This is a genomic window from Pseudomonas sp. TH37 (assembly GCF_016650735.1).
Taxonomy (GTDB): Bacteria; Pseudomonadota; Gammaproteobacteria; order Pseudomonadales; family Pseudomonadaceae; genus Aquipseudomonas; species Aquipseudomonas farris.
Genome location: NZ_JAEKFD010000004.1, coordinates 111,206 through 341,891 on the forward strand (window position 1 = coordinate 111,206; position 230,686 = coordinate 341,891).

A 230,686-nucleotide genomic window follows, 5' to 3' on the forward strand; every position below is an offset into this window, starting at 1 on the left:
CGTCAAGGACAAGGGCATCCGCCTGATCGAAGAACACGGGCCGTACCAGATCCGTGGCGATGCCGCCGTCATGCAGCCGCTGGACAAACTGCTCAAAGCCTTCGTCGCCCAACACCGGATGAAACTGCCGGGTGGCGCGGAGTATGTGCCGTGTTATCAGGTGGTGGCGTAACAATATTGATGTGAGCTTGAACATCACACCTGTGGGAGCGGGCTTGCTCGCGAAGGCGGCGTAACAGTCGACATCTCTGTTGAATGTTAAGCAGCTTTCGCGAGCAAGCCCACTCCCACACTTTGACAAGAAACACCGCGTGATGCGGGGTTTTGATCGTTCCCACGCTCTGCGTGGGAATGCCTCAACGGCGCTCTGCGTTCGGCTCTGGAAGGGACGCGGAGCGTCCCGGGCTGCATTCCCACGCAGAGCATGGGAACGATCATCCTCGCTAACCTCGCGGGTCGAGGTTATCCAGCACTCGATTCACCGCCAATTCACCAAGCATGACCACCTGTTGAATCCCCAACATCATGTTGCGATGTGGCATGTCCATCAATCCGGCGAACTCGCTGAGCATCATGCTCGCTGACGCCAGGGATTCGCAGGCGTTGACCAGCAGGGTTTCGTTATCGACCTTCTCACCCACATGGTAAATGGTGCTGGGCTTGCGCTTGGTGTCTTTGGGGATGGGCGGTTTGAGGTAGTGGTCGAGGGCGCGGTCGGCGGCTTCGTTGAGTTTTTTTGAATCGAGTGAATCGTAGGGGGATGTTGGATCGGTTTCCGGCGGATTTGGCGTTGCTTTGAACATAGTAATGCTCCTTGATTAATGGAGCCGCCACGGTTCGCTGCGAAACGAAAATAGGTGGCAGCTGTACGCAGGTTCGCAGACCGGGAATCAAGGAACCCGGCAGACCCGAAGATCTCCCGCGCACAGCCGCCATAACGCAATTCAGCGAACGAAAAACGTCATCTGAAAAGGAACGGTGGCGCTGTGCGCCTTGATTGACCTGGGCTGCGAAACCCGATCGCTGATTCGTCAGCGACCCGGAAACGATAGAGCCCGGCCTCAAGGCGCACAAGCCGGCGGATTCTGGCGAGTCGTAGGCAACGGCGCAAGAATGTGTAGCCTGAGTGAGTATCTGGAGATGTCGATTAAACATCGCCTGTTTATTGGTCTGACTGTGGGTTTTGTGTTGGATGGGCCGGCCCCTTCGCGATCAAGCCCGCTCCCACAGGGGATTTTCGGTGAACACATTATTTGTGTACGCCCGAGATCCAATGTGGGAGCGGGCTTGCTCGCGAAGAGGCCCGAAAAAACACCCTCCAACTTTCGGTCAAACCACCGGATAGACGGAAAATAGCAGTAGGGACAGACGACGTTTTTACTTATCCATCAAAAATGAATCGTGGTCTGTCCTCTATTCCCCCACTAGTTTCTTCTCGATTTCTTGCTTCAAGAAGCGTGGAACAGGTGTATCCGCATAGCACTGCGCCATTTCAAATGGATCAACAACCTGGGTTATCACCCCCTCATACGAAAAGTCTCCGACTACATATCTGGCAAATGTCGGTGACGACGGATCTTTGTCGACCAACCAGAGACCGTCATAAAGAGAGATTAGGTATTCCCCGATGTAATACCCTATACGAGTAATGAACCAGGCCCTGTTTTCTTCACTGATAACAGCATTCTTAAAGCCGCTGTCCATCATGGGCAAAAATTTCTCAGGCTGGTTCAGTACTTCGTGCGGCTCATCAAACCCCAGACTTTTACAAAACTCATGAAGCACCGGCATGCGTTCCGATTTAAATGAATCAAACCCAGAAATCCGTCGTGCCAGCAGCATTTCAGGCGTTTCGCCAGCATTAGCCATCACTCACTCCAATAATTACTTGTGAATAATCACGTCAATTTTGTTCAATTCCAGAATCCTTGAAAGCTCCTTTGCCGGTGGCGCTTCCAAAAATATCCATTTTGGCTCATAGCCCTTAACGGCATCTCGAAGATAAAGATCTTTCTCGATCTGAGCGTAGATTTTTTCTGTGAGAGGAACTTCATTCAGCTTACCTGTAGAGCTTACAACTCGCTGGTACGTCTTAATCTCGTTTGCCGAAACACTACCATTGAGCATATCTACAGGAGCATCGACATAACGCCCACCGGTACCTGGGACAGGATAGTATCGTTGGCCTGTCGAACCGTAAAGCTCCTGAATGTAGGTCTCTCCGGCCTCCCATTTTTGCCGGCCACTCAAACTGCGAATATCGTCCAGCGTGAACGTTTTTGCCCCACTGTCAGTTAAAATTAATGGCCGACCGACATTTTTATCGAATGATTTAATTGAGCTGGCACCACCAGGTTCAACTATTTTCATGACGTCATCACTGACCGTAACTATGCTTCCCTTCGGTACGACAGTGCCTGTTGTGAGTGTGAAATCATCCGAAAGACGCACTGTGGTATTCGGTTGGATGATCCGGCTTTCAACAAACTGCGCCCCACCATTAAGCGTAAAGTTCTGTTCGTTAAATGGAGTACGATCAGGAGTTAAGCCTTTTGCACCCGCGCCACCCGCCTCTCCCGCCACCAGCTCCGCCAGACTCCTCCCAGCCTTCGGCCTGAGTCCACCCTCGGCGGTTTCATAATAAAAGCCCCCATCAGCGCCAACGACTTCAGTATTACCAGTCTTGGCATCAACGACCCGACGATAACCCGCTGGAAGTGAGGCAAGCTCGGCACTATCAACCGCTCTGCCTGCCGTCCCCAACTCGGCCAGCGTCTTAACCCGGTTTACCGGAAGGAAGTTCAACGCAAATTCAACGTCGCTTTGCGCACGGATCGCGGCGCTGGCGGCGGTGTTGCCCTGCATGTCGTAAAGGCTCACCAACGCCGCTTTGGTTTGGCTCGCCTCGACGCTGCTCATCAAAGAGTCGACCGGGTGCTTGGTCAGCCCTGCCAGGCCAGTGACGATTTGTTCGCTGCCTTGCGCTGGATTGCTCAGCAAGGCCCATGCCGAACCCGCTGCCTCCGACAATGCCTTCCCCGCACCTTGGGTGCTGCCGGTTACCGTTCCCCAATCCGTCAGGCCCGGGCCGACTGCCAGGTTTTTGCGGTAGTAATTGGCGTATTCATAACTGAGATCGCCGGTGTAGAGCCCTTGCAGGTTGATGGCATTGATTTTGGTGTCCGCGTACTGCGCCGCATGGGTGCTGCTGTAGTTGGCGATTAACGCGGCGGTTTCGGTGGGGGTGTAGGTTTTCGCGGGACCGGTTGCCGGAATATCCGTCGCTGCTGCGGGTGCGTACGTGGCGCCCAGCGGCGAGAGCGCGATGCCCAAGTGTTTGACCGTCAGGGCATCGGGTGCAGCACCTTGGCCGCTCAGCACACCGTTCCAGTCTTTGTCGGTGTAATAAACCAGCGCTTTGGCCAGGCGTCTTTCAGCTTCTGCAGGGCTGAGTCCGGCTTCCTTCGCCAGACTGTCGGCCTGTTTCTTCAGTAGCGGGATTTCGTCTGGATGAAGCTGGCGGTTGTACTGATCGGCCATCAGCGAAACCCAGGCCGCTTTCTCAACGTCTTTACCGGCAAGACCGGCGGCGGTCAGGCCGACGATTTGTGCGGCGGCCTCGCGGTATTCCGGCTGCGTTTTGAAGACATCATTCAAAGCGCCAGCCATGGCCTGGCTGGCACCAGCGGCCACCGCACCGGTCGCGAAGTCGCCGCCGGTGGCCGAGGACATCGCGCCGCCCATCATGGCGTGCAACGCGGTTCGTCCGGCTCCACCCTCGGCCCACAGCGCCATGCCGACCGAGTCTTTATCAGCCGCTGCCTTGAGGTACTCTTTCTGAGCGAAGCTGCCGACCTGGCTGAACCCCACAGCCGCGGCAACGGTCCCGGCCTGGGCAACGAGTTCATCGACCAGGTTGTCGCCCAAGCTGCCGCCGTTAACTGCGGTTTTGACCACGCCCGAGGTAACACCTTGTGCGCCGGCATGCACGGCGAAACCACCTATGCCCTCAAGGGTGGATAAGTCAAAACCCTTGGTGATGCTGTTGTAAGGCTTGGTTGTCCCGCCAAATTTCGGGTCGATTACGCCGGTGGTAAACCCGGCGACCATCCCGGAAATGGCGGCATTTTTCAGGCTGTCGCTGCTGAAAGTGTCTTTAACAGCCGCGCCCAAATTACCCTTGTTGTTGATGACGCTAACGGCACCCGTGCTGGCCATGGACGTCATCGCCGCCGTGGCCATGACATTGCCCCAACCAGCCCCTACATAGGTCGCCCCGGCGGCCACGGCCTCAGCAGTCGTCGCCGCCGCCATGGCGGAGGCGGTGCCGGCCTGAGCCCCGGCCGCCGCGCCAGCCAGACCACTGGCCGCACCTGCGGTGAGGATCGTCACGATGATGATGATCGCCAGCATCGCACCCTGGCCCAGGCTGGAGTGGCTGTACTTGAAGGAGTCATGCACCTCCTTCACTTGGCGCCAGTCCACATCCCCGCGTTTTTCCGCTTCCTTGACCCAGGCCAGTTGCGGGTCGGCCTTGACCATCGCATCGATGGTCTGGCTGACGGTGTTTTGATTGATCTGTTTGATGTCGATTTTCAGCCCATCGACAGCCCGAATGGCCAACGAGCCTTGGGCAATCAGCGTGCTCTGACGTAACGTCTCATCGGTATTGCCCTTGCCCTTGGAGCTGGTCCAGGCCAGGTCGCTCTTGCTCTTGGTGTGGCTTTCGTCGTGGTAGTCCTTGACGCCCTCAAAAGCGATGGCACCGCCGCTTTCAAGGATCAGGTCTTTGCCACTGTTGAGCTTGGCGACCTGGTAGCGCTGATCGCCGGCACTGGCGAGAGTGAGGCGGCCGCCGGTGTTGATCTCGGTACCGACGTGGGTGATCTGAGTGACTTCATCGCGCTGGGCCTTCTTGGCGCCCCAGTTACCCTTTTCCTTCATGTCATACAGCGTATGCATACTGTTCTGCGCGGCCAGCAGGCTCAGCTTGTTGCCGCTGTACAGATACGCTTCGTTGCCGGCGCTGATTTTGCTGGCGATGAGGTTGATGTCGCGGGCGGCCTGGGCGTTGAAGTTGTTGCCCGCGCTCATGACGCTGGCGGCCTGGGTGGTGCGGTCGTTTTCTTCGGTGATGCGTTTCTTGCCGTCCTTGGTTTTGCTGGCGACGTTGTGGATGTCGTCGGCAGAGGTCACGTTGAAGTCCTGGCCGGCCTTGATGGTTAGGTTGTTCCCGGCCTTGACCTGGCTGGCGATGACATTGACGTCGCGGCCCGCATCCACGGTCAGGTTGCCGCCGACGGTAACGGTCGCAGCGAGGTTCTTCACGTCGGTGGTGATGCTCGACTTGTGGCCGCCGTCGCTGAATTCGTGTTTCTCGCTGGTATCGGTTTTAGCCGCCAGGTTGATGTCCTGGCCCGCCGTCAGGGTCGCGTTGCCGCCACTGTTTAATGCGCCGTGGTTGGTCAGGTCGCGGCCGGCCGCAACGGCCAGGTTTTCCCGGGCGCTGATGCTGCTGCCCGCATCGGTCAGGGTGCGCATGCCGGACCCGTCACGAACCTGGATCGCGGTGCGATCGTTGATGATGTCGCCCTTGAGCGCGACAAGGCTGACCTGGCTGGCGCGAATCTCGCCGGCGATGGCGTTGCGAATGCTGTCTTGCGCCAGTATTTGCAGGTCGTTGCCGGCCTCGACCAGCCCGCCCTGGTAGACGCTGCCGGCGCTTTGGATGTTGAGGTTGTTGCTGGCGCGCAGCGTGCCGACGTTGACCAGATCGCCGCCGGTGAACAGGTTCAAGTCCCGACCCTGGATCAGGCTGCTGCCGCGTACATTGCGGCTATCCGCCTGGGCCAGGTACAGCACCGGCACGAGGACTTTTTGCCCGTCGACAATGCGGTTTTCCATCCAGACGATGTCATGGGTCAGCGCGCTGACCTGCTCGCCCGTCAACGAGACGCCAAGGCTCAGGCGCAGTGCATCTTTGCTGGCGAGGGCGTTATCCATCAGGTAGCGGTATTGCTCGTAATCGCTGGTCAAACCGCCGGCGAGAAAACGCTGGCCGGTTTTCGCCAGCACCGCATCGCGAATCAGGCGCTGCTCGTAAAGGCCATCGCCGAGTCGACGCCAAGTGCTGTCGGCGTTGACGTTCAACTGCTTGAGCAGGTAGTCCGAACCAAAGAACTGCGACAGGTTCGTGAGGTTCGGGTTGGTCTCGATCAGGTAGCGGCTTGTCGGGTCGGGGTTCTTGATGAACAACCCGTAATCGCCCTTGGGCGTTTGGAAATTCGGCCCGGCCGTCGGGTCCACAGAGGTGAACGGTAGTCCGCTGTAATCCACCGGTTTGAAGACGGTCTGTACGCTGCCATTCGCCGCGATACGATCGATGAGCTGCACAGCGGCAGGCGTCACGGCGGCGGCACCGGTCGCCTGCGGGTTGATGTTGATATTGACCTCGCCAACCCCGACGCCGGTCTGGTCGTCGCCCAGCGTACCGGTCAGTTGTTCGAGCGTGTTCTGGTGCAGCGTTCCGTTTTGCACGGTACGCGTGACGTTGAGGTTGACGGTGGCGCCGGCCTGAATGGTGGCGGCGTAGGTCGGCTCAGGGTTATCGGTCCAGACGGTTACGTTGCTTTGCTCCCGGAAGCGGCTGTCGCTGGAGCGCGATTTCAGCAGCTCGAAGCGAGCGTCGTCGTAGTTGCCGGCGGCAACGGCCGCGTTGAAGGCCGGGACGTCGGTGAACTCCATCTGATCCCAGTAACCGGTGGAAATGCGCCCCGGCGTACCGATCTTGATGGTGTTCTGCCCGGTGCGGGTGGACGCGCCCTGGTTGAGCAGGTCATCGGCAATGATGGTCAGATTGTTGTTGGCGGCCAGCAAGCTGTAGCGATTCTGCACGCTTGAGGCCTGGATGTTGAGGTCTTTGCCTGCAACCAGGCGCGCCGAAGCAGAGTCCTTGATGGCGCGCTCGATGAATGTTTGGCCGATGGTGATCTGGCCGCGCTTGAAGGAGTCATGCCCGCCACAGTGTTGGCCGCACACCCAGCTCAAGGTGCCGCTCACCCGTTGTTGGCCCAGTTCGAATTCGGCTTTGGCATTTTCCAGCGAGACGGCGTGAAGGCTGATGTTGCCTTGGCTTTCGACGGTCCCGGAGAGGTTTCTGAAGCTTTGCGCGGCGGCGCCATCGATGCCGGTGAAGCTTAGATTGCCGGCGCTGTAGAGGTCGCCATACCAGTTGAGCAGGCTACCGGCGCGCAGGGTCATGTCGCCGCCGCTGAACAGCAATGTATCGGCGCCGTTGGTGATGCCGCCGGTGGCGGTGAGGTCGACTTTGCCTTGGGCACCCAGTGTGCCGTTGTTGTCGATTTGCGTCGCGTCGATACGCAGGTTCTGGCGGGCAGTCAGGTAGCCGAGGTTATCCAGCGTACCGCTCAGGTTGAGGCGTGTGTCGGTGCCGGCCCCCATGCGTCCGCCGTTCTGACGGACGTCATGGGCGGTGATATCCAGCATTTTTTGCGCGGATAACCGGCCGCTGTTGAACAGATCGCCCGTAAGGTTCAGCGTGAGGTCGCCATCGCTGAGAAGCTCGCCGCCGTTGCTCAGGCTGCCAAGGTTGAGCACCAGTTTGGTGCTGCTGGCCAGGCGATCGCCAGACTGTAGCGTCAGCGAATCGTTGGTGTAAGTCAGGGCCTCGTTGAGCTGTGCACGCCCCAGCCCATCCACCGCGCCAAAGTTCCAGTCGCCGCTGCCCAGGCCGGTGATATCACCACCGGCACCGGTCAGGCTATCGAGGTGCAGGGTAAATAACCCGGTGTTGGCGTGTTCGAGGGTCCCGGTACGGTTATCCAGCGTGCTGGATTTGAAACTGAACGACGAGTTACCGACCTCGATGGTGCCGTTGTGGTTATTGACTGTGTCGCTGAAATCGAGCGTGCTGATGTCGTCTGTCGAGACGCGAAGAGTACTGACGTTGTTGCCCAGAGCACGGATTCGTCCCGAAGCGCTGTTGTCCAGCGTGCCGCCCTGGAGTGCAAGCCAGGTGTTGGATTCGATCAGGCCACCCTGGTTGGTCAGTTGGTCGGCCGTCAGGTCAACGGTGTTGCCACTGAGCTGTCCACCGCTGTTGTCCAGCGTGGAGCCTTTGAACACCAGCGCGGTCTTGGCGAAGAGTTTGCCGGCGCGGCTGGTCAATGAATCGACGGTCAGCTTCAGTTCGCCCGCCAGGCTGGCGATCATGCCGGCCTTGGTGCCGTCGCTGCTGTTATCGAGACTGCCGGCGGTCACCTCGACGGTGTCGCCCTGGATCGTGCCGCCAAGGTTGCCGATGCTGCCCTTGCCGAGCTTCAGGTTGGCAAGCCCACCGTCGGCGAGAATAACGCCGCCGCTGTTGTCCAGTCGGTTCCCGCTGTAGGTCAACCCACCGGTCCCTGCGACCAGTTGCCCCTTCTGACCGTTGAGCAAAGTGGTCGCCTGAAGATCCAGTCGCTGGCCGCGAATCGTGCCGCCCTGGTTATCGATCAGGCTCGCGCCGGTGACGGTGACCGTGCTGTTACCGGCATCGATCACACCGGTCAGGTTGCTCAACACGTTGCTGACATTCAGGACAACGTCGCCGCCATTGCTGACCAGTGCGCCCTTGCCGTTGTTGATCAGGCGTTGAGCATCGACCTGGATGGTTTTACCGAGCACTGTGCCCGCGCTGTTGTCCAGCCAGCCACCTTGCAGCAAAAGGCCGCCGTCGCTCTGAATGCGCCCCTTGTTATTGAGCAGCTGCGCCTTGATGGCCGCCGGATCGAAAATCAGGCTCATGCCCTGGGCGCCTGCCGCCAGCAGTCCCGCGTTGCTGTTGTCGAGCCCCGAGGCGTTCAGATCAATGCGCTCACCGACGATTTTCCCGCCGCGGTTATCGACCTGCCCACCCGGCGCACGAATGCTGACCTTGGCCCCCAGCACGCTGCCGAGCTGGTTATCGAGGCTCGAGGCTTTCAGATCGAGGTCACCGTTGACCGCCAGCAGCCTACCGCCCTGGTTGATGACCTCCTGGCCCGTGACTGAAAGCTGGTTTTGCGCCTGGAGAGTGCCCGAAGTGTTATCGAACCTGCCGCGGGTGTTCACCTGCGCATTACCGGCGCTGGCAGAAAGCAGGCCGGAGCGATTATCAAGCGTTGTGGTATCGACGATGAGGCCGCCAGCGTCGATTTGCCCGCCACGGTTATCCAGCTGGCGGGCGGTGATTGTCAGGCTGCCGCCCAGCACCTGGATCAGGCCTTCGCGGTTGTCCAGGCTGTCGAGTTGCAAGGACGCCGCCTGCGCCGCGCCAAAGCGGATCACCCCTGCCAGGTTGACGATGGCCGGCGTATTGATCACCAGCTGCTGGTCACCGACGATTCGCGCAGCAGCGCCCTGATTGGTAACCCGGGCGCTGGTCAGATCGACCGCCGCGCCCTGAACCACGCCCTGGTTGGTCAGGTCTTTGCTCGCACGGATACTCAACGAGCGACTGGCTTCGAGACTGCCGCTGTTGGTCACGGAGGGGCTGGTGATGCTCAAGTCGCCCGTGGTGTTGCGGCTGTTATCGGCCTCGATGCCAGCGGCAATCACGCCGGAGTTACTGAGTTTGTCGGCATTGATGTCGATGCGGTTGCGGGCGGCCAGGCTCTGCCGGTTGACCAGCTCGCCGGGCGTGCGCACATCGACGCTGCCGGCGTAAGCCTTGCCGGTCATCTCGACACTCTGCGCGTTGACCCGCAAGGCACCTTGGGCCGATGTCTGCGCCATGCTCAGATGGCCGCCGGCATCGATTTGAATATCGCCGGCACTGGCGGCCATGTTGCCCGCCAGCTTGACCCCGACACCCTGCTCGGTGCCCACCAGTTTGATGGTGTTGGCATACATCCCGCCCAGCGCCGCCGCATCGATTGCCAGTTGAGGCTTGTCGGCATCACTGGCCGCGCGAGGCGTGGTAGCCAGGCTGTCTGCGTTGACATTGTTGGCACCAGTGATGACATTCAACTGCCGGGCATGGATGTCTGCGTTGATCTTCGCCGAACGGGTGATCAGGTCGAATTGATCAATGTTGGCTGCATCAAGCCCCATGCCATCGATGGTGATGCTGCCGCCATCAACCTCGAAGTGATCAAGCTTGCCGGAGCCGTCGAGTACAGGCTTGCCGGTGCTGAGGGTCACGCGCGGCGTGTTGATGAAACCGCAACCGTTACAGCTCACGCCGTAAGGGTTGGCGATGATGACCCGCGCTGACTGGCCTGCCACTTCGGTGTAGCCGTTGAGCTGGCTGGGGCTACCGCCGTTGACTTCGTTGAGGATGGTGCCGGCGGCCCGTCCACCGAGCTGGCTGTTGCCCAGAATGTGGCCGCCCAGTTGGGTGTTCTGCACCGCGTTCGTCGCGTTGTTGAGGATCACGCCCTGGCGACCGACGTTGTAATCCTTGAACTGGTTGTGCGAGAGCCCGGCACCGTTGGGTGCGGCAATATTGATCACCGGTACGCCGTTGCCAGCCTGCCCTATGCCGGTCTGCGTGTTGCCGCTGACGGCGATGCCCTCGGCCTGAGCCCAGATCGGCTGCCAGAACATGACGTTCGCCAACAGCAATGCCAGCAAGCGTTTGGGCATGCCCAGGAAGTGCGTGCGAGGGACCAAGGCAGCCGAAGGCTGGCGGGACAGAAAGGCAAACTGGTGAACGTCCATATTCAGAATCTCGACGCGATAACAAATGAATTAAAGAAACAGGTCGACCTGGAAGTAGATCGGCGCCTCGCGCTCGGTGAGAACGGAGGGGCGTTCCAGCGAGTGGGCGAACGTCACGCGAGTGGCGAGGTACTTGCCACGGGCGAAGAGTTCCAGAGAGTTGCTGGACATTCGGCCATGCACTTCGCTGTTGTATCGGTCATTGCTGATCACGCCTTGGTCATAGCCGACACTGGTGCCGTACTCGCTCAGTGCCGGGCGCAGCCAATCGACAGTCACCGGGCGGGTCCAGCGCAGTTCGTTGCGCCAGTAGCCACCGCTGTCCCCGGATAAAAACTGGTCTTTATAACCACGCACCGATGAGCTGCCACCCAGGCTGATGCGTTGCGGACTGAACAACACGTCTTCACTGCGCTGGCCCGTGGCGAGGCTGCTGAACGTGAATGACTCGCCCAGCCAGTTGAACGGCAACAGGAAACTGGCGGTGGCGGTGTACTTTCGATAGCGAGCGTTGGCGGTAAGATTGCCGGCATCATCACGACGCTGGTCGTTGCCTTGTGCATCCAGCGCGCCGATGCCCTGCTGCATGCCCAGGTCCAGGTTGACGAACGAATGGCCGATACGCCGGCCGTGGTTGATACCCAACTGGGCTTCGGTAATACGCTGGCTGCTGTTATCCAGACGGCTATCTTCGATGTAGTTGTTAGTGCGCAGATGGGCGAAGCCGGCATTGATCGAAGTTTTGCTCACCGAATCGCGATGGACGAGGCGCTCGGCGCGAAATTGATGACTCTCGCTGTCGCCGCTCTGGCTGAAGTTGAAACCATTGCCTTGGGCCTGGGAGCGGTATTCGCTCTGGCTGTAGGTATAACTGAAGTTCCACCAGCCCCAAGGCACGTTGTAATAGAGCATGGCGTTTTTCGAGGTTTTCTGGTGATCGCTCACCGCGTCATGGCCGCCGCGCAACATCAACTGGTCGGCCAGCCCCAGCGGGCTGTCCCACTCAAAGCCTGCGCCCCACTGCTGTTCACCGGTGCTTTTCTGACCGTCGTTGTTACGCGACAGGTTGGCACGCCAAGGCTTTTGCGGGTCGTTCTTGACCAGCACGCTGCTGCCGCCAACCTGAACGCCGGGGGTCAGCTCCATTTGCGCCTGGTTGGAGGGCAAGCGGTTCAACTGATCCACCAGTTGTTCTATTTCACGAAGATTGAGCAATTCGCCCGTTTTACCGGGGAAGGTCATGGACAGTTCCCGATCGGAAATATGGCTGTCGTCAGCGCCCTTCAAACCCTCGAGTTTGCCCTCGACTACAAACACACTTAAGTGACCGCTGGAGAGGTCTTGCTGCGGCAAGTAAGCGCGGCTGGTGATCATGCCCTTGTCGATGTAATGGTCGGTGATGACCTTGAGCAATTCGTTGAGTTGCGAGACGCCCAGGCATTGACCGATATAAGGCTTGAGCAAGCGCTCGCGGTCGGCAGCGGACAGACTGTCGGCGCCCTTGAGTTCGATGTCTTTGATAGGAAAGCAACGTGTATCCACCGGGGCGGCCGGTGTTGCGGGCAATGTTGGCTTGCCCGGCAGTTCCTTGAGTTCTTCAAGTCGACGCTGCTGTTCTTCAATCAGGCGGTTCTGGCGATCGCGGATCAGGTCCTGGTCGCCCGGCGTTGGCAGGCTGGCGCCATCGGCGCTGCTCTGTGTACCCAAGCCAAGCAATAGCGCGCACAGCACCGGCCACATCCGTGGGGAGATAAGCATAACGCTCCATGTCATAAGTGCTGAGGGCGCACATTGAAGCCCGCAGGGGAAGGGTCGTGGTCACCCTGAAATTGATGTCAGAAATACTGGCTAAATGACGCCAGCCATCATGGACGGTAAACAGACCCCACACATTTTGAAAAATTCAGCCGACAAGGAAATTAATATCAAATGTGTCAGACCAACTGAACCACACAGCGGGCTCGATACAGCGGCGAGAGGCTTGCCCCCGTTGGGTTGCGGCCAGCAGAGTTTCGTTATCAACCTCGGGGTCGACGTGGAAAAGGATGCCGGGTTTGCGCTTGATGTCTGTGGAGGGTTCGCGGGTTGGGGTAGTGTCGAGGGGGCAGTTGTAGGCAGCGGTGCAAGGCTGAATAGCCTGAGTGAGTATTTGGAGGTGTCGTTTAAACAATGCTTGTTTAGTGGTCTGACACCGAACCTTGTAGCGGCTGTACTGGCCTCATCGCGGGCAAGCCCGCTCCCACAGGTATCTGCTGTGACCAAAGGATTTGTGAACGACACCGATCACTGTGGGAGCGGGCTTGCCCGCGATGAGGCCAGAAAAAACACCGTCCAACTTTCGGTCAAACCACTGGATAAATAAATTCTTTCCCTTTTCCCGCTCACTTCGGGTTTTGTGGTGAATGGGCTAGCCCTATCGCGGGCAAGCCCGCTCCCACAGGTATCTGAGTTGACCAAAGAACTTGTGAACGACACCGATCACTGTGGGAGCGGGCTTGCCCGCGAAGAGGCCCGAAAAAACACCCTCCAACTTTCGGTCAAACCACTGGATAAATAAATTCTTTCCCTTTTCCCGCTCACTTCGGGTTTTGTGGTGAATGGGCTAGCCCTATCGCGGGCAAGCCCGCTCCCACAGGTATCTGCTGTGACCAAAGGATTTGTGAGCGACACCGATCACTGTGGGAGCGGGCTTGCCCGCGATGAGGCCCGAAAAAACACCCTCCAACTTTCAGTCAATCCACCAATCGCGCCGCAAGAAACTTGGCCTGGCTCGCTACATCAGTCACCGCCGTACTCTCCCACCACATCCCGCGCAACGGTGGACCCATGGCGAACAAACGGCGGGCGGCCTGCCCATCGGCGCTTAGCACTGCGCCGTCATCCGCCGCCGCAATGCCCAACGCCAATGGCCCCGGCCGCACTAGCCCACGCGCCAATAACTGCTGCGGCAATGGCCGCGCCACCCGGCGCCAGTCGTATTCGATGCCGCTGGAGTTGATCAGCGCCGCGCCGTGCACCACGCAGGTTTCGGCCTCGCCCCGACGACGAATACGAATGCTGACCTCCCCGCTCAACGAAGGCTCCAACCCTTTGAAAGATGCAGCCTGAATCCGCAACCGCCCTTCCCCGTGCAGCCGCGCCACCAACTCGGCACTCAACGGCGGCGAGCGATGGTGATGGCTTTCCCACCACGGTCGCACATGCCGCACAAACTGCCGACGTTGCACATCCGTCGCCTGACTCCACAACCGCCCGATGTGCGCCCGCACGGTGTCGAGTGGCGCTTGCCAGTCGATGCCCTGGGCGATGGCGTCGCGGCAATGCCGGCGCAGTTCGCGCATCAACTGTCGTGGCGTGCGAATGCTGTGATCCTCGGCGAGAAAATCCGCCCACACCGGCGGCTGCCGCCGTACATGGGGCAATAGCCCATGCCGGGAAAACACTTCGATCGGCCCACGATGTCCGGCCTGTTCCAGCGACACCACGGCATCGACCATGGTCAGGCCCGAGCCGATGATCAGCACCGTCGACTGCGGATCGAGCTGACGCATGGCGGTCACATCCCATGGATCGAGCGCCGCTGCGTTCAAGCCGCTGGACTCGGTTTGCGGCGTGCGCGCGGCGGGAAACATCCCAGTGGCCAGCACCGCATAGGCGCCCTGCAAACGTTGGCCGTCACTCAAGGTCAGCAATACAGCGTTGTCCCGGGTTTGCAGGTCGACCACCTCGGCCCGTACATGCTCGACACTCGAACCATTCAATGCGCCCACCGCCTGCGCCTCGGCCAAACGCTGCTGCACATAAACGCCAAACAGCCCGCGCGGCGGAAACAGCTCGCTGATCGGCACATGCTGCTGATCCGACTCCGGCCAACCACCCGCCGCAATGTACTCGGTCAGCCATTGGGTCAAATCATCAGCGTTGTCAGGATCGACGCTCATCCGCGCCGCGTTGCCGTTGAGCGTATGGCCCAACTCCACCGCGCTGTACGCTTCGCCCCGACCGAGTTCGGCGCGGGGTTCGATCACCAGCACCTGACGCTTGCCCGGCAAACGCAGCAACTGCGCCGCCAGCATCGCGCCGCTGAGGCCGCCGCCGATGATCAGGATGTCCGCGTGGCGGATGGCGTCGCTCGCCTGTCCGCTTTGGGTGTCAGTCATGGCGTTCTCATTGATCAGTGTTTACCTAAATAGAAGTCGTGCAGATCGCCCCGTGCCAGCAACTCATCGGCGGTGCCGGACAGCACCACGCGACCAGTGTCGAGAACGTAGGCCTTTGAGGCGTACTTGAGTGCCACGTTAATATTTTGCTCGGCAATCAGGAAGCTCACCTGCTCGTCTCGATTGAGTTGCGCCACGATTTCGAAAATCTCCTGGACGATAATAGGCGCCAAACCCATGGAAGGTTCATCGAGCAGTACCAAAGTAGGACGTGTCATCAACGCGCGGCCAATGGCGACCATCTGCTGTTCACCACCGGAGGTCAGCCCGGCCCGGGTCTTGCGCTTGGTTTTCAGGCGTGGAAACCAGGCGTAGATGCGCTCCAGATCCGCCGCCAGGTCCTTGCGGCTCAGACCGCGAACGAAGCCGCCGCTGCGCAGGTTGTCCTCCACCGTCAGTTGTGGGAACACGTGCCGGCCCTCCAGCACATGCACCATGCCCTGGCGCACGCGAACGCTCGGATTAACCCCTGCGGTATCGCGCCCGAGAAACTCGATCGTCCCTCGACTGACTTCCGCGCGCTCGGCCCGCACCAACCCGGAAATCGCCTTGAGCGTGGTGCTTTTGCCCGCACCATTGGCCCCGAGCAACGCGACGATGCCGCCCTTGGGCACCGTCAGCGACACCCCGGCCACGGCCAGGATCGCCCCGTCGTAGATCACCTCGATGTCTTTGACTTGCAACAGGTCATTGGCGGCAATGTCGCTGGCGGCTTGGCTCATACGTTATTCATCCCCGGTGCAGGTGCGTGGCGTCAGGCCTTTTTCCTTGGCGAACGCAGCGGATTTTTCATCGATCAATGGCCGCAACAAGGCGCGGTCGGCGGGGATCCAGTCGCTGATCAGTGTCCAGTTGGTGCCGTCCCACTGTTGCACCCGCGCCGAACCGCCACCCTCATGATCCTTGCAAGACAGCTTGAGGTTCTGCATCAAGCCGAAGTAGCCCATGTCCTTGAGCCGCGTGTCGTCGATGTTCAGGTGTTCCAGCCCCCAGCGCCCTTCTTCGCCGTTAAGCGGACGCTTGCCGAATTTGCCTTGGGCGGTACGGATCGCTTCCACCATCACTGCCGCGTTCACCAGCCCGGAGTTGTAATAGACGCTGCCGAAATTCTTCAGGTCCTTGAGGTCGCTTTTGCCTTTGTCGAGGATGGCTTGCTTGAGGCGTTTGTGGATCTCGAATTCGCTGCCGGCCGGGTATGGCGTCAACGCCAGATACCCTTTGGCGGCGGCGCCCGCGGGCAACACGTCTTCGCTGGAACTGGCCCAGATGTCGCCGACGATGTGGTCCACCGGGAAGCCGAAACGCGCCGCCGTCTTGACCGCCACCGGCGTCGACACGCCCCAGGTGCGCAGGAACACCCAATCCGGGTTGGCCTGGCGCACTTGCCGCCATTGCGCCGATTGCTCGTTGCCCGGATCGGCCACCGGGATCTGGAAGTTTTCGAAGCCGTATTTTTCAGCCAGCAATTTCAACGGACCGAGGGTTTCCCGACCGTAAGCCGAGTCGTGATAAACCGTGGCGATTTTCTTGCCCTTGAGTTTGTCGAACCCGCCCTCGCGCTGAGCGATGTAGTTGATCAGGCTCGAGGCCTCGCTGTAGAAGGTCAGCATCACCGGAAAGTTGTAGGGGAACACCGTGCCGTCGGTGGCTTCGGTGCGCCCGTAGCCGAGGGTGATCAGCGGGATCTTGTCGACTTCCGCCCGCTCGCTCAGCGCATACGCCGCCGGTGCACCATTGGGTGAATAGATCGCCACCGGGGCACCATCCAGACCTTTCTTGAAGCGCTCATAGCACTCGATGCCCTTCTCCGCCGTCCACTCGGTTTCGCATTCCTGCCAGACCAGTTTGACGCCGTTGATCCCGCCTTCCACATCATTGATGTAGTTCAGGTAATCGAGCATGCCGGCCCACACTTGCACACCGCTGGAGGCGTAAGCGCCGACCCGGTAAGTGGCCAACGGGAAGAACTGCTGGTCTGGCGAGGCCTGAACCATCGGCACCGCACTGCCGAAAATCGCCAGCGTCAGAGCGGCGCCGGCCAACGAACGTTTCAAGGATGCACGCATGTTGTCTCTCTACCAGGTTGGGGATTCAGAAGCGCAGCGGCCAGTGACTCAGCCGTTCACGAAGGTTGCTCAAGAGGCGAATCAGGCCTTCCGGTTCCTTGATCAGAAACAGGATGATCAGCACGCCGAAGATGATTTTTTGCAGGTTCTGCAACTGGCCGGCGTCCACCGAACCACCGAACAAGGCTTGCCCGGCGTGGCTGAGCAGGATCGGCAGCAAGCTGATAAACGCCGCGCCGACGAAGTTGCCGGCGATGCTGCCCATGCCACCGATAATGATGATGAACAGGATCTGGAACGACCGGTTGATATCGAAGCTGCTGGCGCTGGCCGTGCCCAGATAAGCAAAGGCCCACAGCGCCCCGGCGATGCCTAGGTAAAACGAGCTGACGGCGAACGCCAGGTGCTTGTAGCGCACCACCGGAATGCCGATGACTGCGGCGGCAGTGTCCATGTCGCGGATCGCCATCCAGTTGCGGCCGATCTGGCTTTTCACCAGGTTCACAGCAACCCAGGTCAGTAGCAGAACGGTAGTCAGGGTCAGCAGGTAGCGGCCCAGCGGCGTGTTCAGATCATGGCCGAACAGGGCCAGTTTCGGCGCGGAAATGGTCCCGGACGAACCGTAGTTGTAGAACCATGGGAATTTGACGAACAGCCACTCCAGGAAAAACTGCGCGGCCAATGTGGTGACCATCAGGTAAAAGCCCTTGATCCGCGAACTCGGCAGGCCAAAGACAAACCCCACCACCGCGCTGATCACCCCGCCGCCGAGCAGCGCCACCGGCAAGCCCAGCTCTGGCAAACGCAGCAGAAAACCGTAGGTGGCAAAGGCGCCGACCGCCATGAACCCGGCCGCGCCGACCGAGGTCTGGCCGGTGTAACCGGTGAGCAGATTGAGGCCAAGCCCGGCCAGGGACAGCACCAGGAACGGGATCAGAATCGCGTTCAGCCAATAGTCGTTGCCGGTCAGCGGCACGACCACGAAGGCGATCAACAACAACGCAATCAAACCAATCGGCACACGGCGCTGGATCAACACCGCCGGCGCGGTTTCGCGGGTAAGGGAAATCGACATGGGTTCAGACTCGCTCGATGGCGCGCTCGCCGAACAGGCCGGCGGGACGGATGTACAGGAAGGCCAAAGCCAGGACGTAAGCGAACCACGGGGTAATGCCACCGCCGATCAGCGGGCCGATGTACACCTCGGCAAGGTTCTCCGCCGCACCGACGATCAACCCGCCGACAATCGCCCCGCCAATCGAGGTGAAGCCGCCGATGATCAACACCGGCAAGGCCTTGAGCACCACCAGCGACAGCGAGAACTGCACGCCTTGGCGCGCGCCCCACAACAATCCCGCCACCAGCCCGACAATGCCGGCCACCGCCCAGACGATCTGCCAGATGCGGTTGAGGTTGATGCCGATCGACAGCGCGGCGGTGGTGTCATCCGCCACCGCGCGCAGGGACACACCAATGCGGGTTTTGTTGAACAGCAGCGCCAGCACCGTCACCAGCACGATGGCGGTCGCTGCGGCAATCAGGTCGAACTGGCTGACCATCATCCCGCCGATGAACAGCGGCACGTCGTCGATGCCCAGATCCAGCGCCCGCACTTGCGAACCCATCAAGCCCTGAGCCAGACCTTCGATGATGAACGACAACCCGAGGGTGGCCATGAACAGGGTGATCTGCGAGCGATTGACCAGTGGCCGCAACACCAGCCGTTCGATCAGCAGCGCGCCGATGATCATCACCACAACGGTCAGCAACAGCGCCAAGGCGAACGGCACGCCTTGATCGTGCAGGCTGACAAAGGTCAGCGCGGCGAACAGCAGCATCGCGCCCTGGGCGAAATTGAACACGCCGCTGGCCTTGTAGATCAGCACGAAGCCAATCGCGACCAGCGAGTACATGGTCCCGGCGAGCAAGCCGCCGAGCAGGGTTTCGAAGAAGAATGTCATCAGTGCACCACTCCCAGATACGCCGCGATGACGTCGGGATTGGCCTGCACCTCGGCCGGCGTGCCGTCACCGACCTTGCGCCCGTAATCGAGCACCACCACATGGTCGGATAGGCCCATGACCACGCTCATGTCGTGCTCGATCAATACCACCGTGGTGCCGAGGTCGCGGTTGATGTCAGCGATGAAACGGGCCATTTCCTGCTTCTCTTCGGCGTTCATCCCGGCCATCGGCTCATCGAGCAACAACAGGCTGGGGCCAGCGATCAAGGCACGGCCAAGCTCCACACGTTTTTGCAGACCGTAGGACAGCTTGCCCACCGGCACATCGCGATGGGCTTGCAGTTCGAGGAATTCGAGAATGCCCTGGGCCTGCCGACGGAAGTCTTCAGCCTCACGCCGGGCTCTTGGCAGGTTCAGCGCCTGCTCAATGAAACGGCTGCGCAGGTGCCGTGACAGGCCGGTGAGGATGTTGTCGATCACGCTCATTTTCTTGAACAGTGCGTTGTTCTGGAATGTGCGGCCGATGCCCCGGCGTGCGGCGCTCAGCGGGTCGATACGCTTGAACGGCTGTTGCTCGAACACAATCGATCCGGCATCGAAGCGGTACACGCCGTTCAGCACGTTGAGCAACGAACTCTTGCCCGCGCCGTTGGGGCCAATCAGCGCGCAGACCTCGCCCCGGCGCACATCGAACGACAGTTCATTGATCGCCTTCACGCCTTTGAAGGACAGGGAAATACCGCTGACTTGCAGAATGGAGTCGGTCGAGCTCATGCGATGTCCCGTTTGAATTCAGCGAGCCAGGTCGGCTCGGGTTGAGCATCGGAAATGCGGGGGGCTTGCCAGATGAAATGCAGGTTGTGGAAGCCCAACAGGCGGCGAACGCGGTTCTTGATCAAACGTTGCAGGCCTTTTTCGGGATGGGCGATGGCCCAGTCGCAGAGGTGTCGACGCCAAGTGCCATTGGGGGCGAGGCGGCTTTCGATTTCTGCGGCCAATAGTTGCAGGCGTTCGGTGGACAGCAGCAGCCCGGACGGTGCCACTTCACGACGGTCGCGGCTGGCGCTACCGGGGCTTTCCGGGAGGGCCAGGGATTGGCCGCTGGTCAGCCATTGTTCCAGCAGCACCGTCAGGCCGTGCTGCCACTGGGTGCCCTCTTCGCTCCACAGTTGCGCGTCTTGATTCCAGCGGTTAAGGCGTTGCGCAGGTTCTACCGGGCCGAGCAACTCGGCGAAATTCAGCAGCGTCAGGCCTTGGTTGATCCAGAGTTGCTGCGTCTGTCGTCCCTGGACGAACGCGTGGGTCGGGCGGCTGCGCCATAGGGCTTTGTGCAGGGCTTCGGAGTCAAGGTTGTCCGGCAGTGTCAGCAGTTCAGCGCCGATGTGCCGGGCGGCCAGTGCGAGCAGCAACAGATTTGGCTCGAACGCACCGCTCAAGGCCAGGCGCGAGTCTTCGGTAAAACCCTGCTGTCGCAAACCATCGGCCAACCGCTCGACATCGCGCAAAACATCGATCCAGCGCCAGACGAACCACTGACCGTGGCGTTTGTGGCGCAAGGCCGGCTGCAACGGGCTGACCTGCGCCCAGTGCTGCAGCTGCTCCGGGGCGCGAGGCGCCTTGACCTGCCATTCCGCGGTGTCCGCGATGGGCGGACGTTTGAGTTCATGCACGCTCATAGGCTTACCTTTTATCCATGGGTAAAAGCGTGCGGTGGTCCGCTGGGCTGGAATCTGTAAAACACCACCGTCCCAATGTGGGAGCGGGCTTGCTCGCGAAAGCGGTGTAACTGGTGATATCAATGTTGAATGTGCTGGCCTCTTCGCGGGCAAGCCACGCTCCCACAGGGTTTTGTGTCGTCCACAAATATCGCCAGCGATACGAAACCTGTGGGAGCGGGCTTGCCCGCGATGGCGGTGTGACAGGCGACATCGATGTTGGATGTACTGGCCTCATCGCGGGCAAGCCCGCTCCCACAGGGTTTTGTGTCGTCCACAAATATCGCCGGCGATACGAAACCTGTGGGAGCGTGGCTTGCCCGCGATGGCGTCTACGCAGACACCACTTTCTTCTCCTGCCGCCGCAACTCCGCCAGGTCTCGATAGCCTGCCCCCGGATGTATCTCCGGCAATCGCGCCCCTTCGCCAAACAACTTCTCGCGCAAGGTCCCCGGTGCGTATTCGGTCTTGTACACCCCGCGCTTCTGCAACTCCGGCACTAGCAACTCCACGGCATCGATGAACGTTTCATGGGTCAACGCATAAGCCAGGTTGAAGCCATCCACATCGGTCTCCTCGACCCACTCCTGCAGCAAATCGGCGACGGTCTCGGGGCTGCCGACAAACAGCGGCCCGAAACCACCGATCCCAACCCAATCGGCCAGTTCGTTCGGCGTCCAGACCTTGTTCGGGTCCGCAGTGGAGAACGCCTCCACCGCCGATTGAATGGCATTGGTGTGCACGTGTTTGAGCGGTTCATCCGGTTTGAACTGGCTGAAATCGATCCCGGTCCAGCCCGAGATCAACGCCATGGCGCCCTCATAACTGACCCAGGTTTTGTATTCTTCAAACTTGGCTTTGGCCTTTGTGTCGGTCTCGCCGAGGATCACCGTTTGCAGATTGAAGATCAGGATCTTCGACGGATCGCGCCCCGCCTCGGCCGCACGACGACGGATGTCGGCCACGGTTTTCTTCAGCAGCACTTTCGACGGCGCGGCGACGAACACACACTCAGCATGCTCGGCGGCAAACTGCTTGCCGCGACTCGAGGCGCCGGCCTGATACAGCACAGGTGTGCGTTGCGGCGAGGGTTCACAGAGGTGAATCCCTGGCACCTGAAAGTGTTTGCCGACGTGCCGGATCTCGTGGATTTTGCTCGGATCGCTGAAAATCCGCCGCTCGCGATCCCGCAGAATCGCGCCCTCTTCCCAGCTGCCTTCCCACAGCTTGTAGCAAACCTCCAGGTACTCTTCGGCGAAGTCATAACGGGCGTCGTGTTCGGTCTGGGCTTTCTGGCCGAGGTTCTTCGCGCCGCTTTCCAGGTACGACGTGACAATGTTCCAGCCGGCGCGGCCCTTGGTCAGGTGGTCGAGAGTCGACAGGCGTCGGGCGAACGGATACGGGTGCTCGAAGGACAGCGACGCGGTCAGGCCAAAACCCAGATGCTCGGTCACCAGCGCCATGGGCGGAATCAGTTGCAGCGGATCGTTGACCGGCACCTGCGCCGCCTGACGAATCGCTGCGTCACCGTTGCCGTTGTAGACGTCATAAATGCCCAGCACATCGGCAATGAACAAACCGTCGAACTTGCCGCGCTCAAGGATTTTCGCCAGATCGGTCCAGTACTCCAGGTCCTTGTACTGCCAGGATCGATCCCGCGGATGCGCCCACAAACCCGGCGACTGGTGGCCGACGCAGTTCATGTCAAAGGCGTTGAGACGAATTTCACGGGCCATCAACCAATACTCCGCACGCTGGGTGGATGGATGCCGTTGAGGCGGAAGTTGCCAATGAGGTGGAGTTTCCAACGCAGCGGATCATCCAGCGATCCAGGCAACACGGTGCGTTGGCCGGTGAGTTCGAATTCGGCATTGCTGACGGCATTTAAAGCATCAGCGCTGGCGAGGTGCGACTCGGCGATGGCGACGCTGATTTCCGTGTCGTCATCAACGCTGTTCAGAAAGTCTTCGGCGCGTTCGAGCAGCGCGGCGGCGACTTCGATGCGGATGTGCAAGTCGCCGAAACGGCTGATGACGAAAGGATCATCCGTGGCATGGGTCTGCCGGCGGACGAAACGCAACGTCGCATCGAGCAACGTGCGAGCGTTGTGCAGGTCGTGCTGAGGCTTGGCCAGGGGCTGCCCGGCAACAATCGGTTGGGTCAAAGCGTTCATGGTGGGCTCCTCAGTTCCAGGCGTGGCGCGCAGGCTTCACGCCGTTGAGCAGGTAGTTGCCGATCAAGTGATATTTCCAGCGCGCCGGATCGTGCAGGGTGTGCGTCCGGGCGTTGCGCCAGTGACGGTCGAGGTTGTACTTGCCGAGCACCGAGCGGGTGCCGGCGAGTTCGAAGAGTTTGCTGCTGGTGAGCAAGGCGATTTCGGCAGAGAGGACTTTCGCCTGTGCGACCACGACCGAGGCGCGGGCAACCGTGTCTTCATTGGGTTTGAGCAACGCGGCGTCGATGGCTTGGCCGGCTTTTTTCAGGATCGCTTCGGTGCCATGAACCCGCCATTCCAGATCGCCGATCGCGGCGATGCTGAACGGATCCTGCCAGCCGTGATCCTGCTGGCTGTCGATCCATGGTCGGGCTTCACGAGCGTAGCGCTTGGTTTCTTCCAGGGCGCCGACGGCGATGCCGGTGTCCACGGCAGCCTGGATGATTTGCGAGATAGGGCCGTCGGCGGTGGGTTCATCGAACGCCTTGTGGGCCGGGATCACCGCGCTCAAAGGCACGCTCACCGCGTTCAGGGTCACGCCGCCGCTGGCAGTGGTGCGCTGGCCGAAACCGTCCCAACTGTCGATCACCGTCAACCCGGGATTGTCGCGCTCGATGAAGGCGATGAAAGCCTTGTTCTCTTCATCGACCGCCACCGCCGGCACGATGTGCGCGAACAAGGCGCCGGTGCAGTAGAACTTCTCGCCGTCGATTTGCGCGGTGTCTTCATCGAAACGAATACGGGTTTCAAAGGCACCGGCATTCTTGCTTTTGGATTCAGAGAAGGCGTTGCCGAAGCGATAACCCTGGAGGACTTTGCCGAAGTAATAGCGCTTCTGCGCTTCGGTGGCGGTTTGCAGCAGGATGTCGAGCACGCCCAGATGGTTTTGCGGGATCTGGCCGAGGGACGGGTCAGCGGCAGAAATGATCTTGATCACCTCGGCGACCGTCACATAAGACACGCCGGCACCGCCGTATTCTTTGGGAATGGTGATGCCCCATAAACCACTGGCAGAGAACTCGTCGAGTTCGGCGACCGGCAGACGTCGCTCGCGGTCACGAGTGCTGGCCTCGATAGCGAAGCGTGCGGCGAGCTTGTGAGCGACGGCGATGGCTTCGGCGTCCGAGCGGATCACATGGGCGGTGCGAGGGGGTTGGGCAGAGGCTGTCATGGGCCGACTCCGGGTTCTGGTGAATGCCCCAGAGCTTTTGCAGGAGTCGTGCCTGAAATTAAATTTGTTTTATTTCAATAGCTTAATTAACTATCCGAGAAACACTTGCAGCTTTAAAACAGCAAAGTGCTTATCCAGTGTTGGTCGGCAAACAGTCAGATCACCACATTACGCACAAACCGCGCCGCCACTTCCCCGTCGTTGCGATAGGAATGCGGCTGGTTGCTGGCAAACATGAAGAACTCACCGGCAGCGATTTGCTGCGGCTGGTCGCCGAGCATCAGGGTCAGGCAGCCTTCGAACACATAGAGCTGTTCGCTCCAGCCTTCCGCATCCGGTTCCGATGGGTAATGTTCGCCCGGTTCGAGGCGCCACTCCCACAGTTCAACTTCGCGGGTGGCGGTGGCTTTCGACAACAGCACCGCTTTACTGCCGGGGATCGTGCCGGCCCATGCCAGTTCGTTGATGCGGCTCGGGTCGCGGGCGTCGGGAGCCTGGATCAAGTCGCTGAAGGCTACGTCCAGCGCTTCGGCAACACGGTCGAGGGTGGTCAGGCTGACATTCTTCTCGCCGGCCTCGATGGCCACCAGCATCCGGCGGCTGACCCCGGACTTTTCGGCCAAAGCGGTCTGGCTCATGTCGGCGGCGTGGCGCAGACGTCGGACGTTCTGGCTGACGTGCTGGAGAACCGACGCCCGTTGGGTGGAATCTTTGTGCACTATATTGCTCACTTGATGGTGTTGCGCAGTATACTGCCCAACTTCCGGCGCATTGTGCGTCTCCCTCAGGTAGCGCGCAAGGTCATGACGTCGGTGAACTCCTCCCCTGCTTCCTCCCGTTTCTCACGGTTCAGCAAAGCTGAGTGCGTGCTGGTGCTGATCACCATGGTCTGGGGCGGGACCTTTTTGCTGGTGCAGCACGCAATGACCGTCAGCGGGCCGATGTTTTTCGTCGGTCTGCGTTTTGCTGCGGCGGCGAGCATCGTTGCCCTGTTCTCCTGGCGTCATCTGCGCGAACTGACCCTGTTCGAACTCAAGGCCGGGGCGTTTATCGGCGTGGCGATCATGCTCGGTTACGGCTTGCAAACCGTGGGTTTGCAGAGCATTCCCAGCAGTCAGTCGGCGTTTATTACCGCGCTGTATGTGCCGTTCGTGCCGTTGCTGCAATGGTTGGTGCTGGGTCGGCGACCGGGGTTGATGCCGAGCATCGGGATCATGCTGGCCTTTACCGGGTTGATGCTGCTGTCGGGACCTGCCGGCGCTTCGTTCAATTTCAGCCCCGGTGAAATCGCCACATTGATCAGCGCCGTGGCGATTGCGGCGGAGATCATTCTGATCAGCACCTATGCCGGCCAGGTCGACGTGCGCCGGGTGACGGTGGTGCAACTGGCGGTGACTTCGGTGCTGGCATTTCTGATGGTGGTGCCGACTCAGGAAGTGATTCCGGGATTCTCCTGGTTATTGTTGTGCAGCGCATTGGGGCTGGGCGCGGCGAGTGCGGCGATTCAGGTGGCGATGAACTGGGCGCAGAAGAGTGTTTCGCCGACGCGGGCGACGCTGATCTATGCCGGGGAGCCGGTGTGGGCCGGGATTGTCGGGCGGATTGCCGGGGAGCGATTGCCGGCGATTGCGTTGGTCGGGGCGGGGTTGATTGTGGCGGCGGTGATTGTCAGTGAGTTGAAGACTAAGGGGAAGGTTGCTTCCGAAGTTGATGAAGCGTTGGAGAGTGAAAGCGGCAATTAAAAGCAAGATCAAAAGATCGCAGCCTTCGGCAGCTCCTACAGGAGTACGCATTCCCTTGTAGGAGCTGCCGAAGGCTGCGATCTTTTCGGGGATTCCCCATCTCCTTTGAAACAATGATAAACAGGAATTTTCCGCTTACCTTGTAGGATTCTGCGACAGCTTGGCGTTTGGTGATCCGGGAGCTGGCACGTATGATGCTTCACAAACTTCCGCAGATTAGAAGCCTATGTCTCTGATAGTTCTACTGCTTCTGCCTTTTATCGGCAGCTGTCTGGCAGCCTTGCTGCCGCACAACGCGCGTAACACCGAATCGCTGTTGGCTGGCCTGGTTGCCCTTATCGGCACCATCCAGGTCGCCCTCTTGTACCCGCAAATCGCCCATGGCGGCGTGATCCGCGAAGAATTCTTCTGGTTACCGAGCCTTGGCCTGAACTTCGTTCTGCGCATGGACGGTTTTGCCTGGCTGTTCTCGATGCTGGTGCTGGGCATCGGCACACTGGTTTCTCTGTACGCCCGCTACTACATGTCGCCGGACGATCCGGTGCCGCGTTTCTTCGCGTTTTTCCTGGCGTTCATGGGCGCCATGCTGGGGTTGGTGATTTCCGGCAACCTGATCCAGATCGTGTTTTTCTGGGAACTGACCAGCCTCTTCTCATTCCTGTTGATCGGCTACTGGCACCACCGCGCCGATGCGCGACGTGGCGCCTATATGGCGTTGATGGTCACCGGTGCCGGCGGCTTGTGTTTGCTGGCGGGGGTCATGCTGCTCGGCCATGTGGTCGGCAGCTATGACCTGGACAAGGTCCTGGCCGCCGGCGATCTGATTCGCGCACATGCCCTCTACCCTATTCTGCTTCCCCTGATCCTGATCGGCGCCCTGAGTAAAAGTGCGCAATTCCCCTTCCACTTCTGGCTGCCCCACGCCATGGCGGCGCCGACACCGGTTTCGGCGTATCTGCACTCGGCGACCATGGTCAAGGCCGGGGTCTTCCTGCTCGCACGCCTGTGGCCGTCGCTGTCCGGCAGTGAAGAATGGTTCTACATCGTCAGCGGGGCCGGAGCCTGCACCCTGTTGCTCGGCGCGTACTGCGCGATGTTTCAGAACGACCTCAAGGGCCTGCTGGCCTACTCGACCATCAGCCATCTGGGCCTGATCACCCTGCTGCTGGGCCTGAACAGTCCGCTGGCCGCCGTGGCCGCAGTGTTCCACATTCTCAACCACGCCACCTTCAAAGCCTCGCTGTTCATGGCTGCCGGGATCATCGACCACGAAAGCGGCACCCGGGACATTCGCAAACTCAGCGGCCTGATCAAACTGATCCCGTTCACCGCCACCCTGGCCATGGTCGCCAGCGCGTCCATGGCTGGCGTGCCGCTGCTCAACGGTTTCCTGTCGAAAGAGATGTTCTTCGCCGAAACCGTGTTCATCAACGCCACGGCCTGGATCGAGATGACCTTGCCGATCGTCGCGACCATCGCCGGGACGTTCAGCGTGGCTTACTCCCTGCGTTTCACCGTCGATGTGTTCTTCGGCCCGACCGCCACCGACCTGCCGCACACCCCGCACGAACCGCCACGCTGGATGCGCGCGCCGGTGGAGTTGCTGGTGTTCACCTGTCTGGTGGTGGGGATCTTCCCGGCGCAAGTGGTCGGCCCGTTGCTCGCGGCGGCGGCATTGCCGGTGGTGGGCGGCACGTTGCCCGTGTACAGCCTGGCAATCTGGCACGGCTGGAACGCGCCGATGATCATGAGTCTGATCGCCATGTCCTGCGGCATCACGCTCTATCTACTGCTGCGCAATCAGCTCAAGCGCGGACGCTTCACGCACCCGCCGGTGATCAGCCACTTCAATGGCAAGCGCCTGTTCGAGCGCAGCCTGGTGATCATGATGCGCCTGGCCCGTCGCCTGGAGCGGCGGATCAGCACCCGGCGCCTGCAAACCCAACTGTTTCTGGTGGTGCTCGCTGCGGTGCTCGCCGGATTGATCCCGATGCTGCACAGCAGCCTGAGCTGGGGCGACCGGCCGAAGATTCAGGGCTCGATCGTGTTCGTGATCCTCTGGCTGCTGGCGATCGCCTGCGCCCTTGGCGCGGCATGGCAAGCCAAGTATCACCGGCTCGCAGCCCTGACCATGGTCAGCGTCTGCGGCCTGATGACCTGCGTGACCTTCGTCTGGTTCTCGGCGCCGGATCTGGCGCTGACGCAACTGGCGGTGGAAGTGGTGACCACGGTGTTGATCCTCCTCGGCCTGCGCTGGCTGCCGCGACGGATCGAAGAGGTCTCGCCGTTGCCGAGCAGCCTGCGCAAGGCGCGCATCCGCCGTATCCGCGACTTGGCGCTGTCGATCGCGGTCGGTGGCGGCATGGCACTGCTGTCCTACGCAATGCTGACCCGCCAGACGCCCAACGACATTTCCTCGTTCTACCTCAGTCGCGCACTGCCCGAAGGCGGCGGCAGCAACGTGGTCAACGTGATGCTGGTGGACTTCCGTGGCTTCGACACCCTCGGCGAAATCACCGTGCTGGTGGCGGTGGCCCTGGCCGTGTTCGCCCTGCTGCGACGCTTCCGCCCGCCGAAAGAAAGCCTGCAGCTGCCGGCGCAGCAACGTTTGCTCGCGCCGGATGTGGTTACCGATCTGGTCAACCCGCGTCACGCCAGCGACACCGCGCTCGGTTTCATGATGGTGCCAGCGGTGCTGGTGCGTCTGCTGCTGCCGATTGCGTTTGTGGTGTCGGTCTACCTGTTCATGCGCGGGCACAATCAACCCGGTGGCGGTTTCGTCGCCGGCCTGGTGATGTCGGTGGCATTCATCCTGCAATACATGGTCGCCGGCACCCAGTGGGTCGAGGCGCAAATGAGCCTGCGACCGCTGCGCTGGATGGGCACCGGGCTGCTGTTCGCCACGGTCACCGGGCTCGGGGCGATGGCGGCTGGCTATCCATTCCTCACCACCCACACCTGGCATTTCACATTGCCGCTGCTGGGCGACATTCACATCGCCAGCGCGCTGTTCTTCGACATTGGCGTGTACGCCGTGGTGGTCGGCTCGACGCTGTTGATCCTCACCGCCCTCGCCCACCAATCGGTACGCGGTCATAAAACCAGCGCGCAACCCAAGCCCATGGCCAAAGCGGCTGCCACGCAAGGAGCCATCTGATGGAAGAAGTCATCGCAATCGCCATCGGTGTGCTGGCCGCGTCCGGCGTGTGGCTGGTGCTGCGGCCACGGACATTCCAGGTAGTCATGGGCCTGTGCCTGCTGTCCTACGGCGTCAACCTGTTCATCTTCAGCATGGGCAGCCTGTTCATCGGCAAGGAGCCGAACATCAAGGACGGCGTGCCTCAGGATTTGCTGCACTACACCGACCCGCTGCCGCAAGCGTTGGTGCTGACCGCGATCGTTATCAGCTTCGCCATGACCGCGCTGTTCCTGGTGGTGCTGCTCGCCTCCCGGGGCCTGACCGGTACCGACCATGTGGATGGCCGGGAGCCTAAAGAATGAATCCGATGGCGCACCTGATCGCGGCACCGATTCTGCTACCGCTGCTGACCGCCGCGGTGATGCTGATGCTGGGCGAGAAACACCGTCCGTTAAAGGCCAAAATCAATCTGTTCTCCAGCCTGCTGGGGCTGGGCATTGCCGTGATGTTGCTGCAATGGACCCAAACCACCGGCGTGCCCGGTTCCATCGGCGTGTACCTGCCGGGCAACTGGCAGGTGCCGTTCGGCATTGTGCTGGTGGTCGATCGTCTGTCGGCGCTGATGCTGGTGCTGACCGGGATCATCGGCGTCAGTGCGTTGCTGTTCGCCATGGCTCGCTGGGACGGCGCCGGTTCGAGTTTCCACGCGCTGTTCCAGATTCAGTTGATGGGCCTGTACGGCGCCTTCCTGACGGCGGACCTGTTCAACCTGTTCGTGTTTTTCGAAGTGCTGCTGGCCGCCTCCTACGGGCTGATGCTGCACGGTTCGGGTCGGGCGCGGGTGTCGTCGGGGCTGCATTACATCTCGATCAACCTGCTGGCCTCGTCGCTGTTTCTGATTGGCGCGGCGCTGATCTACGGCGTTACTGGCACGCTGAACATGGCCGACCTGGCGCTGAAAATCCCGCTGGTGCCGGAAGCCGATCGCGGCTTGCTGCATGCCGGCGCGGCGATTCTGGCGGTGGCGTTCCTGGCCAAGGCCGGGATGTGGCCACTGAACTTCTGGCTGGTGCCGGCTTATTCCGCGGCCAGCGCGCCCGTGGCGGCGATGTTCGCGATCATGACCAAGGTCGGCGTCTACACCTTGCTGCGCCTGTGGACGCTGCTGTTCTCCGGACAGGCCGGGGCATCCGCGTACTTCGGCGGCGACTGGCTGATTTACGGTGGCATGGCGACCATCGTCTGCGCCGCCGTGGCGATCCTCGCAGCCCAACGCCTGGAACGCATGGCCAGCCTGAGCATTCTGGTGTCGGCAGGCATTCTGTTGTCGGCCATCGGTTTCGCCCAGCCGAACCTGATCGGCGCGGCGCTGTTCTATCTGGTCAGCTCGACCCTGGCCTTGAGCGCGCTGTTCCTGCTGGCCGAGTTGATCGAGCGCTCGCGTTCAGCCAACGAAATGCCGCTGTTCGATGACGGCGAGCTGCTTCCACGGCCCCTGGAATCCTTGCAGCCGCCCAAAGGCTTCAACCTCGATGACGACCGCAAAGCCGTGGTCGGCCAGGTGATTCCCTGGACCATGGCGTTCCTCGGCTTGAGCTTCATCGCCTGTGCCCTGCTGATCATCGGTATGCCGCCGCTTTCCGGGTTTATCGGCAAACTCAGTTTGCTCAGCGCCCTGCTCAATCCGCTGGGGCTGGGTAATGGCAGCGACGAACCGATATCGAACGGCGCGTGGGGCTTGCTCGCCCTGTTGATCCTGTCCGGGCTGGCCTCGCTGATCGCTTTCTCGCGTTTGGGCATCCAGCGTTTCTGGACCCCGCAAGAGCGGCCGTCGCCATTGCTGCGGCGCCTGGAATGCGTGCCGATTGTCATTCTGCTGGGGCTGAGCATTGCGCTGACGTTCAAGGCTGAACCGCTGCTGCGCTACACCCAAGCGGCGGCCGATGCATTGAACAACCCGCAGCAATACGTGATGGCGGTGCTCGAAACCCGTGTAATTCCAGGCCCGCAAGCCAAGACTGCGCTGCTGGAGGTGCAACCATGAAGCGTCTGTTTCCTGCACCGTGGCTGTCGTTGGCGTTGTGGCTGCTGTGGCTGGTGTTGAACCTGTCGATGAGCCCCGGCAATCTACTGCTGGGCGCCATGCTGGGGTTCTGCGCGCCGTTGATGATGCGCAAGCTGCGACCGCTGCCGATCCGCATTCGTCGTCCCGGGGTGATCCTGCGTTTGTTCTTGCTGGTCGGGCGCGACGTGATCGTGTCCAACCTCGCCGTGGCCTGGGGCGTGCTCAACGCGGGCCGTCGTGCGCCCCGCTCGCGGTTCATCAAGGTGCCGCTGGATTTGCGCGATGCCAACGGCCTGGCGGCGCTGTCGATGATCTGTACGGTGGTCCCCGGCACGGTCTGGTCGGAATTGGCGCTGGATCGCAGCATTCTGTTGCTGCACGTTTTCGATCTGGATGACGAAAACCAATTCATCCAGCACTTCAAGACGACCTACGAGCGCCCCTTGATGGAGATCTTCGAATGAGCGCATTGCTGTCGAACGCGATCCTGCTGAGTCTGTTCATCTTTTCGGTGGCGATGATTCTGACCCTGATCCGCCTGTTCAAGGGCCCGTCGGCCCAGGATCGGGTTCTGGCGCTGGACTACCTGTACATCATCGCCATGCTGATGATGCTTGCGCTGGGCATTCGTTATGCCAGTGACACTTACTTCGAGGCGGCGCTGCTGATCGCCCTGTTCGGCTTCGTCGGCTCGTTCGCCCTGGCCAAATTCCTGCTGCGTGGCGAGGTGATCGAATGAGGCCTGAACTGTCTCTGTGGGTGGAAATTGCGGTGGCGATTCTGCTGGTGCTGAGCAGCCTGTTTACGCTGATCGGTGCGGTTGGGCTGCTGCGGATGAAGGATTATTTCCAGCGCATGCACCCTCCGGCGCTGGCCTCGACCTTGGGCGCGTGGTGCGTGGCATTGGCTTCGATCATTTACTTTTCGGCGCTCAAGTCGGAGCCGGTGCTGCATGCCTGGCTGATTCCGGTTCTATTGTCGATCACCGTGCCGGTGACCACGCTGCTGCTGGCTCGGGCGGCGCTGTTTCGCAAGCGCATGGCGGGGGATGATGTGCCGGCGGAGGTGAGTAGTCGGCGGACGGAAACCGGGAGCTAAGATCAAAAGATCGCAGGCTTCGCCAGCTCCTACATTGGTCATGGTCATCACAATTGTGGCGTATGACATCAAACCCGTAGGAGCTGCCGAAGGCTGCGATCTTTTGATCTTGCTTGTCCCGAATCAGATCCAGGCCACTGCCAACAACCCGGCCCCCAACACCACACATAACGGCGAATACGCCCACGTATCCAGCCGGGCAAACCTCGATCCCTTCTCCTGCTTGAAGAACCCCACCAAATTCGAATCGCCGATCGCCCGGGCGAACATCAGCATCGCAATCGCGCTGATCACCCATTGCAGCGACCAATGATGCACCGTGGGCAGATACAGCCCGACCCGCAGGCACACCAGCATCGCGATCAGCAGTAAACCCACCGCCACCAGCAACGTGGCAAAGCCCGACGGCTTGAATGCGGGCCTTGATGCCTCACCGCCCTCCCCGGGCACTCGCGGCACCACCGCCTCGCTGCCCCACTTGCCACCCGCAGCCCAATACAGGTGGACCAGGCTGATCAATAAAAAGATTGCAGCAATCCATTGCGCGACCAAAAGGCTCATATTCAGACATCCAGCGTGAAATGTTGCAGCAGGATGAACTTCCTTACGGGTTTTTGTAAGGGTATTCGCTATCTCCCCCGTAGGAGCTGCCGCAGGCTGCGATCTTTTGACCTGGCTTTTAAAAAAACAAGATCAAAAGATCGCAGCCTGCGGCAGCTCCTACGAGGTTTATGTATACCCGAGAATTCCCGGGTGTACATAAATCGGTTTTATTTCAGGGCCGCAGAGACTTTGTCTGCCACATCCTTGGGTACCCAGGCCTGCCACACGTCCGGGTGCGCCTTCATGAACGCCTCCGCCGCTTGACGTGGCGGGGTGTGTTTTTCACTCATGTCAGCCAAGGCCTTGTTCAACGCTTCGATCGGCAAATCGACCTTGCTGAAGAACTCGGTAATCTGCGGGTATTGTTTCTGGAATGGCGTGGACACGCCGATGGACAGCTTCGAGGGCAGCGAGCGAGTCGGTTTCGGATTGGGGTTGCCGGCGTCGGTCAGGGTTTTCCAGGCTTCGGCGTCGAACGGCGGCTCTTGCAGCTGAATCAGCTTGAAACGGCCGAGCAACGGCGTCGGAGACCAGTAATAGAACAGGACCGGCTTGCCGCGACGAATCGACGAACTGATCTCTGCGTCCAGCGCCGCTCCCGAACCACTGCGAAAATTCACGTAACTGTCGTCCAGCCCATACGCCTTGAGCTTCTGCTTGTTGACCACTTCCGATGTCCAGCCGATCGGGCTGTTGAGAAAACGCCCCTTGCCCGGGGTTTCCGGGTCTTTGAACACATCTTTGTAGCGTGGCAGATCACTGATACTGCGCAGATCCGGCGCCATCGGCTTGATGCCCTTGGCCGGGTCGCCCTTGATCACGTACTCCGGCACCCACCAGCCCTCGGTGGCACCCTTGACCGTATCGCCCAGGGCCGCGACTTTGCCCTCGGCCTCAGCCTTGACCCAGACCGGGCTGCGACCGGCCCATTCTTCGCCAATGACCTGGATGTCATTGTTGGCCAGCGCGGTCTCCAGGGTAATGGTCGTCCCCGGCAAGGTGTCGGTCGGCAAGCCATAGCCCTTCTCGACGATGATCCGCAGGATATCGGTGATCAGGCTGCCACTTTCCCAGTTCAGGTCGGCGAAATGAATCGGCGCCTGGGCAGCGAACACCGGAACGGGTGAAGCCAATAAACCGAACGTGGCCAGGGTAGCGGCCAGTAACCGTCGAAATCCCTTCATGCTTTTGCACCTCGTGCTGTTCACAGCAAATAGCAGGATGGCCTGACAAAGAAGACCGCAAGCCTCTGAATACTCAGTCATCTGACTGTAGTTGAGGTTCCTGCTTTCGAGGGGCGAGGATTAATTTTCGGAAGGTTCCTGCAAGCGTGCAAGCTCTCTTCTGACCATGCTGGCGTACACCACCGGACGCAAAAGGTAGATCTGTGACGCCACCCAACTCAGCCAGGTTCCCTGTAGAACGGCCTTTTGAGCCAACAGCCGCTGCGCCTCGGCGTGGGCACTGGCCTGGTTCTGTTCGTGGAAATCGGCGCGGGTCAGGGTCATTACTCGCTGGCCTTGAAGGTCACCAGTTCGCCCTTGCGCCACTTGGCGGCCTTGGCAGTCACGGCTTTCAGGGTTTTGGTCAGGCCTTCCTGCAATTGTTGATGGGCCGCGAACACCATCACCACGCTATGACCTTCCTTGAACACAATGCCGTGGCCGTCTGCGGTGGTCACGAACGCGTAATCCCCCAGCCCGTACACCGTCAGCTTGATTTCGCGGAACTTGATGTCCAGCTTGCCGCCTTCGCGACTGGGCAATACGGAAGCGCTGAAATGATCGCCGACCTTGAGTTTAAGCCCTGGTTTGTCATCCACCACCAGCGCTGATTCAGTGTCGAGCTCGGCAATGTAAATGCCTTCAGCGTTCTGTTCGGTGATGTAGACGAAACGTGACTGAAACTGTTTAACCAGCTTTGCGCGCAAATCACCCAGTACGAACAAAGCATGCATATCGAGATTACTTACTGCCAAGGAAACATCCCCACATCTGAAAATGACGCCATGCACCGGAAATGCGCACAGCAGAAAAAAGCGGCAATGCCGAGGTGTAGCCAAATGACCCGGGTCGAATCCTGGAACGAGCAGAGGGCCCATTCACCGCGAGGTTTGAGAAGATTACTGGAACTTCCCTTACGTCGTCTTGCCTGGCGGTCGTCAGATGTTGAAGGAAAATGCCCTTCTGACGGCCAGATAAAACCGGATTACCAACTTTAGGGAAAAATCTCTTTAAAAAAAGCACTTTTCCGACATATCGCCAGTAAAAAATTGCTTTAGATGGGCATCAATCGCCAACCATTGATGGCGATTCTAGAGCAGCCATGCTCACCGAGACTACCCATAACAACGTACACACGTCGGTAAAACCACGAAAAGGACTTCATATGTGCACAATGACTCACTTTGCCCAGCCTCACACACGGCACACAAACGGCTCGTCACCTCTGCATTCGATGGTGCTTTGCCAGCAAGACTTCCTGCCCGAAGAGCGTCTACTCCCACGTTTTCAGGTGGTATTGGCCGGTAACGCCTTTTTCCACATCAGGGAAATATCCACCGGACGTGTAAGAGGTTTCCGCGGCAATCATAACGATGCCTGCGCCCTTGCCCGTTCACTCGAGGCAAGCAGCTGAGGCACCTTTCGCATTCACTTCTATAGACGTTTCGTCACACCGGCGACTTAACTCAGCCGCCGGCAGGCAACTACTGCCATACTGCCCGACCAATGAAACCCGTCCCCAGGGCGGACGGCGTTCAACACAACAACTATTTCCAAGGGAAGACTGCTACGTGACGGAATTTGATATCGGTGAATTTTTTATCCGGGGCGAAGCCAGAGAGGTCGAAGGCGAATTCCAGGCAGTCATTATCATGCGCGCCAAACCGCCGTTGACCACTGTGACGTATCACCAGGTCGAAAAGGATCGCTGGTTCAAGACCGCGGATGTCGCGACCGTCGCCGCCCAGGAAGCTGCGAAAGCCTTGAAGCTTGCCGTCGATGAAGGAGCATTGAAAGCCTGATCATCGGATTTGCAGTCTATGCTCATCCCTGCTTTTGAATATCGCTATCGAACTCCTGAAGCGCGGTTCTCTCAGATGCCTCTCAGATGCAATGAAGCCGCACCTCGGATCTCGCACTCGACGCGACGGATTATCTGCAAGGAGATGAAGATGGATTCACCCACACATGATTTGAAAGGTTTGTTCGATCAGCTCGGCCTGGACTCCAGCGAGAAGGCCATCGACGATTTCATTGCCCGTCATTCCCCCTTGGCCGATGACAAGAAACTCATTGACGCCGAGTTCTGGACCCCGCAACAAGCCGGCTTCCTCAAGGAACAACTGCGTGAAGACGCCGATTGGGCGCATGTGGTCGACGACCTGAACCTGCGCATGCACCAGATCCACTAGCCTGGGTTCAATGCAGGCTGTCGGGCATTTCGGCACTCAATTGCGCCAACCAGGCAGCCCTGCACGCTTCCTCTCAGCGAGGACTTTCCGGCTTGTAACCCAGGCGCAAACCACCCCAATGCCGGCCCTTGAGCATGATCGGCACCGAGAGGTCGTGCATCAGTTCACCGGTGTCGCGGGTGTAAGTCTGCAACAGCACGGCCTGCTGATGGCTGCCACAGCGGATCCCGGTGCGGTCGGCGAATTTGCGCTTGGTGCGGTTTTGCAGGGTATCGACCTGCACATCACCGGTCAGCGGTTTGCTGAACACGGTGTTGTGGGTCGGCACATAACCCTGCTGCGTGCAGGCGATGGCGAATACCAGACCTTCATGGCGCGGCAGCAACGGTTCCTGAATCGCCGGCAATACCTGATCGGTGTAGCGGTCGAAGCGGGTCTGGTATTTGGCCGGGCTGGTGTTGGGGATCGCCTGATAATTGCGATCAAACAGGTCATCGAGGCTGATCCGGCCCTGATCGATATCCGCTTCGAAGCGTGCCGCAATCTGACTCGCCCCTTCGCGGGCCAGGTCGTAAATTCGCTGGTGATAGTCATCCAGTCCGACTTCGGCCAGACGTTCGCTGATGGTTTCAGCCTGCCCTTCCATTTGCACCGCTGCCTGGGCGAGCCGCTGAGTCTGCTGGTCGCTGATCGCCAGATCGCTGCGCATCTGTTCGATGGCATGGAACAGACTGTCGAGTTGCTCGCGGTTGGTGTCTGCGCCCTGAGCGATTTCCCCGACCTGTCTTTCGACGCCCGCGGCCAGGCGCGCGATGTTTTCCAGGTGCTGTCCGGTGTGCTCGACTTGCGCGACGCCAGTATTGAGATCGCTCGCCAATTGACGAATCTGCTCCACCACTTGCGCCGTGCGTTGTTGAATGTCGGCAACCATCTCCCCGACTTCACCGGTCGCCGTCGCCGTGCGCGCGGCCAGCCCTCGTACCTCATCGGCCACCACCGCAAAGCCGCGACCGTGCTCGCCGGCCCGCGCCGCTTCAATGGCCGCGTTCAACGCCAACAAATTGGTCTGGCTGGCGATGGACTGGATTACCAGCGTGACCCGTTGGATATCGTCGCTGCGCAAGCTCAGAGCTTCGATCAGCTCGCGGCTGCTGCTGGCGCGCTGACTGAGTTGATGCATGCGCGCAATGGACTCGACCAGTTCCGTGCGCCCTGCCGCGCTGCTCTGATGGGCTTCGCTGGCTGCGCTCAAGGCTTCCCGACTGAGCTTCGACGTAGCGTGTTCGGTGGTGATCATCACTTCGGCGCTGCTGACAATCTGCGCCGCGGCGTTGAGCTGCGATTGCAGCTTGTCCGCCAGTTGCTTGACCGAATAGGCCACGCCGGCTGCCGACAAGGCGTTATGACTGGTGGTGTAGGAGAGATCGCGAGTCAATCCAGCGATGGCGCTGGTGCTGTCCGCAGCGTTCGCCTCAGGGAGAGTGCGCGAGCGCAGGCGCGGCAGCCAGATAATCAGCACGGCCAACGGCAGGCCAAGGTAAAGCGACCAGCCAGCCAATGCCATGCCGCACAGCAATAGCATCAGGGCGATGCTTTGCAGGGTCGGCGTCAGCCAAAGGTTTTTCGGCAAAAGTACTGGTGCAGGCATTGCCTCAACCAGAGATCCGTCCCTCGTCATCTTCGTCACCCCACGCGTTTTCTAATTGTTGTGATCGCATTAAACGCCACTACAAAGCCATTATCTATGGTCCATTAGTAGTGGGGGGTTGAAGCAGATCAATAGAAGTGCGTGGGATTTTTCGCAGACGTCGAAAAGCAAAGATCGCAGCCTTCGGCAGCTCCTACATGGGTTCGCATAAATCTGTAGGAGCTGCCGAAGGCCGCGATCTTTTCAGTGGCAACCAGTTATTAACTGGTTACCCCACAGAATCAGGCCTGACGCTGGTGCTTGTCGATCTGTTCGTGACGCTCTTGAGCTTCGATGCAGTACTTGGTGGTCGGGCTGATCAGCAGGCGTTTCAGGCCGATGGCCTCGCCGCTGTCATCGCACCAGCCAAAGCTGTCTTCCTTGATGCGTTCCAGGGCCTGTTCCAACTGAGGCAGCATGCGCTGGTCGCGATCGATCGCGTTCACCAGCCAGGTGCGCTCTTCTTCGACGGAAGCCGCGTCAGCCGGATCGGCCGGGGTGTCCAGGCTCTCGATGGCGATGCGATTCTGCTCGATGCGCTCATGGGTTTCGACTTTCATGTTCTGCAACAGCTCGGAGAAAAAAGCATGTTGCTCGGCATTCATGTAGTCATCCGCCGGCATGGCCAGCAACTTGTCCTTTGTCATTGATATCTCTATAAAAAAACGTGCATTAAGGCGAATTAGGGAGCGATCCGTTGAACCTGAGGCGGTCATTGGAAAGGCGCCGTTTATTCCAAGCGCCACCCGGCACTCAATTTACGAGGGGCGGCAGTCTAAGGCCGACTTGAGGCCTCAGCAACTGAAAAGACAGCAAATCTGTCCGACAAAGCCCTGAAAGTGCGCTACGGCAGGCTTTGAGCCGCTTATCGGAGTGCGTTTATAGCAAGAAATTCAGTCGAGCGGCTGTATATAGAAGACAAACGGCTGCGCCACGCGGGTCAGGCGTGGCGCATTTTCGTGTTTCTTCCGGCTTCAGCGCTTGAGTTTGCGCTTGTTGCGGTATTGGTCGATGACCACCGCCACCACAATAATCAGCCCCTTGATGATGTCTTGAATATAAGCATCAACACCGACAAAGGTAAAGCCGCTGGCCATGACCCCGAGGATCAACGCGCCAATCACGGTGCCGGTGATCCGCCCTACGCCACCGGCCAGGCTGGTGCCGCCGATGACCGCTGCGGCAATTGCGTCCAGTTCATAAGACATGCCCATCCCGGCCTGCCCGGTCGCGGCCCGCGCCGACGCCACCACTCCTGCCAGGCCTGCAAGCAACCCGGCGATGCTGTAGACGATCACCAGATGCCGCTTGACGTTGATCCCGGAGGTGCGCGCCGCCTGCATGTTGCCGCCGATGGCGTAGGTGTACTTGCCGTACTTGGTGTAGCGCAGGGCGATGTGAAAGATCACCGCCACCACTAGAAAGATGATCACCGGCATCGCGCCGTGTCCGATGGCCGTGTAGGAATCCGAGAGCATGCTCACCGGCTGACCTTCGGTGTAGTAGCGCGCCAGACCGCGGGCCGAGACCATCATGCCGAGGGTGGCAATGAACGGCGGAATCCCGGTGATCGCAATGATGCTGCCGTTGATCGCCCCCGCCAGCAATCCCACCCCAAGCCCGACGATCACTGGAATCCACACCGGCAAGTCAGTCAGGGACGGAAACACCGCCCGGGCAAAGTCCGAGGTCTGCGCCAGGCTGGCGGCAATCATCGCCGACAACGCCAGCACCGAACCGGAGGACAGATCAATACCGGTGGTGATGATAACCTGGGTCACCCCGATCGCCAGCAGGCCGATGATCGACACCTGCAGGATCATCAGCACCAGACGCTGAGAGTTCATCAGGAAGCTCTGGTCCCGCACGATCCAGCCGAACATTTCGAAGACCAGGCCGATGCCGATCAGCACCAGGAAGATACTCAACTCGGTCGGAAGGCGCCGGCGACTCTTGACCGGTGCCACTGCAGGCTTGTTTTCCAGTATCGCGTTCATAACCACTCACCCTTCTATTACGTCGCGACGGCAGCCATGGCCACCGCCAGCATCCATTAGTGAACCGCGGACATGCCCGAGGCCAGTTGCATTACCCGTTCCTGGGTCGCTTCTCTGCGGTCGAGGGTGCCCATCAGGTCGCCCTCGTGCATGACCATGACCCGATCGCTCATGCCCAGCACTTCCGGCAGTTCAGAGGAAATCATGATCACCGCCATGCCTTCGCTGGCGAGGTAGGAAATAAGCCGGTAGATCTCGGCCTTGGCGCCAACATCGATGCCCCGGGTCGGCTCGTCGAGAATCAGGATGCGCGGATTGGTCATCAGCCAGCGCGCCAGCAAGGCCTTCTGCTGATTACCGCCGGACAGCGTGTCGATGCATTGCTCCAGCGACGGCGTTTTCACCCGCAGCTTCTTGCACATGTCTTCACACAACGCCCGCAGGGCTTTCTGCTGGATGAAGCCATTGCCGACGTAATGGGGCAAGACTGCCATTTCCATGTTCTCCAGCACCGACAGGCACGGGAACAGGCCGCTGAGCTTGCGATCTTCGGTCAACAGCGCGAAGCCCTTCTCGATCGCCATGTGCGGATCGCTGATGCGCACCACCTCGCCGTCGAGGCGAATTTCGCCACCGTCACTTGGGGTGATGCCGAAGATCGCTTCGGCGACGTTGGTCCTTCCCGAGCCCATCAACCCGGCGATGCCAAGGATTTCCCCGGCATGCAGGTCGAAGGAGACGCCTTTGAAAATGCCGTCCAGCTTGAGGTCGCGTACCGATAGCAACAGATCGCCGATCGGCTTCTCGCGCACCGGGAACAACTGGCTCAGTTCGCGGCCGACCATCATCGAAATCAGGCTGTCGCCGTCCATGCTGTCGGCCCGCTGCAGGCCAATGTAGGCGCCATCACGGAACACCGCCACTTCATCGGCGATGCTGAACACTTCGTTCATTTTGTGGGTGATGTAGATGATGCCTTTGCCCTGGCTCTTGAGGTCGGCAATGATCGAGAACAGATGCGCGACTTCCTTATCGGTGATGGCCGAGGTTGGCTCGTCCATGATCAGGACGTCGGAGTCATAGGACACAGCCTTGGCGATCTCGACCATCTGCCGTTCGGCGATGCTCAGGTTGCCCACCTGCTCTTCCGGGTCGAGGTTGATCCGCAGACGTTCCAGCAGTTTGGCGGTGCAACGGTGCATCTCGCGATGGTCAATCATGTGCAGGCCGTTGAGCTGCTCGCGGCCGATCCAGATGTTCTCGGCGATGCTCATGTGCGGCATCAGGTTGAGTTCCTGGTGGATCATTGCGATCCCGGCCTGGAGCGCAGCCAGTGGTGTTTCAAAGACCACCGGCTTGCCCCGCAGGCGCAACTCGCCGGCGTCCGGCTGGTAGATGCCGGCAATGATTTTCATCAGGGTGGATTTGCCTGCGCCGTTCTCGCCCATCAGCGCCAGCACGGAACCGGGACGCACCCGAAGTTGTACGTCGGACAAGGCCACCACACCGGGAAAACCCTTGCTGACGTTGATGATCTCCAGCAGGTACGGCTCATCGACAGGTGTTGCGGTTGGCTGGATACCCACTAACGGGGTGCTCGAAGCAGTCGCTGAAGCGAACATGATCAGGTCCTCCATCAGCAAGGTCGCGTCGCAACCTTGCGTGCTTATTGTTGTTATCGAACGGACGGGCTATTTGAAGGTGTCGACGTTTTGCAGCGTGATCAAGCGATACGGCACCCACACGGCCGACTCGACCGGTTCGTTCTTGGCCATTTTCACCGCCGTGTCGATCGAACCGTCCGCCTGCCCCTTGGCATCCTGGAACACCGAGACCAGCAGAGAGCCCTTCTTCACCGCGTTCAAACCGTCGGGCGTACCGTCGACACCGGCGATCAGCACACTGCCTTTGGCAACGCCAGCCTGTTGCAGGGCCATTGCCGCGCCAATCGCCATCTCGTCGTTGTTAGAGACCACCGCGTCGAATTTGCGGCCTTGGGTCAGCCAGTCGTTGACCAGGGTCATGCCCTTGTCCCGCGACCAGATGCCGGACTGCTCTTGCTCGATCTTGATGTTCGGGTACTTGGTCAGCACCTCTTTTACGCCCTTGGTGCGGTTGGTGGTGGAGTTGTTGGCCAAATCACCGAGCAGAATCACGATGTCGCCCTTGCCGCCCATTTTTTCGGCCAGGTACTGCATCTGCATCTGGCCGGCCTCCAGATCGTTGGAAGCGACAGTGACCACGCCTTTGGGCAGGTTCATGTCATCGGGACGACGATTGACGTACACCAGTGGAATACCGGCCTTGACCGCTGCTTCAGTGATTTTTTTGGTGGCGGCGGTATCCACCGGGTTGACCACAATGGCGTCGACCTTCTGACTGATGAAGCTTTCTACCTGGCTCAACTGCCTGACCACGTCGCTGCGGGCGTCTTCGAACTGCAGCTTGACGCCATCGGGGTAGGACTTGGCTTTGGTGTCCATGGATTCGCGCAGGTAGGTCAGCCAGGTGTCATCGAACTGCGACATGCTGACGCCGATCTTCATGTCAGCGAGTGCGGCGCCGCTGGCGAACATCAGGGACAAGGCCAGCGAGGCGAAACGGATCTTGGTCTTCATGAAAAGTCTTTCTCCACATTCTTGTTGGTTTTATGGATAAGGCGTGACGATTTCAGTGAGTGGGCAAGCGGACAATCGGTGCCCCCGGAATACAGCAGACCAGGGCGCCGTTGCGTTCGACGCAAAGCAAGCGAAAGAAGGAATGAAACGAGACGCGAGGCAGGTCGCGAGAGAGGTGCAGCGCGGAACGTAAAGCATGCAAAGCAGAGTTGAAGGTTTTCATCGACGGTACCTGGCTTTTGTTTCTTGTTTTTGGTGCGTCCTTCACCCGTTCAAGGCCTGCTTGAGCGTGATCGGACGTTGATAGTCGGCAACCTGGAAATGACTTTATTGGAAAATAATTTCTATATCAACTCATTTTAGAATTTTATTCTGATTTTATTCCATGGCTCTCGAACGGGCTCAGTGCCACCACTTGATGCCGCTCGAAACTTAGCCGCGCAGCGTCTAGTACGCGGGTGGTCGCCAGTGCATCACGGGCGTCGACCGGCAGTGGGCCACCGCTCTGTAACGCGGTTTGTAGCTGCAAATAGAACTGATTCCAGCAGCCACGCTCGGACGGCACCCGCTCACGCACCTCGCCCTGCTCAAACCATCCCCAACGCCGGTGCTCTTCGACGCCCCAGCGCTCGCCTTCGGATTTCGGCGTAAGCCCGGCGAGGGTCGACGCCTCCTGCCCATCCAGACCGTCGACGCTGTAGCAGCCCTGGGTGCCGGTCACGCGAAAGCGCGGGCCGGGGGTGTTCTGCAGGCAACTGCCGCCCAAGTGCGAGATCACGCCGTTGGCATGGGTCAGGGACATAAAGAAGCCGTTGTCGAAGGGCTGGCCTTTTTCGAGGTAATCCAGTTCGGCATAGACCCGGGTGACGGGGCCGAACAACAGGAGCGCCTGATCCACCAGGTGGCTGCCCAGATCGCGCAGGAAACCGCCGCCGCTGCCGTTGTTCACCGACTGCGGCGAATAACGCTCGATCCGCGATTCGAAACGGGTGACCTGCCCCAGCGCACCGGACGCAATGAGTTTGCGCACGGTGAGAAAGTCCGAATCCCAGCGCCGGTTCTGGTAGACGCTCAGTTGCACGCCCTGGCGCTCGGCCATGGTGATCAGGGTTTGCGCCTGTTGCGCATCGGCAGCGAACGGTTTGTCGCTGACCACTGCCACCTCATGTTCGATGGCGTCGAGCACCAGCGCCGGGCGACCTTTGAGCGGTGTGGAGATCACCAACACATCGACCCCGGCTTCGACCAGTCGGCCAATGCTGTCGAAGGCCGGCACGCCAGGGTGTTCCGCCGCCAGCAGTTGTCGGCGCTCGGCAGAACGGGTGACCACGCCCACAAAGGTGGCCGCCGGCAAACTGCTGATTAGCGGAGCATGGAAAAACCGGCCGCCATGGCCGTAACCGACAAGTCCGATACGCATGAAAGTATTCTCCTTATAGAACGCGGCCCCTGTGGGAGCGGGCTTGTGTGGCGAGGGGGCTTGCCCCCGTTCGACTGCGAAGCAGTCGTAAAACCAGTCACTGCTTTCTAAATTCAAGATCGCGGTGATTGGTTTTAGGGGTGCTTCGCGCCCCAACGGGGGCAAGCCCCCTCGCCACACAAGCCCGCTCCCACAGGTTTTGTGTAAGGTCCGTCAGCGGCAGAGTTCGCTTTTGACGCGTTCGAGCATTATGCGGTTGGACTCGTCCGGCCGGTCTTCCCAGGCGAATACCGAGACGGTAGCGATGCCATCGAACTTGATCTCGCGCAAGGTGCCGAAAAACGCTTCCCAGTCGACCTCGCCCTGGCCGATGTCCAGATGCTGGTGCACGGTGGCGGTGACGCCCGGCGGGTTGACGATGTAGCGCAAGCCCGAGGAAGCCTTGTGGTTGTAGGTGTCGGCGATGATCAGGTGGCTCAGCTTTGAGCCGGCGTACTTGAGCATCGAGGCGATATCACCGACACCGTCGTCATAGAAAAACGTGTGCGGAGCGGCGTAGAGGTAGTTGATCCAGTCACGGTCCAGCCCGCGAATGATGTCCACGGACTCGTTATTGCGCTCGCAGAAATCGTAAGGATGAGCCTGGATATCGAGCTTGATGCCTTCGCGTTCAAACTCGGGGATCAACTCGTCCATGGAGCGCATGAACTGGTTCTCGCACACCAGCGGGTTGTCCGACTGGCCGGTGAACTCGGTATTGACCAGTTCGCAGTCCATCTCCACGGCAATCTGGATCGCGCGTTTCCAGTTACGCACGGCGGCCACACGCAAACCTTCATCGGCAGCAGCCCAGTGGTACATCGGTAATAAGGAAGAGAGTTTGACCCCGGTGTCGCTCAGGGCTTTACGGAATTCCTTGATCCGCGCCTTGTCGACCCGCGGGGCTTTATAGAACGGCAGGAAATCTTCCCGGGGCGACAGCTCGATGTGTTCGTAACCGAGCTCGGCAACCTTGTCGACCATCTTGCCCAGGGACAGGTTGCGGTACATGTAGGGGTCTAGTGCGATGCGCATGTTTTTTGTTCTCCTTAACCAGAATCGACGCCGTCCCCTGTAGGAGCTGCCGAAGGCTGCGATCTTTTGATCTTGATTCTAAAAAGCGAAGTCAAAAGATCGCAGCCTGCGGCAGCTCCTACATGATCGATGAGTGTCAGCAAAGATCAGGTTTTGTTAGCCGTAGAAACGGGGGCGGTCTGGCAGGCCGACTTTTACGATCTGGCCGCTGTTCTGCGCTTCGATGCAGGCATCCGCCGCCACCGCTGCCGCGTAACCATCCCACGCCGACGGCCCGCCGACCTGCCCGGCCCGCACGCCATCGATAAACGCCTGCAACTCGACGTCATACGCGGCGATGAAGCGATCCTTCCAGTCCATCAGAATCGCATTCGACAGCTTCGCCCCGCTGCGTAACTGAACCTGCGACGGCTCCGGCAGTTTGGCGATGCCGGTCTCCCCCACCACTTCGCACTGGATGTCGTAGCCGTATTGGCAATTGACGAACACTTCCACATCGATGCGCGTGCCCTTGGCGGTTTCCAGCAGCACGATCTGCGGGTCTTTCAAATGGGCGTGGGCCTTGCTGGTCTTGCGTGGGAACACCACCTGCACCGACACATAATCGTCGTCGAGCAACCAGCGCAACACGTCCAGCTCATGGATCAGTGTGTCGGTGATCGCCATGTCGGTCTTGTAGTTCTCGCCCACGGTCGGGTTGCGGTGGGCGCAATGCAGCATCAACGGCTCGCCGATCTGGCCGCTGTCGATCACGGCTTTCAACGCCCGATAACCTTCATCGTATGGGCGCATGAAACCGACCTGCACCAGACGCTTGCCGTGGGCCACTTCGGCCTCGACGATCTTGCGGCAGCCTTCGGCGGTGACCGCCAGCGGCTTTTCGCAGAACACCGGTTTGCCCGCGGCAATCGCCGCCAGTACGAACTCTTCGTGGCTCGGGCCCCAAGAGGTCACGAGGATCGCTTCGACTTCCGGTGCCTTGATCAGCGCATGACCGTCGGGATAGACCTCGGCAGTCAGTTTCAGATCGGAAACGACCTTGGCCGCTTGCTGCAGATTGATGTCGGTGACCGCGACAACCTGGCTATTGAGCAAGGTCTGGCTGCAACGACGGATGTGATCCTGGCCGATGGCCCCGGTGCCGATAACGCCGATCCGCAACGAATTGGAAAGCAAAGACATATAAACACTCCTGTGGGTTCGTTCAGGGCAATCAGTATTGACGGGCCTTGGCCAGTCGCTCATTGAGGGTCTTGGCCACCGCATCGGTGCGGGCGCTGGTGGAAACTTGCGCCACGCCGACCCGCCACCACGACAGGTATTTGTGAATCATGGTTTTGGGCAGGACCTTGATATCGATCAGCGTCGACACCGTCTGCAACCGCGCATCCGCCAACGCAGCTTGCAACTCTTCAACGGTGTTCACTTTGTAAGTCTTGCAGCCGTACGCCGCTGCGCTCATGGCGAAATCCACCGGCACGAAGCCGCCATCGAGCTTGCCGGTTTCCGGATTACGGAAACGGAACTCGGTGCCGAAGCTGTCCATGCCGTGTTCCATTTGCAGGTTGTTGATGCAGCCGAAGGTCATGTTGTCCAGCAGCACCACGTTGATCTTGCGTCGCTCCTGGATCGAGGTCGCCAGCTCCGAGTGCAGCATCATGTAGGAGCCGTCGCCCACCAGTGCGTAGACCTCGCGCTCAGGCTCGGCGAGCTTCACGCCCAGTGCGGCGTTCACCTCGTAACCCATGCACGAATAACCGTACTCGACGTGGTAAGTGTTCACGCCCTTGCTACGCCAGCTGCGCTGCAAGTCACCGGGCAAACTGCCGGCGGCGGCGACGATTACGGCGTCATCGCCCAGGGTTTCATTGAGCACGCCGAGCACCCGGCTCTGGGTCAGGCAGGAACCGGTCAGCTCGATGAATTCGCGCAGCACTGCCGGGTCCAGGTGATCGTTGATTTCAGGAACGAAATCTTTCGCTTGGTATTCAACCTGATAGATGCGATCGACTTCCTCATCCAGTTGCGCCTTGGCCTGGCGGGGTTGATCGCCCCAGATCGAGCGGTAATCACCCAACGCTTCGGCCAGTGCCTGCAAACCGGTTTTGGCGTCCGCCAGCAGCTGCACGCCGTCGAGCTTCAGGGCATCGCAGGGGCTGATATTGAGGTTCAGAAATTGCACATCCGGGTGCTTGAACAAGGACTTCGACGCGGTGGTGAAATCACTGTAGCGAGTACCCACACCGATAATCAAATCAGCATCCTTGGCCAACAGGTTCGCCGCCAGGCAACCGGTTTCACCGATCCCGCCGACGTTCAGCGGATGGCTGGACACCACCGCACTTTTGCCGGCCTGGGTTTCGGCGAAAGGAATATCGAAGCGCTCGGCGAACGCCTGCAACGCTGCGTTTGCGCCGGAGTATTTGACCCCACCGCCGCAGATGATCAGTGGCTTGCGCTTGCCTTTGAACAGGGCTAACGCATCACCGAGCATCGCTTCGGTGGCCGGGCGGCGCTCGATACGGTGCACGCGTTTTTGCAGGAAGTAATCGGGATAGTCGTAAGCCTCGGCCTGCACGTCTTGCGGCAAGGCCAGGGTCACCGCGCCGGTTTCGGCGGGGTCGGTGAGCACGCGCATGGCGTGGATCGCCGCGGTCATCAGTTGCTCGGGACGGTTGATCCGGTCCCAGTATTTGCTCACGGCCTTGAACGCATCGTTGGTGCTGATGCTCAGGTCGTGAAACTGCTCGATCTGCTGCAACACCGGGTCGGGTTGGCGGCACGCATAAACGTCGCCGGGCAACAACAGCAAGGGAATACGGTTGGCGGTGGCCGTCGCGGCAGCGGTCAGCATGTTCGCCGCACCCGGGCCCACCGATGAAGAACAGGCGTAGATCTTGCGCCGCAGGTGTTGCTTGGCGAAACCGATGGCGGCGTGGGCCATGCCTTGCTCGTTGCGCCCCTGATGGACGATCAGGTCGCCGCTGTCCTGTTCCAGGGCTTGCCCCAGACCCAGCACGTTACCGTGGCCGAAAATGGTAAAGATCCCGGTGACGAATTTGCTCTGAACCCCATCGACCTCGATGTACTGGTTATCGAGGAATTTCACCAGGGCCTGGGCCATGGTCAGTCTTGTTGTGGTCATGCTTGCACCTTTTTGTGAATGCAAATCCGATCCCCTGTAGGAGCTGCCGAAGGCTGCGATCTTTTGATCTTGATCTTTAAAAACAAGATCAAAAGATCGCAGCCTTCGGCAGCTCCTACAGGGGGAGATGTCAGCTCAGGGATTTCTGCAGGTGATCCATGCTCGCGCCAATCGCCGTCTGGATATCCGTCAGGCCATGGACGCTGTCGGCGAACGGTTCGAACGACAGGTAGCCGCTGTAGCCGGTAGCGAGCAGGGTTTCGATCTGCGCCGCGTTGCCGAGGATGTCGCCCTCGCCCACCAGCACCCGATGGCCATCGCGGATTGTCGCCAGCGGTGCCTCGGCATCTTCGACGCCGGAGATATGCACCAACCCGGTCAGCTCGGGGAAGAATTCATGTTCGCTGGCCAGGTGATGGTGAAAGGTGTCATGCACCAGACGGAACACATCCAGCCCACCGATGGCCTTGATTGCATCGACTGCGGTGCGTTTGCGCCGCAGCGAGCATTCTTCGAAACCCAGCGGCTCGATGAAACCGAGAATGCCGTGATCGCGCAGGATCGGCGCCAGTTCACTCAACGCCGTGCGCAGCCCGGAAGCACGCTGCGCTTCGGTTCGTGGATCGGCGCGGTCGTTCAACGGGCACATCACCAAACCCTGCGCGCCGCAATCACGGGCATAAGCAGCAAGCTTCAGCGCGTGTGCACGGCGCTCGTCATTCCACACATCGAACGGATACAGCGCGTTGATCGACAGCACGGTGATGCCTTTGGCCGCGCACAGCTCACGCACGTGTTCGGGCGCGGTCCCGTCCTCGATCTCGACACCCTTGAGGTCGTTGCGGATCTCGATGGCGTCGGCCTTGAGCGTCACCGCCAACTCGATGAACGCGGGCAGGGACAAACGTGGGGCGACCATACGGTTCAGGGCGAAACGCAGGGGTTTGCTCATTTTTTGTTGTTCTCCGCACAAGTGAATTATTTGGCAGTCGGCATGCTGAACTCAGGGCCCTTGGCGATGCTGTCGGGCCAGCGCTGCATCACGCTTTTGTAGCGGCTGTAGAAGCGAATGCCTTCTTCACCGTAAGCGTGGTGATCACCGAACAGCGAGCGCTTCCAGCCGCCAAACGAGTGCCAGGCCATCGGTACCGGAATCGGTACGTTGATGCCGACCATGCCGACCTTGATGTTGCGGGCAAACGAGCGGGCAATGCCGCCATCGCTGGTGAAACAGGACACGCCATTGCCGAACTCATGGGCGTTGATCAGTGCCACGGTGCTGGCGAAATCCGGCACGCGCACGATGCCCAGCACCGGGCCGAAAATCTCTTGCTGGTAAATGCTCATCTCGGTCGTGACGTTGTCGAACAGCGTCGCGCCGACGAAGAAACCGTTCTCGGCGCCCGGCACCTTGAAGTTGCGCCCGTCGACAATCAGCTGCGCGCCCTGGGCCACGCCTTCGCCGATAAAGCCCTCGACCCTGGCCTTGTGCTCGGCAGTCACCAGCGGCCCCATGTCGCTGTCGCCCTGCATGCCGTTGCCGACCTTTAGTTGATCAATGCGCGGCAGCAGTTTGGCAATCAACTGGTCGCCGACATCACCGACGGCCACAGCAATCGAAATCGCCATGCAGCGCTCACCGGCCGAGCCGTACGCCGCGCCGATCAATGCATCTGCCGCTTGATCCAGATCCGCGTCGGGCATGACGATCATGTGGTTCTTCGCCCCGCCCAGCGCCTGTACGCGTTTGCCGCGCGAAGTCGCTTGCTGGTGGATGTACTCGGCAATCGGCGTCGAACCGACAAAGGAAATCGCCTCGATGTCCGGGTGTTGCAGCAAGGCGTCGACCGCGGTCTTGTCGCCTTGGACCACGTTGAACACACCGTCCGGCAGCCCGGCTTCGGTCAATAATTTCGCCATCAGCAAACTGGCCGACGGGTCGCGTTCGGAGGGTTTGAGGATGAAGCAGTTACCGGTGACCAGCGCGATCGGGATCATCCACAGCGGCACCATCACCGGGAAGTTGAACGGGGTTACACCGGCACAAACGCCCAACGGCTGGCGCAGGTTCCAGTTGTCGATGCCACCGCCAATGTTGTCGCTGAACTCGGTTTTCAGCAGGTTCGGCGCACCGCAGGCGTACTCGACGATTTCGATGCCGCGCGTCACTTCGCCCTTGGCGTCCGAGAACACCTTGCCGTGTTCGCGACTGATGATTTCCGCCAGTTCGTTGTGATGGCGGTCAAGCAGTTCCTTGAACTTGAACATCACCCGCGAACGGCGCAGGGACGATTGCTCGGACCACGCCGGGAACGCCTTCAGGGCTGAGACGACGGCATCGTCCACGGTCTTCTGGCTGGCCAGCCCGACCCGCGCCTGTACCGCGCCGGTGGCCGGATTGAAGACATTGCTGAACCGCTCGCTGCCGCTGTCCTGCACCTGACCGTCGATGTAATGGCCTATAACCTGGGCGTCGCTCATTGTTCTTGTTCTCCGTTCGGATGTTGTAATTCAGGCTTTTTAGTTCAGAGATCAAGCAGCCAACTGTGCTGCGGATCGTTATGGAACTGCCAGACGCGTTTCGGTCCGGCCATCACGTTCAGGTAATACGACTCGTAGCCGTAGGGCACGCTGACCGGGTGATAGCCCTTGGGCACGACCACCAGATCACTGTTTTCCACGGCCATGGCCTGGTCGATGCTGCGATCGTCGGTGTAGACCCGCTGGAACACGAAACCCTGCGGCGGGTTGATCTGGTGGTAATAGGCTTCTTCGAGAAAGCTTTGATGCGGCAGATCGTCGGTATCGTGCTTATGCGGCGGGTAACTCGACGAGTGCCCGGACGGTGTGCGCACTTCCACCACCAGCAGCGAATGGGCCGGTTCGGTGTCTGGCAGGATGTCGCAGACGTAGCGGGTGTTGGCGCCCTTGCCGCGCACGCTGCGTTTCATGCTGTCGGGTTTGATCAGCCGTGGGCTGTAGGAGCTGCCGAAGGCTGCGATCTTTTCGCTTTTAGCTTCAGTAGTGGAGCCAGGCGCAGAGCAAACGGCGATTTGCACGTCGCTGAGCGCGACCACTTGCGCCTGACTGCCCGGTGGCAAGTACGCCGCGAACGGCGATTTGTCTTCGAACACCGATTGGCGATCGCCAATGTTGTCCCAATCGAACGCGCCCTGCCCCGGCGCTTCACCCTTGATGCTGACCCGGCCGCTGAGCAGCACCAGGCACAGTTCCTTGTCGCCGGCGCTGACAGGCAGGGTTTCGCCGAGGCTCAGGCGGTAAGCGGCGAAGCCGACGTATTCCAGCTCCCCTTGCCCCAACTCAACCATGGTCCGGCCGCGTGCATTGCTTTTGACCAACAGGCTCATCGCGCGGTCCTCTCGTTGAGCAGTGCGCGTAAGGTGTCATAGCCTTTTTTGGCGTAGACGTAACTCGGTGCCACCGCTGGATCCTGCTCGGCTTCCACCACCAGCCAACCGTGGTAATCGGCGCCCAGCAGGACGTCGAGCAAGGCGCCGAAGTCGATGTCGCCATCGCCGGGCACGGTGAACGTGCCGTTGATGATGCAGTCCGGGAAGCTCCACAGGTTGTTGCGCGCCAGTTGCACCACCGGTTTGCGCACGTCCTTGAAATGCACGTGGCAGATGCGTTCGATGTGTTTGCGCAGCACCTGCAAGGGTTCACCGCCACCCATGTAGCAGTGGCCCGAATCGAACAGCAGGCCGACTTCACTGCCGGTCAACGCCATCAGTTTGTCGATATCGGCCGGAGATTCGACATAGGCGCCCATGTGATGGTGATACGCCAGGCGCACGCCCTGGGACAAGGTGAAGCGTGCCAGTTCGGTGAGTTTGTCGGCGTATTCCTGCCACGCCTGCTCGGTGTGAAAACGCGGGCGCTCGACCAGCGGAATGCGCTGGCCTTGAATCGAGTCAGCGACTTCGCCATAGACCAGCACCTTGGCGCCGTTCTTCGCCAGCAGTTCGACATGGCTGCCGATGGCGTCGATTTCCTCGGCCACGGAGCGGCGGGCCAGACGGCTGGAATACCAGCCGGAGACCAGCGCCAGATCGTAAGGCCGCAGCACGTCGCCGACGCCTTTGGCATCCTTGGGGAATTTGCCGTTGAGTTCGAAACCTTCGTAGCCGATTTCCTTGCCTTCGCTGAGGGCGGTGCTCAACGGCGTCTCGCCACCGAGGGACGGCAAGTCGTCGTTGCTCCAGGAGATCGGGTTGATACCAATTCGGATAGCGGGCATGGCTGCACCTTTTATTGTTTTACATAACCAGTAAGAGCGGCACAAAACCCTGTGGGAGTGGCGGTGCGACGATTCGACTTGCCCGCGATAGCGATCTAGCTGTCACATTTATGTTGAATGTGCCGCCGTCATCGCGGGCAAGTCCGCTCCCACAGGTATTGCGGTGTTCCATCAAGCGCGGGCTGTGCGCCAGGCGTCGATCAATTCGACGAACGTGCCCTGCACCTGGCGGATCAGCGTTTCGTCGTCGATTTCACCGGCCATCCACGCGCGGCTCGGTTCCTGGAAAATCGTCCGGCCTACGGCAAAACCTCGGCAGGTCTGGCTCTGGCTGGCCTGCTGAAACCCTTCGGCCAGCGCCGCCGCTGGCGCATTCAGGCCCAGCAGCACCACGCCACGGCAATACGGATCGCGTTCTTGAATCAGTTCATCGAGCTGTTTCCATTCCTCGGCGCTTTGCGCTTCGATCTTCCACCACGCCGGGTAGATGCCCAGGTTGTAGAGGCGTTTGAGCGCTCGATACAGCACGTCCGGATGCGTCGACGGGTGATCCTTGGGCGGAATGATTTCCAGCAGCAGTTCATGACCGCTGACTTGCGAGGCCTGATACAAACCCTTGATCTGCGCTTCCTGCTCCAGACGCAGCAACGGCTCGTCGTCGGGGTGGAATTGCACCAGGCATTTGATGATCTGTTCTTGTGGCCAAGCGATCAGGTTGCTGCCGATCGAGCGCCCGTGTTCGAACGCCAATGGCCGCGAACCCTGCACTTCCACCGGGCGTGCCACCCACCAGCCGCGACCGGTGGCAGCGTTCAGCGAGTCCTGACCGAAGCGTTGATCGGCCAGCAAGCCGACATCAGCCTCGACGCCCTGCTCACGCAAATCCGCTTCGACCCGCTCCACGGCTTTGATAAAGAGTTGTTTGAGTTCGCCGATAGCGTTCAGATCGCGCCCGCCCTTGTGGGCCAGCTCCACCAATTGCCCGCGATGGTCGAAGGCGAAGATGAACAGTTGCTTCCACTGTTTGCGCGGCACGCTGACTTGATGCAGACGCTGCAACACGGCGTCCTGATCCGGCCGGGTGATCGGTACCGGGCTGTTGAATAGATAGTCGAGTTCGGCGCGGGTCGGCATCGCCGGGGCGCAGGCATGGCGCGACACCACCAGACCGCCGCAGGCATTGGCCAACTGGCAGCAGCGCTCGTCGCTGGCGTCCTCCAGCCAGCCGCTGAGGAAACCCGACATGAAGGCATCGCCGGCCCCCAGCACATTCAGCACTTCGACGCGCACGCCGGGGTAGATCGCGCCATCTTCGAGACGCGCCGGAATCACCCCATGAATCACCGTGCAGCCTTGCGGGCCAAGCTTGACCACCAATGTGGCCGAGCTCAGTTGCCGGACATTTCGCAGCGCGGTGAGCAAATCCTCGGAACCGCCGGCAATCAAAAACTCTTCTTCAGTGCCAACGATCAGGTCGAAACGCGAAAGAATTTTCTGTACGTGCTGGCTGACGTTCTGATCGGCGACGAACCGGGTTTCGCCGTCCGCCTTGCCGGCCAGCCCCCAGAGCACCGGGCGATAATCGATGTCCAGCACCCGTTTGACGTTGTGCTTCTCGGCATAGTCCAGCGCCTGGATGCTCGCCTTGTAGACGCCGTCGGTGGAGAAATGGGTGCCGGTGATCAGCAAGGCTTTGCTGGAGGCGATAAAGGCTTCGTTGATGTCTTCGGCGCGCAACGCCATGTCGGCGCAATTTTCGCGGTAGAACACCAGGGGAAAGGTTTCGCGGTCCTTGAGGCCCAGCAGGACCATGGCGGTCAGGCGTTCCGGATCGACCTTGATGCCGCTGACGTCGCAGCCTTCACGGGTCAGCGATTCAACGAGGAAGCGGCCCATGTGGTCGTCCCCCACCCGGCTCAGCATCGCCGATTTCAGACCCAGCCGAGCGGTGCCGAAAGCGATGTTGGCGGACGAACCACCGAGGTATTTGGCGAAACTGCTCACATCCTCCAGCCGCGCCCCGACTTGCTGCGCATAGAGGTCGACGCCTAGGCGCCCCAGGCAAATCAGATCCAATTGACGCCCACTGGCAAAACGAGTCTGGCCCATGCTGGCTCCTGTTATTTTTATCAGCCTGCGTTCGGGGCGATGAAGGCACCGAACACTCTTGGTGGATGCAGACTAAAACGACCGGGACCGAACAATCAATAATTATTCTAAATATTTTTTACGTGGAATATTTTTTCCAATAAACTTTCACACAAGCGTTCCAGACACAGTGCATCGTTTCAGCAGACCCCATGGCAGCCGCAAGCTCAAGATTTTATTCCGGCCTACCCTGTAGACTGCGCACAGCCAACCTATTGTCAGGGGATGACCCGCCTGTCATCTCTATGAGAACAAGCCAGAAGGATTCCTTATGTCCCGCACCGATCAGCCGGCTACGACCGAGAGCACGCCCGACAGCGATCTCGCCAGCCCTCCGATCAACGCCGAGCGTTTGTTGCAGCTGATCACCGATGAATACGAAAGCCTGCCGCGCCAGCTCAAACGCATCGCCAGCTACATGAGCCAGCAGAGCGACCGGATCATGGTCGACCGCATCAGCGACATCGCCCGTGAATGCGAAGTGCACCCATCGGCCATCGTGCGTTTTTCCCAGCGTTTCGGCTTCAGTGGTTTCAGCGAAATGCAGGCGCTGTTCCGCGAGGCTTACACCCACAAAACCACGCCGGTGCAGAACTACCAGCAACGCATCCGCAGCATGATCGCCAACAAGTCGCAGAAGGCCAGCGGGGGCGATCTGGCGCGCGAATGCATCAATGCCACCCTGTCGGGCATTGAACGGCTGGGGCTGGAACTCGATGACCAGGCCTTCGACAAAGCCGTGGACCTGGTGGTGAATGCCGACAACATCTACGTGGTCGGGGTGCGCCGCTCGTTCGCGGTGGCCGATTACCTGGTCTACAACCTGCAACACACCAATAAGCGCATCCACCTGGTGTCGGGCCTCGGCGGCAGTTACCGCGAGCAGATGCGCAGCGTGCGCGCCAATGACCTGGTGATCGCCATCAGCTTCACGCCCTACGGCAAGGAAACCCAGCACTGTCTGCGTATTGCCCAGCACAATCAGGCGAAAACCCTGATCATCACCGACAGCAACCTCTCGCCGTTGGCCAAGCGCGCCAACACCGTGCTGCTGGTCAACGAAGGCAGTTCGTTTGCCTTCCGCTCGTTGAGTGCGACCTTGTGCCTGTGCCAGGCGCTGTTTATCGCCGTGGCTTATCGACTGGAATTGAAGGTCGATGAGATTCATGAGCAGGTAGGCTTTGAGGATTAGCCTTTGAGGATTAGCGCGAGGCCGTTTGCAGGTCGCTGAACCTCAGCTAAGGTTGTCCATCCCCCAAGGACCGTCTGAAGGAAAGGCTCAATGAAACTGATCGGCATGCTGGATTCGCCCTACGTGCGACGCGTCGCCATTTCCGCCAAGTGCCTGGGCATACCGCTGGAGCACGATTCGGTTTCGGTGTTCAGAAACTTCGAGCAGTTCCAGCAGATCAACCCGGTGGTGAAGGCGCCGACCCTGGTGCTGGATGATGGCGAGGTGTTGATGGATTCAACGCTGATCATCGACTACCTGGAGGCTCTGGCCGCGCCGGGTAAAAGCCTGATACCCAACAATCTGGAGCAACGCTTGCGCTCGCTACGACTGATCGGCCTGACGTTGGCGGCGTGCGAAAAGTCGGTTCAGCTTTACTACGAACGCAACCTGCGGCCAGCGGAGATTCAGTACGCGCCCTGGGTGGAACGGGTCGAAGTGCAATTGGCCGCGGCGTATTCGGCGCTGGAGCGGGAGTTGGAAAAACAGCCGCTGAAAACCGACGGTTCGATTGCGCAGGACGGGATTACCCTGGCGGTGGCCTGGAGCTTTACCAACCTGATGGTGCCGGATCAGGTGCAGGCCGCGCAGTTTCCGCGGATCAGCGCGTTCACAGAGTATGCCGAGGGGCTTGAGGTGTTTGTCGCTACGCCGATTAACTGAGCCACAACGATCGTTCCCACGCTCTGCGTGGGAACGATCGTCAGCGCCCACATGATCGGCGCATGACCTGTAGAAGCGAGCGGTGCGGCGATCCGACTTGCCCGCGAAGGCGTCCTCAAGCATTCCATTTCTGCCGCGCCCGGCACCGATCTTCAGCTGGAAAACACGTAGTGTCCTTTGACCTTCTTCGAGCCGAGGAATCCCAGGTCCGGGAACAACAGCGTTTTGAGGTACGCGACAAAAAACACCATGCCCAGGGTGATCCCGGCACCGACGAGCGTCAGCAGCGGATCTTCCTCAAACCCCTGGAACATTCGCGGAAACTGGCTCAGGGACAGGATCACGTAAATGGTGTAGGCCTGCGCAACGTTCTTATAAAAGCCCCAGGCGAACAGCAGCGGCACCCCTGCGGCAAACAGGGTAAAAAACACGGCGGCACCTGGTCCGATCATCGAGCCGAGCAAGAACCCGAAGACTGCACCGAGCAACGCTTGAGCAATCGTCAGAAAAAGTAATGTCTTGATCTTGCCGGAGTGCCGCTGACACAGCGCAGGGTCCGCATAGGCACCGATCCAGTACGCCAGCACCCGATCCTTGACCTCCCCGCCGGACAGCGTCTTGAAAATTTCGGTCTTCGAATGCCCGCTTTCGAGCATCGTCACCAGTTGCCGTTTGCTTTCCTTTTTGTCCAAGGTATTTCTCCTGTCAGGCAACACAACATTAAAAGTGGAAGCGGATGTGCTCCCGCTGGGACGATTCTCGCTGCTTGGGCATCAGAAAAGCAAAACGCCGCTTCTACCGGAGATAGAAGCGGCGCAGGCAAGCGCCTCAAAGGGGTCACGTGAGCAAGGCAATCAGAATGATGATCGGGATTGGTACGCCGAGAAAGAACAGCAATATAGAGCGCATGATAGTTCTCCTGGGTTAGCGAATAGGTGGCAGTGTCGTGGTTGTGGTGGTGGTCACGTAGGCATCGGTTTCCAGGTACTCCACGGCATCCCGACGACGACCGCCGAAGATCGCGGCGAGGCTGGCAAAAAATGCACCGGCCAGCAACGCGACGAACATCCACAACGCGGTCAAGGCTGCGACTTTGGCTGCGGTGTCGGCCGCTTGTTGCGCCGCCAGTTTGGCGTCGGCGACGGCTTTTTGGGTGCGGGCATAGACTTCATCGACACGACGTTCGGCGTCCTCTTGAGTGAGGTTGGTCCGTTGGGCGACCAGTTGTGCCAGGTAGGTCCGATCCTCGGGCGCCAATTGACCGTCGTTACGCAGGCTGCGCGCGAAGATCCGGGTGACGGTGCCATTGACGGCGTCCTCGCTGACGGCGACTGGCCGATCATCGCGAAACAGGCTGTCGACGAAGTAACCGTAAGGGTCACTGTCGGTATTACCGACCGCGCTGCCGGCAGCCTGGGTCATGGCGCTGGCGGTACCGCCGGCGACCGTGGCCCCGGCCTGCACGCCGCCACTGACAATGTTGCTGACCGAGCCGACCACCAGGGTCGCGGTCACCAACGTCGCGATACACCAGGCCAGGAAGCCATGGGCCGTGTCACGGAAGTAAACCTCATCGCCGTGCACGTAGGCCCACCTCACCCGCAAGCGACCGGCGATGTAGCCGCCGAGCCCGGACGCCACGATCTGGGTAAAGGCCAGCCAGACAATCGTCGAGATACCCAGGCTTTTGGCGCTGACGCCTTCATGGGCCCACGGCGAAACCGCCGAAAAACCCAGGCCAAAACCAAGCAGCACGAGGATCAGCGACAACGCCGCAGCCGCCGCGGCCCCGGCGAAGATCGCCGCCCAGGATACGCCCGAGAGCGTGCTGAACTCATCTGCGACAGGATAAAAACCATCAGAGGATCTGTTCATTGTTGTAGTGCTCCAGGCAGGTGTTACAACTCGTCAAACGAGCAATTGCAGTCAACGTGCCAGTCGCGCCACTTGGATAAATCGTTCTATTTCAATGCGTTGAAAACAATGAACTTCTCAGGGTCATGCAGTTTGCAAGGAGCCGGCCATATCGGCGGGTTTTATGCATTGATCAAAACGAGGCCTGCATGAAATTTTATTTAGAAAACCATCGATCATTTCTTGGCAAAATGCCGTGCAACGTCTTGAACACCTAACCAGGCAAGCCCTTATGACCCGCATCTTGACCATCGAAGACGACGCTGTGACCGCCCGGGAAATCGTCGCCGAACTGAGTAGCCACGGCCTCGACGTGGATTGGGTCGACAATGGCCGCGAAGGCCTGGAGCGCGCGGTCAGTGGCGACTACGACCTGATCACCCTCGACCGCATGCTGCCGGAGCTCGATGGTCTGGCGATTGTCACCACCCTGCGCACCATGGGCGTGGCCACGCCGATCCTGATGATCAGCGCCCTCTCCGATGTCGATGAACGGGTTCGCGGCCTGCGCGCCGGCGGCGACGATTACCTGACCAAACCGTTCGCCACCGATGAAATGGCCGCCCGGGTCGAAGTCTTGCTGCGCCGGCAAAACACCGTGACCGCCCAGGCCACCACATTGCGCGTGGCCGATCTGGAGCTGAACCTGATCAGCCACGAGGCCAGCCGCGACAGCCAGTTGCTGACGCTGTTGCCCACCGAGTACAAGTTGCTGGAATTTCTGATGCGCAACACCGGGCAGATTCTGTCGCGGATGATGATTTTCGAAGAGGTCTGGGGTTATCACTTCGACCCTGGCACCAACCTGATCGACGTGCACATCGGCCGGCTGCGCAAAAAGATCGACCCGCCAGGCAAAGTCCCACTGATTCGGACGGTGCGAGGCTCGGGTTATGTCATTGCTGAACCCCTCTAAAGGCTGGCGCTCCTCCAGCAGCCGCTTGCTGGCGCTCTACAGTTCGCTGTTCGTGGCCTGGAGCGGGATTCTCATGGGGGTCATGTATTACGAGGTGTCCAGCTACCTGGACACCCTGGCCAAGCATTCGTTGATGCAACGCCAGCATTTGTTTTCTCGCTTCCAGGGCGAGCAACTGGAGGACGCCCTCGCCGCCAGTGTGACCTTCGACATTCGCGGCATCGATGCCTATGGCCTGTTCGATGACCAGCAGCACTACCTCAGCGGCCCCTTGCGCCAGATCCCCCAAGGCCTGCCGCTGGACGGCAAGATTCACATCCTCAGCGACTGCGTCGACGCCGACGACCCGACTCTGCCCGCCGACAGCTGCGATGCTGCGGCGACCCGGACCCTGGACGGTCGCTGGCTGGTGCTGGTGCGGGACAACGGTTCGCTGTTTGCCGTGACCCGGATCATCCTGCACGCGCTGCTGTGGGGCGTGTCGCTGACCATTCTGCCCGGCATCGCCGGCTGGCATTTATTGAGACGGCGACCGCTGCGGCGGATCCGGGCAATCCAGGCCAGCGCCGAAGCCATCGTCGCCGGTGACCTGACCCGGCGCCTGCCGCTGTCCAACCGCCGTGACGAGCTGGACATGCTCGCCGCCATCGTCAACGCCATGCTCGAACGCATCGAGCGCTTGATGAACGAGGTCAAGGGCGTGTGCGACAACATCGCCCATGACCTGCGCACACCACTGACGCGCTTGCGGGCGCAGCTGTACAGGATTCAGCAGCAGGCCGATGACGGTTCGACGCTGGCCGTGCAACTGGATTCGGTGCTCGGCGAAGCCGATACCTTGATGGCGCGTTTTCGTGGACTGTTGCGAATTTCCGAGCTGGAGGATCGCCAGCGCCGTTCGGGCTTCGTGCAACTGGACCCGGTGCCGTTGCTGCAAGAGTTGCATGACTTTTATCTGCCGCTGGCGGAAGAAGGCGAACTGACTTTTGAACTGCAACTGCCCGAGTCCCTGCCCCGGCTCAACGGCGACCGGGCGCTGCTGTTCGAAGCCGTGGCGAATTTGCTGAGCAACTCGATCAAATTCACACCGCCGGGTGGCAAGGTGATTTTACGTGGGTTGAATGACGCTGGGCATACGCGAATCGAAGTACTCGACTCCGGCCCCGGCATTGCGCTGGCCGAACGTGAAGCGGTGTTCCAGCGCTTCTATCGCGCCGAGGGCGGTAACCCGCAAAGCGGTTTCGGGCTGGGCCTGTCGATCGTCGCGGCGATTGTCAGTTTGCATGGGTTTACGCTGGAAGTCGGCAGCAGCGAACTGGGTGGTGCGCTCTTGGTGCTCGATTGCCGGCAGAACCTGATTCCTCAGGCCTGACCCAAATTTCCTGAACTGACACATAACCTGTGGGAGCGGGCTTGCCCACGATGGAGGCCTGACAGAGAAAATTACGTCGTCTGACACTCCGCTATCGCGGGCAAGCCCGCTCCCACAGGGGATTTGTTTGGGGCGGGAATTGGTGGAATTCGATTCAGTACCCCGGAACATCGCGCAGAAATACCGGCAGATCAGTGATCGGCGGCAGGGCCGGAATCTCGACATACATCTGGACTACCCAGCCACGGTGATAACTGGCGTGGTTGACCACATGCAACAGCATCGCGCCGGCGCTCATGACCCCGCTTTCCCCCGAGACAGAGGTGAATTCGATCGGTTGATCCAGCGAATCGTCGGTCTGGGCCGAGGTCCATCCACAGAACCATTGATCGATCTCCTGTTGCGCCATTCGCAGCTCGGGGAGTTCGGTATGGAGCAGGTCATGGGAGGTTTTGAAGTCGTGCCCTCGGCCCTCCAGATGGGCTTGCCAGATGCAGTCCACCACGTAGATGTGGTTCAAGGTGCCGATGATGTTGTTGAACACCGACACCCGCTTGCGGTTGAGCTCTTCCGGTGGCAGCGCCATGAGGCTGTCGAAGAGTCGCTGATCGGCCCAGCGCCTGTAATCGGCGAGCATGCGGGCAGTGCGTACGTTGATCATCAGAGGTCTCCCATGACGATGGGCGCATTGCCAAGAATAGCCCTCGCGGCTGGCAACATCGTAAACGCTGATCATCGGTCACGCCGTACGCGCCTTTGTAGCAGCTGGCGAAGCCTGCGTTCGGCTGCGCAGCAGTCGTGAATTCAGGCATTGCGGTCTACCAGGTAAACCGCATGGGCAGGTTTTACGACTGCTTCGCAGCCGAACGCAGGCTTCGCCAGCTGCTACAAGGAATGCGGAGCGGCTAGTATTTTTACCACCCGGTCGGCCAGCGCCAGGCAACTGGTCAGCCCCGGCGATTCGATGCCGAACAGGTTGACCAACCCCGGCACGCCATGCACATCCGGGCCGCTGATGACAAAGTCGCTGGCCGCCTCGCTCGGCCCGCTGATCTTCGGGCGAATGCCGCTGTAGGCTGGTTGCAGGCTGTCATCGGGCAACGCCGGCCAGTAGCGCCGGATCGCCTGATAGAAACTTTCGCTACGGCGGGGATCGACGCGGTAATCGACGTGCTCGACCCATTCGACATCCGGCCCGAAACGCGCCTGACCGCCCAGGTCCAGGGTCATGTGCACGCCCAGCCCGGCGCTTTCCGGTGCCGGGTAAACCAGATGCCGGAACGGCGCCGGACCGCTGAAACTGAAATAGCTGCCCTTGCACAGCCAGGCCTTGGGAACGTGCTGCGCTGGCAAGTCTTCGATCCGGCTCGCCACTTCAGGCGCGGACAATCCGGCGCAGTTGATCAACTGACGACAGCTCAACGTCATCGGCTGAGCCCCACCCATGTGCAGCTCGAAACCGTGCCCGGTGCAACGGGCCGATTCCAATGGCGTGTGAAAGGCTATCGAAGTACCGCACGCTTCGGCGTCTGCCTGAAGCGCCAACATCAGGGCATGGGAATCGACGATGCCGGTGGACGGCGACCAGAGCGCGGCAACGCAGGACAACGCCGGTTCAAGCGCCCGCGCCTGCGTGGTACTCAGCCATTGCAGATCATCGACGCCGTTGCGCCTGCCCTGCTCCAGCAATGCTTGCAAGGCTCGGCACTGACGGTCATCGGTGGCCACGATCAGCTTGCCGATACGCCGGTAATCGACGCCGCGCTCATCGCAGAAAGCGTACAGCCGTTGCCTGCCCTCCACGCACAATTGCGCCTTGAGACTGCCGCTCGGGTAATAGATACCGGCGTGGATCACTTCCGAGTTGCGCGAGCTGATGCCCACGCCAATCCCCTCGCCCGCCTCGACCAGAATCACTTCTCGCCCGGCCCGAGCCAGCGCCCTGGCTACCGCCAGCCCGACCACACCGGCCCCGACCACCACGCATTCGATATCGACGCTCACCTGCCCTCCACATATTCAAGCCAGCCCTCGCTCCCGATAATCGACCACGCTGGAGATTATCGTGTAGGAGCTGGCGAAGCCTGCGATTTTTTGATCTTCGGCGGCCGCTGAAATGCCAAAGATCAAAAAATCGCAGGCTTCGCCAGCTCCTACGTTCTATACAACAGCCATCAAAACGACAACTAACTGTCAATTAGCTGAACCACTACACACTTCAATGACCGAACCCCGTTTAACCGGCCATTAAGTGCACTTTTACGATTGACTTCACCCGCCTCGCTCAGTAAATTGCCCGGGCCGGTAACAACGGCCTTTTATCAACTCACAAAAGAATTCAATGGACACAGTATCTAGCCGCTGTCGGATGACTGCAGATATGCAGGATCTGGCACATAACCCAGACAATGACGGGACTCGATTTTTCGGTCGGGTGAGCTGCGCTAGAGCCTGAGGCTCCACCGTAACTTGCCTCACCGGAATCAGTCCGGCCCAGAGGCATGTTATGAACTTCAAAACCACTGTAATGCCAGGCGTACGCGCCTTTGCATCGACCATGCGGGTCAAGCTTTGCCGTGAGCGTCTGTTGACGACTCGGCCCAGCGCCCCGTTTTCCGCCCCTTCTGCCCATGCCAAGGCACAGCCTCGTGCCAACTGGCGCGTCTGCCCGACGACGGGCCGGCTTCAGCAACGCTGGAGCTTCGACGAAAGCCAGGACCCACCGAGTCGGCGCATCGCGCGCCTCTTCCAGCAGGCGAGCCTGATGCTCGGCCTGTACCGGGGCGCGCACTTTCAATTGATTTGAAGGCACTTTTATTTTAAGGAGCTTTTGATTTTAAGGAGCTTCCAAAGTCCTTCCTGAACGGTTTTCTTAAAACGAAATCCGACAACTTCCTGCTGCCTGTTAAAAACAAATGTTATTGGAGTTAGTTATGGACGAAGCCAGTAGTCGGTTCGTTGCCTGTCACGTGTTAGTTGATGGACAGCGAACGTTAAAACATCAAAACACAATCATCCGACTCGATCGCTTATTTGCGGCTCGACATACGTGCGCTCGTCTTTGATTAGCTGAGTACCTGTGTGTCGTGCCGCAAGACTGCGGCAGGAGCACAGCAATGACCCTTGTAAAAACCGCAAAGAAAACCACCCGGGGCACCTCCAGCGACAACGCCAAGCTGTCGATGCGTGCCGCCCGGGAAGCGCAAAACGGCCTGACCGTAACCCTCACCAACCTCAACGCCACCGCTGACGGTTTGACCGAACTCGAAGCTGAAGGCCGTTTGGCGCGTGGAGGCCACAACGAAGTCGCCCACGACAAGCCGCCTCACGCCATCGTCCAACTGCTCAAAGCCCTGAACAATCCCTTCATCTATGTACTGCTGACCCTGGCAGGCATCAGCTTTTTCACCGACTACTGGCTGCCGATCAGCCAGGATCAAGGCGACGACGCCGACCTGACCAAGGTCATTATCATCATGACCATGGTCAGCCTGAGCAGCCTGCTGCGGTTCTGGCAGGAATACCGCTCGGCCAAGTCCGCCGAAACCCTCAAGGCCATGGTGCGCACCACCGCCACCGTCCTGCGTCGCCAGCAAAAGGACCGCTCGCCAGTGCTGCGCGAAGTACCGATGCGCGAACTGGTGGCCGGCGACATCGTGCAACTCAGCGCTGGCGACATGATCCCGGCGGACATCCGCCTGATCGAATCCCGCGACCTGTTCATCAGTCAGGCCGTACTGACCGGCGAAGCCTTGCCCGTCGAGAAGTACGACACGCTGGGGGACGTGGCGCAGAAGTCAGCGACCGGCAGCGCAGCCAATCAGTCCGACCTGCTCGACCTGCCGAACATCTGCTTCATGGGCACCAACGTGGTCAGCGGCACCGCCAAAGCAGTGGTGGTCGCTACCGGTTCGCGCACCTACTTCGGCTCACTGGCCAAAGCCATTGTCGGGGCACGGGTGCAAACCGCGTTCGACCGCGGGGTGAACAGCGTCAGCTGGTTGCTGATCCGTTTCATGCTGGTCATGGTGCCAATCGTGTTCCTGCTTAACGGCTTCTCCAAAGGTGACTGGAGCGATGCGTTCCTGTTTGCACTGGCAGTGGCGGTCGGCCTGACCCCGGAAATGCTGCCGATGATTGTCAGCGCCAACCTGGCCAAAGGCGCCATGGCCATGGCCAAGCGCAAAGTGGTGGTCAAGCGCCTTAATGCGATTCAGAACTTCGGTTCGATGGACGTGCTGTGCACCGACAAGACCGGCACTCTGACCCAGGACAAGATCATTCTTGAACACCATGTCGACATCAATGGCCAGCGCGACGATTCGCTGCTGGAACTGGCCTGGCTCAACAGCCACCACCAGAGCGGCCTGAAAAATCTGATGGACCAGGCGGTGGTGCAGTTCGCCAATCGCAATCCAACATTCCGCGTGCCGTTCGCCTACAGCAAGGTCGATGAACTGCCGTTCGACTTCGTGCGTCGGCGCCTGTCGATCATCGTCAAGGACAGCCGCGACGATCACCTGATGGTGTGCAAAGGCGCGGTCGAGGAAATGCTGAGCATCGCCAGCCACCTCCATGAAAACGGCACGGTCGTGGCACTGGATGATCAGCGTCGCCAGGCGCTGCTGGCCCTGGCCAACGAGTACAACCAGGACGGCTTCCGGGTGCTGTTGGTCGCTACCCGCGAGATCCCGAAGGCACAGACGAAAAACCAGTACGCAACCACTGACGAACGCGAACTGGTGATTCGCGGTTTCCTGACCTTCCTCGATCCACCGAAGGAAACCGCCGGCCCGGCGATTGCCGCGCTGCGTGATATGGGCGTGACTGTCAAAGTGCTGACCGGCGACAACGCCGTAGTGACCTGCAAGATCTGCCGCGAAGTCGGCCTGGAACCCGGCACACCGCTGCTCGGCCAAGACATCGAGAAGATGGACGATGCCACCCTCAAGGTGCGGGTCGAGGAGCGCACGGTGTTCGCCAAACTGACGCCACTGCAGAAATCCCGGGTGCTCAAGGCTTTGCAGGCCAACGGTCACACCGTGGGTTTCCTTGGTGACGGCATCAACGACGCCCCTGCCCTGCGCGATGCCGACGTCGGTATTTCGGTGGACAGCGGCACCGACATCGCCAAGGAATCGGCCGACATCATCCTCCTGGAAAAGAGCCTGATGGTGCTCGAAGAAGGCGTGCTCAAGGGCCGCGAAACCTTCGGCAATATCATGAAGTACCTGAACATGACCGCCAGTTCCAACTTCGGCAACGTGTTCTCGGTGCTGGTGGCCAGCGCGTTCATTCCGTTCCTGCCGATGCTGTCGATCCACTTGCTGCTGCAAAACCTCATGTACGACATCTCTCAGCTGGCGCTGCCGTGGGACAAGATGGACAAGGAATTCCTGCGCAAGCCGCGCAAGTGGGATGCGAAGAACATCGGCCGTTTCATGCTGTGGATCGGGCCGACCTCGTCAGTCTTCGACATCACCACCTTCGCGGTGATGTGGTACGTGTTCGCCGCCAACAGCGTGGAAATGCAGGGCCTGTTCCAGTCCGGCTGGTTCATTGAAGGGCTGCTGTCCCAGACCCTCGTGGTGCACATGCTACGCACCCAGAAAATCCCGTTCTTCCAGAGCACTGCGGCGTTACCGGTGATCCTGATGACCGGGCTGGTGATGGTGTTGGGCATCTACATTCCGTTCTCGCCACTGGGCACGCTGGTCGGTCTGCAACCGCTGCCGTGGGCGTACTTCCCATGGCTGGTCGGCACCTTGCTCAGCTACTGCGTGTTCGCACAGCTCATGAAAACCCTCTACATCCGTCGCTTCAAGCAATGGTTCTGATGGTGTAAGCCCCCGAAGCGAGGGAGCAAACCCAAATAACGTGAACACCGCAATCCCTGTGGGAGCGGGCTTGCCCGCGAAGAGGGAGCATCAGTCAACATGTATGTCGCCTGGCACACCGCCTTCGCGGGCAAGCCCGCTCCCACAGATTTCGTGTTTACCGCACCATCCCTCCGGCTCTCAGGCCGTCAATAAATGCAGTACGTAAAAGGGAGAGTCCTCATGTCGGGAACTACTCTACTGATCAACCTCGCAGGCTCCATCGCCCTGTTGCTGTGGGGCACTCATATGATTTCTTCGGCGTTGTTGCGCGGCTTCGGCACGCCACTGCGTCAATGGCTGGGCCACAACCTGAATAACCGCTGGATGGCTTTGTTGTCCGGCATCGGCATCACCGGCGTCCTGCAAAGCAGCACCGCCGTCAGCCTGATGGCGACTTCGTTCACCGCTGCCGGGGCGCTGGGACTGGCTCCGGCACTGGCGGTGATGCTCGGCGCCAACATCGGTTCGACCCTGGTGGTGCAACTGCTCAGCGCCGATGTGTCGATGCTCACACCCATTGTTTTGTTGGCGGGCCTGATCGTCTTTCGGCTGCGTGATGACTCGCGCTACGAAAGCGTCGGCAGCGCGCTGATCGGCCTGGGGCTGATGCTGCTGGCCCTGCACATGCTCGGTTCGACGCTGGCGGAAGTCGAAGGCACGCCGATCTTTCAGCTCATCATGCAGAGCCTCGATGGCGACCTGCTGATTGCACTGCTGGTGGCGCTGATCCTCACCTGGCTCTGCCACTCCAGCGTGGCCGTGGTGCTGCTGATCATCTCGTTGGCCGCGACCGGCATGCTCTCGGCCAGCACGATTGTCGCGCTGGTATTGGGGGTGAACATCGGCGGTGCGCTGCCTTCGGTGATCAACGCCGGTTCGAGCGTCGGCCGACGCCTGCCGCTGGGCAATCTGCTGGTGCGGACGGTCGGTGCCCTGGCGGTCTTGCCGTTTGCCGGGTTGCTCGCTCAGGTGCCGCTCGCGCCCTCGACGCTGGTGGTGTGCCTGCACACCGGTTTCAATCTGCTGCTGGGGTTGGTGTTCATCGGCCTGACCGACGTGCTCGCCAATGCCCTCACCCGATGGCTGCCGGCGCCTAAGCGGGATGTCGACCCTGGCATGCCGCACTACCTGGATGAGGCCGGTCTGGAAGTGGCCAACATCGGCTTGTCGAATGCCGCCCGCGAAGCCTTGCGCATGGCTGACATGCTCTCGGCCATGCTCGGCCGGATGCTCCAGCTGCTCCACACATCGCTACCGGCCTGCGCCGATGAAGTGCGGCGCATCGATCAATCCCTGGACCTGCTCAGCGCGGCGATTCGGGCTTATCTGGCCGACATCGGCAAGGAAGGCATCAGCGACAGCGATGCCGATCGCTCCCAGGAGATCCTCACGTTCGTGATCAACCTCGAACATGCCGCGGACATTCTTTCCAGCAGCCTCGCGCAATTGGCCATGCGCCGCTTGCGCCGAGATGAACAGTTCTCGGCCTTCGAATTGGGCAACATCGCCCCGCTGCACGACGCCGTGCTGGAGAGTTTGAGCCTGGCGATCACCGTGTTCCTGCGCGAAGACATCGCCACCGCGCACCAATTGATACAACGCAAAGAAACTGTCAGACGACTCGAAGCAGAAGCCAGCCGCGAGCACTTTCGCCAGTTGCAGGAAGACAAAAGTACCTGGGCTGAATCCGGCGATATTTTCCAGCGGGTGCTGCGTGATTACCGGCGTGTGCATCACCACATCGCCGCGCTGGCGTATCCGCTGCTCGAACGTGCCGGTGAGCGCTCGATCGAGAACATCGACCAGGCAAAGGAAAACCCGTCATGCGTCTGCTGATCTGTGCCGGGCGTTATTACGCCGATAAACGTCTGTGCCGACGAGTACTCGACGCCTTCCAGCGCATGCATCCGGTGCGTGTGCTGATTCATGGCGGCAATCGCTTTCTGGGCGGCGAAATTGAAGAGTGGGGCCGGGAACAAGGCGCCGACATCGTGCGCTACCCGCCCAATTGGCAGCGACACGGCAAGTCAGCCGAACGCCTGCGCAACCACTTCATGCTGCTCGACAGCCGACCGGACGTAGTGATCGCCCTGCCCGGCGGCGAAGACACCGAAGAACTGGTCGCCCAAGCCCGGGCGGCCGGTTTGCAAACCTTATCGGTCGGAGATCGGGGCTGATCCTGATGCCGATCAATCAAGCAACTTCAACCGCAACGCACCCGCTGTAGCAGCTGCCGAGCCTGCGAGGCTGCGTTCGGCTGCGAAGCAGTCGTGAATCCGGCTAACGCGGTCTGCCTGATACACCGCAATCTCTGATTTTACGACTGCTTCGCAGCCGAACGCAGCCTCGCAGGCTCGGCAGCTGCTACAGGGCGCCTGTGCATATATCTAATCAGCAGGGAACTCCTGAGCGCTGCCAGGCATCCTAAATTATGTGTTACTTCCTTTCGCTTTCGGAGGACGCCGTCATGCGCCGTCTGTTGCTCATATCTTCACTAGTGCTTTGTTTGCCCGTTGGTTCGGCCATGGCCGATGTAGATGCAAAAGATGTCGCCACTTCGGCCGGGGTCTCCGCATCGCTGTACTCGACGTTCAAGGATGACAAAATCGTGATTCCCGCACGGGATGATGCCTCTAGCTTCGTGGCGAGTGGCGGTACGATTCGCGGCGTTTATCTGGAGTCGGTGTTGAAGGAGATTCGACAAAATCATCCCGACCTCAAGGCAAGCGACGAGGACCTGGCCAAAGCGATCCTCGCCCAATAAGGTCCAATCGGTCGCTAAAACCTGTAAAAGTCAGCCGTGGGGCTCGCAACACTGGATAGTGTTCGGGCCCTAGGTTGCTTGCGCCCCAGCGGACAGGTGCGCCCAGCCGGCCACTAACTGTGCGCTGATGCTGACGCCACCACATACCACAATCACCACATCATGGGCCTCGGCAATCGCTGGATGGTCCAGGTACGCTACCGCCAATGAAACGCCGCACGCCGGCTCGACCAACTGACGCAGGTCGTTGGCGTAACGAACCACGCCCATGATCGCCTCATCATCGCTGAGCACCACGCATTCGTGGGCAAAGTCGAGGATGTGCTGCACCGGCCAGGCCGCCACTTGCGCCGCCCCGAGTGACGTAGCGACGGTATCGATGCGCGGCAATCTGACCGGGTGACCTGCACTCACGGCGGCTGCGAAAGACGCTGCGCCCTGGGTTTCGCAAGCAACGATTCGACAATCCATGCGCTGATGACGGATCAGACCAGTGAGCAGGCCCGCCAGCAAACCGCCGCCGCCCACCGACGTCACCAACACATCGACCTGAGGACAGTCCTCGAGGATTTCATCGACCATCGTGCTGTGCCCTTCCCACAGCACCGGATGATCGAAGGCTGGCACGTATTCAGTGTCCGCGCCCTTTGCGAGTTCTTTCGCCCGTTGATTGGCTTCGTCCCAGACCTTGCCATGGACGATCACCTCGGCACCGGTTTTCCTGATCCTGGCGCGGGTGGTTTCCGGGGTGGTTTTCGGCACCACGATGCAGGCTTTCAGCCCAAGGCTGGCGGCGGCGACGGCGGTGGCCAACCCGGCGTTCCCTCCGGAAGGACAAACCACTTTGCGCTTGCCTTGCTCCGCTGCCTGGCTGCACAGCAGGCCCATGCCGCGAAGTTTGAACGAGCCGCTGGGTTGCAGGTTTTCCAGCTTGAGCCAGATCCGCCGGGCCGGTGTCGACAGGCCTGGGTGCAGAATCAGGGGCGTTCTGATGTGAAGCATCGTGTGCTCCTGGTGACGCTCCCGGCTCGTCGAGATGCTCAACGAGCCGGGGGTGAGTAGATAGAATCATCCTTATCCAAAGCTTAGTTCACCCAGCCCCCCGGTTACCGTTTTAGCGATAACGCGGTGCCGCGTCGAATGACCGAACAACCGCGCAGGAGCTGCCGCAGGCTGCGATCTTTTGAGATTTTGAACTTTGAGCAATATTGATAGGGTCAAAATCAAAAGATCGCAGCCTTCGGCAGCTCCTACATGCCCTTTGCGAAGTCAGTCATGAAAATCTCGCCCAAACTCGCCTTTTTCACCCTCGTCAGCACCCTTGCCTACCTCGCGCTCGCGGTGTTCGGCATGGGCGGGTTGGCGGCTTTTTTCTCCCGCCCGCCGTTGGCGGTCATTGCGTTGGCAACCCTAGTGATGGCGGTCGTGTCTTTGTTCAGCGAAGGCAACCTGAGCTCCGGCGAACGTGAAGACCGGGCCAATCGCTGGGTGTTGCCAGTTTTTGGGGTGCTGGGATTGCTGAGTGGGTATCTGCCGGCCTACACCGACCGGATCGATTTCTGGACCTTCGGTGGTGAGGGCGTGCGTTGGCTCGGCGTGCTGTTGTTCATCGGCGGCGGCGCGCTGCGGATGTGGCCGGTGTTTGTACTGGGCAAACGCTTCAGCGGACTGGTGGCGATTCAACCGGGGCATCGCCTGGTCACCGACGGGATTTATCGGACCTTGCGCAACCCCAGCTATCTGGGGCTGCTGATCAATGGCGTGGGCTGGGCGCTGGCCTTTCGTTCCGGGGTCGGGTTGCTGCTGGTGGCGCTAATGTTGATCCCGCTGATCGCTCGCATTCGCTCCGAAGAAGCGCTGTTACGCACGCAGTTTGGCAGTGAATACGAGGCTTATTGCAGCAGGACTTGGCGGTTGATCCCCGGGGTTTACTGACTCACATCAATCATTGTGGGAGCCGAGCTTGCTCGCGATGGGGCCGCTGCGGTCTGCCAAGGGATTTATGTTGTCTGTGCCGACGCCATCGCGGGCAAGCCCAGCTCCCACAGGGGACGCGGTCGATCAGAAAGAATGCAGGCAGATTCGGCCATCGGCGTCCGCACGGGCCTCGACCAAGTCGTAGCTGGCCAGGGTCGCATGCGGAGTCTGGAGCGGACGAACATGGGTCGCGGTGATGACCATGACGTGGCCGCCCGCCGCTTCACCAGCACGAATCCCCACGGCGGCGTCTTCGAAGATCAGGCACTCGGTGGGCTCGACCCCTAACCGACGAGCGGCCAGCCGATAGCCCGCAGGGTCGGGTTTACCGGCGCTGACGTCTTCGGCGGTGACCATCACGCCAGGTTCGGGAATGCCTGCCGCCGCCATTCGGCGCAGGGCCAATGCCCGTGGTGCGGAGGTGACGATGGCCCATTGATTGGCGGGCAGCGACTTCAGGAAACTCGCCGCGCCAGCCACCTCGACAACCCCTTCCACATCCTCGATTTCCGCCTCGGTGATCCACGCGGCTTCAGCTTCAGCATCTACCCCGGGCAAGGCCAGACGGGTAATGGTGTCGATGGCGCGAACGCCGTGGATGGTCGGCAGGAAGGTTTCGACATCGACCCCGTGACGCAGGGCCCAGATGGTCCAGATCCGCTCGGCGGCAGCGATGGAATTGAGGACAGTTCCGTCCATATCGAACAGAAAGGCGCGGTACGAGGTGTTGAACACGGATGCTTGAACTGACAAAGGGCGATTTCCAGAACCAGGCGAATGTTGTCAGGCAATGTACATCACCCACGTAGGAGCTGCCGCAGGCTGCGATCTTTTGATTTTGCTTTTAAAAGCGAAGATCAAAAGATCGCAGCCTGCGGCAGCTCCTACAGGTGGCGGTTCGAATGCAAGGCGTTTTGCACGCAATCGAGCAACTGCCCCACCGCCCAAGGCTTCTTGATGAACGCAACCCGATGCTTGACCCCGGAGCTTTTCGGAGTTTCGAAGCCGGACATGATCATGATCGGTTTGTCCGGCCAACGGTCGCCGAACTGATTGGCCAGGTCTGCGCCATTGAGCTTGCCCGGCATGGTGATGTCCGTCAGCAACAGTCCTACCTCTGGCGCGTGTTGCTCCAGAAACTGCGACGCGGCGTCCGCGCTGACCTGTGGTTCAACCGCAAAGCCTTCCTCCTGAAGAATTTCGCACAGAAACTCCAGGATCAACGGGTCATCCTCAACCACAAGAATCAAACCGTCAGACAAGTGCCCGCCCGCCGTCGATACTGGCCCCATGACCGTGCCACTCCCTGATTACGTAAATGATTTGCGCGGGCTCAAATCCGCCACCTACAGGTATGAGCAGCGGACTTCGCGGAAATTCATTTTTGATACAGCTGACTTGGGCATTCTCCGTCCAGGCTGACAAATACGACCGTTTGTCAGCGCATAATTGTGGTTAAAATGCCGCCCCCCCATGCACGGCCGACTTTGCCCGATGAACCCAGATGCCCTCTCCGTCCTCCACGACCATTTGCTGACTGCGCTTGCGGCTGCACCCGCAGAAACTCGTCGGCTGTTCCACGGCCGTGGCCGCTGCTGGCCGGGGCTGGAGCAATTGACTGTCGACTGGCTGCAGGGCGTGGTGCTGGTCTCGCTGTTCAAGGAACCAGACGCTGCGCAGCTGGAGGATTTGAAGCGGTTGCTGTTGGAGATCACTCAGACGCCGGAGTGGACACAATCCGGCGCGCACACCTTGCTGCTGCAACATCGCTATCTGCTGCAAAGCACCACCGAATGGCTGCTCGGGGAGTCGATCGACGAGATGACGATCACCGAGGGCGGCCTGCATTATCGCGTGGACCTGGGCCGCAAACAGAACACCGGCCTGTTCCTCGACATGCGCTACGGCCGCGACTGGGTGCGGGCCAATGCTCAGGGCAAACGCGTGTTGAATCTGTTCGCCTATACCTGCGGCTTCTCGGTAGCGGCCATCGAGGGGGGCGCGTTGCATGTGGTCAATCTGGACATGTCCAGCCCGGCCCTGAGCCGTGGCCGCGACAATCACCGGCTCAACGGCCATGACCTGAGCAAGGTGAGTTTTCTCGGCCATGACCTGTTCAAGTCCTGGGGCAAGGTGATCGGCAAGGGTCCATACGATCTGGTCATCATCGACCCGCCGTCCTTTCAGAAAGGCAGTTTTCTGCTGACCAAGGATTACCAGCGCGTGCTGCGCCGCCTGCCGGAACTGCTCAGCCCTCAGGGCACGGTACTGGCCTGCATGAACGATCCGGCGTTCGGTGCAGACTTTCTCATCGACGGCGTCACCCGCGAAGCGCCGAGCCTGCGGTTTGAGCAGCGGCTGGAGAATCCGCCGGAGTTTCCCGATGCCGATGTTGAGTGCGGGTTGAAGGCGTTGGTCTTCAGACAGGGGTAGTTGAAGATCAAAAGATCGCAGCCTGCGGCAGCTCCTACGGGGGTTGGGTACACCCATTACATTGAGGTTGCATACGGTCAATGTAGGAGCTGGCGAAGCCTGCGATCTTTTGATGTTGATTCCACGCGGCTGCAACACCAATGCAGGCCGGGGGGATTAGACTAATGGTACTTGAGTGCCAGCCCCCGGCTTCTTACGATGTTGATACGTGGCGGTTGGAGGTTTAAGCCGTTGCGTAGGTGGTGAGTGAACTGAACCCCAATAAGCTCACCACTTGTTTCATGCGCATCTTGAGCCTCCGGCTCTACTTCCTCCCCATCAAAGAGCTTCGAGGCTCTTTTTTTGTCTTTCAAAAAGCGTTGGCGCTGGCCGGTTGGCAGTGGTGAACATCCTGGGCCGCGTCGCTGCACCTGGATGCATCGAAAAGATCACGACCGATCACCCGCGCAGCCTCCAGATGAACCGTCGGCTCCTGAATTTCCGAGTCGAGCAGCAGCTCGGACGTCACAACGCTGGCACCGCAATAATCGAAGATCCCATGGTCGATCTGCGTCTTCATGGCGTCGGCATAACCGTGGCGTGCATAAGTTCCCGCGTCGGCGCCACCGATACCCACAAGGTGAACCCGCAGGTGGCGAAGCTTCTTCTCCAATTTGGCATCCGCACTGAAATCGAATGCCCAGCCGTTGGCGAACACCCGATCGATCCAGCCTTTGAGCAGCGCCGGCATCGACCACCAATAAACCGGATACACCAGCACCAGTGCATCGGCGCGATCGATCCTCGCCTGCTCGGCCGCAACATCGGCGGGAGGCGGTGCTTGCCGATGATGGACGGCGAGATCGGCCGCGCCGAACCTCGGATCGAACCCTTGCGCCCAGAGGTCTGCGATTTCGAAAGAGTTGTCTGGGTTGGCCCCGGATACACCTTCGGCGACGTGCCTCGCGAGGCTATGGGTGAGCGACTGAGGGTCATGGTGAGCCACAACGATGAGTGCATGCATGTCGAAGACTCCTGCTACGGAATGAGCGTTTGAGGGCTAGAAGCGAGCCTTATATACTCTTGGTAAGTTACGATCAGTAAGCTACTTTTGGTACATAAGCATGTCAAGCACCGAAATACCCGAACAGGATTCCAACCCGCAACCGCGCCGTCGGATGTCGCGGGAAGAGCGCCAGCGCCAGTTGCTGGATGTCGCCTGGCAGCTGGTTCGAGAGGAAGGCACGGAAGCCTTGACCTTGGGCCGGCTCGCCGAACAGGCGGGGGTGACCAAACCGGTGGTTTACGATCATTTCACCACCCGCCCCGGGTTGCTGGCGGCGCTTTATCAGGAGTTCGACGCGCGTCAGACCGCACTCATGGACGCCGCGCTTCAAACCAGTGAACCGACGCTGGCCAGCAAGGCAATGGTCATCGCGTCTTCATATGTCGACTGCGTCCTTCTTCAGGGCCGCGAGATACCCGGCGTGATCGCCGCATTGACCAGCTCGCCCGAGCTGGAAAAGATCAAGCGCGAGTACGAAGCGATCTTCATGGACAAGTGCCGCAACGCCCTCCTCCCTTTCGCCGGAACGGGTGAAATCGCGCCAGCGAGTCTGCGGGCGATGCTCGGTGCAGCCGAGGCGCTGTCCCATGCCGCCGCGACTGGCGAGATCACGCCCGTGCAGGCACAGGACGAACTGTTCGCAACGATCGTGACGATGGTCGAAAGGAGCGCACGCACTGGAAGCAGCCTCAAAGACTGAACAGCGTTCAACGCCTGGCAAGCAACTTCAGCGTGAGACAAGCCCCGCCAGGACAGCAGCGTAATGCCACCTATACTAGAAGCCACCTTCCCCCCTGGGGGCCTGCGCTACAACAATAAAAAGCAGAGGTGGAACATGGTCTGGCAGCAAATCTACGACCCCTTCGGTAACCCGTTGCTATCAACCATCATGGCGGCGGTGCCGGTGGTGGTGATGCTGGTCTCCCTGGCGTTTTTCCACATCAAGGCGCATCTGGCGGCGTTGTTGGCCCTGGGTTCGGCCTTGCTGATTGCGATTTTCGCCTTCGGCATGCCGGCGAACATGGCGGGCTCGGCCGCGCTTTACGGTGCCGCCAACGGTCTGTTGCCGATCGGCTGGATCGTGCTCAACATCATTTTCCTGCACCGGCTGACGACCGAGAACGGTTCGTTCAAAGTGCTGCAGGATTCCCTGGCGCGCATCACTGACGATCGACGTCTGCAACTGCTGCTGATTGCCTTCTGCTTCGGTGCCTTCTTCGAAGGGGCCGCCGGTTTCGGCACCCCCGTGGCGGTGACCGGGGCCATTCTGATCGGGCTGGGGTTCTCGCCCCTGGCCGCGTCTGGCCTGGCACTGATCGCCAATACCGCGCCCGTGGCGTTCGGCGCCTTGGGCACGCCCATCATCACCCTGGCCAAAGTGACCGGGCTGGATGAAATGGAACTGTCGATGATGGTCGGCCGGCAGCTACCGTTTTTCTCGGTGATCGTGCCGTTCTGGCTGATCTGGGCCTTCGCCGGCTGGCGCAAGATGCTGGAAATCTGGCCGGCGATCCTGGTCGCTGGCGTCAGCTTCGCCATACCGCAGTTCCTCGTGTCCAACTACCACGGGCCTATGCTGGTGGATGTAATCGCCGCGCTGATTTCCATGGCCTGCCTGACCGGGTTCCTCAAGGTCTGGAAGCCGGCCACTGTGCATACCTCCGCCGCCTTGTCGGGGCGCACCGACAACTCCAGGGTGGATGTTGACCCGGACGAGAAACCCAGCGCGACCTTTGCCAGCGACGCCAAACCCGCCGTAATGCGCGCATGGATGCCGTGGATCATCCTCACGGTCTTCGTCTTTGCCTGGGGCACTCAAAGCTTCAAAAACCTGTTCGATACCCGCCCGGTCATGGATCCGCAAACCCACTCGGCCAAGCTCGATCCCCAAGGCAAGCCGATGCGCGAGGCCAACCCGATCTTTGCCCCGACCTTGACCTTCGCCACGATTCACCAACAGATCGAGAAGGTCCCGCCCGTGGTACCCACGCCTAAAAAAGAGGACGCGATCTACAAGTTCACCTGGCTCACCAGCACCGGCAGCGGCATCTTGCTGGCGGCGATCCTTGGCGGGCTGCTGATGGGTTATTCCATCCCGCAGCTGCTGCACCAATACGTGCGAACGATATGGGTGGTGCGCTACTCGCTCATCACCATTGTGGCCATGCTTGCCCTGGGCTTCCTGACCCGCTACTCGGGCCTCGACGCCACGATGGGTCTGGCCTTCGCCGCAACAGGCATTTTCTACCCCATGTTCGGCACGTTGCTCGGCTGGCTCGGCGTTGCCCTGACCGGCTCGGACACGGCCTCCAACGTGCTGTTCGGCGGCTTGCAACGGGTAACGGCCGAGCAATTGGGCCTGAGCCCGGTATTGATGGCCGCGGCCAACAGTTCCGGTGGGGTCATGGGAAAGATGGTCGACGCCCAGTCGATCGTGGTCGCGTCCACCGCCACCCGTTGGTACGGCCATGAAGGTGAAATCCTGCGCTACGTGTTTTTCCACTCCGTGGTGCTGGCGATTCTCGTCGGCGGGCTGGTGACGTTGCAGGCGTATGTAGCGCCGTTCAGTCATATGGTGGTGGGCGGTAATTAACCGAGGCGACCGCTGTTAGCCATGGCTCGGAGTCGCAACCCGAGCCATGGCTCAGGCCAGATAATCGCCGTTCACATCAGGCCGAAACTTGCGCATAGCAACAGTAGGCTAAGCTTTCAGCAGCTCATTGCTCACGATGCTCGATTCTGCAGGTTTTGGTTTTTTCTGGAGAGCGTCTGCAACAGCTGCTTCAGACAGGCCCAAACTTTTCACGCAGGACTGACGTGATGACCGAGCCCCTCCTCAGCTTTGATGCACTCAAGCGCGCCGCTGCCGCAGGCGAAATCGATACCGTGTTGGTCTGCATGGTCGACATGCAAGGACGACTGGTCGGCAAGCGATTCCAGGTCGAGTTTTTCATAGACAGCGGCCACGAAGAAACCCACTGCTGCAATTACCTGCTGGCCGACGACATCGACATGGAACCGGTGCCGGGTTACGCCGCAGCCAGCTGGAGCAAAGGCTATGGCGACTTTGTTCTGAAACCCGACATGGCCACGTTGCGTCGTGTGCCTTGGCTTGAGTGCACGGCACTGGTGCTCTGTGACGTGCTCGATCATCACCACCGACGCGACCTGCCGCACAGCCCGCGGGCGATCCTGAAAAAGCAAATCGAGCGCCTGCGCGAACGCGGCTATACCGGTATGTTCGCCTCGGAGCTGGAGTTCTATCTGTTCGATGAGAGTTATGAGGCGATCCACAAGCGCAACTATCACAAGCCGAAAACCGCTGGCCACTACATCGAGGATTACAACATCCTCCAGACCACCCGCGAGGAGCCGGTCCTGCGGGCGATTCGCAAACACCTGCAAGCCAGCGGCATTCCGGTGGAAAACTCCAAGGGTGAATGGGGGCCGGGGCAGGAAGAGATCAACATCCGTTATGCCGATGCCCTGACCATGGCTGACCACCACGTGATCATCAAACACGCCTGCAAAGAGATCGCGCAACTGCAAGGCAAGGCGATCACGTTCATGGCCAAGTGGCGCTATGACGCCGCCGGTTCCAGCAGCCATGTGCACAATTCGTTGTGGGACAAAAATGCCAAGAAGCCGCTGTTCTTTGATCCCAAGGCCGAGTTCGGCATGTCGAAGCTGATGCGCTCCTGGGTAGCCGGTCAGCTCAAATACGCCAACGACATCACCTGTTTTCTTGCGCCCTACATCAATTCGTACAAGCGCTTCCAGGCCGGCACTTTCGCGCCTACGCGGGCCGTATGGAGCCGGGACAATCGCACCGCAGGCTTTCGCTTGTGCGCCGAAGGCAGCAAGGCCATCCGCATCGAATGCCGTATTGGCGGCGCCGACCTCAACCCCTATCTGGCCTTCGCTGCCTTGATCGCCGCGGGCCTGGCCGGTATCGACGAAAAACTCAGCCTGGCGCCGCCCTTCGAAGGCGATGCCTACGTCGACGAGCACTTGCCCGAAGTGTCGAAAACCCTGCGCGAAGCCTGTGCCGCGCTCAAGACGTCGAGCATGTTGCGCGAAGCGTTCGGTGACGAAGTGATCGACCACTACGTGCATACCGCTGAGTGGGAACAGAAAGAGTACGACCGGCGCATCACCGACTGGGAACTGCAGCGCGGCTTCGAGCGCTATTGAGCACACACCATGACTGAGATCGTTCAACTCATCTCCCCGGTCGATGGCCGGGTCTACGCCGAACGCCGCCGTGCCGATGCAGCGCAGATCGAGCAGGCTCTGGCGGCTGCCGTAACTGCCCAGGCGCAATGGCAGCGCCGGCCACTGAGCGAACGCGCAGCCTTATGCAGCTCCGCCGTGGATGCGATGCTGGCGATGAAGGCCGAGATCGTGCCGGAACTGGCCTGGCAGATGGGCCGCCCGATACGCTTCGGCGCCGGCGAGCTGCGTGGTTTTGAAGAACGTGCGCGGCACATGATCGCCATTGCGCCTGAGGCATTGGCAGCGATTGAACCTGCGCCCATCACCGGTTTTCGGCGCTGTATCAAACGGGAACCACTGGGTACGGTGCTGGTCGTCGCTCCGTGGAATTACCCCTATCTGACGGCGGTGAATACGATCATTCCGGCGCTGATGGCGGGCAACAGCGTCATCCTCAAACACGCTTCGCAAACGCTGCTGGTCGGCGAACGGTTCGCCGAGGCCTTTCGCCGCGCCAATCTGCCCGAAGGACTGTTCCACAACTTGCTGCTCGATCATAAACAGACCGCCGCGATCATCGCTTCAGGACGCGTGCAGCAGGTGAACTTCACCGGTTCAGTCGATGCCGGCAAGGCCATGGAACAAGCGGCCGTCGGAGGTTTCCTCGGCGTAGGCCTGGAGCTTGGCGGCAAAGACCCCGCCTACGTCCGGGCAGACGCCAACCTTGAGCATGCGGTGGAAAACCTGGTGGACGGCAGTTTCTTCAACTCCGGGCAAAGCTGTTGCGCCGTCGAGCGTATCTATGTCGATGAAAAAATTTACCCGGTCTTTGTCGAGCGCTTCGTCGCCTTGACCCGCCAATACGTACTCGGCAATCCGCTGGACGAAGCCACCACCCTCGGCCCCTTGATCACACCGAGCGCCGCTGAATTCGTTCGCGGGCAGATCGCCAATGCGCTGGCACAAGGGGCCAGGGCACTAATCGACCCAAAGGACTTTGCCGCCGATGCACCGGGCAGCGCCTACCTCGCGCCGCAGGTACTGGTGGACGTCACCCACCAAATGTCGGTGATGCGCGAAGAAAGCTTTGGCCCGGTGGTCGGCATCATACCGGTGGCCAGCGACGACGAAGCCATCGCCTTGATGAACGACAGTGAGTTCGGGCTCAGCGCGTCTATCTGGACACAAGACCTCGCCGCCGCCGAACGCATCGGCGACGAGATCGCCACCGGCACCGTATTCATGAACCGCTGCGATTATCTGGACCCGGCCCTGGCCTGGACCGGGGTGAAAAACAGCGGGCGCGGCGTAACGCTGTCGCGCCTTGGCTATGAACACCTGACCCGCGCGAAATCCTTCCATCTGCGCCACGAGATCTGAGCCATGAGCCTGACCGCGAACTGGAACTACCCCACGAGCATCCGCTTTGGCGTCGGCCGCATCGCCGAACTGGCCGAGGTCTGCCGCAGCCAAGGGATCCAGCGACCGTTGCTGGTCACCGACAGCGGCCTGGCGCGAGCCCCGATCACCACGGCAGCGGTGGAATCCTTGCGCGCCGCCGGCCTTGGCGTCGCACTGTTTTGCGACCTCAAGCCCAATCCGATTGAAGCCAACCTCGCGGGTGGGCTCGATGCCTGGCGTGCCGGCAAACACGATGGTGTGGTCGCCTTCGGCGGTGGCAGCGGCCTGGATATGGGCAAGCTCATCGCGTTCATGAGCGGCCAGACCCGACCGGTTTGGGATTTCGAAGACATCGGCGACTACTGGACACGCGCCGACGAAAGCAGCATCGCCCCGGTCATTGCGGTGCCGACCACCGCGGGCACCGGTTCCGAAGTCGGCCGTGCGGCGGTGATCATCGACGAACGTACGCACACCAAACGCATCATTTTCCACCCGAAGATGATGCCGCGGGTGGTCATCAGCGACCCGGCCCTCACCATCGGCATGCCGGCAAAAGTCACCGCCGGCACCGGCATGGATGCGTTTGCCCATTGCCTGGAATCGTACTGCGCTCCCGGTTTTCATCCGATGGCCGAAGGCATTGCGGTGGAAGGCATGCGCCTGGTGGCCAATGCGCTGGTACGAGCCGTACACACCCCCTCCGACCTCGACGCGCGCGCGCAAATGTTGGCAGCTGCGGCGATGGGCGCCACCGCTTTCCAGAAAGGTCTGGGTGGCATGCACGCACTCGCGCATCCGGTGGGCGCTCTGTACGACACCCACCACGGCATGACCAACGCCACTTTCATGCCTTATGTGTTGAAGTTCAATCGCCCGGCCATCGAGGAACGCATCACCCGTCTGGCGGCTTATTTGCGTCTGCCCTCCCCAGGCTTCGACAGCTTTCTGGCCTTCGTCCTCAAGCTGCGCAAAGACATCGGCGTGCCGCATACGCTGTTTGAACTGGGCGTGGATGACAAGCAGGCCGATTTGATCGCGGACATGGCGATTGTCGACCCCTGCGCCGGTGGCAACCCGTTGCCGTTGACACGAACTGGCGCGGCAGAAATTTTCGACGCGGCGTTTCACGGCCGTCTCTAGAGCAATCGTCTGTCCATGGCCAACGTGTGAACACGCAGCCTGGATGGGTTTCAACCGTTAGAGGCAGGAGCAGTACGACAGGGGGTTGAAGACAAACCCATTCGGCAACGCACCACGCGGATGGATGTGGATCAAAACCTGAACAAGAGCACACGCTATGAGTCCAGTAAGCCAACCCGGCGCCACCGCGCCACAAGACGACGACCTCAAGGTGTTGCACAGCATGGGCTATGCCCAGCAACTCTCGCGACGCATGGGCGTTTTCTCCAACTTTGCCATTTCCTTTTCGATCATTTGCATCCTCTCGGGTGGCATCAACTCGCTGGCACAGGGCACCTCGGGTGCGGGCGGTGCAGCCATCGGTATCGGCTGGCCACTCGGATGCCTGATCTCCGGGGTTTTCGCCATGGCCATGGCACAGATTTCCTCGGCCTACCCAACGGCCGGCGGCCTCTATCACTGGGGCTCGATTCTCGGTAACCGCTTCACCGGCTGGCTGACGGCCTGGTTCAATCTGCTAGGGCTGATCACGGTGCTCGGCGCGATCAACGTCGGTACCTATTACTTCTTTTTCGGTGCCTTCGGACCGGCCCTGGGAATGGAAGACACCATCACCACACGGATCATTTTCCTGGCGATCCTGACCGGCATCCAGGCCTTGTGTAACCACTTCGGCATCGGCCTGACGGCAAAGCTCACCGACTTCTCGGGCTACCTGATCTTTGCCACGGCGCTCGCACTGACCATCGTCTGCCTGATCGCCGCACCCAGCTATGAGTTCGTCCGGTTGGTGACCTTCGGCAACTATTCCGGCGAGGCCGGCGGCAACGTCTGGCCACAGGTTTCGAATGGCTGGATTTTCATGCTCGGCCTGCTCTTGCCGATCTATACCATCACCGGCTATGACGCCTCGGCGCATACCTCCGAAGAAACCCATCAGGCATCCGTGTCGGTACCGGTCGGGATGGTCAGCTCGGTGGCCTGGTCGTTGCTGTTCGGCTGGGTCATGCTCTGCTCGTTTGTACTGATGTTGCCGAGCATGGACGAAGCGGCGAAGCAGGGTTGGAATGTGTTCTTCTGGGCGATGGACACTCAGGTGAACCCGGCGATCAAGATGGCGCTTTACCTGGCCATTTTCATCTCGCAGGTTCTCTGCGGGCTGGCGACCGTGACCTCGGTTTCACGGATGATCTTCGCGTTTTCCCGTGACGGCGGCCTGCCCTTCTCGAAAGCATTGGCCTCGGTCTCACCGACCCATCGCAGCCCTGTGGCGGCGATCTGGACCGGTGCCATTCTCGCGGTGTTGTTCGTGTGGGGATCGTCCCTGGTATCGATCGGCGAAACGCCGGTTTACACGATCGTGGTCTCCTGCACGGTGATCTTCCTGTTCTTCTCTTTCATCATTCCCATCGTGCTGGGCCTGTTTACCTACGGGACCCCGAAGTGGCCGACCATGGGGCCGTGGAACATGGGGCGTGCGATGTACTCGTTTTTCGCCATCCTCTCGATCCTTTCGATGGTGCTGATCTTTGTGATCGGCATTCAGCCACCGAACGATTGGGCGCTGTACATCACGCTCGGTTTTCTGATTCTGACGGCAATCATCTGGTTCGCCTTTGAAGCCCGGCGCTTCCAGGGCCCGCCCGTGGGCGACATGATCATCAAGCGTCAGGCAGAAATCGCAGCGGCTGAAGAGGCGTTGAATAAACAGGCTGGAAGCTGATTGCCATAGCCAGGAAAAAGGATGTGCCAAGTGCAGAACCTGTGGCGAGGGGGCTTGCCCCCGTTCGGCTGCGAAGCAGTCGCAAATCCGGTGCATGCGGTCTGCCTGGCAAAACGAGGTAGCAGGTTTTGGGACTGCTTCGCAGTCCCACGGGGGCAAGCCCCCTCGCCACAGAAGCCCCCTTGCCACAGGGTTTTGTGCCTGACACTGGCCAGATCAACCAACAGGAAGCCCGCAGATGGACCGTCTCACGGCGAAAGATTTTGCCCCTGAACTGCTCGAACTCTACGACTTCTACGCCCACGGCAAAATCAACCGTCGAGAGTTTCTTGATCGTGCGGCGCTGTTCACCCTGGGCGGCCTGACAGCCACAGCCCTCCTCGCCGCCCTGAGCCCGAATTATGCGCTGGCCGAGCAGGTGCAATTTACCGACCCGGACATCATTGCCGAGTACATCACCTACCCCTCGTACAAGGGTCACGGGCAGGTTCGTGGTTATTGGGTGCGCCCTGCGAAAGCCACCGGCAAGGTACCGGCGGTGGTGGTCGTGCATGAAAACCGTGGGCTTAATCCTTACATCGAGGATGTCGCCCGGCGCCTCGCCAAAGCGGGGTTCATCGCACTCGCCCCTGACGGCCTGACGTCGGTAGGCGGCTATCCCGGCAACGATGACAAAGGCCGGGAATTGCAGCAGACCGTCGACCCGGAAAAACTCATGAATGACTTTTTCGCCGCCATCGAGTGGCTGATGAAACATGACGCCACCAGCGGGAAAGTCGGTATCACCGGCTTCTGTTATGGCGGTGGAGTCGCCAATGCTGCGGCCGTGGCCTATCCGGAGTTAGGGGCTGCCGTGCCCTTCTATGGCCGTCAGCCAAAGTCTGAAGATGTCCCCAGAATCAAGGCACCGCTGCTGCTTCACTATGGCGAACTGGATACACGCATCAATGAAGGATGGCCTGCCTACGAGCAAGCGTTGAAAGCGGCCGGCAAGACCTATGAAGCCTATATCTATCCAGGCGTTAACCATGGTTTCCATAACGACTCTACGCCTCGATACGATGATGCCGCCGCCAGGCTTGCCTGGGACCGAACACTGGCCTGGTTTCGGCGTTACTTGGCTTGATTGATCAAATACCAATAATGGCGATAAGGAACTTAAGGTTTATGAATAAGTAACTTAACAGGTCTTCCTTCATCGCCAATCTTAATATTGAACCTACCGCCCCCTAACCCATCGCGATTAATAAAATAATATTAAAAATTACTCTTCCATTGTCCATTGCATATTTATCCGCGCCTGCTTAACTGCAAAAACTGCTGATGACAGCAGTGCCCGTAAACACCACGGAAGGAATCGTTATGAGCAGTTCAACTCGCCATAGCATGCCCCCCTATGGGGTGGCCATCCAAAGCGCGATCAAGACCGGCGACCTGCCGCAAATGAAGACGCTATTGAAACAACGCGATGCATCCACACCAGAAAACAAAGAGCTAAACACTGCTTACGAGCAGTTGGCCAAGGAAGTCGCACGCCTGGAAAAGCACTAACAGCTATTTCCGCTCCCCTTATTGCAATGGAGGCAATAACCATGTCTGGTTCTAATCAACAACTTGTCGGTTTGTTCCCGCTCGGCTACCGAATTGGCACTTCGATGCCGGGTGCACAAAGTCTGGCACTCAATCTTCTGGTCTTTACCCCTGATGAGACTGTAAACGGCACCGCTGCAATCACTCAGGCGACCAACCCGCCGCTGGATGTGCATTCCGATGTCTGGGGCGAGTACACCTACCTGACGGTCATGTCACCCGGCGTCAGCAAAATCCTGATCACCGCACAAGGCAACCACGGCGGCTCAGGCTCGAATTCCATCGTGAATTTCAAGTTGCAACTGGTGGTGGGCACCGACTGGAAAGAAGGCGTCGCCAACTACTCGTACTTGAATGGTCAGCAGTGGGTCGAGGTCAACAATGCTCCCGCCCATCTCATTGAGGCGGTGCCGTCTCACGTCTCCCCGCTGCCGTTGGAACCCGGCCCGGTGATTCCACCGGAGTCATCTTATCCGCCCATCATGCCGCTGTACGCTGCACCGATTCAAAGTGCGATGGCCAGTGGTGACCTGGCCCAGATGAAAAACCTGTCGCGCCTGGCCCAGCAGCAACTGGATCAGCAACCCCAACTGCAGAGTGCGCTTGAAACGGCCAAGGAAGAAATCAGCCGCCAGGAACGCCGCTGACTCGACCACGAAATATGCCCGACTTGTCTTGAATACACATAAGGGAGTAGCACCATGTCAATCGGACTTTTTCATACCCGCCTCAACGTCAGTAATCACCTGCTGGGCGCACCGGTTTTAACCCTCGATCTGCTGGTGGATACCGCAAAGAAAAAAGTCAGCGGGATTGCCAGTATTTCCCAAAGCACCTACCCGCCCCTCAACTTTCGTGCCCGTGTGTGGGGTGAGTACTCCGAGGCCAAACTGGTGCCGACGGCTGAAAACCACATCATCCTCACCTTGGCCGGCAGCCCGAGCGGCCCTCTCAGCCAGATCGCCCAGACCTTCGGTTTGAAGGGCATTTTAGGCGGCGATTGGGCGAGCGGTTATGCCGACTACAAGTACGAGAATCAGGGCCAATGGCATTACGTGAAACACGCAGCGGTCAGCCAGGCTCCCGTTATTGTGCGCCCAGAGCATCCGCACCATGCGGTGCCGCTCTACGCCGTCGCGGTCCAGCAAGCGCAAACCAGCGGTGACCTGGCACAACTGAAAGCCGTGGTCAGCCAGGGTGAACAGCAACTGGCCCACAGCGGTGCGCTGCGCAACGCGCTGGACCAGTTGAACGTTGAAATCGCCCGGCTGGAGGCTCGCTAACCCGTCGGCCAATGCCACTCAGGCAGCACAATCCATGTGGGAGCGGGCTTGCTCGCGAAGGCGGCAGCACAGTCAATATTGATGTCGCCTGACACACCGCTTTCGCGAGCAAGCCCGCTCCCACAGGGTTCGTGTCCAGAGCCCGAGCGCTATCAAAAAAGGTAAATCCGGTCGCGCCACTGCCCCAAGGAAGGCGCGAACACTTCGATGGATTCGTGCCGCGCACGCGTTGTGCGCAAGGATTTTCCATGTCAGACAGTCGCCCTGCCCGCTACCTCAGTGAAACCGACCTCAAACGCTACGTGCCGGTGCATGTGGTCTGGGAAATCACCCTGGCCTGCGATCTCAAATGCCTGCATTGCGGCTCCCGCGCCGGCCATCGACGCCCCGACGAATTGAACACCCGGGAATGCCTGGACGTCATCGATTCCCTGGCGGCCCTTGGCACTCGCGAAATCACCCTGATCGGTGGTGAAGCCTATTTGCGCAAGGACTGGACCCAACTGATCCAGGCCATCCACGATCACGGCATGTACTGCGCCATACAAACCGGTGGACGCAACCTGACACCGGCGAAAATGCAGGCAGCGGTGGATGCCGGGCTCAATGGCGTCGGTGTTTCACTGGATGGATTGGCCCCTCTGCATGACGCGGTGCGCAATGTTCCGGGCTCGTTCGACAAGGCGGTAGACACCTTGCGACGGGCCAAACAGTCCGGCCTTGCTGTGAGCGTCAACACCCAAATCGGCGCGGCCACATTGCCCGATCTGCCCGAGTTGATGGACCTGATCATCGGCCTCGGCGCCACTCACTGGCAGATCCAGCTGACGGTCGCGATGGGCAATGCCGTCGATCACCCGGAGCTGTTATTGCAGCCGTATCAACTGCTGGAAGTGATGCCGTTGCTGGCGCGTCTGTATCGCGAAGGCGTCGATCGCGGCCTGCTGATGAACGTGGGCAACAACATTGGTTACTACGGTCCTTATGAACACATGTGGCGTGGTTTCGGCGACGAGCGCGTGCACTGGAGTGGCTGCGCCGCCGGCCAGACCGTGCTGGCACTGGAAGCCGACGGCACCGTCAAGGGTTGCCCGTCATTGGCAACGGTGGGGTTTTCGGGCGGCAACGTACGCACCATGAGCCTGCACGATATCTGGCACTACAGCGAAGGCATGCACTTTGGCCGCCTGCGCGGGGTCGACGACCTGTGGGGTTACTGCCGAAGCTGTTACTACAACGATGTCTGCCGTGGCGGCTGCACCTGGACGTCGCACTCCCTGCTCGGCAAACCCGGCAACAACCCCTACTGCCATTACCGCGCGCTGGACCTGCAAAAACGCGGGCTGCGCGAGCGCATCGTCAAACTCGAAGACGCGGCAAAGACCTCCTTCGCCGTCGGACGTTTTGACCTGATCACCGAACGCATCGACACCGGCGAGAAGGTCAGCAGCGTCAGCGACAGCGGCCAGGTGATCAAACTGGCCTGGGCGAACCAGGGCCAGAAATCACCAGACGAAGGACGCATTCCACCGCAACTGGCGCTGTGTCGCGGTTGCTTGCAGTACATCCATGCGCACGAAGTGACCTGCCCCCACTGTGACGCCGATGTCGCCGCCGCAGAAGCCGTGCACCAGACAGACCGTGCGCGGCAACAAGCGATTATCAACACCCTGACCGGCCTGCTGGGGATGCCGCAAAATACCTAGATGTAAGGGAGTAATGGCGCAATCCATGTGGGAGCGGGCTTGCTCGCGAAAGCGGTGTGTCAGCGACATCAATGTTGACTGTGCCGCCGTCTTCACGAGCAAGCCCGCTCCCACATGGATTGCGCTTAACTGACGGGCATTTTCCAAGGCGGGCCTTGCGCAAATCTGGCCTCCAGCCATTCCTTGAAGGCCATGAGCGTTGCCGGCGTAAAAGCTGCTGATGCTCGCACCAGATAGATCCCGCCCTGAGCATCCAGGTCCCACTCCGGCAGAACGCGAACCATCTGGCCGTTGGCGATTTCCCGGCTCATCAGCCACTCGCCAGCACCCAGGATACCGACGCCGGCCTTGGCCGCTGCGAGCAACGCCTCGCCGTCGTTCGAGGTCAAGGTTCCCCTGGTGATGACCCTCTCCTGCCGATCGCCCTTCGACAAGCGCCATTCAGGAAACGCCGCAAGGCCGGTAAAGCCCAGGCAGTTGTGCTCGGTCAGCTCTTTCGGACTGGCCGGTAAACCATGCTGCTCTATGTAACTCGGTGAAGCGCAGAGAATGCGGCGATGATCGCTGAGCTTCTTCGCAACCAGGCGGTTGTCGTTCAATTCGCCAATACGAATCGCCGCATCGAATCCTTCACCAATGATGTCGACGACGCGATCGCTGTAATCCACCTCGACGGAAACCAGCGGATGAGCCGCCAGAAATTCCGGCAGCATCGACGCCAGCCACAAGCGCCCCATCGCGGCAGGAAAAGCCAGGCGCAAGACGCCACGAACCTGCGCCGCGCCCAGTGACGCTTCCTGCTCGGCCTCGATGATCAACCCCGTGGCGGAGCGCAGGCGTTCGACGAGACGGCTGCCGGCATCGGTCAACCGCACTTGTCGCGTCGTACGCTCCATCAGCCGCACGCCCAAGCGCTTTTCCATGGCCGCCAGGCGCTTTGAAATCACCGTCGGATGCCGTTGCAGCAGACGTCCGGCGGCCACAAACGAATGCGCCGAGGCGACAGCGAGAAGCGCTGCAATTTCATCAATGTGGCGGCTGTCCAGTGGGTTCACAAAACACTCTTTTTTCAGGTAACAGACGATCAGGGTTTGAGGACGATCGCTCCGCGAGATTGGCCGCCTTCCAGATCGGCATGAGCCTTGGCCACATCGGCCAATGCATAGCGACCCCAGATGCCGGGCTTGATTATGCCCGCCTCGACCGCGGCCAGTACATCCTCGGCCCGTTGTCGGTATTCGGCGATATCCGTGGTGTGCGCGGCGAGTGAAGGACGAGTCAGGAACAACGAGCCCTTGGCATTGAGCGTGCCCACTTCGACCGCCGTCGGCGCCCCGGAGGATGCCCCGAAAGACACCATCAACCCACGCGGTCGCAAGCAGTCGAGCGACGCTTCGAACGACACCCGCCCGATGGGATCGTAGACCACATCGGCTTTCTTGCCGTGGGTGATCTCCGCGACATCCGCGGCCAGTGTCTGGGCATTGAACACCAGCACCGCATCACAGCCCAGCGCCTTGGCTGTCTCGATACTTTCGGCCCGGGACACAATGCCGATGACAAAAGCGCCCAGGTGTTTGGCCCACGTTGCCATGATCTGCCCGAGGCCGCCCGCTACGCCATACAACACCAGGGTGGTGCCGGGGCCGACCGGATACGTCGTCTTCAGCAGGTACTGCGCGGTAATGCCTTTGAACAACACCGCTGCGGCCTCTTCAGCCGTCAACGCATCGGGAATCGGCACCAGCCGGTCGGCCGGAAACAGGCGCGCACTGGCGTAAGCGCCAATAGGCCCTGTTGCGTAGGCCACCCGATCACCCACCTTGACGTTGCTCACTCCCGCGCCGATGGCGGCAACCCGGCCCGCCCCTTCAAGGCCAAGACCCGACGGCAATGGCAGCGGTACGGCGCCCTTGCGCTGACTCACATCGAGGAAGTTGACGCCAATCGCCTCCTGCTCCAGCCAGACTTCACCCGGCCCCGGCTCACGCGCCGTCACCTGCTCGATGGTCATCACCTCAGGTGCGCCAGTGTGTGCGATACGAACGACAGAAACCATTGCCTGAATCCTTCACTTCAGCGCAGCCCATCTGCGCGATGTGATTGAAGTATCGGCATTCAATTTAAAGCGAACAATATAGCTTCATTGCAGTTCATTACTGCATGCAGTGCAGCAGTGTGAAACTCGCAGCGTCAGCGCGACAACCAGGGCCAGGACGATCAAGACCACGGCGACGGCAAACGTTATCCGCATACCGTTGGCGATGGCGGCGGGAGATGCCGTGGTGATGTCTGCTGTCGCCGAGGCAAAGGCAAACACAGCGCCCATGACCGAGGCCCCGGTGATCAGCCCGAGATTGCGCGACAGGCTGAGCAGGCCGGAAATCACGCCGCGCTGATCCGGACGGATGTCGGTCATGATCGCGGTGTTGTTGGCCGCTTGGAACAACGCGTAGCTGGCCGTGATCACCACAATGGGCGCGAGGTAACCGAGGATGCCGAAACCCGCCGGCATCATCGATAAAGCCCCCGTGCCGAGCGCCATTGCGACGAGCCCGACGAGGGTCATGCGCCGAGTGCCAAAACGGTCCACCAGGCGACCGGCCGGCACCCCGGTCAGCGCCGCCACCAACGGACCGACCGACAAGGCAAGTCCGACAAGCGCTGTACCTAGGCCAAGCGCACCCGAAAGATAAAACGGCCCGACCACCAGCGTCGCCATCATCACCGTCGAAACGAGCGTGCTCATGGCCAGGCTTGCGCTCAATCCCGGCTCCCGGAATAGCGCCAATTTAATCAATGGCGAGGCAACCCTGGCCTCGACAAATATGAAAATCCCGGCGCCGACAACAGCCGTCAGCAGCAGCGCAATATTGAGCGCCCCCAAATCACCGTGCCCGATCGTCATGGCCAGCGCATACGCCCCGAGCGTCAGCGCCAGCAGCAACGTGCCGGCCTTGTCGAAACCCTCCCGCTGCGTTTTCGACCGCTGAAAATCCGCCGGCAAATAGCGATACACGAGCCAAATATTCAGAACACCCAGCGGCACGTTGATCAGAAAAATCGCCTGCCAACCAAGGCCCGCGATCAACATCCCACCGAGTGACGGCCCCAGCGTGGTGCCAATCGCCGACATCGTGCCGAGCAGCCCCATGGCGCTGCCGGTCTGCGCTTTCGGCACTGTCTCACCGACAAACGCCACGGTCAGCGCCAGCATGATCGCCGCCCCGAGCCCCTGCACCGCCCGGGCGGCAACCAGCCACCAAAGCGACGGCGCGGCACCACAGGCCAGCGATGACAGGGTGAAAATGCCGATGCCCGCCAGCAGCAAACGTCGACGACCGACCATGTCGCCCAGTCGTCCGACGCTGACAATCAGCGTGGTGATCGCCAGCAGATACGCCAGAACAATCCATTGCACTTGCTGAAAGGAAGCATCGAACGCCTGGGCCAGTGTCGGCAATCCCGCATTGGCGATACTGGTGTCGAGTGAGGGCATCAACATCGACAGCGCAAGACTGGCGAGCGCCCAGCGGACCGAACCTGATTGGGTGATGAGTTTCATTGTCTGGCCACATCTGAAAGGTAGATCAGCAGCGTATGCCCGGGCGTGATATGGCGGAAGACGCATGACTTGCACTTGATAGTTGCGTTTGACGCCATGTCACTCGCACGCCGTGCTAACGTTGAGGGCATGACGACTCCCGACCTGAATTTGCTGATTACCCTGGATGTGCTGCTCGCCGAAGGCAGCGTCGCACGCGCCGCCCAACGACTGCGCCTGAGCCCGTCGGCCATGAGCCGGGCGCTGGCGCGATTGCGTGAAACGACGGGCGACCCGCTGCTGGTCCGGGCCGGACGCGGGCTGGTGCCGACGCCCCGAGCACTCGAACTGCGCGAACACGTCAGTCGATTGGTGCAAGATGCCGGAGCCGTTTTGCGCCCCGCCGAACAGCTCGACCTCAAGCAACTGGTGCGAACGTTCACGCTGCGCACCAGCGACGGTTTCGTCGAAAACTTCGGCCCGGCGCTGATTGCCCGCGTCAGTGAACAAGCACCCGGCGTGCGCTTGCACTTTGTGCAGAAGCTGAACAAGGACAGCGCCGCGCTTCGCGACGGTTCCGTCGACCTGGAAACCGGCGTGGTCGGCGGCACGACGAGCCCGGAAGTGCGCACCCGTGCGTTGTTCGAAGATCGCTTCATCGGCGTTGTGCGCACGGGGCATCCGCTGAGCCAGGGCGAGGTCACCGCCTCCCGTTATGCCGCCGGCAGGCACATCCTGGTCTCGCGACGCGGGCTCGATAAAGGGCCGATGGATGAAGCCTTGAAAGGGCTGGGACTGGAGCGCGAGATCACCACCATCGTCGGCGGCTTCTCGGCCGCGCTGGCGCTGGCTCGCGCCTCCGACCTGATCGCCACCGTGCCCGCGCAACACACCCGAAACCTGCGCGCCGGTCTGCACAGTTTCGCCCTTCCGTTCGACCTGCCCCCGATCACCATTTCGATGCTCTGGCACCCAAGAATGGATGCCGACTCTGCACATCGATGGCTGCGTGAATGTGTTCGGGAGGTTTGTGCGCAGTCCTAGAGTTTCACCCTTGACCGCTTCATTTTTTCTGCAGCCCCTTCAACCGCAAACTCGCCCGCTGCACCGCCGCCATTTTTTCCGGGCGCTTCATGCGTTTCCATTTTCTGATGTCGTCCTTGGTGCGGCCACAACTGACACACAGTTCACCGCTCAGCTGGCAAATGGAAACACACGGATTTTCGATATCCTTGGCCACGTTTCAACCCCGCGTCGAGCGCTTGGGCGCCAGGCGTTGCTGCCAGTTGCCGGCATTGGCGCGCTGACATTGTTCTTCAGAATCAAACTGCACATGGGCCGCTACCGGGCTGACGAGAACGTCCGCTTCGCTTAACGCCACGGCCGTCAGTTCGACCATGCGCTCGCCCTGCCCGCTCGCCAGTGCCAGGTCTTTATTGGCCTGCGTATCGAAGACCCAGATCACCCGCAGGCTGGAAGGAAAGACCGCGTAATCGATTTCGTGGGTCAGCCAGCAGAACCCGACTATTTCCGCTTTGGCGGTTTCACACGCCTCGGTCAGGGTGGCGACCAGGCGACGTTCGATATGGGCCTGATCGCGTTTGCTTAAAGACATCGAGTAAGGGTCCTTGGGTGGGCGTCGATGGAAGGGGCTCATCATACGATATCGTTCAGTGAATAACGGTGGACCTGAATTTCGGGCTGATCCGAGAGTTGCTGCGTCTGTGCCGCCGTCATCGCGGGCAAGCCACGCTCCCACAGGTTTTGTGTTGAAACACGATCATACAAACGACACAAAAACCTGTGGGAGCGTGGCTTGCCCGCGAAGAGGCCCAAACACTCACCGCAGATCCCAGCCATGGAAACGCCGATGATTAATATTGCGAGGGGCCAGACAAAAGAAAATGCCTATCACCCCCCAATACTCCACCTATTAGCTGACTGCTTTATAGGCGTCTAACCTTATTGGAGCGCTGGCGTTAGCTGGCCGGTTGAGACTTGATAAAAGATACGAATGAGTCAGAAGCGTACTAGGCTTGCCGTGGGCCACCGTGCTGGCAACTCGATTGCTGCTCTCCAGACTTCCCGCGTGACCACGACGATCAATTGATCGAACTGCTGGCCCTGCAGCCTATGTCATTGATTTCGCTCGTCGCTATTGCGCGCCCACCCCGGGCCGGATAGCCGGATGAATACGACCAAAGGTAGCGCACACATGGCAAATGAATCGAAATGCCCGTTCAATCACGCCGCCGCGGGCGGTGGTACGACAAACCGCGATTGGTGGCCGAACCAACTGAATCTGAAGATCCTGCACCAGAATTCGCGGCTGTCCGACCCCACGGATGAGGGCTACAACTACGCCGAAGCGTTCAAAAACCTGGACTTTCAGGCGCTCAAGCAAGACCTGAACGCGCTGATGACCGATTCGCAAGACTGGTGGCCGGCAGACTTCGGTCACTATGGGCCGCTGTTTATTCGCATGGCCTGGCACAGCGCCGGCACGTACCGCACCGGTGACGGTCGTGGCGGTGCCGGTTCCGGTCAGCAGCGCTTCGCACCACTCAACAGTTGGCCGGACAACGTCAGCCTCGACAAGGCGCGCCGGCTGCTTTGGCCGATCAAGCAAAAGTATGGTCGCAACATCTCCTGGGCCGACCTGATCGTGCTCACCGGTAACGTCGCGCTGGAATCCATGGGCTTCAAGACCTTCGGCTTTTCCGGCGGTCGGCCAGACGTTTGGGAACCGGATGAGGCCGTCTACTGGGGCTCGGAAAACAAGTGGCTGGGCGGCGACACCCGCTATGAAAAAGACAAAAAGGAACCCATGCAAGAACCCGGCGAAGGCCCACTCGTTGCTGAGCCGGGGGAAAATGAGGACAGCCGTACCGACGGAGGACGCAACCTGGAGAACCCGCTCGCCGCGGTGCAAATGGGCCTGATTTACGTCAACCCGGAAGGCCCGGAAGGCAACCCCGATCCGGTCGCTGCTGCGGTGGACATCCGCGAGACCTTCGGGCGCATGGCGATGAATGACGAAGAAACCGTGGCGCTGATCGCCGGCGGCCACGCCTTCGGCAAGACCCACGGCGCCGGCCCTGCCGACAACGTCGGTGCCGAGCCCGAAGCCGCTGGCCTCGAAGCTCAAGGCCTGGGCTGGAAGAGCACCTTCGGCAGCGGCAAGGGCGGCGACACCATCACCAGCGGCCTGGAAGTGACCTGGACCACCACACCCACCAAGTGGAGCAACAACTACCTGGAAAACCTGTTCGGTTTCGAGTGGGAACTGACCAAGAGCCCGGCGGGCGCCCACCAGTGGACGGCGAAAGGCGGTGCTGGTGCGGGCATTATTCCGGATGCTCACGACCCGTCGAAGCGGCGTAATCCGACCATGCTGACCACGGACCTGTCCCTGCGATTCGACCCGATCTATGAGCCGATTTCACGGCGCTTCCTGGCGAACCCGGACCAGTTGGCCGACGCATTCGCCCGCGCCTGGTTCAAGCTCCTCCACCGCGACATGGGCCCTATCTCCCGCTACCTCGGCCCGGAAATGCCCAACGAAGAACTGCTGTGGCAAGACCCGATTCCGGAGGTCGACCATGCCCTGGTCAACGACAGCGACGTCGCCGCACTCAAAGGCAAACTTCTTGCCTCGGGCCTGACCGTCTCGCAACTGGTCTCGACCGCCTGGGCGGCAGCCTCCACCTTCCGCGGCTCTGACAAACGCGGCGGCGCCAACGGCGGACGTCTGCGTCTGGCCCCGCAGAAATCCTGGCAGGCCAACCAGCCTGAGCAACTGGCGAGCGTACTGGCGAAACTCGAGAGCATCCAGAACGAGTTCAACAGCGGCGGCAAGAAAATCTCGCTGGCAGACCTGATCGTGCTGGCCGGTTGTGCCGGTGTCGAACAGGCGGCGAAAAATGCTGGCTACACCGTGACGGTGCCGTTCACACCGGGACGGATGGACGCCTCGCAAGAACAAACGGACGTCGAATCCTTCGGGTTCCTCGAACCCGCCGCCGATGGCTTCCGTAACTACCTCAAATCCCGCTACAGCGTACCGGCCGAGGCCTTACTGATCGACAAGGCGCAACTGCTGACACTCACCGCGCCAGAAATGACCGCGCTCATTGGTGGGATGCGCGTGCTCAATACCAACGTCGGACAAACCCAGCATGGCGTCTTCACCAAACAGCCAGAAGCGTTGACCAACGACTTCTTCAAAAACCTGCTCGATATGAGCGTGGAATGGAAACCAGTATCGGAGGCCAATGAAGAGTTTGAAGGACGCGATCGGAAAACCGGCGACCTTAAATGGACCGGTACGCGTGTTGATCTGGTGTTTGGCTCGAATGCGCAGTTGAGGGCATTGGCTGAGGTCTATGCCTGCGACGATGCGAAGGAGAAGTTTGTGAAAGACTTCGTCGCGGCTTGGGACAAGGTGATGAATCTGGATCGGTTTGATTTGAGATGATCTGAGCAATATTGCTGAAAACCCGCAACGCCTCCCTGTGTGGAGGCGTTGTGGTTTTTGGTGATCTATCGGCCAGAAGCTGCCCCTCAGGCAGCCATTTGCAGGATTTAGTGCGTCAGAATTTTCGATAGCACATGCTCCAACACCACTTCCAGTGGGTGGCGCAGTTGCCTGTTGGCGAGACGCTTTACCTGACTGCGACAAGAGCAACCCGTTGCCAGTGCTTCTCCCGTCTTGTCCAGCTTACCGGCCCATGACTGCTCAAAAATGGTTTGCGAGGTGTCCTGATTGCGTGCTTCATGGCCGTAGGTACCGGACATGCCACAACAGCCAGTCGCCTCAGTCACCAACTTGAGTCCAAGCCGGGCAAACACTGCTTCCCATTGCGAAGTACTGGCCGGCACATTGGTCTTCTCGGTGCAGTGCGCCAACAAACGGAATGTCTGAGTCGCGGGATTCGGGTTGTCAGGCAACACATCGAAGAGCCATTCCTGGGGTAGCAAAACCTTTGGGCAATCATTGAGCCCCGGAACTTTCTGGTATTCCTGGCGGTAGACCAGCGTCATCGCCGGATCCAGACCCACCAGCGGTACCTCGCAGTCAGCTAGCGCCTTGAGTTGACTGGCGTTACGGATCGCCGCTTTGGCGAATGCGCCGAGGAAGCCTTGTACATGCAAAGGCTTGCCGTTGGCACTATAGGGCGCCAGAAACACGCGATAGCCCAACTGATGCGCCAACTGGATAAAGCTCGCCAGCAACGGGGTTTCGAAGTAACGCGTGAACGCGTCCTGCACCAACACCACGCTGCGCTGACGTTGCGCGACGGTGAGCTCGCGCAGGGCTGGCACGCTGGCGACAACGACCTTGCAGCGGGTCAACGTGGCCTGCAAGTCGTAACGGTTGATTAGCGGGCTGTCGAGCATGCCAACGTGTCGCTCAAGCAAGCGGCTCATCCATTTTGAGCCCATTACCGCGTTGTACAGGCCCGGCGCGTAGGCCATATAAGGAATGGTGAACTCCAGCGAGCCGATCAGGTAATCGCGAAGCGGACGTTGATAGCGACCGTGATAGAGCTCCAGAAAACGCGATCGGAATTCCGGGACATTGACCTTGACCGGGCATTGTCCGGCACAGGATTTACAGGCCAGACAGCCCGCCATCGCGTCGTACACCTCATGGGAGAAATCCGCCTCGCCGCGCGAGCGCGCCAGGTTATTGCGTACCCTCGTTGGCAACCCGCTCAACCACGACAACTTGCCCCGCGCCGCTTCCAATACATCAATATTGGCCGCGCCTTGCAGGCGCAACCATTCGCGAATCAATGACGCCCTGCCCTTTGGCGAATGCTGGCGTTCACGGGTGGCTTTCCACGATGGGCACATCGCATCGTCGGGGTCGTAGTTGTAGCAAGCGCCGTTACCGTTGCAGTGCACAGCGGTGCCGAAACTTTGCCAGACACGCTCGTCGATTTGCCGATCCAGCTCGCCGCGCAACGTCACTTCGTTAACTTTGAGCAAGCCTTGGGCGGCATCCGGCGGAGTGCAGATCTTGCCAGGGTTGAGCTGATTGTGTGGATCGAACGCGCCCTTGAGCGATTGCAGCGCCGGGTACAGCTCGCCAAAAAACGCAGGGACATATTCCGAACGCAATCCCTTGCCGTGCTCGCCCCACAGCAGGCCACCATAACGCCGGGTCAGCTCGGCCACGGCATCGGAAATCGGCTTGACCAGCGCGGCCTGGGCCGGGTCTTTCATGTCCAGCGCCGGGCGCACATGCAACACACCCGCGTCGACGTGACCGAACATGCCATAGGCCAGGCCATGGCTGTCGAGCAAGGCACGGAACTCAGCAATGTAGTCGGCCAGTTTCTCCGGCGGCACGGCGGTGTCTTCCACAAACGGTTGCGGACGAATCTCGCCCTCAACGTTGCCCAGTAGCCCGACCGAACGTTTACGCATGGCGTATACACGGGTCACTGCCTTGGCACCTTCGGCCAACGTGTGGCCCAACCGCTCGATCGTCGTGTCGGCCTGCAGATGCTCCACGAACGACGCCACGCGAGCGTTCACTTGCGTCAGGTCTTCCCCGCTGAACTCCACCAGATTGATGCCCAGCGTCGCGCGCTCGGCGTCCGTCGGGAAATACTCGGCGACGCTGTGCCAGACAATGTCTTTCATTGCCAGCATCAACACTTTGGAGTCCACGGTTTCGATGGACAGCGGCTTGTGCGCCAACAGCGCGTTGGCGTCGCGCAGCGCATCCATGAAGCTGCCGTAGCGTACGTTCACCAACACCGAATACTTGGGAATCGGCAGCACGTTGAGCTTGGCTTCGACGATGTAGCCCAACGATCCTTCCGCACCGCACAGCACGCTATTGAGGTTGAAGCGTCCGTGCTCGTCACGCAGGTGCGCCAAGTCGTAACCCGTCAGGCAGCGGTTGAGTTTGGGGAACACCGACTCGATCAGGTCAGCCTGGGTTTCCTGAATGTGCCGCGCGGTGCGGTACACCTCGCCGATGCGGCCGGGCTGCGTACACACCGCCTCCAGCTCCGCGTCGGACAGAGGCTGGCTGTGCAGACGCTCACCACCGAGCAATACGCTGTGCAGTTCCAGAACATGATCGCGGGTCTTGCCATAGGTGCAGCTGCCTTGGCCGCTGGCGTCAGTGTTAATCATGCCGCCCACGGTGGCGCGGTTGGAGGTCGACAGCTCCGGGGCGAAAAACAATCCATGAGGCTTGAGCGCAGCATTCAGCTGGTCCTTGACCACGCCCGCCTGCACCCGCACCCAACGCTCGGCGACGTTGATTTCGAGGACAGTGTTCATGTGCCGCGACAGGTCGACCACGATGCCATCGGTCAATGACTGGCCGTTGGTCCCGGTGCCGCCGCCTCGTGGGGTCAGCTTGATCTGGCGAAAGCGTGGTTCGGCCATCAATGTCGCGATGCGCACGATATCGTCCGCGTCGAGGGGGAACACCGCCGCTTGCGGCAGTCGCTGGTAAATCGAGTTGTCGGTCGCCAGCACGGTCCGAGTGGCATAGTCGGCGCTGAGCTGACCGCGGAAGCCGCTGGCGCGCAGGGCTTGCAGAAATTCCGGGTACTGTGCCGCGGGTTCAACGGTCGTCAACTGGGCGATCATCGCAGGATGGTCTCTTGTAGGTCTAATCACGGAAAAATCAAAACACTTGTCGCCTGAGCATTAATAGGTCAGCCTCAGATCGTCGGCTGCACCAATGATCCTGCAGGTTCTGGTGCCAGACAAACGGATAATCCTGCCGCTATCGATGACTTTTACGAATGAATTACCGCCACCTCACCCCCTCGATGTCGTTGCTGCTGGCCTTTGAAGCCGCCGCCCGACATGAAAGCTACACCCGCGCCGCGATGGAACTCTCGCTGACCCAAAGCGCAGTCAGCCGCCAAGTCCAGGCGCTGGAGCAGCAACTGGGCCTGACGCTGTTTCGCCGTGAAGGCCGGCAGGTGCAGTTGACCGATGTCGGTCGTCTTTATCAGCGGGAAATGAGCGAAGCACTCGGACGCATCCGCAGCGCCACGTTGCAGGCCATGGCTTATCAATCAGGCAGCGGCACGTTGCGCCTGGCCACATTGCCGACCTTCGGCTCGAAGTGGTTATTGCCGCGCCTTCATGATTTCTACAAAACCCATCCCGGCATGCTGGTGCACATCAATTCCCGGATCGACGCCATTGACTTTGAAACCAGCGGCATCGATGCCGCGATCGTCGTCAGCAATGCCGACTTACCGGGCTTGATCAGCCATCGCCTGCATACAGAAGAACTGATGGTGATCATTTCTCCACAAGCGGCCAAGGCCCATGACGCCTGGACCCCGGAGCGCATTGGCGGGCAGACGCTGCTCAACGTAGCGAATAATCCCAACGTCTGGGGCGAGTGGTTCAGCCACCACGGCTTGCCCCATCGAATGATGCGCCTGGGGCCGAGTTTCGAACTCACCTCACACTTGATCCAGGCCGTCAGAGCCGGCATCGGAATAGGTCTGGTGCCTCGTATTCTGGTGGCCGACGAATTGGCCAACTCAGAGCTGATCAGCCTGGACCAGCCCTTCGCCAGTCAGCGCAGTTACTACCTGACCTACCCGCCGCGCAACGAAATGCTGCCGTCACTGATCGCGTTTCGTACCTGGTTGCTGGAACAGATATGAACGCGCGCATGAGCAACCAACCTCTCCTTACACCGGAGAAATCGTGGCAAGCGCACCAATCAAAATGGTCAACACCAGAAATCCGCCCAGGAAAAATGCCATCTTGCCCATGGGGCCTCCTACGTTATGAGTTTGCGGTGCAGCGGCTACCGCGACTGCTGACCGTGCTGTCATTGTGAGCCGGAGGCTGATCCCATTACAGATGCAGATAGCCTGGAAAAATACGGATCAGACCGACGCCGAGCCCGAACAACCCCCGAATTTCCTGTGGCTTTACATCCCGGTAGAGAACTCTGGCGGGTGTTCGATTGCAGGTCGTATGGTGCGTAAAGCTGCATCGTATTGACAAAGTATTTGCAGAGCCCAGTCGGCACGTGTCCGAATGCGACTATCACTTTCATCTGAAGGCTCTTCGCTGTTTAACATCGACTCTACGTTTCTGATGATGAGTTGTTCAGGCAAATACAGGATCCGGCTATTTTTGTAGCTCGATGCGCGTAACTCAGCAATTGGGTAGGCACCCCCGAGTCCTGCCGAAACGCCCACCAACAGCGCAGGCTTATGTCCAAGTTCACCGAGCCCTGCGTACAAAAAGAAGTTTTTCAGGGCTGGGCAAGCCATGCCATTCCACTCAGGGCTGATCACGATCAGTGCCGTCGCTTTTTTGAGGATGGATTGCTGGGCACTCCAGACTCTGTCGGTGTCTTCTTCTGGCCAAAGCGGTAGCCGACTGGAAGCAAGGTCTATCAGTTCGCTTGAGTCACACAGCTCAAGTTTCTCTAATCGGTCGCGCAGATACCTGGCGACCTTGATTGACTGACTGTTTGATCTGTTCGATCCAGACAGCAGAACGATATGACGACTCATCGCGCCACCTTCTGGTTAGCGTTTACCTTGGGTGCGGAACGGCGGGAACGCACGATGGGCCAGAACAATTCTTCTTTCCAGCTTATCGGTGGCAAGTGTTCGATTCCGTAGGCTGGCGGACGCCGACGGGTGATTTTTGCGGTTCCGAACAGTACGTCCCAAAGAAATAACAGGTTGCCGAAATTGCCTTTGTAATGGGTAACGCCGTCCTCGGCAGTCAAACCGTGATGCGCAGAGTGAGTGGCTGGTGTAGAGAAGGTTCGCTCCAAAACCCAAACAAGTGGGCGTAACGTGGGGATGCGATAAAGTTTGTCGTCCCACGCAATGCTGCTGTGTGCAGCGAAGATCACGGTCATTTTCAGAATCAAATAAACGTAATAAATGGGTGCAAGACCAAGATATATCAGCATGCCAGACAGCCAAATGCCGGGCATTAGAAGGTAGTAAAAGCTGTTATTTCGATAAACAATTCGAACACTCATGTAAGGCGCGGAATGATGCGCACGATGCAATGCATAAAGCGCGGGAACCCGGTGAGTCAGGCGATGCCACCAATATTGGGTCATGTCATCCAGCAGTAAAAACAATACAAATCCTGCAATCCACGGGATTCCAGCCAACGCGCCTTTCATCTCCGGTACAGCCTGACTTAGTATCTTGCCACTTAGCCACATGACTAAAGGAAATGTGACCGCCACCAGTATGCCGGAGCCGACGACTTCAATGAGTACGTCACGCTTACCGCCTGACGACTGACGAAACGAGGAGCAGGCAAGCTCTAGCAAAATGAAGGCAAGGAAAATCCCGGCCACGATTACAGCAGGGTTATTGGCGAGCATTGTTATATTCATGGCACTCTCGATTTAGGCCCTTGCGGGCAATGCCATGTCATTAGAAACCCAGGAGTCCGCCCTCCCAATGCGCGAAATGGACAGAATTGAGCTAGAACCGGCCAATCGCCCGCCCCAGCGCTTTCATCGAGGCAGGCTGGGCCAAGTGCTGGAGCGCTTTCTTGACAGCCAGGTTTCCCGAAAAAGCACGGATTACAGCCTGATCGAACTGGATCAGCTTTGGCGCGAGGCGGCGCGCATTGATCCGGCGATCGGGTTAAAACTGTTCGCCCTGTTCACGCCTCAGGACTGGCACGTCCTGGCTTATCTTTGCCTGTATAGCCCCGACGTTTTGTCGTCCATGCACCTTTGGGCCCGCTACGCACCGCTTGCATCGGACACCGACAATGTGAGGTTGGTGAATGACGAAAACGGCGTCGGAATCGAGTTGTGCGTCGATGCGCCAGGAGAGTTGGCGCGGTATGTCATCGAGCATTACGGCGTGATGTCCATCGCGCAATTGCGACGTGGAACGGGGCAGGATGTGCAGCCGATTCTGGCAAAATTCATGCATTCGCGTCCGTCGTATTACAAGCAATACACCCAGTGGTTTGGAGACCGCATCGAGTTTGACTGCCCGGTTAACCGCTTCTATTTCCATGCGCAAAGCTTGAGCCTGCCAATGCAAACCCGTCATCACGGGATGTTGGAGTTATTGACTCAGGAACTGGATCGACGGATTGCCGCGCATCGCAACTTCAGCGGTTGGTCAGCCAAGGTTGCCGAAGGTGCGCGACGATCTCTGGCGAGAGGTGAAACTCCGAATCTGGACGATCTGGCAAAGGCGCTGCACCAGACGCCCAGAACATTACGCAGACGCCTGGAAGAGCAAGGCACAACCTTCAGGCAATTACTCGATCAGGTTCGTGCAGAACTGGAACTGCATCTTGAGTTGCAAGGCGAGTCGTTGACGGAGATTGCAGCTCAATTGGGGTACAGCGATTTGACTGCCTATCTCCATGCCCGAAGTCGATGGCGGGACGCTAAATAATTGGCATCTGCGACACCGCTGAAAATCAAAAGATCGCAGGCTTCGCCAGCTCCTACGCCGACCGGATGCTCCCCTGAGGTACGCCATCTCCGTAGGAGCTGCCGCAGGCTGCGATCTTTTGTAACCATTCGATCATTAGCGTATCGACTATCCGATCGGCATAGTCTTCATTGGGGTAGGAACCTTCCGATTTTTTCCATGGGCCTCTGAGAGGTCTTCGGCCAATATGAACCCTCTGCTCGGCTAGCCGTCAGGGGTTATTTGGTTTTGGAAGGTCATATGAAAATTGTTAAAGGGACATTGTTCGTCATCCTTATCGTTGCCTTGGCCATCGGGGCGTTTAATTTGATATTCGTGGCAGCGTCTAGCTACTTTGGGCCGTTCTACGAGGGTGATGCGGACCAAAGCCGGAACTTTGCAATTTGGCTTTTGGGTAATGTAGGGGTTGGGTTGCTTTCGGTTGTTATGGGTGTTGTTTTGTATCGGCGATATCTACGCAGGGCACCTGTTTGAATGAACAACTTCGGCACCGATGGTGGTGAGCGACCGATGCCCCTCGTGCTGTTGCCCACCTGATAGAAAACTAGTTGCCCCGCCCGCCACCAAACGACCATTCATCTGCCGCGGTAGTGGTAATCACCACCATGACGTCCTCAGAGTCGATGCCTGGCGCTCGGCTCAGTCTCTCGACCAAGGTGCGATAGAAACGCTGTTTCGTCTCGATGTCTCGAGGGCGACCGGCAGTAATTGCGATCAGCACAAAGTCATGGCTGCGCGGACCGCCCAGGTAGCCGGGATCAAATATCAGTTCGCCCACTTCATGTTGGTGAATGACCTGGAACCGGTCGGCCATCGGCACTTCGAAGCTTTCTACCAACGCGTCGTGCAGCCCCTGTGAGAGGGCCTGTAAATACTCGGCAGACTTTCCCCGGTGCAATGAAATACGTGCAAATGGCATAACGGTCTACTCCTGAAAAACCCACTGACAGGAGAAAACTATCAAGTCGCGACAATTCCGAATATCCGATTTAATGGCGACCATAGTCCTGAATGAGTGGATGATTCGATGCGCCGTCCGACCTTCGATCTTGATGTGCTGCGTACTTTCGTGACCGGTGTGGAATTCAACAGCTTTGCCAAAGCGGCGGATCGGCTCAATCGCTCGACGTCTGCCGTGAGCGCACAACTCAAGAAGCTTGAGGAACAGATAGGCGCGCCAGTGCTGTCCAAATCCGGTCGAGGGCTGGTGTTGACGCCGGTGGGTGAGTCCCTGCTCAGCCATGCCCGCCAACTGCTTGAAATGAACGACAGCATTTTCCAGACCCTGCACGAAAGCCAGACCGCCGCAACGGTACGCCTGGGGCTGCAGGAAGACTTTGGCGAACACTTTCTCAGCGACATCCTGCGACGCTACGTCAAGATGTACCCGAAGGTGAGCCTCGAAGTTAGGATTGCGCGTAATACCGAACTGCTTGCGTTGATCGACAGCGGTGGCCTGGACCTGGCCCTGACTTGGGACACAGGGCACAAGTCCCCTTATGCCACGCGCCTGGGTGAAACGCAGATGCACTGGATCGGGCCTCGTGACACGCCATCGCTCAACTGCTCTGTAGATTCTCCCCTGCCATTGATCATGTTCGACGCCCCTTGCGTGTTGCGCAGCGCGGCAACCCAGGCACTGGATGAGGCGCGGATCCCTTGGCGAATCGCGCTGACCAGCCCCAGCGTTGCTGGAGTCTGGGCGGCCGTTGCTGCCGGTTTGGGCCTCACGTTGCGAACCCGCATTGGGCTGCCAGGACATCTCGCCGTCATTGCCGGTCTGCCCACACTGCAGACCCTCGGCTATGTGCTTTATCGTGGAGCAGAACACCTGGCGCCTGCCACCCGACAACTGGCTGCGTTGATACAAACCAGCCTGGAAGAGCAGGCGTTCAGTATCACTGCAGGCGCCTCCGTTTGATGCGGCCTAAAGCAAGTCGCCCAAGGTGTCGTACTTGTAATACTGGCTGTAATTCAGCACATCTCGAGGCGTCACCTTTTCCGGGAAAGGGCTGTACATCGGGTCATCAATCCGATGGAACTTGAGCGTATCCGGGGCATTTCCCGCCGGTACGTATGCTGCGGCGGGATGTTTCGCTTGCCATGCCGCCCAGAGCCGGTCGACGTTGCAATGATGTAGAAAGAACACTGGGTCGTTCGGCGAGGACGACAACCCCATGTCTCCACCGACCCACACATGAACGTTGTTATGAATGCGTTCTTCGCCCGCCCATCCCTCGATGCTATTGCGCGCACCACCGGTGGATTGCGCCGCGTTGTAGGGTGCTTTGTCATACACCGGATTTTCATGGATGACCTTGCGCACATTGGCTCGGCTGGGCAGCGACCCACCTCTTCCCAGATAACGCACCAGGGGGCGGTTTACCCCGTCGAGTTCCATGGTGCGGCCATTACCCGTCAATCGCACCCGCCACTTCCCATTCACGAACTGTCCAAGGTACTCATCCGACCAGATGAGTGAAGTTCTCGGGTCCTGAAGTTCCGCGTCAGTATTCCAATCCCAGTACGGGACTCGAAAGTGCGGGTCGTTTATCGCCTTGCGAATCAAGGTTTCCAGCCGCACGAGGAAGTAGCGATGCCACGGCAAGAATGATGGCCCGCCATGCGCAGCGTTCCTGGCCATCTGTCCAGCAGGCGTTGAAATCATCATGGCCCGGTGGTGCCAGGCCACGAAGGAGTCATAAATCGAGAGGTTGGCCTGCCCGGGCCAGGGATTCTGAGCGGGGTCCTTGAGGCGCTTTACCCCTTCAACGTATTTCTTAAGCGCCGGGAGATCATTGACAGCATTAGACCTGATCATGATGTGCTCCGTGGGCATGGTGGCCGGGCTGCTCTCCCCCATCGCCATTGCCCTTGGCGAAGGATTCTGGATAGGCATCGATCACGGCTGTCATCAAGTCGAGAGCCGATCCGTAAGTGACGAATGGGGTGGCGTGCGTATGGACCTGGCCCGCATCGTCCACAAACAGATGCGCCTGGACCGGAGCCCCATCAACCTCCACCTGGTAGGTGGTGACGATCCGGACAACGTGCCCTTTGTGGTTAATCTCGCGAACCGTCCTGGCTTCATGTCCTGCATGCGGGTCCACGTACTCAGGGAACTGCGCCTTGATCCACGCAGGGTGCGTTTTGTCAGGGTCGGTGATGGATATCTCTGCGAGAGCACCTATGTCAGGCGGGCTCAATAGCACGTTGGGGTTTGTGCCCGCTGGTTCGGGGCTGGAGACGTTCTTCCGTGTCATGATTCCTCCTGGAGTGTGCCCTCGGACGATTGTCCAGATTGGCTGGAGGAAGTGTAGTTGGTCGCTGGCAGGCATGCCGCTGAACCCATCCGCCGGGCGGACTCGCTGTGGATTCCCCCGGCAGGCGCGTGAGGATGTCCTTTAAGTAAGCATACGGATCATGCCCATTGAGCTTTGCTGATTGGATCAGGCTCATGATTCACTTTTGCAGACGCATTCCCATCTCGTGAGCATTGAGTGCACCCTAACGATTAAGTTAACAGGTGAGCAAAAGCGTAGCTTTTGCGAGTCCAGTGAGCGAAGCGAGCGGTGTTGAGCGCCTTGTTAGGCGTATTCAACGGAATGTTCCATTTAAAAATTTTCTGCCTCGGGCGCACGGAAGGCCTTACTGTAGTAGCCAGACTGGTCGAAACAGCAAACCTGCTTCTTGCCGGATGCAAGCATATCGCAGGCATCACCAATTCGTTTTGCGCGCGTCTTAAGTTGCTTGGCTGAAGTAATCCAGTGTATCCAGTCTACTCGTGCGATGGTCGTCGTATTGTTCCAAACTTTACGAGCCTCAGGAGCGGCTGCCAGTGCGTCCTGAAAATCTGGTGGGATGTCAGGCTCGGGTTCCTTCTTCACAGGGGTTAGCTCTAGTGTAACGACATCCCCAACGGCCGCGCCTGCGGCTTCGTGTAACTCTCTACTTACCTGCAGCCAATGGCTCAGCTGACCATCCGGCTCAAGGGTTGCCTGGAAATGGTGCCCATTGATTGTACCTTCAACTGTCGTCCTTCCTCGTCTCGGAAGCTGTTCACTCGCGTCTCTTGGCAGTACTACGAACGCCCACGACGTATCATTACCAGGCTTTGCCGGACGAAGAAGCTTTGCTTCGAATCGGGATTTCACATCGATTGTTGTCATTGCAACTCCTCAGGGAGAAACGAGACATGGATGACGCCAAGCTCAGCTACGGTAAAGATTCAGTGCAGAAGGTCGACGCTAACTATTTGCCACTAGTCTGTCCAGCGGCTGCTATCGGTCGATTAAAAGTCATTGGCTAATCGTTCCGCTTTGCACATCACCGCAAACCCGTAGCCGTTGGCAAGCTCTCTAGCGCGAAGCGGTGATCCCTTTGTTCATCCGTGATTTAACGGTATGTTGAAGTCCTCAACTCAAGGACGACCCATGGCCATCCACGCACCCACCCCCACGCAAAAACACTTGGCAGTGTTAATCGACGCCGACAATGCCCCCGCAGCAATTGTCGAAGGTTTATTCGAAGAAATCGCCAAGTACGGTGTCGCCAACGTCAAGCGGATCTATGGCGACTGGACTGGCCCTCAGTTGGGTGGATGGAAAAAGGTGCTACTCGACCATTCGATACAGCCTATCCAACAGTTCGCGTACACCAAAGGTAAGAACGCAACAGACAGTGCCTTGATCATCGACGCAATGGATCTGCTGTACACCCGACGCTTCGACGGTTTCTGCCTGGTTTCGAGCGACAGTGACTTCACCCGCCTCGCTTCGCGGTTACGAGAAGAAGGTTTGACGGTCTACGGATTTGGTGAAGAAAAAACCCCGAGACCGTTCGTGTCGGCCTGCGACAAGTTCATCTATACCGAATTGCTGCGCGGTGAAGTGCTTGTTGCTGCAAGCAATGGACATGGTCGACCCGAACCTGAGCCACCCGCCGAAATCGAGGCCGTCAAAGTCGCCAGTACGCCCGAAGTAAAAAAGCTACCCAAGGCACCAGTAAGTTTCATCGCAAAAATCCTGGATGACATTGCCGACGAGGACGGCTGGGCTCACTTGGGTGCGCTGGGCACCAACATCAGCAAATTGAGACCTGAGTTCGACCCTCGCACCCATGGTTATAAAAAGCTCAGTGAGTTGATCAAGGGGTATCCGGATACGTTTGAACTGCAAACTAGAGGAACGTCGGGAGTGGGTGGTTCAATACTCTATGCCCGGCACCGACAGCCGAGCTCGTAGCCCCCCGTCACCAAGGGCCGCAATCGACAAAGCAGACGGTGGCGTGTCTACGAAATCAGGGGCGATTCAAAAGGCCCTGCTCTAGAATGCCCCCCAGATGAGCGTGGATCGCTGGTCAAGTATTCACTCAAAGGATGAACACGATGGGCCGCACCAACCATATAGGCTAGGGGTGATCGGCTCATTCGTCATCGACCGCTTTTGGCCTTCCGGTTGTCTGTCCGCAATCCAAGATGTCTTGAAACGCACGGGGCCCCACAATCAGTCCCACGCGGTGGCAACAAGTGTTCCGCTCACCAGCAGGCCAGATGTCTCTCGATCAACCTCGCCACCTCGGCTGCGTGAGTAAAGCCCAGACTGTGATCGGCGCCAGGGAAAACGTGTAGTTCCGCGCGGGGTAACAGTTGAGCAAGGCGCTGGCCGACGCGAACGGGGCTGATCAGATCAGAATCTCCCCAGAGGAGCAGGACTGGCATGCGCAACTCGACCAACCGGAGCGTGAGGTCGGTGCGGTCGTCGAGAAACCACCTCGGCAGTGTCGGGTTGGCGGCAGCAAAATCCGGGTGCCAGTCATGCGCGTCCAGAGCAGACATATCCACCCCGCCAGAGGTGACGGTCAGCGTCAGGTGCGTGATCAGCTCAGGGCGTTCAAGCGCTGCAAGCACAGCGACTATACCGCCCATGGACTGCGCCACCAGCGCTGTGGGCCGGTCGATCTCGGCCAGCACGCGAGTCACCAGATCATCCATGCCGGTCACGCTAGGCAAGGGCGGAGTGTCTCCAAAGCCGGGCCAGCCGATATGGACCTGCTGCGCCGGGTGGGCCAGGCGCTCAGCAACCGGATACCAAAACCGGGTGTTACCTGAGGCTCCGGGCAGGAAGAGGAGTTTGGCGGGGGATGCAATCACAGGTTCGGTCCTTGAAGTTGGGATTGAAGGAGTAAGCAGAGGGCAAAATGGATGCCGCAAGGTTTGATGACCACTTCGGAACGAGAGCCGCCGGTAGTGAAGGGCCGCTCGCGCCCCAAAGCAGACGGCGGCAACAGGCAGAAATCGGCTAAACGTAGACATTCATTCGTGTCGGCCAAAAACGAAATGAACCTACGATTGAACAGATAATGATGCGGTCATCTTCGCGTGACATACCGCCAGAATTTCATCCGCCAGCGCCGAGTCGTCAGGACAGGCGCGCGATAACATGATCGCACCGACCGCGCGCGCCAGCAGGTCGATCATTTTCTCCCTGGCCTCACCCACTGGCGCATCCGGCCCGGTCGGGTATTTTTCGCCGAGAGTTTGCAGCATGCGCTCAATGCCCTCAGCGAATGCTGACTTCAAATCGCCGGACTGACGCGCAGCGTCGCCGCACAACGCCGCCATGGTGCAACCCGTGGCGCGCCCGTCGCGATGATCCCTGGACACATACACATCGATGAAATCCTTGATGCTCAGTGTTTCAGCGCTGATCAGCGATTGCGCAAGGCTGTTGGCCGAGGCCTCAGCCATCAAGTCGGCCTTCGAACCGAAATGTTTGTAGAAACCGCCATGGGTGAAACCGGCAGCGGCCATCAAGTCGGCCACGCCGACGCCGTCAAAACCGCGTTCGCGAAACATGACCGAGGCCGTTTCGACGATGTGTTCCCGATTTGCCTGGGCCTGGGCCTTGGTCACTCGCATGTTCGATACCTCGTTACCGCTTGGGAATTCATGGGTTGATGATACATAGATGTTGCCCATAATCAAAATTGTTGACAGTTTAGATTTCGATCATCATCCTAAATGCCAGCAATATGAAATTTACCAACGGGCACGGAACAAGCACCCATGAGCGACCAGAATCTGTTTACCCCTTACACGCTTGGCACGCTGAAATTGTCAAACCGTGTGGTTCTCGCCCCGCTGACGCGCAATCGCGCAGGCAAAGGCTTTGTACCGAGTGAGTTTGCTGCTGCCTATTACAGCCAGCGAGCCAGCGCGGGTTTGCTGATTTCCGAAGCCTCACAGATATCCCGGCAGGGACAGGGCTATCAGGACACGCCAGGCATTTACACACCGGCTCAGATAGAGGGATGGCGCAAGGTGACCGATGCCGTGCACGCCAAGGGCGGGAGAATTTTCCTGCAACTGTGGCATGTGGGCCGTGTTTCCCACGTCGATCTGCAACAGCACGGCGCGGCGCCGGTAGCCCCTTCCGCGCTTCGTCCCGCGACCAAAGTGTTCGTCAACAACCGCTTCGAGGACGTTTCCGAGCCGCGAGCATTGGAAGCTGACGAACTGCCGGGCATCGTCAACGATTTCCGCCAAGCGGCGGCAAACGCCATTGCGGCAGGCTTCGATGGCGTGGAAATCCATGGTGCAAACGGCTATTTGCTGGATCAGTTCATCAAGGACGGCGCCAACCTGCGTACTGATGCCTACGGCGGCTCAATCGCAAACCGTGCGCGTCTGCTGCTGGAAGTGACGGCTGCCGTGGCCGCCGAGATTGGTGCTGATCGCACGGGCATTCGCCTTTCGCCTGTCTCGCCGGCCAATGGTGTATCGAGCACTGATCCACAGGCTCAGTTCGATTACATCGTCGACCAACTCAATGCTATGGACATCGTTTATCTGCACGTCGTCGAAGGCGCGACCGGTGGACCCCGCGACGTGGCGCCCTTTGATTTCGACGCCTTGCGCCAGCGCTTCAAGAACACCTACATCGCCAACAACGGCTATGACCTGGGCCTGGCTACGGAACGCCTTGCGCATGACAAGGCCGACCTGATCGCCTTTGGCCGTCCTTTTATCAGCAACCCTGATCTGGTGGAGCGGCTCAAGACCGGTGCGCCACTGTCCGCCTTTGACCCTTCCACACTCTACGGCGGCGGTGCGGCGGGATACATCGACTACCCGACGCTTGCCGAATCCAGCGCTGTCGCGAACCAGGCACAAGCTGATCGGGCCTGATTTTGATCGTGCATCCATCCCCATTCATGTTCCCGAAAAAAGAGCTGACATCATGACTACTCGCCCTACCGTTCTCATCACTGGCGCTTCCACTGGCATCGGCGCGGTTTACGCCGAGCGTTTCGCCCAACGCGGGCATGATCTGGTGTTGGTCGCCCGCGACCACTCGCGCCTGGAAACACTCGCCGCAAAGTTGCGTGGCGAACACAACGTCGCCATTGAAGTACTTCAGGCCGACCTGACTCAACTCAGCGACCTGCACACCGTCGAAGCGCGCCTGCGGGATGACGCGCGCATCGGCATCCTCGTCAACAATGCCGGTGCCGCGCAGTCAGGCACCTTCATCGAGCAAAGCACCGACAGCGTTGCGCAACTGGTGGCCCTCAACACCACTGCGCTGGTGCGACTCGCCAGCGCCATCGCGCCACGCCTGGCCAAAGCAGGTGAAGGCGCGATCATCAACATTGGTTCGGTGGTGGGTCTGGCGCCTGAGTTCGGCATGTCGGTCTATGGGGCGACCAAGGCGTTTGTGCTGTTCCTTTCCCAAGGCCTGAGTCTGGAACTTTCGCCTCAGGGTGTTTATGTGCAAGCCGTACTGCCCGCCGCCACCCGCACGGAGATTTGGGATCGCGCCGGTATCGACATCAACACCTTGAGCGAAATCATGGAAGTGGGTGATCTGGTCGATGCCGCACTGGTTGGCTTCGACCGTCGCGAACCGGTGACCATTCCTCCGTTGCAAGAAGGCGAGCGCTGGGATGCCCTGCAAACCGCACGTCAGGGTCTTTTGTCGCAGATCAAACAGTCCGCCGTGGCGCAACGCTATTTGACTCAAGTCTGAACCCTGTCGAGCAGGTCGGCCTCGCCCGCAATCGGACGGCATAAACATGACTCTTTTGGCTAGAAGCAATCATCCAGGTTCGCAGTCGTCATTTATCAACGCGGCGAACCAGTCGGTTCTGGTTGGCGGGATACCTTTCGCCTATCGTGATCTGGGACCCAGAACGCAGGTCCCGCTGGTCATGTTCAACCATTGGGGGGCAGTGCTGGATAACTTTGACCCCAGGATCATTGACGGTCTGGCAAAAAAACGGCGTGTCATCACCACCGATTACCGCGGTATCGGTGGCTCGGGCGGCGCCGCGCCATTGACCGTCGGTGAGATGGCTGACGATGCCATCGGCTTTATTCGTGCGTTGGGTTTGGACAAGGTTGACCTGCTCGGCTTTTCACTCGGCGGCTTCGTCGCTCAAGACATCGCCCTGAAAGCTCCCGAACGCGTGCGCAGGCTGATTCTCACCGGAACCGGACCGGCCGGCGGCACAGGCATCGACAACGTCGGCTCGGTGACCTGGCCGTTAATGATCAAGGGTCTGCTGACGCTACGAGATCCCAAGTTCTACCTGTTCTTTACCACCACGGCCAACGGACAACGCGCCGCGTCCAAGTATTTGCAACGATTGAAAGAGCGCCGGCAAGACCGGGACAAAGGCCCGACACCCCGCGCGTTTTTACGGCAATTGAAAGCCATTACTGCGTGGGGCAAGCAGGCGCCGCAAGAACTCGGTCGCCTGCGTATGCCGACGCTGATAGCCAACGGGGACAACGACATCATGGTGCCCACGGTCAACTCGCTTGAGCTGGCAAAGCGAATCTCCAACGCGCAACTGATCATTTACCAGGACGCCGGGCACGGCAGCATTTTCCAGCACCATACCGATTTCGTGGCCAAGGCTTTGGCGTTCCTCGACGCCTGACAGCCTGAACGTCTCATCGCATCAACGTTGCCGGGGCCGCGCCCCATTCTCATTCCACCGACAAGAGCAGCTGCAACATGAAGGCATTTTTTATCGACCGCTACGGCAAGCAGAACGGAATGATTGGCGAAGTGCCCGACCCTGCGGTCGGTGTGCATGACGTTCTGATCCAGGTGCATGCAACGAGCGTGAACCCGTTGGACTCGAAGATCAGAACCGGGGAATTCAAACTGATCCTGCCCTATTCATTTCCATTGGTATTGGGCAATGACCTGGCGGGTGTGGTCGTTCGCACGGGCTCGGCGGTGAAGCGATTCAAGCCAGGAGACGAAGTCTATGCACGCCCTCCCGAGGATCGGATCGGGACGTTTGCCGAACTGATCGCCGTGAACGAAAACGCGCTCGCGCTGAAACCCTCGAACCTTGACATGGCCGAAGCGGCGTCCGTCCCCTTGGCCGTCTTGACGGCCTGGCAGGCGCTGGTTGAGACCGCCCAGGTGAAAAAAGGCCAGAAGGTGTTGATTCATGCCGGATCCGGCGGTGTCGGCACGTTTGCCATCCAGCTCGCCAAACACCTCGGCGCCTTCGTTGCGACGACCACCAGTACGGCGAATGTCGAATGGGTGAAGGCGCTCGGGGCAGATGTGGTCATCGATTACAAACAGCAGGATTTTGCAAACGAGTTGCGCGATTTCGACGTGGTGTTGAACAGCCTCGGCGCCGATGTACTGGAGAAATCGGTCAAGGTTCTCAAGCCCGGCGGACAGCTCATTTCCCTCTCCGGACCACCGACAGCAGAATTTGCCCAAGAGCAAGGCTTGTCCTGGATGCTACGGCAAGTCATGCGCCTGCTGAGCAGCGGTATTCGTAGAAAAGCCCGCAAGCATGGGGTGAGCTATGCATTTTTGTTTATGCGTGCCGACGGGGTACAACTGCAAAAAATCACCTCGCTTATCGAAGCTGGCGTCATCAAACCGGTCATCGATCGTTCCTTCCCTTTTGAATCGACTGCAGAGGCGTTGCGGTACGTCGAGCAGGGCAGATCAAAAGGCAAAGTCACCATAACAATCAAATAAGCGCACTATAAAAAATGTCCGTAGATAACGAGCATGCCGCCAAGTATCAAATTCCAGCGCCTGAACCAGAGGAGCAGCCACCGCACAACAGACACACGCAGGAGCAGTTGCAACCGGAAGTCGCACCTCTAGAAAAGCCGATGATCATTTGGCGTAGCTTGTTGCTTGAGCAGTAACGAGAAATGGTTGAAACCACAACCCATTGCAGACATTGGCAATGGTGGTTTACCGCGGCTCGTCCAAGTGGAGCGACAATTGCCGGTATCTGCTTTTGACGAGCGCGAAACTGAAGCGTTAAAGGCCCTAAAAATCGGTAATTGTCGTACCGGCAATGGTCTCGGCGAACTCTAAGCCGAAGACCCGTGCCGGGGTTTCGAAGCCGGGTCGTCGATCACCACCCAGCACCCGACGAGCAGCCTCCACCGCTGCCAAAGGTGTGTAGCTATAGCCGTTCACGGTCTCTATTACTGATCGCACAACCGTGCCGTCAGCGCCCACCACTTCAGCCACTGCACGGGCACGATGACGATCACGCTCTTGAATGCCTGGGCCGTCCGGGAGCTGTGACAGATCCCCTTCCGGGAAGGCTTCGCCGGCAATATGCACAAACATGGCAATGTTCGGGATGGCGGTGGAACGCCAACCGGTGACCAGGTCACCGAATGATAGCGGGGCACACAATGCCGGGCCCTGGCCAAAATCGAAGTGTCGCGGTTGCGCATCCGGTGTTGCTACAAGCAGTCCATTCTCTCGCGCCATAAGACCCGCACCAATGATCTCACTGACACTCATAGCCGATCCCCGTGACATTGAGCCTGCGACCTGAAGCGCAACTCTCAACGCTTGCGGATTCTGCACGCGGCGAGCGACATGCATCGCCAGACAGTCTGTCGGCACCACGTCCCAGCCAACCCCAGGCAGCAACATGACCCCGGCCTCCGCAGCTTGGGCTCCCAACCGTTCGGCCAGCCGATAGACATTGATCTCAGCCGTGATATCCAGATAGTCGACCCCGGCCTTGATGCAAGCGAGCATCAAGTGCTGCGCCGTTTGAGCGAAAGGCCCGGCAAAATTCAGAAGTACGCCGACCCCTTCCAACGCTTCTGCCGCCAGGGCATCAAGGCTAAACACTCGATACGAGACATCAAGTTGCTTAGCGAGTGACTCCAGCTTTTCGGCAGTTCGCCCAGCGATAACAACGTCCAGCCCCAATGCTTTGGCATGCTCGGCAGCCATGCGACCTGTATAGCCTGTCGCGCCGTAGATCATTAATTTATTCATTGCGCGTGCTGCCAGTTTTTGTAAACAAATTCGAGACTGTAGCCGTCCGGGTCAAGGACATTGGCGGCGTAATAGTTGGGGTCGTAATGCAGTCGTGCGCCTGGAGCGCCGTTGTCGATTGCACCATGCTCCATGGCGGCTGCGTAGGCGGCATTAACTTCAGCCTTGCTGTGCGCCACGAAGCCAACATGCGCCGCGCGGCCTTCCACCACACCTTCGCGCAACCAGAAAAATACCCGACCATTGGCGCCAAAGCCCTTGAGATCCGGATGGCCTGGTGGACCGTTCTTGCCGTCGTAATCGAGCCGTCCGGTGATGCCGAGCGGAGCCAGCGCTGCGGTATAGAAATGAATGGAACGTTCAACGTCACTGACTGAGATAAAAATATGATCAAGCATTGCGGATGCCTCGCTTTCAAAGGGTGATTCAAATGAAATATCCGCCCGAGACCTCAATGGTTTGGGCATTGATCCAACTACCTTCTTCAGACAGCAACATAGCGATAACACGAGCGACGTCCTGCGCTTCACCCACTCGGCCAAGGGCTGTTTGCGAGGCGAGTAATGTCTCGAATTCCTCGTTTAAACCGCCACCCAAATCTGTACGAATCGCGCCCGGCGAGACTGAATTGGCACGGATGCGCCGAGGACCAAGCTCTTTGGCCATATAACGAGTAAGCACATCGAGTCCACCCTTGAAGGCCGCATAAGGTGCGACACCCGCCGTGGCCACGCGTGTTGTGGCGCTGGTCAAGTTGACGATACTCGCGCCCTCTTCCATCAACGGCAGCAAAGCCTGGGTCAGAAAAAATGGCCCCTTGAGGTGGACGTTCAACAAGCCGTCAAACTGCGCCTCAGTAACCGTATCCAAGGGGTTGAACAAACCATGGCCGCCGTTGTTCACCAAACCGCCGAGGGTGGTCACTCCCCAAGTTGCCTGTAAGGTGCGTTGAACCGCTTCGCGAAAACTGCCGAAACGGCTTATGTCGGCAACGTCGAGTTCAAGCGCCACCGCCTTGCCACCCGATGCCAGGATGCGCTCGACAACAGATGCTGCCGAGTGAGAATCGCTCTTGTAGGTCAGAATGACGCCCATGCCACGCCGGGCGCAGTGCTCGGCGGTACTGGCGCCGATGCCCCGGCTGCCACCTGTAATAACGACAACGCTCATAAGGTGCTCCAATGTCACTGAAATGAGTCATTACAGTAACCATTGCCTTCGCCGTGAACGCAGCCGTTCCTACTCGAATCCTGCCTGTTTCTGCTTTTTGCTTGCGTGAGTGCATCTGCCTGAGTTCAGATGCCGCTTATGACGAACCCACTGAAAGAACTACGGGCTTTAGCTGCGCAAGCCGAAAATCGTCGCACGGAGACGGGCATCCCGCGTGTGGCCATGGTGCAGGGTGAAATTCCTGAGCATTTGCTGGCGGCGGTTTACGAGCCGATGATCAACCTGATCCTGCAAGGCAGTAAATCGATGACCATCGCAGACCGTACGCTGCGCTACGATCCGGCGACGTATTTTGTGATGTCCATTGAATTGCCAGCAGTAGGCCAAGTACACCCCGGCACCCACGGTGAGCCTTACCTCGCTGTCAGCCTGACGCTCGATCCGACAGTACTGGCAACCTTGTTAGCCGATCTTCCAAAACCCGGCGGGCAATACGACAAGAATGCGGGCTTCTCGGTAGCCCCGGTCACACCTGATTTGATGGATGCCTGGTTACGTTTATTGCGCTTGATGAACCGGCCCGAAGACATCGCGGCGCTGGCGCCTGTCTACGAGCGTGAGATTCTGTATCGTGTTCTGCAAGGCCCCCATGGCTGGATGCTGCGTGACATCGCGGCCCCCGATAGCGCCATGGCTCGGGTCAGTCTGGCCATCCAGTACATTCGTCGTGACTTCGCTGAATCCATACGGGTGGAGACACTGGCGCAACACGCTGCGATGAGCGTTTCAGCCTTCCACCGTCACTTCAAAGCCGTCACTGCATTGAGCCCGTTGCAATATCAGAAAAGGGTTCGCCTGCTTCAGGCGCGGACGCTGATGGTCGCCAACGCCAAAAGTGTCACCCATGCGGCGTTTGAAGTCGGTTATGAAAGTGCTACGCAATTTAGTCGCGATTACGCACGCGTGTTTGGCTTACCGCCAGCGCGAGATACTGCAAGAATTCTTGGGGAAACCCGAGGCGAGAAAAGGTAGGCCGATTTACTGTTTAGCAATTGAATTACCAAGTCTTAACGCGCCTGGAAAACGAGTTGATTCAATGGGCATCAAAAATTGACTGTGTGTGCCGACACGATGGCTGATATCTTTCCCGCGCACCAAATCGCGTCCAGTCGACGCTGATCCCATCAAGGAAGATAAAAAAGAATGAAAATATTGTTCATCGCTTCGCTAGGAATTTTATCGCTAATTCAAACATCACTATCCTTCGCGGATAATGTTAATGGAAAAAATCTCTATTTACAGCGATGCGCCATGTGCCACGGAATAGATCTCAAAGCAACAGGACCATTGGCTAATAAAAGCAATCCTCCTACACCTGATCTAACAACATCCGCTTTCAAAAAACGATTAAATGATTATCCGGGCGTAATTGTATCATCGATAATACTTCGTCCAAATGGAGACTTGATTCCAAAAACTTTGCGAGAGAATGGTGTAAAGCTATCGCCGTACTCATGGAGGATTCAAGATCTGCGCGATTTAAATCAATACATGGGTGGTGTGATTTCAAAAAATCGATGATTTTTGAGATGAGAGGTACCGTGTCCACCGTCCACCTTTTGGCCGTTTTCTACCTGGTGCAAGAGGTTGCTATGGGTCGATTGCTACCCGTGGTGAAAGGTAGTAAATGGCCAGAAGTCGGCTCTAGCATGCCCTTTGAGCAAAACCGCAGACAGCAACAACGTTAGCGGGATTTAGCGCCCCCAATGAACTAGCCGCCCATAGCGATTAGACGATAGCTAAAACTTAGTGCCAGCGCTTGAATGCCCGCTGTCCTCGCAAAACGCCCCATGTCAGGGCTAACCCCGCACCGCTGGATGCGACAAAAACCGCAACGTCCCGCAGTAAATACAACTGAACCGCCACTGCCGAGTCAACATCGCGCACGCGTGTACATCCTCGACCGCGTCGCGCGCCCGGACAGCGTTTATCTGGATGCTCTAGCATTCTGGCCTTCTCGCGCAGGCCCGTCTTGCTAAAGTTTGCGACTCACAAGCCGACAGCCTTCGTTCCCACCTCACGGATGATTTCTATGTTCCGCTCTCTTTTTTCCGGCGTTGCTTTGCTCGCCGTCGGCGCCGCCTGCACTGCCCAGGCCCAGGCCCAGGCCCAGACCCAGACCGTCACCACGCCCGAACAATTGCTGACTGAATTCTCTCGTTGCGATGCGCATTTCTTCGAGAGCCTGCGCGACGCCCCCCTGCCAGCAGGTACCTTGCACCTGAGTGATTATGGCTCGGTCAAGGCACCGACCATCACGAGTCCGCTGCAGGAAGGTGGCACTTACCAACGCTTCGAAACGCCTCTGATCGTCAACGGCGTGCGTATGGTCGGCTATTACAACCAGGCCCAAACCATCAAGAACGTCGGCAATTTTCTGTTCTGGGGTTTCGTAGCCGATGGCTCGCCGCAAGAGGTGGCCGCAAAACTCAAGCCGCTTATCGTTGACAACGCACGCTTTGTCAGTCAGGGCAAAGCCATTACCCGCGCTGAAATTCGCCGCGTCGGTGACCCGATCGGCCAATGGCGCACCGAAGGACTGACCGGTCCCGGCGTCGCCACGCCATTTGGTTTCGTAGACCGCGTGTTGATGGTCGACACGGGCGACACCACACCGCCACTCGCAGGACACACCACTGTGTTCTGCTCGCTACAAGGCACCGTGACCGCGCCGCTCTTGCAAGTCTATCGCCCTGACCTCAATGCTCATCTGCTCGACTAACAAGGATGCTTTTCATGAATGCTCGCTGGCCCGTACTGATCGCCTGCTCCGTCATCCTCACCGGTTGTGCCGGGATGCAGAACCCGCAAAAAGCCAACCTTGTCCACTGCACAAATCAGTTTAAGGCGTCCAAAGCCGAAAATTACCCTCTGGTACTGCAGGAAGGTGATCTATGCCTGCAGAAAAATACGCTGTCGGCCGCGCTGCAAAGTTTGATTTACGCGGTGCAGGCCGACGCCTACAGCAACCTCAAGCACTTTCCAGAAGCCGTGACGGCCAAGGAAAAATCCATGCAAGTGGCGGTCAAGCCTGATCCGCGCGCCAACCTGGACTTAAGCTCCATGTATCGCGACGCTGGCAACCCGAAAAAAGCCCTTGAACTCGTGCAGTACAACCTTGACAACGGGCTGGGAGAAGCCGGAAAGGGTTCCGGCTTCCACATGCCGACCTACTATCATCTGGGCCTCGCGTTGACAGACCTGGGTCAGTACCGAGAGGCCGCTGAAGCATTCAGCACTGGCCTTGAGCGCCAGCCGGACTATGCCTGGGCCTTTTACGCGCGCGGGATCGCGTACGATCATTTGGGGGACAAAGACGACGCCAAGGCCGACTTCATGAAGTTCTCGCAGATCGCCAACAAAAATTACGTGCTGGAGGAGCACAAGGCCAAGCTCGCCGAGTACAGGATTTCCATGCCGTAATGTGAGAGCCGGCTTAGTGGCGAACGCAGTGGGTCAGCGACAGGGGGGGGCGGAGTCCCGCTACTGGCCGATTTATGCCTATCGCGAAGGGCAAAAATCGGCCAATAGCTGCCAGTCACGAAAGGCTGCTTTCGACCCAAAGCGGACAGTGTCAGAAAGCACAATTAGCCAAAGGTGGTTGGGAACATCACTGACAGATTGTGAGGCGCAGGCGTATAAATGTGGATTAACGACAGCTCTGGGTTCGCTTGGGATTTGAATGGACGATCTTTCCGATATTGAATGTGTAAACCTCACGGTGACCAAGCGAGAGCTTAGGTATCTCATTGCATGTGGGCCAGCTCTCGCGCAGCACATTCCGTCCGAATCACTCCCTACATATTGTGGAATGACGAAAGACGAGATCATCGCCGTAACACTGAAGCTGAGGGCGTTAGCGGATAGCCTGGGCGTAGACATGTGATCAGCATCGTTAATGACGTTGGATTGCGATCTCAGAGACATGCTGTCGTGCGCTGTCCAGCGTCCGCTTCTGGCCGTTTGCTGCCCTCTGCGAAGGGCAGCTAAGGGTCGATAGCAGCCCTTTGTGACAGACAGGAATCGGCCAATAACTGCCTGTCGGAATCGGCTGAAATCGACCCGAAGCTGCCTCTCAGAGTGCTAAAACTGAGGTTGTCACTCGTCAAACAGCGTCCAGCCATGGCAAATGCCGTTAAAGTCTTTTGCCGTAAAAAATAATACAAGTTCCTCTGGGTCAAATTTTGTGTACAGCCAGTGCCCAGGAATAGGGCCTCTCGTTATCACGTATTCCAAGCGGTACTTTTGAACAGCTGCAGAACTGAAGGAGGCTGAATTCAACTCAAATCTGTCACCTTGATTGAGCGCCCATAGCTTTCCAACAAGGCTATCATCAAGTACCACCTCGTCAGCTGTCTCCATCAGATGCAGTGTATGAAGTTTTTTTTGAAGCCTAACGCTTCTGGCCATGGATCAAACTACCTATAAACAGTCCGAGTATCGGCATAATAATACTGGAACGCGGAGATGACCGCTTTGGGTCGTTTTCAGCCTCTCGCGACTGGCGGGAATCGTTCACCGCGATCCAGATCGCAAAATAATTAAAAACGGTCGGCCTCAAAAAATCACCTTGGCCAACGGGATAACCAAACCGCTAACGTTAGTCGTCTTCGTATCGTCACATGCACAGACGACGGGTCAGATCATTCAGAAGCCATCGGCCTGCTTTCCCTAAAGAGCAATTTTGCATGTGCGCTGCGTAGATCGTAAGTGTGTCTGGTGTGCGCTGAAGTTCGGCAGTTAACTCAAGTGGTAGGAGGCGTCCTGAAGCCAGATGATCCGCTATCAGATGCTCTGGCATTCGGCACCAACCGAACCCGGCGAGCAAAAAATCCAGCCGCCGTGCCAAATCTACAAACCGCCACTGGTGACTGCCCGTCACCCCATAGCTAGGGCCGTCGGGAGAAACCGGATCGGAAAGAACCAGTTGTACATAAGGCTTGAGGTCTGCACTTGTTGCCCGACGGCCTAACATAGTCAGGGGATGCCCACTGGCTACTACTGGCCTCAAGTCGACGCTGAGCAGCGGCAGTGCGGTGATTTCGTCGGGCACTGTCGGAATCAATGTGCAAAGCGCCAGTGCCGCATCGCCGTTGCGTAATCGACGCTCTGCGCCGCCTAAGCCTTCTGTGGAAAAACTCACTGCCAGATGCGGAAAAGCCTCACGGAGAGCGCGGAGGCTTTCAATGAGCGGTGCGCTAGGGACTAAAGGGTCTATGGCGAGAGCCAACTCCGGTTCAACCCCTGCCACCGTACTTGCGGCCATTGCTTCAAACTGGGCAGCGCTTACCAGCACTGCGCGCGCTTGAACCACTAGCACTCTACCTACCTCAGTGAGAGTTGGACGATGGCCGCTGCGATCAAACAGCCTCACACCTTGAACTGACTCAAGTGTGGCAATCGACTGGCTAATGGCAGATTGAGCACGCCGCAGGTGACGTCCCGTTGCCGAGAAACTGCCTGTATCAGCAATGGTTACAAGGATCCGCAACTGATCCAGGCTGAGATTTCCGATCATGCCCCATCACTTAAACAGATGGACTCAATCATATTTACATCACTCCTGCGTAGAGATCGCATTGGGTAGAGTGTGTCGCACATCGCCTAAAGCGACAACGCAAAACATACCGCCGCGTCACCGCGCAGGAGTTACTTTCATGTCCAGGCTTCTCACCATTGAAACCAGCCCACGTGGGGATACTTCAATCTCCCGGCAGCTCACTCGCCGATTTGTGGCCGCGTGGGAAGCTGCACACCCTAGGGGCGCCATCAAAATACGGGATCTAACGGACACTCCGCTTACGTTCGTGACGGCCCCTTGGTTACAGGCTTACTTCGCCCCACAAACCCAACATTCGCCTGAAATGAAAGCAGTGTTGCAGCTATCCGATGAGCTTGCGGCCGAGTTGCTGGAAACCGATCACGTGGTTATTTCAACGCCGGTCTACAACTATAACGTCCCTGCGGCGCTCAAGGCGTGGGTGGATCACGTGGTACGTAAAGGCCTGACCTTGGGCTTTGATGGTAAAGGGCTGGTGACCGGTAAAAAGGCAACGGTGCTGCTCGCCTCGGGAGGTGTATACACCAACGACTCCCCGATTAAAGACCGTGACATTGCGACCCAATATTTGAAACTGATCCTGAACGTCCTGGGTATCACTGATGTCACCTTTATTGCGGCCGGCGGCGCTAAAGCTGTAGACCTCGGAGAAATCAGCATGCACGACTTTCTAGATACATTTGATCATCAAATTCAAAAGTCGCTGGTTTAGACACGCGCTTAGAAAATAACGGCGAGATGTGAATTTTTTCGTGTTCTCTTGTATCTGATCAGTAAGAAGCCGTGCCATCAAAAAGATGGCATCGGCAAAGGCAAACCCGTCTGGGCAGCGCCACACCGGAGCTCAGCAGTTTGCGTCTGGACAGATCAGTTACAGAGTGACTCGCATGAAATCACGTGAGAAAACCGTCAATCCGATCGGATTGGAAGACATCACCATTGTCGACGACGCGAAAATGCGCAAGGCGATCACGGCCGCTGCACTCGGCAATGCGATGGAGTGGTTCGATTTCGGCGTCTATGGGTTTGTTGCCTATGTTCTCGGCAAGGTATTTTTCCCCGGCGCTGATCCCGGTGTGCAGATGATTGCCGCGTTGGCCACCTTCTCGGTTCCCTTCCTGATCAGACCCCTTGGCGGTTTGTTTTTCGGTACGTTGGGCGATAAGTACGGTCGGCAGAAAGTCCTCGCGGCCACCATCGTGATCATGTCGCTCAGCACCTTCGCCATCGGGCTGATTCCATCGTATGCATCGATTGGCATCTGGGCGCCGATCCTCCTGCTGCTCGCTAAAATGGCCCAAGGTTTTTCAGTGGGCGGTGAATACACCGGCGCCTCGATCTTCGTCGCCGAATATGCCCCGGATCGCAAGCGCGGGTTCCTTGGCAGCTGGCTGGACTTCGGCTCGATTGCCGGCTTCGTCTTCGGCGCAGGCTTGGTCGTGCTGATCTCCACCATTCTGGGCGAAGAGCAGTTTGAGGCATGGGGCTGGCGCCTGCCCTTCTTCCTCGCCCTGCCCCTGGGCATGATCGGGCTCTATCTGCGTCACGCGCTGGAAGAAACACCGGCGTTCCAACAGCATGTCGAGCAACTGGAGCAGGGTGATCGCGAAGGCCTTGCCAGAGGCCCGAAAGTGTCTTTCAAGGAGGTGGCCACCCAGCACTGGCGCAGTCTGATGACCTGCATCGGCGTAGTGGTAGCTACCAACGTCACCTACTACATGCTGCTTACCTACATGCCGAGCTACCTGACACACAACCTACACTACAGCGAAAATCACGGCGTGTTGATCATCATCGCGATCATGGTCGGCATGTTATTCGTCCAGCCGATGATCGGGCTCATCAGCGACAAGATTGGGCGCCGCCCCTTCATTATCTGCGGTAGCGTCGGTCTATTCTTCCTCGCCATCCCGGCTTTCATGCTGATCAACAGCGGCAAGATCGGCCTGATCTTTTCCGGCTTGCTGATGCTGGCGGTGCTGCTCAACTTTTTCATCGGCGTGATGGCTTCCACCCTTCCGGCGATGTTTCCCACTCACATCCGCTACAGCGCCCTGGCCAGCGCCTTCAACGTCTCGGTGTTAATCGCAGGTTTGACCCCTGCCGCTGTGGCCTGGCTGGTGGAAAGCACGCAAAATCTGTACATGCCGGCCTACTACCTGATGGTGATTGCCGTGGTGGGTCTGATTACTGGCGTGACGATGAAAGAAACAGCGAACAAACCGCTGCGTGGTGCAGCTCCGGCGGCTTCCGATATTGAGGAAGCGCAAGAACTGTTGGAGGAACATCACGACAATATCGAGCAGAAGATCGAGGACATCGACGCAGAAATCGCTGAGCTGAAAGCTAAACGTGAGCATCTCGTGCAGCAGCATCCGCGAATCGAATGACGTGAAGAGCGCCAAGTCTGATTGTTAGTTCAGTACCGTCGGCGTTCCTTGCCATCGGTTTGTATTTGGTCTTCTCACGGGCCGGGGCTGTCTCACGCTACTGCTCGCGAAGCGCGCACTTTCTCGTATCGCGCGAATCCGATCTTGATGCCGACCAGAATGGGCGCAGCGATTACAAAAAGCAGGGCCACTGCGATGAACGCTGTGTCGAAGGCAATCACCGTGGACTGACTTGTCACTAACCGCCCCAGAAGGCTCGTCGCTGCCCGGCCAGCGGCCACTGCATCCATTCCTTTCGCGCTCAGCATGGCTGTCGTGGTCGTCATCCGTTCGATGATCGCAGCTCCCCCTGGGGTGACGTTGGCGCCGAGGACCACGGCATTGGTGACGATATTATGGTCGATCAGGGTCTGGAGCCCTGCGACTCCAATAAGGCCGCCTAGCTGGCGACCCGTATTGAAAAGGCCTATTCCGCTAGCGAGGTTTCGGCTGTTGAGGTGGCTGAAAGCGATCAGCGTGATCGATAGAAACAGAAAGCCAAGCCCCAGGCCGCGCAACAGGATGGCCGCCATCATGTCGTCCGCGCCGCTTTCGCTGGTCGAACCGGACAGCATCCACATCGCAACCATGATCATCAGGATTCCAAAGGGCACAGTGGCGAACGGCGCAACGCGGCGGGCCTGCATGAGCCAAGCAGATATGAGAAGCGCGCCGACAAAAAACGCGCCACTGGGCAACAGCAGCTGACCGGCATCGGTGGGCGTGAATCCGAGGACAGACAGGGCGAACGCCGGAATCAGGAACGCGCTGCCGAACAAGGCGGCGCCGGCGACAAAACTGACGATAAAGGCGAAGGAAAAATCGCTCGATTTGAACAGGGTAAAGTCGAACACACCCTGCCCTTTGGCCAACACTTGTTGGCCGAGAAATGCCAGCAAAGCGGCTGCGCCGATCACGGTTAGCCACAGGATGCGAGGCTCCTCGAACCAGTCCCATCGGCTGCCCTGGCTTAGAACGTAGGTGAAACAGAACAGGGTGGCAGAGATCAGCGAGAAGCCGATCCAGTCAAACGGACGGTGTCGGACCTTGGCGGGCACTGGACCGCCTGCGATCAACACAAATCCGCTAGCCGCCAAGGCAATCGGAACAACGCTGAAGAAGATCCATGTCCAGGATTGACTATCGATCAACCACCCTTGAAGCGCCGGGGCAAGCGTCGCGGGCGCGACAACGGAGCCCATGGCAAACAGGGCTTGGAGGATTGGCTGAAGGGACCGCGGAAAAGCGCGAAAGATGATCGCCTGCCCCCCGACCAGCAAGGTGCCGCCAGCGAAGCCCTGAACAACTCGAAGTGCAACCAGCAGATCCAGTCGAGCGGTGATGGCGGCAATGCCGCACGCCAGGCCCATGACCAGGGTTGAGCTGATGATCACATTACGCGGATTAAAACGCTTCAGCAGCCAAGGCGCGATCATGAACCCGATCAGCTTGAGCGCGATGTAGCCGATATCCAACCAGGCAAACTCATCAGGCGTTGCATAGGTGTCGCCGATGATGTCGCTGCGTCCGAGCGACAGAACGGTGCTGGCGATCGCTTCCGTCAGCGTGGCAAGCACGATGCCCGCCATGAGCAGGACACCGGTCGTAGCGCTGGCGTTGCTCCGCGTGGCGCTGGCAACCGTGTTCATGAGCCCTCCCCTTGCGCAACCTCGACACGCGCGGACAGGCCCGGGACGATACGACCCGGCAACGGGTTATGGGCAAGGCGGATCTTTACCGGAACCCGCTGCACGACACGCACAAAGTTTCCTGTCGCGTTGTCTGTGGGCAGCAAGCTGAACGCCGACCCGCTACCCGGCGCAAAGCTGTCGACCACGCCTTCAAGTGCGCCGTCGGGATAGCCGTCGACAGTGATGCGCACGCGCTGACCGGGGCGGATATGTTCGAGCTGGGTTTCCTTGAAGTTCGCCACGACCCACACATCATTGACCGGCACGATATCGAGCAACGAAACACCCGGCGTAAGGAACCGGCCGACGCGGACCTGACGGTTACCGACAACGCCATCAACAGGCGCGTGTACTACGGTGCTGTCGAGATCGATCTGGGCGAGATCGCGCGCGGCCTGTGCCTGCGCCACAGCAGCAACGGCAGCTTCTCGCTGGGCCACAAGGACGGTGATGCGTTGCTGTTGAGCCTCGACCGTTGCCGAAGCTGCCGAGACCGTCGCCTCGGCTCTGGATCGTGCCGTGCCGGTTTCATCGACGAGGGCTTGGCTGACGGCGTTGCTGACGATCAGTTTGCGGCTGCGATCATGGGTTTTGGTCGCCAGATTCATCTCGGCGGAGGCCGAGCGTCGCTGGGCTTCGGCCTCTCGTATCAGTGAACGCTGAAGCCGGGTTTCGGCATCGACATGGGCCAGGCGTGCCTCGGCAGCGCTGACATTGGCCACTGCCTGCGCAAGCCGTGCGCGATAGTCCCGATCGTCAATCCGGAACAGGACATCCCCCGTCCGGACGGTCTGGTTGTCCTCGACTTCTACCGCCGTGACATAGCCGGCAACCTTGGCGGCAAGCGAGGTGAGGTCGCCGCGCACATAAGCGTTATCGGTGGAGATCGAACCGCTCGAAAACGCCATGGCCCATCCGCCCGCCAAGACCGCCACGGCACCGATGCACAGCAGGATGCCGATCATCTTTCTCTTGCTGTGCCGCGCCACCACGACAGGGGTCTCATCGCTTGCGCCGGTGGCAATGGCGGCCTTGTCCTGATGCGAGTTCATGTTCTTGTTTCCTGTTCAATGCCAAGGACCTGCAACAACCGCAGGACGACAGTGACCTGCCGCCCGGCTGTCGAGCGTCGATGAACGCGTTGATCGGTTCACTTTTTGATGGGTGTGACGAGCTCCTTTTCGTTGCTGTCGAGGACGAACACGGCCAGCAGGCGTGCGGGTTTCGTGTCGCTGGCGTTGGCGCTGACTTCGTGCACGGAGCCCGGCTCCTCTACGAAGTTTTCGCCGACGTTGTAGATCTTTTCCGGCTGGCCTTTGACTTTGATGTGAAACGAGCCCTCCAGGACCGTTGCATAAATGAAAGCCGTTTTCGGATGGGTGTGGGACGGCGACGCGGCGCCCGGCCCGTACTCGACCAACACGCCCTTCATGCTCTTGCCAGGGAGGTTGGGAATCGGGCGGTCGAATACGACCGTCACCTTGCCTGCGTGCGGCTCGGCGGCCGACGCTGCGCTGATCGACAGCGCTGCAAAGGCGGCGGCCAAGAGATATCGGGTAAACATGGCAATGCTCCTTGGTGTGTAGATGGTGTGAGCGCGCGGTCCGTTACCGAGCCGTCGACTGACCGAGCCAGTCCTCGAAGCGGATTGCGCCCAGGCGTGGGTTCTTGCCGGGCGTCAGCGATTGATCGTCGAGCATCGAACCGAAGTAGCGCGCGTGCACATCCGGCACGACCTTGCGCGTGTCCTGAGTGGCCCGCAGGAAGCGTCGTACCAGTTCGTCGAGTGGCATGGCCTCGGGACCGGCGACTTCGACCGTGCCATTGACCGGCGCTGCCAGCGTGACCTCGGCGAGCGCCGCCACCACGTCGTCGGACGCCATCGGCTGGATCAGCGCCGGCGACAGGCAAATCTCCTCACCGACGCTGGCCGCCTGCGCAATGCCGCCGACAAACTCGAAGAACTGTGTGGCACGCAGGATGGTGTAAGGAATGCCGGACGCCTTGATAAGGTTTTCCTGCGCGACCTTGGCCCGGAAATAGCCATTCTCGGGAAGCCGTTCACTGCCGACGATCGACAGGGCAACGTGATGGCGAACCCCAGCGGCCGCTTCGGCAGCCAGCAGGTTACGGCCCGACGTTTCGAAGAAATCGAGAACGGCCTGGTCTTCCCACGAAGGCGCGTTCGCCACATCGACGACGATATCAGTGCCATCCATCGCCTGGGCCAGGCCCTCGCGGGTGATGCTGTTCACGGCCGTGCTGGGGGCGGCTGCGAGCACGTCATGGCCGCGCTCGCGGAGGTTATTCACAAGTTTCGATCCGATGAGGCCGGTGCCTCCAATGATGACGATCTTCATGGTTTCTCTCCGCTTCTCGACTGCAACCATTGCCGTCGATGTAGATCGAGAGTGCCTGCGCGCGTCAGGGAAGTCCTTGTACCGGCCTTGGGTTTGCCTTGAGGGAAGCTTGGTTTTTCGTCCAAAGAAACCGTGTGCGACTGGCATCCCTTTTGGACGGTGCAGCGGGTTACACGCTGTCGTATTATTCGATACCACCTATCAATAGCCAGCTCGGACACGGAGTCGAGGGCGCTCGACCAGGGGATTCTCACCTTGCCATTCGTGTTTGAAGACTACGTGCTCGATCAGCAGCGCCGGGAACTGACCTTGCGCGGGCAAGTCGTGACTGTCGGGCCGCAGGTCTTCGATCTATTGCTGCAGCTCGTCAGCAACCGCGATCGCGTCATGAGCAAGGACGACCTGCTCAAGGCCGTGTGGAGCGGTCGGATCGTCTCGGAATCGACCATCACCAGCCACATCAATGCGGTGCGCAAGGCCATCGGCGATACCGGCGAGGAGCAGCGCCTGGTGCGCACGGTCGCCCGTAAGGGCTACCGCTTCGTCGGCGAGATCAAGGTGGATGAGGTCGGGGAAACACGACAGTCTGACATCGAAGAACCGACGACCGTGGACCTGAAACAAACGCCCCCGCCCACGCTCGTCCTGCCGGACAAACCCTCCATTACCGTCTTGCCCTTCCAAAATCTGAGCGGTGATCCGGAGCAGGAATATTTCGCCGACGGCATGGTAGAGGACATCATCGCCGCCCTGTCGCGTATCCGCTGGCTATTCGTCATCGCGCGTAATTCGAGCTTTACCTACAAGGGTCGGGACGTGGACGTCCAAGGCGTCGGCCAGACGCTCGGCGTGCGCTACGTGCTGGAAGGTAGCGTGCGCAAGTCCGGGAACAAGGTACGCATCACCGGGCAGCTGATCGACGCGACGACCGGGACGCATATCTGGGCGGAGCGCTTCGAAGGAACGCTCCACGACATCTTCGAGCTGCAGGATCAAATCGCCGAAAGCGTCGTCGGAGCCATAGCACCGCAGCTGGAACGGGCGGAAATCGAGCGCGCCAAACGCAAACCGACGGAAAGCCTGGACGCATACGACTATTACCTGCGCGGAATGGCCAAACTGCACAACGGCACCCGCGAAGCCATCGAGCAAGCGCTGCCGTTGTTCTACAAGGCCATCGAGCTCGATCCGGAGTTTGCATCGGCCTATGGCATGGCAGCCTGGTGCCACTTCTGGCGCAAGTTGAATGGCTGGATGACCGATCGGACTCAAGAAATCGCCGAGGGCGCACGACTTGCGCGTTTGGCGGTGGAGCTCGGCCGGGATGATGCGGTGGCGCTGACGCGAGGCGGACATGCACTTGCCCATCTCGCCGGCGATGTCGATGGCGGCATTGCCCTGCTCGACCGGGCACGCCTGCTCAACCCCAACCTCGCCCCCGCCTGGTTCCTGGGCGGCATCCTGCGCGCACTGCGCGGTGAAACAGACGCCGCCATCGAGCACTTGACCCATGCCGTTCGCTTGAGTCCGCTGGATCCGGAAGTGTTCAGGATGCAAGTCGGGATGGCGCTCGCGCACTTCGTCGCCGGGCGCTTCGATGCCGCTTCTGACTGGGCGGAAAAGGCGCTGAGGAACCTGCCCTGCCTCCTGGCATCGGTTGCCCTGATCGCGGCCAGTCATGCACTCAGCGGACGCATGGACAAAGCGAAGCAGGCGATGCAGCGTTTGCACGAGCTGGATCCGTCCTTGCGTGTTTCTAACCTGAAAGACTGGCTGCCAATCCAGCGTCCTGAGGATTTTGCGCGGTTCGCTGATGGGTTGCGGCTGGCTGGGTTGCCTGAGTGACTGCGGCCCGGTGAACTGCGAATGGCTTGCTAAAACCAACGCGGGAATTCCCTACCGTAGATACCGTCTTGAACCTCACCGAGCAAGCGCAAGTTTCGGGACAAATGGTCGGCCAGATTTGGACATTCAGAAACCGCGCACCAGGTAGGCTCCTGAGGGAACTCGATATCGCAGCTTCTTGCATTTGCCGGGTGCAGGCTGATGCCCCGGCGGACGATCAGGAAACCAGATTCGGCATTTGCCCGGAGGCGGCATATGGCCGCGGGGAATCTCAACCTCAGCGTATGCCCGCTCTGGCTCGACATTAGCCATTTGCAATTTTCCTTCGGGCCCGGCTCTGCCAGCCGTCGGTGCATCCGAAACCCGATCTGTCTCTGCGCTAGCGAAGTTGCCAGCGTCGCGCCCAGTGTCCGGAGTGGATTGCTCAACAGCCGCCATTTCCACTTCGCGGCGCCTTTGGGTCTCCTCTTCCAGCCCCTTCTGTACCGCGACCAGATCCTCTTTGGCATTGGGTGGGGTCCCCGAAGACTGGGCCTGCTGCGCCGCCTGGATCAATTGGAAGTTGCGGTTGCGTAACTCGACGTTGCGACCAACCCGCATGTTCGAGCGCACCGCCAAGGTTTCAGCCTGCTGGTACTCCCCCTGCTGAAGACGCAACACACCGAGGTAATGCAGAGTCGCGGGATTGTTCGGCTGGATATGCAGGGCGCGCTCCAGCGTGGCGGCGGCCTGGTCCAATTGGCCATTTTCATACTGCCGCGAGGCTGTTTCGATCAGGGCGGTTGATGCGCTGTTGCTTTGCGCGGGCGCTCTTCGCTCGGCAGCGACAGAACAAAACGACGCGACGGTGCAGAACACCAGGATGAGGCCGGGCAGAAAACTCTTGGTTGGCATCAGGGGGCGGACTCGACTGAACTCGCAGGCACTGCCGTAAAACAGACCACAGCGCTGCTCGGCATTCCCGATATAGGGCCGCTATTGACCTGGCCAATACCCTGAAGTTCCTGCTGCAACAGCCGTCGCAACCAGTATCATTTTTTAACCACCCCAACATCTAAGCATGATCTGTTACTGCACTTCACGCAGGGCAAAAAGCGGCCAAAAGTGGACATCGAGATAGCGAATGCCGTTCGCTATTTAAGCAGCGGCCCCCTAGAACTTTTCCTTATTTATCGGTCTATTTGGATAGGCACATCCGCTCGGTAAGCGCGAACCCGCAGGCTTCCGCAGTCAGATGGCCACACGCCCAGTTATCAATCAGAGGTTGCCTTCGCTCATGAAATTCCATGACCCACGGATGGTGCTCTTCGGCCTGTTCGCATTCGCGGCAGTGGGCTCGGCATCAGCAACGCAGATGAAGACCTCAACCCCTATTATCGCAACTGAAGTCGCAGTAGTTCAGGTTCCGGTCCAGTCTGCCGGCAACCCTTGGCCGACCTTGGCCAGTATGGCCGATAAGCAGCCAGGGCCGTTGCTTGCCCATGATGACCGATACTGGCATGAACACCGTCGGCACGATCGTAGAGACCATTGGCGCCGAGACGACTGGCGTAGAGATAACTGGCGTAGAGAGCAAGCCCGCCGAGAAGCAGAACGCCATCGTGATTGGGAACGCCGTCAAGATCGGGCCATGCGGCACCGCTACGAAGACGATCACCGCTACTATCGTCGCTAGTGCGACGCCACGGGATCAAATCCGCCGGCAACACGGGCGATGCTCCGCCAAACTTCGGAAAAGGGGACTGATTTATTTCGAAGGAAATATATCAGTCCCCTTTTTGCACCAAGGATTTTGCGCGGTTTGCTGATGGGTTGCGGCTGGCTGGGTTGCCTGAGTGACTGTGGTTCGGTGAACTGCGAATGGCTGACCGTAGGAGCTGCCGAAGGCTGCGATCTTTTGATCTTCCGATCTGAAAAACAAAAAAGCCCCGCCTCACCTGAATGGGACAGAGCTTCTTACTACACATCAAGCTGAAACAACGCCCTCACCTACTCCTGCGGATCAACCTGATCCAACACCCGATTCACCCGTGTTCCGCTGCCAACATTGACCTGAACTGAGAAATAATCTCTGAAGATAGCCCGGCAGCTTCGAACACTGCGCAGGTGAAGCTTACGGGCGCAGGGCCTGGAGCAGTTATGATGCGGTCTGCAATCACAGCTACTGGACTGTTTCGATAAAGCGTGCGCCCTTCATAATCTACGACATTCTGTTGTAAGAAGTCAGCGCTGTTCGAGGTATGAGGAATCGTGTCGAGAAGCCCGGCCCTCGCAAGCGCCAGCGTTCCCCCACAGATACCGGCAATTGTCGCTCCACTTGTACGACTAGCATGAAGAAAGTCCCGAATATCCGGTGCATCTGCATGCTCCCAGATCATTCCACCGATGACGACAACAACGTCCGGCTTCCAGTCCAGGCATTGTTGCAAGTTGCTATCCACAGTTACAGCCAGTCCCCCCTGCGAGCGGAACTGCCCCGTAGCAGAGGCGAAAAACCTAACATCGATCCCGTAAAACGGGGACGCGGTCCCTGCAATGAAAGCGTATTCCCAGTCCGCAAAACCGGGTGTCAGTATCAAGCCCACGCGTGCCATCAGTCAGAATCCTCCATGGAAACGACCAACATAAAGCGATAACAAATAGATCTCAATGGCTGCTTCGGGTCGTTTTCTGCCTGTCGCGACGCCCGCAAATTTTGAGAAAGGACAGCTAACCCCTGGTCGATGAGAATAACGAGACATTCGTTATTAGTTTGTTGCGCTCGCGTGAACATTTTTACCTGCTTCTGCAGCAGAAATTGGTAGGGAGTCTAAAATTGAAATGCCATAGATCGGTTCCATCTCATATCTGCGCAATGATGCGAGGGACCGTTGGCATGTAGGTGGCTTTGGAGCCAACACCGGACCGGTGTTGGCTAAATGGATTTGAACTTGGAGGGAACCATGAGCAATCTCATCGCCAGCGGCGAGCCACCTGAAGCCGTTCGCGTCATGGTCAAGGTTTACGCCTACTTGCTGCTCGTCGGATTTGCGTTTGTTCCGGCCTTTTTGATTGGCTACTTATACATCTTTCAAGACCCCTCCCTTATATTCGAGAACCACCTGTTCCATATCATTGCGATCACGGCAGCCACCTTGGAAGGATTGTTTGTGACGTACGTAACGTGGCGCTGCTATCAGTCATCGGGAGACCCGCTGCTGCGCTGGATGACGCTTGGCTTTCTCGGTTTTGTGCTGATTTACGCGTTGCATGGTGCGTTCACCGGGCTCGCACACCACAATATCTGGCTCTTCCTGCTTTATGGTCCGGCCTCTCGACTGGTCATGGCGACTTTGCTGTTAGTCGGAATGCTGTCGTACCACCGCCCACCTGATGCTGCGGACCAACGAATGAAGTCCCGCCCGTGGCTGACCTGGATAGGACTGTTCCTGCTGGTTGACGTGGCAGTGGCGTACGTCGCAAATTCGCCGATCGCCGGCAACCTCGCGGTGCGCCTCTCGATGGAAGGTGGTGCCCTCGTTCTTTCCACATTGACCGTGGCAATGCTCCTGCTGCGCCGTATCCGTTCGCCGCTGATGATGATTTTTGTCATCTCCGTCACCGCGTTCGCGCTGTCATCTCTTGCCTTCATCCTTGCACGTCCGTGGAACCACATGTGGTGGCTCGCTCATGCGATCTTCGCCGGTGGATTCTTCATGTTGAGCTATGGGGTAGTGCAAGCGTTCCTCACCACGCGGTCGTTCTCGAAGATTTACAGCCAAGAGGAGTTGATGGTGCGTCTTGCCGAAGCGATGGCGTATACCGAGAGCGCCCTCCAGGAGCTCCAGCGCACCAATCAAGAACTCGGGCACCTTGCGGCGACCGATCCACTGACTGGCGCTGATAATCGGCGTCGGTTCATGGAGCGGGTCGAAGCCGAAATTGGCCGAACCAAGCGCGGCGGTGAGCCGTTCTCCGTGTTGGCACTCGATTTGGATAATTTCAAGTCCATCAACGATCGCTTCGGGCATCAGGTTGGCGATGACATCCTGAAGAGTTTCGTGGAGAAATGCCTCGATTCCATCCGGCCGTATGACGGCGTAGCCCGAGTGGGCGGAGAAGAATTCATGATACTGCTACCTCAGACTTCACTTGAAGGCGCGCACGTAATCGCTGAGCGTCTGCGAAGCACCGTTGCAAATAATTCTTTTCATGGTCTGCAGCGGTTAACCGTGGTCACAGTGAGCATCGGCGTATCGCAATTTGGCCGCGACGGCGACACCATCGAGGCAATTCTACGTGCAGCCGATCAACGCCTATATCACGCTAAACACGAAGGCCGTAACCGTGTGGTTACAACCATCAAAACCAGCCTCCAACCTCTGCCCTGACTATCATCTCGAAGTCTTTGAAAGCGTCGGCATTGCGTCATTGCATTGGGCGTTATGGTTTTCTGGTTCGTGGGCATAGGCAAGCGCCGCCGCTCAGTCTCAATGTCCCCATAGGGTTGTGGATTCAACCGGTCGATGCAACACAACCCTAAAAATGTCAGGTGCTTCCTCGTTTTTTTGAAAGCGCTCACACGTTTAACGAGGCGTGTTTAAAGACACTCGGTGTTACGTCCCGAAGGCTACAAGACCTTGCGCCGTTACCTACGGTTAAGACAGAATCCGCCGGCTTGTGCGCCTTGCCCCAGGTCTCTATCGTTTCCCTGCCACTGCTCATCAGTGGTCGGGTTTAGTAGCCCGTGGTATTTGAAGATTGTACGAGCGTCTGTCAGACAGGTATTTGCGTGCCTGCATTTGATGGTGGCTGTGCGTAGGGCGTCCCTGGGCGCGCCGGCTTTCTTCTTTTCCCCGGTCTACTAACCTGCGTACAGCCGCCACCCCTCGTATTAGTAGCGAGGAAGTGGCTGCATCACTCAGGAAATGAAGATTATGTTCAAGGTTACACCCAACCCTCCGGGCGCTGATCCGGCATCCCCGTACGAATCCGACGATTCAAAAAAATTTCACGAAGCCGCCGAACGCGCCCTCAATTTCTACCTCAACCCGGCAGCGGTCATGAACAACACCCCACGCAAACCCAGCACCATGTACATGGTTGCGCCGGATGTCGGCCATGAAGCCTTGCTGGTTCAAACGTGTGAGAACCTGGCCTCGGCCAGTGTCATGGCCAGCGACATTGCTGCATTGGTAGAGGGCACCCACCGCAATACCCTGCTGGCGCTTCAGCAAGTCGTCATGCTGGCTGAACTGGCGGTGAATCGAATGCTGGATAACTTCGTTCCACCTAAGTAATCACTCAGCCCTTTACCGAGAGGCTTGCCCCTCGGTAAAGGGCTTTGATAGTTGCAATGCGAAGGGCGCGCATCCAGCTTCACCCTCAAATCCCCCTTCAAAAACGCCCCAAACTGCCGCGCTGGGGCTGCTCCGCAGCCCAACGGGAGCAAGCTCCCTCGCCACAAAAGCATCTCCTTTTGGCGACTCTCGCGAATCATCTGCACTGAATCCCGCCCACAAAAAAGCCCACTGACCGTCACCGATCCAGTGGGCTTTCTGATTACGCTTCTACTTACAAAGCCATATCCGTCGCAGCATTAGCCTTCGGCGCCTTGGCCGGAGCAGCCGGAGCAGTAGCCGGAGCCGCCACCTGACCAATCGCCGGCGGCGGAGTCAGCTCCAGCACCTTGGCGGTGTAAGCCCACTCTTGAGCCACTTTCTCAGGGCTGCTGTTCAGCTGAGTGCCATAGCTAGGCACGATCTGATGCAGCTTTTCCTGCCAGGCTGGCGAGGCAACCTTGTCCTTGAACACTTTCTGCAGCACGGTCAGCATGATCGGTGCGGCAGTCGAAGCACCCGGCGATGCGCCCAGCAGGCCAGCGATGGTGCCGTCTGCGGAAGCAACGATTTCGGTACCCAACTTCAGCACGCCACCGGCAGCTTCATCACGCTTGATGATTTGCACGCGTTGGCCGGCTTGCCACAGGCGCCAGTCTTCGGCTTTGGCGTTCGGGAAGTATTCTTTCAAGGCGTTGAGGCGGTCTTCGTCAGACAGCATCAGTTGGCCTGCAAGGTACTCGACCAGCGGGTATTCCTTGATGCCGACCTTGGTCATTGGCCACACGTTGTGCGTGGTCGTGGTGGTCAGCAGGTCCAGGTACGAGCCTTCTTTCAGGAACTTGGTGCTGAAGGTCGCGAATGGGCCAAACAGGATGACGCGCTTGCCGTCCAGAACACGGGTGTCCAGGTGCGGAACCGACATTGGCGGTGCGCCAACGGAGGCTTTGCCGTAGGCCTTGGCCAGGTGTTGCTCGGCGATGGTCGGGTTTTCGGTCACGAGGAACGAGCCGCCAACCGGGAAGCCTGCGTATTCCTGGGCTTCAGGAATGCCGGACTTCTGCAGCAGGTGCAGTGCACCGCCGCCCGCGCCGATGAAGACGAACTTGGCGTCGGTTTCGGTTTTGGTGCCGTCTTTCAGGTTTTTGTAGCTGACGCGCCAGCTGCCGTCTGCGTTCTTGGTGATGTCTTGCACTTCGCTAGACAGTTTCAAGTCGAACTTCGGCGTGGTTTGCAGGTGCGCGACGAACTGGCGGGTGATCTCGCCGAAGTTCATGTCGGTGCCGAGCGGGCTCCAGGTGGCCGCAACTTTCTGGTTCGGGTCACGCCCTTCCATCATCAGCGGAACCCACTTCTTGATGACAGCCGGGTCTTCGGAGTACTGCATGCCGGCGAACAGCGGGCTCGCTTGCAGGGCTTCGTAGCGCTTCTTCAGGAACTTGATGTTGTCATCGCCCCACACAAAGCTCATATGCGGAGTGGAGTTGATGAACGAACGCGGGTTCTTCAGCACGCCTTGCTGAACTTGCCAAGCCCAGAACTGACGGGAGATCTGGAAGGCTTCGTTGATTTCAACGGCTTTCGCGATCTGGACGTTGCCCTTGTCGTCTTCCGGGGTGTAGTTCAACTCGGCCAGGGCGGAGTGACCGGTACCGGCGTTGTTCCAGCCGTTGGAGCTTTCCTGGGCGACGCCGTCGAGGCGCTCGACCATTTCCATCGACAGACCAGGTTCCAGCTCATTAAGCCAGACACCCAGCGTTGCACTCATGATGCCGCCGCCAATGAGCAGCACATCGACTTTCTTTGCCTCTTCCGCGTAGGCGGACGTGATCCCCATCGACAAAGCCAGCCCCAGCAGGGCCGTGTTCAGTTTCTTAAACATTTGTAGCACCTATGATAAACGCCATCCGCCCCCAATCCTCAACATGAGCAACCCAAGAGTACGGGTACGCAGGCAGCGTGCCGTGGGTTCCTGCACTTACAAGGATTTGAAGGTGGGCACACAAGGCCGACGTGTCTCCATCGACCTCAGTTATATGTCCCTCGTGCACTGACTTTTTATCATTATTGGCTCAGTTACTTGAGCGACATTGATTCTGTCGGACGTCTGTGGACGTACGAACCGAATAAGTCAAACCAAGTTAATGCGACAGAATATCACGCCTCGGCCAGCCTGCGAGCCCGAAAGGACTCATCAGTCTAGTCGGGACGGGGTCCGTGATCGGCGTCTTTGCTCAAACGATCCAGCACAAATGTCTTGGCGTTGCGCGTCATCTGGTCGAGATGCCGGTCGCGCTGCTTCTCTGCATCGATCATCGCCCGCTTGCCGTGTTTCTGCAGCAGATACGTATGTATCTGCCGCACCTCCAAAGAACTGTAGATAAATGTGACATCCAGTAAGCCCATCAAGCCTTCGGTGCCGTGATCACGGGTGTTCATCAGCACCTGAGTGCCGCGCACGCCCAGCACCTGGAAGCCCATTGACTCGAACCAGGGCACCTTGGCAACGGTGCAGGTCAGTTCGGCATGCGGGTAGCGGCCGAGCATGTCTTGCAGCATCGCCCGCGCGACGCCCCGCCGCCGATGGCTGGCCTGCACCGCCATATACGCCACGCCGCACGCCTCGGGATCGTCCTTGACCGGCAGGTACAGCAGAAAGCCGACGACTGTCTCGGGGTCTTCGTCATCCGTTGCGACGATCAGTTCGACAGCAATGCCTTTGGTGCCGCTGAGCGCTTCGAGGTAGAGATGAACCTCGTAGCCCACCGTGTATTGATAGACGTTGTACAACGGGTTGCTCGGCGCGATGCCCACCATGCTGATGTCGGTTAAATTGTCGACGACCATCTGCAGGATCTGGCTGTTGATGGGCTCTGGGCATGGCGTGGCAAAGTGGGTGAGCTGGGGCATTGCGTTGTTGACTCCGGGTTAAGGCTTACTGAGCATCAGCCCCGCTATTGTCACAGATCGAGCCCCCTACAGGAAAATCAACGCTCGGGCGCGACGATGCGAAAGCGGATGCTGATGTCGTTGGACACAACCTTGTCGGCCCACTCCCCTTCCCCGATGTTGAAGTCCCTGCGTTTCACAATGATGTCGCCATCGAAGATCCCGATGGCCTTCTCCGGTTTCAACAACACCTTCACCTGTAACTCGCGCGTCATACCCCTGAGCGTGAGATTGCCGGTGATCAAGTAGCGGTGGTCGCCCAGCGCTTTCACCCCGGTCGATTCAAAGGTCGCCACCGGATAGTCCGCCGTGTTGAACCAGGCAGGCTTTTGCAGCTCGCTGTTGGCATCGCTGCCCCCGGCGTCGATGCTGGCAAGGTCGATGGTCAGTTTGGCGTGGGCCGCAGTGGGGTTCGCCGTGTCGAAATCGAGCGTGGCGTCGAACTTGCCGAAGGTGCCGTATGCCCTGGAGCCAAACTGGTTATAGGTGAACGAGATTTTGCTGGCGGTGGTGTTGACCTGGGTGTATTCGACGGCGTGGGCGCAGGGCAAGGTGCCGACCAGGAGGATGGCGAGCAATGCGGCGAAACGCGGGAATCGAGGGGGCATGGGATTCTCCGGTTGAAGCGCCCGTCAGGGATTGAAGTACCGCACCGACGTGGCTGCGATAGCTGGACTTAAGCAAATATTCGCTGTTTATTCCAGCGAAGCCATACCGCGCGTCTTTACCCGCACCACCATTACTGGATAATGGCACCCCGCCACAATCAGGCCCGGACCTTGATTCCCCAAGGTTTTCTATAGCTACAGCCTGACAGTCGCCTTCAAGGATGGACGATCGGCTACGGAACAAGGAGTCAGCACTGTGATGTCCCCGCAAGATTCAGCAATACCGCTTACCCGCACTCAAAAATTCACTTCATTGATCACCCGCGGCATGGCAGGCCTCAGTGTCGTGCTGGGCGTCATGTGGGCGTTGATCACTTACGCCGTGCCGGACCCCAGCGTATTCGGTTTCAGCTTCATCAGCTGGAAAAACGTGGTGTTGCTGGTGAGCACATTTCTGTTTCTGGGAGCCGTTTCAATCGGCTGGCAGATTCGTAACCTCACGCCGATGCTCCGCGGCGCATTGCAGTTCTTCATGGTTGCCGGTTTGTCTTTTGGTTTCTTCATCCTGGGCACCGAATATGCCAAGCCCTCTTTCGAATTCGCCAAACTGCAAGCCAAGATCGTCGAAAACGAAGGCAACAACCTGCTCGGCAAGCGCATGGAAGTGCTGGATAACGTTCGCATCGAATTGGAGGGCTGCGAAAATATCGGCCGATTGCCCACCTGCACTTTTGAACTGACCAACCTGAACGTAGACCGCAGCTTTCGCTTCGATGACGGCACCCGGCTGTTTGACGAGTCCGGCGGTCCGCTCGAGTTCGAGTCGATCCGGGTGGGCCAGGTCGAGGACAGCGCCCGGCTACGCTTTCAGCTGATTCGCAACGTACCTACCCGAGTGACGCTGATCTTCCAGCAGAGCAACAGCAAGCTGAGCAAAACGCCGGCGATCAAACTGGCGTTTCGGGATGGGAATGATGAGACGCTTACCGTCAAATTCAGTGAGATTGTGATGCGCTAGGAGCTGGAATAAGGGCTCTTTACCGGTTCCAGGAAAGTCCTCGGTGTTGAGGACTTTCCTGGTTTTTTCAAACGGTAGCGTCACCAACCCGAGGAATCAGACGCTCGAATGGGTATGGTAAATCTTGCTGACGATGGTCCACTTGCCTTCTACCTTCAGCAGGTTGAAGAAGTCGGTGAAGCGGAACCCCGAGACGTTGTCGGTATCGACCCGCGCACTGGCCGCCGTGCCGACGATGTCGATGCGCACGATGGCGGCTTTGGCTTCCGGGGATGGGCGGAACGCGTTGTCGATGACGTCGTAGAGATTCTGGATCGCGCCGCCGACGAGCTTGTCGCCATCGACGCCAAACATCGTGGCCTGCTCGTTGAAGGCGGGCTTCATCAGTGCGCTGTCGGCCTTGGCGCCACCTTCGTTGTACTGGTTAAGCACATCGACAATCGCGTTGTATTCCTGAACGTAAGTAAGACTGCTCATTGCATGACTCCTGATAAGTAACTGACACGGGTTATTGCACGGAACCTGTGGGAGCGGGCTTGCTCGCGAAAGCGGACTGACAGTCGACATAGATGTTGAATGTTATGACGCCTTCGCGAGCAAGCCCGCTCCCACAGGGAATTGCGTTTTACTGGAGGATGGTGATCAGGTTTTCTGCACCACTCGGGCAACCCCTGAAGGCTCAATGCTGACCTTTTCCCACTTGGCGATGACCAAGGGCGCAATCGCATTGCCCAGCACGTTCAGGGTGGTGGTACCGCTGTCGATAACCCGGAAGATACCGGCAATCAGCGCGACCCCTTCCAGTGGAAGACCGGCCGATGCCAAGGTGGCGGACAGGATGATGATGGCAAAGCCGGGAACCCCGGCAGCCCCTTTGGACGTCAGCACCATCGTCACCACCAGCAAGATCTGCTGGGACAGCGACAGGTCGATCCCATAGAGTTGCGCGACAAAAATCGTCGCCACGCCGAGGAAGATCGACGCGCCATCCAGGTTGAATGCGTAACCCACCGGCACCACAAAACTGACGATACGGCGCGGCACGCCATAGTGTTCCAGCTTGCTCATCAGCTGCGGCATGACCGACGCCGATGCGGCGCTGGAGAACGCCAGAATCAGTTCATTACGGAAATACTTGATCAGTTTGAAAATATTCTCGCCAATCAGGTAGCAAATACCGCCCAGCACCACCAGCGCAAAGACAATCAGAGCCAGGTAAACCACACCGATCAACTTGAGCAAAGGCAAGAGCGAGGCAAAACCGAAGGTCGCAACGGTGGCGCCGATCATGCCGAATACACCGATCGGCGCATAAGCCATGACAATACTGACGACCTTGAACATGGCATCAGAGATGCCTTGAACCACCGCCACCACCGGTGCGCTTTTTTCTCTGGGGAGTGAGTTCAATGCCAGGCCAAACAGCACGGCGAAGAACAGCACCGAGAGCAACTTCGCTTCCGACATCGCGACAAAAACGTTATCGGGAACGATGTTCTGCAGGATGACGAGAGCGCCCTTCGAAGGCTCCATGTTGACCGAAGCGGTACTGTGGGAAATGCCCGAAATATCAGTGCCCGTGCCGGGCTCGAAAATATTGGCGAAACACAGCCCTATCACTATGGCCAGACCGGTAATCGCGAAGAAATACCCCAGCGACTTGATGCCCATGCGCCCAAAAGACTTGTTATCACCGCCGCCGGCAATACCCAGGATCATGCAACAGAAGACAATGGGAACAACGACCATCTTCATCATCTTGATAAAGATATCGCCAAGGGGTTTGAGGATTTCAGAACTGATCCAGCCTTGATATTGCGGGTGTGTATTGAAGTACCAACCGACGAGCACGCCAAGCAACAGCCCGGCAACTATTTGCCAAACCAAAGGGATACGTTTCATGTCTAGCCTTCTTGTTGGAATGAAAGGACTGCGTTAGTAGCAGTTGCTAGAGTCATGAGCTTCCAGCTCATTTGAATTCGAATGGCACAACAAGGTTGTGCCACTGCTTTTATTACTTGGCGAAGAGCTGGCTCATATCCTTGAACGCCTTGAACTCAAGTGCGTTGCCACACGGATCGAACAGGAACATCGTGGCTTGTTCGCCGACCTGCCCCTTGAATCGAATGTAAGGCTCAATCACAAACTCGGTGCCAAAGGACTTCAGTCGCTCGGCCAGGGCTTCCCACTGCAGCCACTCCAGGATGATGCCGAAGTGCGGAACGGGGACGTCGTGCCCGTCTACCGGGTTGCTATGCACGCTCTCCTGAGAAGCAGTTTTTGGATGCTCATGGATAACCAGTTGGTGACCGTAGAAATCAAAGTCGACCCACTGCGTGCTGGAGCGTCCCTCTTGCAGCCCGAACACTTCACCGTAAAAGGTGCGTGCCGCCGCGAGGTCATAAACAGGGATCGCCAGGTGAAAAGGAGAAAGGCTCATCGGAACTCCAATCAAGGTGTTTTATCGGTTTTGTTTTTGATTACGGAGCCAATCGTAGAGCCGCAGACCAAGCAAAAAAATCAATATATATTTCTTAGAAACACAATTAATATTTGTGAATGATCAAAGAACTGAAAACACTTATCGCCGTCGCGCGGGAAGGCACCTTTGCCGCTGCCGGCAACAGGATCGGGCTGACCCAGGCCGCTGTGAGCGCTCAGATGCAGCGTCTGGAGGCCGAGCTGGGTTTCCAGATTTTCGACCGCAAGGGCCGCTCGGCTCACTTGAACAGGATGGGGCATCAGATACTTCTGCAGGCGCAGGAGCTGCTTCGCCTTTATGACAATCTGGGGTCCACCACGGTTGGGCTGCCGGCCAGCGTGCTGGTGAACATCGGCGCCATCGCTTCCGTGCAGCGCTCGTACTTACCGGATGCGCTCGCCAAATTTCACCAACAATGTCCGCAATGCCGAACCCGTGTGATCCCGGGTCTGTCGATGGAGTTGGTCAACCTGGTGGATGCCGGCGAGATCGACATGGCGGTGATCATTCGCCCGCCCTTCTCGCTGCAAAGCGATCTGCGCTGGACGACTCTGGCACTTGAGCCCTACCGGCTGATCGTTCCGCGCGATGTGCCCGGAGAAGACTGGTCGGCACTGCTTTCCAGCCAACCCTTCATTCGCTATGACCGATCATCGTTCGGCGGCAGGCAGGTCGATCGTTTCTTGCGGCAGATGCATTTCACCTTGCGTGAAGTGTGCGAGCTGGATGAATTGGAGGCCATTATCAAGCTGGTCGAAAATGGCGTCGGTGTAGCGCTGGTGCCGCAGACGGCGACCCATCAGGACTGGCCCGCCGGGGTGCGCGCGCTGGATCTGGGGCAACACACCTTCCATCGCGATATCGGCCTCGTCCATCGGGCACGGCAAAGTTTTACCGAGCCGGTACGGGTACTGGCCCAACTAATCGTTGAGCAGGTTCAGAGCGATTACGAATAAGCCCCAATCATCCACTTCACTTTTTCCAGCGCCTCCCTCAATGCGCCCATCTCCACCGAGCCCAGCGCCAGGCGAAACGCGTGCGGAACGTTGGCCGAAGTGGCAAACGGTTCGGCAGTTGAAACCGACACGTTTTCCCGCATTAACGCCATGGCGATCTGGTCGGCCCTTGCGTCTTCCGACAACGGCAGCCAAAGAAAATACGACGATGGATGGCGAATGCAGCGCAGTCCCGCCAGTACCTCGCCGGCCACGGCTTGTCTCGCTTGCGCGTCTTGGCGCTTCTCAGCTTCCAGTTGCAGGACGGTGCCGTCGTCGAGCCATGCAGTGGCGATAGCCGTCATCACGCCCGGGGTATTCCAGGTGGTCGCTTTGATCGTGCGCTCCAGCGCGGGCACGTGTTGAAGGGGGGCGACGACGAAGCCGACGCGCAGGCCGGTGGCCACACTCTTGGAGAGGCCTGACACGTAAATCGTCCTCTCGGGGGCGAGGACCGCCAGCGGTGCGGGGGGATTTTCCGCCAGGAAGGCGTAAGCGGCGTCCTCGATGATCAACAGCCCATGACGGCGCGCAATCGTCACCAAAGAGTCTCGTTGATCGGCACTCATCACCCACCCCAGTGGATTGTGCAGGGTCGGCATTGTGTACACGGCCCGCACGCGCCGATGCTGGCAAAGGCTTTCCAGCGCTTCCAGATCCGGGCCGTGATCGAGCACCGGAATGGGCACGATTTCAAGGTGCAATGAGTCGGCCAGGGCCTTGAAGCCTGAATAGGTCAATGCATCCGCCGCTATCACGTCGCCGGGTTGCAACAGCGCCATCATCGTCACGGCCAGCCCCTGCTGGGCACCGGTGACGATTAGCACCTGCTCCGCCTCAACCGTCAGACCCCGGACGCGCAGATGGCGTGCCACAGAGGCGCGCTCATGCAGCCGCCCCGCGTGTGGCTGGTAGCGCAGCAGCGATTCCAGATCGCCGGCCGATGCGAGCTGGCGCAGGGCATTTCGTAGCAGTTCTGCCTGCCCGGGAAGCGCTGGATAGTTGAAGTTCAGGTCCGTCATGCCAGCGGCAACGCTATGCTGGTCGATGCTCTGGCCGGGCGACCACGAGGTTTCCCTGACAAAGGTGCCCCGCCCCATCTCCCCGCTGACCAGACCCATGGCTTCCAGCTCCGCATAGACCCGAGAGGCCGTCACTAGGGCCAGGCCTTCCGTTGCCGCCAACTGGCGGTGGGTCGGCAAGCGCGTACCTGGCAACAGTCGTCCGGAGCGGATATCCGCCGCAAACTCATCCACCAGTGATTTGTAGCGTGAACGAGGCATGCGCAAGTGTATCCATGACAATATTTTGATTGTATTGAGTTTCGTCCATACGATGCCTCCCATGCAACCGGCATAAAGGGAGTCCACAATGGAACGCACATCGAACCTGCAACAGCACACCACGGAAAAGACCGCGAGCGGATGGCTCAACGGGTTCATCGGCGTGCTCATTTTCAGCGGCTCGTTGCCCGCAACGCGGGTGGCCGTTCTGGAATTTGACCCGGTCTTTTTGACGGTTGCCCGGGCCAGCATCGCTGCCATTTTGGCGCTGTGCATGTTGCTGCTTTTCAACGAAAAACGGCCGGCCAAGAGTCAGCTTCTCTCCCTGGCAATCGTGGCGCTGGGCGTTGTGTTCGGCTTTCCGCTGCTGACTGCGCTGGCGCTGCAATATGTGACGTCTGCGCATTCCATCGTCTTCGTTGGCCTGTTGCCATTGGCCACGGCAGCGTTCGGGGTCTGGCGCGGTGGCGAGCGTCCCCGGCCGGTTTTCTGGTTCTTCTCGGTGTTGGGAAGCCTGCTGGTGGTGGGTTTTGCCGTCTCCCAGGGCCTGACCGCGTCTCCTGCGGGGTACATCCTGATGTTGTTGGCCATCCTCGCCTGCGGATTGGGCTATGCAGAAGGTGCGAAGCTTTCAAGAACACTGGGCGGCTGGCAGGTGATTTCCTGGGCCTTGGTGCTATCGCTGCCGGTCATGATCCCGCTGACCTGGTTCCTGGCCCCGCCTTCGCTCTCGGGAATCACCCCGACCGCATGGTTCAGCCTGGCTTACGTCTCGCTGTTCAGCATGTTTCTCGGCTTCGTGTTCTGGTACCGCGGACTCGCCCAGGGCGGAATTGCCGCCGTCGGTCAGCTTCAATTGCTACAGCCATTTTTTGGTCTGGCGCTGGCGGCCACGCTGCTGCACGAGCAAGTCAGCCTTGGCATGTTGGGTGTGACCGTTGCGGTGATTCTTTGCGTGGTCGGCGCACGCAAATTCTCGAAATAGACGGTTCAGAAACCGACTGTTGGTCGGCCTCTGGGCCACAGGAATACTAACCTTTTAAGGTAAGGCCTGAATCTGTTGTGGTGGACCGGCCTCCGAGATGTTCCCGGCCCACCGCCGTACTGGAAAGGAGGAATGAAAAATGGCCAATTTCGAGAAAAAAATGCCGGTGCACACCGACGACGAAAAAACCAATCAGCAACCGATGGCGACAGACCCTTGGCGGCCGCTGGATAAACTGCGCCAACAGGTCGATCACCTGTTCGAAGACTTCAATCGTGGTTCGGGGCTGACGCCTTTCCGGCGTGGGCTGTTTGATGTCGAACCCTTCTGGAGTCGGGAATTTATCGGCCGCAGCCTGCCTGCGGTGGACATTACCGAGAAGGATGAAAGCTTCGAAATCACTGCCGAACTGCCAGGCATGGATCAGGAAAATATCGACATCAAATTGTCCAACGGCAATCTGATCATCAAGGGTGAAAAGAAAGAGGACAAGGAAGAAAAAAGAAAGGGCTATCACCTGTCAGAGCGGCACTATGGCTCCTTCCAGCGGGCGTTCAGCCTGCCCAAAGGCGTCGATGCCGACAAGATCGAAGCGAATTTCAGCAAAGGCGTGCTGAGTATCTCGCTGCCGAAGAAGCCCGAAGCCATGAACGCGGACAAAAAGGTGCAAATCAAATCAAGCTGAATCGCCCTTAGCGCGACAGAAAGCCCCTTACCGGGAAACCGGCAAGGGGCTTTTTTTGTGGTCGTAAAGGAGCCAGACAGAACCTGTCAGTCGACTCGGGGCAATGGCTTGACGATCGTCAAACTGCAGGGCGCCCGGTTCAATACGCTTTCGGCCGTACTGCCGATGAAAATATCGATCCCGCGATGGTAGGTTGTCCCCAGTACCACCATGTCGAAGGCATGTCGTTGCGCAAAATGTGCGATCACCTCAGGGGGGATCCCAGGCAGTAGATGTTGCTGTTGTTTCTCGATCCCGTAGCGTTCGGCAAGCACCTCAAAGGCCTCCAGCTGAGCATCGATGACCGCGTCTCTCAAACTGCCATCCAGTGTCGCTGTCGGCACGTTCACCTCGGACTCCCCCAACTCCGACCAGCCGTCGACGTTGAGCAGGTGCAAGGTGGCGCCGCAGGACTCAGCCAGCGTCGAGGCGAGGTCGAGAATCCGATCATTAAGCCCTTGGGTCAGCGCCTCCAGATGGGACAGGTCGACGGTGGCGAGTATGCTCAATGGGTTTGGATTTGCGGCATCGGTGACCAAGTGCAAAGGAGCCGGACAGTTGCGCAGCAACTGCCAGTCCAGAGGTCGGTGAAAGGCACGATCGAGTGCCGACACGCGGTGTGTGTCCTTGATCACCAGGTCTGCATGGAAGTCATTCACGTACTCAAGCAGATGCGCCAGGCTCGGTCTGGCCCAGACCACTTCAGTGGTCACCTGCAACCCCTCGCAACGTTGAAACCGGGCTTGCTGTTCCAGCCAGTGACGATGCACCTGCAAGTAACCTTCCCGTGCCTGGGCCATTGCGTCGTGGTCAAACAGGCCGGCCACCGCCAGTGCCTGGACATGATCGAACGCGACGATGTGCAACATTGCACCGGTTGCACAGGCCAGCGCTCGCGCCCGATCGAAAGCCGGGGTGCGGACCATTTCGGTCGGGGCAATCAATAGCAGACGTTGAATTTTCACCTCTACTCTCCTTGTAACATCCTGCCGGGTTTGATCGCCTGCACACTGCAAGGCGCACGATGCAAGAGCTGTTCGGCAGTGGTTCCCAATAGCTTGTTCAACCCTGTGTGCTGCACCGTTCCCATCACAATGACATCGGTGTGGTGGTCTTCGGCGAACTTGCAAATACTCGACAACGGTGCACCCTCGATGAAGTGGCGACATTCCGTTGGCACGCCATGGCGTTCAGCCAACGCCGCAAATACCTCGTGTTGCGCCACTCCCAATGCCTCGTAAAGACCGGTGGCCAAAGGGAGTGCACCCACCCCCAAGTCCTGGGCATACACGGCCGTCCAGTCATACACATGCACCAATTCAATCCGGGCTTCACACAGTTCAGCCAGCTTCGTGGCGGCGTCAATAATCTGGTCATTGAACACCAGGTCCTGGTCTTCACTACGCAAGACATCGACGATGGCCAGCACGTTGCGCGGCCGGGGGTTCAGGGCGTTGGTCACCAGATGCACCGGCACCGGACAGTCGCGCAACAACTGCCAGTCCAGTGGCGTGAAAAACACCCGCTTCAATGCCGACTCTTCGTTGGCGTCCTTGATGATCAGGGCCAGCGACATCTCGTTGACGAAGTGCAGGATTTCCTCGTAAGGATGCTGCACCCACACCACCTCGCTGGTAGCGTCAACGCCGTGTTTGTTCATCAGCTCGGCTTGTTCGGCAAGCCATTGCCGATGGGTTTGCAAATAACCGTCCCGGGCCAGGGCGATTTGCTCGGGGGCAAACAGGCCGGCGACCGCCAGAGCCTGCAAATAATCGAATGCCACGATGTGCAACGGCAATTGCATCGCGCGGGCCAACATGGCGGCCCGGTCGAACGCTGGCGTACGGGTCATGGCTGGGGGAGCGATCAACAGTAAACGCTGTGTCTGCGACATAGGGCACCTCGGCGCACGGCCATCTCGATGCAGTGGGTAGAACCACAGAGTGAGCGCTTCAGATCCGGGGGATTTGATCTTTGTCAGCTATAGGGCCGACCGTTCTCCAGGATTGTCACTTTGCTGGAAGCAAACCCGGAAACGGCTCTACAGCGCAACCCTCCACACGTCGGGCCGCATGCTGCATCACTCGCCAGGTTGATAAAGATCAATCCCATTCCCCCGCTCAGTGACAAGATAAAAAAATGGGGTGCCCAAACGCATGGGTGCCATGGAGTACAGGTGTTTCTGCAATTTTTGACGGGAGTTTTGTCATGTCTGAGCAATTACGCTTCATGCTGGTCGTCTCGCCGCTCATGGAAAACAGCCCCGCGTTCGACCGGGCCGCCGCGTTGGCCAAGGCATCGGGCGCGGCCCTGCACATCGTCGCCTTCGATTACCTGGAAGGTTTGGCAACGGCCAGCCTGGTCAATGAACAAGTGCTGGAGCAGATGCGGCTCGGGTATGTCGAGCGCCATCGCCAATGGCTCGAAGAACAGGCCCGTCCCTTGCGTAAAATCGGTGTGCCCGTCACCACTGAGGTGGTTTGGGTTGAAAGACCGTTGCAGGAAATCCTCGTTCACCTCAAAGAACAGCCGATGGCAGTCCTGATCAAGGCTCTGGAGTACGAGTCGCTGCTGTCACGGATAATGTTCACGCCCCTGGATATTCATCTGCTGCGCGAATGCCCGGTGCCGCTGCATTTTGTCAGCCATGTGCAGCACGCGCTGCCGCGCAAGATCGTCGCCGCGGTCGACCCTTTCCATAGCAATACTCAGTACGAGGATTTCAACGACAGGATTCTGCGCGAAGCGTCAAAACTGGCCAGTACCTGTAACGCCGAGCTCGACGTTATCTATGCCCATGACCTGTCATCGATCAGCGCGGACGAGTTCGATTTCGACAACGCCTCGACGTTGTTCTCTCCAGGCAAAGCCAAGACACTGTTCGACGCACAGGCCGATGCCTTCCACGAACTGGCCGAGCGCAACGGTATTGCACCGGAGCAACAGCACATGATCATGGGCAACCCGGCCAAGGTCCTTACCCATTACGCCGATGCGTACAACGTCGACGTGATTGTCATGGGCCGGGTCGGCCATCGTGGCATGGGCCGATTGGTGGGCAGTACGGTGGAGCATCTGCTGTACAAAATGCCGTGCAGTGTATGGGTAGTTTCACCTGAGGATCTGTAGAGAAAACGCTGCCACAGCGCTCGGACACTACTGCCGGGCGCTGAACAGCACCATGAAGCTCAGGACAATTTTTGGCACAGCTCCTTTTCTCGCCACGGGCTTCTCAAACGCCAAACAAGTTTGCGCAATTCACTGAACCAGAAGACAGTGCTGGCCATTGCAAAACAAAGCCCCCACTGGCTCAGCGTCAATGCACTCGTGCCGAAAGCCTTATTGAGTGGTGACCAGTGCACCACGGTAATCTGCAAGGTCATCGCCAGGGCAATTGCACCCCAGAGCCACTGGTTGGCGAACAATCCGATGAATGCACTGGCCGATTCGGAGCGAGCACTCAGTGCATTGAACAGTTGCGCCAATACAAGCACCGTAAAACAGGCAGTACGGGCCTGAACCAGCGATTCATTACCCGGTATCAGGCCACCGGGCAGCATCCAGTCGACCGCCAGCAAACTCGCCAACGCCATCACCAGACCGACCTGGAGCACGCCGCTCCACATGTTTGTGTCGATGATTCGATCCGTTGGCTTGCGCGGGCTGCGTGTCATCACATCCTCACTGTGCGGATCAAGCCCCATCGCGATGGCAGGCGCCGCATCAGTGATCAGGTTGATCCACAGAATCTGCGTGGCCAGCAGCGGCAGGATGATCCCACCCTTCTCATCAACCAGGCCGATGATGCCGGCACCGACGACGGCAAGAAAAACCGTTAGAACTTCCCCCATATTGGAAGACAGCAAGTAACGAAGAAACTTGCGGATATTGTCCAGAATCCCCCGTCCTTCGCGAACAGCCAGCACGATGGTCGCGAAGTTATCGTCAGCCAGAATCATTTTTCCCGCCTGCTTGGTCACCTCCGTTCCGGTGATGCCCATGGCAATCCCGATATCGGCTGACTTCAGTGCCGGTGCATCATTCACACCATCACCGGTCATCGCCACCACATGCCCTTGCGCCTGAAGCGCATCGACAATCCTCAGCTTATGCGAGGGCGCCACGCGGGCATAAACAGAGGTCGATTTGACCGCCTCGGCCAAGGCCGCATCGTCCAGCTTATCCAGGTCGGCACCGGTCAACGCCCCGGCACCGGCCTGAATGATGCCCAGATCCTCGGCGATGCGGGCAGCCGTTCGCGGATGGTCGCCAGTGATCATAATGATGCGGATGCCTGCCCGACGGGCCTCGGCAATGGCCGGCGCGACTTCTTCGCGCGGTGGATCACTGATGCCGACCGTCCCGATGAACACAAGCCCTGTCTCAAGCGATTGACCGGCCGTGACATCCTCCTCGGGTGACAAGGGACGGTACGCCACGGAAAGCGTGCGCAAGGCCGCACCCGACAATTCATTCACATCAGCCACGGCTTTGGCACGCAGGTCGTCGGTGAATGGCACGACATCCATCCCGACTTGAACCTGTGTGCAATGTTGCAGAAGCACATCCGGCGCGCCCTTGCTGATCAGCAGTCGCTCATCGTTGCGCTCATGATCGATGACCAGTGCCGACATCATTTTTCGATCAGAGGTAAAGGGTATTTCAGCCACACGCTCGAAGCGTTCCCTGCTGCGTGCCGGGGCATCAAGCTTGCGCTCCGCGACCAGAAAGGCGCCCTCGGTCGGATCGCCTTGAATCACCCAGGTGCCATCTTCCTGCTGCGCAAGCGCGGCATTGCCAGCCAGGCTTCCGCCACGCAACAACAGCACATTTTCGCTGTGCACCGGGCCTCCGATCATGGGCAGGTCCTGGTGATGAATCTGCCCCTGCGGGGCGTAACCGACACCGCTGACCACCCCTTTGCCTGATGCCGTCATGGTCTGCTGGATGGTCATTTCGGAACGGGTCAGCGTGCCGGTCTTGTCGGTGCAGATGACCGATGCAGACCCCAAGGTCTCGACTGAAGACAGTCGCTTGATGATGGCTTTGTTACGGGCCATCCGCAGCATGCCGAATGCGAGCACCAGTGATAGAACCGCAGGCAGTCCCTCCGGCACTGCGGCTACCGCCAGAGATACGCCCAGCAGAAGAACCCGCAGCACATCGTCGACCGTGTGAACATCCGTGAGCATCAGTACCGCCGCAACGACAACCGCAGCGATCAGCAGAACAGCAATGCCCAGCATCCGCCCTATTGCGCGTACTTCCTTTTGCAGAGGCGTCACCTCTTCGGGCGTGACATCCAGCAGATGAGCGATCGCCCCGACTTCAGTCGCCATCCCGACGGCAGTGACGACGCCGAGCCCAGTCCCCTGGGCGATGGCCGTACCTTTGAAAACCATATTGGAGCGTTCTGCCAAAGGTACTTCGGCGCTTGAACACGTTGTGTTTTTCGAGACTGCTTCACTCTCTCCAGTCAGCGATGCTTCCAGTACCTGCAAGGCATTGGCCTGAATAAGACGAGCATCGGCGCCCACCGAATCGCCCTCGGCCAACACCAGCAGATCACCGATCACCAGTTGCTCGCTGGGGATACGCGCCAGGGCTCCATCGCGGATGACGGAAGAAGAGGTTTGAGTCAGTTTGGCCAGCGCCGCAACAGCTCGCTGTGAGCGGGTTTCCTGGAAAAACCCCAGGAACGCATTAGCCAGCACAATCAGGGTAATGACCAACGCATCGACAGGCCAATCGCGGCTATCGCTCAGGAACCAAATGGCCAAGGTGATGGCCACTGCGACGAGCAGCAGATACACCAGCGGATCCTGAAACTGCGCCAGCAGATAATGCCAGGCGGGTTTGACCGGTTGAACCCGTAGCTCATTGGGCCCGTCTCGGTTCAGACGGGCTTGGGCTTGTGCATTGGATAAGCCCAGGCAGATGTCAGTGTCCAGCTCACGGGCAATCGTCCCCACGTCTTCAAGGTGTGGGCGAGCGATAGTGTGGCTGGCAGATTCAACTGTCTTGCTCATCTTGTCCCCGGCCCTTTGCCGGAAAACCGGCCAAGGGGATTCATTGTCAAAGTGATGAGCTTGAGGGCTTATCGACGGGGGTTAATTCAACACTGTCACGGTACTCCGGCACCGAAACCGACCAGCCCAGTTCCAGACTGATACGCCGGCGCAGTACATCCGAGGCATTCGGTTCCCCGTGCACCACATAGGTATGTTTCGGCGGCCGTTTGAACCCGCGCAACCACTGCATGATTTCATCCGCATCGGCATGCGCGGACAGGGTTTCCATTGGTACCACCTCAGCCCGGATCGGCACGTCTTTGCCGTGAATACGCACCGATGGAGCACCGGCGACGATCTGCGCACCGCGAGTACCGCCCGCCTGGAAGCCCGGCACCAGCAGCGTATTCAACGGGTTGGGGGCAAGTGCCTTGAGGTGATGAAGTACGCGCCCACCGGTGGCCATGCCGCTGGCGGCGATGATCACCGCCGGGGTGCGTTGCTGGTCCAGTTCGATAGACTCTCGGGTCGAGCGCACGAAATGCGCGACATGGCACATGCCTTCGCACTCCTGCGGGGACAGCCGGTGCTCGCTGCGAAAACGCTGGTACAGGCGCGTGACGTCGGTGGCCATGGGGCTGTTGAGGTAGATCGGCAGGTCCGGGATCGCCCGCTTCTGGACAAGTCTGTACAGGTAATACATCAGCAATTGCGCACGTCCAACCGCAAACGATGGCACCAGCGTGATGCCGTGGCGCAAAGCGGTGCGGGTGATAACCTGCGCCAGTTGTTCCTCCGGGGACTCTACGGGGTGCCGTCGGTCACCGTAGGTCGACTCCACCAGCAGGTAATCGGTCTGCTCGATGATTTCCGGGGCGAACATCAATGGATCGTTCGGCCGCCCCAGATCCCCGGAACACACCAGCGTCATGCCATCGGCCACCACTTCCACCGTGGCGGCGCCCAATATATGTCCGGCGCAGCGCAACAGGATGCTCATCCCCGGCACAATCTCGACCCGGTGGTGCAACTCCACTGGCCGCAACAGTTTCAGCGCCCGCTCGGCGTCTTGCTCGGTATAAAGCGGCAGCGCCGGGGTGTGTTTGGAGAAGCCATGACGGTTGGCGAATTCGGCCTCCTCTTCCTGCAAGCGGCCACTGTCACGCAGCAGGATTTTCACCAGTTCACAGGTCGCGGGCGTGGCATACACCGGCCCGCGATAACCGTTGCGCACCAACACCGGTAAATAGCCACTGTGATCCAGATGGGCATGGGTCAGCACGACGGCGTCGAGGTCGCGAACCGGTACCTGGAAAGGGTCCCAGTTGTGCAGACGCAGTTGCTTATAGCCTTGGAATAAACCGCAATCGATCAACACATGGTGGTCGTGATGTTCCAGCAGGTACTTGCTGCCAGTCACCGTGCCCGCCGCACCGAGAAATGTCATTCGCATCGTCATTTCCTCAAACCAGGTAACGCCATACCCGACGGATAAACGCTTATCCATGGTTTTTCCCCTCAGTTCATCGCGGCAGGGAAGTGTCAGGCTGTGAAGAACAGTATCTGGGGTTATCGCCGTGGGGCTCTGATTTTTGTCAACTAATGACCGGCTAGTGATAGCCGGACGCACTCACAGCAGCCTTGTTGATTTAGCTCAATGTCTTGGTGTCGTTCAAGTGTAGAAAAACTGATCGGTTGGAGGTGCATGATGTTCGCGGTCACGTTTATCAATACGCTGGTGGTGGTCGTCGCAGTGTTGATCCACTACGAATGCCTGTTACGCCTCAATGACTGGTTGCCGAGGCTTAAACTCTGGAGCCGTTTCAGGATCGTCGTCGGGGTGTTCGGTGCGCTGCTGGCCCATGCAATAGAGGTCTGGTGCTTCGCGCTGGTCTATTACCTGATGGTGCGCTCCGGCGAATGGGGCAGCCTGATCGGCAACTTCGATGGCTCATTGATGGACTGCGTGTACTTTTCATTCACCACGTACACGACAATCGGTTTCGGCGACATTTCACCCGTGGGCAACCTCAAGTACCTGACGGGTCTGGAGGCCCTGACCGGTCTGGTACTCATCACCTGGACGGCATCCTTTCTGTTTATCGAAATGCAGAAGTACTGGAAGCGTAGATAACCCGTCGCCCTTCCCTTGCACGATCGACTGAAACCGGCTTTTCATTAGCGTCTGTCGAGATAACGGAACAGTTCCTCTTCTTGGTCAAAGTGCAGTTGCACAAGGGTATCCAGACGAATCAACTGGTGCTGAATCTCATCGGCGCAAGCCGTTGCAGGGTCGGCACTGAAGTCAGCGCTCATACGCGCCAGCAAATGGATAAGGCGAAAGATCTCTCGGTGGGCATGACTCAATGCCGACAAGGGATCCTCACCCTGCATGCTTCGCGTCAGCAGCGGGTACAGGTTTTTTTCATCTTCGCGTTCATGGCAGACCAGTGAGACTTGCAGCTTTTTCACCAGTTCGCCCAAGTCGGCCTGCGCCTGCTCAAGTGGGCGCAGGGCAAAGTCATTTGCCATCTGATGCAGGTCGCTGCGCACTGTGGAAAGCTGATCGTGTTCATCCTGCAGGCGATCGATATGCTCCCCGGCAAGCTGTTGGCGCAGACCTCGCGACGGCATCAATGCACGCAGGGCATTAATAATGATCACCACGTCGATGCCTTCCTGCGCAATGGCGCCGATAAGCGGCGGCAGGTAACCGAAGGCCGCCACAATCATGGCCAGCAAGGACATTCCCATGCCAACCAGCACGCCTTGGCGGGCGATGTGACGGGTCCGGCGGGCAATGTCCAGCGCCTCGACCAGACGATCCAGGCGATCCACCAGCAGCACAACCCCCGCAGCTTGCGCAGAGGCCGTGGCACCGCTGGCCCCCATCGCCACACCGACATTGGCCGCCGCCAGAGCGGGGGCATCGTTGATGCCATCGCCCACCATCAGTGTGCTGGCGCGCAGGCAACCTTCCTGGACCGCACGCACTTTATCCTCAGGGGTCAATCCGGCACGCAGCTCGTCAATACCGGCAGACAGCGCAATCATCTCGGCGGTTTCCAGGCGATCGCCCGTGAGCATGACGATTCTCTCGATGCCTCTGTTGCGCAGTCGACGCAGGGTTAGCGGGGTTTCCCGACGCAGGTTGTCCGAGAAAACCAGCAGACCGGCGAGCGCCCCATCCACTTCAATGAAACTGCCACTGCACGCCAGATAATCCATGTGGCGCAGCATGGTTGTGGCCCAGCCAGGCACAGGCGTTTCTTTATGAACAAATGACAATGTGCCGAAACGCACCCGCAGACCATCGACCCGCCCGCATAGGCCAGCGCCCGGGCTTTCCTCCACATCCTGCGGCACGCTGAGCGACAATCCACGCTGATAGGCCGCTGCGACAATGGCCTGGGAGATCGGGTGCGTCGAGGCCTGCGCCAGCGAAGCGGCCAGGCCAAGCAGGCGCTGCGGATCGACCGCTCCGTTGGTTTCAATCGACTGCAGACGGGCATGGCCGCTGGTCAGCGTGCCAGTCTTGTCGAGAAACACCTGCTTGACCCCGGCCAGCGCTTCCAGGGTCACGCCGTCCTTGATCAGGATCCCGCGCCGCGCCGCCCTGGAGATACCTGACATGATCGCGATCGGCACCGCCAGAATCAAAGGGCAAGGTGTGGCCACCACCAAAACCGCCAGCGCGCGCAAAGAATCTCCGCTCATGTGCCAGGCGATCCCGGCAATCAGCAATGTCAGAGGCACGAAGAGCAATGCATAACGGTCGGCCAGACGCACGAAAGGCGCGCGCGAGCGTCGTGCGGTTTCGGCCAGGCGCACCACCCCGGCATAGGTGCTTTGCGCTGCCGTTCGGGTGGCAGTCAGGAGAATGGGCGCACCGACATTGGTCACGCCGCTGGGCAGTGGTTCCCCTGCCCGGCGGGTGACCGGCAATGACTCACCACTAAGCGCCGACTCGTCCAGAACGGCGGTAGGACTGAGTAGACGGCCATCGACCGGTATCACCTCGCCCAAGCGTACAAGCAGTGTCTGCTGCGGCTGGATCTGCTCAACCGGTATCTGCCGTAAATCGCCACTTTCTTGCAGCCAGGCAAAGCGTGGCGCCCGGTCGACCAGCGCACGCAGCTCGCGTTCGGCGCGTTGCTTGGTAAAAAATTCCAGGATGCGTCCGGACGCCAGCATCAAGGCGATCACCGCCGCCACCAGCGTCTGTTCAAAAAACAACGCCGCGGCAATCGACAGCAATGCAATCAGGTCTACACCGGCCTCGCGCCGGGCCAGACGCCTGGCAATCTCGACGAGCAATACCAGGGCCATCACCAGACTGCCTGCGGCCCAGCAAATCGACGCCCAGTCAGACTTCCCGACGACCTGCGCAATGCCCCCGACCAGCAGGGTCAGGGTGGTGAGCAGCAATAGAGCCGGGTCCAGCCACTTACCGAGCATCGATGTGAGTTCCTCCAAAAAGCGCTTGCGATGCAACGCTGCAAGCATGCGACATGAATGGATAGAGCTTAGGACTCGAATGCCCGGCATGTTCGCCATGCGTCATCAATTGGGGCCGTGTTTATCGTTAGCGCAACGGCTGCGGCCAGCCCTCACTGCTGTCTGCGCTCTTTCTGATCTAAATCAAACAGGCTTTGGCCGTTCACGTAGACATTAAGAGTCAGCGTTCACACCGCCGTATCTTCTATTCACTAAGAGGAGAAATGAAATGACCGACTCTGCGAAAAAAGTATCCGTGAAAACCGAAGAAAAAACCGGCCTGCGCCCATCGACACCCGATCTGTACCTGAAGCCATGAAAGCGGATAAAGTCGCGCCGATCAAAGCCGACTGATCCCCTGGCAGTCCTGCCACTTGCCGGGAAACCGACGGGGGGCTTTGTAGGGTGACGTTCATGAACACACCTTCCCAAGACATGCTGAACACACTTTACGGCGCACATGCGCACATTGACGAGACCTCCATCGCCCCGCTCTTGCGCTCAATGACATGCTGGCCGAATAGTTGGCCGGGCTTATCCAGGACGATGAGGCGTTCTTCAATGCAACGCAAAACGCCCGGGTCGTCCAGGCGGCGGAACAATTCGACGCCATGGTCTGGATTGAACAGACGACACCGGTGACGGCCTTGCCCTTGCCAAAAAGCCAGACATTGGAACCGGAAGACGAAACCTTTCCATTTGGCGTATGACCAGCATCAGACGGTGGTGGTCGACGTTGGACGACTACCGTGCAAATACCGCTCGAACCAGTCTCCAGCCAGTCTGGCGACTGCTTCAAGTGCGCCCATTTCTTCAAAAAGATGCGTAGCGCCCGGCACGACTTCCAGACGTTTCTCACAGTGCAGGGCATGACTGCTTTGCACATTAAGATTGAGCACCACCGGATCGTGCTCACCGACAATCTGCAGGGTCGATGCCTTCACGCAGGCCAGCGCCGCCCCTGCCAGGTCGGTCCGCCCTCCTCGGCTCACCACGGCAAGCACCACGTCCGCACGCTCGGCCGCTGCCATTAGCGCCGCAGCGGCACCGGTGCTGGCGCCGAACAATCCGATCCGAAGCTGTTGCAGTTCGGCATCCTGGCCAATCCAGTCGATCACCTTCACCAGTCGCCTGCAAAGCAGCTCGATGTCGAAACGCAATTTCCGGGTCTGATTGTCCAGGCGTTGCTCCGGTTCCGTGAGCAGATCGAACAGTAATGTGCCCAGCCCTCGCCGGGCCAGCGACTCGGCAACTTGTTGATTACGCGGGCTTGAACGACTGCTGCCGCTGCCATGGACGAAGACCACCAGGCCGACAGCGTTCTTGGGCAGACGCAAGTCGGCAGACAGCGCCACGTCCCCCAGGTCCAGCTTTCGATAGCGAGCCTCAATCATTTGAACTCTCCTGACCGGGAACACTCTCGCCGGATTCTCTGCGCCAGGCCCGTTGCAACAGATCGATGACTTCATCGTCCGAGGTCTGGGAAAAGTTCATGTACCAATAACCGATCGACATCATCCACTCAGGAATGAGCGGGCAGATCACCTCATCGACTTCGCTATACAGGGCTTCAAGCGTATCCAGCGGTGCCACCGGCACCGCAACGACGATGCGGGACGGTGATTGCAGGCGCACCGCGCGTATCGCCGCCATCATCGAGGCGCCGGTCGCCAGGCCGTCGTCGACCAGAATCACCACCTGACCCTTGAGTTGCACCGGCGCGCGTGTCCCACGGTATGCACGCTCGCGACGCAACAGCTCCTGCGTTTCTCGTGCAACCACGTTATCGAGTGTGCGTTGATTGATACGGTTCGCCCGCAGCGCATCGTCATTGACGATTTGTATGCCGCCACTGGCAATGGCGCCCATGGCGAACTCCTCATGGAATGGCACCCCCAGCTTGCGCACCAGCATCAGGTCGAGGCGAACCTCCAGCGCCGTGGCCACTTCATAGGCCACAGGAACGCCGCCACGGGGTAAGGCGAGAACGATGACATCGGGGCGATGAGCGTATTTGAGCAACGGTTCTACCAGTCTTCGACCGGCATCAACCCGATCACGCAAGATGGTTTGCGATGAGGAACCCTGAATCACTTGAAACCTCCCCGGACGATTACGCCTGTCGGTGCGTATCACACCGCCCTGACTTCTCCGTGGGCAGCCGTTACGTCCTCACTGAATCAAGCATCATCCTTGGTTTAGATTCCGCTCCTGAAGTCTCCTTGTTGTTGATTTATATCAAGTCCCCACGCAAGGCTGTCCACTGGTCCTCCCCGGCGCATGCCCCCCACAACCCTTACGCTATGATTCACCTATCGGCTCTCGACGGGAGACTGCCATGCCTGACCTGCCTGCGAGTCAGCGGTTGCGCTTGTACGACAGCGATGAACTTGATTCGGTGCTGCAGGCGATGGCGCGCCAGGCCGCAACCCTGTTGCCGCCCGCTCAAGCGGCACTGATTGGCATCCAGCGCCGTGGTGAGCCTCTGGCACAGCGTTTACAACAACATCTGTCACATCAGACCGGCCAGCCAGAACTGCCTCTCTACCCGTTGAAGGTCAAGCGCTATGCCGATGACCTCAAGGTGCTGCATGCACACACGGCACTGACCGAGAACCCGCTTCTCAACACGCTGGACCTTGCCAATACCACCCTGCTGGTTGTCGATGATGTGCTGTTTGAAGGCCATTCACTTCTGCGCACCTGCGCGTATCTGGCGCAACTCGGTGCTCGTCGGGTCTACACGGCAGTCCTGGTCGACCGGCATGTCTGCCAGCAGCCGATCCATGCCGATATTGTCGGCGTGCACCTGCAAGTGGCCGCCCATGACATCGTGGAATGCAACGTGCCCCCCTACGAAATAGAGTTTTGCATTGAAGTGCTGCGTCATGGCGCCGCCCGCTGACTCGCTGCCTGGTTCTATTCGTCACGCGTCCAGCTGACGCTCAACCCGTACTCATCATCGTTGTACTGATAATCGGAGTGTCCTTTGAACGCCGCTTCAAGGGCATGACCCAGGCGGTTCGCCAGATGGATACCGGTGGTGGTCACAATCAGCGCATCCTCTGAATCGGTCAGGCTGATGAGGCGCTCCAGGGCATGTTCCGCTTTTTCCTGTTCCTCGGTATTTTTGATCAGGTTGACGATTTCATTCAGATGCTCGAGCAAGAAGCTGCCCGATAGCGTCAGCGTACCGGCAGGCCTGTTGTCATTGGTACGCCGACAGGCAGGGCAGATCATCGATTGCGCGTCATGAATCACCGTGTTTTCAGGAATCTTCCAGGTCCAGTTACCCGCTTGATAAGCGGCTCCACACTCCGAGCAGATGGCAGAACCTTCGACTCGCGGCAAACAATACGGATCATGCGCCGAGGTTTTGAACAGCTTGTTTTTTTGACTCTGCTGATACTTGTCCATGGTCTTTTCCTCACAAATGACTTGGATAAAAATCCCACGCGAAGCCGTGTTTTCAAATCGCCCCCCTTGCGGCGGCGCGCATTGAAAACACCGTGAACTTCAAGACTTAATTTGGACCCAATTCCTTGCTGCACAGGTTGATAATTATCAATTCGGGCCAACAACCGACAGTCGGTCACCCCGCTATTGGCAGAGTCCGCATGGCGCAGCGCTTCACCCGCGAGGGAGAAGCTGAAGCAGGCTATCTTTATTAAAGGGGTCGGCCGCTGGCCTGCGGAAAAGGGAAGCCGTCATCCAATGACTTTTCGTCCCCTGGGCGTGGAACACCCCTGACCGCGTGGTCGTGGCCCGTTGTAAACGACCCTGCGTTCCCACTCTGAGCCAAGGCCATGAAAAAGAACGACCAGTGGAACCTGTCCTACTTCGCGATCGCTTTTATCGTGCTGAGCCTCATGCAGATATTCTTTGGTGAGCGCCAGGCCGTGCAGCCCCTCCCGTATAGCCAATTTCTGCAACTGTTGAGCGAGCAAAAAGTCAGTGATTTGCGGGTCGAGAAGGACCAGATCAGCGGCAAGTTGCAAGAGCCCATCGACGGACGCGAGCGGTTTTCCACGGTGCGGGTCGATCCGGCACTGGCGACCGAACTCTCTCAATCGGGCGTCGGTTTTACCGGAACCACCGAAAATACCTTTATGAACAGCCTGCTGGGCTGGTTGTTGCCGTTCATCATGATCATGGTGTTCTGGCATTTCCTGTTTCGCGGGATGGCGGATAAACAGGGCCTTGGCGGGCTGATGAATGTCGGTAAATCCCGGGCCAAGGTGTTTGTCGAACGCGATACCGGCGTGACCTTCGCCGATGTCGCCGGCATCGATGAAGCCAAGGCCGAGCTAGTGGAAATCGTCTCGTTTCTCAAGAACAAGGAGCGATACGCACGCCTGGGCGCGCACATTCCCAAGGGCACCTTGCTGGTCGGCCCGCCCGGCACCGGCAAGACGCTGGTGGCGAAAGCCATCGCCGGTGAAGCCGGTGTACCGTTTTTCTCGATCTCGGGGTCCGAGTTCGTCGAGATGTTCGTCGGGGTCGGTGCGGCCCGGGTACGCGACCTGTTCGAACAGGCACGGCAAGCGGCGCCCTGCATCATCTTCATCGATGAACTCGACGCGCTGGGCAAGATGCGCGGCGTCGGTACGCTGGGCGGTAATGACGAAAAAGAACAGACCCTCAACCAGTTGCTGGCCGAACTGGACGGCTTCGATCCCCGTGAGGGCGTTGTGTTGCTGGCCGCGACCAACCGGCCGGAGGTCCTCGACCCGGCGCTGTTGCGGGCCGGGCGCTTCGACCGGCAGATTCTGATCGACCGCCCCGATCGCAAAGGGCGCGAGGCGATCCTCAAGGTTCATATGCAGAAAATCACCGTGGAGCCGGGGCTCGATGGCGCGCGTATCGCCGAGATCACCACCGGTTTCACCGGCGCCGACTTGGCCAATCTGGTTAACGAAGCGGCCATCGTCGCCACCCGGCGCGGCGCCGAAGCGGTCAGCCTGAACGATTTCACCGCGGCGGTAGAGCGCCTCATCGCGGGGCTCGAACGCAAGAGCAGCCTGCTCGATCCCGACGAGCGCCGGGTCGTGGCCTATCACGAAATGGGGCATGCGTTGGCCGCCAGCACGCTGCCGGCGATGGATCCGGTGCATAAAGTGTCGATCGTGCCCCGCGCCATCGGCTCACTCGGCTATACCCTCCAACGACCGACCGAGGATCACTTCCTGATCAGTTGCCAGACCCTCAAGGACCGGATTGTCGTGCTGATGGCCGGGCGCGCCGCCGAGGACCTTGTCTATGGCCAGATCTCCACCGGAGCCGCCGATGATCTGGGCCGCGCGACCGATATTGCCCGCCAATTGATCACCCGGTTCGGCATGAGCGCCGAACTCGGACAATCGGTGCTGGAGCGGCAAAACGCAACGTACCTGGGAGACCGCATGGCCACGGTGGGCGAGAAGGATTATTCGGAACAGACCGCCCGGGAAATCGACCTGGGTATCCGCGCCCTGCTCGATGAAGCCTACCAACGGGCCAAGGCTTTGCTGGAGAGTCGCCGGGCCGACCTGGATGAGGGCGCCCGCCTGTTGCTGGAAAAGGAAACCCTCACGCCCGAGGAATTCCCGCCGCTGATGCCGCTAAAGCCAGCCCCGGCATTACCAAAATTGTAATGCCCATCAAGCCCGGTTATCTGGCGCCGGTGTCCATTGCCACTGCATCACTTCGGGCATGTCTTGCCCGTGTTCGATGAGGTAAAGCTTGTGTTTCTCCATCGTCGCCCAGTAACGCGCCCGGGCGGTCTGGAGCTGATCGTGCAGCCGGGGCACCCGCTCGATGACATCCAGCGCCAGCTGATAGCGATCCAGGTTATTGAGCACCGCCATGTCGAACGGTGTGGTGGTCGCCCCCTCGTCCTTGAAGCCGCGAACGTGGAAGTTTTCATGATTGGTGCGTTTGTACAGCAGTCGGTGGATCAGCGCGGGATAGCCGTGGAAGGCGAAAATCACGGGCCGGTCGACGGTGAACAGTTCATCGAATGCACTGTCCGGCAAACCATGGGGATGGTGGTATGACGGTTGCAGGACCATCAAATCGACGACATTGATCACTCTTACCCGCAAATCCGGCACGTACTCGCGCAGCAAGGTGACCGCGGCCAGGGTTTCCAGGGTCGGAACGTCGCCGGCACAGGCCATCACCACGTCCGGATCGCTATCATCCTGGCAAGCCCAGTCCCACCGTCCGATACCGACCTGGCAATGACGGATCGCCGCATCGATATTCAGCCATTGCCACTCCGGTTGCTTGCCGGCGACGATCACGTTGACGTAATTGCGGCTTCTGAGGCAATGATCGGCCACCGACAACAGGCAATTGGCGTCGGGCGGCAGATAGATCCGGACCACGTCCGCGGTCTTGTTCGCCACCAGATCAATGAACCCCGGGTCTTGGTGGGAGAAGCCATTATGGTCCTGGCGCCAGACGTGGGACGTGAGCAAATAGTTGAGCGAGGCAATGGGTCTGCGCCATGGCACTTCGGCGGCGGTTTTCAGCCACTTGGCATGCTGGTTGAACATTGAATCGACGATGTGGATGAACGCCTCGTAACAGGAAAACAAGCCATGCCGGCCCGTCAGCAAATAGCCTTCGAGCCAGCCTTCGCACACCTGCTCGCTCAGAATCTCCATCACCCGGCCATCGACCGCCAGGTTGACATCGTCGGGACCCAGCGGCTCCATCCATGCCTTGGCGCTGACTTCATACACCGCGTCCAGCCGGTTCGAGGCGGTTTCGTCCGGGCCGAACAGACGAAAATTGCTCGACGTCAGATTGTCTTTCATCACGTCTCGCAAAAACGTCCCCAGCACCCGGGTGGCTTCTGCGCGCAGGCCCCCGGGAACCTCGATTTTCACCGCATAGTCGGTGAACCGCGGCAGCTCCAGCGCCCGTAACAGCAGCCCCCCGTTGGCATGCGGATTGGCGCTCATTCGCCGGTGGCCGGTCGGTGCCAGGGCGGCGATTTCGGGCAGCAAGGTGCCATTGGCGTCAAACAATTCGTCAGGGCGGTAGCTGTTGAGCCATTCCTCCAATTGCCGCAAGTGCATGGGTTGCTGGAAATCGGCCAAGGGGACCTGATGCGCACGCCAAGTGCCTTCGACCCGACGGCCATCGACGAATTTCGGCCCCGTCCAGCCCTTGGGCGTGCGCAATACCAGCATCGGCCACAAGGGCCGTTCCGGTGTCCGGGTTTGCGGGCGTTGGCGCGCGATCCGCTGAATTTCACGGATCTCCTGCACCATGGTGTCCAGCGTCCTGGCCAGCGCTTGATGAACCTCTGTCGGGTCATCGCCTTCGACGAAATACGGATCGTAACCATAGCCATACATCAAGGCCGACAACTCCTCCTCGCTGATGCTGGAAAGTACGGTCGGGTTGGCGATTTTGTACCCGTTCAGATGCAGAATCGGCAGTACCGCCCCGTCGCGCGCCGGGTTGAGGAATTTGTTGGAGTGCCAACTGGCCGCCAACGTCCCGGTTTCGGCCTCGCCGTCGCCAATCACACACGCGACCATCAGGTCCGGATTATCGAACGCGGCGCCGTAAGCGTGGGCCAGGCTATAGCCCAGCTCGCCCCCTTCATGGATCGACCCCGGTATCTGCGCCGAAACATGGCTGGAAATGCCGTAGGGCCAGGAAAACTGCCGGAACAGTCGGGTCAGACCGTTGGTGTTGCACCCCACCGACGGGTTGAACTCGGTGTACGTCCCTTCCATGTAGGTCTGGGCCACGACCGCCGGGCCGCCATGCCCGGGGCCGGCAATGAAAATCATGTTCAGGTCGTGGGTCGTGATCAGGCGGTTGAGGTGCGTATAGATCAGGTTCAACCCCGGCGTCGTGCCCCAGTGCCCCAGTAATCGTGGTTTTACATGCGCCAGCGTCAGCGGCGCCTTCATCAGCGGGTTGTCCTTGAGGTAGATCTGCCCGACCGCCAGGTAATTGGACGCCCGCCAGTAGGCATCCAGCCCTTCCAGTTGCTCGGCACTCAAAAAATCGCTCATGAAGTTCTCCGCAAGGGGCTCGGTATACCGATAAACATGCGCCAATTCTGGGAGTCTGCAACGCGCAAGACTTGATTTACATCAAGTCCTGCGCCGGCCCGTCACCGGGGCTCCAGGGACGAGGCTTTCCCGCTCGTCGATTGCCCCCATAAACGTCCGATTGAAACTGCGATCCGATCTATCCTTTACCCCACTATCAGGGGGCTACAAGCGATGCCCGAAACACGTCCATACCAGCATCATTATCTGAAAGCCGCGTGCTCCAACTGCAGTGTTCTGGAGTTATGCCTGCCGATCGGCTTGACCGGCCCAGAGGTCGAGCGGCTGGATACCCTGATCGTTCAGCGGGTAAAGGTTAAAAAAGGCGCCGCCCTGTACCGGGCCGGTGATCCGTTGCGCTCGCTGTATGCGGTACGCATCGGTTCATTCAAGACCAGCATGCTGTCGGTCGACGGCCGCGAGCAGGTGACCGGTTTTCAGATACCCGGCGAGATGCTCGGTCTGGACGCCATCAGCGACGACCGGCACGCCTGCAGCGCCTTTGCCCTGGAAGACAGCGAAGTCTGCCCCCTGCACTACGCACAACTGGAGAAACTCGCCCAGGAGTTGCCCTCACTGCAACACAACATGAACAAGCTCCTGAGCCGGGAGATCGTGCGTGATCACAGCATGCTCATGATGATGGGCAACATGAACTCCGATGAGCGCCTGGCGGCCTTCCTGCTGAACCTGTCGCAACGGCTGAGCATTCGCGGGTATTCGTCCAGAGACTTTGTGCTGAAAATGCGCCGTGAAGAGATCGGCTCGTATCTGGGCCTGCGCCTGGAAACCATCTGCCGGGGCATCGCTCATCTGCGGGATCAGGGGTTGGTCGAGATTTCCGGGCGTAACGTCAAAGTCCTGGATCTGGAGGGGCTCAAGCAACTGGTCGCCGGCTGTCACCGGCAGTCGCCCCCCTGACGCCACACGGCGCATCGGCTTTTGGAGAATCGTCATGCGCGCCATGGTTCTGCATGCCCCCGGTCAGCCGCTGCAACGGGAGGAGCGTGCTATCCCGACACCCGACGCACACCAACTGTTAATCAAAATCCTGGCCTGTGGCGTGTGCCGCACCGACCTGCATCTGGTGGACGGTGAACTACCGCAAGCGGTGCTGCCGCGGGTGCCGGGCCATGAAATCGTCGGTGAAGTGACGGCAGTAGGTGCCGACGTAGCGCCCGATTGGGTCGGCAAGCGCGTCGGCGTTCCCTGGCTCGGCTGGACGTGCGGTGAGTGCACATTCTGCCGCTCGGGCCGGGAGAACCTCTGTGATCGCGCCCAGTTCACCGGCTGCCATCTGGACGGCGGTTATGCCGACTACACCGTTGCCGACGCTCATTTCTGTTTCCCCATTCCGGATGCGCTCTCGGCCACTGAAGCCGCGCCGCTGCTGTGTGCCGGGCTGATCGGTTTTCGCGCATTGCAAATGGCCAAAGGGGCGCGTCATCTGGGTCTTTATGGCTTCGGTGCGGCGGCGCATCTGGCGATTCAGGTGGCGCGGGGCCGGGGCCAGCAGGTGTATGCCTTCACCCGACCGGGCGACAGCGAGGGCCAAGCCTATGCCCGAACCCTGGGCGCCGAATGGGCAGGCCCCTCGGATCAACCGCCGCCGCACCCGCTCGACGCCAGCCTGATCTTCGCCCCCGTCGGTGCGCTAGTGCCGTTGGCGCTGGAAGCCACCGTCAAGGGCGGCTGTGTGATTTGCGCGGGCATCCACATGAGCGACATCCCCGGCTTCCCTTATCGACTGCTGTGGGGCGAGCGCAGCATCCGTTCGGTGGCGAACCTGACCCGCGAAGACGGCACCGCGTTTTTTGCAGAGCTGCGCCATACGCCCGTGCACAGCGACGTCACCTGTTTCGCCCTGGACGATGCCAACCAGGCATTGGCAAGCCTGCGAGCCGGTCAGGTCAAAGGCGCGATCGTGCTCATCCCCTGACGAGCGACCCCGGCTGCTTGACCGCCAGAATACTGCCCGGCACCGAATACAGTGCCCGTTCCGTGTTGCTGCCGATCAATCGGTCGAACCCCACCCGGTGCACCGTGCCCATTACAACGACATCGACCAGATACTCCTCGACAAACTCACTCAGCACCGGCGCCGGCAGGCCCATGATGAAATGCCGACGCTCCGGCGGCACGCCATAGCGCTCAGCCAGAGCGACAAATGCCTGGTGCAGGGATTGCCGCAGCTCCTCCATGAAATCCACATTCCACCCGCCGCTGACCAGGGCAGCATCGCCATTGAAGGCCGGTGACAAGTCATACGCGTACAGCAGATGCAGCGGTGCATCGCATATCAGCGCCAGTGCATTCGCCGATTGAATGATGGTGTCGTTGAGGTCACTGATTTGCGTCGAGGGGTCGAACGGGTCCACTGCCGCCACGATCCGGTGCGGCAAACCGTAACGGGCCTGGTTGACCAAATGCACCGGCACCGTGCATTCGCGCAGCAGGTGACAATCCAGAGGGGTGATGAACACGCGTTTGAGCAGCGGCTCCATTGTGACGTCCTTGATCAGCAGGTCGGGCTTGAGCTCTTCGACGCACCTCAAAATGTCCAGCAATGGATGAGTGGTAAAAACCACTTCCACGCTCACGTTCAATCCCTCACCGCTGAGGCGCTGGATTTCTTCCACCATCCAGCGGCGATAGCGGCGCAGATAGCGCTGGTACTCCGCCTCATCGGTTTTTTCCTCCCATAAATGGATGATCGGGGCCGGCTCGATAAACGCCCGCACATCCAGCACCGCCCCGCTGGCCTTGGCGAGGGCGACGGCGCGCTGCAAGGCCGGGGATTGGTACAGGGTTCGGTCGGCGATCAGCAACACACGTTGATATTGACCCATCACACACCTCGATTCGGTGCCGGTCCAAAGCGCCGGCATGTTTCCAGAGTGCGCTCGTTGCCCTCTACCCCGGTTGATTTACATCAGATGCGAGCGTCTGAGCCTGCCTGTCACGAGTGTCTGATCCAGATCAGATTCAGGTGCCACCAGCGGCGTAAAAAGAAATGAACCGCGTGGTTCGTTGCGACGCGCGAGCCTTTCAACCCGGATGGAGAATTGCACCATGCTCACTGTTAAAGACCACAATGACCGAGCCGCTGCCCTCTACGCTACCGTCACCGGACAGTACTGGATTGAAGCGCTCAGGGACGGGCGCCATGTGCTGATCCGGCCGCTGACAGAAAAAGACCGCGAGCGTGAATATGCTTTTATCAAGCACCTGTCCCCGGAGTCGCGGCACATGCGCTTTCTGGCGCAAGTCAATGAGCCCGGTACGGCCATGCTCGACCAATTGATGGATGTCGACGGCAAGAAGCGGTTGGCCTACATCGCCCTGATCCATGACAACGGCAAACTGATTGAAATCGGTGTCAGCCGCTATGCCGCCACCGCCGACAACGAGTGTGAATGTGCCGTGACGGTTGCCGATGAATACCAGCATCTGGGCCTGGGCACGGCGCTGATGGAGCACTTGATCAAGGCCGCGCGCAAGAATGGTTTTCGTCAGATGTATTCCATCGACGCCGCCAGCAATGCGCCCATGCGTGATCTGGCCAAAGCCTTGGGTTTTGAGACCCGTCACGATCCCGATGACAGTCGTCAGGTCATTCACAGCCTCTATCTGTAAAAAAAACGTCCCTCGGCGTCATTGGATCCGCCGAGGGACGTTTCAACACTCAGGGCTGTAACAATGAATGCCGACCCGCCGTTCGGTGTTTTTTTCAGCAGTGTCCGCCAACAACGCTAGGCTTACGGATAATGTGGTGATTATCGCCATTTTGCAGGGAGCGCAAAAATGGAACTCATTAACCGTTGGCAGCATCTCTCTCTCAGGATGGCCCTGGGAGGAATGCCGCAATGAAGCTCTCCAATCATTACAAATGGACTGCCTTGGGCGCCATTGCGCTGACCCTTTTCAGCGTACTGATATTTTTGCTGATCAAATCCTTCTCGTACGACACGTCGACCTACTTCGAGTCGCGCGACTTCGTTCGCCAACTCAAGCAGTTCGATGCCAACTGGAACATGAAGGTTCTGAGAGCAAAAATCGGCATGAACAACAATTTGCTTCTGGTGGCGCATCCTGAAGCAGAGCAACGCTGGCAGCAGCTCGACGACCTCAACGCTGCCGGCCCGCTTTCGATCCTTTGGCAATCTCGTCGACAGGGTTATCTGGAGGCAGTGGAAAACAAAACCCGATTGGTTGAGCAATTCAAACAACACAACACAGTATTGCGAACTTCACTGGATGCCCTGCCTGAACAGGAAGATGACATTCAGGCATTGCTGGAAAATAACAATGACCAGGATTTAACCGCCGCCTCAAACGTATTCGATCTCACGCTGGCAACCCTTGAATACGCCCTCTATGTATCCCGTGACAAAGCTGAAGAGATCGCCCATCAACTGAACGAACTCAGCGAATACATTGATCAATTGCCACCTGAACGGCGCCAGCCTTTTATTGCATTTGTCGAGCATATAAACGCCATCGTTCAAGAGCAGCCCATCGTCAATGACCTGCTTGATCGAATCAGTGTAATTCCAGTCGCACAGCAACTGGACAGCATCAACGAGTTATTGAACGAGACACAACGGCGCGCCGGTGCGACATACCGCCAATATCACCTTTATCTCGGAATATGCGCCGGCATCATGGCACTGCTGTTGTTGTACCTGGCCGCCCGCCTGATTCGCAGCTATGCCTTGATCAACAAGATGAACAATGAGTTGCAAACGGCAAACGAACGGCTGGAACAACGCGTAGAAGAACGCACCCGCGAACTGCTGGAGGCCGAGCGCGAACTGGTCGAAGCTGCACGGATGGCCGGCATGGCGGAGATCGCGACCAATGTGCTGCACAATGTCGGCAATGTGCTGAACAGCGTTAACGTCTCGGCAGACTTGATTACCCGCAAATTGGCGGCCAGCAAAACCCTTGGCCTGGGTAAAGCGGTGAAAATGATGAACGAGCATGCCGAAGACCTGGGGCAGTTCATCACGCTTGATGAAAAGGGCAAATTGCTTCCCCTTTACCTCAATCAATTGGTCGACTCTATCGCGGCCGAGCAATCGAGCATCGTTGACGAACTGTCACAACTCACCAAAAGCATCGATCACATCAAGGACATCGTTGCCACTCAACAGGCCTATGCCGGCGCGGCCAGGCTGGTCGAGCCGTTGAACGTCGTCGATCTGTTCGAGGATGCGTTGCGCATGAATTCCGGCGCCTTGAGTCGGCACCATGTCGTCGTCACCAAGGACTACCAGGACACACCGACAATCATCGGCGACAAACACCGCCTGCTGTTGATCCTGATCAACCTGATCAGCAATGCCAAATATGCAATGTCCAAGGTCAGCGACCGTCAGCGCCATATGACGCTGGGCGTCAAGATTATCGATAACGCAACGCTGCGCCTCAGCGTGGAGGATCAGGGCGAAGGGATCGCTGCCGAGAACATGACCCGCATCTTTAATCACGGCTTCACCACGCGAAAGGAAGGTCATGGTTTTGGCCTGCACAGCTGCGCGCTCGCGGCGGTAGAGATGAACGGGCATCTTCGCGTCCACAGCGATGGACCAGGTCATGGCGCGATTTTCACCCTGGAGATTCCGTTGGAGACTGCTGACGTATTGCCGACCGCTGGAATGTCAGTCAGTTAAGCGCAGAACCTGTGGGAGCGGGCTTGTGTGGCGAGGGGGCTTGCCCCGTTCGGCTGCGTAGCAGTCGTAAAACCATTGCATGCGGTGTACCTGATACACCGCGATTGCAGGTTTTGGGGCCGCTTCGCGACCCAACGGGGGCAAGCCCCCTCGCCACACAAGCCCGCTCCCACATGGATTGTGGTTTTACTCACTCTCATTAGTCGTCCCGCCAACACGACTAACCAATCAGAGCCATCAACTGTTGGCGTTGCGCATCCGTCAGCATCGGGCCGAAACCCGCACCGGCGTTTTCCGCCATGTAACGCGGGTTGCTCGTGCCGGGGATGACGCAGGTCACCGCCGGATGAGCCAGCAGGAACTTGAGCGCCAATTGCGCCCAGCTGTTGACCCCCACTTGCGCGGCCCATCCCGGCAGCGGTTTGCCTTTCAATCGAGCAAGCAAGCCACCGCCGCCGAAAGGTCGATTGCAGATCACCGCCACCCCGCGCTCGCGACATAGCGGCAGGATTCGTTTCTCGACGCCGCGATCGTCCAGGGCATAGTTGATCTGCAAAAAGTCCAGCGGCTCGGCTTTCAACACGGCCTCCACTTCGTCGTAGGCCGACGCGGTGTAATGGGTGATGCCGATGTAGCGGATGCGCCCTTCTGCCTTCCATTCGCGCAGGGTAGGCAGGTGGGTTTTCCAGTCCAGCAGGTTGTGAATCTGCATCAGATCGATACGGTCGGTCTGCAATAGCTTGAACGACTGCTCCATCTGCGCGATGCCTTCTTCGCGACCCTGGGTCCAGACCTTGGTGGCCAGAAACGCAGGCGAACGAGGTCGATGGATCGACAGCAATTCCCCGGTCGTCTGCTCGGCGCGACCGTACATGGGCGAGCTGTCGATCACCGTGCCGCCCTTCTCAAACAACGCGATGAGCACGGCGGGCAGCTGCTTGTAAGCCGCGTCGGAAGGCGCGACATCAAAGCCGCGATAGGTGCCCAACCCGACCATGGGTAACGGCTCGTTGCTGGAAGGAATGGCTCGGGTCAGCATGTTCTTGCCTCCTGTTTCCGTCGACGGCGCCGATGCGGCAAAGGCCGGATCGAAGGTGAAGACCGCCGAAACACCGGCAGCCAGCGTGAGTAGTCTTCTACGCGTGAAGACAGCAGGATCAGTCATGGAATTCCCCCTGGCTGTTCATTCATGGTCGCCCTTTGCTCTTGTCGTCTGGCCAGCCACAGACATAACCAGCCCCAAAGCCCGGCGAACGGCACGATCACCACCGCCACCAGTCCAAACCCCGCGCCCAGTGCCGTCAACCCGGCGGAGAGCCAGCCACTGGCGGCATCGCCGCCGCGATACACCAGGGTTTCGATCACATTCTTGGCCTTGTACTTTTCCTCGCGGCTCACCACCGTCCACAGCACTTCTCGCGCCGGGCGCACGATGGCGAACTCGACGGCGCGGCGCAGCCCTTGCGCCAGCGCGACGGTTGCCGGCACGGGTGCCAGAGCCATGGCGCTAAACGCCACGATCGTCGCCAACGGTAACGCCACCAGCGCCCCACCGATGCCGATCAGGCGGATCAACGGCGCCGTCAGCAGCAGTTGAAATAGCAGGGTCAGCGCCGACACGATCAAATCAACGACGGCGAAGAATTGCGTCCTGCTGGCCACATCAGCATAGCTGCCAGCCACAATTCGTCCCTGTTCGAAATACAGCAAGGTCGCGGCACTGGTGTGCAACAGCATGAACAGCACCAGCCCCATCAGATAGCGCGAGCGCAGGATCAACGTGACCCCGGCCAGCATGCTGCCGCCCATGCGCCGCTCATCCAGCCAGCGGCTGCCGGACTGCGACGCTGTGCGCGACAACAGCGCCCGATAGCAACGCACCGCACATTCCAGCAGCACGGCCGCCGCGACGGTCAACGCCACCGGCCCAAGATTTGTGGCCATGGTCGCGGCCAGCAATGGCCCGATGAACGTGCCCAGGGTGCCACCCGCCGCAATGAAACCGAACAGCCGCCGCCCTTGTTCACTGGAAAAGCGGTCGACCAGTACGCTCCAGAAAATCGAAACGATGAACAGGTTGTAGATGCTGATCCAGACGAAAAACACCCGCCCCACTGTCACCGGCGCAATGCGCTGAGCGATCAACACGCCAAACAGCAGCATCGACAAGGCGATCAAGCGATAGATCAACGGCACAAAACGCATGGCAGGCAGCCGCGAAACCAGCGCGCCAAACAGCGGCACCATCAGCAGCATCACCACGAATGTGGCGGTGAACAGCCACTGCAATTTGTCGGCACCGCCCTCAAGGCCCAAGGCATCGCGCAAAGGTCGTACCAGGTAATAACTGGCGAGCACGCAGAAATGGAAGGCGAAACCCAGCATCAGAGCCGTTCGTTCGGACGGCAGAACCTTGACCCATTTCAGCGCGTCGGTGGCCGTCATGGCGCAGCAATCGGATACAAGCGTCGAACCTTGGACATCGGTGCGCTCCCGTGCGGCAAATATCGATGTACTACACTCTGACAGCGCTCAAGCGATAGCCGTCGTCAGGCCCAGAGCAGTCCATGTCGTCCACTAAAGTTAGCCGAATGTCGCGCCCCCTGATGTCTCTCTTCGCATTCGTTGCCATTGCGTACCTGGTGCTCTGCGCGGCGCTGTTCGTGTTTCAACGCGCATTGATCTACTACCCGCAACCACGCGCCATCGACGCGCCCGAAACGCTGCTCACGCTGCAAGTCGCCGATGCGCAGGTGTTGGTGACGGTCAGGCCGCACGACGGACCGAAGGCGTTGATTTACTTCGGCGGCAATGCCGAGGACGTTTCCCGCAACCTACCCGATTTTTCGCAGGCCTTTGCGGATCATGCGATCTACTTGCTGCATTACCGAGGCTACGGTGGCAGCTCCGGGTCGCCTTCCGAAGAAGCGATTCAGCGCGATGCCATGACCTTGTTCGACATGGTCTACAACACCCATCCCACTATCGCGGTGGTCGGACGCAGCCTGGGTTCGGGCGTCGCCCTGCGCCTCGCCAGCCAACGCCCGGCCTCGCGGCTGATTTTGATCACGCCCTACAACAGCCTTGAAGACCTCGCCGCCCGCCAGTTCCGATGGTTCCCGGTAAAGTGGCTGCTTCAGGACAGGTTCGAATCCTGGAAATACGCGTCTCATATCACCATGCCGACACTGTTGATCGCTGCCGAGCACGACGAAGTCATACCGCGTTCAAGCACGGAACAGCTCTACACACATTTCGCCAAGGGCGTGGCCACGCTGCAAGTGATACCGGGCACGGGCCACAACTCGATATCCGAGAGCCCGCAGTACCTCAAACTGCTGGGTTCCGCGTTGTGAATCAGGTGTAAGCCAACAGTCGGCCGCACAACACCACGGTGCCCCATAACCCCATCGAGAGCACTGCCTGCACTCTGGCAATTGCCGGTGCCTCGATGCCTGTGTTCCACCGGGCGACTGAACGGTAAATACCGACGTGAAAAAGGGCTGCGTTGAGGCCCGCCGTAGCGATCAGGCTCAGCTTTAAAATGAAAATATTGTTGGTGGCGAAGTCATGGGGATGGGCTGTAAACATCATCAGGCCAGCCGGTACGATCAATACCAGGGCAGCGACGGACCATCTCAGCAGATGACGAGCCAGCGCCGTCACCGCAATATCCTTGGACAGGCCAAGCACCCGCAGATCGAACATGACCACTGAGCCGACAAGCAACACGAAGCCAATGATGTGAACCACCTCGACTATCGGGTAAAGCCACAGCTCGCTTCGCATGGCCAGACCAAGTCGCGAGTCATCCAACCAGTCCAGCCAGCTTTCCGGACCTGTTCCCGCGCCGGCACTTGTGGTGTCCATCAGCGCAACTCAGTGGTTTTATCGCCAATGGTGATGCGTTCGGCTCGCAGTTCTTCGGGTTTGTTTCGATTCGGATAACCGACCACCGTAGCCGTCGTACCGACATTCAGCATGTCCTTCGACAACCCACGGTTCTCCATGCGCGATGGCGGTGCCAGAACGATGATCCACGTCTTGTCGGCTGTTTTAAGACGCAAGAGCCCGTGCGGATGGGAATAGCCGGATTCCTCGATGGTTCCGTTCAGCTGCATGGACTTGCTGGAGTCATACTCACTCCAGCCGTGATGAGCGAACGCCGCAGTGGCCACCAGTAGCGATGACAGTCCGATGCTTCTGAGCAAGACGTTCATGATGCGGTTCTCCTGTTGCAGTCATTGATTAGCGTCAGTCGTGTCGAGAACAGCGGTGCCCGAACAACCGATCAATCGTCGCCGTCGCATTTGACCTCTTTCTTGTACTCATCCCGCTTGGCTTCGATCTTGACCTTGCAGCCACGCTCCCGGTACTCGTCCTTCCACTCGCCACGACGCCAATTGGCGCCGCGGCCGTTTGGGCATTTGATTTCTTCCTTGTATTCATCGTTTTTGGATTCGATCTTTACCTTGCATGGCCCGTCCCAGTACTCGTCCTTCCACTCGCCCCCTTCGCGCCCGCCTCGCCAGTGATCCGCTGACGCCGGCGTCAAGATGACTGAACTCATCGCAGCCACCACCCACAGGCCCAGCATGGGTCTCGCGCTCATTTCACTTCCTCTGCAATTAAAGACTATGCGACAGGCCAGGCTTTCCCCAGCCCACCGTATCAGCGCCCTGATCGTAACGGTGGGGCTGCAGGTGATACGACAACGATCTGTGGCAGCTTTCTCCTTGAGCGAGACGAAAGGCTGGTCGGGCTGAAACCGGCTCGCGGTAGAAAGGATGTGTAGCCTGAGTGAGTATCTGGAGATGTCGATTAAACAGTGCTTGTTTATCGGTCTTACTGTGGGTTTTGTAGTGGATGGGCCGGCCTCTTCGCGAGTAGGCTCGCTCCCACAGGGGATCTGCTGTGAACCCATTTTTTGCGATCACCGCAGATCAAATGTGGGAGCGAGCCTGCTCGCGATGAGGCTCGCAAGAACCCCCTCAAACAGGCGTTCGAGCTCCCGGCTCGACCACTTCTGCCAGCCAGTTAACAGCAGACGCACTCCCTTGTAGCAGCTGGCGAAGCCTGCGTTCGGCTGCGAAGCAGTCGTAAAATCAGGTAACCGGTTCTTTCAGAAGGACCGTGTACACCGATTTGCGAGGACTTCGTCCTCGAACGCAGCCTCGCGGGCTCGGCAGCTGCTACAGATTGAATAAAGTCTGCTGCCAGTTTTGATTTGTCGCAGCACCGCTGCGACAAATGCCAAACAAATAGTCTCAGCACTGCTGAGACTATTTGCATTCACGGATAACTAAACCCCTTGACCAACGTCAACTCCCCCACCGCCCGCATCGGCACCAGGAACGTTTCCATCTTCTCGTTCGGCGTCCCCTCCTCCGTAATCACCGTGATGTGCGCAGTGGTCAGGGCCTGCGCGGCCTCTTCCTGCCCCTCCTCATCACTGCGATACCCGCCACCGTAGTAGTTCACGTACACCAGGTATTGCCCCTTGATCGGTGCCGGCATGGCGAAGATTTCCGGGCCGTAGCCGGTGGTGACGTCGACGTCGAGTGCGCCGCCGTTGGCCGCGACGCGGTCGCCGTACCAGATGTGGCCGCCGTCAGGCGTGACGACATGCAGGTCGAGGTCGGTGCCGTCGCTGTCCCAGGCCAGCAGCACTCGCAACTTGGCCGGGGTGGCGCCGCCGCTGGTGTTGAGGAACTGGGTGCGATGCCGTTGTTGGCCATCGGGGCTGCGGACTTCAACGCTGTTGCTGCCGTTGGGGAATGAGAACGGGCGATCGTAGCGGCCGGCGGGGTCGATTTTCAGCGGCATGCTGACGCCGTTGACGATCAGCTTGCCGGGTTCATTGCCCTTGGGCGCGGACTTGATCTGACCGGTAATGCGAGCGGTATTGGCCTGCCCCACCGGTGTGTTGACCGAGGACGCCGGGTAATTAACCGTCTGACGAAAGTTTTCGCCTTCGCCTTCGGGTGCGCCCGTGCGCCAGCCGCCGACGGGGGTGTCGAGTTTGACTGCGCTATCGGTGGCGAACGTGGTCGGCCATACGCAAAAGGAACAAAGGAACAGGAGGACCTGTGGGTAACGGAGTTTCATGGCCTATTCCAGCAAGAGGTGGCGGGCGAGCCCTTCGATGTAGGTTTCATCCTGGCCGTTGGGATGTGCTTCGAAGGCCAGGTGCAGGTATTCGTGAGTCAGGTCGAGGCGGTCTTGCAGCGACAGCACGCCACGCACGTAAATGCGCTGGCGTTCGCGATCGACAAAAGGACGGCCGAAGGCCAGGCGGCAGACGGCGAAAGTGTTGACTTCGTTGTAACCAACTTCGCTTTCCAGCCGTGGTCGCCAGCCGCGACGTTGCTTTTGCAGCCAGTCTTGCGCGGCGGGCAATGCGTCGCAGGAAGCGACGGGATTGTCCCAGCGGCTGAGGCTCGCGCGTGGGTAAGCGTGCAGCAGGATGGCGTCGTAGCGTTGACCGGCATTGGCCTGTTCGACGGCTTGCTGCCAGGAGAGTTTGTCCGGCCCCGGTTGATCGGAATGATAGGTGACGGTGCTGCCGGCGAGGACCAGGTCGCTGGTCCACGCGGCGATGTTGCGCGATTCGGTGGCGGCCGGGCGTGGAGCGACGCGCTGTCGGCTGCTGCTGTCATCGATGCTCAAGCAGTCGCCGTTGCGGGTGGCGTTTTGCAGCAGGTAGGTGCGGATCGCAACGCTCAGGGCTTTGGCAGCTTCGGCGGGTTCCGGTCTGGCTTCGCGCTGCAGGACGCGGGCGACGTATTCTTCGCGGTCCAGGCGGGCGACGAGTTTGTCTTTGAGCAAGAACAGCTCGCCGTCGCTGTGGATATCGAGTTGATTGCCATTGGCGAACTCGACGCGATAGTCGCCTTGCAAGGGCCCGGGCGCTAACACGCGATCCCCCGACAGCACTCGTTTCAGCGGATAACGCGCGAACAGGCCGACCTCGACGCACTTCCCCTCCTCGGCGGGCCAAGACGAAGGCAACACTGTCGCCAGTGCCTGACCGTAATTGCGCAAGACCATTTGACTGGTGCCGCGCCCACCGGCCCAGATTGGTGTGCCGTCCGCCGTCCAGCCAGCAAATCCGCCCTGACGCGACGAAGGATCCTGATCCCCCAACCAGCTCCAGGTTTTCACCCGCAACCGGCCACCAAGCTCACCGACGACATTACCGTCAGCAGCGTTCAGCACCACATCGAGCAACACCCGCCGCGCCTGATCCTGCGCCGGCATCACGGCCAATACCTTCAGCAACTCAGCCACCGAAACCCGGGTCTGCGGTTGCAACGACGGCAAATCCAGCAACCACTTCGGCGCTTGTCTCGCCTGCCAATACTCGCGCCATTCAGCGCCAGCAATGCCCAAGCGCGCAGGCTCAAAATACAACCCGCAAGACTTCACCAATGCCTGATCGCGATCGATCTTGCCGCCCGCCGTGCAGCAATACACTTCTTCCTTCGATTGCCCGCGACACTCATAAGCCGGTTCACGCGCGCCGGTATCCACCAGCCAGCCGTAGACAAACAGCTTCCACAAACTACCCAGCGGCGTCTGCAAATCAGCAGGCAATGACTCACGCGAAATCACCTGAGTCGGGTTCAACGCAAGCAATTCACCCTTGAAGCCCAGGTGCAACGGCTCGTCCTGCGCTGTCGCCAGCGCAGGGATCAAACACAGCAGCCACCAGACCAAACAGCGGGTCATGTCAGTGGACCGTGACCTGGCCGAGCGCCGGTTTCTGTTCCTGGGCCTGATGCTGTGGCGCATAGACCTGAGTGAAACGCACCGGCGGCAGGTTGAACTGACCCTTTTGCGAGAAACGCACCAGATGACGCAGGCGCAATTCGCCGCTCAGGGCATCCACCGGGATCGCGTAGGCCATTTGCCCCGGTTCGAAACGGGCTTTCTCCAGCGAGGTCGGCTCGGTGCCGGCCTTGCCCATCAGCTTGATGCCCCACGTGGTGCGCTCGACGTCCGCGCCCGGTGGCAGCGGCACTTCGAGCATGCCGTAGCGCAGCGGTTTTGCGGCTTTGCTGGTGATGATCACTTCGTCCAGGTACAGGCTGTCGCTGGACAACGGTTTGCTGCCGACGGCTTCGAGTTTGAATTCAAACGCTTCGTCACCCGGCACCAGACGCGACAGACGACGAGTGATGGTCACGGCCATCGGGTCCACCGGCGGTTGCTTGCTCTGGAAGCTCAACGCGGCGCGAAGCGGGCGTTCTTGCTCCCCGGTCAGCGACAACACTGCCGGCACAGGCGAAGCGCCCTGCCACGTCCAATACATCTCACCGGTATCACCGTACTTTTTCTTCCAGCCTTCACCCGGTGCCAGCGCGATGGTGGGTGAAGCCTGCTCGATGCTGCGTTGCAGCCAGGTCAGCGCCAAGGCGCGTTCCAGGGTCGATTGCTGTGGCAACAGGCGTTGCAACAACGCCTGAGCGTGAACCTGATCGAAGGCTTGCAGCGACAGGTTCAGCGCTTCGACAAACGGCTGAGAGCTGGCGGCCACTTGTTGTTGCGCAGCCTCCAATTGACCATTGAACGCCGACGGCAGATTGACCTTGGCCTGACGCGCCATCGATGCGGTCAGCACCCGAGCGCTGGCCAGCCCCAACGCCGAATCCGGATCGCTCATGACCAGGCTCTCTGCGCCATCGTCCATCATGCTCGCCGCATGGCCTTCGCCGGCTTTCACCAAGTCGTCGATCAAACCGCTGAGCAGCGTGTTCACCGGCAATTGCATCTGCTTGGCAAACGACAGAATCAACGCCCGCTGCAACAGCGGCGTGTTCTGCGACTGCTTGGCGTACACCTCCAGCACCCGCTGCCAATGCTCCGGCGGCAGGCTCAGTTCCAGCGCTTTGCTGGCATGCCAGTCGGCGTAATAGGCGTACGCGGTGAGGAACGCATCCGGCTCACCGTCGTAACCCCACCAGGTGAAGCTCGCCGACGGGCCGGCCATTTGCACCAGCCGCAGGCGGCTGTTCTGCATGATCAAACGCAAGCGATCGCGGATCTGCGGGTTCGACGACAAGGTCGGATAAGCGATGCTCAACGGCAGCAAACGACTGGCGGTCTGTTCGACACCGCCGTACGGATAGCTCAGCAAATCATCAAGCGCCGAACGGAATAGCGCTTGCGGACTGTCATCCAGGCGCAGGCGAATATCCGTGGCGTCGGCCGGCAAGGTCAGCGGCGTATCACCGCTGGCCACGTCCAGGCTTTGGCTCTGAGTCACCTGCCAGCCTTCGCCGGTAGCGGTCAGGCGCACGGCCAGGGCATCAGCGGTTTTGCCGTCCTGCACCAGCTCGGCGGTCCACTCGCCATTGGCCACTGTGAACGCCGGTAATGCGATGTAGTTGATGCCGTTGTTCAACGTGACCGGCACCCGTTGTTCGGCGCCACCGTAATGAATTACCAGCTCAGCCTTGACCGGTTTCTCGGCCTGACTGAAAGCGAACACACCGAGATCCGGTTTGTCGCTGTTGCGGAATTTGGTCGGGCCGCTCCACTTCAGGTACAGCGGTTTTTCCGAGCGAACAAATTGCTTCTTCTGCCCGACCTGACCGTCATCGGCAATGGCCCGGGCGGTAATGCGCCAGCGGGTCAGCGAGTCCGGCATTTTGAAGGTAAAGCGGGTTTTGCCATTCGCATCGGTGATCAGTTCAGGCTGCCACGCGGCGGTGTCGACGTCTTCGCGACGTGGCCGCTCCAACACTTTGACGCCGCGCTCGCTGCGGTTGGCTTTACCCGGTGCGCCTGGGCTGCCCGGCAATGCCACGTCGTAGCTGATGAACGACAAACTGGCGCTGGTGCGCACGTTGTTGCGGCGCGGGTGATAGAAGAATTGGTCGATGGTCGGCGCGACTTCCGGTTGCAGCGCGTAGACCATTTCATCGACCACACTGACCGTCAGGTGCGCCGGAATCGGCTTGCCGGCGAACTGGGTGGTCAGGTCAACCGACACGGTATCGCCCGGCTGATACGCCTCTTTATCGGTGGTGATGGCCACGTCGATTTGCGGCGCAACCACTTTGATGCCGGCGTTCTGGAAGCTGTATTGGCCACCCTTGGTGTAAAGAACCGAGAACGTCAGGTTTGGCGCGAAGTTGTCCTTCACCAGGATGCGCGCGCGGTATTGGGTGTCGCTGAGTTTTTCCATCTTCAGCCAGTCGCTGCCCTTGGACAGCAGCGCGGTGGCCTCGACCTTGTCACGCTCAAGCGACAACAGCGCATCGATGATCGGCTCGGGGAAAGTGATCAACGCGAGGGCTTCGTCGCCCGCCTTGTACTCGGGTTTATCGAGGACGATTTCCACGGTGCCGGGCACGGCTTTGACGCCGTCGCCAGTGACCGAATGACCGGTCGCGCCAAGTACGCGGCCATGGTCATCTTTCAGCGTCAGGTTGTAAGTGCCCGGACGGTCGAAGGCCAGGGTGAAGCCTTTATCTTTGGCGGCAAGTTTACCTTCGCCAGTGGTTTGATCTTCGAGTCGCACCCAGCTGTAGCTGCTCGGGTTGACCGCTTTGCTCTGCTCGCTGCCACCTTCGTTGGCGTAGCTGAATGCAACCTTGCCGCCCACTGCGCTGAACCGTTGAGGCGCGCTCAAGCGGAAACTGGCGGCGCCACGGTCGATGAGGATTTCCTTGGTGGTCTTGACCCGATACGCCGCGCCATCGCTGGCGAACACGGTGAGCATGTAGCGGCTAGGTTTCTCGGCGGCGGGCAGATCGAGGCTCGCGTTGCCCTTGGAATCGGTGGTCAGTTCGGCGCTGGTCAGCTCCACCGGGAATTGCCCGAGGTATTGCAGCTCATTATCGACCATCGACAGTTGCTGGGCGCGCAGGCTCAGGCTCAACTTGGCGTTGGCCACCGGTTTACCGTCCGGGTACAGCAGCACCAGACTGCCCTTCACCGGTTCGCCGGTGCGGTAATCCTGCTTGGCCAGGTTCAGGGAAATTTCGAAGTGCGGCTTGATGTATTCAGCGACACGGAAGGCACTGCTGTAGGCCTGATCCTTGTAGCTGAAACGCAGTTCATAACCGCCCGCCACCGCGTTGTCCGGCAACTGGAAACGGTCCTGAGTGCCGGCCTTGGAATCGAGCTTCAGCGCCAACGATTGCAGTGCGGTGCCCGTGGCATCGAGCACAGTGACGTTGACGTCGGCAGCGGTCGGTGCCACGGAATCCCGTGCATTCTTGAACTCGCGGCCGACGATTTTCAGCGACACCCAATCCCCCGGCCGATACAGCGGTCGGTCAGTGAACGCATAGAGTTTGGTGTCGTAGATCTCACTGTCGTAATAGAAGTTCTCGGAGACGAACACCCCGCCCTCTTCGTCCTCGCCAATCACGAATGAACGCTCCGGGCTGACGTGTTTCAGACGCAGCAAACCATCGGCATCAGTCGCGCCACTGCTCATCACACCCAGGCCGTCGGTCCACAGCACATTGACCTTGGGCACCGAACTGCCTTCGTGTTTGCGCGCGGCCCATACCAGCAATTCATCGCCAGCAATCTTGCTCACGGCCACGGTGTTGGAAACGAAAACCATGGTGGTCGCGCGGTACTTGCCGATCAGCGCTTCCACCAGATACAGGCCCGGCTTCAGGTTGCCCAACGGGATGTACACGTTGCCCGGCGAGACACTGACGAACTCGCTGGAAGAACCGGCCAGGTTCACGCCCTCAGGCGGCTGGATCGGTTTGGCTTGCCACAGCGGATAACGGAATTGACTGACCACCGGCAGGCCCGGAATCAACGCGAATTGCGGCTGAGCGTCGTAGGGTGTTGGCGCGGCGATGGCGGTGCCCATCTTCAGTTCCGGCACTTCCTCGGTGACTTGTTTGCGCGACTCGTAGGAAAACGCCCGCTGCATCACCCGACGGGATTTGCGGTACCAGTTGTCCCACAGGTACGCGAGGGTATTCGACAGGCCTTCGCCCTTGAACTGGCCATCGCTGACCACGCGGTGCAGGTTCTTCTGACGCTTGAGGAAATCCAGCGGCTTGTCGATGCGATACACGCGAATGTCCGCGCCGCCGTAAGGCTCCATGCGGAACCGGCGGTAATCGCGGCCCGGCGCTTCGAGGCGAACCATCGCCTGCTCGTCGCTGGCGAAACTGCTGTCGGCCAGCAGGAAAAAGCTTTCACCGGCCACCGGCGTGTAGCCGCTTGGCTCGACGGTGTCTTCGGCGTTCACCGCCGAAAAAGGCAGCAGTAATACCAATAGCAGAGGCAGAAAACGCAGCATGCGGGCACCGATCATTGGGAGAGGAAGTTCAGTCGATAGACGCCGATGAAGTTGGGGTTGGCTGCGTCGGGTATCCATCGGGTGTCCTTCCATGTCATGAGTTGTTGCAGGCTTGCGGAGCGCATGCCGTTGTCAGTGGGGGTGGTAGTGCCGGTGTGATAGGCGATGAAGCGGCCCATCCAGATCATCAGGTGCTGGTCGTCGCCCTGATCGAAAAACATCAAGTCGCCGGGCCGGGCCTGGGCCAGATCGCGGCCGACCAGATGACTGTTGAACTGAATCAGTTTGATCGCGTTGACGTAGGGCCCGACCTTGCCGCCGCCCTGCTGCCATTGCTGGGCGAGGCCGCGTTGGACATCGCTCAGTTGCAGTTCCGGCGGCAGGTAGCGATTGGACAGGCCATTGCTGCGCAGCCATTTGTCGTCATGAACCTTCAGCGCTTCGTTGGCGGCAAACCGCACCAGCCCGGCGCAGTCCTGCTGATACCAGCGCGGGCTCGGGCCTTGGGTCAGTTGTTCCTGGGCGATGCGCACGAACCAGGCGCGGAATACCTGGGATTGCTGCGGGTCGAGCGCCGGGGCTTCGCTGGCAAAGGTGCGAGTCCCCAGCAACAACGCCAGCAGGCCGAGGCCTCGGATGAGTGCGGTCACAGGGCTTTCCACTCCAGCGGCAGCCACTGCCAATGGCCGTCGGGCTCGCTGCCTTTGGGCAAGGTCAGGGCATATTTGCCATAGCCGCCGAGGGTGCGCAGTTTCGGAATCAGGTAGGTTTGCGCGGCGTTGTAAAACACCGGCTCCATGTCCTGCGGCAGGCTGTCGAGGGTTTCCTGTTGCATCAGCTGCGCCATGGAATCCGGGCCGAAATAGATCGGCATCAGCAGGTCTTTCGGCAGCACGTCAGCCAGCGGCGGGAAACGTTTGTCGAGAGTGCCGAGGGCTTTGTCGACCAGTTTGTCGTCGAGGGAGAACAGCAGCGTCGAACCGTGACGCGCCAGACTTACGCGCATAAAGGCTTTGCCGGTGATCGCATCCGGTTGCTCGGCATCGTTGGCCTTATAGGTGCCGAAGTTGGAGCTGACCTGACGCTGCCACTGATGGGTCTGGCCTTCCTGTTTTTCGACCACCGGGAACGCATGATCGGCGACGTTGCCTTCGTAGGCGCCGACCATCGAGCCGAACAGGTTGCCCAGATCGCCGTCGAGTTTGGCGCTGTCATCGTCATTCAGGCTGGCCACCAGCAGCGGCGTGTACAGCCGCGAATCGGCGTACCAGCACAAGCCGGCGGCACCGGCCATGTGTTCGGTCAGGGCCTGGGCCACGGCGTCGTCGGCACCGAGTTTCACCAGCAGCGGTTTCTGTTGTTCGGCGGCCAGTGGCAAGGCCACGCAGGCGCTGGCGCCCATCGGCATGGCTTGCCAGATCGGTTTGAAGTCGAAGTCCGGCTGGTTTTCCAGTTCGTCCATCGCGAGGAAGCTGTGCCAGCCTTTGTCGTCCATGTCGAAACGCAGGCCGGCGAAATTCGGGATGAAGCGCTGGTAACCCATGGCCAAAACGCTGGAATTGACCGAGAGACGCTGTTTTACCTCGGGCGTACGCGGTGGCAGGCCGAAGGCTTCGGGGAACAGTTTCTGGCCGCCAAGCAACGCTTCCAGGGATTCCGTCGAGACCATGCCGGGCTCATCGACCGGGCCGTGTCCGGCCTCGTACAGCTTCGCCGGGTTGGACAACACCACCAGTTTGTCGCCATGGGACGCGAACAGCAGCGCTTTGCTGTTGTTGTAAGTGAGCTGATACAGCGGCACCACATCGCCTGCGACCTTGATTTCACTGCGCTGGCTCAGCTGCGTATCATCCAGCGCCACTTTCGCCAGCGGCTCCAGCACCTTGGCCAGCCCGCCGCGATCCATCACCAACAGGAAATCCTTGAGACGCCCATCCGCCCCGCGCCACAGCGCCACATCCGCTGGTTGATCGAACAGCTGCTCGATCAGGTTGTCCTGCAACTTCAGGTCATGCTCGTAAATGATCCGCCGCAGACTGCCAATCAAACCGAGACGGTCGGCGTGGGCTTCGTAATAGAAGACGAAATCTTCGGTCAGGGTTTCCTTGAGAAACGGCACCGCCAGCAGATCCTTTGGCAGTTGGCTCAGGGAGTGGGTTTCGAGCAAACCGTCCGGCCGGCTCATGCCCAGTTTGTCACTGGCCAGTTCCGCAGGCGGAGCCTTGGGTTTGTTCAGGAACCACCCTAACCCGCCCGCCACGCCGGCGACCAGGCACAGCCCGACCAGCAGCGCCGGCCAGCGACGGGAAACGTTGGCAGCAGGTACGTCGGCGGCCGGAGAAGCAGTGTTATCACTCATGTTCACAAACCCAATTCATCCGTGGTGCGGGATGTTTAATAGTTGAAAGTCTTGACCAGCAGCAGGTCGCCGATCGCCCGCAAAGGCACGATGAAGGTCTCGCGTTTTTCGTCGACGGTGTTTTCGTTGAGCACCAGATTGATTTGCGAGGTGATCACCTCGTTCTGGTTGCTGGTCTCATCGAAGTTATAGCCGCCGCTGCCGAAGTTGCCCCAATAGTTCACGTAAACCAGATAAGTGCCATGCATCGGCGCGGTCATGGTGAACATTTCCGGGCCGGGGCCATCGACCCCGTCCGGGTCCAGGCCGCCGCCGTTGCTCATCGCCGGGCGGGCCCAGAACGCATGCTGGCCGTCGGGGGTAATGATGTGCAGATCGAGTTCGGCCTTGGGATCGTCCCAACCGAGCACCACGCGAATTCGCGCCGGCGTGCGCAGGTTGTTGGCTTCATAGAATTGAACGCGCTTGAGCGACTTGCCTTCGGAACTGCGCACTTCGACGCTGTTGGACCCGGCGCCGAACGCATACGGCCGGGCAAAACGTCCTTGGTCGTCGGTGTACAAATTCAGGGGATTGCCGTTGACCGCCAGGCTGTGCGGCGGTCGGAGCGTGCCGAGGGCCTTGAGCTGACCTTCGATCATTGTGCGATTGCGCTGCACGCCCCGATCGATGGGCGGTGTGGGATAGGCGACTCGAGGATTTTCACTGCGGTCCAGCAGGCCGTGATAGCGCCAGCCGCCCACCGGTTCCGACAACTCGGCCGTGGGCTCGGCCCATGCCACCTGGGCGCAGACCAGCGTGATCAGCAGTGAAAGAACACAACGCATGTAACGCCTCCTGCCATGCATAACGAAACCTGGCGCCCGATCCTCGGCGCGTTATTTGATCTGACTGCTGGGCCTTCGGGCTCAAAAAATGAGGGGCCAGAAGCTAATGCCAGTAAGTTAAGCCGTAATGCTATCTGTAGCAGCTGGCGAAGCCTGCGTTCGGCTGCGTAGCAGTCGTAAAATCAGCCACTGCGGTGCGTCGGGCGGACCACGTTGCACGATTCACGACTGCTTCGCAGCCGAACGCAGCCTTCGGCAGCTGCTACAAGGAAATGCTGCGCGGCTGAAATTGCTTAACTGACTGGCATTAGGCCAGAGGCCGGCAATATAACATTGCCAGCAGTGCAGTTTTCCGATCTTTTTGTGAACCAGCCGCGCTTTTTTCCCGATAACCCGATCGTCGCCCCCGCCACCCTCTCGCGCATTCCGGGTCTTTAATGGTTGCAGGATTCCAAGCCACCGCAACCCTCTGCGCACGCATCGGGAGACTCGTCATGAAAATCGTCGTCATCGGCGGCACCGGGCTGATCGGCAGACACCTCTGCAAAAACCTGCAAGACCTGGGGCATGAAACCCTGGCCGCGTCGCCAAGCACCGGCGTCAACGCCCTCACCGGCGAAGGACTGCAAACCGCTTTGCAAGGCGCCGATGTGGTGGTCGACGTAGCCAACTCGCCCTCCTTCGAAGACGCTGCCGTGCTCGAATTCTTCGAAACCTCCGGGCGTAACCTGCTCGCCGCCGAGAAAACCGCAGGCGTCAAACACCATGTCGCCCTGTCGGTAGTGGGCACCGAGCGCATGCTCGACAGCGGTTACTTCCGGGCGAAAATGGCGCAGGAAAAACTCATCAAGGACTCAGGCATCCCCTACACCCTATTGCGGGCCACGCAGTTCTTCGAATTCATCGGGGCGATTTCGCACTCGGGCGTGCAGGAAGGCGACACCGTGCGTTTGACTTCCGCCGAGCTGCAACCGATTGCCGCGGTCGATGTCGCGACGGCACTGGCGAAAATCGCCGTGCAGGCGCCGAGCAACCAGACATTAGAGGTCGCAGGACCTGAGCGCTGGCCGCTGGTGGAATTCGTGCGCCTGTTTTTGCAACACACCAACGACCCGCGCCAAGCCCAAGCGGACGACACGGTCCCCTACTTCGGTGCGCCTATCGATGACCATTCGCTCACGCCGGGAGAGCACCCCATCATCGGACCGACGCGCTTCGAGACCTGGCTCAAGAGCAGCGCTTGATACTCAAACGAGGCCCTACACCAACCGCTCAATCTTCTGATGCTGCCAGACCATTTTGTAATACAGCGTCTGCAGGATCAGCATGCCCAGATAAGCCACCGGAAACGCCATCCAGACACCTTGCAGCCCGAAGCGCGCATCCAGCAGATACGCCACCGGCAATTGCACCCCGACCACGCAAACGATCGAAACCGCCACCGGCACCAACACCGTGCCGCTGGCGCGCATGATGCCGCCGACAATCGCCTGAAAACCAAACACCAACAGGCTCCAGAGCATGATGTGCAACAGGTGTTCCGCCATCGCCCGCGTAGAATCATCCGTGAGGAACAACCCCAGCAACCAGTGCGACAGCAGATAACCCAACATCACCAAACCACCGGTCAGGCACACGTTGATCAAAAGTCCCGTGCGCAAAATCGGCCCCATACGCTCGATGCGCCCGGCCCCGATGGCTTGCGCGCCGAGGATCGATGCCGTGATCGCAATCGACAGCGCCGGGAACTGCACGTAATTGACGATCTGCGTCACCGCCCCATACGCCGCCGTTGCCTGAGAACCGTGCTGGTTCACCAGCGCCAGAATCACCAGCTCCGACACCGACAGCACCACCATCTGCAACCCGGTCGGCAGCCCGATGCGCAACACCTTGCCGAGGATCTCCAGATCCAGCCGCATCGCCGCAAACATCTCCCGATCCGGCGCCAACGGATGCCCCTTGCTAATCAACCGCCACGCCAGCCACCCCATCGCCGACAAGTTACCCGCCAACCCCGCCCACGCCGCACTCTGAATTCCCATCGGCGGCAACCCCAACCACCCGAGAATCAACGCCGGCGTCAGCGCCAGCCCGACACACGTCGACACCACCAGCGCCAACAACGGCGACACCGTATCACTCACCCCACGCAGCAACTGCGTGAACAACACAAACACCAACAGCGACGGCAAGATCCACATCATCACATGCGCATACGCCACCGCATCGTCCAGCACATCCACCGGAGTACCCAAACCCTGCAACGCCGGCCGGGCAAACACACTGCCCAACACCGCCGCCGCCAACCCGATCATCGCCCCCAACAGCAACGTCGAACCAGCAATCGCCTTCACCAGATGCAACTCGCGAGCGCCCCAGGCTTGACCGATCAACACCCCGGCACCCGCGCCGAGGCCGATGACCAGGGCGATGAAAAAGAACACCACGGGGAACATGCCCGATACCGCCGCGAGAGCCTGGGTGCCGAGCAATTGGCCGATGTAGATGCTGTTGATCGTGCCCGACATGGATTGGAGGAAATTGGAGAGGACCATGGGGGCGAGGAATAGGAGGTAGGTTTGCCAGAGGGGGTGTTGGGAGGTGGGGGTTTGCATTGAGGTTCCGTCTCGGGTGGGGGCTGGCGTTTGGGAAATTCTACGCTAAGGGGCTGGGAACGACGCGCTCGAATTTTGCGGATTTGGGTAGCCTGAGTATTGTTTGCTTTCAACAAGCAGCGGCTAATGGAACGTCGTTTGTAGTGGATTGAGCCCTGGATTGCGCAAATATGCAGTCAGCAATTGACTTCACCTAGCGAGACCGCCATACCTGTTTTTTCCAATGTGGCGGAGGTTAATCTGACCATGGTGCAAGTGGATGCAAACCTGATTACTGACTGGCAAACATTCCACAGTGTTTTCGCAGAAAAGTTCGGTTTCCCTGGCTTCTACGGCCGCAATATGGACGCCTGGGTAGATTGTCTTTCGTACCTCGATGACCCTAGCGCAGAAATGTCGTCTATCCACGTTCAACGCGGACAAACGCTTTCATTGGTCATCGACAATGCCCAGAGCTTCAAACATCGCTGCCCTGAACAATTTGAAGCGCTTGTGGAATGCGCAGCTTTTGTGAACTGGCGAATCGTCGTTGCTGGCGGCACCCCACTCCTGGCACTTGCTTTCAATGTTTAAGTGCCCGCCCAGAGGTGTTATCAACGACTGCGAAGGGGCGAAGGTTGACCGTCCTGACAGGCGGCTTTCGGCCAAAAGTGGACGGTGGACATGGTGATGGCAAATGAGTAGTGTCACGGATGCTGCTTTCGACTCTAGAGGGCAGCAGGGCTTGCCGTCATCCATGTCGCGTTTCTCCCTGAGCAATGTCGCATTTACCGCGACCACCTCTAAGCTAGACAAGGACTTACAGGACGACAAGGAACGTTATACGACACGCCATCGCGACATGGCATGTCACCTAATAGTAGTTACACGCTTGCAAGGAATCGCAATGATCACCGTCTATGGAATTGACTACAATTTAAATGCCAAAAAAGCACAGATGTCCGATGTGCTACATAATTGCATGACTACTGTTCTTGGGTTACCCGAAGACAAGCGTGCTCACCGTTTCGTCCCGCTAGATAAAACTAATTTTTATTACCCTGGCGGTAGATCTGAAAAATACACAGTAATCGAAATAAGCATGATTTCTGGGCGAACGAAAGAAACAAAAAAGAAGCTCATAAAGCAAATATTTACAGCCTTTGAGCGAAACTTGGCTATAAATCCGGTTGACGTTGAAATCACAATATTTGAGCAGCCAAGTCATTGCTGGGGATTCCGAGGGATCACAGGCGATGAGGCAACCTTGAGTTACAGGGTTAACGTATAACAAGCCGTTCGCTTCGCTCTCTGGGACCGCGTGCCGCGGCTCCTTAACCTAAACGTCAGGCAGTCATGAATATTGTAAGCGTCCGGTAATACGCCTTCTTGAGGCCATCGCTTAATGATCAATTGCACTGACTTGAGCACCCGTTCGCATTTATTAACTAACCCAGCGTTTGCATCGAACTTCAACGCTCAGTAAACAGCATCGGCAGAGGACGACCCATAGCTGCCCTTCACAAAGGGCAGCTAGCGGCCAACAGCGGACGTTTGTGAGGAGGCTATTTCCAGTAAGGTTTGGCTATCCTACCCTGCCATGGAGTAAAGAATGATAATGTTCTAGTCATCGTTACTTGAGCATATGCCCGCGCATAAATTTTTTCTCACGGACTTTTAAAATGGATACGATTTTCACCCTAAATGCAAGAGGAAATGTTTTCCTCGAAGTAACTAGCGATGCTTTTGAAATTTCTCAGTCGAGAATGATGACCGAAATTCAATCTATGTTTCAAAATACCGTTCGTGATCTTAAGAAGAGCGGCGTGGACTATGCAAACCTAAAAACAGCGCTAGTTCCATCTTTAGAGCATAACGAAATTGGACTTGTTTTCGATTCAACGGCAATAGAATCTAGCAGTTATGGTCGCGAGGCAATGCAGGCGATTTTACCTTTTCTGGATCCTAGAAGCACACAGAGTATTCTCGCTGGAGACCTCGTCGCGAGCAACGAAAAACAAGAACTTGTATTCAATCTACTCTGTGAGAACTTGATCCTTACAAAATCGTTCGAATATAAACACAGCAACCTTCTTTTTTGCGTGTATTTAACGAATGTCACCGATGCGTCTTTGGAGAGAATCCATGAAGGGTTAAAATCATTTTCAGCGTATCTGGGATTCATTCCGACCACTTACGCTTCCTCAGCAAAGGCCTACCTTTCTACTATTTTAGTAAATGTATGCATAAAACGAGAGAACCTGATCATTCTCCCTCATGAGGATGATCGGTCGAACGATGAAAATATTAATATCACATTCTATCCATTTGAGGATCTTGGATTTCAAATACGGAGCATTCAATCGCACGACTTCAGCCACTTCCTTAGCTATAAAATCGAACGGCCGACTTGGCCAGGATTCGAGACAGATACGCACTTCTCACTCAATGCAATTTCCGGTGTGGTATCTCCGTTAGCAGACATGGATATTCAAATAGAAGACGCAAAATATGAGTATTTAATAAAAGCAGGGAAACTGATAAAAGGTGATCTTGTTGAACTTGACAAAGTACAACTGGCGAATCTAATACGGTCGAAAATTGAAGCAAGCTATATATATAATCTTCGCTACTTGAAAGATCTTGATGTGAAAATATTCAACGTCGTAATTGAGGTTCCACGATCCGCGTCAGGCCGCATCGCCCGCATGAATGTTGCTCTAGAGTATAAGCCTGATGATCATCTTCTCAGGATGATCACACTCTACTAGTCGGTTTCTGACCCAGAATTGCCCATGGTGATGCTAGCCATACCGAAAACAGGTTGGCGCTGGCGTCTACGGGCCTCCTAGGAGCTTCTTCGCAATCTCACCAGTTTCCTCAACCGATTTTTCTTCGACTTCTCCGAACTCAGTTCCAACGCTCTTAAAAGTGCCCGCAATATGGAAATGGACGTGACTGATTGCTGGTCTGGCAGGAACCCCATTGTTCTGCCAACCGGTCACTACTGGCAGCTTTTGGCCGCTCTCTACCTGTCATCACCGGCATCAATCGACCCTAAGCGGTCGTTGTTGGCTGCAATCGATCTCTCGCACACAAAGCGCCAAACATCGGTTACCGCCGATGATCTGGCTAAAGCCTCAGGTCTACGGAAGGACAGCCAGTTCTGCGAAACGGCAGCGGTCGTTTACGACTTCAGCCCCAGCCGCGCCGGTGAGCATGCTCGCAACTTCCTGCAAGACTGGAAAGGCAAGCTGGTCTGTGATGATTTTGGCGATTACAAGGCCAGCTTCGAACTCGGCGTGACCGAGATCGGTTGCATGGCACATGCCCGGCGCAAGTTCTTCGAACTGCACTCCACCAACAAGAGCATGCTCGCCAAGCAGGCGCTGCGCTATATCCAACTGCTGACGAAATCGAAAGTGAGATCCGCGACCTGGAGCCGGATTTACGACGCCGAATACGGCAGGAAAAAGCCGTACCGGTGATGGATGCGCTGCAGGCCTGGATGATCGCCCAGCGCGATCTCGTGCCTGAAGGCTCGGCTATTAGTCGAGCGCTGGATTACAGCCTGAAACGCTGGGCAGCGCTGTCGCGCTACCTCGATGACGGGGCCGTTCCCATTGACAATAATTGGTGCGAGCACCAAATCCGACCGTGGGCGTTGGGGCGCAAGAACTGGCTCTTTGCTGGTTCGCTGCGCAGCGGCAAACGGGCGGCGGCGATCATGAGTTTGATCCAGTCGGCGCGACTGAATGGTCATGATCCGTATGCCTATCTGAAGGATGTTCTCACGCGCCTGCCGACGCAACGGGCGAGTGATATTGCGGAGCTGCTGCCGCATAAGTGACAACCGGTTTAGTTACGCAAGGCGTGATGGCCGGACGCATACCGACCATCAGCCGGGAGCTGCGCCGCAATCGAGATGCCTGCGGTGGCTACTCGGCCCGCGTAGCCCAGCAGCAGATGCACGCCCGCCGCCAGGTTTGTCGACCGATGTGAAAGCTGTTGCCGGGTAGCGAGCGCTTCGAGTTGGTGGCCCATATGCTGCGTGAGCGTTTGTCTCCCGAGCAGATTGCCGGCAAGCTGCGCAGCATGAACATTCCCAGCCTCAGAGATGCCTACGTCTGTCGCGAGACGATCTATAACGCGATCTATGCCTTGCCGGTCGGCGAGCTGCGTAAGGAGCTGATCATCTGCCTGCGCCAAAGCAAGACGACGCGCAGACCGCGTTCTGGCGGCGTGGATCGGCGCGGCCAGATTCCCTAGATGGTCAGCATCCACGTGCGCCCGCCGGAGATTGAAGACCGTCTGATGCCGGGGCATTGGTGTCGATTGTTCTCCCCGATTGTTCAAAAACGGAGCCCAACGGGCTCCGTCTACTGCGCGCTCGCGCCTAGGGTTAGTTGGCATCCTCCAGCCGCACTTGCCGATTTTCCAGGAATTCCAGCACCTTCTGCCGATCATCGGTGCCGAGCTGATCCAGCGCCGCGTTGACGTCCGACAACCAGAGGTTGTGCAAGCTGCTGCGGACGCTGTTATCCAGAATCAGGCGCTTCTGGTAGAGCCAGAAATTCGACCAGTCGGGCCAGTCGGGCAAGCCGTCAGACGCCTTGTTGGGGTTGCCGGTGCGCATGAACTGGGCCAGGTACTGGGTGAACTTGTCGGACAGCGCCGTGCGCTGACTCTGAGTGGCGCTGCTGCTCATAAAGCGCATCAGGTCCTGCTGCGGCGCCAGCGGGAAGTTGCCGAACATAAAGGGGATGTCCATACCATGCACCCCGCCGAAGGCCTCCTTCCAGGGTGCCGGGGCATCGTCCCAGTCGAAGTTGTAGCGGTAGATATTGCCCTGCAGCAGGCGCAGATAGCGGCAGATATTGTCCACCGTCAGGTCTATACCCAGGCTGAGGGCGCGGTGCACCGGGCGGTAGCTCGGGTAGAGCTCCGGTTTGACCACATCGGTGATGCTCAGGTTGGCCGGGTTCTGGTTGTTGACCATATCCCACATCTGCGCGTGATTCGGCTTGAAGTAGCCCAGCAGTTCACCGGCGAAATAGCTGCCCTCATCCTTGGTGGTGCCCAGAATCATCGGCACCTGGTTGTAGCCGCCGGTGATCAGGTCGGCGTAACCGGCCCAGGGGATCACCGTGCCGTCGGTAAAGTGGCCCATCACCACCGGCGACGGCGTGTGCCGCACTATGTCTGCCGCCGGCAGGCCGCGCAGAAAGGCGCGAATCCAGCTGGCACTCTGCTTCTGGCGAAACGCGGCCGCCTGCAGCTTGTCGCCGGCGTAGCCCTTCTCGATCAGCAACTGGTCGAGCATGGCGTTGGACTGCAGCTGGCCCAGTGAGGTCGGGTAGGCATTGGGCAGGCCCGACATGCAGATCATGCGGTCAACCAAGGCCTCCGCCAGCGGCGACTGCAACAGGCCCCAGGCGTTGATGCAACCGGCCGACTGCCCAGCGATGGTGACGCTATTGGGGTTGCCGCCAAACTGGCCGATATTGTCGCGCACCCACTCCAGGCCCTTGATCAGGTCCAGGGTGAGGAAGTTGCCGGAATTATCCAGGGCATCGCCATCCTGCAGGGCGCTGTTGTACAGCCAGCCCAGACTGCCGACCCGGTAGTTAACCGACACCACGATGGCGTTCGCGTTACGGGCGAAATTGGCGCCGTTATACAGCAACTCGGAAGCGGCGCCCTTGAGGTTGGAGCCGCCGTGAATCCAGAACAGCACCGGCAGGTTGCTTTCCGTGCTCTTCGGCCGCCAGACGTTGAGGTACAGGCAATCCTCCGAGCCGATGGGCTGACCGAAGGTGGCGGGATTCGGCGCGCCGAAGAAGCTGCCCAATTGCGAACAGATGCTGGAGAACTGGCTGGCGTCGCGGACGCCGCTCCAGCCCGCCGGGTCGCGCGGTGCACGCCAGCGCAGATCATCCAGCGGCGGCGCCGCATAAGGAATGGCGCGCCAGGATTGGGTGTTGTTGACATCGGCCACTCCTTGCACCTGGGCGCCCATCAGGGAGTTAATGGCGCGGGTCAGCGACTGGCTGTCGGCAGCCTGCACGCCGCCGGCCAGGGCAGCCAGCAACATCAGGGTGCTGCCACGCAGGCAGCCGCGAATAAGCGCTATCGATATCCTTTTCATGCCTGTTGCCTAGGTCTGGGCCGCTGCTGATCAGCGGAGTTAGGGGCAGTGTAGTGGTCTAATGAAACCGGACACCCATTTAGGCGAGAATGCTCGCCAGATCGAGGTGTCAGATGACCAAACAACGCCGTTCCTTTTCTGCTGAATTCAAACGCGAGGCTGCCGACCTCGTGCTCAAGCAAAACTACAGCTACATCGAAGCCAGCCGTTCACTCGGCGTCGGCGAGTCGGCGCTACGCCGCTGGGTTGAGCAGGTTCAGAAGGAACGCCAAGGCGTCACCCCGCAAAGCAAAGCGCTGACCCCGGAACAGCAAAAAATTCAGGAGTTGGAAGCCCGGATCGCCCGCCTTGAACGGGAAAAATCGATATTAAAAAGGCTACCGCGCTCTTGATGTCGGAAGATCACGAGCGTACGCGCTGATCAAACAGCTTAGTGTCCATGAGCCGATTGATTGGCTGTGCAAAGTGTTTGAGATCAATCGATCAAGTTATTACGCCCACCGCCTCAAGCGCCGAATGCCTGATGTCGAACGGCTTCGGCTGCGCAGTCGGGTGAGCGAGTTGTTTTCACAAAGTCTCAGCGCTGCCGGCAGCCGTAGCATTCTCTCGTTGATGCGTGACGATGGTGAGCAACTCGGTCGGTTCAAAGTGCGCAGCTTGATGCGTGAGCTTGAGCTCGTGAGCAAAAAGCCAGGTTCTCATGCCTATAAACGAGCGACAGTCGAACGGTTGGATATCCCGAACATCTTGAATCGGGAGTTCGATGTCCCGGCAGCCAACCAGGTGTGGTGCGGCGACATCACCTACATTTGGGCCCAGGGGAAATGGCACTATCTGGCGGTCGTGCTGGATCTTTGCGCGCGCCGGGTGGTGGGCTGGGCGTTGTCGGAGAAGCCGGACGCCGAGCTGGTTATCAAGGCGCTGGATATGGCTTACGAGCAACGAGGAAGGCCTCAGGGTCTGCTGTTTCACTCGGATCAAGGGTCGCAGGGCGAATTCAACCGGTCGTTGCAACACCTTGATCGAGGTGTTTATGGGACGACCTGCAGGATGGATGCAAAAATTGACGGGCCGTGGAGCAATGCGTTCTCCAGGCGCGCCGTCACTTCGTAATGAGATCGAGCGGCTGTTTTGGGTACAGATCGCGACCGGCATCACAAGCGAAAAGGCAGCACAGACCGTTGGCGTATCAACAGCGGTAGGCACACGCTGGTTTCGTCATCGGGGCGGGATGCCATTATTCATGTCGGACCACATATCAGGACGGTACTTATCGTTCGCAGAGCGAGAAGAGATTGGGCTGCTTCGGGCGCAAAGTGTTGGCGTTCGTGAGATTGCCCGTCGCCTTGGACGCAGCCCATCGACAATTTCACGGGAACTGACACGTAATGCTGCAACTCGTTGCGGTCGGCTTGAGTATCGAGCTTCAGTCGCGCAATGGAAGGCAGAACTGGTGGCCAAGAGGCCAAAGCCAGCGAAACTGGCCACTAACCCGCGACTGCATCAATACGTACGAGACCGTCTTGAGGGTAAGGTTCAAGACGCCGATGGTTGTGAGATTGCTGGGCCTCGACAAGCGCCCTTCAAAGGCCGAAACAAACCACATCGCAGTGACCGTAAATGGGTCAATGGCTGGTCGCCCGAACAGATTACCAACCGGCTCCAGATCGATTTTCCGGACGATGAATCCATGCGCATCTCTCACGAAGCCATATATCAGGCCCTTTATATTCAGGGGCGAGGTGCTCTCAAGCGCGAACTGGTGAGCTGCCTGCGCACAGGGCGCGCATTGCGCGTGCCGAGAGCCAGAGCGCAGGCCAAAGCGTGGGCACACGTCAGCGAAGATGTCATGATCTCCAGTCGGCCTGCTGAGGTGGAAGACCGGGCTGTACCCGGGCATTGGGAGGGCGACCTTATCATCGGTTTGAACCGATCCGCGATTGGAACGCTGGTCGAGCGCTCAACTCGATTCACCATGCTCGTCCATCTGCCTCGTGAAGAAGGCTACGGGCTAATTCCTCGGACGAAGAACGGGCCGGCTCTTGCTGGCTACGGGGCTGTTAGCATGGCCAACGCACTGAAGAAAACAGTGAATGACCTTCCTGTTGAACTGTGGCGATCTTTGACATGGGATCGAGGTAAAGAGCTGTCAGATCACGCTCGATTTACAATCGAATCCGGAGTGAAGGTTTTCTTTGCTGACCCCCATAGTCCATGGCAGCGCGGTACGAACGAAAATACGAACGGTCTTCTACGGCAATACTTCCCGAAAGGTACCGATCTGTCTCGATGGGGAGCCCAGGAGATCCAAGCCGTAGCTCATGTGCTGAACACGAGACCCCGGAAAACACTCGGTTGGAAAACACCTGCCGAAGCATTGAATGAGTATCTAAAATCTGTCCAACAATCCAGTGTTGCGACGACCGGTTGAATTCGCCCAGGTATGCGAGTCGTTTATTTCGCCAGCGATTGTGGCGTTATCGCATGCGCCAGAGCATGAGTCGCAGGGGGAATTGCTGGGACAACGCGCCAATGGAGCGCGTGTTCCGCAGCTTGAAAACGGAATGGATACCGGCCACGGGTTACAGAACGGCTCAAGAAGCCCAGCGCGATATCAGCCACTTCTTGATGCATCGGTACAACTGGGTTCGCCCCCATCAATTCAACGGCGGGCTGGCGCCAGCTCGGGCCGAAGAAAAACTTAACGTCGTGTCCGGGATTAGTTGACCACTACAGAATAGACAGTAAGCGATGTTGTTGGCGCCTTCGGCTGGTAGAAAGTAGCCGTGGTGGTTCCCTCCCATACGGTTCACCACACGAATCCAATGGCGAGAATAGCTTTCGAAAGCAGGGATCTGGTAGGGATCGATTACATACCTGACGTGGCAAGTGATCACTGGATCATTCCTTTGAAAATGGGGAAAACGCTATTCTACACATGCCCTAAGCGGAGTCGTCGATGGCAGCTTTGGGTCGGCTGCCGCCCTTCGTAACCGGTCGTTATCGACCGAACGTAAGGAGGTAGGAACCTTTAAGGCCAGCCCTCCCACAACTCAGCAGCCACCTGCGAGCATTGCTACGTCCAGTAATCGACCTGATGATGCCAGCCGCTCGACAGAAATCGCAATTCAATCCCGAGCAATCTTGTCATTTGCCAAGGCTTAGGGCAGGGTCGATACCACTGAGATCTCTGCCAAAGGAGTCACCCCATGTCAAAGATATATCCCAGTATCGATCCCGAGGGGCTGGTCGAGTACTCAGTGGTCTACACCGACCGCTCGCTCAACCACATGTCGCAGTCATTTCAAGGCGTGATGAAGAACATTTCCAGGACCCTGAAACAGGTCTACAACGCCCAGGCTGTTGCTGTGGTCCCGGGCAGCGGCACATTCGGCATGGAAGCGGTTGCGCGACAGTTTGCCACCGACAAGCAATGCCTGGTGATACGCAACGGCTGGTTCAGTTATCGCTGGAGCCAGATCCTTGAGATGGGCAACATCCCGGCGGCCACCACGGTGCTGAAAGCCCGACCGGTCGACACTGGTCGCCAGGCTGCCTACGCCCCACCCCCTCTGGACGAAGTGCTGGCAGCCATTCAGGCGCAGAAGCCGCAGATTGTCTTCGCCCCCCACGTTGAAACCTCATCAGGGATTATCCTGCCCGACGAGTACCTGCGGGCCGTCGGCGACGCCGTGCATGCGGTGGGTGGCCTGTTCGTGCTGGACTGCATCGCCTCAGGCACGCTTTGGGTTGATATGCAGAAATGCGCAGTCGACCTGCTGATCAGTGCACCGCAGAAAGGCTGGAGCGCCTCCCCTTGCTGCGCCCTGGTGATGCTCAGTTCTTTGGCCCTCGAGCGCATCGAACAGACGCATAGCAGCAGCTTTGCCTGCGACCTGAAAAAGTGGCTTCAGATCATGCAGGCCTACGAACAGGGTGGACATGCCTACCATGCGACCATGCCCAGCGATTCCCTCGCGCGATTTAACGAAGTGATGAAAGAGACGCAAGCCTACGGTTTCGACAAGGTCCGCGGCGAACAACAGGCGCTGGGCGATCGGGTGCGCGCAATGTTGATCGGCAAAGGCATCAAAAGCGTGGCCGCTGCCGGCTTTCAGGCCCCTGGCGTAGTGGTGAGCTACACCGATGATGCCGACATCAAGAGCGGTAAGAAATTTGCCAACCACGGCCTACAGATCGCCGCCGGAGTGCCGTTGCAATGCGACGAACCGGCCGACTTCCAGACCTTCCGCATCGGTCTGTTCGGACTAGAAAAGCTGCACAATATCGAGCGCACGGTCAGCACCCTCGAGCAGGCACTGGACGAGGTGATGGTTAACTAAGCCCTCATCTTGCCCGCAGCACATACCGAACTTGTGAATTCTAGAAAGGTATCCTGCCCTAGGCACTGCCGGCCCATTGCGCTTTGTGAAGTAGTCGTCGGTTGCAGCGACGCCCTCAATTAGAGCGATGATCTGATGCTTCATTTGAGGTGCTTCCAGCAGTAGAGATATTGAGTCCGGGCTTGTCGGGGTGTAATGCCCATCCTCACCGATCTTGATCGATGTTCCTGAAGTCGAGCATCCAGCGATCAGAGTCGCGAGTACATGCCCCTAACCGGAATCGACCTGATCCCGGGCCTCCCTGTTCATCGACACCCAAGCCCCACTCGACGTCCTGCACGCCATGGCCGACTACCGCATCCGCACGGTCACCCAAGTGCTGGAAAACATCGTCTTCCGCGCTGAGATCGGTTGCGACACGGTGGTGCTGTCGGACTTTTCCAAACTGCTGGCCATTCCGTTGCGCGATGGCTGTGACTTGATGGATGTGATCGGTCGACGCTTGCGGGCGCAGGCGGCGGAGTAAATGAAAACGGGTGCCTTGCGGGCACCCGTATTTTTTGTCGGAGAACGCGCAGAAGCATAGAATCCATCGCTCACCTCGCCCCCACCTCACAAGGACAGTGAATGCCTTCCCATAAACGTCTTGGTAGCGTGTGTCATAGCCTCGCTCACCATGCCGCCAGTTCGCTGTCCTATGTCCATCCCCATCTAAGCGTGGCGTTGCGCCCGCTGGGCGTCAGGGCTGCGGCTGTTGATCTGACGCAACAAGACCCCTGTCCTCCGGAGCTGAAAAGTCATCCCTATTTGTCCAATGGACTCAATGCACTGAAAGCACGATTCGAGGAAATCCTTGGGCGGGAAGGATTCACACTTTCAGAGCTTCAAGAGGCGACGGTGCTGTTTAACTACGATCAAAACGGCCTCAATGACTTTTGCTCCGAGTGCCACGCGAGGTTGGTCAGCCTCAATGGCCGACAGTACGTGTCGGCAGTCAATTATCTGGGCAAATCCATCGTTCCTCAGTTTGGGTGATTTCAAAAATGGGACCAAAGACCGAACAGCTGATTTGCGTGCTCGATCAGCTCGCCGTCTTGCTTGAAAGCGATGGCGCCACTCACTGGAGCCAGTGGATGCGTAAAGCAAGAGCACACTTGCTGAACGCTGATTACTACGGGATTGAATATCTGCTGTCAGCCTACGGTGGGATGGGCTCGCTCAATGACCTCATTCTTGGCCAAAGAAGCGTCGATGGTGTTTTTGCCTGGAAACCTGGACATGTTGAGCTAAACGAAAAGTTCGATTCACTAAGAGGCGAAGCCGCGACGCTCGCCAATGCGATTAAACGTGCTCAAGACTGAATGCAAAAAGAATCCGTCACTGGCGATCGACTCAGTGTTCGCCGATCTGCCTTAGCCAAAAACCCGCTCCTCGTGCCACGGACAACGGATGTTATGGTATTCAGGCTGCATCACTCACGGAAGATAGCCCACCAATACCTCTTCCGAAGGCCCACGATCTTTTTTAGCAAACGAAGCTACTTACATGGAAGTCATCAATCAGTTGCAGCCCGCAGAGTGTGCGGGCATGGAGGACATCCGACGCGAAATCGATGCACTTGATCAGATCGTTATCAAGCTGTAGGGCGAGCGTTTTCACTACGTGCTGGCTGCAAAAAAGCCCCGCTCTTCAACCGAAGGCGGGGCTTTTGAGCTGGCTGGCGTCACTTCACATCGGTTACATCGCGGTATGGAAAATCTGCTCGATCTCGTCCTGATTGGCAAGACGCGGGTTGGTAAAGCCGCAGGCATCCTTCATGGCATTGGCTGCCAGGATCGGGATATCGTCGGCCTTGGCGCCCAGTTCGGCGAGGCCGCTCGGAATACCGACATCCGAAGACAGTTTACGGATGGCGGTGATGGCCGCGGCGGCGCCTTTTTCCGCATCCAGATGCTGGGTGTCGACACCCATTGCGTTGGCGATGTCTTTAAACCGGGCCAGGCATACGCTGGCGTTGAAGCTGGCGACATGGGGCAGCAGGATCGCATTACAGACACCGTGAGGCAGGTCGTAGAACCCACCCAGTTGGTGCGCCATGGCGTGGACATAGCCCAGCGAAGCATTGTTGAAGGCCATGCCGGCAAGAAATTGCGCGTAGGCCATATTTTCCCGGGCGGTCATGTCGTCACCCTGGGCAACGGCAGTGCGCAGGTTGGCCGAGATCAATTCCACTGCCTTGAGTGCACAGGCATCGGTGATCGGCGTTGCCGCAGTCGACACGTAGGCTTCGATAGCGTGGGTCAGCGCGTCCATGCCGGTGGCGGCGGTCAGGCCTTTGGGCATGCCTGCCATCAGCGAAGGATCGTTGACCGACAACAGTGGGGTGACGTTACGGTCGACGATGGCCATTTTAACGTGCCGGACTTCGTCGGTAATGATGCAGAAACGGGTCATTTCACTCGCCGTGCCGGCGGTGGTATTGATCGCAATCAACGGCATCTGTGGCTTGGCGGATTGATCCACGCCTTCGTAATCACTGATGTGCCCGCCGTTGGTGGCGCACAGGGCAATGCCCTTGGCGCAGTCATGGGGTGAGCCGCCGCCCAGGGAAATAATGAAATCACAATCGCTACGGCCAAGCAGTTCGAGGCCTTTCTCGACATTGCTGACCGTCGGATTTGGTTTGGCGCCATCAAACAGGGTGGAGTTGATGTCCTGCTGGGCCAGAAGGCCGGCTACCTTGGCGGCCACGCCGGCTTTGGCCAGGCCTGCATCAGTGACGATCAAGGCTTTACGGAAACCATATTTGCGGATTGCGAGCATCGCTTCGTCGAGACTGCCAATGCCCATCATGTTCACGGATGGAATGAAGAAGGTGCTGCTCATGATAAATCCTCTTTTATTCTGGAAACCCGAAAATCAGGTGAGGTTTTCTACTCATATCGCAGGCTGTGAGGCTCGTCTGTTTGTCATTATTGACAACGTTCAGCGGGAGACGGTGCTGCATCAAGTGTTCAGGCGAACAGTGTTTTAAGATGCAGTGATGAATGGGCCATTGCAGCCGGTATCTTTTGATCGTGGGATTGAGCCTAAACCCATGACGCCAGACTGGAATGGTCCTTTAGCTTTCATTAGCACCTCCTTTAGTACTGGGAGGTAATGCGCCCCGACAAGGCCGGCGCGAGACTGGGTAGATGAATTGGCCGTGATGAGACTTTTGCTGCCAGGCTTGATCAGAGTATCCAGCAGCACCGAACCTTCTCACGCTGATTGTCTACGCCAAGTGCCGGGCGATGTGCCGAACTGGCGTTTGAATGCACGACTGAACGCGGCTTCGGATTCATAGCCCACTGCAAAGCCGATTTGCGCCACATTACCGCGACCTTCGCGCAGCTGTTGAGCCGCCACGTGCATACGCCAGAGCGTCAGGTATTGCATCGGTGGCTGTCCGACCAATGCCGTGAATCGCTCCGCGAAAACCGAGCGCGACATGCCCACTTCAAGCGCCAGGGCTTCTGCCGTCCAGCCCTCGGTTGGACGAGCATGGAGCAGCGCCAGTGCGCGCCCGATATGCGGATCTCGCAAACCCGCCAGCCACCCGCGCCGCTCAGCGGGGAGGCTCGCGACATACTGGCTGACGGCTTCGACGAATAGCAATTCGGAGAGTTTGGCGATGACCGTTGTCGAGCCTAGGCGCCCCGCCGCAATCTCACTGACAGCGAAACGGAATGAGCTTTCAATCCAGGTTCCCGAAGCCGTCGCGCGCAAGTCTAATTTCAATAAGGATGGCAGCGACGAAAGCAACGGACTGAAGGGGGTTTCAGAGCCGAGGAATCCGCACAGTAGTTGCGTGACCTCGCCGCCCCCGCCGTACTTGATTCGTGAAATAGCGCCGACTTCTGGCGGCTGAATAACTTCGCCCGCCTGCATGGGCGCAATGCTCAGGTCGCTGCCAAAAGAATGAGCGTCATTGTGAGGAAGCAGAACGAGTTCGCCTGCCCGCACGTCAATGGCGGCACCACCGTCGACTTGTAATTGCATATGCCCCGCGGCGACAAAATGCGAAGCAATGATGTGTCGAGGCGCCTCCAGGAACGGTTTGCAATCGTCCGCAGAGATTCTTCCCTTGATGCACCAGGGCGCAGTGAATTCCGACTCGAGGAAGACCCCTCCAGAAAGCCGAATCACACGCAACACATCAGAAAACGCATCCAACAATTGCCAGCCCTCCTTTCCGGAGTCCTGAGCATGTAATCAGGCGGACTGGTCATTCATCGCCTGAACTGCGAGGCCTAGATTAGCACCAACTCGGACTCAGTGATCGAGACTATCCCCAGGTGCTTCACCGCTGGTCATGGGCTCCGACGTTAACCGTAATTACCCAATTCCAACTCGACCAGGCAAGCAGGAGATCGATATGAACACCGTTGCTACCATGCCCAGCTCAGATTCGGACAACGCCGACCGTTATGCTCAACTTGTCAGATCATCGAAGAAAGCGGAATGGCAGATCGATCGTGATTTGCTACAGGACCGGAGTTTCGACTTCTCGCGCAAATTCTTGCCCGACGGACTGTCGCGGATCGACCGCCTGACCTTTCTCGCCGCGGACGAGGCGCGCCTGCTCAGTCAGATTCAGGGCCGAACCTATGCGTATATCTTTGGCTTGGTCGAGCGTTTTATCAGCGCCAAAATGCTCGATCAAGGTCGGGCCCATGTCTTTGACGATCAGCTCGCACTCGAAGCTCTGGTGCGCTTTTCTAACGACGAGATCAAGCACCAGGAGCTGTTCCGGCGCATGGAGACGATGATTGGTTCGCAATTGCCAGCGGGATATCGTCAAGTTGCCAATCCAAACGATGTGGCGCGCTCGGTGCTTGCGGCCAGCACCTGGTCGGTGCTCGCGCTGACCTGTCATATCGAGCTGTTTGTTCAGGCGCACTACGTGCAAAGCATCGCCCCGCGCGAGGAGTTGTGCCCGCTATTCAAGGATGTTTTCAAGTTTCACTGGAAGGATGAAAGCCGGCACGTCGTACTCGATGAACTGGAGTGGAAGGCGGAGCACGCGAAACTCTCGCCAGCCGAGCGCGAACAGGCGGTGCACGATCTGATTGCTCTGGTGGCGGCCGTCGATGGAATACTGCAGGCACAATCGGCATCCGATGCCGACTACTTTATTCGCAATGTTTCACGATCATTCAGTGTCGATGAGACAGCGCAAATCAAAGCTTCCGTGCTGAGCGCCTACCGCTGGCAATACATAATCTCGGGGGTGGAGCATCCACACTTTAGCCGGCTGCTTACGCACATGACAACACCCGCACAGATGTCCACGATCCAGGCCGCACTGGCGCCAATCATGAGCAATTGATCGACTGGGGCGGCCGACCGTGCGTCGGCCGCGCGGCTGTGGGATGACGTGCTGAAATGATTTATCGAGGCTGGCAGCCATGACAATACCGATGTGGATGTTGCTTGGATTTGCGACCTGGACTTTGCTGCTGTTGATGGCAACCGTCGGGGTGTATCGCTGGGTCAGAATCTTGTTCTCGAATGTTCCGATTGCCTCTTTCCGATGCGATCAGCTCGAAGGCGAGGATTGGTATCGGCGTGGGATAAGAGCACACGCGAACTGTGTGGAAAATCTGCCTGTCTTTGGCGCCATCGTGTTGGTGATTTCAACCCTTGGTGTCGACGACCCTGCAGTGAGCTACTTGTCCGTAATCGTCCTGATTGCCCGCGTGTGCCAGTCTCTGGTTCATGTATCCCATGTGCAAACCAATACGTTCGTGGCGGTTCGGTTTGCCTTCTTTTTAGTTCAGTTGGTCTGTTTTCTCGCGCTCATTGTTATAGCCGCTTGTTATGGCGTATGAATCTCTTGAATCAAGGGATTCCTGGCTTGGTCCTGCAAATCAACATTGCGTTTAGACGCGCGCTCTGGCGATTCAATGGTTAGATTTCAAAATTACCAGCTTCACTTCACCAGACATAAACATGCTCCATGCTGGTGTTCGGAAATTTGATCGCACATTGCTGTAGGACACCAGTGTGATGGTCATGGCAGGAATGCATGATTTCGCCTCCCTTAGCCTTGTAGGGGGGAGGTGTGTTCGCCCGTCGCTGGCCGCTATTGCTGCCGCATAACTGGCAACCGCCTAGACTGGGTTAACTCACTAACCGAAGGACATAAAATGCTCATTGTCTTCAGCGGCCTTCCGGGTACCGGAAAGACGACTATCGCAAGTGACCTTGCCACCAGAACAAGTGCCGTGTATCTGCGGATCGATACGATTGAGCAGGCTATCCGAAATTCCGGTGCTCTGGCACAAGACGTGGGGCGGAGCGGTTACATGGTCGCTAATGAGCTTGCTCTGAGCAATCTTCGTTTTGGCAGCACAGTCATAGTCGACTGCGTTAACCCAGTAATCGAAAGCCGAAAGGCGTGGAGCGAAATCGCCACACGCTCTGGTGCTCCATTAGTGAATATCCAGGTGGTTTGCTCTGATGAACATGAACACCGGAGACGGGTAGAAACCAGGAAGATTGATATTCCCGGGCTGACGCCACCAACCTGGCAGTCTGTATTGGATCATGAATATGAGGCGTGGGATAACGCCCCGTTTAATATAGACACAGCCCTGACTTCTCCAGCGGAGGCAGTGGCAATGATCACCAAACGATTTTTATCCGGGGAGTAGCGCCCGCTAAAGCCCAACGTAGCAAGGTGTGATCAACCGACGCGCCGCCACCCACTGATGCGGCAGCAGTTGCCTTATCTCACTCGCTCGCTGTGTCGGCAGGCGTGTGGAGCGAATCACCGCCGGACTGAATTGGTGAGCGCTACGTCCCGAATAGGGTCATTCCAAGCGACGGGTGAGAGTAGGAATACTACGATAAGGAAAGCTACCTGGGACAGGTAGAACGGCTCCAGCCACTGTTGCTTCAACGCGACGTAAAAAGTGTTATGGATTACGTCGACCAAAATAATCGCTGCCGTAAGCACGATTCCGGTTCTTGGCTTGATGAATAGTAGCAATGCTGCAAGCGGGTCAAAAAACGTAAGCGCCCCCCAGAAAATACGGCTGCCCAAGTAAGTGCCAGGCCCGTATCCGTAGTCCCAGAACAGTCCATGCGAAACGTCTGCACGGATGTGATTAGCGGTTGCAATCAAAAGGCAGCATGCGAACAAAATTCTGACGGCGAATGACAATTTCGCGGCTATACAGAGCCATGATCTCAGCCCTGAAAGATAAGTCTTAAAGTCGTCAGCTTTCATAATCACCGGGGCTCAGCGAGGCTGAAATCTTAGCCCCGCGACGCCAATATACTGATCCTATTTTTGACTGAGTGCCGCTATCGATACTCCCGAAGCAACGAAGGTGAGTCCTGCCCCTACGTTCAGGCCATTGACCAGTCGTGGCCTCTGACGCAAAAATCGGGACAGTGCAGTGGCAAATACGCCCATAAGTGCGAATCCCACTGCCGTCAGTGCGGCGAACCATATGCCGTACACCAGCATCTGCACGCTCACTGAGCCGCGTTGTGGGTCGACGAATTGCGGGATGAATGCAAGTACGAAAAACCCAGGCTTCGGATTGAGTGCTGCCGAGAGTAATCCCGTGAGGAAAATGCTCGGCAGTGATTGCCGTGTCGCTGGCTGGAAGCTAATCAGGCTACGAGAGCGTAGGACTTTTATGCCAAGCCAAAGTAGATAACCGGCGCCAATGAGCTTGACGACCCAGAAGGCAACTGCAGACGTCTGCATAAGCAAAGTCAGTCCGAGTGATGCGGTTGCCACATGAAAGAGAATTCCCGCCCCGGATGCCATGCCCGATACGATAGCGGCAATCCTGCCCTGACTGAGTCCTCGGCCGACGGCCAGCAGATTGTCCGGGCCTGGTGCGAGTACCAATAGCAAGCACGCGGCAGTATAGGCAAACCAAATATTGATCGGAAACACGGCATTCTCCTTAAGCTTCACCGAGGCATCCATCCTCACGTAGCGCCAGACTGTGCCCGTACCAGGTTGCAATGTCAAAACCACTGAATTTGAGAAGATGTATTTGCCCTTATTCACCCATTTCGGGGCACCTCCCCCAAAGGGTAATCTTCGACACTTTCTATGGAAATGGCTTCAAGCAGCACCTGCTCCAGGATGACAAAAAAACATTTGATGTGAGCCTGTTTCAACGCCTGCGGCCGGGTCACCAGATAGACCTCCATATCTGGAAGCTGGAGATCCGGGAATAGCTCGATCAGGTCCTTCGCCAGAATACGGGGCAGCACTGCCACGCCCATACCTCGCCTTACCGATTCGTGCTGAGCCGCGAACGAGTTCACGCTGATCTGCGTGCGTTCCAGACCCGCGGCCTTTGCCACACACATTTGCGGCAACATATCCAGCGGAGGAAGCAAGGCAATATTGACCGCAGTGGCCGGAGTCACCCCTGGAAACCGCTTCAGATAACTTGCATCGGTGAAGACACCATAAGCGAGCCTGCCTACGCGGCGATAAATCAGCGACGGCTCACCCAGATGAGCTGTGCGTACAGCGATGTCTGCGACGCCGCGGACAATCTTGTGAAAGTCGGCTGTTATCAGCAACTCCACCGAGCATCGCGGGTGCACAGAGGTGAAGCGACTCGCGGCCTCGAGCACGCAAGACGAGAACCCCTCCCCTGCACTGACCACGACAGTGCCAGATAGCTCAGTGTGTAGCTCGGACATGCCCATAACGGTTTGACGCCTCAAGCCCGCTTCCGCAGCCAGGGCAACGTCCACGAGGGATTGGCCTCGCGGGGTCAACCAGCATCCTTCAACTCCCCGCTCGACGAGTGGTTCGCCAAGTGCACTTTCAAGTTGGGTCAGCCGTCGCGACACAGTAGACGCCGCGATCCCCAGCAATTGGCCGGCCTGAAGAAAGCTGCCACGTCGCGAGACTGCCAACAGCAGGCGAAGATCGTCCCAGTTTGCTTGCAAAGCCATGCTTCATATCTTCCCTGATCTGCAAATTTGCAAAGCCATTATGCAGCAGTCGCTGTTTTTCGGCAGAGGCGTCAAAGGTATATCTACAGACCCTCGTAACGAATGGAATGGAACGGACTGTATGACGACTGACCCCAACGACTTTGCGGAGCGCGCCGCCAGTGCCTTCAATCGCCGTGATGTGGAAGCCATGCTTACGCTGGTTTCTGAAGACTTCATCTACTTCGATGGGATGGGGATGCAAACCGGGCGCGAATCCATGCGCCAACGAGAAACCGCATTACTCGAAGCCTTCCCCGATGCCCAGTTGACCTTCAGCCCATTTGCCGTCGATAACGATTGTTTGGCACTGACCGCCTTCCTGACCGGCACCTTCACCGCACCATTAGTGATGCCGGACCGGGTGATTCCACCCCATGGCCGTCACATTGCCGTGTACTACGCCGCACACTTCACCTTCAAAGACGGGCTGGCCATCCGTGAAGAGGCCTTCTTCGACAGTGCGGTGTTGATGTCATTTTTTAGCCGATCAAGCTGAGGGTTGAGCGATGCACAGTGTATTCGTTACTGGCGCGACCGGCTTGTTGGGCAACAACCTGGTGCGTGAACTGGTCGCTCGAGGCTGCGCGGTCAAAGCCCTGATTCGTTCAAGAGCCAAAGGTGAACAACAGTTCAAGCATTTGCAGGGTGTGGAATTGGTCGTTGGTGACATGGCCGATGTCGACGCGTTCGCAACGTCGCTGCAAGGCTGCGATACGGTGTTTCACACCGCCGCATTCTTTCGCGACAACTACAAGGGTGGCAGTCACTGGAAGGAACTCGAAAAGATTAACGTGGAGGGTACGCGGCGCCTGCTTGCCCAGGCCTACAACGCCGGTATCCGACGTTTCATCCATACGTCTTCCATTGCCGTGCTCGACGGCGCACCCGGCACGTCAATCGATGAAACTTGCCTTCGGGCAGACGCCGATGCGGATGACTACTACCGTAGCAAGATCCTCGCCGACCGTGTCGTCTTGTCGTTCCTGCAACGCCATCCCGAGATGCATGCCTGCATGGTCCTGCCTGGCTGGATGTGGGGCCCTGCCGACATTGGCCCAACCTCCTCCGGACAGTTGGTCAACGATGTCGTGCGCGGAAAATTACCCGGACTGATCCCCGGTAGTTTCTCCGTTGTCGATGCCCGTGATGTGGCATTGGCGCAGATTGCCGCAGCCAGACATGGACGGCGCGGTGAGCGCTATCTCGCGGCGGGCCGGCATATGACCATGCGTGAGCTGGTGCCTGTTCTGGGGCGTATAGCGGGCGTCAAGACACCCGCTCGACAACTACCACTGCCCTTTCTATACACCTTGGCGACGGTGCAGGAGATCTATGCGCGTATTACCGGCAAGCCCATTCTGCTGAGCATGGCCACGTTGCGCCTGTTGGTACGAGAGAAGGACCGCACCTGTTTCAACCACAGCAAGAGTGAACAAGAGCTTGGCCTGAGTTTCCGGGCGCTGGAGCTGACACTCACTGACACTGTGGCGTGGTACCGCGATCACGATTGGTTTTGAAAACCACAGTGCGCCTCTATCGCCGGAAAAACGCTCATCCGTCATGGCCGACGACTGACTTTCGCAGATAAGATTACCGTCAAGTCCCACATTCACCGCATACCAGGACAAGGACGTAAACATACTGTGAGTAGGAAAATAATCCTGATGCGTCACGGCCAGCCAAAATTGGTCGCAACCGACAAGATGTCAGCGCTTGATATGAAAGACTGGATCGAACAATACAACCGGTCCGAAATCACCAACCACCCTGTCCCGGATGCCAGCATGCAGCTCGCCGCAACCGCCACGGTGATTGTCTCAAGCAACGCGCCTCGTGCGCTGACTTCCGTCCAGGCTCTTGGCCTGAAACCCGCCCTCGTCGACGCGCTTTTCTGTGAAGCGCAACTGCCTTATGGTCACTGGAAACGGCCACGGCTATCACCGTTTACCTGGGCATTTATTCTTCGAATCTTATGGTTGTGCGGTTACTCACGCAGAGTCGAATCGGTCGGCACTGCGAAGATGCGCGCCAGCACGGCAGCTCAACGACTTCAGTCCCTTGCCAGCGAAGGACCGGTTCTGCTGCTCGGTCATGGCTTTATGAATCGAATGATCGCCAAACAACTGGTGGCAGATGGATGGACGCGGCAGAAACGCAATGGCAGCCAGTATTGGAGTGCGACGGTGTATCAATACGGCGGTGTTTAAGAGGTACCTCACGATCTTTTTCAACAAACGGAGTCACTTACATGGAAGTCATCAATCAGTTGCAGCCCGCAGAGTGTGCAGGCATGGAGGACATCCGACGCGAAATCGATGCCCTTGATCAGGCCGTTATCAAGCTGTTGGGCAAGCGTTTTCATTACGTGCTGGCGGCCTCGAAGTTCAAGACCTCAGCGACTTCGGTGCGTGCACCGGAGCGTTTCAAGGCGATGCTGGCGACACGTCGCGAGTGGGCTCAGGCCGAGGGCCTGAGCCCGGATGCAATCGAGAAGATGTACAGCGATCTGGTGAACCATTTCATTGCCGAAGAGATGAAACACTGGACGGCTCATCAAGCCGAAACCTGATTCTGGTGTCCGGGCTGTCCGCTTTGGGTTGTGGATTCAACCGACCGATGCAGGTAAGAATCGGCCGAAAGCGGGCAGTTGTTCCACTGCACAATTACCAAGTGGTTCTACCAAGGAAGCGATCTTATGAAACCCGTCAGAATTCGTACCCTACAAAGTACTGATGCTGAGGCGTTGCTGACATTTGAAATGGACAATCGCGAGTGGTTCGAGCGTTTCATTGACGCGCGCGACGCTGCTTTTTACTCGGTGCAGGGCGTCGCCGAGCACATTGCGGCTTATTTATCTGACTTTGCCGCCGGAACCTGGCACCCATTTGTCATCGAAGATGCTGACGGAAAAATAGTGGGTCGGGCGAACCTGAAAGGCATCGACATCTCCGAGGGGTCGGCTGAAGTCGGCTATCGGATTGCTCAAAGCGCTTGCGGACAGGGACTGGCAACGCTGGCGGTGAGGCATCTGATCAAGGAGGCGCAGTTGCATTGGAATCTTAAACAACTGGTTGCCAACGTATACGCTGCAAATATCGGCTCGGCAAAAGTGCTCAACCGGTGTGGCTTCTTGATCGAACCTCTATCTGGGCAAGAAGGGTCAGAGCACGAATATCGGTTTGGCCTTTTGATATAGATGAGTGACAGCAAGCTGTGACTTGCTTCGCCCTGCCCAGGCAATGTTCGACCTACACCAGCACGGTCAACCAGGCCGACACCAGCAGCAAAAAAGCCAGTGCAGTGTTCATGCGTTTGAACGCCTGTGGCGAACCAAAAGCCCGAGCACTACCCACGCCGAGCAACGCCCACAGGGTCATGCACGGCAAAGAGACCAACAGAAACATCAGCGACAACACCACCAGCCGCAGGGTCTTGTCGCCGCCACCGACAAATACGCTGACCACCGCCACCGCCATCATCCAGACCTTGGGGTTGACCAATTGCAGTGTGGCGGCACCGAACACGCTGAGCCCCTCATCGCGCGGGGTGGTCGGGTCCAGGGACGGCGGCGCGCTTTGAAAGATCTGCCAGGCCAACCAACTCAACCAGAGCACCCCGCCCCAAGCCATCGCCTGCTGCACACGCGGAAACCGCAGCAGCGTTTCACCCACGCCGAGCCCGACTGCAAACACAATCAGCGCCGCCGCCACGCAGGCGCCAAAAATGATCGGCAGCGTGGCACCCAGCCCCCGCCGCGAACTGTGGCTCAACACCAGAATATTGGTCGGCCCCGGGGTAATCGAGGCAACGAACGCAAACAACAGGAAAGGCAGCAACGATTCCATGGCATGGACTCCTTTATAAATTAGGAAACCATGGTCGCGGGTCAGCGGGATTCAGTCTGGAAGGTTTGAGCAGCGCTTGCGGTAATCCGCGGGTGTGAGCTGGTAGGCACGGCGGAACCAGCGCCCCATATGGCTTTGATCGGCGAACCCAAGCGCACTGGCCACCTGCGCCGGCGACTCGCCCCGCGCCAGCAGTTGTCGCGCCTTGGCCAGGCGCAGCTGGATCAAATAAGCATGAGGCGCCAACCCAAAGGCTGCCTTGAAGGCCCGCGTCAGACGAAAGCGATCAACACCACAGGCATGGGCCAGATCATCCAGCCCGATGTCTTCGTAGACATGGGCATGCAAATAGTCTCGCGCAACCTGGGCCACCAACGGCAGGCGCGGATCAAAGGCCTGACGCTTGCGCCAATCAAGGTGGCAAGTGAGCGAACCCAACAAGGTGTCGATGGCGCTCTGGCGCACAATGCGCAAGTCGCCCTCATGGAGCGCGTGGAAGGCTTGAAAAATGGCAGTGGCCAGGCGCGGATCCTGGCTCAGGGTGTCGGCAAAGCCCGGCTGACTGTTGGCCGGCGCGTGCTCGAACAACGCGTGCAACTCCCGCTCCAGCCAGTGCGGATCGAGGTAGAGCATCGAATAGGTAAACCCCTCCTCGGTCGGCGCATGCCCATCGTGGATTTCCCCCGGCTCCAGCATGAATACCTTGCCCGGCGTACTGAGGTGGCGAACGCGCCGGCAATTGAACTGCTGCACCCCCTGCTCAGTGACCCCGACCAGAAAACTGTCATGCCAATGCGGATCGTAGGCATGCCCCTGAAAATGGGCACGAATCGATTCAATCCCGGTATCGGCGTCCTGGGACAGCTCAATCCAGTTGCGTCTATCCACGGAAGGCTCCCTAGGTCATGGCTCAGCGTTGATCTGTGCGGATGACTAAATTACCGCGCAATGGAAAAGGACGTTTAGAAGATTTGTGCAGGTTCCTCGGCAAATGCATCCTTGATAAATGCCTCCAGCTCTTTCTCTTCAAGCAGCTCAATAGAAAAATGCCCAAAGCGTTTCGGTAACCAGATGATGCGTGTCCCACTGGGCGATTGCAGATTATCGCGAGACAGTGGTTTTCCGTTCTCATTTTCCGGCTGGACTCCTGCATCGATCAATTCGTCGTACGCGGCCTCGATGTCTGGCGTGGAATAGCAGTGACGGTAGATCGTGCCTTCGCCGTTGGAGTCCATTAGCGCCTTGAGATTTCCGGTAAACGGTTGCACTAACATAAGGCGCTCCGTTCCAAACATGACGATCGCATAGCGCACATGCAAGCCATCGCGCTGCCAATCAAGTGTCTTGGAAATCCTGGCACTGAAGACTCGGGCGTAATACCTGCACGCTTCCTCGAGGTCTTCGACGAGGACATCCACATGGCTGAACTTTAATTCCAATTGCCTCACCTTTTTCAGACATACGATTGGTTTGCTGTCAGTCCGGGTATTCTGATTCGCTAGTCCACAGTCGATTGCAGGCCCTCGTGACAGGCAGCTATCGGCCAGAAATCCGATGGACGCCTTACTGGCAAAACGATAGCATTCGACATGAATGCTCGACAATGGATCTTGTCACCTTTGTCTCGTTTCCCTTTAGGCATGTCGTGTTTATCGCGAACGCCGTGATAATTAACAAGATCGTTTATGCGAAAGCCTGTCGCGTTCGAACGCGGCATGTCATGCCACCCAACAATAGTTATTAGCCTTATATGAGATCTCGCACTTGAAAAAAATAATATTAACCGGATGTATTACCTTGGTCTTAACTGGCTGCACCTTTACGGGCGCCAATGAAATTGCTCCTGGTCAATACATGATCACAAGCCATGGCAGTATCTTCAACTCTAGAGAAGGCTTGTTAGAAAACATAAACCAGAAAGCCGCAAAAGTTTGTAATGGGAAGTCTTACCATCTGGAAGGTGACTCAGGCGCTAATATGGTCATCGCCACTCCAACTCAGATTGGCAGTACTCCAACCACAGTCCTTGGACTAAAAGCAATTTGCGAAGATGGCAGTTAATAGCCTAACGATGCGCCAAAATTGCTCACATCGGTCACTTGGTCAATGTCTGTCAAACACGACCGGCCGTTAGGGTCGATTCCTGCCAGTCATGACAGGCAGGCATCGGCTAAAAGCGGTCATTGGATTTAGGATGCTTGCGCCTCTAGTTGTAGCTTTGTAGGATCCCGCGAGCGAACCGACAATAGCGGTTCACATGAACTGCAGATCAAGCCTGGAAATCGAGGGCGTTGATTTAGATTCCGAGACTTCGATTGCGCTGCTATCAGATATGGAGATTCTTCTACTTTGAATTATGGACAAGCTGTTGCAGTCGTCGAAGCCTTTCAAAATCTTGCACACAGAATTGACATTGAATTTCCAGAACGCCTCGCAGCACTCATGGGAATAGCACATACCCCCCCATCAAAGGCTGCACTGAGTAGCCTTGAAGATTTTCACTGGCTCGATGCCGAAGAAGCAGAAGGAGAAATCAATGAGTGGCTTAACCCTGATGACCAGCAAGGTCTAACCTTTCTTCCCTTTGCGGCTACAGGCGGCGGTGAGCCTTACTGCCTGGTTCGATTGGAAAACGGGACTTCGGGGATTGCTCAGGTACTTCATTTTGCTCAGCCATCTCCACTTGCCCATGCCGATATCTCGTCGTTCGTGACAAGGGAATACGTGCGCGTCGCTACAGACTTATCTTGGCTACCGCCTCAAATAGACTTCAGTGTCGCACTGAAAAGTGAAGTGGCATTGATCAAAACGGCTTTACTACCCGCAGACTATGCGCTTCTTGAAGCCCTGTTTAGTCGACAGTGTGTCGCCATGAATTACCAGGCTGGCCCTCGAGGCATCTCGAAAATTGTCAAAGCCTTCATCTCTCAAGAAGAAGAGGAATCGCTAGCCGCCCGACTACGCCATCCGAACCCAATCGAGTTCGAAGCTCTTCGTGCTTGGATGCGCTGAATGTGGTGCCACCAGGAACCGAGATGGACCCAGTTACTCATAGCTCAGGGAGAGCGTCATGTCTGTAGAGATCCAGCTTTCGGAAAACGCGACTGAAGCAGAGCGGTTAGGAATTTTGACCCCTTTGCTGGCCCATAATCTGGCCAACGGTGGGGACGACGCCCATGAAACATTTGCTCTGTTGCTACGAGACCCTGACAGTAATGAAGTTATTGGCGGGCTGTACGGCAAGGTCTCATATCGATGGCTGCTCATCGATCTTGTCAGCGTTCCCGAGTCCATGCGTGGCCAAGGTATCGGAGAGCGACTAATGCGCATGGCCGAAGAGGTCGCGCAGAAAAAGAACTGCACTGGTATCTGGCTGGAAACCTTCAGCTTTCAGGCACCCGGCTTTTATCAAAAACTTGGCTATTCCGAATTCGGACGCCTGGCAGACTATCCACCGGGACATACCCGGCTCTATTACCAGAAGTCGTTGTGCTGACAGCATTTTGGATCTTGGCCCGATAGCTGCGTCGTAGCAGGCAGCAAACGGCCAGAAGCGCACGTTCACAATCCTGCAAGCGAAAAAACTAACAGCCTATCGCACAGCCACCCTTGCGGGCCAAATCCAACTCAGGAACCCGGCTGTAAACTCAAGCAGCTCTCGGTTGATCTGGTCGATTGTTCCAAATGTCCCGCTTTCAGCCAGACTGTAGGCGTCGTCGAAGTATCCGCACGGGCTAAGAGCGTCGGGAAAATTACAGTTCGCCTTAATCCAAGACCGATACATTCCCTCGGCTAAAACCTTTCCGAAGTCAGGGGCATCGAGAAGTTTTTTATGTGCTGCAGCTAATACGTAGGGCAGTATCTCTGCACTGCTCATGGACGGTGTTACGACTCGCAGTAATTGGCTTGCCGTGTCGAACCGGTTTGATTTACCCATCAGAGCAAGCTCTATCAGCTCATAAGGAGGACTAGCTTGGCCATTTATCTCTTCATCCGCCCAGCGAACGATGTCAGAAACTTCAAGGACATGGAGCTCTAACGCCTCTTTTAAGTACGCGACCTGAATGCTCATGCTGGGGTTATATGCGGATTCTGTCATGCAGCCCTCCGGTTTTACTTACCATTTGGTACTAGCCGGACAGTGGCTTGCAGCCGGTTGCTTAACGAGGTGTCAGGCTTGCTTATTCAGTTTTTTGCCAGCGTCAAGCAAGACTGAAAGCTTTGTGTCGAATGGACTGCGAAAGCACTTCCCGAGATGAGCATTGAAGCAACAGCTCGGATAGGTTGTGGTCAACAGGAAATCCTTCGTCCAGCCATTTGATCGCAAGCACACCGTGAGTTCAAGCCAGCAGTTCGCTGATCCACCGGGCCTGCCGGGCGATGTCTTGCACCTTCTCCTCGGGCACGGCCTGTCGCGCCTGGGCGAAGTTGGTCAGGGTCTTCTGCTTCTGGCGCAACATGCGCTGCCACTTGGACAGGAACGCCGGGCTGCGTGCCTGCATCTGCAGCGGGCCGAAGTACAGCTCCTCGGCGGTGTACATCACCGGCCCGTCGCGCTCGGCGACGATGATCTCGTAGTAGAAGCGATTTTCCTGCAGCACGTCCTCGCAGAGGATGCGGTAGCCATTTTCCATCAGCCATTGGCGCAGTGGCTGCTCGCCGCCGTTGGGCTGCAGGATCAGGCGCTCCTGGCCGTTCAGGCGTGCCTTGCCGCTGTCGAGGATGTCGCGGATCGTCTCGCCGCCCATGCCGCAGATGCTGATCGCCGTGATCCCGTCGCCCGGCTCGATCGCCGCCAGGCCATTGGCCAGGCGCACGGTGATCCGCTGGTCCAGGCCGTTCTCACGCACGGTGCGTTCGGCCGAGCAGAACGGCGTCAATGCCACCTCGCCGGCCACCGCCGTCGCGATGGCACCACGGCGCATCAACGCCACCGGCAGGTAGCCGTGATCCGAGCCGATATCGGCCAGGCGCGCACCTGCTGGCACATGCGCTGCCACGCGTTCCAGGCGCATGGACAATGTCTGTTCGTTCAACTGCAGTTCCTTTTCACCACGAGTGTCCGGCACCTTTGGCCGGATCGGGGGGAGATTCTGTAGAGCAACGCCGTACATTTCAAATTTATGCGACCAGGGCGATGACTCACCCCAACGATCACTGCATCGCAACGCTGGCGCCCTGCTGGTATTCACGGGGCGTACAGCCAAACTCGCGACGGAACACTGTGTGCAGATACTGCGCAGATTTGAAGCCGCAGTTGTGCGCGATGTCTGCAATCGCTGAATCGCAGTTCTCCAGCCCGCTGGTCGCTGCCGCCAGTTTGAAGCGCAGGATCTCGTCATGCACGCTGCAGCCTCGCACTTTGCGAAAGTGCGACTCCAGCGATGAGCGCGACACGCCGACATAAGCCGCCACCTGCGCCGTCTTGATGCCCTGGCAGGCATATTGACGAATGAACAGCAGCGCCTGCATGACGTAGGGGTCACCTAATGGTTGATGCAGACTTGATACCTGCACGTTGATCGAATCAGGGGGTATCAGTATTTGCGTGCCCGTGGACGGCATGCCGTGCAGCATCTGATGGAGCAGATGCGCGGCGGTTCGCCCCATGGTTTCGGTGCCCTGGATGACCGAGCTCAGTGGCACCCGGGTCAGGCTTCGGGTCAGCGGATCGTTGTCGATGCCGATCAACGCCACCTGCTCCGGCACGGCGATCCCCGCGGTCAGGCAGGCTTGCAGTAGCTGTCGGGCGCGCGCGTCACTGACGGCGATGATGCCGATGGGTTTGGGCAGGCTCTGCAGCCAGGCGATCTGCTGTTCGACGGCGCTGTCCCAGAGCGGCGCGCTGGTGCCCATGCCGCGATAGACCTCCGCGTGCAGGCCATCGCGTTGCATCAGCTGGCGAAAGGCTTTTTCCCGTTCCTGAGCCCAACGATTGGCTTGTGCTTCAGGCAGGCTGAAGCAGGCAAAACGCGTCAGCCCGGCTTCGATCAGGTGCTCATACGCCAGCGTCATCAGCGCGGTATTGTCGGTGGCGACGTACGGAATACCTTTCGGATAGGCTCGCACATCCTGATAAGAACCGCCCACCGCCACCACGGGCAACTTGATTGCGGCCAGCGCCTCGCCAATCAACGGGTCGTCGAAGTCGGCAATGATCCCGTCACCCTGCCAGCGCTCGATCCCTTTCAACCGGCAGAGGAAATCCTCCTCAAGAAACAAGTCCCAGGATGCGCGGGTGCTGCTCAGGTAGTTGCCGATGCCACTGATGATGCCGCGGTCGTAGATCTTGCTGCCATTGAACAGCAGTGCGATGCGGTGAACGGGCGGTACGGTTTTCATTGTTCTTGTCCTGGGCCGGTCAACACCGAGGCGGTCGGCACAGACTAGGCGTGCATACGACGAATCTCAATACTCAAAATCGCACCCTGTGTTGGTGACTTTCATAATCAGCAGCCACAAGGCCGTTGCTAGTATCGAGACACCGCCAAGAACAACAAGGACATTGCCAATGCCGTACTTTCCCGATGTCGACAAGATTCTCTACGAAGGCCCCGCCAGCGACTCTCCCCTCGCCTTCCGCCACTACGATGCCAACAAGCTTATCCTCGGTAAACCGATGCGCGAGCACCTGCGCATGGCTGTCTGCTATTGGCACACCTTCGTCTGGCCGGGCTCCGATGTGTTCGGTGCAGGGACCTTCAAGCGCCCGTGGCAGCAAGCTGCAGATCCGATGGAGATGGCGATCGGCAAGGCGGATGCTGCATTCGAGTTCTTCTCCAAACTTGGTATCGACTACTACTGCTTCCACGATACGGATGTCGCCCCGGAAGGCAGTTCGCTAAAGGAATACCGCAACCACTTCGCGCAGATGATCGACCACCTGGAGCGCCATCAGGAACAGAGCGGGATCAAGCTGCTGTGGGGAACTGCCAACTGCTTCAGCAACCCGCGCTTCGCCGCAGGAGCCGCCAGCAACCCGGACCCGCAAGTGTTCGCCTGTGCCGCCGCTCAGGTATTCAGCGCCTTGAACGCTACCCAGCGCCTCAAAGGATCCAACTACGTGTTGTGGGGCGGTCGCGAGGGCTACGAAACCCTGCTCAACACCGACTTGAAACGCGAACGCGAACAACTGGGTCGTTTCATGCGCATGGTAGTCGAGCATAAGCACAAGATCGGTTTCAAAGGTGACCTGCTGATCGAACCCAAGCCGCAGGAGCCGACCAAGCACCAATACGATTACGACAGCGCCACCGTCTTTGGCTTTCTGCATCAGTTCGGCCTGGAAAACGAAATCAAGGTCAACATCGAGGCCAACCATGCGACCCTGGCGGGTCATAGCTTCCATCACGAAATCGCAACGGCAGCCTCGTTGGGGATCTTCGGCAGCATCGACGCCAACCGTGGTGATCCGCAGAACGGCTGGGATACTGACCAGTTTCCCAATAGCGTCGAAGAGATGACCCTGGCCACCTACGAAATTCTCAAAGTCGGTGGTTTCAAGAATGGCGGGTTCAACTTCGACTCCAAGGTTCGCCGCCAAAGCCTCGACGAGATGGATCTGTTCCATGGCCACGTCGCCGCGATGGACGTCCTCGCCCTGTCCCTGGAGCGTGCAGCGGCCATGGTGCAGAACGACCGACTCCAGCAATTCAAGGATCAACGCTATGCCGGCTGGCAGCAGCCATTGGGGTTGGCGGTACTGGCGGGTGAGTTCAGCCTCCAATCACTGGCCGAACACGCCTTCGCCAACGAACTGAATCCGCAGGCCGTCAGCGGCAGGCAGGAGATGCTCGAAAACGTCGTCAACCGATTTATCTACAACTGACGGTCAACAACGTCCGCTGGCGGCGCTGTGACATTCGCGCGACAAATCTATGCCCGCGGCACTTGGCGACTCTCTACAGTTCTACCGGCACGATACTCATCGTCAGGCAGTGTCTTTCAAACAACAATAAAAGGACGCACCATCATGAAGAAACTAAAACGCACGCTACTCGCCGGCGCCCTGTCTTTGCTATCACTTTCGGTCATGGCCGATTCTGCCCACCCGAAAATCGGTTTTTCCATAGATGACTTGCGGCTGGAACGTTGGTCTCGTGACCGGGACTACTTCGTCGCGGCGGCGGAAAAAATGGACGCCAAGGTCTTTGTGCAATCGGCCGATGCCAACGAGCAAAAGCAGATTTCTCAGATCGAAAACCTCATCTCCCGTGGCGTCGATGTGATCGTCATCGTGCCATTCAACGCCACCGTACTGACCAATGCCGTCGCCGAAGCCAAGAAGGCCGGAATCAAAGTCGTGTCCTATGACCGCCTGATTCTCAACGCCGATATCGACGCCTACATTTCCTTCGATAACGAAAAGGTCGGCGAGATGCAGGCCAGCGGCGTGCTGCAAGCAGCGCCCAAGGGTAACTACTTTTTGCTCGGTGGCGCGCCGACTGACAACAACGCAAAGGTCCTGCGCGAAGGTCAGATGAAAGTGCTGCAACCGGCCATCGACAAGGGTGATATCAAAATCGTCGGCCAACAGTGGGTGAAGGAATGGAACCCCACCGAAGCACTGAGCATTGTCGAGAATGCCCTGACCCGCAACGACAACAAGATTGATGGCATCGTCGCCTCCAACGATGCCACTGCAGGTGGTGCGATCCAGGCACTGGCCGCACAGAAATTGGCCGGCAAGGTGCCGATCTCAGGCCAGGACGCGGACCTGGCAGCGGTCAAGCGAGTGATCAATGGCACTCAGACCATGACCGTCTACAAACCGCTGAAACTCATCGCCTCGGAAGCCGCCAAGCTGTCAGTGCAACTGGCGCGTAACGAGAAACCCACCTACAGCTCGCAGTACGACAATGGCAGTAAAAAAGTCGACACCATCTTGCTCACCCCGACCCCATTGACCAAGGACAACATCGACCTGCTGGAACAGGACGGGTTCTACACCAAGGCGCAGATTGCCGGACAGTGATCCATCGAGCAATACAGACTCGAGAGCAAGCTTGAGTGCAATCCTGCGGGGCGAGCCAATTCGTTCCCGCAGGGTTGACCTCCCGTCTGTTGCTTATGTGTGAGCCCTTTGTGTGAGCCCTCGCCATGTCCGACTACCTGCAGCAAATGAACGGCATCGTCAAAACCTTCGGCGGTGTCAAAGCCCTCAATGGCATCGACATCAGGGTCAAGCCCGGTGAATGCGTGGGACTGTGCGGCGAGAACGGCGCCGGTAAATCCACGCTGATGAAAATTCTGTCGGCGGTCTACCCCTACGGTACGTGGGATGGTGAAATCCTCTGGGACGGCCAGCCGCTCAAGGCGCAATCGATCAGCGAAACCGAGGCCGCCGGTATCGTCATCATTCATCAGGAATTGACGCTGGTTCCCGACCTGTCGGTGGCCGAAAACATTTTCATGGGCCATGAGCTGACGCTGCCCGGCGGGCGCATGAATTACCCGGCGATGATCCACCGCGCCGAAGCCCTGATGCGTGAACTGAAAGTGCCGGACATGAACGTATCGCTACCGGTTTCGCAGTACGGCGGTGGCTACCAGCAACTGGTGGAAATCGCCAAGGCACTGAACAAGCAAGCGCGTCTGCTGATCCTCGATGAGCCTTCATCGGCCCTGACCCGTTCGGAAATCGAGGTGCTGCTGGATATCATCCGTGACCTTAAGGCCAAGGGCGTTGCCTGCGTTTACATCTCTCACAAGCTTGATGAAGTGGCCGCCGTATGCGACACCATTTCGGTGATCCATGACGGCCAACACATCGCCACGACCGCCATGGCGGACATGGACATTCCAAAGATCATCACTCAAATGGTCGGACGGGAAATGAGCAACCTCTACCCCACCGAGCCCCACGACATTGGCGAAGTGATTTTCGAGGCGCGCCACGTCACCTGCTACGACGTCGACACCCCGAAACGCAAACGGGTCGACGACATTTCGTTCGTCCTCAAACGCGGTGAAATCCTCGGCATCGCCGGCCTGGTCGGCGCCGGACGCACGGAGCTGGTGTCGGCGCTGTTCGGCGCTTACCCCGGTCGCCACGAAGGTGAGGTCTGGCTGGACGGCAAACCGATCGACACGCACACGCCGCGCAAATCAATCCGCGCCGGCCTGGGCATGGTGCCCGAGGACCGCAAGCGCCAGGGCATCATTCCGGATCTGGGGGTCGGCCAGAACATCACCCTGGCCGTGCTGGACAATTACTCGAAACTGACCCGCATCGACGCCGAAGCCGAACTGGGTAGCATCGACCGCGAAATCTCGCGCATGCACCTTAAAACCGCGAGCCCGTTCCTGCCAATCACCAGCCTCTCTGGCGGCAATCAACAAAAAGCCGTGCTGGCAAAAATGCTTTTGACCAAACCCCGGGTACTGATTCTCGATGAGCCTACCCGAGGTGTGGACGTCGGCGCCAAGTACGAAATCTACAAGTTGATGGGGGCGCTGGCGGCCGACGGCGTGTCGATCATCATGGTGTCCTCGGAGCTGGCCGAAGTGCTCGGCGTCTCCGACCGCGTCCTGGTGATCGGCGAAGGCCAGTTGCGCGGCGACTTCATCAACCACGAACTCACCCAGGAACAGGTGCTCGCCGCCGCGCTCAGCCAACCCGCTGGCCATCACCCTAATGATCGGAAATCCGTGTAGATGAATCAGATCAAACAGCTCTTCACCCGCTACAAAATGCTCGCGCTAGTGATTGCTGTGGCGATTATCTGGCTGTTCTTCAGTTGGCAGACCGAGGGCGGATTTCTGACCCCGCGCAACCTCTCCAATCTGCTGCGGCAGATGTCCATCACCGGGATTCTCGCCTGCGGCATGGTGCTGGTAATCATCAGCGGCGAGATCGATTTGTCGGTCGGCTCATTGCTGGGCCTGCTGGGCGGACTGGCGGCGATTCTCGACGTGGTCTATCACATACCGCTCTTGGCGAACCTGAGCCTGGTCGCCCTGTGCGGATTGATGATCGGTTTGGCTAACGGCTACATGACTGCCTACCTGCGGATCCCTTCTTTCATCGTCGGGCTGGGTGGCATGTTGGCCTTTCGCGGCATCCTGCTGGGAATTACCGGCGGCACCACCATCGCCCCGGTATCGCCGGAGCTGGTCTACGTTGGCCAGGGTTATCTGCCGCACGCGGTAGGCACCGGCTTGGGCGTGCTGCTGTTCGCGCTGACACTTTTGCTGACCTGGAAACAACGCCGCAATCGTGCTCTCCACGGCCTGGCGGCACACTCGATGATGCGTGACGTATTGCGCGTGGTGTTGATCGGCGCGGTACTGGCCGGGTTCGTCTATACCCTCAACAGCTACGACGGGATTCCGGTTCCGGTGCTGCTTCTGCTGATTCTACTGGGCGTGTTCAGCTACGTGACCAGCCAGACCGTCTTCGGAAGACGCGTCTATTCAGTGGGCAGCAACATGGAAGCCACGCGCCTGTCGGGTATCAACGTGCAGGCCGTGAAGCTGTGGATTTTCGGGATCATGGGCGTGATGTGTGCCCTCGCCGGCGTGGTCAATACTGCCCGCCTGGCCGCCGGCTCACCCTCGGCCGGCAGCATGGGCGAACTCGACGCCATCGCCGCCTGCTTCATCGGCGGGACCTCCATGCGCGGCGGCTCCGGCACAGTCTACGGCGCCCTTCTCGGCGCGTTGGTCATCACCAGTCTGGATAACGGCATGTCCATGCTCGACGTAGACAGCTACTGGCAGATGATTGTCAAAGGCAGCATTCTGGTGTTAGCCGTGTGGGTCGATGTGAGCACCCGGACCGGGCGCTATTCGGCCAGCCGATGATCGAGCTCATGAACGACAAGATTGGTCGGCGAACGCTCACCCTCTGCTCAACAGCGTCAGGCGGCGCCGGGGACATTTGTTCCCATGCCTGAGGGCAGGAACGGTCGAATTTCGTCGATTTCCGCGGCGCTAAGGCGCAGCTCCGAGGCTGCAATCAGCCCGTCTACTTGTGCGGGACGGCGGGCTCCGACAATGGCGCCCGTCACTACCGGTTGGCGAAGTACCCAAGAGATGGCGACCGCCGCAGCGCTCACCCCGTGCCTTTCTCCAATACGCGCCATGACGTCAACCAATGCCAGGTTCGCACTCAAACGGGGCTCCTGAAAATCAGCACTTCGGGCCTTGCGCCAATCGTCTTCGGGCAATTGCGAGATGCGTTCACGCGTCATGCTGCCGGACAGTAGCCCCGATTGAAGTGTGGAATAGGCAAGGACACCCAACCCGGCCTGTTCACAGAATGGCAGGACGTCTTTCTCGATGTCCCGCATCAAGGCGGAGTACGGCGGCTGGAGCGACACGATCTCTGTCACCGCCTGCGCCCGCTTGAGTTGAGCGACATCGAAATTCGATACGCCGATAGCGCGAATTTTTCCTTGATCGCGCGCGGCTGCCAAAGCCGAAAGCGCCATTTCAATACCTTCACTGCTTGCGTCGGCAGGAAAGGCAGGCCAGTGGATCTGATACAAATCGATAGTCTCGACTTGGAGCCTGCGCAAGCTTGCGTCGATCTCGGCGAGCAAGGATTGGGGGGCCAGGGAGTGCGAAATCTGCTTCGTGACCGGATCCCAGACCAGGCTGCCTTTGGTGAACACCAAAGGACGCCGCGAGACCGGCACCCGACGCAGCAATTGCCCCACCAGTTGCTCCGCATGGCCCAAGCCATAAACCGCAGCGGTGTCAATCCAGTTCACGCCGCGTTCGATGGCATATTCAAGTGCACTCAGGCTGTCCTTGTCATCCTGCGCTCCCCAACTGTATTCCCAGCCGGCGCCGGCGATTGCCCATGTCCCCAAGCCAATAGGCGAAATCAGGAATTCCGATGACCCAAGACGATTCTTTTGCATAGCGACCTCTCCACAAATGATGTGAGAAGTATCCGGGAGAGATCTGATGACGATAAGATGGGTAATCATATTTGAACTACTGAACGATATTCATGAGTAATCACCCCGATCTCTCTGAACTCGATGCCTTTGCCGCCGTCGCTCGCCATCGCAGCTTTCGCAAGGCAGCCGACGAGCGTGGCGTGTCGGCTTCCGCGTTGAGTCACGCGATGCGAGCGTTGGAGACACGCCTGGGCATCAGGCTGCTGAACCGAACCACTCGTAGCGTGACCCCGACCGAGGCCGGCCAGCAGCTATTGGCGACGCTGGTCCCGACCCTGCACCAGGTTGCCGATGTATTGGCGCAATTGACCTCGATGCAGGAAGTGCCCGCTGGCAAACTTCGCCTCAACGTGGCGCGCCCGGCGGCTCGTATCGTGTTTGCGAAAGTACTTGCGCCCTTCGTGGCCCGGTATCCACGTATTCAGTTGGACCTGATCACCGACGATGGATTGACCGATATCGTGAACGGCGGGTTTGACGCTGGAGTCCGTTTTGGTGAAAGCCTGGCCGGTGACATGATCGCAGTCCCTGTCGGCGCACCTCAATCGTTCGTGACGGTTGCTTCGGATACCTATCTGGCCGCAAAGGGGATCGCCCAAGCCCCCCGCAACTTGCTCGAGCATTCGTGCATTGCCAGGCGTTTTCCCAGTGGCAAACTTTACGCCTGGGAGTATCAAGCAGACGGTCAACCGATACGGTTGTCCGTCACAGGCCCGCTCATTCTGGAAGACGATGCGCTGATGATCCAGGCGGCGAAAGATGGCGCTGGTATTGCCTATGTCTACGAGGAGCTGGCGCGCGACGAAATCCGCAAAGGGCATCTCAGAGAAATACTCCAGGAATGGAAAGCACCGCCAAGCCGATTCTTTCTTTATTACTCCAGCCGGCGCCATGTGCCACCGGCCTTGAAAGCGCTCATCGACTTCATCAAAGCGGGTGACTTGCGAAACTGATTCAGAACCATCCCGACCGGCAGCTCTTCAGTAAGTCCCTTCCCGCACCCACCGTCTGACCTCAGCCTGTATGGCATAAGCCGGCGCCTCCACGGCATTGAAATCTTGCGTATACCGCTGGGCAAATCCTTCTACCCCCCATTCCTGATACTGCTGCACATGCTTCAGTTCGTGAGCCCAGAGCGCGATGTTCTGTTCTGCGGTTTGAGCGTCCCGGAAGAGGATGATGTCGATCAGCGTCACGGCACCGACATCGGGGTTTTGCAGCATGGCAGTGGCGGCGTTGAATTGGCCGTTGTCGCTAACTCTGTAGCGTGCGGTATCGAGAACGCTGGGGGCGTACCAGCGCAGCAGTTGCTCGCGGATGTGCGGTGGAATGGGTTGGATGCCGGCGTTGGCTGCTTCAGCGCGGGCTTGGGTCAGCCACAGCACCAAGGCAGGTGCCGCGATCTGGTAGATGCCATCAGGCAGGGGACCGAGCACCTGTCCCACGTCTGGCAGGCAGATGCAGCCATCCAGGCACACTTGTTTCTCACCCGCTGGGCAGGCGTTGGTCTGGGCTGGCACTTCAAGCGTCAGGCAAAGAACAAACAGCGCCACCAGGCGCGTGGTGATGGGCGGCATTGGGCGCTCCAGGGACGGACGCAGCGCGAACAGTGAGTCACAATTGATCGACGACCCGGCATAGCTTTATGCGTAGTCCCGAACCAAGCGCTCCCAGGATAATCGCAGGAAGTGACAGACCATCTTTTCTGCGAATCTCCCACTTTAGTAGACACGCGTCTGCGACAGCTGTTGGCTGGTACCAGCTCGTCGTGACAGGCAGAAATCGGCCAATTGCGGTCGCTCAACAGGCTCACCCTCGCTTAAGGACTAGCCGAGTGATATACCGCTGGTTGGGTCTAATGCACGGCAAAAATACAGGCAGTTTCATGACGCGATTCTCAATTTATAGCGGGTTGGTTCTGGTGGGCTACTCGGCGCTCGAGTACGGAGATCCCCCCATGGGCGTTGTTTCAGGCCAATTCGAACCTACCGATGGATACGCTGCTATCCAGAATGAGTGCTCCACGAACCACCACAATCAGACCGTTCTGGATCTTTCTGTTCAGACCGAAGCGGGTCTGGTAATTCCATGTGCGGGCCTGGGCATCCTGGATTACTCCAAAGAGTTCCCGTCGCCTTGCATAGAAGTGAACATTTTCGGTATTCCATATCCTCTCTATGGTGAGTTGTTTCCTCAGCAGGTCACCCTGTATGAGCGTCAATTCAGCTAATCGGAATGCCCGCCTGTGTCCGCTTCGGCCCGTTTGCAGCCCTTATTGACAGGCAGAAATCGGCCAATAGCGGCCCTTCGGACTTGCCCCGAAAGCCCGGCGGCTGACCGGTCAATGCAGATAACGGAAACTATGCATGTCAGTCGGAGTATCGGCTTTAATGTCGGTGCAGATTCACCTGCTCACGGCGCAGGATTTCTATAATTTGCGAGATGTGATGCACGCTATCGGTGGGTTCCAGGTTCTGAACCCCTATCTAAATCAAGGAAGACAACCCATTGAAAACAGCTCTCGGCGCCCTGCTTTTAACCTGCCTGACGACCAGCGCTCTCGCTGACGTCAACTCTGTCGGCTTCCAATCCGACACCCTGCCGGACCCACACAATGAGCGTCCGCTGGAGATGGTCGTCTGGTATCCCAGTACAACGACCGTCACCCCACAGTTGATCGGCGACGATGTGGTGTTTGTCGGTGCTTCTGCGGTTCGCAACGCGCCACCCTCTGCTGGCGAGCACCCATTGGTGGTGCTCTCCCATGGATTCAGAGGCAATTGGAACAATCAGAACTGGTTGGCGAGTGCATTGGCCCATAAGGGTTACGTTGTCGCAGCGGTCAACCACCCCGGCACCACGACCCATGATCGAAGCCCGCAAGCGGCGGCGCAGTTATGGCAGCGGCCCATTGACCTGCATCGGGCCATTGAGGCGGTCACCACTCAACCTGAAAAATTTGGCGTGGTCACAAAGCGTCAAATTGCTGTAGTAGGCCATTCACTCGGCGGCTGGACTGCAATGGAGATCGCCGGCGCTCGTTTCGACCCGGCCCTGTTTGCCCGTGACTGCAAACTCCATCCGCAGTTATCCAGTTGCACCAATTATCAAAAGATCAACCCTGAGAGTACTCCGGCATTAAAGGCTGGTCTGGCCGGCGATTTGCGCGATCAACGCGTCACCGCTGTGGTTTCTTTGGACCTGGGACTCTCGCGCGGGATGACAGATGAGAGCCTTGCGGCACTGCCGGTGCCGGTGCTAGTTATCGCTGCCGGCGCACCATCGGTGGAACTGCCTGCTCAGTTGGAGTCCGCTAACCTGGCCACACGCCTGCCCCAAGCGTCCAGCCGCTATGTCGAGATCAGTGACGCCAGCCATTTCAGCTTCTTGTCGATTTGCAAACCAGGTGCAGTGGCATTGCTCGAAGAGGACATTCCTGGCGATGGCATCATTTGCGGGGATGGCGACAATGCTCGCCCGCGCGAGGTAATCCAACAGCAGGTTACGTCACTGATCACCGAGTTTTTGACGCAGTCCGCGAACAACAAACTGGAGCTCTAGGATTGCTGGCACTCGGCAACTCAGCAGACCTGAAATTTGCGTAGGACCGCAATTTTTGTGTCGAATCCAGCCACCTATTACGATCAAAAACGTTTTTACACAGCCTTGTCATAGATGAACGCATCGTTATTGAAACGCCCGTCAGCCTTTGCTCCCGAGGTCATTGGCTTGGGCACATAGGCAGTGATGCCGGCATCGTGACAAGCCAAGATTTGTTCGCTTTTGAAGTAACCTCGGTCAGCCACTACCGATAGTGTTTCTGACGCCATCGCCTCGCGGGCCTACTTGGCCATCGAGACGAGTTGATCGCGGTCGGAACCGACGTTGGTGACCTCATACGCAACGATCAAATGATGTTGAGTATCGACCGCCGTCTGCACGTTATAGCCGACGATTCCCGTACCGCGCGTCATCATGGAGCGGGCGTCTGGATCGGTCAGTGAGACCTGTTTATCCGGTGACTAAAGCGTTTCATCGGCGATCCCTGCGATGAAATTCTCAGAAATCATAGCAAGTGTTCGCGAAGGCGTTTTTACACACTCTGGGCCAGAAGCGGTCGGTCGCTCAAAACACTTAAAAACCACTGATTGCTAAAGTAATCAGAATCCGAAAATAGCTCACTCGGTCGAAGGGACGGATGCTTTGCTGCCCAAGCGGATTAGTTCATTGGAGAAACACAGGCCGACGATGATCAGTGCCGCTCCCGCGTACAGGCTTTCACGCGGTACTTCGTTGAGCGCCACAAACGCCAACAGCGCGGCGAACAGTGGTTCGGTCAGCTCCAGCGCTTGCACTTGGGATGGCTTGAGATACTCGATGGCCTTGGTGGTGCAAAAGAAGCCCAGGATTGTCGGCAGCGTGGCCAGCGCCAGCAGCGCGGCGATCGCCAGCGGCGACAGCTCGCCCATCGCGAAACCATCGGCCGCAGCCGGCATCAGCAAGTACAGGCTGCCAAAGAACAACAATTGTCGGGTGAAGTGCAGCCCCCCCGACACCCCCATACGCTTCATGGCAACCGAAAAGGCCCCATAGCCGGAGCCGGCCATGGAGGCGAGCGCAGCACCTTGCAGGGTAAAGCCCTGCTGCAGGTCGCCGCCGAAGATCACCGAGATCCCAGCGATAGCCAGTGCGGCACCAACGGTAGCGTTCGCGGTGATGGCATCCTTGAGGAAAATGCGCCCCAGAATGATCGAGGAAATTGAGGCACTGGCCATCAGCACCACCACCACACCTGCCGCAGCGTAGTGTCGATAGGCGGACGTTTCGAAATGGAACAGCACAAAGATGCCAAGGAATGCGCAGATAGCCGCCTGAGTCCATTTGGTCGACGCCGCCGGGCGCTTGAGGAAAAACAATAAGATCGAGAGAAGCACGCAACCAAGTACGGTCTTGATGACAGCGACACTGCTAGCGGTGAAACCATTACTCATGAGTATTTTGCTGAGTACACCGATCGTTGCGTTCAGTGCCGCAGCGGAGAGTGCAAATATGACGCCTTTGCTGAAAGTAGATTGCATTGATGACGATCCCTGTCGCTGAATTGTCGTTCGATAGAATGCCGCCCTATATCGACGGCGCAAAGTTTGAGGATACGAAGATCCCACCAACCCCAGTATTTATTGTGGCATAAGCTGGATCGCCCAGTAGGATGCTATTCGCCTTCTTGTCGCCGCCAAGGGAGAAGTCAGAGGGCCTAGCCCTTGGCTATGCAATATGAGTTGACGAACGTTGCAGTGTGCTGCAAAGACTGACGTATATCCGGTTTGGCTATTCCATGCCTGTTGGCAAATTGCTCGACCGCCGCTGTATCAAAACGAGTGGTCTGGATAAAGTCCAAGGCTTCGGGTTTTGTATTCAAAAACCACGCGACGGGAGGAATACTCAGTAGCAACTTCAGCAATCGGAGTGAAATGTGATGCTTGGGAGACTTTAAGCCCAAAGGTTGTGCCACCTGCATCAGGAGTTCTCGCAAGTTTGGAGTTTGGTCATCAAGCGCCAGCAGTTCCTGGCCCACCATGGCAGGATCAAAAGCACAAACTGCCACCAACTCAACC

The 230,686-nt window shown here is 58.6% G+C and carries 207 protein-coding genes and 9 pseudogenes (2 of these 216 cut by a window edge); 103 read left to right on the forward strand and 113 right to left on the reverse strand.

Annotated features, from left to right (window positions below; translation table 11 throughout):
• On the forward strand, positions 1-172 hold the 3' end of the coding sequence (ppnN, locus tag JFU11_RS12525; RefSeq protein WP_201121300.1) for a nucleotide 5'-monophosphate nucleosidase PpnN. The gene continues 1,202 nt to the left of window position 1, outside the view; only the last 172 of its 1,374 coding nucleotides appear in the window; its start codon lies off the left edge, out of view; its stop codon occupies positions 170-172.
• A 271-nt stretch (positions 173-443) separates the two neighbouring features.
• Here the strand turns inward: ppnN and JFU11_RS12530 are convergent, their stop codons facing one another.
• The 4 genes from JFU11_RS12530 to JFU11_RS12545 form a co-directional block, all read right to left on the reverse strand.
• A complete protein-coding gene (locus tag JFU11_RS12530; protein WP_201060756.1) occupies positions 444-803 on the reverse strand; it encodes a DUF6124 family protein in 360 nt (119 codons plus the stop codon).
• A 610-nt stretch (positions 804-1,413) separates the two neighbouring features.
• A complete protein-coding gene (locus JFU11_RS12535; protein ID WP_201060757.1) occupies positions 1,414-1,869 on the reverse strand; it encodes a hypothetical protein in 456 nt (151 codons plus the stop codon).
• Between the two features lie 15 nt (positions 1,870-1,884).
• Positions 1,885-10,701, reverse strand: a complete 8,817-nt coding sequence (locus tag JFU11_RS12540) for a DUF637 domain-containing protein (RefSeq protein ID WP_201060758.1) — start codon at positions 10,699-10,701, stop codon at positions 1,885-1,887.
• A gap of 30 nt (positions 10,702-10,731) precedes the next feature.
• A complete protein-coding gene (locus tag JFU11_RS12545; protein WP_201060980.1) occupies positions 10,732-12,441 on the reverse strand; it encodes a ShlB/FhaC/HecB family hemolysin secretion/activation protein in 1,710 nt (569 codons plus the stop codon).
• A gap of 112 nt (positions 12,442-12,553) precedes the next feature.
• Between JFU11_RS12545 and JFU11_RS12550 the strand changes: the two genes are divergently transcribed.
• On the forward strand, positions 12,554-13,063 hold the full coding sequence (locus JFU11_RS12550; protein WP_201060759.1) for a hypothetical protein: 510 nt from the start codon (positions 12,554-12,556) through the stop codon (positions 13,061-13,063).
• 370 nt (positions 13,064-13,433) lie between these two features.
• Here JFU11_RS12550 and JFU11_RS12555 read toward each other — a convergent pair whose 3' ends face one another.
• From JFU11_RS12555 to JFU11_RS12605, 11 genes are all read right to left on the reverse strand, one after another.
• Positions 13,434-14,861: an FAD/NAD(P)-binding protein gene (locus JFU11_RS12555; protein WP_201060760.1), complete on the reverse strand. Its 1,428-nt coding sequence runs from the start codon at positions 14,859-14,861 to the stop codon at positions 13,434-13,436.
• A gap of 14 nt (positions 14,862-14,875) precedes the next feature.
• The gene (locus JFU11_RS12560) at positions 14,876-15,643 is read right to left on the reverse strand and encodes an ABC transporter ATP-binding protein (RefSeq protein WP_123722269.1); all 768 of its coding nucleotides are present in this window, start codon (positions 15,641-15,643) and stop codon (positions 14,876-14,878) included.
• Between the two features lie 3 nt (positions 15,644-15,646).
• Positions 15,647-16,987 (reverse strand): ABC transporter substrate-binding protein, encoded by a 1,341-nt coding sequence (locus tag JFU11_RS12565; RefSeq protein ID WP_201060761.1) that lies wholly within the window; start codon positions 16,985-16,987, stop codon positions 15,647-15,649.
• 25 nt (positions 16,988-17,012) lie between these two features.
• Positions 17,013-18,062 carry a branched-chain amino acid ABC transporter permease gene (locus JFU11_RS12570; protein WP_201060762.1) on the reverse strand — a complete coding sequence of 350 codons (1,050 nt, stop codon included), beginning with the start codon at positions 18,060-18,062 and terminating at the stop codon, positions 17,013-17,015.
• A 4-nt stretch (positions 18,063-18,066) separates the two neighbouring features.
• Positions 18,067-18,948 (reverse strand): branched-chain amino acid ABC transporter permease, encoded by an 882-nt coding sequence (locus JFU11_RS12575; protein WP_201060763.1) that lies wholly within the window; start codon positions 18,946-18,948, stop codon positions 18,067-18,069.
• Positions 18,948-19,724: an ABC transporter ATP-binding protein gene (locus JFU11_RS12580; protein WP_201060764.1), complete on the reverse strand. Its 777-nt coding sequence runs from the start codon at positions 19,722-19,724 to the stop codon at positions 18,948-18,950. The genes JFU11_RS12575 and JFU11_RS12580 overlap by 1 nt, the downstream gene beginning before the upstream one ends.
• Positions 19,721-20,626 (reverse strand): AMP-binding protein, encoded by a 906-nt coding sequence (locus JFU11_RS12585; protein WP_201060765.1) that lies wholly within the window; start codon positions 20,624-20,626, stop codon positions 19,721-19,723. Before JFU11_RS12585 ends, JFU11_RS12580 begins: the two co-directional genes overlap by 4 nt.
• A gap of 371 nt (positions 20,627-20,997) precedes the next feature.
• Positions 20,998-22,401, reverse strand: coding sequence for an LLM class flavin-dependent oxidoreductase (locus tag JFU11_RS12590; RefSeq protein WP_201060766.1), 1,404 nt, complete (start codon positions 22,399-22,401; stop codon positions 20,998-21,000).
• On the reverse strand, positions 22,401-22,838 hold the full coding sequence (locus JFU11_RS12595) for an acyl-CoA dehydrogenase (RefSeq protein ID WP_123722262.1): 438 nt from the start codon (positions 22,836-22,838) through the stop codon (positions 22,401-22,403). The genes JFU11_RS12590 and JFU11_RS12595 overlap by 1 nt, the downstream gene beginning before the upstream one ends.
• A gap of 10 nt (positions 22,839-22,848) precedes the next feature.
• Positions 22,849-24,051 carry an SfnB family sulfur acquisition oxidoreductase gene (locus JFU11_RS12600; RefSeq protein ID WP_123722261.1) on the reverse strand — a complete coding sequence of 401 codons (1,203 nt, stop codon included), beginning with the start codon at positions 24,049-24,051 and terminating at the stop codon, positions 22,849-22,851.
• A 155-nt stretch (positions 24,052-24,206) separates the two neighbouring features.
• Positions 24,207-24,770 (reverse strand): XRE family transcriptional regulator, encoded by a 564-nt coding sequence (locus JFU11_RS12605; RefSeq protein ID WP_050681569.1) that lies wholly within the window; start codon positions 24,768-24,770, stop codon positions 24,207-24,209.
• Positions 24,771-24,785: 15 nt separating this feature from the next.
• Here JFU11_RS12605 and JFU11_RS12610 point away from each other — a divergent pair, with 15 nt between their 5' ends.
• The 7 genes from JFU11_RS12610 to JFU11_RS12640 all read left to right on the forward strand — a co-directional run bounded on the left by JFU11_RS12610 (position 24,786) and on the right by JFU11_RS12640 (position 32,095).
• Complete coding sequence (locus JFU11_RS12610; RefSeq protein ID WP_201121312.1) at positions 24,786-25,793, forward strand: DMT family transporter; 1,008 nt, start codon at positions 24,786-24,788, stop codon at positions 25,791-25,793.
• Positions 25,794-26,019: 226 nt separating this feature from the next.
• On the forward strand, positions 26,020-28,950 hold the full coding sequence (locus JFU11_RS12615; RefSeq protein WP_201060768.1) for a monovalent cation/H+ antiporter subunit A: 2,931 nt from the start codon (positions 26,020-26,022) through the stop codon (positions 28,948-28,950).
• Positions 28,950-29,294, forward strand: coding sequence for a Na+/H+ antiporter subunit C (locus JFU11_RS12620; RefSeq protein ID WP_008029186.1), 345 nt, complete (start codon positions 28,950-28,952; stop codon positions 29,292-29,294). Before JFU11_RS12615 ends, JFU11_RS12620 begins: the two co-directional genes overlap by 1 nt.
• Positions 29,291-30,976: a monovalent cation/H+ antiporter subunit D gene (locus JFU11_RS12625; RefSeq protein ID WP_201060769.1), complete on the forward strand. Its 1,686-nt coding sequence runs from the start codon at positions 29,291-29,293 to the stop codon at positions 30,974-30,976. Before JFU11_RS12620 ends, JFU11_RS12625 begins: the two co-directional genes overlap by 4 nt.
• Entirely contained in the window at positions 30,973-31,461 is a 489-nt protein-coding gene (locus tag JFU11_RS12630; RefSeq protein WP_123722258.1) for a Na+/H+ antiporter subunit E, read from the forward strand. Before JFU11_RS12625 ends, JFU11_RS12630 begins: the two co-directional genes overlap by 4 nt.
• Positions 31,458-31,736, forward strand: a complete 279-nt coding sequence (locus tag JFU11_RS12635; RefSeq protein WP_052966881.1) for a K+/H+ antiporter subunit F — start codon at positions 31,458-31,460, stop codon at positions 31,734-31,736. The genes JFU11_RS12630 and JFU11_RS12635 overlap by 4 nt, the downstream gene beginning before the upstream one ends.
• On the forward strand, positions 31,733-32,095 hold the full coding sequence (locus JFU11_RS12640) for a Na+/H+ antiporter subunit G (RefSeq protein WP_123722257.1): 363 nt from the start codon (positions 31,733-31,735) through the stop codon (positions 32,093-32,095). Before JFU11_RS12635 ends, JFU11_RS12640 begins: the two co-directional genes overlap by 4 nt.
• Positions 32,096-32,218: 123 nt before the next feature.
• On the opposite strand, the gene JFU11_RS12645 is transcribed toward JFU11_RS12640, so the two are convergent.
• The 4 genes from JFU11_RS12645 to JFU11_RS12660 all read right to left on the reverse strand — a co-directional run bounded on the left by JFU11_RS12645 (position 32,219) and on the right by JFU11_RS12660 (position 34,676).
• Complete coding sequence (locus JFU11_RS12645) at positions 32,219-32,656, reverse strand: DUF3995 domain-containing protein (protein ID WP_123360815.1); 438 nt, start codon at positions 32,654-32,656, stop codon at positions 32,219-32,221.
• A 209-nt stretch (positions 32,657-32,865) separates the two neighbouring features.
• A complete protein-coding gene (locus tag JFU11_RS12650) occupies positions 32,866-33,882 on the reverse strand; it encodes an ABC transporter substrate-binding protein (RefSeq protein ID WP_123722255.1) in 1,017 nt (338 codons plus the stop codon).
• Between the two features lie 120 nt (positions 33,883-34,002).
• The gene (locus JFU11_RS12655; protein ID WP_201060770.1) at positions 34,003-34,206 is read right to left on the reverse strand and encodes a hypothetical protein; all 204 of its coding nucleotides are present in this window, start codon (positions 34,204-34,206) and stop codon (positions 34,003-34,005) included.
• On the reverse strand, positions 34,206-34,676 hold the full coding sequence (locus JFU11_RS12660) for a hypothetical protein (RefSeq protein WP_007907879.1): 471 nt from the start codon (positions 34,674-34,676) through the stop codon (positions 34,206-34,208). Before JFU11_RS12660 ends, JFU11_RS12655 begins: the two co-directional genes overlap by 1 nt.
• A 410-nt stretch (positions 34,677-35,086) precedes the next feature.
• Between JFU11_RS12660 and JFU11_RS28090 the strand changes: the two genes are divergently transcribed.
• The 3 genes from JFU11_RS28090 to JFU11_RS12670 all read left to right on the forward strand — a co-directional run bounded on the left by JFU11_RS28090 (position 35,087) and on the right by JFU11_RS12670 (position 36,113).
• Positions 35,087-35,335 carry a hypothetical protein gene (locus tag JFU11_RS28090; protein WP_123722254.1) on the forward strand — a complete coding sequence of 83 codons (249 nt, stop codon included), beginning with the start codon at positions 35,087-35,089 and terminating at the stop codon, positions 35,333-35,335.
• Between the two features lie 157 nt (positions 35,336-35,492).
• A complete protein-coding gene (locus JFU11_RS12665; protein ID WP_052966877.1) occupies positions 35,493-35,723 on the forward strand; it encodes a hypothetical protein in 231 nt (76 codons plus the stop codon).
• 150 nt (positions 35,724-35,873) lie between these two features.
• On the forward strand, positions 35,874-36,113 hold the full coding sequence (locus JFU11_RS12670; protein ID WP_007907886.1) for a DUF2789 domain-containing protein: 240 nt from the start codon (positions 35,874-35,876) through the stop codon (positions 36,111-36,113).
• 73 nt (positions 36,114-36,186) lie between these two features.
• On the opposite strand, the gene JFU11_RS12675 is transcribed toward JFU11_RS12670, so the two are convergent.
• The 14 genes from JFU11_RS12675 to iolC form a co-directional block, all read right to left on the reverse strand.
• Entirely contained in the window at positions 36,187-37,791 is a 1,605-nt protein-coding gene (locus JFU11_RS12675) for a methyl-accepting chemotaxis protein (RefSeq protein WP_201121302.1), read from the reverse strand.
• Positions 37,792-38,042: 251 nt separating this feature from the next.
• Entirely contained in the window at positions 38,043-38,447 is a 405-nt protein-coding gene (locus tag JFU11_RS12680) for a TraR/DksA family transcriptional regulator (protein WP_007907888.1), read from the reverse strand.
• 327 nt (positions 38,448-38,774) lie between these two features.
• On the reverse strand, positions 38,775-39,797 hold the full coding sequence (locus JFU11_RS12685; RefSeq protein ID WP_095055795.1) for an ABC transporter permease: 1,023 nt from the start codon (positions 39,795-39,797) through the stop codon (positions 38,775-38,777).
• 56 nt (positions 39,798-39,853) lie between these two features.
• Entirely contained in the window at positions 39,854-41,419 is a 1,566-nt protein-coding gene (locus JFU11_RS12690; protein WP_123722252.1) for a sugar ABC transporter ATP-binding protein, read from the reverse strand.
• A 69-nt stretch (positions 41,420-41,488) separates the two neighbouring features.
• Complete coding sequence (locus JFU11_RS12695) at positions 41,489-42,415, reverse strand: sugar ABC transporter substrate-binding protein (protein ID WP_123722251.1); 927 nt, start codon at positions 42,413-42,415, stop codon at positions 41,489-41,491.
• Between the two features lie 367 nt (positions 42,416-42,782).
• Positions 42,783-43,835 carry a Gfo/Idh/MocA family oxidoreductase gene (locus JFU11_RS12700; RefSeq protein WP_201060772.1) on the reverse strand — a complete coding sequence of 351 codons (1,053 nt, stop codon included), beginning with the start codon at positions 43,833-43,835 and terminating at the stop codon, positions 42,783-42,785.
• 213 nt (positions 43,836-44,048) lie between these two features.
• The gene (locus tag JFU11_RS12705) at positions 44,049-44,909 is read right to left on the reverse strand and encodes a sugar phosphate isomerase/epimerase (RefSeq protein WP_201060773.1); all 861 of its coding nucleotides are present in this window, start codon (positions 44,907-44,909) and stop codon (positions 44,049-44,051) included.
• Between the two features lie 156 nt (positions 44,910-45,065).
• A complete protein-coding gene (locus JFU11_RS12710) occupies positions 45,066-46,091 on the reverse strand; it encodes a Gfo/Idh/MocA family oxidoreductase (RefSeq protein ID WP_201060774.1) in 1,026 nt (341 codons plus the stop codon).
• A 31-nt stretch (positions 46,092-46,122) separates the two neighbouring features.
• Positions 46,123-48,054: a 3D-(3,5/4)-trihydroxycyclohexane-1,2-dione acylhydrolase (decyclizing) gene (gene iolD / locus JFU11_RS12715; RefSeq protein ID WP_201060775.1), complete on the reverse strand. Its 1,932-nt coding sequence runs from the start codon at positions 48,052-48,054 to the stop codon at positions 46,123-46,125.
• A gap of 130 nt (positions 48,055-48,184) precedes the next feature.
• Positions 48,185-49,006 carry a TIM barrel protein gene (locus JFU11_RS12720; RefSeq protein ID WP_201060776.1) on the reverse strand — a complete coding sequence of 274 codons (822 nt, stop codon included), beginning with the start codon at positions 49,004-49,006 and terminating at the stop codon, positions 48,185-48,187.
• A gap of 26 nt (positions 49,007-49,032) precedes the next feature.
• Positions 49,033-50,535 carry a CoA-acylating methylmalonate-semialdehyde dehydrogenase gene (locus JFU11_RS12725; RefSeq protein ID WP_201060777.1) on the reverse strand — a complete coding sequence of 501 codons (1,503 nt, stop codon included), beginning with the start codon at positions 50,533-50,535 and terminating at the stop codon, positions 49,033-49,035.
• 44 nt (positions 50,536-50,579) lie between these two features.
• Positions 50,580-51,422 carry a 5-deoxy-glucuronate isomerase gene (gene iolB / locus JFU11_RS12730; RefSeq protein WP_201060778.1) on the reverse strand — a complete coding sequence of 281 codons (843 nt, stop codon included), beginning with the start codon at positions 51,420-51,422 and terminating at the stop codon, positions 50,580-50,582.
• Positions 51,419-52,312: a myo-inosose-2 dehydratase gene (iolE, locus tag JFU11_RS12735; RefSeq protein WP_201060779.1), complete on the reverse strand. Its 894-nt coding sequence runs from the start codon at positions 52,310-52,312 to the stop codon at positions 51,419-51,421. Before iolE ends, iolB begins: the two co-directional genes overlap by 4 nt.
• 171 nt (positions 52,313-52,483) lie before the next feature.
• Positions 52,484-54,421 carry a 5-dehydro-2-deoxygluconokinase gene (iolC, locus tag JFU11_RS12740; RefSeq protein ID WP_201060780.1) on the reverse strand — a complete coding sequence of 646 codons (1,938 nt, stop codon included), beginning with the start codon at positions 54,419-54,421 and terminating at the stop codon, positions 52,484-52,486.
• Positions 54,422-54,731: 310 nt separating this feature from the next.
• Between iolC and JFU11_RS12745 the strand changes: the two genes are divergently transcribed.
• On the forward strand, positions 54,732-55,652 hold the full coding sequence (locus tag JFU11_RS12745; RefSeq protein ID WP_052966863.1) for a MurR/RpiR family transcriptional regulator: 921 nt from the start codon (positions 54,732-54,734) through the stop codon (positions 55,650-55,652).
• 90 nt (positions 55,653-55,742) lie between these two features.
• Positions 55,743-56,354, forward strand: coding sequence for a glutathione S-transferase (locus JFU11_RS12750; RefSeq protein WP_123722243.1), 612 nt, complete (start codon positions 55,743-55,745; stop codon positions 56,352-56,354).
• Positions 56,355-56,506: 152 nt separating this feature from the next.
• On the opposite strand, the gene JFU11_RS12755 is transcribed toward JFU11_RS12750, so the two are convergent.
• Positions 56,507-57,046: a hypothetical protein gene (locus JFU11_RS12755; RefSeq protein WP_201060781.1), complete on the reverse strand. Its 540-nt coding sequence runs from the start codon at positions 57,044-57,046 to the stop codon at positions 56,507-56,509.
• A gap of 232 nt (positions 57,047-57,278) precedes the next feature.
• Positions 57,279-58,229: a hypothetical protein gene (locus JFU11_RS12760; protein WP_201060782.1), complete on the reverse strand. Its 951-nt coding sequence runs from the start codon at positions 58,227-58,229 to the stop codon at positions 57,279-57,281.
• Between the two features lie 271 nt (positions 58,230-58,500).
• On the opposite strand from JFU11_RS12760, the gene JFU11_RS12765 reads away from it, so the two are divergent.
• Both JFU11_RS12765 and JFU11_RS12770 read left to right on the forward strand, forming a co-directional pair.
• Complete coding sequence (locus JFU11_RS12765) at positions 58,501-59,184, forward strand: response regulator transcription factor (RefSeq protein ID WP_052966859.1); 684 nt, start codon at positions 58,501-58,503, stop codon at positions 59,182-59,184.
• The gene (locus JFU11_RS12770) at positions 59,162-60,556 is read left to right on the forward strand and encodes a HAMP domain-containing sensor histidine kinase (protein WP_201060783.1); all 1,395 of its coding nucleotides are present in this window, start codon (positions 59,162-59,164) and stop codon (positions 60,554-60,556) included. Before JFU11_RS12765 ends, JFU11_RS12770 begins: the two co-directional genes overlap by 23 nt.
• A 154-nt stretch (positions 60,557-60,710) precedes the next feature.
• On the opposite strand, the gene JFU11_RS12775 is transcribed toward JFU11_RS12770, so the two are convergent.
• Together JFU11_RS12775 and JFU11_RS12780 are read right to left on the reverse strand one after the other, a co-directional pair.
• Positions 60,711-61,217 carry a DinB family protein gene (locus tag JFU11_RS12775; protein WP_123722239.1) on the reverse strand — a complete coding sequence of 169 codons (507 nt, stop codon included), beginning with the start codon at positions 61,215-61,217 and terminating at the stop codon, positions 60,711-60,713.
• Between the two features lie 224 nt (positions 61,218-61,441).
• Positions 61,442-62,560 (reverse strand): NAD(P)/FAD-dependent oxidoreductase, encoded by a 1,119-nt coding sequence (locus tag JFU11_RS12780; protein ID WP_123722238.1) that lies wholly within the window; start codon positions 62,558-62,560, stop codon positions 61,442-61,444.
• Between the two features lie 502 nt (positions 62,561-63,062).
• On the opposite strand from JFU11_RS12780, the gene JFU11_RS12785 reads away from it, so the two are divergent.
• The 5 genes from JFU11_RS12785 to JFU11_RS12805 all read left to right on the forward strand — a co-directional run bounded on the left by JFU11_RS12785 (position 63,063) and on the right by JFU11_RS12805 (position 69,199).
• A complete protein-coding gene (locus JFU11_RS12785; protein ID WP_123722237.1) occupies positions 63,063-63,362 on the forward strand; it encodes a hypothetical protein in 300 nt (99 codons plus the stop codon).
• 310 nt (positions 63,363-63,672) lie between these two features.
• Positions 63,673-66,393, forward strand: coding sequence for a magnesium-translocating P-type ATPase (gene mgtA, locus JFU11_RS12790; RefSeq protein ID WP_201060784.1), 2,721 nt, complete (start codon positions 63,673-63,675; stop codon positions 66,391-66,393).
• Positions 66,394-66,615: 222 nt separating this feature from the next.
• Complete coding sequence (locus JFU11_RS12795; RefSeq protein ID WP_201060785.1) at positions 66,616-68,271, forward strand: Na/Pi cotransporter family protein; 1,656 nt, start codon at positions 66,616-66,618, stop codon at positions 68,269-68,271.
• On the forward strand, positions 68,259-68,612 hold the full coding sequence (locus JFU11_RS12800; protein ID WP_123722234.1) for a DUF2493 domain-containing protein: 354 nt from the start codon (positions 68,259-68,261) through the stop codon (positions 68,610-68,612). The genes JFU11_RS12795 and JFU11_RS12800 overlap by 13 nt, the downstream gene beginning before the upstream one ends.
• Positions 68,613-68,902: 290 nt before the next feature.
• Positions 68,903-69,199, forward strand: a complete 297-nt coding sequence (locus JFU11_RS12805; protein WP_008012177.1) for a DUF2388 domain-containing protein — start codon at positions 68,903-68,905, stop codon at positions 69,197-69,199.
• Between the two features lie 69 nt (positions 69,200-69,268).
• Here JFU11_RS12805 and JFU11_RS12810 read toward each other — a convergent pair whose 3' ends face one another.
• Positions 69,269-70,201: a pyridoxal-phosphate dependent enzyme gene (locus tag JFU11_RS12810; RefSeq protein WP_123722233.1), complete on the reverse strand. Its 933-nt coding sequence runs from the start codon at positions 70,199-70,201 to the stop codon at positions 69,269-69,271.
• A gap of 273 nt (positions 70,202-70,474) precedes the next feature.
• Here JFU11_RS12810 and JFU11_RS12815 point away from each other — a divergent pair, with 273 nt between their 5' ends.
• The gene (locus JFU11_RS12815) at positions 70,475-71,134 is read left to right on the forward strand and encodes an isoprenylcysteine carboxylmethyltransferase family protein (protein ID WP_201060786.1); all 660 of its coding nucleotides are present in this window, start codon (positions 70,475-70,477) and stop codon (positions 71,132-71,134) included.
• Between the two features lie 126 nt (positions 71,135-71,260).
• Here the strand turns inward: JFU11_RS12815 and JFU11_RS12820 are convergent, their stop codons facing one another.
• Positions 71,261-71,929: an HAD-IA family hydrolase gene (locus JFU11_RS12820; protein ID WP_201060787.1), complete on the reverse strand. Its 669-nt coding sequence runs from the start codon at positions 71,927-71,929 to the stop codon at positions 71,261-71,263.
• Positions 71,930-72,060: 131 nt separating this feature from the next.
• A complete protein-coding gene (locus JFU11_RS12825; RefSeq protein ID WP_123722230.1) occupies positions 72,061-72,468 on the reverse strand; it encodes a response regulator in 408 nt (135 codons plus the stop codon).
• A gap of 202 nt (positions 72,469-72,670) precedes the next feature.
• Here JFU11_RS12825 and JFU11_RS12830 point away from each other — a divergent pair, with 202 nt between their 5' ends.
• Positions 72,671-73,609, forward strand: coding sequence for a class I SAM-dependent methyltransferase (locus JFU11_RS12830; RefSeq protein ID WP_201060788.1), 939 nt, complete (start codon positions 72,671-72,673; stop codon positions 73,607-73,609).
• Positions 73,610-73,958: 349 nt separating this feature from the next.
• Here the strand turns inward: JFU11_RS12830 and JFU11_RS12835 are convergent, their stop codons facing one another.
• The gene (locus JFU11_RS12835) at positions 73,959-74,612 is read right to left on the reverse strand and encodes an NAD(P)H-dependent oxidoreductase (RefSeq protein ID WP_201060789.1); all 654 of its coding nucleotides are present in this window, start codon (positions 74,610-74,612) and stop codon (positions 73,959-73,961) included.
• 100 nt (positions 74,613-74,712) lie between these two features.
• Between JFU11_RS12835 and JFU11_RS12840 the strand changes: the two genes are divergently transcribed.
• The 11 genes from JFU11_RS12840 (at position 74,713) to JFU11_RS12890 (ending at position 87,715) form a co-directional block, all read left to right on the forward strand.
• Positions 74,713-75,354, forward strand: a complete 642-nt coding sequence (locus JFU11_RS12840; RefSeq protein ID WP_201060790.1) for a TetR/AcrR family transcriptional regulator — start codon at positions 74,713-74,715, stop codon at positions 75,352-75,354.
• Between the two features lie 135 nt (positions 75,355-75,489).
• Positions 75,490-77,247, forward strand: a complete 1,758-nt coding sequence (locus tag JFU11_RS12845) for an L-lactate permease (RefSeq protein ID WP_201121313.1) — start codon at positions 75,490-75,492, stop codon at positions 77,245-77,247.
• A gap of 227 nt (positions 77,248-77,474) precedes the next feature.
• A complete protein-coding gene (locus tag JFU11_RS12850) occupies positions 77,475-78,848 on the forward strand; it encodes a glutamine synthetase family protein (RefSeq protein WP_201060792.1) in 1,374 nt (457 codons plus the stop codon).
• Between the two features lie 9 nt (positions 78,849-78,857).
• Entirely contained in the window at positions 78,858-80,249 is a 1,392-nt protein-coding gene (locus JFU11_RS12855; protein ID WP_201060793.1) for an aldehyde dehydrogenase family protein, read from the forward strand.
• Between the two features lie 3 nt (positions 80,250-80,252).
• Positions 80,253-81,413: an iron-containing alcohol dehydrogenase gene (locus tag JFU11_RS12860; protein WP_123722220.1), complete on the forward strand. Its 1,161-nt coding sequence runs from the start codon at positions 80,253-80,255 to the stop codon at positions 81,411-81,413.
• A gap of 157 nt (positions 81,414-81,570) precedes the next feature.
• Positions 81,571-83,136, forward strand: coding sequence for an amino acid permease (locus JFU11_RS12865; protein ID WP_201060794.1), 1,566 nt, complete (start codon positions 81,571-81,573; stop codon positions 83,134-83,136).
• Between the two features lie 238 nt (positions 83,137-83,374).
• A complete protein-coding gene (gene yghX, locus JFU11_RS12870) occupies positions 83,375-84,262 on the forward strand; it encodes a YghX family hydrolase (protein WP_201060795.1) in 888 nt (295 codons plus the stop codon).
• Between the two features lie 236 nt (positions 84,263-84,498).
• Positions 84,499-84,687 (forward strand): DUF1843 domain-containing protein, encoded by a 189-nt coding sequence (locus JFU11_RS12875; protein ID WP_201060796.1) that lies wholly within the window; start codon positions 84,499-84,501, stop codon positions 84,685-84,687.
• Between the two features lie 41 nt (positions 84,688-84,728).
• Positions 84,729-85,373, forward strand: a complete 645-nt coding sequence (locus tag JFU11_RS12880) for a DUF1842 domain-containing protein (RefSeq protein ID WP_201060797.1) — start codon at positions 84,729-84,731, stop codon at positions 85,371-85,373.
• A 54-nt stretch (positions 85,374-85,427) separates the two neighbouring features.
• Positions 85,428-86,009, forward strand: coding sequence for a DUF1842 domain-containing protein (locus JFU11_RS12885; protein WP_201060798.1), 582 nt, complete (start codon positions 85,428-85,430; stop codon positions 86,007-86,009).
• Between the two features lie 248 nt (positions 86,010-86,257).
• The gene (locus JFU11_RS12890; protein WP_201060799.1) at positions 86,258-87,715 is read left to right on the forward strand and encodes a GDL motif peptide-associated radical SAM/SPASM maturase; all 1,458 of its coding nucleotides are present in this window, start codon (positions 86,258-86,260) and stop codon (positions 87,713-87,715) included.
• Positions 87,716-87,840: 125 nt separating this feature from the next.
• Here JFU11_RS12890 and JFU11_RS12895 read toward each other — a convergent pair whose 3' ends face one another.
• The 3 genes from JFU11_RS12895 to JFU11_RS12905 form a co-directional block, all read right to left on the reverse strand.
• Complete coding sequence (locus JFU11_RS12895; RefSeq protein ID WP_201060800.1) at positions 87,841-88,770, reverse strand: LysR family transcriptional regulator; 930 nt, start codon at positions 88,768-88,770, stop codon at positions 87,841-87,843.
• A 29-nt stretch (positions 88,771-88,799) separates the two neighbouring features.
• Positions 88,800-89,774, reverse strand: a complete 975-nt coding sequence (locus tag JFU11_RS12900) for a quinone oxidoreductase (protein ID WP_201060801.1) — start codon at positions 89,772-89,774, stop codon at positions 88,800-88,802.
• Positions 89,775-89,858: 84 nt separating this feature from the next.
• Positions 89,859-91,280, reverse strand: a complete 1,422-nt coding sequence (locus JFU11_RS12905) for an MFS transporter (RefSeq protein WP_201060802.1) — start codon at positions 91,278-91,280, stop codon at positions 89,859-89,861.
• 129 nt (positions 91,281-91,409) lie between these two features.
• On the opposite strand from JFU11_RS12905, the gene JFU11_RS12910 reads away from it, so the two are divergent.
• A complete protein-coding gene (locus JFU11_RS12910; protein ID WP_123722211.1) occupies positions 91,410-92,303 on the forward strand; it encodes a LysR family transcriptional regulator in 894 nt (297 codons plus the stop codon).
• A gap of 19 nt (positions 92,304-92,322) precedes the next feature.
• Here JFU11_RS12910 and JFU11_RS12915 read toward each other — a convergent pair whose 3' ends face one another.
• Both JFU11_RS12915 and JFU11_RS12920 read right to left on the reverse strand, forming a co-directional pair.
• Positions 92,323-92,499 carry a DUF1289 domain-containing protein gene (locus JFU11_RS12915; protein ID WP_038982653.1) on the reverse strand — a complete coding sequence of 59 codons (177 nt, stop codon included), beginning with the start codon at positions 92,497-92,499 and terminating at the stop codon, positions 92,323-92,325.
• Between the two features lie 3 nt (positions 92,500-92,502).
• Complete coding sequence (locus JFU11_RS12920) at positions 92,503-92,874, reverse strand: hypothetical protein (protein WP_123722210.1); 372 nt, start codon at positions 92,872-92,874, stop codon at positions 92,503-92,505.
• Positions 92,875-93,447: 573 nt separating this feature from the next.
• Between JFU11_RS12920 and katG the strand changes: the two genes are divergently transcribed.
• The gene (gene katG / locus JFU11_RS12925) at positions 93,448-95,736 is read left to right on the forward strand and encodes a catalase/peroxidase HPI (protein WP_201060803.1); all 2,289 of its coding nucleotides are present in this window, start codon (positions 93,448-93,450) and stop codon (positions 95,734-95,736) included.
• A gap of 107 nt (positions 95,737-95,843) precedes the next feature.
• On the opposite strand, the gene JFU11_RS12930 is transcribed toward katG, so the two are convergent.
• The gene (locus JFU11_RS12930; RefSeq protein ID WP_201060804.1) at positions 95,844-98,879 is read right to left on the reverse strand and encodes an FAD-binding and (Fe-S)-binding domain-containing protein; all 3,036 of its coding nucleotides are present in this window, start codon (positions 98,877-98,879) and stop codon (positions 95,844-95,846) included.
• 158 nt (positions 98,880-99,037) lie between these two features.
• Between JFU11_RS12930 and JFU11_RS12935 the strand changes: the two genes are divergently transcribed.
• Positions 99,038-99,922 (forward strand): LysR substrate-binding domain-containing protein, encoded by an 885-nt coding sequence (locus JFU11_RS12935; protein ID WP_201060805.1) that lies wholly within the window; start codon positions 99,038-99,040, stop codon positions 99,920-99,922.
• 273 nt (positions 99,923-100,195) lie between these two features.
• Here the strand turns inward: JFU11_RS12935 and JFU11_RS12940 are convergent, their stop codons facing one another.
• Positions 100,196-100,789, reverse strand: coding sequence for an NAD(P)H-dependent oxidoreductase (locus JFU11_RS12940; protein ID WP_123722206.1), 594 nt, complete (start codon positions 100,787-100,789; stop codon positions 100,196-100,198).
• Positions 100,786-101,640, reverse strand: coding sequence for a sterol desaturase family protein (locus JFU11_RS12945; RefSeq protein WP_201060806.1), 855 nt, complete (start codon positions 101,638-101,640; stop codon positions 100,786-100,788). Before JFU11_RS12945 ends, JFU11_RS12940 begins: the two co-directional genes overlap by 4 nt.
• A 67-nt stretch (positions 101,641-101,707) precedes the next feature.
• Between JFU11_RS12945 and JFU11_RS12950 the strand changes: the two genes are divergently transcribed.
• Together JFU11_RS12950 and JFU11_RS12955 are read left to right on the forward strand one after the other, a co-directional pair.
• Positions 101,708-102,670, forward strand: coding sequence for an AraC family transcriptional regulator ligand-binding domain-containing protein (locus JFU11_RS12950; protein WP_201060807.1), 963 nt, complete (start codon positions 101,708-101,710; stop codon positions 102,668-102,670).
• Between the two features lie 279 nt (positions 102,671-102,949).
• Positions 102,950-103,183 (forward strand): hypothetical protein, encoded by a 234-nt coding sequence (locus tag JFU11_RS12955; protein WP_123722203.1) that lies wholly within the window; start codon positions 102,950-102,952, stop codon positions 103,181-103,183.
• Positions 103,184-103,253: 70 nt separating this feature from the next.
• On the opposite strand, the gene JFU11_RS12960 is transcribed toward JFU11_RS12955, so the two are convergent.
• On the reverse strand, positions 103,254-103,628 hold the full coding sequence (locus JFU11_RS12960) for a tautomerase family protein (protein ID WP_123722202.1): 375 nt from the start codon (positions 103,626-103,628) through the stop codon (positions 103,254-103,256).
• Positions 103,629-103,736: 108 nt separating this feature from the next.
• Here JFU11_RS12960 and JFU11_RS12965 point away from each other — a divergent pair, with 108 nt between their 5' ends.
• The gene (locus JFU11_RS12965) at positions 103,737-104,630 is read left to right on the forward strand and encodes a LysR substrate-binding domain-containing protein (RefSeq protein WP_201060808.1); all 894 of its coding nucleotides are present in this window, start codon (positions 103,737-103,739) and stop codon (positions 104,628-104,630) included.
• A 6-nt stretch (positions 104,631-104,636) separates the two neighbouring features.
• Here JFU11_RS12965 and JFU11_RS12970 read toward each other — a convergent pair whose 3' ends face one another.
• The 4 genes and pseudogenes from JFU11_RS12970 to JFU11_RS12985 form a co-directional block, all read right to left on the reverse strand.
• A complete protein-coding gene (locus JFU11_RS12970) occupies positions 104,637-105,530 on the reverse strand; it encodes a tyrosinase family protein (RefSeq protein WP_123722200.1) in 894 nt (297 codons plus the stop codon).
• Positions 105,517-105,972 (reverse strand): hypothetical protein, encoded by a 456-nt coding sequence (locus JFU11_RS12975; RefSeq protein ID WP_123722199.1) that lies wholly within the window; start codon positions 105,970-105,972, stop codon positions 105,517-105,519. Before JFU11_RS12975 ends, JFU11_RS12970 begins: the two co-directional genes overlap by 14 nt.
• 112 nt (positions 105,973-106,084) lie before the next feature.
• Positions 106,085-106,171 (reverse strand): annotated as a pseudogene (locus tag JFU11_RS12980) (transposase domain-containing protein); the annotation flags it as partial.
• Between the two features lie 152 nt (positions 106,172-106,323).
• Positions 106,324-106,878: a YdeI/OmpD-associated family protein gene (locus JFU11_RS12985; protein WP_201060809.1), complete on the reverse strand. Its 555-nt coding sequence runs from the start codon at positions 106,876-106,878 to the stop codon at positions 106,324-106,326.
• 264 nt (positions 106,879-107,142) lie between these two features.
• Between JFU11_RS12985 and JFU11_RS12990 the strand changes: the two genes are divergently transcribed.
• Entirely contained in the window at positions 107,143-107,952 is an 810-nt protein-coding gene (locus JFU11_RS12990; protein WP_095060553.1) for an NYN domain-containing protein, read from the forward strand.
• 293 nt (positions 107,953-108,245) lie between these two features.
• On the opposite strand, the gene JFU11_RS12995 is transcribed toward JFU11_RS12990, so the two are convergent.
• Positions 108,246-109,022 carry an alpha/beta fold hydrolase gene (locus tag JFU11_RS12995; protein ID WP_242483603.1) on the reverse strand — a complete coding sequence of 259 codons (777 nt, stop codon included), beginning with the start codon at positions 109,020-109,022 and terminating at the stop codon, positions 108,246-108,248.
• A 30-nt stretch (positions 109,023-109,052) separates the two neighbouring features.
• Entirely contained in the window at positions 109,053-109,628 is a 576-nt protein-coding gene (locus tag JFU11_RS13000; RefSeq protein WP_123722195.1) for a TetR family transcriptional regulator, read from the reverse strand.
• A 147-nt stretch (positions 109,629-109,775) separates the two neighbouring features.
• Between JFU11_RS13000 and JFU11_RS13005 the strand changes: the two genes are divergently transcribed.
• From JFU11_RS13005 to JFU11_RS13020, 4 genes are all read left to right on the forward strand, one after another.
• The gene (locus JFU11_RS13005; protein ID WP_123722194.1) at positions 109,776-110,897 is read left to right on the forward strand and encodes an alkene reductase; all 1,122 of its coding nucleotides are present in this window, start codon (positions 109,776-109,778) and stop codon (positions 110,895-110,897) included.
• A 52-nt stretch (positions 110,898-110,949) separates the two neighbouring features.
• Entirely contained in the window at positions 110,950-111,738 is a 789-nt protein-coding gene (locus JFU11_RS13010) for an SDR family oxidoreductase (RefSeq protein ID WP_201060811.1), read from the forward strand.
• A gap of 46 nt (positions 111,739-111,784) precedes the next feature.
• The gene (locus JFU11_RS13015) at positions 111,785-112,654 is read left to right on the forward strand and encodes an alpha/beta hydrolase (RefSeq protein WP_201121303.1); all 870 of its coding nucleotides are present in this window, start codon (positions 111,785-111,787) and stop codon (positions 112,652-112,654) included.
• A 77-nt stretch (positions 112,655-112,731) separates the two neighbouring features.
• Positions 112,732-113,730, forward strand: coding sequence for an NADP-dependent oxidoreductase (locus JFU11_RS13020; RefSeq protein ID WP_201060813.1), 999 nt, complete (start codon positions 112,732-112,734; stop codon positions 113,728-113,730).
• A 303-nt stretch (positions 113,731-114,033) separates the two neighbouring features.
• Here JFU11_RS13020 and JFU11_RS13025 read toward each other — a convergent pair whose 3' ends face one another.
• The 3 genes from JFU11_RS13025 to JFU11_RS13035 are packed head-to-tail and all read right to left on the reverse strand — an operon-like array spanning position 114,034 to position 116,181.
• On the reverse strand, positions 114,034-115,011 hold the full coding sequence (locus tag JFU11_RS13025; protein ID WP_201060814.1) for a saccharopine dehydrogenase NADP-binding domain-containing protein: 978 nt from the start codon (positions 115,009-115,011) through the stop codon (positions 114,034-114,036).
• Positions 115,008-115,409: a VOC family protein gene (locus JFU11_RS13030; protein ID WP_123722189.1), complete on the reverse strand. Its 402-nt coding sequence runs from the start codon at positions 115,407-115,409 to the stop codon at positions 115,008-115,010. Before JFU11_RS13030 ends, JFU11_RS13025 begins: the two co-directional genes overlap by 4 nt.
• A gap of 28 nt (positions 115,410-115,437) precedes the next feature.
• Positions 115,438-116,181 (reverse strand): SDR family oxidoreductase, encoded by a 744-nt coding sequence (locus JFU11_RS13035; protein ID WP_201060816.1) that lies wholly within the window; start codon positions 116,179-116,181, stop codon positions 115,438-115,440.
• A gap of 138 nt (positions 116,182-116,319) precedes the next feature.
• Between JFU11_RS13035 and JFU11_RS13040 the strand changes: the two genes are divergently transcribed.
• The 4 genes from JFU11_RS13040 to JFU11_RS13055 all read left to right on the forward strand — a co-directional run bounded on the left by JFU11_RS13040 (position 116,320) and on the right by JFU11_RS13055 (position 119,664).
• On the forward strand, positions 116,320-117,213 hold the full coding sequence (locus tag JFU11_RS13040; RefSeq protein ID WP_201060817.1) for an AraC family transcriptional regulator: 894 nt from the start codon (positions 116,320-116,322) through the stop codon (positions 117,211-117,213).
• Between the two features lie 171 nt (positions 117,214-117,384).
• A complete protein-coding gene (locus tag JFU11_RS13045) occupies positions 117,385-117,762 on the forward strand; it encodes a c-type cytochrome (RefSeq protein WP_123722187.1) in 378 nt (125 codons plus the stop codon).
• Between the two features lie 511 nt (positions 117,763-118,273).
• On the forward strand, positions 118,274-118,963 hold the full coding sequence (locus tag JFU11_RS13050) for a hypothetical protein (protein ID WP_201060818.1): 690 nt from the start codon (positions 118,274-118,276) through the stop codon (positions 118,961-118,963).
• Between the two features lie 14 nt (positions 118,964-118,977).
• Positions 118,978-119,664 carry a tetratricopeptide repeat protein gene (locus JFU11_RS13055; protein ID WP_201060819.1) on the forward strand — a complete coding sequence of 229 codons (687 nt, stop codon included), beginning with the start codon at positions 118,978-118,980 and terminating at the stop codon, positions 119,662-119,664.
• 675 nt (positions 119,665-120,339) lie between these two features.
• Here the strand turns inward: JFU11_RS13055 and JFU11_RS13060 are convergent.
• Together JFU11_RS13060 and JFU11_RS13065 are read right to left on the reverse strand one after the other, a co-directional pair.
• Entirely contained in the window at positions 120,340-120,651 is a 312-nt protein-coding gene (locus tag JFU11_RS13060) for a hypothetical protein (RefSeq protein WP_201060820.1), read from the reverse strand.
• 208 nt (positions 120,652-120,859) lie between these two features.
• Positions 120,860-121,759, reverse strand: coding sequence for a LysR family transcriptional regulator (locus JFU11_RS13065; protein WP_201060821.1), 900 nt, complete (start codon positions 121,757-121,759; stop codon positions 120,860-120,862).
• A gap of 139 nt (positions 121,760-121,898) precedes the next feature.
• On the opposite strand from JFU11_RS13065, the gene JFU11_RS13070 reads away from it, so the two are divergent.
• A complete protein-coding gene (locus tag JFU11_RS13070) occupies positions 121,899-122,513 on the forward strand; it encodes an NAD(P)H-dependent oxidoreductase (RefSeq protein WP_123722170.1) in 615 nt (204 codons plus the stop codon).
• Between the two features lie 175 nt (positions 122,514-122,688).
• Positions 122,689-124,191, forward strand: coding sequence for a glycine betaine/L-proline transporter ProP (gene proP / locus JFU11_RS13075; protein ID WP_201087410.1), 1,503 nt, complete (start codon positions 122,689-122,691; stop codon positions 124,189-124,191).
• A 92-nt stretch (positions 124,192-124,283) separates the two neighbouring features.
• Here proP and JFU11_RS13080 read toward each other — a convergent pair whose 3' ends face one another.
• The 4 genes from JFU11_RS13080 to JFU11_RS13095 form a co-directional block, all read right to left on the reverse strand.
• Positions 124,284-125,879, reverse strand: a complete 1,596-nt coding sequence (locus JFU11_RS13080) for a DHA2 family efflux MFS transporter permease subunit (RefSeq protein ID WP_123722168.1) — start codon at positions 125,877-125,879, stop codon at positions 124,284-124,286.
• Positions 125,876-126,973, reverse strand: coding sequence for an HlyD family secretion protein (locus tag JFU11_RS13085; RefSeq protein ID WP_201060823.1), 1,098 nt, complete (start codon positions 126,971-126,973; stop codon positions 125,876-125,878). The genes JFU11_RS13080 and JFU11_RS13085 overlap by 4 nt, the downstream gene beginning before the upstream one ends.
• Positions 126,974-127,071: 98 nt before the next feature.
• A complete protein-coding gene (locus JFU11_RS13090; RefSeq protein ID WP_201060824.1) occupies positions 127,072-127,485 on the reverse strand; it encodes a cupin domain-containing protein in 414 nt (137 codons plus the stop codon).
• 43 nt (positions 127,486-127,528) lie between these two features.
• The gene (locus JFU11_RS13095) at positions 127,529-128,281 is read right to left on the reverse strand and encodes an SDR family oxidoreductase (RefSeq protein WP_201060825.1); all 753 of its coding nucleotides are present in this window, start codon (positions 128,279-128,281) and stop codon (positions 127,529-127,531) included.
• Positions 128,282-128,536: 255 nt separating this feature from the next.
• Here JFU11_RS13095 and JFU11_RS13100 point away from each other — a divergent pair, with 255 nt between their 5' ends.
• Positions 128,537-130,126, forward strand: coding sequence for a winged helix-turn-helix domain-containing protein (locus tag JFU11_RS13100; RefSeq protein ID WP_201060826.1), 1,590 nt, complete (start codon positions 128,537-128,539; stop codon positions 130,124-130,126).
• Positions 130,127-130,252: 126 nt separating this feature from the next.
• Here the strand turns inward: JFU11_RS13100 and JFU11_RS13105 are convergent, their stop codons facing one another.
• Positions 130,253-131,020, reverse strand: a complete 768-nt coding sequence (locus JFU11_RS13105) for a tetratricopeptide repeat protein (RefSeq protein ID WP_123722163.1) — start codon at positions 131,018-131,020, stop codon at positions 130,253-130,255.
• A gap of 382 nt (positions 131,021-131,402) precedes the next feature.
• Between JFU11_RS13105 and JFU11_RS28095 the strand changes: the two genes are divergently transcribed.
• Positions 131,403-131,801, forward strand: coding sequence for a hypothetical protein (locus tag JFU11_RS28095; protein ID WP_242483604.1), 399 nt, complete (start codon positions 131,403-131,405; stop codon positions 131,799-131,801).
• A gap of 349 nt (positions 131,802-132,150) precedes the next feature.
• Here JFU11_RS28095 and JFU11_RS13110 read toward each other — a convergent pair whose 3' ends face one another.
• Complete coding sequence (locus JFU11_RS13110; RefSeq protein WP_201060827.1) at positions 132,151-132,720, reverse strand: DJ-1/PfpI family protein; 570 nt, start codon at positions 132,718-132,720, stop codon at positions 132,151-132,153.
• Positions 132,721-133,068: 348 nt separating this feature from the next.
• Between JFU11_RS13110 and JFU11_RS13115 the strand changes: the two genes are divergently transcribed.
• Positions 133,069-134,496, forward strand: coding sequence for a GGDEF domain-containing protein (locus tag JFU11_RS13115; RefSeq protein ID WP_123722160.1), 1,428 nt, complete (start codon positions 133,069-133,071; stop codon positions 134,494-134,496).
• Between the two features lie 546 nt (positions 134,497-135,042).
• Positions 135,043-135,405, forward strand: a complete 363-nt coding sequence (locus JFU11_RS13120; protein ID WP_123722159.1) for a DUF6124 family protein — start codon at positions 135,043-135,045, stop codon at positions 135,403-135,405.
• Between the two features lie 274 nt (positions 135,406-135,679).
• Here the strand turns inward: JFU11_RS13120 and mqo are convergent, their stop codons facing one another.
• From mqo to JFU11_RS13135, 3 genes are all read right to left on the reverse strand, one after another.
• Positions 135,680-137,326 (reverse strand): malate dehydrogenase (quinone), encoded by a 1,647-nt coding sequence (gene mqo / locus JFU11_RS13125; protein WP_201060828.1) that lies wholly within the window; start codon positions 137,324-137,326, stop codon positions 135,680-135,682.
• A gap of 317 nt (positions 137,327-137,643) precedes the next feature.
• Positions 137,644-138,354, reverse strand: coding sequence for a GNAT family N-acetyltransferase (locus JFU11_RS13130; protein ID WP_201060829.1), 711 nt, complete (start codon positions 138,352-138,354; stop codon positions 137,644-137,646).
• 77 nt (positions 138,355-138,431) lie between these two features.
• Positions 138,432-139,001 (reverse strand): YceI family protein, encoded by a 570-nt coding sequence (locus JFU11_RS13135; RefSeq protein WP_201060830.1) that lies wholly within the window; start codon positions 138,999-139,001, stop codon positions 138,432-138,434.
• A 259-nt stretch (positions 139,002-139,260) separates the two neighbouring features.
• Here JFU11_RS13135 and JFU11_RS13140 point away from each other — a divergent pair, with 259 nt between their 5' ends.
• The gene (locus JFU11_RS13140; protein ID WP_201060831.1) at positions 139,261-140,019 is read left to right on the forward strand and encodes a hypothetical protein; all 759 of its coding nucleotides are present in this window, start codon (positions 139,261-139,263) and stop codon (positions 140,017-140,019) included.
• A gap of 96 nt (positions 140,020-140,115) precedes the next feature.
• Here JFU11_RS13140 and JFU11_RS13145 read toward each other — a convergent pair whose 3' ends face one another.
• The 3 genes from JFU11_RS13145 to JFU11_RS13155 form a co-directional block, all read right to left on the reverse strand.
• Positions 140,116-140,496, reverse strand: coding sequence for a nuclear transport factor 2 family protein (locus JFU11_RS13145; protein WP_123722154.1), 381 nt, complete (start codon positions 140,494-140,496; stop codon positions 140,116-140,118).
• 165 nt (positions 140,497-140,661) lie between these two features.
• Positions 140,662-141,921, reverse strand: a complete 1,260-nt coding sequence (locus tag JFU11_RS13150) for a cation:dicarboxylase symporter family transporter (RefSeq protein ID WP_201060832.1) — start codon at positions 141,919-141,921, stop codon at positions 140,662-140,664.
• A gap of 112 nt (positions 141,922-142,033) precedes the next feature.
• Positions 142,034-142,459 (reverse strand): VOC family protein, encoded by a 426-nt coding sequence (locus JFU11_RS13155; protein ID WP_123722151.1) that lies wholly within the window; start codon positions 142,457-142,459, stop codon positions 142,034-142,036.
• A gap of 119 nt (positions 142,460-142,578) precedes the next feature.
• Between JFU11_RS13155 and JFU11_RS13160 the strand changes: the two genes are divergently transcribed.
• A complete protein-coding gene (locus tag JFU11_RS13160) occupies positions 142,579-143,457 on the forward strand; it encodes a LysR substrate-binding domain-containing protein (protein WP_201060833.1) in 879 nt (292 codons plus the stop codon).
• On the opposite strand, the gene JFU11_RS13165 is transcribed toward JFU11_RS13160, so the two are convergent.
• Positions 143,448-144,779 carry a PLP-dependent aminotransferase family protein gene (locus tag JFU11_RS13165; protein WP_123722149.1) on the reverse strand — a complete coding sequence of 444 codons (1,332 nt, stop codon included), beginning with the start codon at positions 144,777-144,779 and terminating at the stop codon, positions 143,448-143,450. The genes JFU11_RS13160 and JFU11_RS13165 overlap by 10 nt on opposite strands.
• 88 nt (positions 144,780-144,867) lie before the next feature.
• Between JFU11_RS13165 and JFU11_RS13170 the strand changes: the two genes are divergently transcribed.
• Both JFU11_RS13170 and JFU11_RS13175 read left to right on the forward strand, forming a co-directional pair.
• A complete protein-coding gene (locus JFU11_RS13170; protein WP_201060834.1) occupies positions 144,868-145,764 on the forward strand; it encodes a DMT family transporter in 897 nt (298 codons plus the stop codon).
• 139 nt (positions 145,765-145,903) lie between these two features.
• The gene (locus tag JFU11_RS13175; RefSeq protein WP_201060835.1) at positions 145,904-146,449 is read left to right on the forward strand and encodes an Hsp20/alpha crystallin family protein; all 546 of its coding nucleotides are present in this window, start codon (positions 145,904-145,906) and stop codon (positions 146,447-146,449) included.
• Positions 146,450-146,535: 86 nt separating this feature from the next.
• On the opposite strand, the gene JFU11_RS13180 is transcribed toward JFU11_RS13175, so the two are convergent.
• Together JFU11_RS13180 and JFU11_RS13185 are read right to left on the reverse strand one after the other, a co-directional pair.
• Entirely contained in the window at positions 146,536-147,453 is a 918-nt protein-coding gene (locus JFU11_RS13180; protein WP_201060836.1) for a universal stress protein, read from the reverse strand.
• A gap of 2 nt (positions 147,454-147,455) precedes the next feature.
• Positions 147,456-148,382 carry a universal stress protein gene (locus JFU11_RS13185; protein WP_201060837.1) on the reverse strand — a complete coding sequence of 309 codons (927 nt, stop codon included), beginning with the start codon at positions 148,380-148,382 and terminating at the stop codon, positions 147,456-147,458.
• Positions 148,383-148,696: 314 nt separating this feature from the next.
• Between JFU11_RS13185 and JFU11_RS13190 the strand changes: the two genes are divergently transcribed.
• Complete coding sequence (locus tag JFU11_RS13190) at positions 148,697-149,617, forward strand: universal stress protein (RefSeq protein ID WP_201060838.1); 921 nt, start codon at positions 148,697-148,699, stop codon at positions 149,615-149,617.
• 59 nt (positions 149,618-149,676) lie between these two features.
• Here the strand turns inward: JFU11_RS13190 and JFU11_RS13195 are convergent, their stop codons facing one another.
• Both JFU11_RS13195 and JFU11_RS13200 read right to left on the reverse strand, forming a co-directional pair.
• Positions 149,677-152,517 carry a cation-translocating P-type ATPase gene (locus tag JFU11_RS13195; protein WP_201060839.1) on the reverse strand — a complete coding sequence of 947 codons (2,841 nt, stop codon included), beginning with the start codon at positions 152,515-152,517 and terminating at the stop codon, positions 149,677-149,679.
• A 46-nt stretch (positions 152,518-152,563) separates the two neighbouring features.
• Positions 152,564-153,952, reverse strand: coding sequence for an MBL fold metallo-hydrolase (locus JFU11_RS13200; RefSeq protein WP_201087412.1), 1,389 nt, complete (start codon positions 153,950-153,952; stop codon positions 152,564-152,566).
• Positions 153,953-154,207: 255 nt separating this feature from the next.
• Here JFU11_RS13200 and JFU11_RS13205 point away from each other — a divergent pair, with 255 nt between their 5' ends.
• Positions 154,208-154,633 (forward strand): potassium channel family protein, encoded by a 426-nt coding sequence (locus JFU11_RS13205; RefSeq protein WP_201060841.1) that lies wholly within the window; start codon positions 154,208-154,210, stop codon positions 154,631-154,633.
• A gap of 44 nt (positions 154,634-154,677) precedes the next feature.
• Here JFU11_RS13205 and JFU11_RS13210 read toward each other — a convergent pair whose 3' ends face one another.
• Positions 154,678-156,957 carry a heavy metal translocating P-type ATPase gene (locus JFU11_RS13210; protein WP_201060842.1) on the reverse strand — a complete coding sequence of 760 codons (2,280 nt, stop codon included), beginning with the start codon at positions 156,955-156,957 and terminating at the stop codon, positions 154,678-154,680.
• A gap of 563 nt (positions 156,958-157,520) precedes the next feature.
• On the opposite strand from JFU11_RS13210, the gene JFU11_RS13215 reads away from it, so the two are divergent.
• Positions 157,521-157,706 (forward strand): hypothetical protein, encoded by a 186-nt coding sequence (locus JFU11_RS13215; protein WP_123722140.1) that lies wholly within the window; start codon positions 157,521-157,523, stop codon positions 157,704-157,706.
• 6 nt (positions 157,707-157,712) lie between these two features.
• Here JFU11_RS13215 and JFU11_RS13220 read toward each other — a convergent pair whose 3' ends face one another.
• Both JFU11_RS13220 and JFU11_RS13225 read right to left on the reverse strand, forming a co-directional pair.
• A complete protein-coding gene (locus tag JFU11_RS13220) occupies positions 157,713-158,390 on the reverse strand; it encodes an alpha/beta family hydrolase (RefSeq protein ID WP_201121305.1) in 678 nt (225 codons plus the stop codon).
• Positions 158,383-159,090, reverse strand: coding sequence for a phosphoribosyltransferase (locus JFU11_RS13225; RefSeq protein WP_201121306.1), 708 nt, complete (start codon positions 159,088-159,090; stop codon positions 158,383-158,385). Before JFU11_RS13225 ends, JFU11_RS13220 begins: the two co-directional genes overlap by 8 nt.
• 244 nt (positions 159,091-159,334) lie before the next feature.
• On the opposite strand from JFU11_RS13225, the gene JFU11_RS13230 reads away from it, so the two are divergent.
• Positions 159,335-159,901: a phosphoribosyltransferase family protein gene (locus JFU11_RS13230; RefSeq protein ID WP_201060843.1), complete on the forward strand. Its 567-nt coding sequence runs from the start codon at positions 159,335-159,337 to the stop codon at positions 159,899-159,901.
• Positions 159,902-159,915: 14 nt separating this feature from the next.
• On the opposite strand, the gene JFU11_RS13235 is transcribed toward JFU11_RS13230, so the two are convergent.
• Positions 159,916-160,413 (reverse strand): BCAM0308 family protein, encoded by a 498-nt coding sequence (locus JFU11_RS13235; RefSeq protein ID WP_201060844.1) that lies wholly within the window; start codon positions 160,411-160,413, stop codon positions 159,916-159,918.
• 389 nt (positions 160,414-160,802) lie between these two features.
• On the opposite strand from JFU11_RS13235, the gene ftsH reads away from it, so the two are divergent.
• Positions 160,803-162,629, forward strand: coding sequence for an ATP-dependent zinc metalloprotease FtsH (gene ftsH / locus JFU11_RS13240; protein ID WP_201060845.1), 1,827 nt, complete (start codon positions 160,803-160,805; stop codon positions 162,627-162,629).
• Positions 162,630-162,635: 6 nt separating this feature from the next.
• Here ftsH and JFU11_RS13245 read toward each other — a convergent pair whose 3' ends face one another.
• The gene (locus JFU11_RS13245) at positions 162,636-165,017 is read right to left on the reverse strand and encodes a phosphoketolase family protein (protein WP_201060846.1); all 2,382 of its coding nucleotides are present in this window, start codon (positions 165,015-165,017) and stop codon (positions 162,636-162,638) included.
• A 213-nt stretch (positions 165,018-165,230) separates the two neighbouring features.
• Between JFU11_RS13245 and fnr the strand changes: the two genes are divergently transcribed.
• Both fnr and JFU11_RS13255 read left to right on the forward strand, forming a co-directional pair.
• Positions 165,231-165,977, forward strand: a complete 747-nt coding sequence (gene fnr, locus JFU11_RS13250) for a fumarate/nitrate reduction transcriptional regulator Fnr (protein WP_201060847.1) — start codon at positions 165,231-165,233, stop codon at positions 165,975-165,977.
• A gap of 34 nt (positions 165,978-166,011) precedes the next feature.
• Entirely contained in the window at positions 166,012-166,995 is a 984-nt protein-coding gene (locus JFU11_RS13255; RefSeq protein WP_201060848.1) for a zinc-dependent alcohol dehydrogenase family protein, read from the forward strand.
• On the opposite strand, the gene JFU11_RS13260 is transcribed toward JFU11_RS13255, so the two are convergent.
• Entirely contained in the window at positions 166,985-167,905 is a 921-nt protein-coding gene (locus JFU11_RS13260; RefSeq protein ID WP_201060849.1) for a universal stress protein, read from the reverse strand. The two genes, JFU11_RS13255 and JFU11_RS13260, sit on opposite strands and share 11 nt — an antisense overlap.
• A gap of 223 nt (positions 167,906-168,128) precedes the next feature.
• On the opposite strand from JFU11_RS13260, the gene JFU11_RS13265 reads away from it, so the two are divergent.
• Together JFU11_RS13265 and JFU11_RS13270 are read left to right on the forward strand one after the other, a co-directional pair.
• A complete protein-coding gene (locus JFU11_RS13265) occupies positions 168,129-168,692 on the forward strand; it encodes a GNAT family N-acetyltransferase (RefSeq protein WP_123722133.1) in 564 nt (187 codons plus the stop codon).
• Positions 168,693-168,922: 230 nt separating this feature from the next.
• Positions 168,923-170,731 carry a DAHL domain-containing protein gene (locus tag JFU11_RS13270; RefSeq protein WP_201060850.1) on the forward strand — a complete coding sequence of 603 codons (1,809 nt, stop codon included), beginning with the start codon at positions 168,923-168,925 and terminating at the stop codon, positions 170,729-170,731.
• 220 nt (positions 170,732-170,951) lie between these two features.
• Here JFU11_RS13270 and JFU11_RS13275 read toward each other — a convergent pair whose 3' ends face one another.
• Both JFU11_RS13275 and JFU11_RS13280 read right to left on the reverse strand, forming a co-directional pair.
• Positions 170,952-171,770, reverse strand: a complete 819-nt coding sequence (locus JFU11_RS13275) for an aldo/keto reductase (RefSeq protein WP_123722131.1) — start codon at positions 171,768-171,770, stop codon at positions 170,952-170,954.
• Between the two features lie 122 nt (positions 171,771-171,892).
• Positions 171,893-173,176, reverse strand: coding sequence for a hypothetical protein (locus JFU11_RS13280; protein ID WP_201060852.1), 1,284 nt, complete (start codon positions 173,174-173,176; stop codon positions 171,893-171,895).
• A gap of 122 nt (positions 173,177-173,298) precedes the next feature.
• Here JFU11_RS13280 and JFU11_RS13285 point away from each other — a divergent pair, with 122 nt between their 5' ends.
• Entirely contained in the window at positions 173,299-174,087 is a 789-nt protein-coding gene (locus JFU11_RS13285; RefSeq protein WP_201121307.1) for an alpha/beta fold hydrolase, read from the forward strand.
• 1 nt (position 174,088) lies between these two features.
• Here the strand turns inward: JFU11_RS13285 and JFU11_RS13290 are convergent, their stop codons facing one another.
• From JFU11_RS13290 to JFU11_RS13330, 9 genes are all read right to left on the reverse strand, one after another.
• Positions 174,089-174,601 carry a DUF6644 family protein gene (locus tag JFU11_RS13290; RefSeq protein ID WP_201060854.1) on the reverse strand — a complete coding sequence of 171 codons (513 nt, stop codon included), beginning with the start codon at positions 174,599-174,601 and terminating at the stop codon, positions 174,089-174,091.
• Entirely contained in the window at positions 174,601-174,951 is a 351-nt protein-coding gene (locus tag JFU11_RS13295) for a DUF6152 family protein (protein ID WP_201060855.1), read from the reverse strand. Before JFU11_RS13295 ends, JFU11_RS13290 begins: the two co-directional genes overlap by 1 nt.
• Before the next feature lie 71 nt (positions 174,952-175,022).
• Positions 175,023-175,343, reverse strand: coding sequence for a hypothetical protein (locus JFU11_RS13300; RefSeq protein WP_201060856.1), 321 nt, complete (start codon positions 175,341-175,343; stop codon positions 175,023-175,025).
• A 680-nt stretch (positions 175,344-176,023) separates the two neighbouring features.
• Entirely contained in the window at positions 176,024-176,839 is an 816-nt protein-coding gene (locus tag JFU11_RS13305; RefSeq protein WP_201060857.1) for a DUF2135 domain-containing protein, read from the reverse strand.
• A gap of 3 nt (positions 176,840-176,842) precedes the next feature.
• The gene (locus JFU11_RS13310) at positions 176,843-178,462 is read right to left on the reverse strand and encodes a DUF2300 domain-containing protein (RefSeq protein ID WP_201060858.1); all 1,620 of its coding nucleotides are present in this window, start codon (positions 178,460-178,462) and stop codon (positions 176,843-176,845) included.
• Position 178,463: 1 nt separating this feature from the next.
• Positions 178,464-183,029, reverse strand: coding sequence for an alpha-2-macroglobulin (locus tag JFU11_RS13315; protein WP_201060859.1), 4,566 nt, complete (start codon positions 183,027-183,029; stop codon positions 178,464-178,466).
• Positions 183,026-183,637 (reverse strand): DUF1175 family protein, encoded by a 612-nt coding sequence (locus tag JFU11_RS13320; protein WP_201087413.1) that lies wholly within the window; start codon positions 183,635-183,637, stop codon positions 183,026-183,028. The genes JFU11_RS13315 and JFU11_RS13320 overlap by 4 nt, the downstream gene beginning before the upstream one ends.
• A 23-nt stretch (positions 183,638-183,660) precedes the next feature.
• On the reverse strand, positions 183,661-185,373 hold the full coding sequence (locus JFU11_RS13325; RefSeq protein ID WP_201060860.1) for a DUF2138 domain-containing protein: 1,713 nt from the start codon (positions 185,371-185,373) through the stop codon (positions 183,661-183,663).
• A gap of 35 nt (positions 185,374-185,408) precedes the next feature.
• The gene (locus tag JFU11_RS13330; RefSeq protein ID WP_008008415.1) at positions 185,409-186,200 is read right to left on the reverse strand and encodes a DUF2135 domain-containing protein; all 792 of its coding nucleotides are present in this window, start codon (positions 186,198-186,200) and stop codon (positions 185,409-185,411) included.
• A gap of 494 nt (positions 186,201-186,694) precedes the next feature.
• Here JFU11_RS13330 and JFU11_RS13335 point away from each other — a divergent pair, with 494 nt between their 5' ends.
• Positions 186,695-187,444: an SDR family oxidoreductase gene (locus JFU11_RS13335; protein WP_201060861.1), complete on the forward strand. Its 750-nt coding sequence runs from the start codon at positions 186,695-186,697 to the stop codon at positions 187,442-187,444.
• A 15-nt stretch (positions 187,445-187,459) separates the two neighbouring features.
• Here the strand turns inward: JFU11_RS13335 and JFU11_RS13340 are convergent, their stop codons facing one another.
• Complete coding sequence (locus JFU11_RS13340) at positions 187,460-188,818, reverse strand: MATE family efflux transporter (protein WP_201060862.1); 1,359 nt, start codon at positions 188,816-188,818, stop codon at positions 187,460-187,462.
• 183 nt (positions 188,819-189,001) lie between these two features.
• Here JFU11_RS13340 and JFU11_RS13345 point away from each other — a divergent pair, with 183 nt between their 5' ends.
• The 7 genes and pseudogenes from JFU11_RS13345 to JFU11_RS13365 all read left to right on the forward strand — a co-directional run.
• Positions 189,002-189,391, forward strand: a complete 390-nt coding sequence (locus JFU11_RS13345; RefSeq protein WP_201060863.1) for a barstar family protein — start codon at positions 189,002-189,004, stop codon at positions 189,389-189,391.
• 103 nt (positions 189,392-189,494) lie between these two features.
• Entirely contained in the window at positions 189,495-190,088 is a 594-nt protein-coding gene (locus JFU11_RS28100; RefSeq protein ID WP_201087404.1) for a tautomerase family protein, read from the forward strand.
• Positions 190,089-190,479: 391 nt separating this feature from the next.
• Positions 190,480-191,568, forward strand: coding sequence for a hypothetical protein (locus JFU11_RS13355; RefSeq protein WP_201060864.1), 1,089 nt, complete (start codon positions 190,480-190,482; stop codon positions 191,566-191,568).
• 177 nt (positions 191,569-191,745) lie between these two features.
• Positions 191,746-192,285 (forward strand): transposase, encoded by a 540-nt coding sequence (locus tag JFU11_RS28105; protein ID WP_274610040.1) that lies wholly within the window; start codon positions 191,746-191,748, stop codon positions 192,283-192,285.
• A pseudogene (locus JFU11_RS28290) lies at positions 192,177-192,449 on the forward strand (transposase); the annotation flags it as partial. The gene JFU11_RS28105 and the pseudogene JFU11_RS28290, both read left to right, overlap by 109 nt.
• A gap of 75 nt (positions 192,450-192,524) precedes the next feature.
• Positions 192,525-192,647 carry a transposase domain-containing protein gene (locus tag JFU11_RS28110; RefSeq protein WP_242483608.1) on the forward strand — a complete coding sequence of 41 codons (123 nt, stop codon included), beginning with the start codon at positions 192,525-192,527 and terminating at the stop codon, positions 192,645-192,647.
• Between the two features lie 44 nt (positions 192,648-192,691).
• Positions 192,692-193,126: pseudogene (locus tag JFU11_RS13365) on the forward strand (IS30 family transposase); the annotation flags it as partial.
• A gap of 73 nt (positions 193,127-193,199) precedes the next feature.
• On the opposite strand, the gene JFU11_RS13370 reads toward JFU11_RS13365, so the two are convergent.
• Positions 193,200-194,945 carry a carboxylesterase family protein gene (locus JFU11_RS13370; RefSeq protein WP_201060865.1) on the reverse strand — a complete coding sequence of 582 codons (1,746 nt, stop codon included), beginning with the start codon at positions 194,943-194,945 and terminating at the stop codon, positions 193,200-193,202.
• A 113-nt stretch (positions 194,946-195,058) separates the two neighbouring features.
• Between JFU11_RS13370 and JFU11_RS13375 the strand changes: the two are divergent.
• The 3 genes and pseudogenes from JFU11_RS13375 to JFU11_RS13385 all read left to right on the forward strand — a co-directional run.
• Positions 195,059-196,058: pseudogene (locus JFU11_RS13375) on the forward strand (IS3 family transposase).
• A complete protein-coding gene (locus JFU11_RS13380; RefSeq protein ID WP_201060866.1) occupies positions 196,000-197,376 on the forward strand; it encodes an IS30 family transposase in 1,377 nt (458 codons plus the stop codon). The pseudogene JFU11_RS13375 and the gene JFU11_RS13380 overlap by 59 nt, the downstream one beginning before the upstream one ends.
• An 8-nt stretch (positions 197,377-197,384) precedes the next feature.
• Positions 197,385-197,672 (forward strand): annotated as a pseudogene (locus JFU11_RS13385) (integrase core domain-containing protein); the annotation flags it as partial.
• 8 nt (positions 197,673-197,680) lie between these two features.
• Here the strand turns inward: JFU11_RS13385 and JFU11_RS13390 are convergent.
• Positions 197,681-197,842: pseudogene (locus JFU11_RS13390) on the reverse strand (NIPSNAP family protein); the annotation flags it as partial.
• A 312-nt stretch (positions 197,843-198,154) separates the two neighbouring features.
• On the opposite strand from JFU11_RS13390, the gene JFU11_RS13395 reads away from it, so the two are divergent.
• From JFU11_RS13395 to JFU11_RS13415, 5 genes and pseudogenes are all read left to right on the forward strand, one after another.
• Positions 198,155-199,288, forward strand: a complete 1,134-nt coding sequence (locus JFU11_RS13395; protein ID WP_201060868.1) for an aminotransferase class V-fold PLP-dependent enzyme — start codon at positions 198,155-198,157, stop codon at positions 199,286-199,288.
• A 264-nt stretch (positions 199,289-199,552) separates the two neighbouring features.
• Positions 199,553-199,814: pseudogene (locus JFU11_RS13400) on the forward strand (hypothetical protein).
• A 101-nt stretch (positions 199,815-199,915) separates the two neighbouring features.
• Complete coding sequence (locus tag JFU11_RS13405) at positions 199,916-200,323, forward strand: hypothetical protein (protein WP_201060870.1); 408 nt, start codon at positions 199,916-199,918, stop codon at positions 200,321-200,323.
• Positions 200,324-200,331: 8 nt separating this feature from the next.
• Positions 200,332-200,649, forward strand: coding sequence for a hypothetical protein (locus tag JFU11_RS13410; protein WP_201060871.1), 318 nt, complete (start codon positions 200,332-200,334; stop codon positions 200,647-200,649).
• 184 nt (positions 200,650-200,833) lie between these two features.
• Positions 200,834-200,929: pseudogene (locus JFU11_RS13415) on the forward strand (isochorismate-pyruvate lyase); the annotation flags it as partial.
• Between the two features lie 96 nt (positions 200,930-201,025).
• Here JFU11_RS13415 and yiaY read toward each other — a convergent pair.
• Together yiaY and JFU11_RS13425 are read right to left on the reverse strand one after the other, a co-directional pair.
• Positions 201,026-202,174 (reverse strand): L-threonine dehydrogenase, encoded by a 1,149-nt coding sequence (yiaY, locus tag JFU11_RS13420; protein ID WP_201060872.1) that lies wholly within the window; start codon positions 202,172-202,174, stop codon positions 201,026-201,028.
• 375 nt (positions 202,175-202,549) lie between these two features.
• A complete protein-coding gene (locus tag JFU11_RS13425) occupies positions 202,550-203,506 on the reverse strand; it encodes an AraC family transcriptional regulator (protein ID WP_201060873.1) in 957 nt (318 codons plus the stop codon).
• Between the two features lie 199 nt (positions 203,507-203,705).
• Between JFU11_RS13425 and JFU11_RS13430 the strand changes: the two genes are divergently transcribed.
• From JFU11_RS13430 to JFU11_RS13440, 3 genes are all read left to right on the forward strand, one after another.
• Positions 203,706-204,659 carry a diiron oxygenase gene (locus JFU11_RS13430; RefSeq protein ID WP_123722113.1) on the forward strand — a complete coding sequence of 318 codons (954 nt, stop codon included), beginning with the start codon at positions 203,706-203,708 and terminating at the stop codon, positions 204,657-204,659.
• Between the two features lie 79 nt (positions 204,660-204,738).
• Positions 204,739-205,161, forward strand: a complete 423-nt coding sequence (locus tag JFU11_RS13435; protein WP_123722112.1) for an MAPEG family protein — start codon at positions 204,739-204,741, stop codon at positions 205,159-205,161.
• A 318-nt stretch (positions 205,162-205,479) separates the two neighbouring features.
• Complete coding sequence (locus JFU11_RS13440; RefSeq protein WP_201060874.1) at positions 205,480-205,986, forward strand: AAA family ATPase; 507 nt, start codon at positions 205,480-205,482, stop codon at positions 205,984-205,986.
• A gap of 635 nt (positions 205,987-206,621) precedes the next feature.
• Here the strand turns inward: JFU11_RS13440 and JFU11_RS13445 are convergent.
• Together JFU11_RS13445 and JFU11_RS13450 are read right to left on the reverse strand one after the other, a co-directional pair.
• The gene (locus tag JFU11_RS13445; RefSeq protein WP_123722110.1) at positions 206,622-207,281 is read right to left on the reverse strand and encodes a LysE family translocator; all 660 of its coding nucleotides are present in this window, start codon (positions 207,279-207,281) and stop codon (positions 206,622-206,624) included.
• An 80-nt stretch (positions 207,282-207,361) separates the two neighbouring features.
• A complete protein-coding gene (locus tag JFU11_RS13450; RefSeq protein ID WP_201060876.1) occupies positions 207,362-208,273 on the reverse strand; it encodes a LysR family transcriptional regulator in 912 nt (303 codons plus the stop codon).
• A 121-nt stretch (positions 208,274-208,394) separates the two neighbouring features.
• On the opposite strand from JFU11_RS13450, the gene JFU11_RS13455 reads away from it, so the two are divergent.
• The 5 genes from JFU11_RS13455 (at position 208,395) to JFU11_RS13475 (ending at position 211,511) form a co-directional block, all read left to right on the forward strand.
• Positions 208,395-208,811 carry a nuclear transport factor 2 family protein gene (locus tag JFU11_RS13455; RefSeq protein WP_201060877.1) on the forward strand — a complete coding sequence of 139 codons (417 nt, stop codon included), beginning with the start codon at positions 208,395-208,397 and terminating at the stop codon, positions 208,809-208,811.
• Positions 208,812-208,821: 10 nt separating this feature from the next.
• The gene (locus JFU11_RS13460) at positions 208,822-209,832 is read left to right on the forward strand and encodes an SDR family oxidoreductase (protein ID WP_201060878.1); all 1,011 of its coding nucleotides are present in this window, start codon (positions 208,822-208,824) and stop codon (positions 209,830-209,832) included.
• Positions 209,833-209,979: 147 nt separating this feature from the next.
• Positions 209,980-210,522 (forward strand): hypothetical protein, encoded by a 543-nt coding sequence (locus tag JFU11_RS13465; protein WP_201060879.1) that lies wholly within the window; start codon positions 209,980-209,982, stop codon positions 210,520-210,522.
• A gap of 41 nt (positions 210,523-210,563) precedes the next feature.
• Positions 210,564-210,884 carry an isochorismate lyase gene (locus JFU11_RS13470; protein ID WP_201060880.1) on the forward strand — a complete coding sequence of 107 codons (321 nt, stop codon included), beginning with the start codon at positions 210,564-210,566 and terminating at the stop codon, positions 210,882-210,884.
• Positions 210,885-211,010: 126 nt separating this feature from the next.
• Positions 211,011-211,511, forward strand: a complete 501-nt coding sequence (locus JFU11_RS13475) for a GNAT family N-acetyltransferase (protein ID WP_201060881.1) — start codon at positions 211,011-211,013, stop codon at positions 211,509-211,511.
• 52 nt (positions 211,512-211,563) lie between these two features.
• Here JFU11_RS13475 and JFU11_RS13480 read toward each other — a convergent pair whose 3' ends face one another.
• The 3 genes from JFU11_RS13480 to JFU11_RS13490 form a co-directional block, all read right to left on the reverse strand.
• Positions 211,564-212,160, reverse strand: coding sequence for a LysE family translocator (locus JFU11_RS13480; protein WP_123722103.1), 597 nt, complete (start codon positions 212,158-212,160; stop codon positions 211,564-211,566).
• Positions 212,161-212,211: 51 nt separating this feature from the next.
• A complete protein-coding gene (locus tag JFU11_RS13485; protein ID WP_201060882.1) occupies positions 212,212-213,048 on the reverse strand; it encodes an AraC family transcriptional regulator in 837 nt (278 codons plus the stop codon).
• A gap of 74 nt (positions 213,049-213,122) precedes the next feature.
• Complete coding sequence (locus JFU11_RS13490; RefSeq protein ID WP_063343148.1) at positions 213,123-213,599, reverse strand: VOC family protein; 477 nt, start codon at positions 213,597-213,599, stop codon at positions 213,123-213,125.
• Between the two features lie 325 nt (positions 213,600-213,924).
• Between JFU11_RS13490 and JFU11_RS13495 the strand changes: the two genes are divergently transcribed.
• The 3 genes from JFU11_RS13495 (at position 213,925) to JFU11_RS13505 (ending at position 215,656) form a co-directional block, all read left to right on the forward strand.
• The gene (locus JFU11_RS13495; protein ID WP_123722101.1) at positions 213,925-214,221 is read left to right on the forward strand and encodes a hypothetical protein; all 297 of its coding nucleotides are present in this window, start codon (positions 213,925-213,927) and stop codon (positions 214,219-214,221) included.
• Positions 214,222-214,509: 288 nt separating this feature from the next.
• Positions 214,510-215,172, forward strand: coding sequence for an SMI1/KNR4 family protein (locus JFU11_RS13500; protein ID WP_201060883.1), 663 nt, complete (start codon positions 214,510-214,512; stop codon positions 215,170-215,172).
• 58 nt (positions 215,173-215,230) lie between these two features.
• A complete protein-coding gene (locus JFU11_RS13505; RefSeq protein WP_123722097.1) occupies positions 215,231-215,656 on the forward strand; it encodes a GNAT family N-acetyltransferase in 426 nt (141 codons plus the stop codon).
• Between the two features lie 96 nt (positions 215,657-215,752).
• Here the strand turns inward: JFU11_RS13505 and JFU11_RS13510 are convergent, their stop codons facing one another.
• The 3 genes from JFU11_RS13510 to JFU11_RS13520 form a co-directional block, all read right to left on the reverse strand.
• Entirely contained in the window at positions 215,753-216,259 is a 507-nt protein-coding gene (locus JFU11_RS13510) for a hypothetical protein (RefSeq protein ID WP_201060884.1), read from the reverse strand.
• Between the two features lie 241 nt (positions 216,260-216,500).
• The gene (locus JFU11_RS13515; RefSeq protein ID WP_201087405.1) at positions 216,501-217,196 is read right to left on the reverse strand and encodes a tRNA (adenine(22)-N(1))-methyltransferase TrmK; all 696 of its coding nucleotides are present in this window, start codon (positions 217,194-217,196) and stop codon (positions 216,501-216,503) included.
• A 118-nt stretch (positions 217,197-217,314) separates the two neighbouring features.
• Complete coding sequence (locus JFU11_RS13520; RefSeq protein ID WP_201060885.1) at positions 217,315-218,502, reverse strand: XylR family transcriptional regulator; 1,188 nt, start codon at positions 218,500-218,502, stop codon at positions 217,315-217,317.
• A gap of 169 nt (positions 218,503-218,671) precedes the next feature.
• On the opposite strand from JFU11_RS13520, the gene xylA reads away from it, so the two are divergent.
• The 4 genes from xylA to JFU11_RS13540 all read left to right on the forward strand — a co-directional run bounded on the left by xylA (position 218,672) and on the right by JFU11_RS13540 (position 223,965).
• Positions 218,672-219,988: a xylose isomerase gene (gene xylA, locus JFU11_RS13525; RefSeq protein ID WP_201060886.1), complete on the forward strand. Its 1,317-nt coding sequence runs from the start codon at positions 218,672-218,674 to the stop codon at positions 219,986-219,988.
• A 144-nt stretch (positions 219,989-220,132) separates the two neighbouring features.
• Positions 220,133-221,134 carry a D-xylose ABC transporter substrate-binding protein gene (xylF, locus tag JFU11_RS13530; RefSeq protein ID WP_123722092.1) on the forward strand — a complete coding sequence of 334 codons (1,002 nt, stop codon included), beginning with the start codon at positions 220,133-220,135 and terminating at the stop codon, positions 221,132-221,134.
• Between the two features lie 125 nt (positions 221,135-221,259).
• Positions 221,260-222,816: a D-xylose ABC transporter ATP-binding protein gene (gene xylG, locus JFU11_RS13535; protein ID WP_201060887.1), complete on the forward strand. Its 1,557-nt coding sequence runs from the start codon at positions 221,260-221,262 to the stop codon at positions 222,814-222,816.
• Positions 222,817-223,965, forward strand: coding sequence for a sugar ABC transporter permease (locus JFU11_RS13540; protein ID WP_201060888.1), 1,149 nt, complete (start codon positions 222,817-222,819; stop codon positions 223,963-223,965).
• Positions 223,966-224,021: 56 nt separating this feature from the next.
• On the opposite strand, the gene JFU11_RS13545 is transcribed toward JFU11_RS13540, so the two are convergent.
• Positions 224,022-225,029, reverse strand: a complete 1,008-nt coding sequence (locus tag JFU11_RS13545) for an aldo/keto reductase (RefSeq protein WP_201060889.1) — start codon at positions 225,027-225,029, stop codon at positions 224,022-224,024.
• A 92-nt stretch (positions 225,030-225,121) separates the two neighbouring features.
• Between JFU11_RS13545 and JFU11_RS13550 the strand changes: the two genes are divergently transcribed.
• The gene (locus JFU11_RS13550) at positions 225,122-226,024 is read left to right on the forward strand and encodes a LysR family transcriptional regulator (protein ID WP_201060890.1); all 903 of its coding nucleotides are present in this window, start codon (positions 225,122-225,124) and stop codon (positions 226,022-226,024) included.
• 27 nt (positions 226,025-226,051) lie between these two features.
• Here JFU11_RS13550 and JFU11_RS13555 read toward each other — a convergent pair whose 3' ends face one another.
• On the reverse strand, positions 226,052-226,648 hold the full coding sequence (locus JFU11_RS13555; protein ID WP_123722087.1) for a DUF4157 domain-containing protein: 597 nt from the start codon (positions 226,646-226,648) through the stop codon (positions 226,052-226,054).
• Between the two features lie 281 nt (positions 226,649-226,929).
• Between JFU11_RS13555 and JFU11_RS13560 the strand changes: the two genes are divergently transcribed.
• On the forward strand, positions 226,930-227,301 hold the full coding sequence (locus JFU11_RS13560; RefSeq protein ID WP_201060891.1) for a hypothetical protein: 372 nt from the start codon (positions 226,930-226,932) through the stop codon (positions 227,299-227,301).
• A 278-nt stretch (positions 227,302-227,579) separates the two neighbouring features.
• On the forward strand, positions 227,580-228,632 hold the full coding sequence (locus tag JFU11_RS13565) for an alpha/beta fold hydrolase (protein ID WP_201060892.1): 1,053 nt from the start codon (positions 227,580-227,582) through the stop codon (positions 228,630-228,632).
• A gap of 107 nt (positions 228,633-228,739) precedes the next feature.
• Here the strand turns inward: JFU11_RS13565 and JFU11_RS13570 are convergent.
• The 3 genes and pseudogenes from JFU11_RS13570 to JFU11_RS13580 form a co-directional block, all read right to left on the reverse strand.
• Positions 228,740-229,093: pseudogene (locus JFU11_RS13570) on the reverse strand (transposase); the annotation flags it as partial.
• A 156-nt stretch (positions 229,094-229,249) separates the two neighbouring features.
• Complete coding sequence (locus tag JFU11_RS13575) at positions 229,250-230,149, reverse strand: EamA family transporter (RefSeq protein ID WP_008075485.1); 900 nt, start codon at positions 230,147-230,149, stop codon at positions 229,250-229,252.
• Positions 230,150-230,325: 176 nt separating this feature from the next.
• Positions 230,326-230,686, reverse strand: partial view of an SDR family oxidoreductase gene (locus JFU11_RS13580; protein WP_201060893.1) — the end only. The gene runs 710 nt beyond the window's last position; the window shows 361 of its 1,071 coding nt (coding positions 711-1,071); its start codon lies beyond the right edge, outside the window — the gene reads right to left on this strand; the stop codon is at positions 230,326-230,328.

Coding starts and splice junctions, on each gene's coding strand:
- JFU11_RS12900 (WP_201060801.1), bottom strand. CDS start 89,774: ATGGTTTCTGTCGTTCGTATCGCACACACTGGCGCACCTGAGGTGATG.
- JFU11_RS12815 (WP_201060786.1), top strand. CDS start 70,475: ATGAAAATCTCGCCCAAACTCGCCTTTTTCACCCTCGTCAGCACCCTT.
- JFU11_RS13175 (WP_201060835.1), top strand. CDS start 145,904: ATGGCCAATTTCGAGAAAAAAATGCCGGTGCACACCGACGACGAAAAA.
- JFU11_RS13380 (WP_201060866.1), top strand. CDS start 196,000: ATGCAAAAATTGACGGGCCGTGGAGCAATGCGTTCTCCAGGCGCGCCG.
- JFU11_RS13095 (WP_201060825.1), bottom strand. CDS start 128,281: ATGAAGATCGTCATCATTGGAGGCACCGGCCTCATCGGATCGAAACTT.
- fnr (WP_201060847.1), top strand. CDS start 165,231: ATGCCCGAAACACGTCCATACCAGCATCATTATCTGAAAGCCGCGTGC.
- JFU11_RS13010 (WP_201060811.1), top strand. CDS start 110,950: ATGACTACTCGCCCTACCGTTCTCATCACTGGCGCTTCCACTGGCATC.
- JFU11_RS12615 (WP_201060768.1), top strand. CDS start 26,020: ATGTCTCTGATAGTTCTACTGCTTCTGCCTTTTATCGGCAGCTGTCTG.
- katG (WP_201060803.1), top strand. CDS start 93,448: ATGAATACGACCAAAGGTAGCGCACACATGGCAAATGAATCGAAATGC.
- JFU11_RS13200 (WP_201087412.1), bottom strand. CDS start 153,952: ATGCGAATGACATTTCTCGGTGCGGCGGGCACGGTGACTGGCAGCAAG.
- JFU11_RS13140 (WP_201060831.1), top strand. CDS start 139,261: ATGTCCCCGCAAGATTCAGCAATACCGCTTACCCGCACTCAAAAATTC.
- JFU11_RS13270 (WP_201060850.1), top strand. CDS start 168,923: ATGAAGCTCTCCAATCATTACAAATGGACTGCCTTGGGCGCCATTGCG.
- JFU11_RS13475 (WP_201060881.1), top strand. CDS start 211,011: ATGAAACCCGTCAGAATTCGTACCCTACAAAGTACTGATGCTGAGGCG.
- JFU11_RS12640 (WP_123722257.1), top strand. CDS start 31,733: ATGAGGCCTGAACTGTCTCTGTGGGTGGAAATTGCGGTGGCGATTCTG.
- JFU11_RS12825 (WP_123722230.1), bottom strand. CDS start 72,468: ATGGGGCCAGTATCGACGGCGGGCGGGCACTTGTCTGACGGTTTGATT.
- JFU11_RS28110 (WP_242483608.1), top strand. CDS start 192,525: ATGAGTTTGATCCAGTCGGCGCGACTGAATGGTCATGATCCGTATGCC.
- JFU11_RS13310 (WP_201060858.1), bottom strand. CDS start 178,462: ATGACCCGCTGTTTGGTCTGGTGGCTGCTGTGTTTGATCCCTGCGCTG.
- JFU11_RS12695 (WP_123722251.1), bottom strand. CDS start 42,415: ATGAAGACCAAGATCCGTTTCGCCTCGCTGGCCTTGTCCCTGATGTTC.
- JFU11_RS12975 (WP_123722199.1), bottom strand. CDS start 105,972: ATGACACGGAAGAACGTCTCCAGCCCCGAACCAGCGGGCACAAACCCC.
- JFU11_RS12885 (WP_201060798.1), top strand. CDS start 85,428: ATGTCAATCGGACTTTTTCATACCCGCCTCAACGTCAGTAATCACCTG.
- mqo (WP_201060828.1), bottom strand. CDS start 137,326: ATGTTTAAGAAACTGAACACGGCCCTGCTGGGGCTGGCTTTGTCGATG.
- JFU11_RS13070 (WP_123722170.1), top strand. CDS start 121,899: ATGTCCAGGCTTCTCACCATTGAAACCAGCCCACGTGGGGATACTTCA.
- JFU11_RS13520 (WP_201060885.1), bottom strand. CDS start 218,502: ATGAAAACCGTACCGCCCGTTCACCGCATCGCACTGCTGTTCAATGGC.
- JFU11_RS13025 (WP_201060814.1), bottom strand. CDS start 115,011: ATGAATAAATTAATGATCTACGGCGCGACAGGCTATACAGGTCGCATG.
- JFU11_RS12680 (WP_007907888.1), bottom strand. CDS start 38,447: ATGACAAAGGACAAGTTGCTGGCCATGCCGGCGGATGACTACATGAAT.
- iolB (WP_201060778.1), bottom strand. CDS start 51,422: ATGAGCCTGTTGGTCAAAAGCAATGCACGCGGCCGGACCATGGTTGAG.
- JFU11_RS12995 (WP_242483603.1), bottom strand. CDS start 109,022: ATGTCTACGTTTAGCCGATTTCTGCCTGTTGCCGCCGTCTGCTTTGGG.
- JFU11_RS12530 (WP_201060756.1), bottom strand. CDS start 803: ATGTTCAAAGCAACGCCAAATCCGCCGGAAACCGATCCAACATCCCCC.
- JFU11_RS12855 (WP_201060793.1), top strand. CDS start 78,858: ATGACTGAGATCGTTCAACTCATCTCCCCGGTCGATGGCCGGGTCTAC.
- JFU11_RS12875 (WP_201060796.1), top strand. CDS start 84,499: ATGAGCAGTTCAACTCGCCATAGCATGCCCCCCTATGGGGTGGCCATC.
- JFU11_RS12590 (WP_201060766.1), bottom strand. CDS start 22,401: ATGGCCCGTGAAATTCGTCTCAACGCCTTTGACATGAACTGCGTCGGC.
- JFU11_RS28095 (WP_242483604.1), top strand. CDS start 131,403: ATGAAATTCCATGACCCACGGATGGTGCTCTTCGGCCTGTTCGCATTC.
- JFU11_RS12960 (WP_123722202.1), bottom strand. CDS start 103,628: ATGCCATTTGCACGTATTTCATTGCACCGGGGAAAGTCTGCCGAGTAT.
- JFU11_RS12835 (WP_201060789.1), bottom strand. CDS start 74,612: ATGCATGCACTCATCGTTGTGGCTCACCATGACCCTCAGTCGCTCACC.
- iolE (WP_201060779.1), bottom strand. CDS start 52,312: ATGCCCGCTATCCGAATTGGTATCAACCCGATCTCCTGGAGCAACGAC.
- ftsH (WP_201060845.1), top strand. CDS start 160,803: ATGAAAAAGAACGACCAGTGGAACCTGTCCTACTTCGCGATCGCTTTT.
- JFU11_RS13480 (WP_123722103.1), bottom strand. CDS start 212,160: ATGGAATCGTTGCTGCCTTTCCTGTTGTTTGCGTTCGTTGCCTCGATT.
- JFU11_RS13030 (WP_123722189.1), bottom strand. CDS start 115,409: ATGCTTGATCATATTTTTATCTCAGTCAGTGACGTTGAACGTTCCATT.
- JFU11_RS13280 (WP_201060852.1), bottom strand. CDS start 173,176: ATGACGGCCACCGACGCGCTGAAATGGGTCAAGGTTCTGCCGTCCGAA.
- JFU11_RS12770 (WP_201060783.1), top strand. CDS start 59,162: ATGTCATTGCTGAACCCCTCTAAAGGCTGGCGCTCCTCCAGCAGCCGC.
- JFU11_RS13540 (WP_201060888.1), top strand. CDS start 222,817: ATGAATCAGATCAAACAGCTCTTCACCCGCTACAAAATGCTCGCGCTA.
- JFU11_RS28105 (WP_274610040.1), top strand. CDS start 191,746: ATGGACGTGACTGATTGCTGGTCTGGCAGGAACCCCATTGTTCTGCCA.
- JFU11_RS12785 (WP_123722237.1), top strand. CDS start 63,063: ATGAACTTCAAAACCACTGTAATGCCAGGCGTACGCGCCTTTGCATCG.
- JFU11_RS12540 (WP_201060758.1), bottom strand. CDS start 10,701: ATGGACGTTCACCAGTTTGCCTTTCTGTCCCGCCAGCCTTCGGCTGCC.
- JFU11_RS12675 (WP_201121302.1), bottom strand. CDS start 37,791: ATGACGAGGGACGGATCTCTGGTTGAGGCAATGCCTGCACCAGTACTT.
- JFU11_RS12545 (WP_201060980.1), bottom strand. CDS start 12,441: ATGTGGCCGGTGCTGTGCGCGCTATTGCTTGGCTTGGGTACACAGAGC.
- xylG (WP_201060887.1), top strand. CDS start 221,260: ATGTCCGACTACCTGCAGCAAATGAACGGCATCGTCAAAACCTTCGGC.
- JFU11_RS13340 (WP_201060862.1), bottom strand. CDS start 188,818: ATGCAAACCCCCACCTCCCAACACCCCCTCTGGCAAACCTACCTCCTA.
- JFU11_RS12565 (WP_201060761.1), bottom strand. CDS start 16,987: ATGCGTGCATCCTTGAAACGTTCGTTGGCCGGCGCCGCTCTGACGCTG.
- JFU11_RS13160 (WP_201060833.1), top strand. CDS start 142,579: ATGATCAAAGAACTGAAAACACTTATCGCCGTCGCGCGGGAAGGCACC.
- JFU11_RS13120 (WP_123722159.1), top strand. CDS start 135,043: ATGTTCAAGGTTACACCCAACCCTCCGGGCGCTGATCCGGCATCCCCG.
- JFU11_RS12935 (WP_201060805.1), top strand. CDS start 99,038: ATGAATTACCGCCACCTCACCCCCTCGATGTCGTTGCTGCTGGCCTTT.
- yiaY (WP_201060872.1), bottom strand. CDS start 202,174: ATGAGCAGCACCTTCTTCATTCCATCCGTGAACATGATGGGCATTGGC.
- JFU11_RS12765 (WP_052966859.1), top strand. CDS start 58,501: ATGACCCGCATCTTGACCATCGAAGACGACGCTGTGACCGCCCGGGAA.
- JFU11_RS12635 (WP_052966881.1), top strand. CDS start 31,458: ATGAGCGCATTGCTGTCGAACGCGATCCTGCTGAGTCTGTTCATCTTT.
- JFU11_RS13000 (WP_123722195.1), bottom strand. CDS start 109,628: ATGCGAGTGACCAAGGCCCAGGCCCAGGCAAATCGGGAACACATCGTC.
- JFU11_RS13440 (WP_201060874.1), top strand. CDS start 205,480: ATGCTCATTGTCTTCAGCGGCCTTCCGGGTACCGGAAAGACGACTATC.
- JFU11_RS12945 (WP_201060806.1), bottom strand. CDS start 101,640: ATGAATATAACAATGCTCGCCAATAACCCTGCTGTAATCGTGGCCGGG.
- JFU11_RS12645 (WP_123360815.1), bottom strand. CDS start 32,656: ATGAGCCTTTTGGTCGCGCAATGGATTGCTGCAATCTTTTTATTGATC.
- JFU11_RS12560 (WP_123722269.1), bottom strand. CDS start 15,643: ATGAGCCAAGCCGCCAGCGACATTGCCGCCAATGACCTGTTGCAAGTC.
- JFU11_RS12620 (WP_008029186.1), top strand. CDS start 28,950: ATGGAAGAAGTCATCGCAATCGCCATCGGTGTGCTGGCCGCGTCCGGC.
- JFU11_RS12805 (WP_008012177.1), top strand. CDS start 68,903: ATGCGCCGTCTGTTGCTCATATCTTCACTAGTGCTTTGTTTGCCCGTT.
- JFU11_RS12845 (WP_201121313.1), top strand. CDS start 75,490: ATGGTCTGGCAGCAAATCTACGACCCCTTCGGTAACCCGTTGCTATCA.
- JFU11_RS13460 (WP_201060878.1), top strand. CDS start 208,822: ATGCACAGTGTATTCGTTACTGGCGCGACCGGCTTGTTGGGCAACAAC.
- JFU11_RS13470 (WP_201060880.1), top strand. CDS start 210,564: ATGGAAGTCATCAATCAGTTGCAGCCCGCAGAGTGTGCAGGCATGGAG.
- JFU11_RS13005 (WP_123722194.1), top strand. CDS start 109,776: ATGAGCGACCAGAATCTGTTTACCCCTTACACGCTTGGCACGCTGAAA.
- iolD (WP_201060775.1), bottom strand. CDS start 48,054: ATGACCACAACAAGACTGACCATGGCCCAGGCCCTGGTGAAATTCCTC.
- JFU11_RS12685 (WP_095055795.1), bottom strand. CDS start 39,797: ATGAACGCGATACTGGAAAACAAGCCTGCAGTGGCACCGGTCAAGAGT.
- JFU11_RS13060 (WP_201060820.1), bottom strand. CDS start 120,651: ATGGCCAGAAGCGTTAGGCTTCAAAAAAAACTTCATACACTGCATCTG.
- JFU11_RS13575 (WP_008075485.1), bottom strand. CDS start 230,149: ATGCAATCTACTTTCAGCAAAGGCGTCATATTTGCACTCTCCGCTGCG.
- JFU11_RS13135 (WP_201060830.1), bottom strand. CDS start 139,001: ATGCCCCCTCGATTCCCGCGTTTCGCCGCATTGCTCGCCATCCTCCTG.
- JFU11_RS12905 (WP_201060802.1), bottom strand. CDS start 91,280: ATGAAACTCATCACCCAATCAGGTTCGGTCCGCTGGGCGCTCGCCAGT.
- JFU11_RS13305 (WP_201060857.1), bottom strand. CDS start 176,839: ATGAAACTCCGTTACCCACAGGTCCTCCTGTTCCTTTGTTCCTTTTGC.
- JFU11_RS13555 (WP_123722087.1), bottom strand. CDS start 226,648: ATGCCGCCCATCACCACGCGCCTGGTGGCGCTGTTTGTTCTTTGCCTG.
- JFU11_RS13085 (WP_201060823.1), bottom strand. CDS start 126,973: ATGAACTCGCATCAGGACAAGGCCGCCATTGCCACCGGCGCAAGCGAT.
- JFU11_RS12800 (WP_123722234.1), top strand. CDS start 68,259: ATGCGTCTGCTGATCTGTGCCGGGCGTTATTACGCCGATAAACGTCTG.
- xylA (WP_201060886.1), top strand. CDS start 218,672: ATGCCGTACTTTCCCGATGTCGACAAGATTCTCTACGAAGGCCCCGCC.
- JFU11_RS12725 (WP_201060777.1), bottom strand. CDS start 50,535: ATGAGCGACGCCCAGGTTATAGGCCATTACATCGACGGTCAGGTGCAG.
- JFU11_RS12880 (WP_201060797.1), top strand. CDS start 84,729: ATGTCTGGTTCTAATCAACAACTTGTCGGTTTGTTCCCGCTCGGCTAC.
- JFU11_RS13465 (WP_201060879.1), top strand. CDS start 209,980: ATGCGTCACGGCCAGCCAAAATTGGTCGCAACCGACAAGATGTCAGCG.
- JFU11_RS12650 (WP_123722255.1), bottom strand. CDS start 33,882: ATGAAGGGATTTCGACGGTTACTGGCCGCTACCCTGGCCACGTTCGGT.
- JFU11_RS13235 (WP_201060844.1), bottom strand. CDS start 160,413: ATGGACAAGTATCAGCAGAGTCAAAAAAACAAGCTGTTCAAAACCTCG.
- JFU11_RS12810 (WP_123722233.1), bottom strand. CDS start 70,201: ATGCTTCACATCAGAACGCCCCTGATTCTGCACCCAGGCCTGTCGACA.
- JFU11_RS12970 (WP_123722200.1), bottom strand. CDS start 105,530: ATGATCAGGTCTAATGCTGTCAATGATCTCCCGGCGCTTAAGAAATAC.
- JFU11_RS13055 (WP_201060819.1), top strand. CDS start 118,978: ATGAATGCTCGCTGGCCCGTACTGATCGCCTGCTCCGTCATCCTCACC.
- JFU11_RS12535 (WP_201060757.1), bottom strand. CDS start 1,869: ATGGCTAATGCTGGCGAAACGCCTGAAATGCTGCTGGCACGACGGATT.
- JFU11_RS13455 (WP_201060877.1), top strand. CDS start 208,395: ATGACGACTGACCCCAACGACTTTGCGGAGCGCGCCGCCAGTGCCTTC.
- JFU11_RS13405 (WP_201060870.1), top strand. CDS start 199,916: ATGCCTTCCCATAAACGTCTTGGTAGCGTGTGTCATAGCCTCGCTCAC.
- JFU11_RS12955 (WP_123722203.1), top strand. CDS start 102,950: ATGAAAATTGTTAAAGGGACATTGTTCGTCATCCTTATCGTTGCCTTG.
- yghX (WP_201060795.1), top strand. CDS start 83,375: ATGGACCGTCTCACGGCGAAAGATTTTGCCCCTGAACTGCTCGAACTC.
- JFU11_RS12700 (WP_201060772.1), bottom strand. CDS start 43,835: ATGCGTATCGGACTTGTCGGTTACGGCCATGGCGGCCGGTTTTTCCAT.
- JFU11_RS13260 (WP_201060849.1), bottom strand. CDS start 167,905: ATGGGTCAATATCAACGTGTGTTGCTGATCGCCGACCGAACCCTGTAC.
- JFU11_RS13035 (WP_201060816.1), bottom strand. CDS start 116,181: ATGAGCGTTGTCGTTATTACAGGTGGCAGCCGGGGCATCGGCGCCAGT.
- JFU11_RS13325 (WP_201060860.1), bottom strand. CDS start 185,373: ATGAGTGATAACACTGCTTCTCCGGCCGCCGACGTACCTGCTGCCAAC.
- JFU11_RS12580 (WP_201060764.1), bottom strand. CDS start 19,724: ATGAGCTCGACCGACTCCATTCTGCAAGTCAGCGGTATTTCCCTGTCC.
- JFU11_RS13045 (WP_123722187.1), top strand. CDS start 117,385: ATGAAAATATTGTTCATCGCTTCGCTAGGAATTTTATCGCTAATTCAA.
- JFU11_RS13050 (WP_201060818.1), top strand. CDS start 118,274: ATGTTCCGCTCTCTTTTTTCCGGCGTTGCTTTGCTCGCCGTCGGCGCC.
- JFU11_RS13015 (WP_201121303.1), top strand. CDS start 111,785: ATGACTCTTTTGGCTAGAAGCAATCATCCAGGTTCGCAGTCGTCATTT.
- JFU11_RS12630 (WP_123722258.1), top strand. CDS start 30,973: ATGAAGCGTCTGTTTCCTGCACCGTGGCTGTCGTTGGCGTTGTGGCTG.
- JFU11_RS13445 (WP_123722110.1), bottom strand. CDS start 207,281: ATGGATGCCTCGGTGAAGCTTAAGGAGAATGCCGTGTTTCCGATCAAT.
- JFU11_RS12575 (WP_201060763.1), bottom strand. CDS start 18,948: ATGACATTCTTCTTCGAAACCCTGCTCGGCGGCTTGCTCGCCGGGACC.
- JFU11_RS12775 (WP_123722239.1), bottom strand. CDS start 61,217: ATGATCAACGTACGCACTGCCCGCATGCTCGCCGATTACAGGCGCTGG.
- JFU11_RS12595 (WP_123722262.1), bottom strand. CDS start 22,838: ATGAACGCTTTGACCCAACCGATTGTTGCCGGGCAGCCCCTGGCCAAG.
- JFU11_RS13505 (WP_123722097.1), top strand. CDS start 215,231: ATGTCTGTAGAGATCCAGCTTTCGGAAAACGCGACTGAAGCAGAGCGG.
- JFU11_RS13230 (WP_201060843.1), top strand. CDS start 159,335: ATGCCTGACCTGCCTGCGAGTCAGCGGTTGCGCTTGTACGACAGCGAT.
- JFU11_RS13370 (WP_201060865.1), bottom strand. CDS start 194,945: ATGAAAAGGATATCGATAGCGCTTATTCGCGGCTGCCTGCGTGGCAGC.
- JFU11_RS13115 (WP_123722160.1), top strand. CDS start 133,069: ATGAGCAATCTCATCGCCAGCGGCGAGCCACCTGAAGCCGTTCGCGTC.
- proP (WP_201087410.1), top strand. CDS start 122,689: ATGAAATCACGTGAGAAAACCGTCAATCCGATCGGATTGGAAGACATC.
- JFU11_RS13300 (WP_201060856.1), bottom strand. CDS start 175,343: ATGAGCGCGAGACCCATGCTGGGCCTGTGGGTGGTGGCTGCGATGAGT.
- JFU11_RS12550 (WP_201060759.1), top strand. CDS start 12,554: ATGACGCCAGCCATCATGGACGGTAAACAGACCCCACACATTTTGAAA.
- JFU11_RS12890 (WP_201060799.1), top strand. CDS start 86,258: ATGTCAGACAGTCGCCCTGCCCGCTACCTCAGTGAAACCGACCTCAAA.
- JFU11_RS12750 (WP_123722243.1), top strand. CDS start 55,743: ATGAAACTGATCGGCATGCTGGATTCGCCCTACGTGCGACGCGTCGCC.
- JFU11_RS13090 (WP_201060824.1), bottom strand. CDS start 127,485: ATGTTTACCCGATATCTCTTGGCCGCCGCCTTTGCAGCGCTGTCGATC.
- JFU11_RS13545 (WP_201060889.1), bottom strand. CDS start 225,029: ATGCAAAAGAATCGTCTTGGGTCATCGGAATTCCTGATTTCGCCTATT.
- JFU11_RS28100 (WP_201087404.1), top strand. CDS start 189,495: ATGAGTAGTGTCACGGATGCTGCTTTCGACTCTAGAGGGCAGCAGGGC.
- iolC (WP_201060780.1), bottom strand. CDS start 54,421: ATGGGCCAGACTCGTTTTGCCAGTGGGCGTCAATTGGATCTGATTTGC.
- JFU11_RS13330 (WP_008008415.1), bottom strand. CDS start 186,200: ATGCGTTGTGTTCTTTCACTGCTGATCACGCTGGTCTGCGCCCAGGTG.
- JFU11_RS12910 (WP_123722211.1), top strand. CDS start 91,410: ATGACGACTCCCGACCTGAATTTGCTGATTACCCTGGATGTGCTGCTC.
- JFU11_RS13080 (WP_123722168.1), bottom strand. CDS start 125,879: ATGAACACGGTTGCCAGCGCCACGCGGAGCAACGCCAGCGCTACGACC.
- JFU11_RS13395 (WP_201060868.1), top strand. CDS start 198,155: ATGTCAAAGATATATCCCAGTATCGATCCCGAGGGGCTGGTCGAGTAC.
- JFU11_RS13245 (WP_201060846.1), bottom strand. CDS start 165,017: ATGAGCGATTTTTTGAGTGCCGAGCAACTGGAAGGGCTGGATGCCTAC.
- JFU11_RS13220 (WP_201121305.1), bottom strand. CDS start 158,390: ATGATTGAGGCTCGCTATCGAAAGCTGGACCTGGGGGACGTGGCGCTG.
- JFU11_RS12865 (WP_201060794.1), top strand. CDS start 81,571: ATGAGTCCAGTAAGCCAACCCGGCGCCACCGCGCCACAAGACGACGAC.
- mgtA (WP_201060784.1), top strand. CDS start 63,673: ATGACCCTTGTAAAAACCGCAAAGAAAACCACCCGGGGCACCTCCAGC.
- JFU11_RS12830 (WP_201060788.1), top strand. CDS start 72,671: ATGAACCCAGATGCCCTCTCCGTCCTCCACGACCATTTGCTGACTGCG.
- JFU11_RS12985 (WP_201060809.1), bottom strand. CDS start 106,878: ATGACAACAATCGATGTGAAATCCCGATTCGAAGCAAAGCTTCTTCGT.
- JFU11_RS12585 (WP_201060765.1), bottom strand. CDS start 20,626: ATGAGCGTGCATGAACTCAAACGTCCGCCCATCGCGGACACCGCGGAA.
- JFU11_RS12690 (WP_123722252.1), bottom strand. CDS start 41,419: ATGTTCGCTTCAGCGACTGCTTCGAGCACCCCGTTAGTGGGTATCCAG.
- JFU11_RS13105 (WP_123722163.1), bottom strand. CDS start 131,020: ATGCCAACCAAGAGTTTTCTGCCCGGCCTCATCCTGGTGTTCTGCACC.
- JFU11_RS13185 (WP_201060837.1), bottom strand. CDS start 148,382: ATGTCGCAGACACAGCGTTTACTGTTGATCGCTCCCCCAGCCATGACC.
- JFU11_RS12625 (WP_201060769.1), top strand. CDS start 29,291: ATGAATCCGATGGCGCACCTGATCGCGGCACCGATTCTGCTACCGCTG.
- JFU11_RS13410 (WP_201060871.1), top strand. CDS start 200,332: ATGGGACCAAAGACCGAACAGCTGATTTGCGTGCTCGATCAGCTCGCC.
- JFU11_RS13435 (WP_123722112.1), top strand. CDS start 204,739: ATGACAATACCGATGTGGATGTTGCTTGGATTTGCGACCTGGACTTTG.
- JFU11_RS13145 (WP_123722154.1), bottom strand. CDS start 140,496: ATGAGCAGTCTTACTTACGTTCAGGAATACAACGCGATTGTCGATGTG.
- JFU11_RS13315 (WP_201060859.1), bottom strand. CDS start 183,029: ATGATCGGTGCCCGCATGCTGCGTTTTCTGCCTCTGCTATTGGTATTA.
- JFU11_RS12990 (WP_095060553.1), top strand. CDS start 107,143: ATGGCCATCCACGCACCCACCCCCACGCAAAAACACTTGGCAGTGTTA.
- JFU11_RS28090 (WP_123722254.1), top strand. CDS start 35,087: ATGTGCACAATGACTCACTTTGCCCAGCCTCACACACGGCACACAAAC.
- JFU11_RS12710 (WP_201060774.1), bottom strand. CDS start 46,091: ATGTCTTTGCTTTCCAATTCGTTGCGGATCGGCGTTATCGGCACCGGG.
- xylF (WP_123722092.1), top strand. CDS start 220,133: ATGAAGAAACTAAAACGCACGCTACTCGCCGGCGCCCTGTCTTTGCTA.
- JFU11_RS13335 (WP_201060861.1), top strand. CDS start 186,695: ATGAAAATCGTCGTCATCGGCGGCACCGGGCTGATCGGCAGACACCTC.
- JFU11_RS13355 (WP_201060864.1), top strand. CDS start 190,480: ATGGATACGATTTTCACCCTAAATGCAAGAGGAAATGTTTTCCTCGAA.
- JFU11_RS12940 (WP_123722206.1), bottom strand. CDS start 100,789: ATGAGTCGTCATATCGTTCTGCTGTCTGGATCGAACAGATCAAACAGT.
- JFU11_RS13020 (WP_201060813.1), top strand. CDS start 112,732: ATGAAGGCATTTTTTATCGACCGCTACGGCAAGCAGAACGGAATGATT.
- JFU11_RS12850 (WP_201060792.1), top strand. CDS start 77,475: ATGACCGAGCCCCTCCTCAGCTTTGATGCACTCAAGCGCGCCGCTGCC.
- JFU11_RS12670 (WP_007907886.1), top strand. CDS start 35,874: ATGGATTCACCCACACATGATTTGAAAGGTTTGTTCGATCAGCTCGGC.
- JFU11_RS12655 (WP_201060770.1), bottom strand. CDS start 34,206: ATGACCCTGACCCGCGCCGATTTCCACGAACAGAACCAGGCCAGTGCC.
- JFU11_RS13205 (WP_201060841.1), top strand. CDS start 154,208: ATGTTCGCGGTCACGTTTATCAATACGCTGGTGGTGGTCGTCGCAGTG.
- JFU11_RS12795 (WP_201060785.1), top strand. CDS start 66,616: ATGTCGGGAACTACTCTACTGATCAACCTCGCAGGCTCCATCGCCCTG.
- JFU11_RS13155 (WP_123722151.1), bottom strand. CDS start 142,459: ATGAGCCTTTCTCCTTTTCACCTGGCGATCCCTGTTTATGACCTCGCG.
- JFU11_RS13110 (WP_201060827.1), bottom strand. CDS start 132,720: ATGGCACGCGTGGGCTTGATACTGACACCCGGTTTTGCGGACTGGGAA.
- JFU11_RS12745 (WP_052966863.1), top strand. CDS start 54,732: ATGTCCCGCACCGATCAGCCGGCTACGACCGAGAGCACGCCCGACAGC.
- JFU11_RS13065 (WP_201060821.1), bottom strand. CDS start 121,759: ATGATCGGAAATCTCAGCCTGGATCAGTTGCGGATCCTTGTAACCATT.
- JFU11_RS12920 (WP_123722210.1), bottom strand. CDS start 92,874: ATGTCTTTAAGCAAACGCGATCAGGCCCATATCGAACGTCGCCTGGTC.
- JFU11_RS13265 (WP_123722133.1), top strand. CDS start 168,129: ATGCTCACTGTTAAAGACCACAATGACCGAGCCGCTGCCCTCTACGCT.
- JFU11_RS13170 (WP_201060834.1), top strand. CDS start 144,868: ATGGAACGCACATCGAACCTGCAACAGCACACCACGGAAAAGACCGCG.
- JFU11_RS12720 (WP_201060776.1), bottom strand. CDS start 49,006: ATGAGCAAACCCCTGCGTTTCGCCCTGAACCGTATGGTCGCCCCACGT.
- JFU11_RS12600 (WP_123722261.1), bottom strand. CDS start 24,051: ATGACAGCCTCTGCCCAACCCCCTCGCACCGCCCATGTGATCCGCTCG.
- JFU11_RS13560 (WP_201060891.1), top strand. CDS start 226,930: ATGCACGGCAAAAATACAGGCAGTTTCATGACGCGATTCTCAATTTAT.
- JFU11_RS13510 (WP_201060884.1), bottom strand. CDS start 216,259: ATGACAGAATCCGCATATAACCCCAGCATGAGCATTCAGGTCGCGTAC.
- JFU11_RS13295 (WP_201060855.1), bottom strand. CDS start 174,951: ATGAACGTCTTGCTCAGAAGCATCGGACTGTCATCGCTACTGGTGGCC.
- JFU11_RS13255 (WP_201060848.1), top strand. CDS start 166,012: ATGCGCGCCATGGTTCTGCATGCCCCCGGTCAGCCGCTGCAACGGGAG.
- JFU11_RS13450 (WP_201060876.1), bottom strand. CDS start 208,273: ATGGCTTTGCAAGCAAACTGGGACGATCTTCGCCTGCTGTTGGCAGTC.
- JFU11_RS13040 (WP_201060817.1), top strand. CDS start 116,320: ATGACGAACCCACTGAAAGAACTACGGGCTTTAGCTGCGCAAGCCGAA.
- JFU11_RS12760 (WP_201060782.1), bottom strand. CDS start 58,229: ATGAACAGATCCTCTGATGGTTTTTATCCTGTCGCAGATGAGTTCAGC.
- JFU11_RS12555 (WP_201060760.1), bottom strand. CDS start 14,861: ATGACTGACACCCAAAGCGGACAGGCGAGCGACGCCATCCGCCACGCG.
- JFU11_RS13190 (WP_201060838.1), top strand. CDS start 148,697: ATGTCTGAGCAATTACGCTTCATGCTGGTCGTCTCGCCGCTCATGGAA.
- JFU11_RS13165 (WP_123722149.1), bottom strand. CDS start 144,779: ATGCCTCGTTCACGCTACAAATCACTGGTGGATGAGTTTGCGGCGGAT.
- JFU11_RS13130 (WP_201060829.1), bottom strand. CDS start 138,354: ATGCCCCAGCTCACCCACTTTGCCACGCCATGCCCAGAGCCCATCAAC.
- JFU11_RS13285 (WP_201121307.1), top strand. CDS start 173,299: ATGTCGTCCACTAAAGTTAGCCGAATGTCGCGCCCCCTGATGTCTCTC.
- JFU11_RS12950 (WP_201060807.1), top strand. CDS start 101,708: ATGCGCGAAATGGACAGAATTGAGCTAGAACCGGCCAATCGCCCGCCC.
- JFU11_RS13290 (WP_201060854.1), bottom strand. CDS start 174,601: ATGGACACCACAAGTGCCGGCGCGGGAACAGGTCCGGAAAGCTGGCTG.
- JFU11_RS13210 (WP_201060842.1), bottom strand. CDS start 156,957: ATGCTCGGTAAGTGGCTGGACCCGGCTCTATTGCTGCTCACCACCCTG.
- JFU11_RS13430 (WP_123722113.1), top strand. CDS start 203,706: ATGAACACCGTTGCTACCATGCCCAGCTCAGATTCGGACAACGCCGAC.
- JFU11_RS12610 (WP_201121312.1), top strand. CDS start 24,786: ATGGTGTTGCGCAGTATACTGCCCAACTTCCGGCGCATTGTGCGTCTC.
- JFU11_RS12930 (WP_201060804.1), bottom strand. CDS start 98,879: ATGATCGCCCAGTTGACGACCGTTGAACCCGCGGCACAGTACCCGGAA.
- JFU11_RS12965 (WP_201060808.1), top strand. CDS start 103,737: ATGCGCCGTCCGACCTTCGATCTTGATGTGCTGCGTACTTTCGTGACC.
- JFU11_RS13150 (WP_201060832.1), bottom strand. CDS start 141,921: ATGAAACGTATCCCTTTGGTTTGGCAAATAGTTGCCGGGCTGTTGCTT.
- JFU11_RS13275 (WP_123722131.1), bottom strand. CDS start 171,770: ATGCTGACCCGAGCCATTCCTTCCAGCAACGAGCCGTTACCCATGGTC.
- JFU11_RS13550 (WP_201060890.1), top strand. CDS start 225,122: ATGAGTAATCACCCCGATCTCTCTGAACTCGATGCCTTTGCCGCCGTC.
- JFU11_RS12705 (WP_201060773.1), bottom strand. CDS start 44,909: ATGCGCATCGCACTAGACCCCTACATGTACCGCAACCTGTCCCTGGGC.
- JFU11_RS12570 (WP_201060762.1), bottom strand. CDS start 18,062: ATGTCGATTTCCCTTACCCGCGAAACCGCGCCGGCGGTGTTGATCCAG.
- JFU11_RS12840 (WP_201060790.1), top strand. CDS start 74,713: ATGTCAAGCACCGAAATACCCGAACAGGATTCCAACCCGCAACCGCGC.
- JFU11_RS12860 (WP_123722220.1), top strand. CDS start 80,253: ATGAGCCTGACCGCGAACTGGAACTACCCCACGAGCATCCGCTTTGGC.
- JFU11_RS13195 (WP_201060839.1), bottom strand. CDS start 152,517: ATGAGCAAGACAGTTGAATCTGCCAGCCACACTATCGCTCGCCCACAC.